The sequence below is a fragment of the Aliirhizobium sp. YIM B11859 genome (assembly GCF_057163345.1).
Window position 1 is genome coordinate 1 of record NZ_JBXHAY010000010.1, and the last position, 170,288, is coordinate 170,288.

Sequence of the window (170,288 nt, forward strand, 5' to 3'; positions counted from 1 at the left end):
GAAAATGGCGATCAGTGCCTGGAAAAGGCGCTTGGCAAAGAAAATCGGCACTGTGTTTTCCGCAGCGTTGGAGGGCTGTGATCCGCGGCACGCGGATCACAGCCGGCTTCCATCAGTCGTTCCAGGCCATACGGTTCAGGAACATGCTTTCGTTGGCGGTCGGCTTCCATTGAAGGTTTTTTGCCGCACCATAAAGAACGGCAGCCTCGTAAAGCGGCACCATCGGCACGTCATTGGCGACGAACTTGGCGATATCGACATAGGCCGCCTGGCGTTCCTTCTCGTCGAGCGTGTTGCGCGCCTTGACGAGCAGTTCGTCGATCTTCGGGTCACGCACCGACGACCATGAGCTCGATGAATGCAGGAGCGGGAAAAGCACGCCATCGACATCCTGGCAGGCGCAGGACCAGCGGCCGAAGGCGAGGTTTGCCTGCTGCGACGGCTCGCTCTGGGCACGTTTCAGATAGGCGGCCATGTCGGTCAGCTGGATATCGACGCTGAAACCGACATCCGAGAGCATCTGCGCCAGTGCCTGAACGATGCGCTGGTCGAAGACCGGAGAGGTTGCAAACGACAGCTTGGTCTTGCCGGCGCCGGTCTCCTCGACGATCTTCTTTGCAGCCTGCGGATCGAAGGCGAGGTTCTGCAGGTCGGGGACATAACCGAAATAGGAATTGCTTGCCATCTGCGTCGCCGGCTTGTCGAAGCCGCCGAGAATGCCCTCGACAATGCCCTGCTTGTCGATCGCCATGGCAACCGCTTGGCGGACCTTGACGTTGTCGAGCGGCGGCAGGCCGGGATTGAGCTTCAGATAGGCGATGCGCTCGGTCAGCGCGCTCAGTACCTTGGCGGAACCGCTGCCTTCCAGCTGAGTGGCCTGGTCGGAATCCAGCGTCACGATGAGATCGGCATTGCCGGCCTGGAGATCGGCAAGGCGGGTCGCCGCATCCGGCACGGCGCGGAACTCGACTTTCGGGAAAACGCCCTTGTTGCCCCAATAGGCATCGTTGCGTGAAAGGGCGACCATCGACCCGCGGTCCCAGCGGTCGAACTTATAGGGTCCGGAGCCGACGGGAGCGGCATTGAAGGCATCATCGCCGACCTTCTCGACGACATGTTTCGGCACGATCGACAGCTTCACCAGCTGGGCAAGCAGTACCGGATAGGGGCCGTCCGTGGTGATGGTGACTTCGTTATCGCCGGTAACGGCGGCCGACTTGATCTTGTTGAACTGGCTGAGCTGCGGGCTTTTGAACGCCGGATCGATGATCCGTTTCACCGAGAAGGCGACATCCTCCGCCGTCAGCTTCTCGCCGTCGTGGAAGGTCACGTCGCTGCGAAGCTTGAAAACGACCTCGGTGGGCGACTTGTAGTCCCAACCGGTGGCGATCTGCGGTGCGATCTTGCCGTCGTCGTCGCGGGTGATCAGGTTGTCGAAGACGTTGCGATAGACGTAATAGCTGTCCGGGTTCCACTGCTTCTGCGGATCAAGCGAGGACGGTTCGTTGACCAGATCGACCACGAACATGTCCTTGGCGCTTGCAGGGCTGCCGAGGAAAGTGCCGCTGCCGAGCGCGGCGGCGAGGAAAAGTGCCGAAGTAATACGTCTCAAACCTGGCATCGTCAGTTCGTCCTTGTTCGTTCCTGGTTCGGTTGAAAATCGTTTTTCTCCGCCTTCGCCTTTTCGGCCCGCTTGCGGCGGATCGGAGGGTCTGCGAGGACGGCGGAGGATTCGAGAAAACGCGCAGCAAGATAGATTTCCAGCTGGTCGATCGCGGCTGTGAGATGGGACTTTGCGCCCTCGCTGTCGCCGCTCAGAAGGCAGGCACCGAGTGCGGCCCGGTCGGCACCCTTCAGTTTCACCGGGCTGCGGGCCTCGAAGAACGTCACGAGCCGGGCGGAGCGATCCCATAGATCCACAAGCCAGCCATTGACCGTCGGCATGTTGAGCCGTGTCGACAGAAGCGCCAGCAGGTCGCGTTCGGCGCGTCTCAACGTTCCCTGCAGGTCGAGTGAAGGGTCGCTCCGGCCATGCAATGCGCCATACATGTCGCAGAGTTTGGCCAGATGCGTCTGGTCGGCGTCGGTGAGCTTGACGTTGACCAGCATCGCTTCCAGATGCCGGCGCGCTGCAACGACTTCACGGATTTCCGCGGCGGAAACCGGCGCTACCTGCCAGCCGCTTCTGGCCGCTGCCGTGACCAGCCCGCTTGCCTGCAGACGCTGCAAGGCCGTGCGCACTGCGCCGCGGCCGATGGCGAATTCTTCGCACAGGCGGGCCTCGGACAGCACTTCCCCGGGCTTCAGGACACAATGCACGATCGCGCTGCGCAGCGTCTGTTCGGCCGAAAGACCCTTGGCAAGGCCCGGCAGGGGCGAAGAATAGGCATCGTTATCAAGCATTCTGGCATCTCAACCGTGCATCGTGACAGCCACGATGGCTGTCTTCCGATGCTTTCATCGTTGGGTTCGCAGAACTTGTCAAAGCAGATTCCCAGTATCGGCCATCTCGGCCAGACCTTGCGCCGTCAGCTCTGTCGGCTGTTTGGCACCTTGTCGTTTCACCTCGGTATTGAGGATTGCATGGCGCAATTTAAGATGTCAACATCAGCATTGTCGATGTCATTTATTTTATCTGACATCTCAGAAATGAAAAATTATTGCACGACCTGCGCCGGCGCACGGTGCAGACTGGTGTGTTTCAGGAGAAGTGGATTATCGCCAAATAAGGGGAACAACTCATGCGATCATACAAGCATATTGTCGCCGGCATCCTGATTGCCGCGACCAGCGTCACGCTGTGGCAACCGGCGCATGCATCGAAGGATCTCTTTGTCATCGACCTGCCCGGAGAGCCGTCTTCGCTCGATCCACACGTCCAGTGGAACCCGGACAGCTACAACGTCTACCGCAACGTCTTCGACAATCTCGTCACCCGCGACGATGCCGGCAAGATCGTGCCACAGATCGCGACGGGGTGGGATTACCTTTCCGATACCAGTATCCGTTTCAAGATCCGCGACGACGTCAGTTTCCACGACGGCACGAAGCTGACGGCCGATGATGTGGTGTTTTCGGTGAAGCGCATCACCGATCCCGCTTTTGCCAGCCCCCAGCTCGGTCAGTTCAACCAGATCACCGATGCCGTTGCCGATGATCCGACGACGGTGACGCTGACCACCAAGGGGCCCTATCCGCCGCTCTTTGCGCAATTGGTCAAGCTGTCGATCGTGCCGAAACATGCTGTCGAAAAGGCCGGTAAGGATGGCTTCAATCTCAGTCCCGTCGGCTCCGGTCCATACCGGTTCGAGACATGGCAGCGGGGCGTCGAGGTGACGCTTGCACGCAACGACGCCTATTGGGGCGACAAGGGTGCCTTTCCGAAGGTTGTCTTCCGCGCCGTACCGGATGCCGCGACACGGGTGGCGAACCTGCAGGCGGGCGCAAGCGATCTCGTCACCTATCTGAACGGCGATCTGGTGGCGCAGATCAAGGCTTCGGGCAAGGGCAAGGGCAAGGCGCTGGTCGGAAATACAGAGCGTGTCGCCTATCTCGGGATGAACGTGACGAAACCGCCGCTGGACAAGCCGCATGTCCGTGAGGCGATCGCCATGGCGATCGACAAGGCGGGCATTACTGACGGCATTCTCGCGACCGGTGAAAGGCCGGTGCCGGAAATCGCTTCGCCGGCACATATGGGCTGGGTCGAGGGCATTTCCGCGGCGCCTTACGACGCGGCCAAGGCCAAGGCGATCATTACATCGACGCCCGGTGCCGATATTCCGATCAAACTCCTGACCTCGCCGGTCTATGACCAGCGTGTCGTCCAGGCGATCCAGCAGATGCTCAACGATGCCGGCATGAAGATCGAGATCGAGATGACGGACATGCCCAATTGGCTGAAACAGATGCAGGGTGGTCCGGGCGTCATTCCGGCAATTGCCTTCAGTCGCTGGAGCTGCGGCTGCCAGGATGCCGATGGCATCCTCTACCCGCTGCTGCACTCGACGAGCGGCTGGTCGAGCATCAAGGATGCGGAGATCGATGCAGCACTCGATCTTGCGCGCAAGTCGCTGTCGCAGGAAGAACGGCTTGCCGCATATAAGACGGTACATGAGAAGGTCAACGCGGAACATTACATCGTCCCGCTTTACCAGGCATCGGTGGTGTATGGCGCCGCCGAGCAGGTTTCGTTCACCCCGACGCCGAATGAAAGCATATTCCTCAACAGGATCGCCTGGAAGGATTGATCGTCCGTCTGGCACCGTGTCGTCGGATGTCGCGACAGCGTCTCAGGCGAATGCAAGAGACCTGTCGAAACCGCCTGGTGATTGCACCGCCAGACTTCCCGCCCGGATGCCGGCAGCCAGCCGGGATGCGGGCGGCTCTCCCTTAAGCCAGCTGTCCATGAAACCGGCATTGAAAGCGTCACCGGCACCCGTCGTATCGACGACCGGTACGGCTTCGGCCGGGACATGAAGAACGGCGCCGTCCGACATCGTCCAGGCCCCTTGCGCGCCGCCCTTCAGCGCCACCTGCGCAAATATGCCGGAGAGTGTCCGCAATGCCGCTTCTGGATCGGCCGAGCCGGTGATCGCCTCTGCCTCCTCGAGATTGGGGAGGAATAGATCGACGCCGGAGCAGGCCTGCAGCAGACCCTTGTCATAGATCAGCGTCGCATCCCAGCTTGGATCGAGCGAGACCGTCAGGCCCTTGGCCTTGGCGCGCGCAACCAGATCCGGGATCTCGTGCAGCGTCGCATATTCGGCGATGTGCAGATGTTTTGCCTCTGTCCAGGCGAGAGCCGCGTCGAGCGTTGCGGGCAGGGCGGATCCCGCCCGCCGGGTCAGGAAGGCGCGTTCCGTGCCGACGACGGCTGCAACGGTGACCTGAGGCCCGGCCTCGGCCGCCTGTTCGACAAACCGCAGATCCACATGGGTTTGCCCGATCTGCCGTCCGACATCGACTGAGAGCGCATCTGTTCCCAGCCGCGCGACGACGGCCGCCTTGCGGCCGGCATGGACGAGATGGGCGGCGGCGATGAAGGCCCCACCGCCGGCCGCAATCTGCATGCCGTCGGAAAACAGTTCACGTCCAAGCACCGGAAGCGCGTCGAGGCCGGTGAAGATGAGGTCGCAATAGATCCGCCCGATGCTCAGCACCGCCGATCGTGTCTGTGTATCGTTCATCATGAGCGGCCCAGGCATGCCTCGGTCCGGGCGTCGAAGAGATAAAGACTGCCGGGCGCTGCCGTGCAGGTGAGAGTGTCGCCCACCGCCGGCACGAATTTTTCCCGCGCCGTGGCGATCACCGGATTGCCACCTATCTCGAGATGCACGAGCGTTTCAGGTCCGAGCGGCTCCACCGCCGTCACTGTTCCAGTGAGGCTGAGACCCTTATCTTCGCCCGATGCCACGGCACGAACGATGAGGTCATGCGGACGGATGCCGATCAGGATGTCGCCACCAGCCGCAACCGAGACGGTCGTGCCGTCTTCCCGGCCGGGCAAAAGGTTCATCGACGGACTGCCGATGAAACGGGCGGTAAACACATTGACCGGCTCCTCGTAAAGTTCCGTCGGTGTGCCAACCTGCAGGATATGGCCATCCTTCATCACCACGATCCGGTCGGCCATGGTCATCGCCTCGACCTGGTCATGGGTGACATAGACGGTCGTCGTCTTCAGCCGCTGGTGCAACCGCTTGATCTCGATGCGCATCTGCGCACGAAGCTGGGCATCGAGGTTGGAAAGCGGCTCATCGAACAGGAAGGCGGACGGATCGCGAACCATGGCGCGGCCGATCGCGACGCGCTGGCGCTGGCCACCGGACAGTGCGGCCGGACGCCGGTCGAGCAGGGCTTCGAGCCCAAGGATGCGGCCCGCCTCCTCGATGCGCCGGTTTTTCTCGACCTTGTCGAGCTTCGACGTGTAAAGTCCGAAGCCGATATTCTGGCGCACCGTCATATGCGGATAGATCGCATAGTTCTGGAACACCATCGCGATATTGCGCTGTTTCGGATCGCGCTCGTTGACGATCTCGTCGCCGATCTTCAGCGTGCCGTCGGAGATTTCCTCAAGCCCTGCGATCATTCTGAGCGTCGTCGACTTGCCGCAACCAGACGGCCCGACAAAGACGACAAATTCGCCGTCGGCAATCGCAAGGTCGATGCCCTTGACTGCCTCGGTCTTGCCGTAGCGCTTGATGAGCTTTGTGAGTTCGATTGTCGCCATTAGCGGGCTCCCGTCAGCGCGGTAAATTTCTGTTCGAGTTCGGCCGCGGCCGCCGCCTCGTGATCCTCGGCACGTCTGGCCTCGCCCTCGAACGCGTCGAGCCGCTTGCGATAGGCAGCAAGTGCCGCCTGCATCGGTTCCGGCGCCGGGCCGCCGAAGCGGCTGCGTACAGTGACGAAATGTTCGGGCGAGACGATCTCTTCGAATTTCACCAGATCCAGCGACGGCTTGCGGCCGGTCGACTGTTCGAAGGCTGTAAGGAATGGCGCATAACCATCGTCTGCCAGGCTGCCCTTGGCCGCAACGACGCTTTTGGCCGTTGCCGCTGCGATCTCATGCGCCTCGCGGAAGGACAGGCCCTCGATGCGCACCAGCGAATCGGCAAGCTCGGTAATGGTGATGCAGGAGCGGCGGATGTTCTGGTCCACCCGCTCCGGATCGATGCTGATCTGGGCAATCAGCGCGGCCAGAAGGTCGAGCACGCGGCCAGCGGAGGCAAAGGCCTCGTAGCCCATGCCCTGGGTTTCACCCTCGCTATCGTTCATGTCGGTAAACGGCGTGTTGTGCATCACGTCGAGCATGGTGCGGGCGCGTCCGAAGGTCTGGCTCGACAGATGCCGCAGATGTTCGATCGGCACGGGATTGCGTTTCTGCGGCATGATCGAGGAGATCTGCACCAGCGCATTCGGCACGTAGACCTGGCCGACTTCGAAACTCGTCCAGAACTGAAAATCCTGGATCAGGCGGCCGAGATGCAGGAACATCAGCTCGATCGCCGAATAGGTGGAGGTGGTGTAATCCACCGCCGCGATGCAGGAATAGGAATTGCGCAAGGGGGCGGAAAAACCCAGCAGTTGCGCGACCCGCGCCCGATCGATCGGGAAACCGGACGTGGTGATAGCCGCCGCCCCCATCGGCGACAGGTCGACGATCCGTCGCGCCTCGGCAAACCGTTCGATATCGCGGATCAGCACTTCGATGGCAGCAGCGAGATAATGACCGAAGGTGGTCGGTTGGGCTGGCTGGCCATGGGTATAGGCGACGATCAGCGTCGATTTCTGCCGCTCGGCGGCATCGATCATCGTCGCAAGAAGTACGCGTGCCTTCGACATCAGCACGTCGATCCGCTCTTTCAAGCCGAGCTTGAACAGCGTGTGGTCGATATCGTTGCGCGACCGGGCGGTATGCAGGCGGCCGGCGATATCGACGCCGATGCGGGCCTTCAGCTCCTTCTCGATCAGGAAGAAGAAATCCTCGACTTCGCCGTTATAGACGAGCGTCGACGGATCGATCTCCCTGTCTATGGCAACGAGCGCTTCGGCGATCCTTGCTGCAACGTCGCGGTCGAGAATGCCGGTCTCGACAAGCATGATCAGATGGGCGCGGTCGATGCGGCGGAAACCGTTGACGTGATGGCTTTTGGCCCCGTCGAACAGCGGCCGCAGCACGGTCTCCTTGTAGACCGGATCGGGAAAGCTGCTGGTGTCGGAAAGGCGCGGGTCTTTGTCCGCCATGGCTTTTATCCTTTCAGGCCGGCGAGCATCACACCGCGGACGATGTAGCGCTGCAGCACGAGGAAGACGATGAGGGTGGGAAGGGTGGCGATGGCCGCCCCCGTCATGATCATTTCCCACTGGATGGACTGCTCGACGGCGAAGCTCGAAAGCCCGACCGGCAGCGTGTAGAGTTCCTTGCTGGTGGTGACGATCAGCGGCCAGAAGAACGCCGTCCAGTTGCTGAGGAAGGTGAAGATGGCGAGTGCCGAGAGCGCCGGCGTGACCAGTGGCATCGCCACCTTCCACCAGATCTGGAACTCGTTGAGACCATCGACACGTGCCGCCTCGAGGAAATCGTTGGGAACCGTCTCGAAGAACTGCTTCATCAGGAAGGTGCCGAAGGCGGTCATCATGCCGGGAAACATGATGCCCCAATAGCTGTCCAGCCAGCCGAGCTGGCTCGACATCAGATACCAGGGAATGACCAGCATCTCGGTCGGGATCATCAGCGTCGACAGGATGGCGATGAAGATGAAGTAGCGGCCGCGGAACTGGAATTTCGCCAGCGTGTAACCGACCAGGCTGTCGAAAAAGCAGTTGGAAATCGTAACCCCGACGGCCACCAGCATGGAATTTGAAAACCAGCGCATGAAGCGGCCGTCTGCCAGTACCGTGATATAGTTTGCCAATGTGGGCGCGGCCGGGATGAGCCGCAGGTCGTAGACCTGGTCGGCGGTCTTCAGCGAGGTCGAGAACATGAACAGCAGTGGTGAGACCATGATCAGCCCGCCGATGAACAGCAGCGTCCAGGTGATGATCCGTCCGGGCCGGATATGGGCGTGGGAAAGTGTTGGCGTATCGGTCATTTCTTTTCCCTCAGCACCCAGAGCTGCAGCAGCGAGACGATCAGCAGGATGGTGAACAGAACCACCGTCTGTGCCGCCGCATACCCCATCGCATAGGAGCTGAACGCGGTCTGGTAGATCATCAGCACCAAAGGCTTGGTGGAGCCCAGCGGACCACCGGGATCGTTGGTGGTCATGTTGTAGACCTGGTCGAAGATGCGCAGGAAGGCGATCGACGAGAAGACCACGAGGAAAACGGTTGTGGGTTTCAACAGCGGCAGGGTGATCTTGCGCAGGATCGCCCATTCGCCGAGGCCGTCGATCCGTGCCGCCTCGTAGAAGGTCGACGGAATGGCGCGCAGGCCGGCCATGAAGATGATCACCTGGAAACCGAGGCCGGCCCAGATGGCGGTGACCATGACCGAGAACAGGGCCTGATCGGTCGAGCGGATGAACGGCTGCTGCGGGATGCCGGCTATCGCGAGAATGTCGTTGATCACGCCGATCGGCGCCGGCTGGTAGAACCAGCGCCACACCCAGGCCATGGCGGCAGCGGTGGTGAGATAGGGCAGGAAATACAAGGCCCGGATGAGATTGTGCATGAACCGCACGCGGTCGAGGAAAAACGCGACCGCAAACGCGATGACCAGGCTGAGCGGCGTGCCGATCAGGAGATAGGTGAAGGTGTTTTTGAACACCTTCCAGAACTGCGGATCCTTGAACAGCTTGATGTAGTTGGCAAGACCGACGAACTTGGCGGGTCGCACCAGATCCCAGTTGGTCAGGGACAGGTAGAAGGCCTGGAATGTCGGATAAAAGCGGATGACGGCATAAAACAGGATCGGGATGGCCAGAAAGCCCCAGACCCAGAGCAACCGCCTGGTGCGCATGGAGAGACGGTCCAGCATAGCGCCGCCGCCGGGGCGGCCGCTCGCCGCCCCTTGCCCCTTGATCGTTTCCATCATCAACTCCGCTTATCGCTGACCGGCGCTTATGGCTTTGCCGCGTCGATCATTTCCTGCTCCGCCTCGGCCGCCTGCTTGACCGAATCCGCCGGTGCCTGCTTTTCGAGGAGAACGCGGTTGGTCATGTCGATGACGATCTGCCTTTGGCCCATTTCATCGACGAACTGCGTCGTATGAGCGTAATCCAGCGCCTTGAGGAACGGGCCGTAGATCGGGTCGGCAAGGTTCTTCTCCGTCAGTGCCGCAGACCGGCGGGCGGGCAGTTCACCGACCGATTTCAGCCAGATATCCATGGCTTCCGGCGAGGAGATATAAGCGAGGAACTTCTTTGAAGCTTCCAGCTTTTCGCCGGTCACCTTGCCGCCGATACCATTGGCGAAATAGCTCGCATAGTTGGATTTGACGCCTGCGGCATTTGTCGGCAGTTCGGCGACGCCCCATTCGAAATTCTTGATCGCCTTGAAACTGCCCAGGCGGAAGGTGCCATCGATGGTCATTGCGGCGCGACCTGCCTTGAATGCCGCCTGTCCTTCATCCATGAAGCCGGAGAGGCCGACGCCCTTTTCCAGCTGCAGATCGGTATACCATTTCAGCGCAGCGGTGCCAGCTTCGCTATTGTAGGTGACCTTGGAATAGTCGTCATTATAAGGCGCACCGCCGAACTGGCGCACCAGAACCTCGCGCCACCAATGGATGTCCTGGCCCGGCATGTCGAGCGTGATGCCTTCCGTGACGATATTGCCGGCGGCGTCCTTCTTCGTCAGCTTGGCGGCATCGACGGCCAGTTCGTCGAGTGTCTTCGGGGGCGCATCGATGCCGGCTTCGGCAAACAGCTTCTTGTTGTAGAAGAGCGCCAGCGAGCGGACAGCCGTCGGCAGGCCGTAATAATCGTCGCCGCGCTTCATTGCCGTTACGATCGGGAAAAATTCGCTCTCGATCTTATCATGCGGGAAGGCGTCGGTCGGCAGCGGCTGCAAGAGCTTGCCGGTGGCGAACTTGTCGAGCCAGCCGTAGAAAAGCTGCATCACATCCGGGCCCTGGCCGGACATGTTGGCGGCGACAACACGGGTCTGGTAATCGGCATAGGGGAAGGTCACCTGCTTGACGGTGATGTCCGGGTTGGCCTTCTCGAAATTGGCGATCAGCTCATCCATCGTCTTGACGCGTGTCTCGTAGACATATTGCCAATACTGGATTTCAACGGCCTGTGCCGCGTTGAACGCGAATGTGCTGAAACCGGCAACCAGACCGGCCAACAAGACTGACTTGCGCATGTGAGCCTCCATTTACCCCACCGGTTCTTCCGGTTTTCAGGGTTCGATTGTTCCCTGCATTCGGCCGTGTCACGGCCGATGCGTTGTTATCCTTGCGGATCGATCCGATGGATCCATCCGGTATCGCGGGGTTTGCCCCGACTGCCCTAAAGCTTCCCTGAGCGGCTCTGTTTGTCAATAAGATAATTTACTTGAATTAATCTATTCGCGGTGGCGCCGGCTGTGAACCTGTGGTTTGAAAGGCGATAGAGGTTTAAGACATGACTGTTCACACGACCGGCACCTATCCAGTGGCCATCGGGAAAAATCCCGAGCGCAGCCGTGAGCACAATCGGCGCGTTGTTCTCGACATCATCCGCCGTCACGGCTCGCTTGGCCGCGCCCATATCGGCAAGCTGACGCAGCTGACGCCGCAGGCGGTCGCCAACATCGTCGATGAGCTGATGGGCGAGAACCTTTTGATGGAGACCGGCCGCCTGCGGTCCGGCCGCGGCCAGCCGCCGATCCAGTTTGCCGTCAATCCGCAAGGCGGCGTGACGATCGGCGTGGAAATCGCCGCCGACCACATGGTCACCGTCGCCCTCGATTTTTCCGGCAGGCTGCGCGACAAGCGGATCGCACCGATCAGGGATACGACCCCCGACGCGATCCTGTCGATTTTCTCCCGCGAGTTTTCCGGCCTCACACGCACACTCGGCGCCAGATTGCTCGGCGCCGGAGCCGTCATGCCGGGCCCGTTCGAGATCGACGGCATGACCTCGGTCGGCCCGACAACGCTTTCGGGATGGGCCGGGATCGATGCGGCGCAGGCCTTGAGTGATGCCTGCGGCCAGCCGGTCGTGGTTGAAAACGACGCGACCGCGGCCGCCGTCGGCGAGCGGCTGTTCGGCGCCGGCCTCGCCATTTCCAATTTCTGCATGATCTATTTCGGTGTCGGCCTCGGTCTCGGTATCATCCAGGACGGCGCGCCCTATCGCGGCGCATTCGGCAATGCCGGCGAGATCGGGCATGTCACGGTGGTGCCGAAGGGCCGGTTGTGCCCTTCCTGCGGCCAATGTGGTTGCCTGGAAGCCTACGCATCGGTTTATGTGCTCAAGGAGCAGCTTGCCGCCGCCGGGATAGCCGACAGCGAATTTTCCGATCTGGAACGGCTGCATGCCGAGGGCAATCCGATCCTGAAAGCATGGATCGAAGATGCCGCCACCTATTTTGGCCCGATGGTGGCGATGCTTGAAAACATTCTAGACCCCCAGACGGTGATCCTGGGGGGAGCGCTGCCGGATGCGATCATCGACGAGATTATTGTGCGCATGGGCAATCTTCCGACCTCCGTCGCGAACCGCCGCCAGCGCGAGTTGCCGCGCGTGATGCGTGGCAAGACCGGGCAACTGACCGCGGCACTCGGGGCCGCCGCCATTCCGCTGTTCGATATGGTAACGCCGAAGCTCGAAACCTCGCCCGGTGTCGCGACCGGCGTTTGAGACGCCGATCTCCAATCTTTGCGTGGTATCTGGATGCCTGCTCTTTTGATAGGTTTTTGCTATCGCGTAACCGATTTCGGCTATTGACCATCATCCCCCGAAGGCGCGACACTTTGCATCAATCCGCGATGTAAGACCATCTTATCCAATGCGGATTTTGACCCGATGGAACGACGAGGAGGTCGGTACCGGAGGGGCAGCCGGGAGGCATAGAGACATGAATATTCGGATTTCCGCCGGTGACGTCACCGGACGGTCGATCGATATTATCCGCAGTCTGAAGCATCTCGAAGGGCCGATGTTGCCCATTCTGCATGCCATTCAGGCCGAGTTTGGTTATGTGCCGGACGAGGTGAAGCCGATCATCGCGGATGAGCTTAACCTGTCACGCGCCGAAGTGCATGGCGTCGTGACCTTTTACCACGAGTATCGCGATCACCCGCCCGGCCGGCATGTCCTGAAGATCTGTCAGGCCGAGGCCTGCCAGTCGATGGGCAGCGATCGTGTCGCCGACAGCGCGAAGCAATTGCTCGGCATCGATTTCCATCAGACGACGCCGAATGGCGCGGTCACGCTGGAGCCCGTCTACTGCCTCGGGCTCTGTGCCTGCGCACCCGCCGCCATGCTGGATGGCGAGGCCTATGGCCGGGTCGATGAGCACTGTCTTTCCGACATCGTTGGGGAGGTGAGCCGATGACGGTGACGATATTCGTTCCTCGTGATGCCGCCTCTCTGGCGCTCGGAGCTGAGAAGGTGGCGAGCGCCATTGCAGCCGAGATTGCCGGCCGTGGCCTTGATGCCAGGATCGTGCGAAACGGCTCGCGCGGCATGTTCTGGCTGGAGCCGCTGGTCGAAATCCGCACCGATCACGGTCGCGTGGCTTACGGGCCGGTAAAGGCCGGGGATGTCAAAAGCCTGTTCGATGCCGGGTTTCTGACCGGTGCCGGACATCCGCTCTGTCTGGGGCTGACGAAGGAAATTCCCTTCCTTCGTCAGCAGACCCGGCTGACATTTTCACGCTGCGGCGTCACCGATCCGCTGTCGATCGAGGATTATCGTCATTATCAGGGTCTCAAGGGGCTGGAAAAGGCGATCTCGCTGACACCGGCCGAGATTGTCCAGGAAGTGACCGATAGCGGCTTGCGCGGTCGCGGCGGCGCGGGTTTCCCGACCGGCATCAAATGGAAAACGGTGATGGAGGCGGCCGGCCCCCAGAAATACATCGTCTGCAATGCCGATGAAGGTGACAGCGCCACCTTTGCCGACCGGATGATCATGGAGGGTGATCCCTTCGTGCTGATCGAGGGCATGGCGATTGCCGGCATCGCGACCGGCGCCACCAAGGGCTATATCTACACCCGTTCGGAATATCCGCATGCCATTGCCACCATGGGCAAGGCGATCGAGATCGCCCGCGCCGCCGGCATTCTCGGCCCCTCGGTGCTGGGTTCGAAACATAGTTTCGATATGGAGGTGCGATGCGGCGCCGGCGCCTATGTCTGCGGTGAGGAAACCGCGTTGTTGAACTCGCTGGAAGGCAAGCGTGGTGTCGTCCGGGCGAAGCCGCCGCTCCCGGCGCTGAAGGGGTTTCTCGGCCGGCCGACAGTGGTCAACAACGTCATCTCGCTCGCCTCGATCCCGGTCATCATGGACAGGGGCGCGGCCTTCTACCGCGATTTCGGCATGGGCCGCTCGCGCGGCACGATCCCGATCCAGATTGCCGGCAACGTGAAATATGGCGGCCTGTATGAGACCGCCTTCGGCCTGACGCTCGGCGAGATCGTCGATCATATCGGCGGCGGCACGGCAACCGGGCGCCCGGTCAAGGCGGTGCAGGTGGGCGGTCCGCTCGGCGCCTATTTCCCCCGCGCCCTGTTCGATACGCCCTTCGATTACGAAGCCTTTGCAGCCAGGAACGGGCTTATCGGCCATGCCGGCATCACCGTTTTCGATGACACGGCAGACCTGATGAAACAGGCGCGTTTCGCCATGGAATTCTGCGCCATCGAAAGCTGCGGCAAATGTACCCCCTGCCGTATCGGTTCGACCCGCGGGGTGGAAACGGTCGACAGGATCGCCCGCGGCATCGAGCCCGAAAAGAACAAGGCGCTGCTCGCCGACCTCTGCAACACGATGAAATTCGGCTCGCTCTGCGCGCTGGGTGGCTTCACGCCCTATCCGGTGATGAGCGCCATGACGCATTTCCCGGAGGATTTTGCGCCCGTGCCAATGGTGGAGGCGGCGGAATGATTTCCACCTTGGGATTGCCCCTCACCCTAACCCTCTCCCCGCCTGCGGGGAGAGGGGACGTGCCCTGCCCAGCGTTCGAATGGATGGACAGGCTGCCACGAGTTTCCTTCTCCCCGTTTACGGGGAGAAGGTGCCGGCAGGCGGATGAGGGGCAGAGGCCGAACTCGGATAACACTTACTCTGGAGGAGCACATCATGTCCCTCGTTCATGAAATCGACTACGGCACGCCCGCCTCGCAGTCTGATACCCAGATCACCCTCACCATCGACGGACGCTCGATCACCGTGCCGGAAGGCACGTCGATCATGCGCGCCTCGATGGAGGCCGGTATCCAGATCCCCAAACTCTGCGCCACCGACATGGTCGATGCCTTTGGCTCCTGCCGGCTCTGTCTGGTCGAGGTCGAAGGTCGCAACGGCACACCGTCCTCCTGTACCACGCCGGTTGCGGCCAACATGGTCGTACATACCCAGACCGGCCGGCTGAAGGATATCCGCCGTGGCGTGATGGAGCTTTATATTTCCGACCACCCGCTCGACTGCCTGACCTGTGCTGCCAATGGCGATTGCGAATTGCAGGACATGGCCGGCGCTGTCGGCCTGCGCGACGTGCGTTACGGGTATGACGGCGGCAACCATGTCCGCGCCCGCAATGATGGCGCCATCAACGCCCAATGGATGCCGAAGGACGAGAGCAACCCCTATTTCACCTATGATCCGTCGAAATGCATCGTCTGCTCCCGTTGCGTGCGGGCCTGCGAGGAAGTGCAGGGCACGTTCGCGCTGACCATCGAAGGCCGTGGTTTCGAAAGCCGCGTGTCGCCCGGCGCCGATGAGCATTTTCTCGATTCCGAATGTGTTTCCTGCGGCGCCTGCGTGCAGGCCTGTCCCACCGCGACGCTGACGGAAAAGTCGGTGATCGCCATTGGCCAGCCCGAACATTCCGCCGTCACCACCTGCGCCTATTGCGGCGTCGGCTGTTCGTTCAAGGCGGAGATGCGCGGTGAGGAACTGGTGCGCATGGTGCCGTGGAAAGATGGCCAGGCGAACCGCGGCCATTCCTGCGTCAAGGGCCGCTTCGCTTATGGTTATGCCACCCACAAGGACCGCATCCTCAACCCGATGATCCGCGAAAAGATCTCCGATCCGTGGCGGGAAGTCAGCTGGGAAGAGGCCTATGCGCATGTCGCCACCGAGTTCCGCCGCATCCAGTACCAGTACGGCCGCGAATCGATCGGTGGCATCACCTCGTCACGCTGCACCAACGAGGAAACTTTTCTCGTCCAGAAGCTGATCCGCGCCGGTTTCGGCAACAACAATGTCGATACCTGCGCCCGCGTCTGTCATTCGCCGACCGGTTACGGTCTCGGCCAGGCGTTCGGCACCTCGGCCGGCACCCAGAATTTCGACAGTGTCGAACAGACGGATGTCGTGATCGTCATCGGCGCCAACCCGACCGATGGCCATCCGGTCTTCGGCTCGCGGCTGAAAAAGCGGCTGCGGCAGGGTGCCAAGCTGATCGTCATCGATCCGCGCCGCATCGACCTCGTCAGGACGCCGCATGTGGAAGCGGCCTATCACCTGCCGCTCAAACCCGGCACCAATGTCGCGGTGATGACGGCGCTCGCCCATGTCATCGTCACCGAAGGCCTGTTTGACGAAAAATTCATCCGCGAACGCTGCGACTGGCCGGAGTTTCAGGATTGGGCCGCCTTCGTCTCCGAAGAGGCGCATGGTCCGGAAGCGACGGAGAACTTCACCGGCGTCCCGGCCGATCTGCTGCGGGGTGCCGCCCGGCTGTTCGCCACCGGCGGCAATGGCGCGATCTATTACGGGCTCGGCGTCACCGAACACAGCCAGGGATCGACGACCGTCATGGCGATCGCCAATCTTGCCATGGCGACCGGCAATATAGGCCGCCCCGGCGTCGGCGTGAACCCGCTGCGTGGCCAGAACAATGTTCAGGGCTCCTGCGACATGGGCTCCTTCCCGCACGAACTGCCCGGTTACCGCCACATCTCCGACGATGCCACCCGCGAGACCTTCGAAAAGCTTTGGGGTGTCTCGCTCAACAACGAACCGGGTCTGCGCATTCCCAATATGCTGGATGCCGCCGTCGAAGGCACGTTTAAGGGCATCTATATCCAGGGCGAGGATATTCTGCAGTCCGATCCGGATACCAAACACGTCTCGGCGGGCTTGGCCGCGATGGAATGTGTCGTCGTCCACGATCTCTTCTTGAACGAGACCGCCAATTACGCGCATGTCTTCCTGCCGGGTTCCACCTTCCTCGAAAAGGACGGCACGTTCACCAATGCCGAACGCCGCATCAACCGCGTGCGCAAGGTGATGAGCCCGAAAAACGGCTATGCCGATTGGGAAGTGACGCAGAAACTGGCCCAGGCCATGGGGTTGAACTGGCACTATGCGCATCCATCTGAAATCATGGACGAAATCGCTGCGTCGACACCCAGCTTCGCGCTGGTCTCCTACGACTATCTGGAAAAGGTCGGCTCGGTTCAGTGGCCCTGCAATGAGGCGCATCCTGAAGGATCGCCGATCATGCATGTCGGCGGTTTCGTGCGCGGCAAGGGCAAGTTCATCCGCACCGAATATGTGGCAACCGACGAGCGCACCGGGCCGCGTTTCCCGCTCCTGCTGACCACCGGCCGCATCCTGTCGCAATACAATGTCGGCGCCCAGACGCGGCGGACCGAAAATGTCGCCTGGCATGCGGAGGATAGGCTGGAAATCCACCCGCATGATGCCGAACAGCGCGGCATCAAGGATGGCGACTGGATCAAGCTCGCCAGCCGCTCGGGCGATACGACGCTGCGGTCGCTGATCACCGATCGCGTGTCGCCGGGCGTCGTCTACACCACCTTCCACCATCCCGATACGCAGGCGAACGTCATCACCACCGACTTCTCCGATTGGGCAACCAACTGTCCGGAATACAAGGTGACGGCGGTGCAGGTTTCTCCGTCCAACGGCCCGACGGAGTGGCAGGAAGACTATGACGAATTGTCCCGTCGTTCGAGGCGGATTGCCGGGAAACTGGAGGCGGCGGAGTGATCCGGGCTTATCATTTGCCAAGTGCAATTGGATAAAACGTCGCACTCTTGCAAATGCGGCGAAAACTGGAGTAAGGGAGGAGCGCTATATTGTCGCAGAGTCCGATGACGCCACAGATCGTCACCATTGCAGTCCTTCAAGATAGCCGTCGAAACGGTATCAGGATTGCTCGCTCAGACTGGCATATAGGCAATCGGGCGATAGTTTTTTTCTATCATAAAATCGGCCATGTCCTGACGGGAGGTGCCGCCGATGCTGTCTGAAGACGTCCATCAGGACCATGCCCATCAGGCCACCGGCCAGCAGAAGCTGGTGCGGATGGCAAACCAGATAGCCACCTTCTTCCTGTCGCAGCCGGAACATGTGCGCGCTGAAGGGGTGGCAAATCACATCAACAGATTCTGGGAGCCGCGCATGCGCCGGCACCTGTTCACGCATCTCGATGATGGCGCAGAAGGGCTTCTGCCGCTCGTCGTCGAGGCGTCGAAGCTGATCCGCCGGCCTGAAACCCAGGCCGGCATGGATAAAGGAGTTCGGGAGGATGCCGCCGGAAGGGCTCTGCGCGGCGAGGAACCGGGAGAGGAAGAAACGCTTTCCAGACCTCACGGTTAGGAAGGCAATGCGTAACGCCTTGCCCGCTGACACCCCACGGACACCCCGCGGGACAAGGCAAGGGTTACTCTGAAAGCCATTACTCAGAGAGAGGGATTTCTATGGCAGCTACAGGAATTTCAGGAGCAGGCGCGGCGGGCGCCGGCTTCCTGGACAAGGAACATATTATCGCAAAGCCGGGCTTCAACCGGTGGCTCGTGCCGCCCGCGGCGCTCGCCATTCATCTTTGCATCGGCATGGCCTACGGCTTCAGCGTTTTCTGGCTGCCGCTGACCAAGGCGATTGCCGGCACGCCGGATCCGTCCTGCGCAAGCATGTCTCTGGTGACGGCCCTGTTCACCACGAACTGCAACTGGCGCGTTGCCGACCTCGGCTGGATCTATACGCTGTTCTTCGTCCTTCTCGGCTGCTCGGCAGCGATCTGGGGCGGCTGGCTGGAAAAGGTCGGGCCACGCAAGGCCGGTTTCGTGTCCGCCCTTTGCTGGTGCGGCGGCATCATGGTTGCCGCGATCGGCGTGATGACCCATCAGCTGTGGCTGATGTGGATCGGCGCCGGCGTGATCGGCGGCGTGGGCCTCGGCCTCGGTTACATTTCGCCGGTTTCGACACTGATCAAGTGGTTCCCCGACCGTCGCGGCATGGCGACCGGCATGGCGATCATGGGTTTTGGCGGCGGCGCAATGATCGGCGCACCCCTTGCCAACCTGCTGATGAACCATTTCAAGACCGACGTTTCCATCGGTGTGTGGCAGACCTTCATCTGCATGGCTGTCATCTATTTCTGCTTCATGATGGGCGGTGCGTTCGGTTACCGCATCCCGCCGGCCGGCTGGCGTCCGGATGGCTGGACCCCTCCGGCAGGCAATGGCAAGGCAATGATCACGCACAAGCATGTGCATCTGCGTGACGCGCACAAGACCCCGCAGTTCTGGCTGATCTGGGCAGTCCTGTGCCTGAACGTGTCGGCCGGTATCGGCGTCATCGGCATGGCTTCGCCGATGCTGCAGGAAATCTTCGCCGGTAACCTGATCGGCCTGCCGGACCTCACCTTCTCGCAGCTCGACGCGGGCCAGAAGGCACAGATCGCGGCAATCGCCGCCGGCTTTACCGGTCTCCTGTCGCTGTTCAACATCGGCGGCCGTTTCTTCTGGGCCTCGATGTCCGACAAGCTCGGCCGCAAGAACACCTATTATACGTTCTTCATCCTCGGCATCGTGCTTTACGCACTTGCCCCGACGCTTGCCAACATGGGCAACAAGGCCTTCTTCGTTCTGGCCTTCGGCATCATCCTGTCGATGTATGGTGGTGGTTTCGCAACGATCCCGGCCTATCTGGCCGATATCTTCGGCACCCAGTTCGTCGGCGCCATCCATGGTCGCCTGCTGACCGCATGGGCAACCGCCGGCATTCTCGGCCCGGTCGTCGTCAACTACATCCGCGAAGCGCAGATCAATGCCGGCGTCGCGCCCGGCCCGGCGCTTTATACCGGCACGATGTATATCCTCGCCGGCATGCTGGTGCTTGGTCTCATCGCCAACTCGCTGGTGCGTCCGCTGAAGGACAAGTGGTTCATGTCGGATGAGGAAGTCGCGTCGCTTCAGGCGAAGTCCGCTGCCGCCAATGCCGGCCCGACCGGTTCCTTCGGCATCGGCAAGGGCGGTTTCGACGCCAAGGCCGCACTCGCCTGGGCCGTTGTCGGTATCCCGCTTCTGTGGGGCATCTGGGTCACGGTCAGAAGCAGCTTCGCGCTCTTCGGCTGATCCAAGGTCGCTCAGTCGATTGGATAGATAAAACGAGGAAGGGGCCGGTTTCGGCCCCTTTTTTATGCCGTCACGGGTTGCCCGCATGGCGGGCGCCCGCGCGCCGTAGCGTGGTGAGCCCTGGCAGGCTATCGGCCGGCGACCGCACCGTGCCGCTGGAACGGCCGGCCTTGCGCAAAAGGCGGTCGAACAGTTCGTAACCCTGTTCCCAGCGTCCATAACCGCTTGCCACATTGATATGGCCGGCAAAACCGAGCGTCGTCAGGTCGCTGCCCCAGGCGTGGCCGTGGCGCTCCAATTGGTCGAGATCCATATAGGGATCGTCGAGACTGCCGACGACAAGGCTTGGAAACGGCAAGGCATCAAGCGGCGCGTCGCCGAAATCGATCATGCACGGATGCCGCCGGATCGCCGTCTGCAGATCACAGGGTGCCACCAGCAACGCGCCGAGTATCCGGTTCGCCTCGCGCCTTCTGGCATAACTTGCAATCAGCAGGCAGCCGAGGCTGTGTCCAACGAGAAACGCCCCGTCGGTCTTGGACAGGGCGTGATCCAGCTTTGCCTGCCAGTGGTGAAGTCTGGGACACGCCCAGTCGTCCTGTTCGACGACCAAAGCCTCGTGCCTGTCATCGGCCCAGTGCCTTTGCCAGTGATCATCCGAGGAGCCGTTCAGTCCGGGAATGAGAAGCGTCGTGGCCATAAGCAGCCTCTTTTTATCATCGGTGAGACCAGACAATAGAAGGCGTTTCGGCCTACGTCGGCAAAAGGACGTTCAAATTCCATAAATATGGTAGATTTCTATTTCATCCGACGCCTCCCGCCTACGCGGCACGAAACCACGACGGTGGTCGCGATCTTGGGATGAAAATTCTGCAAAACGCGAATCTATGAGCAATCAACCTCCATGATGTCCGGATTGGGCGGAATGGAGGTTTTTTATTCTATGGCGGACCAAATTTCCTTCCTGCACCATTGCGCTTCCGATAGATTTGAAGGGTAGAGTAAAGAGGGACGATCCCATGGTAACCACAGCATTTCCGAGCCTTTTGACGCCTGGCCGCGTTGCAGTGATGCCTATCCTCTCTTGTTGTCTGCGCCTCGAAAAACGAATGCGACTTCCGGTCGGACCGGAAGCAGCACAGACAGAATTTCGATTGCGAGAGCGAGACTTAAGACATGCAAAGACAAGTCATTGAACACGGCGGATTGCCGGTTGGAATTGCAATTCCGGATAACGGAGAGCTTCGCTTCATTGCGGTGAAGTTTCACGTCATCGATCTGGACAACAGGCGCTTTTCAAGCGTCGGGGATCTGAGGGCCGCCATAGGTCGGCATCTTCTATCGGGGCAAGCCCTTGCCGCATGAGATGGAGCAAACTGTCTGAGGCTGCGCCGTAAGGGCGCGGCCCGGATTTCCGTTGCGCCTCGACGCTCTGTATCCCATTCATTTCACGTTTTTCCGGAAAGCCAAGACATGACAAGATTTGCCGCTCACCTGCCGGGTGCGATCGGCGCGCTGTTCGTGCTGCTGGGTCTCGCACCGAAACTGGTGAAACTGCCCATACCCGAATGGATTGCCTGCCTGAACCTCACCATGGGGCTGATTGCGATCATCTTTGCGCTCGGGCGTCGCAGCTGACGGGCACCGCATCCGGTCCGGCTGCATCCATCCCGAGCTTCTTATCCGCTCTGCCGAGCCGTGCCGTGCCTGTTGGCCAAACAAGCCTTCGGGCTAGCTTTCCCGGGCGATTTCGGGCTCCTGGCGGTAAGCCGGTTCCTCCTTTCGCACCTTGTAGCGCGAGCGTAGGATGACGAAGAAGACAGGTGTGAGGAACAGGCCGAATAAGGTTACGCCCAGCATGCCGCTGAAGACGGCTGTTCCCAAAGCCTGACGCATTTCAGCGCCCGGCCCGGTGGCGATGGCCAGCGGGAGGACGCCGAAGATGAAGGCAAACGCCGTCATCAGGATCGGGCGCAGTCGCAGAAAAGTTGCTTCGACTGCGGCGTCCACGGCATTCTTGCCCTCATCTTGCGCCTGGCGGGCAAATTCGACGATCAGGATCGCATTTTTTGCTGCAAGGCCGATCAGCACCACGAAACCGATCTGGGTGAGGATGTTATTGTCCATGCCGCGGAAATAGATGCCAAGCAGGGCACCCAACACCGCCAATGGTACGATCAATATGATCGCCAGCGGAAGTACCCAGCTTTCATATTGCGCCGCCAGCGCAAGGAAGACAAAGGCGACCGACAGGGCGAAAATCCAGGTCGCGCTGCCGCCCGCCTGGCTTTCCTGATAGGCGAGTTCCGTCCACTCGAACGTGGTTCCCGGTGGCAGTGTGTTTGCTGCCAGCGTTTCCATCTTCTGCAGTGCCTCGCCGGTCGAGACCCCGGGCATGGCGTTTCCCTGCAGCGGGACGGAAACATACATGTTGTAACGCTGCACCAGCGCCGGGCCGCTCGTATTGCGGATCTCCACCAGCGTGCCGAGTGGCACGAGAGCGCCTGTCGCCGAGCGGACCTTGAGGTCGAGTATGTCGCTTTCCTCCATGCGGAACCGCTCGTCGGCCTGGACACGGACCTGGTAGACGCGACCGAAGGCATTGAAGTCGTTCACATAGGAAACGCCGAGATTGTTCGACAGCGTGTCGAAGATGTTCTGGATCGGAACGTTCAGATATTGCGCCTTTTCCCGATCCACATCGAGGAAGAACTGCGGGCTCGATTCGGAGAAGGTGGTGAACACGCCGGTCAGACCCGGTGTCTGGTTGGCGGCAACCATCATCTGCCTTGCCAGCCCCAGGGCACGCGTCATGGTCGGGTTGTCCTCGTCCATGATCTGCATCTTGAAGCCGCCGGAATTGCCGATGCCCTGAACCGGCGGCGGCGGGATGGCGATGATGAAGGCCTCGTCCAGCTTCTGCAGGTTCTGGTAGAGCGATCCAATAATCTTGGCAGCGCTGTCGCCATGTTCCAGCCGTTCCTCGAAGGGCTTGAACGGGGTGAAGACAACGCCGGCATTCGACGCATTGGTGAATGTCGCCCCGCTGAAGCCGGCAAATTCAACCGCATTGCCCACCCCCGGCGTTTGTCTGGCAATATCGGCGACCTCACGGACGACGGCATCCGTCCTGCCCAGCGCCGCACCTTCGGGAAGCTGGATCACGATGATGGCGTAACCCTGATCCATGACCGGAATGAAACCGCTCGGCACTTTGGTACCGAGCAGCCACGTGCCCCCCAACAGGCCGAGGAACACGAGAAAGGCGCAAGCCAGTCCGACTGTCGAGCCGACGACGCGGCGAACAATGCGCGAGTATCCGTGGCTCACGGCATCAAAGCCGCGGTTGAAGAGATCGGCTGCTCCGCCAACGGTCCTCGAGAACACATTGGGCTTTTTATCCTGCGAGTGGTTGTGCGGGCGCAATACCAGCGCCGCAAGTGCTGGCGAGAGGGTGAGGGAATTGAGCGCTGAAATGGCTGTCGCGATCGAGATCGTCACCGCGAATTGTCGATAGAACTGGCCGGAAATGCCCGGTATGAAGGCTGTTGGGACGAAGACGGCGATCAGCACCAGTGAGATGGCGATGACGGCGGTGCCGACCTCGTTCATCGTCACATGCGCAGCTTGGCGCGGTGTCATGCCCTTGACGAGGTTGCGCTCGACATTTTCGACAACCACGATCGCGTCGTCGACGACAATGCCGATTGCCAGAACCAGGCCGAACAGGCTCAACATGTTGAGCGACATGCCGAAGGCGGCAAGGAAGGCGAAAGTGCCGATCAGCGACACCGGAATGGCGACGATCGGAATGATCGCCGTGCGCCATGACTGGAGAAAGATGAGAACGACGATCGCGACGAGTATCGCCGCTTCGGCGATTGTCCGGTAGACTTCGGTGATCGATTCCTCGACGAAGCCGCTTGTGTCGTAGACGATGCGATATTCCAGCCCGGGCGGGAAGTTTTTCTCGGCGCCGGTCATCACATCCCGGACCTGAGCCGCGGTATCGAGCGCATTGGTGCCGGGGCGGGCGAATATGCCCAGAGCCACTGCCGGGTTGTTGTTGAGATAGCTGTTGGTGACGTAATCCTGGGCGCCGAGCTCGATGCGCGCGACATCCTCCAGTTTCACCAGACGGCCATCCTCGCCGGATTTCACGATGACATAGCGGAATTGCCGTGCGTCCGAGAACCGGCCATCCGTGGTGATCGTGTATTGGAAGCCCTTGTTGTTCGGGTTTGGCGGTCCGCCGATCGAGCCGCCGGAAACCTGGACGTTCTGGTCACGCAACGCACCGACCACATCGGAGGCCGTCATTCCATAGGCCGAGAGCTTTTCCGGATCGAGCCACACGCGCATCGAATACTGGCGCTCGCCGAAGATCTGCACGTCGCCCACGCCTTCCAGACGGACCAGCCGGTCGCGGATGCGGTTGCGGGCAAAGTTCGACGTGTAAAGCTGGTCGTAGCGTCCAGTCGGAGAAAGGATATGGATCACCATCAGCAGGTTCGGCGAACTTTTCGTTGTCGTTACGCCAAGCCGCTGGACTTCCTCCGGCAATCTCGGAAGCGCGGTCGAGACACGGTTCTGGACAAGCACCTGTGCCTTGTCGAGATCGGTGCCGAGCTTGAATGTGACGGTCAGCTGCATGGTGCCATCGGCCGTCGAATAGGACGACATGTAAAGCATGTCTTCGACGCCGTTCACTTCCTGCTCGATCGGCGTCGATACGGTATCGGCAATCGTCTGCGCATTGGCCCCGGGATAGGATGTACGGATGACGATGGTCGGTGGTGCAATTTCCGGATATTGGGCGACGGGTAACTGGAAGTAGGCAACGCTGCCAACGATCAGCAACACCAGTGAGATGACCGAGGCGAAAACCGGGCGGTCAACGAAGAAATGGGAAAATCTCATTTCTGTGCCTCCGGTGCCATGGTGTCAGCCGTGCTAGCGGCCGGTGCGTCAAGGTTTTCCGGCGGCAGTTCCATCGTCACCGGGGTTACCTTGGCGCCGGGGCGAACACGCACAACGCCCTTGACCACGATCGTATCATTGGGGTCGAGACCGCTGCGCACCACGCGGTAACCGTAAAGACGCGGCCCCGGCCGGATGGATTTGGAGACGACCGTATTGTCAGGCTGCAGGACATAGACGACCCGCTCGCTCTGGTCTGCGCCGATCGCCTCGTCGGGAATGAGCGTTGCGGTATAGGTATTCGACCCTTCGATCTCGATGCGGCCGAAGAGGCCGGGTTGGAGAATGTAATCCGGATTGGCAAGCCGCGCCCTCAGCCTCAACGTCCCGGTTGCCGGATCCAGGCTGTTTGCCGCAAAATCCACCCGGCCTTCGAACCGTGACTGGTTGCTGTCACCAAGACGGACCGAAACCTTGAGGCCACCGCCGCCCTCCTGCAGGTAGGTACCATTTTTCCTGGCGGTTTCCGCGTAGTTGAGCAGACGCCGTTCATCGACGTCGAAATAGAAGTCGATCGGATCCATCGCCACGACGGTGGTGAGTTCGGTCTGATCCGCCTGGACCAGATTGCCGACCGATATCAGATGACGGTCGATCCGACCGCTGATCGGTGCGCCGACCCGGCTGTAGGTGAGGTCGAGTTCGGCGCGTTCGACGCTTGCCTGCGACCCCTGCAGGTTGGCCTGGGCAGATTCCAGCTCGCGACGGCGGTCATCCAGGGTCGAGACCGTCTGGCTGCCGGACTTCACCAGGGTATCCACCCGGTCGAATTGCGCCTGGGCATAAACCAGTGTGGACTTTGCCACCGACAATCGGGCGCTGGCCTCGTTCAACGCGGTGGTGAAGGGCCGCTGGTCGATCTGGAAAAGCGGGTCTCCCTGCTTGACCATCTGGCCGTCCTTGAAAGCGATCCGGTCGAGATAACCTCCGACACGCGAGCGGATCGATACACTTTCGGAGGCCTGAAACCGGCCGATGAAATCATCGGTTTCCACCACATCGCGCACGACCGGCTTGGCGACGGTCACTTGCGGTGGAGGCGGTGCAGTCTGGGCCAACGACATCGACGGAATGAGCCAGCCTGCGGCAAACACGCAGGCAAGACGGCTCGAAGGGAAGCAATGCATGCACTCACTCTCCTCTACCCAAGTGCCAGGGCACTTGCCGAATTTTCAGAAACTTTGCATCGCAGTCGAAGAATGCAGAAATATCGAGAGCATCGAGGCCGCTTCAGCTACGCTTGTGGCTTCAGCAATCCATTGTGGTCGCAACCTTTCCTACAAGGTGCGACGGTAAGCCAACCGGGTTCCGTGCGCTTGGATGATGATGCGGCTTTGTGCACTTGGCAAGGTTGTATGCGCAAGCGCCGATGCACCGCGCCGATGGACAAGCCTCGTAGACTGGTCGGGGGGGCGCCGCACGCCCGATGAGGCAGGTAGGAATGGTCCGTGCATTAAGGCCACCTGACACAGGCTTTCGGAACTTGAGGGCCGGACGTCGTCATTGAGGTAACCGTCGGTCGCCGAACATGGTGGCGCGCGACAATCCTTCTTTACCGAAGAAATATGTGATCTGACCGCGGCGCGTCGTCCGCGGTCTTTAATGATCCCGCTCAGCGAGCCAGCGCGTAGCTCTGCATATGCCGTGGGGTCGCGCCCGCATAAACCAGACCGCCGCGGCGTTCGACGGCGCAGACCCGGCCGAGCGACCAGCCGTCCATCACTGAGAGCTTGTGGCCGCGTGCCCGCAAGTCGGCGATTACCGCCTCGCCGTAACGATCTTCTATCTGCAGCCGGCCAAGCTCGTATTCGCGCGGATAAAAGGAACCCGGCCAGTGACGGCTGTGGAACATCGGCGCGTCGATCGCCTGCTGCAGGCCCTGTCGATGCAGGACATGACGCAGGAAGACGGTGAGCGGCCACTGGTCCTGCTGATCACCGCCCGGCGTGCCGATCGCCATCACGCCGTCGCCGTCGCGGGTGACGAGCGTCGGCGTCAGCGTCGTGCGCGGGCGCGTGCCCGGACGCAGCGTCGAGGGCAGGCCTTCGTCGAGCCAGAACATCTGGGCGCGGGTGGAGATCGGGAAGCCGAGGCCGGGCACGACCGGCGAGCTCTGCAGCCAGCCGCCGCTCGGCGTCGCCGATACCATATTGCCGAAACGGTCAACCACGTCGAGATGCACGGTATCGCCTTCGATCTCCGGAACGGCTGCGAATGTGACTTCGCCACCGCCCGGACCTTGCGGGATTTCGCTGCCGCCGCGAGCGGCAATCTTTGCAAGACGCTCTGCAGCACCTTCCAGATGGCTGGCGACCAGATCCATCGAGGCGCGGTCGCCGATCAGCTTTGCCCGCTCGCGGGCGTAGTCGGACGAAAGAAGTACTTCCATTGGAATATCGGAGGAATCCGGGTCGCCATAAAATGCCTCGCGATCGGCAAAGCAGAGTTTTGCGCTTTCGACGACGGTGTGGACGTAATCGGCACTCATCGTATCGAGCCCGTCCAGATCGAATTGCGACAGGAGCTGCAGTTGCTGCAGGAAGACCGGACCCTGACCCCAGGGGCCGGTCTTGTGAACCCGCATGCCGCGGAATTCGACCGACAGCGTCTTTTCCCTGGTCGCCTGCCAGCGGGCCATATCGTCGCCACGCAGCAATCCGCCATTGCGGCGGCCGGACGTGTCGAACAGTTCGGCGGTGCTGTAGAACCGGTCGATCGCCTCGGCGACGAAGCCGCGATAGAAACTGTTTCGTGCCGCCTCGATCTGGACGATGCGATCGCTGCCGGCGGCCTCGGCCTCGGCGATGATGCGCTTGTAGGTTTCGGCGATTGCCGGATTGCGCATCGGCGCGCCGGGTTTCGGCGCGTTGCCGCCGGGCAACCAGACTTCTGCCGAGCTCGGCCATTCCCGCTGGAAGAACTCGGCCACCGGGATGATCGAGGCGACAGCGCGCGGCAGGAGCGGATAGCCGTTCTCCGCATAACCGATCGCATAGGACAGCACGTCGGCAAGCGACATCGTGCCGTAATCGCGCAGCATCAGCATCCAGGCATCGAAGGCACCGGGCACCACGGCCGGCAAAAGTCCGGTGCCGGGCACCATGTCGAGGCCGAGCGACTTGAATTTTTCCACCGTTGCAAGCTGGGGCGCCACGCCCTGGCCGCAGATCACGACAGGTTCGGCCTCATTGACGCTTTTGAGGATGATCGGCACCTCGCCACCCGGACCGTTCAGATGTGGTTCGACGATCTGCAGGGTGAAACCGCAGGCGACGGCGGCATCGAATGCGTTGCCGCCGCGTTCCAGCACGGCCATGCCGACGGCGGTGCCGAGCCAGTGGGTCGAGCTGACGGCACCGAACGTACCGCTGACTTCGGGCCTTGTGGTGAAGGAAACCATGAAATGATGCCTATCTCTGGACGATCTGTTTGGCGCCGACGAGACGCTCGGCGGCAAAAAGGACAAAAAGAATGATGAGGACCTGCAGTGAGGAGGCGGCAGCGACGACGAGCTGGTTGCCCTGGAACTGCAGGTAGCTGAAGATTTCGATCGGCAGGGTCACGACACCCGGTCCGGTCAGGAACAGCGCCGTGTTGAGTTCGCCGAAGGAAACGACGAAGGCGAACAGCCAGCCCGACAATACGCCCGGCCAGATGATTGGCATGGTGATCAGCAGGAAGGAGCGGACGGGACCGGCGCCGAGGCTCTGGCCCGCCTCCTCGAGCGTCGTGTCGAAACTCTGCAGTGAGGTCAGGATGGAGCGGAAGGCATAGGGCAGGCAGACCACGACATGGGCGATGAACAGGCCCGGAAGCACGCTCATGTTGACCGTCTTGTAGAGGAGCAGCAAGGCAAGTCCGAGGATCAGCGCCGGAAATACCAGCGGCGCCATAATCAGCACCTGAAGCACGACCGAAAATGCGTTGCGATGGCGCGAGACATAGACCGCGCCGAGCAGGCCGACCACCGCCGAACCGCAGGCAGACGCCACGGCCAGCACGATCGACAGCACGAAGGCATTGCGCATTTCGGCGATGCGGAAGAACTCGATGAACCAGCGCAGCGAAAAGCCGGGTGGCGGAAAGCTGAGCGCTTCCCCCGAACTGAACGAGGCGATGATGACGACGAGGATCGGCCCGATGACGAGCGCCAGCACGATGCCGACGATGAGGCGAAGAAGAAAGCCACCCATGGTTCAGCCCTTTCCCTGGACGCGTTGCGGCCGGATCACCAGCTGGATCACCACGGCGATGACGAGCGCGATCAACAGCAGCACGAAGGAGAGGGCGGCAGCGCGCGGCCAGCGGAAGGTCGAGACGCTATCGAATACCATGCTGACCAGAAGCTTGTAGCGGGGGCCGCCGAGAAGCGCGATCGACACATAGGCGCTGAGTGCCAGGAAGGTCACCAGCATCAGACCCGATGCAACGCCCGGGCTCGAAAGGGGAAGCGTTACCCGGAAGAAGGTCCGCCACGGCCCCGCGCCAAGCGAGTGGGCCGCTTCCGTGTAACGCTTGTCGATGGTCGCCAGCGAATTCGTCAGCGAGATCACCATGAAAGGCAGAAGGATGGTCAGCAGGCCGAGCGTGACAGCCTCGAAGGAGTAGAGATATTGCACCGGGCGCTGAAGGATGCCTGTTCCCACCAGGGTGCTGGACAGCACGCCGCTGCGTCCCAGAATGGCAACCCAGCCATAGGCGCGCACGACATTGCTCACCATCAGCGGCACCATCATGATCATCAGCATGATCAGCCGGCCACGGGGTGACAGATGCGCCGCGTAAAAGGCGACCGGATAACCAAGCAACAGGCAGAGGACCAGAACGGTTGCCGTCGACAGAAGCGTGCGCTGAATGATCAGCCAGTAGAAGCTGTCGGAGAAGATTTCCGTGTAATTGGCGAGCGTCGGCTGGATGTCATAAAGTGATGTCGCCGAGTTCGACATGAAGCTGATGAACAGGAGGTAGCCGAGCGGCACGACGAAGAACAGGCAGAGAATGACCAGCGGCGGCAGGGCCACCGCCCAGGCGAGCGATTGTCTCGACAGCGCAGCCTTCATGGCGTCCGCTCCAGTTCCACCAGATTGGCATTGTCCCAGTGAAGGGCGACGGATGCGCCCGGCGCGAGGTTCATCGGCTCGACGCCGGCATTCTGCACGAGCGCGTTGACCGGCATGCCGTTGATATCGAGATAGAGGAAGGTCTGCGCACCGCGATAGATCGCCTCGCGCACGATGGCGGGAACACCGCCCGCCCTGCCGTCAGCGTTCGAACCGATGGAAATCTTTTCCGGCCGGAGCGCGAACCGCAACGTCGCACCGGCATCTGCGGAGACATTGGCGACTTTCAGCACACTTCCGGCGACATCGATGATCGCGCCGTCTGCGTCCTTGCCCTTGACCGTGGCCTCCAGAATGTTGCTTGCGCCAAGGAAGGTCGCGACGAATTCGGTGCGGGGTCGGTCATAGATATCGCGAGGCGAACCCGTCTGCTGGATGCGGCCATCCTTCATCACCGCCACCCGGTCGGCCATGGTCAAGGCCTCTTCCTGGTCATGGGTGACGAAGACTGTGGTCATCTTCAACCGTTGCTGCAGATGACGGATCTCGACCTGCATCTGCTCACGCAACATCTTGTCGAGCGCGCTCAGCGGCTCGTCGAGCAACAGCACGTCCGGTTCGAAAACGACGGCGCGGGCAAGCGCCACGCGTTGCTGCTGGCCGCCGGAAAGCTGGCGCGGATAGCGGCCGGCAAACTTGCCGAGTTCGACGAGATCAAGGGCTGCTGCAACTTTGGTTGTGATCTCAGGCTTGGCGACATTGCGCATTTTCAAACCGAAGGCGACGTTTTCGGCGACTGTCAGATGCGGAAACAGCGCGAAGCTCTGGAACACCATGCCGAAGCTGCGCTTGTAGGCCGGCACACCGGTGACGTCATTGCCGCGAATATAGACATGGCCGTTGGTCGGCTGCTCGAAGCCTGCAATCAGCCGAAGCGTGGTCGTCTTGCCGCAGCCGCTCGGCCCGAGCAGCGCAAACAGGCTGCCGCGCTCGATTTCCAGATCAAGCGAATGAAGCGCTGTCGCGGTGTCGAATTTCTTCTCCACCTGGACGAAACGAACATCCGCGTTGGTGACCGAGGTGTTCGTAGGAGTGGATTGCTTATTCATTTCGGTGTCTCCAGGGCGCTGAGGGCGCGATCGCATGCAATGATGCGAAGCGCCGCTGCCACGAGGCGGATCGGTAATTCGGTCATGACGAGAAGTTCCGCCAGACGGGTTTGCTGTTGCGCGCTGGCGGCCGTGTCAAGAACTGCGGAAAGCCCGCTTGCGACGCGGACATCGATCGGGTCACGGCCTGCGGCCTGCCTGAGGGCCGAGGATAGCGCGTCCCATTCGGCTTTCAATCGCGATGCTTCCGCCGCGATGATTTCCTGCAGGCCGATCGTCTCTTCGGTCGCCATTCTGGCGATCGCCGCGAACTGTCCGGCCATCGTGGTCTCCAGCCGGTCAACAATTCCGGCGAGCCCATCGGCCGGTGCGAAATCTGCTGCCGTGACGGCTGCTTTGTCGAACAGGCCGAGGCAGGCGAGTGCGTTGTGGATCAGGCGAAAGCCGGCGCAATCTTCCTTCATGAAGAAACGCAGCGTCTGGTCCATTACATTGAAGCCGCGGATCGGCAGGTAGTGGCGGATGTAACCTTCAAAGGTGATGCCCTTGCGGACAAACTCGCCCATTTCCGGATGTGGTGAGAAGGTCAGAACCTTGCCGTCGCCGAAAGGCGCCATGAAGATCGCCGGAGTGTCCTTCATGTCGCGGCCGAAGAGGTCGGGGGACAGCGGATTGTCGATGAACAGGCGGCTGTCGGAAATATAGTTTTCGAAGCGGCCAAGCGTCTCGGCGGAGCGTTCGGCATTCGAATAGATCGGGCCGTGATAATAGGGCAGCTCGACGGTTTCCGGCAGGCCGCGCCCGATGACCGCGCCCTTGACCGATATACCGATGACAGCGGCGCCGGTCAGCAAATATTCCTGGGTGAATTTCGGCATCGCATCCACTGCGCCATGCCAGCCCGGCCGTCCTTGCGACATGTAGAAGGCACCGCCGCAGGAGCCCATATAGGCGCCGCCCTTGCGGATGAAGGCGGAAATCGCGGCATCGATGCCGTCCGTGCCTTCGGCTCGGTCCAGCCCCCAGGTGGCGAAGCCTCCCGGCATGACCAGCAGGTCGCAGTCGTCGAGACAGCCGCCGGCAACATCGGTGCCGGTGACCGCCCGAAAGCCGAATCCGAGGCTCAGCAGGGCATGGGCATAATAACCCCAATAGGGATAACCGACCGCATCGCCGGCATAGATCGCGATCCTTGGAGCGGAGGCCCGCAGGTTGGGAGCTGTGCGGGCCTCCGTTTCCGGTTCGGGGAGAGGGGAAAGACCGAACCGTGCCGCCGCGTCTGCTGCGGCGGAAGCGACCAGAAAACCATCGTCGCTTTCGTCGACGCCGAACCCGTTGATCCTGCAACGGTTGATGAATGCGAGCGTGCCACCGGCAAACGCGCCGCTATCGGCAAGGCCGAAAGTCTTCATGGTGTTGATGTCCTGCAAGGGGAGGGCGGCAGGTCCTGCCGCCCCTTATGATCAGCCGCCAGCGATCACGCGGTTCCAGCGATCGGTCCATTCGCCGCGATGGGCGGAGATGAACTCGTGGTCGAGATCGATGATGCGGGCGACTTCGGCGTCGGAAAACTGCACGCGCTGCTGCAATTCAACCGGCAGCGTCTTCAGCGTATCGGGATGGGTGCCGCCATAGTTGAACACCTTGGCGACCCAGCCCTGGGTGGCGGGGTCGATGGTGGCGTTGACATATTGTTCGGCAAGCGCCTTGTTCTTGGTACCCTTGGCAATGCCGGTGCCGGAGAGGTAGGAAATGGCGCCTTCCTGCGGGAAGACCCATTCGACCTTGCCGCCCTGCTTCAGCACCGTATAGGTCTGCGACTTGTAGAGCAGGCCGACGGCCGCTTCGCCGCTTACCAGCGAGCTCATGATCGTGTCGGTATCCTTCGCCCAGATCGGCTCCAGGTCATTCATCTTGGCTAGCATGTCGAAACCGGCTTCGGCGTCCTTGGCATCCTTGCCGGCCGCCATGGCGCCGATCGGGATCATGTAGGGGCCGATCGAATGGGTGATTTCCGGCAGCACGATCTGGCCGCGATAATCTTCGCTCCAGAGATCGGCAAAGCTCTTCGGCGGCGTCTTCACCATATCCGGATTGTAGACGATGCCGAGCGCCGAATAGATCATCGCCACCCAGCCCTTGCGCTTGAAGCGATCCGGCACGGCCGACAGGAAGGGGAGGTTGGCAGAGTTCGGATCGAGGTCTTCCAGCACGCCCTGGGCTTCCGCCAGCGGCACGATGCCGTCATGCAGCTGGACGAGATCGAAGACCTGATTGTCCATGCTGATCTTCAGCTTGGTAATACGCTCGACGGGGCTCGATCCGCGATCCTGCACGATCTTGACGCCGGTCTTTTCGGCAAAAGGCACGTCGACATTCTGCGCCATGCCATCACCCCAGAGCCCGCCCCAGGTCATCAGCGCCAGAGAATCCGGCTTTGACTGGGCAAAGGCGGAGCGGGCCGAGCCGAGCATGGGCAAGGTTGCGGCCGACGCCGCAAGTGTCAGAAAATCACGTCTTTTCATATCAAGTTCCCCGTTTTTATTCAAACCAATCAACATTGGTTCAATTAAATCGCGCTGAATTCCAGCTTCTTCCGGCCATTCCTTGCCCTCAACCTTGCTTTAGTCAAGCAATATGTGTCAATTTTTGATCATAATTGCGGAGTTTGCCCCAGTTTGCCTATTCCTTGATCAACGTGCCTAACTTGCAAATTGGTTTGCAATGGTTCAGATGATTGAGGCGGCGTAACGAGAGAAGAAATCATGTCGACGGTGACCCGGGAAAAGATCGTCGAGGCATTGCGCGCGGCAATCGGCGAGGCGGATACACGTTTCGTCAGCGACGACCGGCTGTTGCCGGAACGCCAACTCAGCGCCACGCTCGGTGTCGGACGCCGGCTATTGCGCGAGGCGCTGAATACACTCGAAGGGGAAGGGCTGCTTTTCCGCCGACAAGGGCAGGGCACCTTCATTCGCGAGGTCAATGCCAAGACGACCAGCCTGAAATCGCTGACCAACCGGACAAGCCCGCATGACATTATCGAAGTGCGGCAGGACATCGAACCGATCCTGGCAGGACTGTCGGCCATGCGCGCCACACAGATCGAAATCGACCAGATGAAACATTTCGTCCGCCGGGCAGCGCTCGCGGACAGTCCCGACGAATACGAGCAGTGGGACAGTGCCTTCCACTCCAAGATCGCCGAAAGCGTGCGCAACAGCATGTATTGGAGCATTTTCCGGCTGATCAATTCGGTGCGCAAGGAACATCACTGGGTCAGTTCCAGATCCCGTGTCTTCATCGGCGGTGTCAGCAAGGAAATGGTGCAGCAGCATGAGGCCATCGTCGAGGCGATCCAAGCTCGCAACGTCCGGGCGGCCGAGGAGGCGATGCGCCATCATATCATGACCGCGGGGGTCCGCATCCATGAAGCCGAACGAACCTGAGGTCCGCATCATCCACCTTGTTCGATAGTCGCCAGATCAGATATTCAAGGCGATCGCGATCCTCAGGCGCCATCAAACCCGCGCGGATAGTTCGCCGGCATCGTTTACATTGCTGACGCCATCGCCTAGTGACGGCGCTTGTTTCGAGCATCCGCGGGCGAAGACCATGTTGATCAAGCAGAGCGACTATCACCGGATCTACCGGGTCATCAACAGCCTGCTGGTCGGGGCAAACGCCGACCCTGCAACGGCATCGATGTATTTCAGCACATTCGGGACGTTCATCCTCAAGCAGCACTACAAGCTCGATGCCGCACCAAAGGGCGGTCTTGCCGCTTATAATCTCGGTGGCACCGTCATCCTGTTCGGGGATCACCGCGAGGATGGTTATGTGACCGGTGCCGGCGAAAATTTCCATTGCTGGATCGAAGCCGAAGGCTGGGTGATCGACTTCATGGCGCCGGCATTCCCGCAAGCGGCGAACAATCCGTCCCTGCCGTCCAAAATGTTTCAGCGGCCGCTATCCGCAATTGCGGCGTCGATCAACGATCTTGGCAGGTCCGGGGACTTCTTCTGCCAGCATGAACCTCAGGCGATGGCGCGCAACTTCGCCGATTGGCAGAAACATGCGGTGATCGGTGACATGGCGACGATCGCGGCGAAGTGGTTTCGCAAGTCGCCGAAGCAGATGCCGGCGTCGATCTCGATCGAGGGGTCGAAGGGTGAGTTGAAAAGCGTGCCGCTTGTCGGCAATTCCCTGAACGGCACCTGGTAACGCTGATCGCCGCCCTTTCGGGGCGAGCGCTCTTCCTTTCTTCCCGCAGGTCCAGACGCAAAAACGCTCGACATTTTTGCTGCAGTCGTTTTAGCGCGGGCGAGCCCTCGTACGCTTCTCATCGCCGTGTGGATCGGTCTTGGCGTAATGGGCCTTCTTGTGTTCATACATCAGCGCGTCGGCGCGCTTGACGACGGCTTCCATCGTTTCGCCCGTTTCGCTGGTGGCCGCGCCATAAGACATGCTGAGCGGTGCGTTGGAATAGAACTGGTTGTTGATCTTCAAAAGCTCGACGATCGTCTCCACCATCGCTCCGGCCGCCTTGGTATCGGCGCCGGGCAAAAGCACGGCGAATTCATCCCCGCCGATCCGGCAGGCGTGGTTGGGTAGCGAAACCGCACCATTGAGGATCTCCCCGAAACGGCGCAACAGCCCGTCGCCGGCATCGTGACCGAGCTGGTCGTTGGCCTCTTTCAGACCGTTGAGATCGATAACGATCGCCGAGACCGGACGCAGCGACTTGCGCTCCAGGCGATTGATCTCGTCGGCATAGAAGGCACGGTTATAGAGCTTTGTCAGCACGTCGTGCTTGCCGAGATATTCCAGATAGGCTTCCGCCTTCTTGCGCGCGGTGATATCGGCAAGCGCCACCTGCACACGCGACCAGTCCCGCTCATGGCCCGGAAACACCGAAAAGTGCAGCAATATATGGCGTTCCGATCCATCGAGCGCATAATTGATCACTTCGCGATGATGGAAGAGATTGCCGTTCCACAATTCTATCAGCTGCTCCCGGAACGGCTTTTCCATGTCGTCGCGAAAGATCTCGTTCAGCCGCTGCAGAAGATCCGGGCGGTCCTTGGCGCAGAACAGGTCAAGTGTCGCCTGATTGACGTCGATGACGCGGATCTCGCTCATGCACTGGCCGACGAACTCGGGATGAACGTCCATGAAGGTGCGGAAATCGGTGATGCCGCGTTCTCGGATATCCTCGATCAGCGCCCGGATACGACTGAAATCCTCGATCCATAGCGACACCGGCGAATGTTCGAAGACACCTTCCGCCTGAAGGCGCTGTTCGGCTTCCGCGCGCCGTGCATCCTCGCGGGCGGTGATGTCCTCGGTCGTCAGCAGCAGCCTGCCGAGCGTGCCCTCGTGACCGGGTAGGACGGTGCCGCGCAGCTGGATATCCAGCCGGCGACCGGAGATCGTGTAATTGACGGTCGTGCTGGAAAAGGAAGACTCGCCGTCAAACAGCGCCGCCAGCTCGTTGATATGGGTGTCCAGCATATCGTCGCGAAAGACCGCGCCAATGTTTTCGATCAGATGATCAAGACTGCCGGCTTCGAAAAGCTCCAGCGTCTTGGCGTTGACATCAAGCACCTTGATACGCCTGGAGCATTCCAGCACCCGCTCCCGGTCCTCGCGCAGAAATGTGCGGATATCTGTGGTGCCCTCTGCGCGCCACAGATCGAACAGCGCCTTGACCTCGCTGAAATCCTCGATCCACATGGCGATCGGCGCAAGGTTGAAAATGTCGGAATCGAATGCCGTAGTCATCATCTGTGCCTGAAATAGCCTTGAAACATGCGTGCGACCCGTAGCGTCGGCAGGCGGTGACCTTATGGACAATAGGTAAACCGGTGCTTGCTTTGGTCATAAACCTTTAGAACTGGACTGGTGATATCAGGTTCGCATCTCGATGCACAGTTTCGGCTTCGTCAACAAGCCTGTTCAGATAGATGCCACGTCGATCAAATTCCGCGGCAAGCTGTTCATCGATTCGCATCCGGCTTCCGTCACCAGAAACTGATCCTCGATCATCAGCGCGCCTAGCCCCTGGCCGTAGAACGGCGCCTCCAGCGCCACGACCATATTGGGCTCGATGATTTCCGGATTGTTGGCGGAAAAGAACGGCCATTCCTCTATGCCGACACTGCCTCCGACAGCATGGCCGAAGTGACCGCGATAATATTCGCCAAAACCATCCCGTCGCATCGATTGCAGCATGGCCGCATGTACGGTGCCGAAACGATTGCCGGGGCGGATCTGCTCCAGCCCGGCATGAAATGCCGCCTCAAGAGATTTAAAGACATCCGTCGCAAGCCCGGCAGGCGGACCATAGCTGTAGGTTCGTGCGCCATCCGACGAATAACCGTCGACGAGTGTGCCGACATCTGCCTTGATAAGGGCACCCGGCGTCACCCGGGCGGCCATATCCGAAAGATCAGCCCCGACCGAAATGTAATCCCAATGGCCGCTGAGCGCGAAACCACCTGTCGCGGCGGCGGCCAGTGCGCCGGCTTTCCATGCCGCTGAAAGCTCGGGCAGCGCGGCGCCCGGCCTGATCGCCTGTGCCATCGTTATCAGTCCCGCTTCCGCGGCGGCGCAAGCGTGGCGCAATCGGTCTATTTCCAACGGTGTTTTCACCGCACGCAGCCGGCGCAGCACTGTCGAGCCGTCCAGCCAGGCGGCTTGCGGCAACGTGTATTTCAGAACCTCGAAATCGGCAGCCGGCATGAATTCGAGATCGACGCCAAGGCGCGCATTCGAAAGACCGCGATCGCGAAGCAGCTCACCCAGAAGACCGAAAACCGCGTGCCGGTCGAATGTTTCGGGGCGTGGGCCACCCATGCCGGAACGCCGGTAGGCGTCGTCGATCTGCGTCACCGTTTCAGCGCCGGTCACGTCTAGCATGTCGATCCAGATCCGGTGGGTGCGCAATTCCACGTCGGGCGCCTGTCGGCGAACCGCCGCTCCCGCATGATCGCTGACGATCGCCGCCAGATCGGCATCGACCTGTGCCGGTACGATCGCGATCGCAGCCCCTGCCCGCCCCCACATCGTGGCGACACCCGCCGGTGCACCGATCGCATACCGGAAAGCCTCCGGCTGGAAGAGGATGAGTGCGTCGATGCCGGCCTCGTCCATCAGCCGGCTTGCACGCTGTCTGTCGATGTCGCTCATGCCCTGCCCCAGCCCCGGATGTATGTGAAGGACTTAAGTGAGCAGCGGGCAAAGTTCCAGCACCGCAGCAAACTTCTTGGCGGCCGCCACCTTGGTGATCAAGCCGATAGCAAGAGACGGGCGGTGTTGTGCCGCTGCGGCCGACGAGTTCACCAATCCTTCTTCATCGGGAGGTAATGATGCAATTGGCGGTGATTTCAGGCGATCGGGGCCATTCCATGCACTCCGTTTGTAACCGCATTGCAACGTTTGATATGTAGCCTTGACCAATGTTCTGGGACGATTTCCGAAAAGCACTTATATCGACGATCCTCGGCTTCGTGGCACTGGCATCCCTGCTTGCCACTCCCGTCGACGCGGCTGAGTCGAAGAACATTCAAAGCTCCTGCTGGACGTCCAGCGATGTGTCGGAGGATCTTGCCGCAGTCATCCGCTCGCCCGGGGGCTGGATTTGCAATGACTTGACCTATTCGCTTGAGGGCGAGCGGGTGCTGCTTCGTTTTGATATCGGACCGGACGACGCCCTCCCCCACTACCTTCTTTCAAGGCGAAGTGCGTTGGTGGCCGTGCATCTGCTGGCCATCGATCGGGACGGTACAATACGCCAGACATCCCTGCGTGCCGGTGATCTGCCGAGTTCTCTGCGGGGCGGGTATTTCAAGGCGCCTTTGCCGGACGTCACCGGCGCGACCCGGCAGGTGGTCGTTGCCTTCGATTTGCCGAGCCATCGGATGACGCTCGAGAGAGCCTATCTGTCACCATCCGACCTTACATTCGACCCTGGCTTTCTACGCTCCATCCTGCTTTTAGCCATTCTTGCCGGCATGTTGTCCATGCCACTGATCTTCAACGCGGCCTTTTATCGTATTCTGCGCGAGCCATTCGTGTTGTGGCATTCGCTGCTGACGATCGCCTTGCTGCTGACAATCCTGACCTCATCGGGTCTTGCAGTTGTCCTCTTTGATCCTCCCGCAATGACATTGAGCTGGATGACGACGCTGATCTTCGGTCTCACCGTTTCGTCCGGAGCAATGTTTACCTACAGCTTCATCGAACCCGGCAAGATGCATCCCTGGCTTCGCAAGGCACTGCTTTATTGCGCCGCCTGGGCGGTGTTTCTGAGCACGTTTCACGCGGCCTTCCCCTTTGTTGCGCGCTCGATCCAGTCGACCGTATACACGGCGGCCTTTATGCCGGTGCTTGCCATTTTCATGCTGTCGGTTGCCGATGCATTGCGGCGCGGAAGCCGTGCCGCAAAATTCCAGGCCATTGGTTATATACCGGTGATCATGGCCGGGCTGGTGCGGCTGGTCACCGGCGTGGTTCCCTGGCTGGAAAGCAATGATGCCATGCTGCTGTTTTATGCAGGCTGTGCGTGCGAGGTGCTGTTCACGACGCTTGGCGTGGCCGATCGCTTCATGACGATCCGGCTGCAGCGGGACCATGCACGCTTTGAAGCCGATGTACTCAAGCAATTGTCCGAACGCGACGCATTGACGGGATTGCTCAATCGGCGGGCGATCGAGCAGAATTTCGCAAAATACCTCGAAGCGGGTTACCGCGCGTTGGCCGTGCTCGATCTGGATCACTTCAAGGCAATCAATGATATTCACGGCCACGGAGTTGGTGATGCGGTCCTGAAGTCCGTGGCCGAGGTTCTCCAGGCCGACCCGCAGGTCTATGCGTTCCGGCTCGGTGGTGAAGAATTCGTACTGCTTGTCCGCGGTGAGGATGCCCAGTTGCGGGCCGAGCGCCTGCGCCAGGCGATCCCCGCTGCCATCGCCAACGCGATTCCGGGCCTTGGACGCCAGGTGACGGCCAGCATGGGCATGACGGATACGTCAGCAAATGCCGATGTCGGTTTCGCGGAGCTCTATAAACAGTCGGACCGGCTGCTTTACGACGCCAAACGCGCCGGTCGCAATCGAACGAAAGTGGCGCTGGCGCAAGCCGGCGAAGGATGACGGGCGCCTTTTCAGGAACTCGTGGCTCCGCACAAAATGCGCCGTGGCGTCTGCGTCAAGCGGATGCCGCCATCTCTGCCGACCACAACCGTCTCGCTGAAGCCCAGCCCCTGCGCCGTCGCATAAAGATGGAACACCATTCCTTCTTGCAGCGCCCAGTCCGATGTCGGCAGAAACACGCCGGAAAAATCGCTGGTGCGCGGGGTGCGGGTATAGAGGCCGAGCGTATAGGCGGTGACATTGTCATAAACCGGCCGAAGGCCCGCATCGAGCGCGCCCTGCCGCAGGATCGCATCGACATCGCGGGCAATCGCCCCTGGTTTCATCGCCGCAATCTGCCTGTCCTGCAACTCGACCAGCTTTTCGGCCGCGGCGGCAAGTTCTGCGGAAGGCGTGCCGACCACGATCGGCCGCATCATCCGTGCGCCATAGTTTCCAACGCGCGGGATGAGTTCGACATGCAGCACGTCGCCTTCTTCGATCGCTTCGGTCTTGAACACGCCATGGAGGAATTCATGGCTGCCGGATGCCTTGACCACCGGGCCGACTTCGCCGGTATCGGCGCCCTCGCGCAGGAAGACGCCGGAGGCGATCGCCGCCGCATCGCGCGTCGTCATGCCGGGTTTGGCCTGCCGTGCAATCTCGGCCATCGCCTTGTCGGCAATCGCGGAGGCCTGCGAAAGCACCGCGATCTCCTCGCCCGACTTCACCCAGCGCAGGCTGTCGCTCAGGCCCGGCATCGGCACGAAGGTTGCTTCGGGTAGAAGCTGGGTGAGACGCATGAAGGTTGCCGCACTCAGGCCATAGGAATTGGTATCGAGGCCGATCCGGGCCGTGCCGAAACCGTGGTCGCGGATGCTTGTCGCAACCGCCGCCTGGGCTTCCTTGGTATCGGCAAAGCCGGTGACATCAGTGATCCAGCTCTTTTCCCGGCAGGGTGCCTCGTCCAGCGCCCGCAGCGTGAACCACGCCTCACCCTCGCGCGGCAGGAAGGCCGCGCGATACATGGTCTCGGAGACTGTATAGCCCGTCAGCCATGCGAGAAGCTCGCCGCTGTCGGCAAGCAGAAGGTCGGCGCCCGAAGACGCCATGGCATCCCGGGCGAGAGCGATACGGCGATCGAATTCCGCCCGGGAAAACATTATGCCACCTCGCAGATGTCGAGAATGGTCAGCATGTAGACGCGGATCATGTCGAGGAAGTCGATAATGTCGACCCGCTCGTCCGGCATGGTGTTGTAACGGCCGCCCGGACCGCAAACGATGCCTTCCATACCGAGCTCCTTGTAGAGATGGCCGGCATCGGTGCCGTAGAAACGCGTCGGCGTGATCGCGCCGGTCGGCTGCTTTTCACCGCGCACGGCCTCGTATGCCGCATTGATCGACTTGACGATGCGGCTGTCCGGCGAGACCTCGAAGGGCGGCATCAGCGGCCGGCCCTCGATCATGTCCGGCACCAGCTTGGCCTGAAGTCCCGGGAAGCGGGCTTCGAGCGCTCGCAGTTCCTTTTCGACGTCGGCCAGCACGCCTTCCTGTGTCTGCCCTGGCGCATAGCGCAGCGAACCGCGCAGGCGGACGAAATCGGCCACCTGCGGCGGGCGCCATTCTTCCAGATCACGGCCGAGCGCGCCATGGACGACGCCGACATGGCCGCGATTGATCGAGCGATGCGCGTCGCTTTTGGCGCCGCTGAAGGTCATTGCATTGATGCGCGGAATGATGTCGCAAGCCGCGGCAATCGCATCGACGGATTCTTCGCGCTTCGATAGGTGGCGGGTATCGCCGGTCAGTTCGATGACATAGCTCAGTGCCGCCGCATGCATGGTGACGGCAACCAGATCGCTCGGCTCGCTGTTGATGAAATAGTCGGCCTTGACGCCGCCCTTGATCGCGGCCAGCGTGCCGACGCCGCCCTGCAATTCGCCGACGACGAAGGTCAGCGTCACATCGCCCTTCAGCTTGATGCCGGCTTCCAGCAGCGTCTTTACCGCGCAGAAATAGGCGGCATCACCGGCCTTCATGTTGGAGACGCCGATGCCATAGATGAACTTGTCGTCGACGAGGCCCGCGTAAGGGTCGACCGTCCAGCCTTCGGTGACCGGATTGGTGTCGAGATGGCCGTTGAACAGCAGGCTTTTAGCCCCGCCTTGACCTTTCAGGCGGCCGATCGTGTTGAAGCGGCGGCCTTCGTCGAAGGGCTGCAGCTCGGCGTCGACGCCGATCTTTTCAAGCTCCTTGGCCATCCAGCGGGCGAGATCCTTCTCGCCTTCGGTTTCCGAATGGCTCTTGTGCTGGACCATTTTCGACAGGAAATCGAGGCAGGCCTTTTCGTCGATCCGGTCCAACAGGGACTTCGGGTCCATTGTCATGCTCCTTGATGCATTCACTGGTATTGTGCGGCGGCGCGCGGCACCGCCTCGATCAGGCGGCGCGTATAATCCGCCCGGTCAGGGCTATCGATCTCGTCTGCCTTCACCACCTCGATCAGGTCGCCGCGATACATGACGGCGATCCGGTGGGCGATCTGGCGGATGAGGTTGAGGTCGTGGGTGATGAACAGATAGGCCGTGCCGCTCGCCTTCTGCAGTTCCAGCAGAAGTTCGACCACCGAGGCCTGAACCGAGACGTCGAGCGCCGAGGTGATCTCGTCGCAGATGACGAGACGGGGTTTCGAAGCGAAGGCACGGGCGATCGCCACGCGTTGTTTTTCGCCCCCGGAAAGCTGGTGCGGGTAGCGATCGGCATGGGTGCGCGGCAGGCGCACCTGTTCCAGCATGTCGCCGATCTGCTGCTTTATATCGCCGCCGTTGCCGTAAAGCTTCAGCGGTCGTGACAGGATTTCGGAAATCTTCTGGCGCGGATTGAGCGACGCGTCGGGGTGCTGGAAGATGATTTGCACGTCCTTGCGATAGGCCGTGGACATGTCGCTGACGCTTTTGATCTCGCGGCCGTCGAACCAGATTTTTCCCTCGAACCGGTTGAGGCCGGTCATCGCCTTGGCAAGCGTCGATTTGCCGGAACCGCTTTCGCCGACAATGCCGAGGATTTCGCCCGGATTGACGCTGAGGCTGATCGCATTATTGCCGGTCACCCGCTCGGTCTTGCGGCCGGTCAAAGCCGCAAGGAACGGCTTGCGGCCGAAATGGACGCTGACATTTTCGACCTTCACCAGCGGCGTGCCGGTCTCGACCACGTCGTCTTTCACCAGCCGGTGGGCGGGATCGGGAACGGCGGCAATCAGCTCGCGGGTATAGTCTCGGCGAGGGTTGGTGAAGATCTCGCGCACCGTGCCCTGCTCGACGATATCGCCGCGCTTGATCACTGCGACGCGGCCGGCGGTGCGTGCCACCAGCGCCAGGTCATGTGAGATATAAAGCGAGGCGACGCCGGTTTCGGCCTGCAGCTCGACAAACAGGTCGAGGATCTGGCGCGAGGTGATCACGTCGAGCGCCGTGGTCGGCTCGTCGAAGATGATGCATTCCGGATTGCAGGCAAAGGCGGAGGCAATGACGATACGCTGCTTTTCGCCGCCGGATGCCTCATGCGGCATGCGGTGCATCATCTGCGCCGGGGTTTTGAGGCCCACATGGGCAAGCCGTGCCTCGCCTTCCTTCCACGCCTGCTGACGGGTCAGGCCACGATGACGCATCAGCACTTCGGCCAGCTGTGTGCCGAGCGACAGCGTCGGGTTGAGCGAGGTCGATGGGTCCTGGAACACCATGCTGATGCGCCGGCCGCGAATGGCTTCCATCTCGCGCTCGGATTTCTCCAGCAGATTGTCGCCGCCGAGCAGGATTTTTCCGCCCGGCTCGCGGGCATTTTTCGGCAGGTAACGCATGATCGACCAGGCAAGCGAGGTCTTGCCGGAGCCGCTTTCGCCGACGAGACCGAGGATTTCGCCGCGGTTGATGGCAAGGTCGATATTTTTCAGCGCGTGATACGGGCCATTGGCCGTCTGGTAATCCAGCGAGTAGTTCCGGATTTCCAGAACCGGGCCAGGGACCGGCGAGACGGCCGGGCTGTTGTCTGTATTGTTCATGGGTGTCACCTCAGGTCCGCGGATTGAGGGCATCGCGAAGACCGTCGCCCAGAAGGTTGAAGCCGACGGCAACGGTGGCGATCGCCACGCTCGGCCAGATCAGGATGCCGGCGGAAAGATGCATGTAACGGCGCGCTTCCGAGACCATCAGGCCCCATTCAGCAGCCGGTGGCTGGGCACCCAGACCGAGAAAGCTCAAGGTCGCAAACAACATCACGGCGAACGACACGCGAATGGTCATCTCGACGATGATCGGCGCGATCACGTTCGGCAGCATTTCGCGGCGGATGATGTAGCTCGAGCTTTCGCCACGGGCGATCGCCGCATTCACATAATCCTGCTTGCGCACCGACAGCGCCACGCTGCGGGTGATACGGGCCATGCCCGGTGCAAACGCGATGGCGACGGCCACCAGCGCGTTGACGGTGCTGGAGCCCAGAAGGTTGACCACGAGAAGCGCAAACAACAGGCTCGGGATCGACATCACCGCATCGATGGTGCGCATGATCAGCTCGTCGGCGCGTCCGCCGAGAAAGGCGGATGCGGTACCGATCAGCGCTCCGATCAGCGTGCCGGCGATGGTCGCAAGCACCGCCATCACGACGGTCGCACGGGCGCCGATCAGAAGACGGCTGAAGATGTCGCGGCCATACTGGTCGGTTCCCAGCCAATAGGCGGCACTCGGCCCTTTGTAGCGGGCGAGCGGCGACAGCTTTTCCGGATCGTAAGGCGCTAGCATCGGGCCGAACATGACGATCATGAGGACCAAAGCCACGAGGAAAAGGCCGATGGCGCCCTGCGGCGTCTTCAGGAGACGTTTCAGGAAATCAGTCATACTGGATCCTCTTGTCGAGCCAGGCATAGAGGATGTCGGCGATAAAATTGACGATCGAATAGGTGGCGGCCATGATCAGCACGCCGGCCTGGATGGCTGGCAGGTCACGCGCCTGGATGGCGACGATCAGCTGTCGGCCGATGCCGGGAATGGCGAAGATTTCTTCCACCACGATGACGCCGCCGAGCAGGTAACCGACATCGAGCGCGACGATGGTGATGGTCGGCAAAAGCGCATTGCGCAGCGCATGGCGGCGCAGAACATGTCCGCGCGACAGGCCCTTCAGCCTGGCGGCGCGGATATAATCGGTATGCAGCACGTCGACGAGTTCGGAGCGCACCATGCGCGAGACATGGGCGATCAGGATGATCGAGATGACACAGACCGGCAGCACCAGATGCGCGAGGCCATCGAGAAAATTCTCAGTGAGCGGCACGTAGCCCGTGGGCGGCAGCCATTTCATCCAATCGGCGAAGATCAGGACGGCAAGCGTCGCGGTGACGAATTCAGGCAGCGCCACGCCGGCATAGGAGATCAGGCTCACCACCATGTCGGCGATCTTGCCGCGGCGGATGGCGGCGATGATGCCGAGCGGAATGGCCAGCACCAGCATCAGCCCGATCGACAGGAGCGCCAGAAGCAGCGAACGGCCGAGCGCCTCGAACATGACCGGACCGACCGGCTGGCCCGTGCGCAGCGAAGTCCCGAGATCGCCCTGCAGCACATGGCCGAGCCAGGTCGCATATTGCTGCCAGATCGGCTGGTCGAGACCCATGGTCTGGCGCAGCGCGTCGAGCGCATCCTTGGTGGCGTTTTCGCCCAGCATCATGACGGCGGCGTCGGCGGGCAGAATCTGGGTAATGGCGAAGACGATCAGCGACACGACAAGGAGTGTGTAGACGATCATCACCAGCCGCTTGGCTATGTAGTTCGGGGACAGGGGCTTGTTCCTTGGTCAAGAGGGCCGGACGCTCGGCGGTTTGGAAATGACATTCAGCAAAGACCCCCTCTGGCCTGCCGGCCATCTCCCCCACAAGGGGGGAGAAGACCTGTGGCATCCGCTTTGCCTCGATTGAAGTTCGGCGGATCGGCCGGGTTAAGCCCTCCCCCTTGTGGGGAGGGTTGGGAGGGGACTTCGCTCATGCCATGGTCTTGCCCGAGGCAAGCGTCCGGCAGTCAAACAGATCAGCCGCGCTTCGGCGCCTTGTCGGTGAGCGAGGCGTAATCGAGGCGGTAGACCGAGGCGCGGGGATGTGCTTCGAACCCTTCGACCCAGCTGCGCTTGGCAGCCAGAACGTCGAAGAAGGACGGGATGATCGAGGGAACGTCCTCGTTCATGATGTCCTGTGCCTTGGTATAAAGCTCGGTGCGCTTGGCCTCGTCGACCGTGCCGCGGGCTTCCGCGATCAGGGCGTCGAATGCCTTGTTGTTCCAGCGGGTTTCGTTCCAGGCTGCATCAGAGGTGTAGAGCAGCTTGAAGATGCCATCCGGGGTCGGCTGCATGTTGTAGAAGCCGACATAAAACGAGCCCTTCTTCCACACCTGATCCAGATAGGTCGCATGCGGCATGGTCTGGACGTTGATGGTGATACCGGCTTCCTTGGCCATTTCCTTCAGCGCCACGGCAAGCTGGGTGCGCACGGCCGGGCGGTCGGAGGCGATCAGCGTTGCTTCGAGACCGTTCGGGAAACCGGCCTCGGCCAGAAGCTTCTTGGCTTCCTCGATGTTCTTTTCGCGCTGCTTGATATCCTTGAAGAAACGGTAGGACGGGTTGAGCGGCGTGTCGTTACCGATCGTGCCGAACCCTTCGGTGACGAAACCGACCATGGCTTCGCGATCGACGGTGAGCGCAATGGCGCGGCGCACGCGGGCATCGTTGAACGGCGCCGTGTCGCAGCCGAAGTTGATGTTGCAGAACTGGCCGGACGGCGTGCGCAGCGTGACGATGCCGTCATTGCCGTCGACGCGCAGGAATTCCGGCGGCTGGATGGTCGAGACGATGTCGATATCGCCGGCGAGCAGCGCCGAGCTTTCAGCCGAGGTATCGGGGAAAACATGCACTTCGACGCGGTCGAGGTAAGGGCGTGCCGGGTCGTAATATTTTTCGTTGCGCTCGACGACGATCAGGCGGTCCGGCTCGTAGGAGACGAGCTTGAACGGGCCGGTGCCGACGGCCTTGGTCGACAGGCTCTTCAGGTCACCCTTGGCAATCGATGCCGGAATGATGCGGGCGTTCGGATAGGCAAGGGCTGCCGGAAGGTCGGCATAGGAGCCGGACAGCTTGATCAGTACGGTCGTGTCGTCGACGGCGGTGATATCGGAAATCGGGCCGATATTGTTGCGGCCGGGCGACGCGGTTGCCGGATCGAGAATGGTCTTGAGCGAAACAACGACGTCGTTGGCGGTGAAGGCGGAACCGTCATGGAAGGTAACGCCGGTGCGCAGCTTGAAGGTCCATTCGGTCAGCGCATCGTTGGCGCTCCAGCTTTCGGCGAGATCCGGCTCGATCGACATGTCGACCTTGAGACGCGTCAGGTTGCTGTAGAGCAGCTCGGTCACCAGGTATTCCGGGTTGACGCGGGTCAGCAGCGGATGGATGACGCTTGCCGCCTGGTCGACGGAGATCTTCAGCGTGCCACCCTTTGCAGGCGTTGCCGCCTGGGCAAAGCTCATCGAGGGGGCCGCGAGAATGGCGGCGGTGCCGGCCAGGAAGAAGCGGCGTTTCATTTCCAGCATGTTTCAGTTCCCTTGGTTATCAGCTGCGGTTTTCAGGAATGGCGTGTTTCTGGGATTGCGTCTGGGGCAAAGTCGGCCGCGAGATAGGCGAGAATGCTTTTGGCGAGCGCGATGATGTCCTGGCGAGTCGTGTGTTCTTCCGGGCTGTGGATGCAGCTTGCCGGCCGGCCGAGACCGCCGAGCAGCACTTCCGGTCCGAATCCGGCCTTTTGCACATAACCGAAGTCGGAGCAGGAGGCCGCACCCCATTTGGCAAAGTCTTCCGGGGCATAGCCAAAACCTTCCGACAGCGCCTTTTGCCAGCGCGGCCAGTGCGGGCCATCCGGATCATCGGTCGGGATCAGATGGCCGACGAGGTCGATGGCGAGCTTCAGGTCGGTGCCGGCAAGGCAGTCGCCGATCACGGTCTCGATCTCGGCGCGCGCCGCGTCATAATTTTCTTCGGGCGCGTAGCGGCGCGAGACGAGGATCTTGATTTCCGCCGGTACCTGGCCGCCTGCCGTGCCACCATTGACCGCGGCGATCGTCAAGGACGGGCGAAGCGGCCCGGTCGCATGCGGCGGCGGTGCGAGCCTGGATTCCCGTTTGGCGATTTCCGGCTTGAGAGCGGCCAGCGCGTTCAGCACCGGCAAAGCGCCTTCGATGGCATTGACGCCGGCACCTGTGCGATTGCCCTCGCCGGCATGCACCGCATGGCCGGTAATCGTCACCTGCAGGTTGAAAATGCCGAAACAGCCGGCCCAGACGCGCGGCGCGGCCGAACCGTTGAAATTGAGGATATGGCCCTTGAGCATGTCCTGTTCGGCCAGATAACGGATGCCGGGATAAAGCCCGCCTTCCTCGTCTGTGCACAGAAGCAGCATCGGATCATAGGCCAGTGTTACGCCGCACTGTTTTGCCGCGCGCAGCGCGAGAAGCGTGGCGGCGATCGTGCCCTTCATGTCGGCAGCACCAAGCCCATAGAGGTTGTCGCCTTCGACGGTCAGCGACAGCGGATCGCGCGTCCAGCCGGGCGCGACCGGAACCGTGTCGACGTGGTAATAGAGGCCGCAGACCGGCTTGTCCGTCACGCGGCTCGCAACCAGATTGGTGCGTTCGCCAGAGGCCGGTCCGCCGGCAACGTGCCAGAGCTCGCGCGGTACCGTCACCCGCTCGAAATCGAAGCCGAGAGGCGCAAGCAGCTCGGTCATCAGATCGGCGAACGGACCATAACCTTCACCGGGCGGAAAGGACGTATCGACGGCGACCATCCGTGCCAAATCCTGAACGGCGACCTCGACATCCTGTTCAATCACTGCCATGGCAGAGGTCAGGGTGTGTTGCAGCGCGGATGGCTGATCGTTCATTACGGTATCCTCGGCACCTTGCGCCCGCCTCCTCAGCTTGCGCTTTAATATAAACTATATAGTAATACTGCGTAGATCGACCGGATGAGTCAACTCCAAAGAAGAGGCAAATAATTGCCGGAATTGCCTAATATATCATCAGATGCCGGAAAGCTCGGCGAGCTTTCTTTGCCGCTTTATGAAGTGGTTAAGCGGCAGATTACCGAAGCGATCATGATCGGCAAGCTCGAGCCCGGCTCGGTTCTGCCTAGCGAAGTGGCATTGTCGCAAACTTACGGCGTCGCCGTCGGCACCATTCGCCGGGCTTTGATGGATCTGACCAATGACGGCATTCTCAGCCGCCGCCGCAAGACCGGCACGGTGGTCACCGGCCGCAAGCCGCAGCACAGCCTTCGCCTGTTCTTCCAGTATTTCCGCCTGCACGGGTTGGATGGTTCGCTCAGCAAGTCGGTGACGACCGTCACATCGCTCGAACGCGGCGCCGCATCCGCCGACGATGCGGGAAAATTGCAGATCGAAGAGGGGGCGCCGATCGTCCGCTTTCATCGCTACCGCAATGTCGACGACCGGCCGATCATGCATGAGACATTGACGTTGTCTTTGGAGCGGGTTCCCAATTTTCCGCAGAACAAGGAAGACATTCCGCCGCTCTTCTATCTTCACCTGCTCGAACATCATGGGCTGCGCATCTCTGCCGTACGCGAGCAGATCGGCGCCGATCTGGCAACGGAAGAGGATGTGCGCTGGCTTGGCCTGACGCTGCCCGCTGCGGTACTGACCATTGACGAGATCGCCTATGACCAGATGGCTGTGCCGGTGCTGATCTCCGCCCACCGGGCAACCACCGCAAACCATCGCTACGTCAACGAAGTCCAATAGGATTGGGGTGGGCAGCGGACCGGGCGTCGCTTGGCCGCTGCTCCATACTCTGTCGATGTGCTGTCAGTCGCCGAGCAATTGCCGGTCGTCGCCGTCGCGGTTGCGCACCAGCTCTTCCTTGATCGCCCGCAGCGATTTCATCGCTCTTGTGCGGTCGGCATAGGCGACCATGTTGGCAAGGATGTCGATCGCCGCCAGATAGGCGTAACGCGTCGAGGTCGGGCGAAAGATGTTCTTGCCCTCCGGCATCTCGATGGCGATCACCAGGTCGGCGGCATCCGCCACCGGCGAGCCGCTCTGGGTCATCACGATCGTCGGGATGGATCGCTCCCGCAACAGCTCCAGGCAATGGACGAGCCCCATGTCGCGGCCGGTAAAGGACGAACCGAAAACCACCGTGCCGGGCTGGGCAGCGGCCGAAATCATCAGGTTCATGCCGTGGTCGCTCGACGCATTAACCCGGCAGCTCAGGCGAAAAAGCCGATTGTGCAGCTCGTTGACGATCATCGCCGAATTGCCGCTGGCGCCGAAGGCCTGGATGAACTCGGCGCCCCGCAGCATCTGCGCCGCCTTTTCGATTGCGCGCAGATCAAGTTGGCGATGCACCTCGAACAGCGCGTTCTGCGCCTTCGACACGATATCCTGCGCCACTTCTTCCGCCGTTGCCGTCGGCGCTTCCGGGGTCAGATAACGCAGGCCGACATAGGCGAGCTTTGCCAGCTGCACCTTGAAGTCCGAATATCCCTGGCAACCCAGCCGCCGGCAGAAACGGGTGACCGTGGGCGGCGAAACGCCGGCTTTTTCCGCCACCTCGATGATCGATGCATTGACGACGAAATCGACATTGTCCAGCGCGAACCGGGCAAGCTTCGCCTCAAGACCGGAAAGCTTGGCGTCCTGATCGGAAAGGGCATGAAACAGATCCATTCGGTCTTTCCCTCGGATTGGCCGCATCAGAAAAATGCGCAAGCTTGTGAAAATGAATTTCACTGATGAGCAATTTGATAGCATAGTGACGGCCAGCATCAATCAAACTTGCCTGTTCGACGAAAATAAAAGCAATCCTTCTGGCGCCGCCATCATCTGCATCCGGCAGCACATCCATTCCAACGAGGTCTTCATCGATGAACTATCCGTGGCCCGAACCCGGCACACCGCTCGATCAGGTTGCAACCCCCATGCCCGTTATCGACGAGGACAGGCTGGCCGCCAATATCGCGCGGGTGCAGGCCTATTGCGATCAACACGGCAAGGCCTTCCGGCCACATATCAAGACCCACAAGATCGCCGCCATCGCCCGCCAGCAGCTGGAAGCCGGCGCCGTTGGCCTCAATTGCCAGAAGGTGACCGAAGCGGAAGTGTTCGCCGATGCCGGTTTTGACGACATCCTGATCACCTACAACATTCTCGGCGTCGCCAAGCTTGCCCGCCTGAAGGCGCTCAATGCCCGCGTCGCAAAACTCGCCGTCGTCGCCGATAGCGAGACCACCATTGCCGGCCTCGCCGCGACCTTCGAGGCCGAGAAGCCGCTCACCGTGCTGATCGAATGCGATACCGGCGGCAAGCGCTGCGGCGTGCAAACGCCGGAAGCGGCCGTTGCGCTTGCCGAAAAGATCGCGGCGGCCCCCGGTCTTCGGTTCGGTGGCATCATGACCTATCCGTCGGTCGGCGGCGCGGAACAGGTCGAGACCTTCATGGCTCGCACCATCGCATTGCTTGCTGAAAAAGGCCTCGAATGCCCGGTCCGCTCCAGCGGCGGTTCGCCGGATCTGTTTTTCGCCCATCGCGTGCCGTCCGCCACCGAACACCGCGCCGGCACCTATGTCTATAACGACCGCAGCATGGTGCGCGCCGGCCATTGCAGCAATGACGATCTCGCCATGCATATCCTCGCCACCGTCGTATCCCGCCCGGCGCCGGATCGCGCGGTGCTGGACAGCGGCTCCAAGGCACTGACCTCCGATCTGCTCGGCTTTACCGATTACGGTGCAGTCGCCGGTTTCGAGGGCGCCCGCATCGTCTCGCTGTCGGAAGAACATGCCGTGGTCGATCTCACCGACTGCAAGACGCCCTTCCCCGAGATCGGTTCGATGGTGAAGGTCGTGCCGAACCATACCTGCGTCGTCACCAACCTGTTCGACCGCATGGTCTTCCATCGCGACGGCATCGTTTCGCGGGTTGAAAATGTCGATGCGCGCGGCACCGTCTGGTAGGGCTGCGGCCTGAAAATTTTTACCGCAAAAGGCCGGCCGCTCCTTACCGCAGGGCGCGGCGGTCACGGAATGATGAAAATCGGGCGCCTCTCAGGGGCGCCCTTTTTCATGCGGCTATGACGATTGTTTGCCGCCGGCACGCAGCCGGGACCGGCCGAATGGCTTGATTCCAAAACAGAATGCCGTTGCACCGGCCTCGACTTCGGCTGCTACGCCTCGGGAAGGCCGTGAAAATTTTCTTCGATTTTCGCGATTAAGAAAATAAATTACACAAAATAGTGCGAAATCTGAAAATCCGTTGACTTCGGCAACATTTGACGCATTATGAAGAAAATAAATTACACCGAAACGGTGAGTGGGTGAACTTGAGGAAAACGGGACATCGGATGAACCGAGAGTGCCTGGACTGTCGCTGAAGCGGCGGTAGGGACATGGCAGCTTCGGCAAACTTCACATCAGGGACAATATGGCGACGGTATTCGGGCGGCTGTAACAGCGGCGCGTTGGCCGGAGTGCATTCGGATAACAGACATGCGCATCTTCACCGCCTCGCTGGCGACCGAGACGAACACCTTTTCCCCCGTGCCGACGGATATGAACGCCTTCAAGGCGGCGTTTTATGCCGCGCCGGGCGAACACCCGGATACGCCGACCTTGTGTTCCTCCGTCGTCCCGATCCTGCGCCGCCGAGGCCGCGAAGAGGGTTTCACCGTCATCGAAGGCACGTCCTGCTGGGCCGAACCCGCCGGCCTCATCCAGCGCCAGACCTATGAGACCTTGCGCGACCAGATCCTTGCTGAGCTGAAAGCCGCCCTGCCCGTCGATGGCGTCGTGCTCGGCCTGCATGGCGCGATGGCAGCCCAAGGGTATGATGATCCGGAAGGCGATTTCCTCGCCCGCGTCCGAGACATGGTCGGGCCAGACGTGCTGATCGCCGCCGAATTCGATCCGCACAGCCACCTGACGGCCCTGCGCGTTGCAAACCTCAACATCATGGCCGCCTTCCTCGAATTCCCCCATACGGATTTCGAACAACGCGGCGAACATGTGGTCGAACTGGCGCTCCAGGCGCTGCGTGGAAAAATCAAGCCGGTCATCTCCACCTTCGACTGCCGGATGATCACCATTTTCCCGACCAGCCGCGAACCGATGCGCTCCTTCGTCGATCGCATGCAGGCGCTGGAAGGCCATGACGGCATCCTGTCGGCCTCCGTCATCCATGGTTTCATGGCCGGCGACGTGCCCGACATGGGCACCCGCATCGTCGTCGTTTCCGACAATGACAAGGCAAAGGGTGACGCACTGGCGGCAAAACTCGGCCGCGAGCTTTACAGCCTGCGCAAGACGACCGCCATGCCGATGTTCGATACCGAAGCCGGTCTCGACAAGGCGATCGCCATCCGCGCCGCGCATCCGCAAAAGCCGGTGACCATCGCCGATGTCTGGGACAATCCGGGCGGCGGCGTGGCAGGCGACGCGACCTATATCCTGCGCCGGATGATGGAACGCGGCATGGACGATTTTGCCGTCGCCACCATCTGGGATCCGATCGCCGTCAGCTTCTGCCACGCGGCGGGTGAAGGTGCGGAACTGGCCTTGCGCGTCGGCGGCAAGTCGAGCCCGGAAGGCGGCGATCCGCTCGACCTGCGCGTCACCGTGCAAAAGGTCTTCGACGCCGGCTGGCAGAGCTTCCGCAATTCCCGCGTCACGCTCGGCAGCGCCGCCGTCATCCGTCCGGTCGGCACCCATATCGATATCGTGCTGATCACCAGCCGCACCCAGACCTATGAGCCCGACATCTTCTCCAATCAGGGCATCGATTTCGCGCGCAAGTCCTACATGCTGATCAAGTCGACCAATCATTTTTATGCCGGTTTCCAGCCGGTTTCCTCCGAGATCGTCTATATCGCCGCGCCGACCTCCTATCCGACCAATCCGGCGACGACGCCCTATCGCAAGGCGAGCCTGAAGCTCTGGCCGCGTATGGCCGATCCGCTGGGACTGGATGCCTGAATTCTCGGCCGGACAGGAAAGCCGGCCGAAATCACTGACCGAACCGAACACAACAAGGGGATGACCATGAAAAAGAGTGCACTTGTCCTGATGACGCTGGCGGCCTTGGCCGGCACCAGCAGCCTGGCTCTCGCCCAGTCGAGCGACGGTATTCTGACGGTTGCGACGATCGGCGAACCGCCGACGCTCGACGTCATGCAGACGGCGACCGATATCGTGCTGACCATCGACCAGCACATTTTCGAAACGCTCTATACCTATGACGCCGAATGGAAGTCCGTACCGCTGCTCGCAGCCGGCATGCCGACCATTTCTGAAGACGGCCTCACCTACAAGATCCCGCTGCGCGAAGGCGTGAAATTCCACGATGGCAGCGACTTCGATGCCAAGGACGTCACCGCGTCGCTGAAGCGCTGGATGGCGGTCAATTCCAAGGGCAAGCAGGTTGCCGGCATTGTCGAAAGCCTGACCGAAGACGGCGACCATGCGGTCGTCTTCAAGCTGAAGTCGCGTTATGCGCCGCTGCTCGCCACGCTGTCGCAGGCCTCGGTCATCATGCCGTCGGAAGACGTCAAGGACACGCTGACCGATTTCGTCGGCACCGGCCCTTACGCCCTCAAGGAACGCAAGCCCGACCAATATACCCAGCTCGTCCGTTTCGACGGCTACAAGTCGCCGGAAGGCACGCCGAGCAACTATGCCGGCAAGCGCGAGGCGATCGCCAAGGAAATCCGTTTCGTTCCGGTTCCGGACGCCAATACCCGCGTCGAAGGCCTGATTTCCGGCCAGTTCGATTACGCCGATTCGCTGCCGGTCAGCGCCTATGAGCGTGTCGAAAAGAGCGGCAATGCCAAGCCCGTCATCTTCAAGGATGCCGGCTGGGCATCGATGAACATGAACATGAAGGAAGGCCTTCTGGTCAAGAAAGAGCTGCGCCAGGCCGTTCAGGCAGCCCTCAATGCCCAGGACATGATGCTGGCCGCCTTCTCCGACGATCGTTTCTTCAGCGTCGATGCCTCGATCTTCCCGAAGGGTTCCTTCTGGCACACCGAAGCCGGTGTTGCCCGTTACGGCGAAGGCGATCCGGAAGCGGCTGCCAAGCTCCTGAAGGCTGCCGGTTACGACGGCACGCCGATCCGGCTTCTGACAAGCCGCCAATACGAGTTCCACTACAAGATCGGCGAAGTCGCCAAGGCCTATCTCGAAGCCGCCGGCTTCAAGGTCGATCTGCAGGTGGTCGACTGGGCAACGCTCACCACCCGCCGCGCGGACAGCAAGGCATGGGATATCTTCATCACCCATTCCAACTTCCCGGGCGACCCGACGACGATCAACACGATCACCGACACCTATCCGGGCTGGTACGTTTCCGACCAGAAGACCAAGGCCGTTGCCGCCTACATGGATGCGACGACCGACGAGGCCAAGAAGAAGGCCTGGGACGGTATCCAGACGGTCATCTATGATGATGCTCCGCTCTACAAGGTCGGCAACTTCAATGCCGTGTCCGGCGTCGCCAATGGCGTGTCCGGTTACGAGCCGACCTACTGGCCGCATTTCTGGAACGTGGCCCCGAAGAAGAAGTAAGGCCTAAAAAGAGACTGGGAACCGACTATGGCAAGGATCGCACAGGCATTGCTGAAACGACTGGGGGGCATGGCAATCGTGCTCGCCCTCGTCGTGACGGTGGTCTTCATCATCGTTCGCGTCACGCCTGGCGATCCTGCCGCCGTCATGCTGGGGTCGGATGCGACCCCGGCCGATATCGCGCAATTGCGCGAGAAGATGGGTCTCGATGCGCCGATGATCGTTCAATATGGCCAGTTCGTGCTGGGCATATTGCAGGGCGATCTCGGCCAGTCGAACTTTCTGAACCAACCGGTCACGACGGCACTTGCCGCGCGTGCCGAACCGACCTTTTTCCTCACCCTGTTCTCGATCCTGATCGCCGTCGGTATCGCGCTTCCGGTCGGCATCCTGTCAGCCGTCAAGCGCGGCACGATGTTCGACCAGATCGTCGTGACGCTGACCATGGTCGCCGCCAGCGTGCCGAGCTTCTGGCTCGGGCTGATGCTGATCCAGATCTTTGCCGTCGGCCAAGGCTGGTTCCCGGCTTCCGGTTACGGCGGACCCGAAACGCCTTTCCTCGAACGTCTGCACCATCTGGTTCTGCCGGCCGTGGCGCTTGGCGTCGTCAATTCGGCGCTGATCACCCGCTTCACCCGCGCCGCCATGCTCGATGTTCTGGGCGATGACTACGTTCGCACCGCCCGCGCCAAGGGCGCTGGCGAAGGCCGTGTTATCCTCAAACACGCCCTGAAGAACGCGATGATCCCGATCATCACCGTTATCGGCCTGTCGGTCGCCATGCTGGTGGCCGGTGCCGTTGTCACCGAAACCGTCTTCGGCCTGCCGGGTGTGGGCAATCTCGTCGTCTCGGCGGTTCTGCGCCGCGATTACCCGGTCATCCAGGGCGCGCTGCTCGTCGTGGCCGCCATCTATGTCCTCATCAACTTTGTCGTCGACATGCTTTATATTCTCGTTGATCCGCGGGTGCGCCTATGACCACGATGGCTTCCCTCTCCATGCCCTTCGCGTCTGGCCTTCGCCGCCTGTTCGGCAACCGCGCCATGTTGTTCGGGGCGATCATCCTGGTCATCGTCGTGACTGCGGCGCTGCTCGCGCCCTGGATCGCGCCCTATGCGCCGAACAAGCTTTCCATCGTCAACAAGCTCAAAGCCCCGTCGATGACGAACTTCTTCGGCACCGATGAATTCGGCCGTGACATCTTCTCGCGTGCCATCTTTGCCGGCCGCATCTCGCTGCTCGTCAGCCTCGGCGTCGTCGTCATCTCCACCGTGCTCGGCGTTATCCTCGGTGTCGCCGCCGGCTTCTTCCGCCGCCTCGATGCGCCGATCTCGCGTCTTCTCGATGCGATGATGTCCTTCCCCGACATCCTTCTCGCCATCGCTCTGGTTGCAGCCCTCGGCCCTTCGCTGACGACTGTCATTCTCGCCCTCGGCATCACCTATGCGCCGCGGCTTGCCCGTATCGTCCGCGGTTCGACGCTGGTGTTGCGCGAATTGCCCTATATCGAGGCGGCCGTCGCCATGGGCCTGCCGACCTGGCAGATCCTTGCCCGCCACGTCCTGCTCAATCTCGCCTCGCCGATCCTCGTGCAGGCCACCTTCGTTTTCGCCTCGGCAATGCTGGCGGAGGCGAGCCTCTCCTTCCTCGGCGTCGGTGTCTCCACCGACATGCCGACCTGGGGCACGATGCTGGCATCCGGCCGCGAATACATGAACAACGCCCCGTGGCTGATGGTGTTTCCGGGGCTGGCCATCGTCTTCTCGGTTCTCTCCCTGCAATTGCTGGGCGACGGCCTGCGCGATCTCGTCGATCCGCGTCTCGCCAAGGAAAGCTGATCATGACCGAAACAGTTACAAAGAAGCCGGTGCTCTCGGTCGAGAACCTGACCACCTCGTTCAAGACGCGGGATGGCTGGAAAGCCGTCATCCGCAATATCAGCCTGCATGTCGATGCCGGCGAAACGGTTGCGATCGTCGGCGAATCCGGCTCGGGCAAAAGCGTCACGGCGCTATCGACCATGCGGCTGCTGCCACCCGGCCGTTCGCGCACCGAAGGCCGCATCCTGCTCGAACGCACGGACCTGCTGAAGGCCAGCGAAGCCGAGATGCGCAAGGTGCGCGGCGGTTCGATCGGCATGATCTTCCAGGAGCCGATGACCTCGCTCAACCCGGTCTTCACCATCGGCAACCAGATCGCCGAGGCTTTGGTCCTGCATCGCGGCCTGTCATGGGCGCAAGCCGAGGCCGAGACCGTGCGGCTGATGGAGCGCGTGCGTATTCCGGCCGCGAAAACCCGCCTGCACGAATATCCGCACAAATTCTCCGGCGGCATGCGCCAGCGCGTGATGATCGCCATGGCGCTCGCCTGTCGCCCGAAACTGTTGATCGCCGACGAACCGACCACCGCGCTCGACGTGACGATCCAGGCCGAAATCCTCCACCTGCTGCGCGAGCTGCAGCGGGAGGAAAACATGGGCGTGCTGTTCATCACCCATGACATGGGCGTCGTCGCCGAAATCGCCGACCGCACCGTGGTGATGTTCCGCGGCGACATGATCGAAACCGGGAAGACAGCCGAAATCTTCGCAGCACCGAAGGCGATCTACACGAAATCGCTGCTCGCCTCGATCCCGCGGCTGGGCACGATGGGTACCGCCGTCGCGCCAAAACGTTTCCCCGAAGTGGATGCCGCGACCGGCGTGGCCATCGATGGCCGCGAGATGAACCCGGTCGCGGCGACCATCGAACCGATCCTCAAGGTTGATAATCTCGCCGTCCGTTTCGACCTGCCGAACGGCCGCGTCCATGCGGTGGAAGATGTCTCCTTCGACCTGCGGCCCGGCGAAACCCTGTCGCTGGTCGGAGAATCCGGCTGCGGCAAGTCGACGACCGGCCGCGCCATCATCCGCCTGCTCAATCCCTCCGCCGGTTCGATCGTCATCGGCGGACAGGACGTCACCAAGGCCGGCACGCGGGAATTGCGCACCATGCGCCGCACCTCGCAGATGATCTTTCAGGACCCGTTCGCCTCGCTCAACCCGCGCATCACCGTCGGCTCCGCGATTGCCGAACCGATCCTCGCCCATGGCCTGATGGGCCGCCGCGACGCCAAGGCCCGCGTCTCCGAACTGCTGGAACAGGTTGGCCTCTCGGCTGCGATGGCCGATCGCCATCCGCACGAGTTTTCCGGTGGCCAGCGGCAACGTATCTCGATTGCCCGCGCATTGGCGCTCGACCCGAAATTCATCGTCGCCGACGAAGCGGTCTCCGCACTCGACGTGTCGGTCAAGGCGCAGGTCTCCAACTTGCTGCTCGACCTGCAGGAAAAACGTGGCCTGGCCTATCTGTTCATCAGCCACGACATGGCTGTTGTCGAGCGCATGAGCCACCGCGTCGCCGTCATGTTCCTCGGCGAAATCGTCGAAATCGGCCCGCGCTCCGCGATCTTCGACAATCCGCAACATGCCTATACGCAGCGGCTGATCTCGGCCGTGCCGATCCCCGATCCGTCGCGCCGCGGCCAGACCCCACCGCCGCTTTCAGAAGAGGTCAAGAGCCCGGTGCGTCCCTTCGATTATGTCGTGCCCAAGCGGACCTATCGCGAAGTCTCGCCCGGCCATTTCGTGCAGGACGCTCACTGAAGCGTCACCGTCCATCCCGAATAGAAAGACTATCCCATGAGCAGTAAGAAAATCATCCGCTATGACGTCGCCGATGCCCAGGCCGGCGGCCAGCGCCGTCCCTTCGCCAAGGCGGTGCGCGCTGGCGATTTCGTGTATGTCTCGGGCCAGGTGCCGACCGTCGACGGCGAGGTTATCGTCGGCAATATCGTCGCCCAGACCGAACAGGTGATCGAAAACATCAAGTCGGTTCTGGCACTGGCCGATTGCACGCTGGAACATGTCGTCAAGGTCAATGTCTGGCTCGACGACGCCCGCGATTTTTCGAGCTTCAACGCCGTCTTCCAGAAACATTTCATCGACCACCCGCCGGCCCGTTCCACCGTCGAATCCCCGATGATGGTCGACGTCAAGGTCGAGATGGACGTGATCGCCTACAAGCCGCTGGATTGAACCGGCAGAAGGCGGCGGTTAATCGCCGTTCGGATGCTTGTTATGCCGGCACCATCGTCATTCTCGGCGCAAGCCCGAGGATGACGATCATCAGTTGTCTGATCGGGCCGCCGTCTTCGGCATGCAATTCGACCTGAAAGCTGTTGGCATCGATCTCTCGGCGAGCGCAGTTTTACGACCGGAATTGCGCTAGCGTGCTAGCCCGCACTCCTTTTCCCGGTATCAGCGGTTGGCAGCCGGTGTCGCGACGCGGCGGCTGCGAGATCGTAGAAACCGAGTTCCAGATAGGCCGAAAACCACGCGCATAAAGTGGACCTGCCGCGCGACAACATCTGTCTCAGCTCTGCGCCGTCGAGCCAGGCGATGTTGTCGACTTCCCGGGCGTTGATGGCAATGTCGCCCTCTATCAGTCCCGCGTAGCCGTGGACAAATTCGTATTCCATCAGGCCGGCGCCCACATCGGCACGATATGTCATGCTGCCAAAGTGAGACACTTTTGCGCGGCAGCCAAGTTCCTCGCGTAGTCGTCTTGCCATGCAGTCTGCCGGCGCTTCTTCGGGCCTTGGATGCGAACAGCATGTATTCGCCCATAGTCCCGGGCTGTGATATTTCTCCAATGCGCGCCGCTGCACGAGAAGACGTCCGTCGGCATCGAAGATGAAGCCCGAAACGGCGCGGTGCAGAAGCCCGTCCCGATGTGCGTCAAGTTTCTCGGCAACCCCGATCTGCCGGTCGAGATGATCGACCAGCACCACATATTCCTCCTTCGCGGAACGTGTCATTGCCTGTCCTTCGCCGGCTTTCCGGCTTCCTCGACCTCCGATCGGGAGCTCCAGGAAAGCTTGTGGCCGAACTCTTTTGAATTGTCGGTCAGTTTGGCGTGGTCGATCGCAACTGCCCAGATCGGCGAACGGAAGCTCCGTGCGAATGGAAACCGCTGCATATATGCTGAAAGCGCCTCGTCCTCGGCATGTCCTGCAAGCAACAGGGCCTTCCCGCTGAACTGTATCCCCTTGATCGAGGCGATATCAACCGGCTGTCCGGCAACCGTTCCCGCAACCTGTCCGTTTGCCGCGAGCATCCGGCCGTGCCGGGTCTCTGTCGACGTCAGAAACAGCAATTGCCGATTTTGCGCCTCGAAATGATAAAAGACACTGGCGCACCAGATCCCTTCGAGGCTCGACGCGGCAAGGCTCATGACATGGTGGTTGCGGAAAAACTCCGCGATTTCTAAGGGTAATGCGGTCATTGTCGCTGTCCGATTGAAAACGGGCAGACCGGGTGTCTGCCGGCCTGCCCTGGCTTGTCAGAACATATGTGTCCACAGAACCGAGATCGGCATGGCAAATAACAGACCCGGCAGCATGTTGGCGACGGGAAACACCTTGATGCCGCAGATCCGCAGGCCTGTCGCCAGCATCAGCAGCCCGCCGACCGCCGAGAAATCTGCAATCATTGCCGGGGTCGTCAGCGGCATGATCTGCACGGCGCCATAGGCAAGTGCGAGCTGGATGATCAATTGCGGCACGGCGATCACGACCACCGGGAACCCGAGCGAGGTGGCGAAGATTGCCGCAGTGAACAGATCGAGGAAGGATTTTGCGATCAGGATCGAAGCATCGCCCGTCATTCCCTCCGTCATCGACCCGAAAATGCCCGTGCCGCTGGCGCAGAACAGAACGATGATGGCGACGAATTTTTCCAGGAACTCCTGCTGGCTGATGCCGCCTTCGGGAGCCGGAAAAATCCTCTCAACCAGCGTTTTTGCCTTGCTGCCCGCCCAGCCTATGCCCTTTTCCAGATAGATCAGTTCACCGATCAGCGAACCGAGAATGGCTGAAAGCACCATGACCGGCATGTGAACCGCACGGTTTATCAGAATGACACCCATGGCCATCGAGGCTGCACCGAAGGTGAGCGGCATGGCGATACGCAGTCGTTCGGGCAATCGGTTCGACAATGCGCCGCCACCAAAACCGCCGAGAATGATTGCGCATCCGTTTATAATCGGGCCGATCATCATGCTGTCATTCCTTCGTCCGTGATTGCCTTGACAGTTTCGCCCCAGCGGGGAAGCGCCTGATGGTCGAAACCGAGCAAGGTGAGTGCGCGCGCCGCGCTGTGAGTGATGATGGCGTCAAGGCTGTCCGCGCCCGTATAAAGGGGAGGAACAGGCGGAAAGACGATCGCGCCATATTCGGTGACGCGTTCCATGTTGCGGATATGACCGAGATGCAGCGGGGTCTCCCGCGTCATCAGCACGAGCTTGCGTCTTTCCTTCAGCACGACATCGGCCGCCCTGGTCAAAAGATTGTCGGTCACGCCGCTCGCTATGGCCGCGAGCGTGTGCATCGAGCAGGGGGCGATGATCATGCCGGCGGTACGGAACGAGCCGCTGGCGATGGCGGCGCCGACAGCACCTGGCGGATAGACGACGTCGGCAAGCCGGGTCACGTCGCTTTCTTCGTAATCGGTTTCGTGTTTGCGGGTCAGGCCCGCGGCCCGAGACATGACAAGATGGCTCTCGGTATCCAGCTCCCGAAGGAGCTGGAGTACCTTTACGCCATATTGAAAGCCGGTGGCGCCACTGATGCCGACAACCACACGTGGCTTCTGCATGGCGATCACCTCAGTTCTTGAAGCCTGAAATGAAACGGGTCACATCGACTTCCTTGAATTTAGAGCGCTGGAACCGGTGCTTCATGTTGAACGGCACCGTGCAATCGAAGATGGTCTTGCAGGTGATGCCATGGTCGCGGATTGAGGGGCTGAAGTCCGGATCCTGCGACGGATCGAGAGGATGGCACCTGACGCCGGGAATGAAAACCGTGCTGGCGTCGCCCTGATACCGCGTCTGCATGGCCCACAGGACATCGTCGGTATCGAAGAGATCGACATCCTCGTCGACGATGATGACATGTTTCAGTTCCGAGAAGGCTGCAAAAGCCAGCAGAGCTGCCTGCCGCTGTCGCCCTTCATCGACGGCCACCGACTTCTTGAACTGAAGCACGGCGAGATATTTGCCGCCGCCCGAGGTGTGAGCGAAGACATTGAGCAGGCGGCCCGGCATGGCGGCCTCGACCATCTGCAGGATGCTGGCTTCGGTCGGGATGCCCGCCATGTTGACGTGTTCTTCGCTCGGGCCGATGCAGGTCTGCAGGATCGGGTCCTTGCGGTGGGTGATCGCCTTGACCTTGATCACCGGAACGGCCGGCTTGGCTTCCCCGGTATAACCGGGAAATTCCGGCATTGCCTTGCCGCTGTCTGTATTCTGGTCCTCGCGGACCCGGTAGTTGGGAACGAGCTCACCTTCGATGACGATTTCCGCATTGGCGATGGCACGGGCACCGACGGTCAGGCAATCGACCAGTTCGACAGCCTTGCCACGCAGGCTGCCGGCAATGCTGAGCTCGTCGAAGCCGAGTGGCGTGGTCGGGGCCTCGAAGCAAGCACCGATCTCGATTGCCGGATCGACGCCGATCGAGATCGAGATCGGAAGCGGCTTGCCGGCGGCTTCGGCCTTCATGCGGAAGGCATCGAGATGGCGACCGGGGACGAAATACATCGAGATCTCATCCTTGCTCTGCACGCAAAGCCGATGGATCGTGACGTCGGACTCTCCGGTTTCCGGATCGGATGCATAGCACATGCCGAGCGTGAAATAGGGGCCGGCATCCTCCTCCGTGTTGGTCGGGGCCGGCAGGATCTTGCGCAGATCGAAACCGGGATCGCTCGCCAGGTGCCTGACTTCCTGGCATACGGCCTGCGCCTGCGGAATGACCTTTGGCGGGATCGGTGTGGCGACCGAATTCTTCAGCATGTGTCCGAGATCTCTCGGGTCGCATCCGAACATCCGGGCGACGCGCTGGCGCGATGCCAGCAGTCCGATCAATACGCGTACGCCGTCATAACCTTTGACCTTGTTGAACATCAGCGCCGGTCCGAGCCTGGTGGGCCGGCTGACGGTGCCGCGGGCGCCGACATAGCGATACACGCCGGACAGTTCGGCATGCGGATCGACGGGCTCGTCTGTCTCCAGATACTCGCCGTCATACTGTTTTAGAAGCTCGAGCGCCGACCGGAAGTCGGTGATCGACGTGCTTTTGGGATCACGATTAGCCATGAGATGCCTCTGCTGATAAGGCATGACTTCAGATGAATGCGGAAGTAATGCCCGTATAATGAGTAAATATTCTGGAATTATTTTTGTAATTCACCAGATTTCGCGAATTGTATTTTGTATTATTTCCATATTCGCATGTGTTTTGCTTCATTGCTCCACGAATTATTCGAAATTATATTCCAGTAATACATATGCGACGATAGGTCATGATTGCGCTCAAATCCATTTTGGATATTTGTCGGAATGATAAGTCCGCACTTATGAGTCCCATGGATATTCATCAGCTTCGCGCATTTCTGATGGCCTGCGATGAACTGCATATCGGCAGAGCTGCCGAAAAACTCGGCATTGCCCAGCCCGCGCTCAGCCAGCAGATAAAGGGATTGGAGGCACGTCTCGGCGTGCAGCTGTTCGATCGGGCGCATCGGCGCATCGATCTCACCGAAGCCGGGATGGTCTTCGAGAAGGAGGCGCGCAAGGTCGTTTTCTCGATGGAACGTGCCGTCAATCTGGCGCGTGCAAGTGCCCGTGGCATGGCTGGAGAACTTCGGATCGGTTATGTCGGCTCGGCCGTTGAGGATCCGCTTCTCGGCCAGTTTCTTCGGGACTTCCTGAAGACCTATCCGAAGCTTGCGTTGACGATGCACGAGAACACGCCGCTCAGGTTGCTGGAGGATATCGGCGCCAGGCGGCTCGACATCGCTCTCGTGCGCAGCCCTATCGGCGATGTTCCTCCGGAATTCGACAGTGTCGTTCTGGCAAGAAGCAAACTGGCGATCGCCCTGCCGCAGGGGCATCGCCTGGAGGATATGGAAGAACTCTCGGTCGACAGGCTCGCCGAGGAGAAGTTCGTGACCTATCCGGACCCGGTGGGTGTCGGTCTTGGCTCGAGCCTGATGCAGTTATGTGCCGCCGGTGGCTTCGAGCCGCTTATAGGGGTAACGGCGGGGAGTGTCGCAAGCGCACTGAGCCTCGTCAATTGCGGCCTCGGGATTGCCCTGGTTCCGGCATTCTCCAGCCATCGCGGCGTGACGGTCAAACCCTTGAACGATGCGCTGGCATGGTCGGAAATATGTTTGATCAAGAAGTCCAGCGCGGCAAGCAGCCTTAACAGCCGCTTTATCGAGCTTGCTCTATCCTGCCTGCGGCCGCCACCGGTGGCGGGTCACGGCATCTAGGCGAACCTGTTTATGGCGGTAGGTGGCCACGGGCCAGCCTTCTGTTCAGCTGGCTGGCGGATCGTCCGGAGAGGCGAGCAGCAGAGCCCACCCTCCTTGCTGCCGTCGTTGCCAGACTGGCGAAAATGTCGCATTGGTTGTGCGTAAAGGTCGCGCTAAGAGGCAGGCCTCGCATTTGTGGAAACGACCGGACGTGACGATTTCCAAGCCGACCACCTATAGGAAATGGGGCCTGCGCATGATCTGCGCATTCGCCCTGATCATGGTCGGTTTTGCCCATAAGCTGCCTCTCTCGGATCATCCTGTCTTCAACCTTGCCGAACTGGCGGCCTATACGCTGCCCGACGGCACTCTCCCCACCCTGTGCGTCACGGTCCGGGCCGAAGACGGTTCAGGCGACCACAAGCATGATGCGCAGTTTGCCAAGGGCTGCGAAGCCTGCCGGCTCGCTGCCTCGACGATCCTGCCGTTGCCGATGGCGCAGCTCGAAGCAGGCCTTGCCTATTTCGTTGCCGCAAGCGCTCCGCTCGCCGCGCAGCTGCCGTCTCCGCCCCGATTGCTGCCGCCCAATCAAGGGCCGCGCGCGCCTCCTTCCAGCGAGATGTCTACGTAAACGCCGGCGGCCAGCGCCGGACGTTGCCACATTCATGGCCTCCGTCGCGCTCGAAAAGCCGGCCGGCCATGTTACGCCCGGCTTCCATATCAGGAACCATATTGCCATTGGCCGGCCCCACGACCGGCCGGCCGGGCTGGCGCCCGCCTGCATTGGGCGGGTTCATTTCTCGCGAAAAACCATGCTACCCAACGTCAACAAGGAAACACCTCCATGCTTCGCAATATCAGGATCGCCGTGCTTGCGCTTGTCACGACCGTCGCGGTTTCCAGCCAGGCATTTGCCCATGCCCATCTGAAGACCTCGGTTCCAGCCGACACAGCTTCGGTGACCTCGCCTTCCGAACTCGATCTCACCTTCAGCGAGACCTTGAACCTCAAATTCAGCGGCGTGACAGTCACGGATGCCAGCGGAAAGAAGGTCGGGCTTGGAGATGGCAAGCTTGCCGACGGCGACAAGACGCTTGTGGTTCCCGTCTCCACCGCGCTTTCGCAAGGCATCTACAACGTCGAATGGCATGTTCTCTCGACCGATGGTCACAAGACGAGCGGCGCCTTCAGCTTCACCGTGAAGCCGTGATCGGACCGGACACAGCGTTTGTCGTCACCCGCTTTGTCTTCGATGTGGCGGTGCTTTTCCTATGGGGAAGTGCCGCCTATCTGAGGTTTCTCGTCTCCGGCGATCTTCGCGAAGAAGTCTGGTCGAGGCTTCGATTGCTTCGCATCACAGCCGTCCTGGTGATCCTCGCTGCAACGGTGGCGACGCTGCCGTTGCGCTCGGCGATGCTTGGCAACGGATGGCGAGACGCGACCGAGCTGCAGACGATGTTCGACATTCTTGATGCCACCAGCATCGGCAGCGCCTGGGTGTGGCAGTGCCTCGCGACGCTGGCGCTTTTCATATGCTCGGCATCGACCGGTGGCGACAGATCGATGTCCTTGACAGCGTTGGTATCGGCCTTGCTGATCGCCGGACTTGCAATGATCGGACATGCCACCATGAATTCCGGCTGGATCGGCACCACCCACCAGATAAACGACGCAATCCATCTCCTCGCCGCAGGGGCCTGGGTGGGAGCGTTAGTACCGGTGGTCGTGATGCTTCGCCTGATGCGGAGCAAGCTTTTCAGTCGCCAGGCAATGCACGCGCTCATCCGGTTCTCGACCGCCGGCCATGTTGCGGTCGCCATCGTCGTGTTTTCTGGCGCCGTGAATACGATGTTGATCATCGGTGGTCTTCCGGACGACTGGTCGCAGCCCTATCAGCTGGTTCTCACCGGCAAGATAGCGCTTGTGGCGCTGATGATCCTGATCGCCGTCGCCAACCGCTACTGGCTGGTGCCCCGAATTGCGCGATCGCGATCGGCAGAGGCCGCTTTGACGGCAGCGACGATTGCCGAAATTGGTCTGGCGGTCGTCGTCGTCGCATTTGTCGCCTGTCTCGGAATGCTTGCTCCGACGGCTGCCTGAGGCGGCATCAGGCGGCGCATGATGCCGCGACAACGCCCGTTCTCGGTGACGGTCCGACCTAACCACAATTTAATATTGCTCCGGTTGACAGGAGGCGCGCGGCAAACAATATCGGTACTTATCAGTATCATAAAGGTTGTATCGTCCATGCGGCTCAAGAAAGCCATTCCTCTCCTGTTTCTGGTTGTCGCCATTCTCGGTGGCGTCGCCGTCTCCAGGCTGTCTTTCTCCGCTTCCGGTACAACGGCTGCCCTCACCGCGCCGGTGACGCGGGCCGATATTGAATCCACTGTCCTTGCGACCGGAACGCTAAAACCTTCGAGGCTGGTCGCGGTCGGTTCACAGGCCTCCGGTCGGATCACTTCCCTGAAGGTTGCGGTCGGCGATACCGTCAAGTCCGGAGACCTGATTGCGCTGATCGATTCCACCACGCAGGATAATGCGCTCAGGACCTCGAAGGCCGCCTTGGCAAACGTCCAGGCACAACGCAACGAGCGTGTGGCCGAGCTGGAAAATGCAAAGCTGACGCTGGAGCGCCAGCAGGCGATCTACGACAAACAGGCGGGATCGCGCGCAGACCTGCAATCAGCCGAGGCGGAAGTAAAGGTCGTCACGGCCCAGATCGAAGCGCTCGACGCGCAGATCACCGAGGCCGAAGTGGCGGTCGAGACCGCAGAGGCTGATGTGGGTTACACCCGCATCAGCGCACCGATGGACGGCACGGTGCTTGCAATCGTTAGCCAGGAGGGCCGTACCGTCAATGCGACGCAGTCGGCACCGACCATCGTCGTCCTGGGCGATCTCACCCGGATGACCGTCCGTGCCGAGATTTCCGAGGCGGATATCACCCGGGTTGAAGCCGGGCAGAAGGTTCGCTTCAATGTGATCGGCGACAGGGCCAAGACCTATGACACGACGCTTACGGCAATCGAGCCGGCGCCGGAATCGATCACCGACGATAGCAGCGTATCGACGTCGACCACGAGTTCGTCGTCGTCATCTTCTTCGACCTCGTCGTCGGCGATCTATTATATCGGCGTCTTCGACGTCGCCAACGACGACGGTCGTTTCCGCACCTACATGTCCGCCGAGGTGAACATCATTCTCGGCTCGGCCAAGAATGTGCTGACCATCCCCTCCTCGGCCCTGCCGGAGACCGCAGCCACAGGCGCCTCGCAACTGCGTGTCGAAAAAGACGGCAGAATGGAAACGCGCAAGGTGGAGATCGGCCTCAACAACAAGATCAGCGCGGAAGTGAAATCAGGCTTGAACGAAGGCGAACGGGTGGTGATCGGCGAGGCAAGCGCCGGCGCATCGACGACATCCGGCCGCCGTGGCCCGGGCGGCCCGCCGATGGGCTTCTGAGGGGGTAAGCAATGACCGAACCGTTGATTTCGCTAACCGGCCTTCGCCGCGATTATGCCTCGGGTGACGGCACGATCACTGTCCTGAAGGATGTCGACCTGACCATCGAGCGAGGCGAGATGGTCGCCATCATCGGCGCCTCGGGTTCCGGCAAGTCGACCCTGATGAACATTCTCGGATTGCTCGACCGCCCGACCGCCGGCACATACAGAATTTCCGGGCGCGAGACATCGGCGCTCGACAACGACGCCCGCTCGGCGCTCCGGCGCGAGCATTTCGGCTTCATATTCCAGCGTTACCATCTGCTGGACGAAATCTCGGCACTGTCGAATGTCGAGATACCGGCGGTCTATGCCGGACGCGATCGCAGCCAGCGTCGCGAACGGGCGGCCGCTCTTCTCGGGCGCCTGGGCATGGCGGATCGGACCGACCACCGCCCCGGGCATCTCTCCGGCGGTCAGCAGCAACGCGTATCGATCGCACGCGCGCTGATGAACAATGCCGACGTGATCCTGGCCGATGAACCGACCGGTGCGCTCGACAAGTCGAGCGGCGAGGAAGTGCTGCGCATTCTCGACGAATTGCATGCCGAGGGCCGCACCATCATCATCGTCACCCATGACGCCAACGTGGCGGCGCGGGCCGAACGCATCATCGAGATTTCGGATGGCCAGATCGTCTCCGACACGCGCTCGCAGGCCGCCCAGGCCAGGAAGGGTAATGTCGCGCCTCGCGAACCATCCCCGGCAAACCGCGTCGGGGCCGGCATTGACCGTTTTCGCGAAGCCTTTCTCATGGCCTGCAAGGCGTTGAAGGCGCATCGCATGCGCAGTTTCCTCACCATGCTCGGCATCATCATCGGCATCGCATCGGTGATATCGGTCGTGGCGCTCGGTACCGGCAGCCAGCAGAAGGTGCTTGCCAATATCAGCAGCCTCGGCACCAATACGCTCGAGGTGTTTCCCGGCAGCGGCTTCGGCGACATGCGGTCCGGCCGGGTGAAGACACTCGTGGTGTCGGATGCCGAGGCGCTGGCAAAGCTCTCCTATGTTGCCGCCGCCACCCCGACGGTGTCCACCAGCACGACGGCGCGGTTCGGAGCGACAGAAGCCAATGCCCTGGTGAACGGTGTCGGCAGCCAGTATTTCGAGGTGAAGGGATCGAAGCTGCTGGCCGGCCGCTTCTTCGACGATACCGGCGTATCGGCGATGGAACAGGACGCGGTGATCGACGAGAATACCGCCAAGACCCTGTTCGGCAGCGATGCCGGCAAGGCGATCGGCGAGGTCATCCTGGTCGGCAGCGTGCCGTCGCGGGTCATCGGTGTGATCTCCTCGCAGCAAGGTGGTTTCGGCTCCAGTGACAACCTTTCCATCTACATGCCCTATACCAGCGTGCAGACGCGTTTTACCGGCGATCAGTCGCTGCGCAGCATCACGCTGAGGATCGCAGACGACACCGACACAAGTGTCGCCGAACAGACGGTGACGACATTCCTGACCGGCCGCCATGGCTCCAAGGACTTCTTCATCCTCAACACCGACGACATCCGCCAGACGATCACCAGCACGACCCAGACGATGACGCTGCTGATCGGCGCCATCGCCGTCATCTCACTGATCGTCGGCGGTATCGGCGTGATGAACATCATGCTGGTCTCGGTCTCGGAGCGGGTCAGCGAAATCGGCGTGCGCATGGCCGTCGGTGCCAGACGCCAGGATATCCTGCAGCAGTTTCTCATCGAGGCCGTGCTTGTCTGCCTGATCGGCGGCGTGCTCGGTGTCGCCCTTGCCTTGCTGTTCGGGGTTGCTTTCAGCCTGTTCGGTTCAAGCTTCAGCCTGGTGTTTACCGCAACGCCGATCACGCTCGCAGTCGTGTCATCCTGCCTGATCGGTATTGTCTTTGGATACCTGCCGGCGCGTAATGCCTCACGGCTGGATCCGGTGGCAGCCCTTGCCTGAGCACAGCCGGGATATCAGGCAGGACATTGCAGGCAGGACACGGATGGAATGATGTGATGGATGATCCGGACAAAAAGCGTGTGAGAGGTCGGCCGAAAAAACTCAGCGACGAAGACCGCCGCACGGTGATCGTCGACGAAGCCCGGCGGACTTTCGTCGAGCTGGGTTATCGCGGCACGACGACCGACATTGTCGCGGCCCGATGTCATATCTCCAAGCAGACGATCTACAACGTCTTCTCAAGCAAGGCCGAGCTGTTCCTCGCCGTGGTCGGATCCCACAGGCGGATGATGCTGGCCTTGCCACGGCCTCCAGGAGAGGACCGCCCTGTCGATCAGGTCCTCGAGGAGATCTTCATGATCGATATCGAAGAGGCCGACGAACGCGAGCGTGAAGCCTTTATCGCCTTTGTCATTCAGGAAGCCTCGCAGGTTCCCGAACTCGGCGAGGTCCTGCGGGTCGAAGGTATCGACCGATCCCGCCGGCTTCTGGCGGAATGGCTCGATCTTCAGGTCGCACAGCGGAAACTGGTTTTCGACGATACGATGAGCGGCGCCCGGATGCTGATGGACCTGCTGTTTGGCGGCATGGGACCGGCGGGCCGCGACTGGAAGAACAGAGACGATCGCCACCGCCACCTGCGCCGATGCATTGGTATTTTCGTGCGCGGCACACGTCCGTCTTGAATTCAGTACTAATTAGTACCATAAATGCGGCGCCTCGCGTTTTCAATCGTGTGCGCATCTGCCGAGCGTGCGACCCCCAGCGATGAGCGCGAGGCACCAAGGGGTCAATTTTTGCACGGCACGGCCTTGCGCGACCGAGGCAATCCTCGGACCGATTACCGGCGATCGCCGACAACACAGGCCGAATACCCCTGCAATGGAGCCGTTATCGGCCCTCCGGATGGACCGGAGGGTCGATAGTTTCATAGAGGCGCGAAGTCGTGGTCGCCGCTCCTGCTCATTCATGCGCAAGTCGTGCGCATGGCCCTTCGATTACGCCTTGAACAGCGATTTCAACGTCGAGGGCTGGCTGCGATGATACTGGGGCGCTGCAGATACTTCTCCACCAAGAGCTGCCGCGGCATGCCAGGGCCAGCGCGGATCATAAAGGACCGTGCGCGCCAGCCCGATGAGATCGGCATCTTCGGTTGCGATGATCGCCTCTGCCTGAGAGGGCTCGGTGATCAGTCCCACAGCGACGACAGGCATGCTGACCGCCGCCTTTACCGTGCGGGCGAAAGGCACCTGGTAGCTTGGTGATACCGGGATTTTCTGGTCGACATGCAGTCCACCGGTCGACACGTTGATGGCATTGCAGCCGCGAAGATCAAGAGCCTTGGCGAATTCGACCGTCTCTTCCAAATTCCAGCCGCCATCATGCCAGTCCGTCGCGGAAACACGAACCGAGACGACCTTTTCGGCCGGGAAGGCGGCACGCACCGCGTCAAACACCTCCAGCGGGAAGCGCATGCGGTTCTCGAGGCTGCCGCCATATTCGTCTGTCCGCTGGTTGGCGAGCGGCGACAGGAACGAATGCAGAAGGTAACCATGTGCGGCGTGGATCTGCACGGCATCAATCCCGATACGCGCCGCACGAACCGCGGCCGCCACGAAGGCATCGCGAATAACCAGCATGCGCTCGCGGCTTATCTCGGTTGGCACTGTGTCTGTTGTCTTGAACGGCACCGACGACGGTGCCTCCGTCTGCCATCCGTTTTCATGGTCGGGCGCGATCTGCCCGCCGCCATGCCACGGCAGATCGGACGATGCCTTGCGTCCGGCATGGGCAAGCTGAACGGCAATCGGGATGTTCGACCATTTGCGGATGCTGTCCAGCGTCCGGCGCATCGCCGCTTCCGTCGCGTCATCGTATAATCCGACATCCGCGTAGCTGATCCGGCCTTCGGGAACCACCGCAGTCGCCTCGATCGTCAGCAGTCCGGCGCCGGACAGTGCCAGTTGCCCAAGATGGATCAGATGCCAGTCGGTCATGCATCCGTCCACGGCCGAATAGGTGCACATCGGGGCGATGGTGATGCGGTTCTCGAGTTCCAGATTGTGGATCTTGAACGGTGTAAAAAGCTGTGGCTGGGGCATGTGGCTCACTTTGGGCATTTGGGAGGCATGTTGGGGGACATGTCGGGTTTGACATCGTTTCCAACGAGTTTCTTGGATAAAAAGCCCGCGACGATGCAGCAGTTCGATCGACGCCGGCAGGTTTGGTGGAACGCGCTGGTGCGATGCCGACCATAGCTACGGCCTCACGAGGTATGCGTCAAGGCATACCTGTCGCTTGCATCAAATTGCCAATTTCCCTAAGCATGCATCATGCCTGACCTTCTTCCCCAGCCCGCGCGCGATGAGATCGACCTCAGTGTGGTGTTTTCCACCCTGTCCGATCCACTTCGCCGCATGGCAATTGCGATTCTGGCGACGCTTCCGGATCACACCGAGCGCAACTGCGTGTCGTTCGGCTTTCCCGTGGCGAAAGCCTCGCTCACGCATCACTTCAAGATCCTTCGCGAAGCCGGGCTGATCAGTCAGGTCGATTACGGAAACCGCCGCGCGTCCTCGCTGCGCCGGGAAGACATCGAAGCTCGGTTTCCCGGCCTTCTGGCCATGCTGGTAAAGGAACTTGAACAGGATGGTGGCGCCGGGAAGGCTGTCACATCTGTCGGCAAGCGCTGAGTTTCAGGCTTCTGTAGGGGTATCAATGGATGGCATAGGCATTTTTTAGTGCCGCTGCGGAGGTTTCGTTGTGCTCAGGGACTGATAACCCAGAGCGGTCATGCGGTCGCCATGTCCCTGCTGTCGTGCCTTGGCCTCAAGGCTGAGGATCTCCTCGGCGGAAAGAATGTCGCTCTGACCATTGGGAAGCAGCAGGCCTTTCAGCCGAAGGTCGATGAAACGCAGGCAGCAGACCCTGAGGAACGAGGTGAAATTGCCCAGGTCATGTCCGGCATCGATCGACTCGTTGTAAAGCTGGTGCAGCAGTTGCGGCACGTTCAGGTCGTCCTTGGCGGCGATCTCCTCAAGCACCGTCCAGAACATGTTTTCCAGCCTGACGCTGGTCACCATTCCGTCCATGCGGATGGAGCGTGTCTGACTTTCCCAAAGATGGGAATCAGCACCGATGAATAATCTGCACATGGGGTTCCTCCTCCGCCGCAGCTCTCCTCGTTTTCACGATAGCAGAAGCTAATAATCGTGAAAGGGCCGCGACATGGTTGCGGCCCTTCGCTGTTCAGAGATCGCCCTTCTTCAATTCGCCGGCGATGTGTTCGGCCTGCCTTATGGCAAGCGCGACGATCGTCAGCGTCGGGTTGGCGGCCGCACCGGTGGTCATCACCGAGCCGTCGGAGACGAACAGGTTCGGTACGTCATGCGCACGGCCCCAACGGTCGACGACGCCATCCTCCGCCTTCGCGCTCATCCGGCATGTCCCGAGATTGTGGGTGGACGGATAAGGCGGTGTCCTGTGCGAACCGACGGCGCCGACGGCCTCGTAAAGCTTTTCGGCATGTTCGTAGGCATAGGTGCGCATCGCCACGTCATTGGCATGATCGTCGAAATGGACATTGGGTGCGGCAAGCCCCCATTTGTCCCTGGTCGTCTCCGACAAAGTCACGCGATTGGTCGCCTGCGGCATGTCTTCGCCGACGATCCACATGCCCGCAGTCTGATCATAGGCCTCCATGATTTCGGCAAACTCAGGCCCCCAGGCTCCCGGCTCGGCGAAGGCTGCGAGGAAGGACGGACCAAGCGACAGCGTTTCCATGTAATAGCCGCCGACAAATCCGCGTTCGGGCCTGTGTGCCGCCTCGTCGGCGATGATCCCGGCCATGGTCTCGCCGCGATACATATGCACCGGCTTGTCGAACCGGGCATAAACCGACCCGGTCAGGTGGCGCATGTAATTGCGTCCGACCTGATCGGAGCTGTTGGCCAGTCCCTTCGGGAAGCGGTTGCTGTCGCTCAAGAGCAGCAGGCGCGCCGTCTCGATCGAGTTGCCTGCCACGCAGACGACTTTCGCCGCCTGCTGGTGTAGCGCGCCATCCTTGTCGACATAAAGAACCGCATCCGCCTTGCCGGAAGCATCATGGGTAATGCGCACGACATGGCTGTCGGGCCGCAGATCCAGAAGCCCGGTTTCCAGCGCCCGCGGGATTTCCCGCACGAGCGTGCTCCACTTGGCCTTGCTCTTGTCGCCCTGGAAGTTGAACCCGTCCTGGATCGAGGCAGGACGCCCGTCATAAGGCTCGGCATTGGTGGCATAGGGGCCGGTTGCGTAAAGCTTGTAGCCGACCCGCTCGGCACCATTGGCAAAGACCTTGTAGTTGTTATTGGCCGGCAGTGCCGGACGCCCGTGGCGATGGGTGGAGCCCATGGCCATTTCGGCCTTGTCGTAATAGGGCGCCAGATCCTGAAGCGTTATCGGCCAATCGAGAAGGCTCGCCCCGGCAACGTCGCCGTAAGTTGTGCGGGCCTTGAACTCGTAGTCCTTGAAACGCGGGGTCGCGCCCGACCAGTGGGTGGTGCTGCCCCCCACCGCCTTGACGATCCAGGCCGGCAGCGTCGGAAAATCCGTCGCAATCCGCCAGGAACCGCTGGTGGTGCGGGGATCGAGCCATGCCATCTGCTGGAAGGCTTGCCACTCGTTATTGTGATAATCCTCGTTCTTGATGAATGCACCGGCTTCCAGAACGACGCAGGCGATGCCCGCCTTGGTCAGTTCATAGGCCAGTGTTCCACCGCCGGCACCGGAACCGATGATGACGACCGCGGCCTCGTCCTTGGGGATCTGTTTCATTGGCCTGCTCCCGTATATTCCTCGATACGCGGTTCAGGCAGCCATGCGAGATCGTTGAAGCCGCGCTTGACATACCCTCCCTTGTCGAAGCTCGGGCCTTCGTAACCGAGCAGGCCCCAGACCTCCGGATCATCGTAAAGGGTCGTGACGGTGGTGCCCTTGACGAGCTTGAAGAACGGGGTGTCCTCGATGGTCTTCAATTTGGCAAGGGCAGTCTTGTCATCAAGATCGGTGAAGCCGCCGGCATCGAGATCATGCAGTGCCGTCGCGAATGCGACCTTTTCGGCCGGTGTTTTTGCTGCCGCCTTGAGAATGGCATCGGCGGTGCGCTGATAGGGACCGTCGGGGAAACGCTTGTGCGGAAACATGACGCGGATCATCCGCACCAGAGCCTTGTGGCTCGATTTTTCTCCTGCCGCATCCAGCGGCAGTTTTGCGAAAGCCACTTTCGCCAGGGCAGATGCTGCCAGTGCGGCGGACGCACCGCCAAGCAGCAAACGTCGCTTTGTCGTTTTCATTCTTTCCTCCCTTGAAAACAAATTCCTCCCGTCCGCATCGCCCCTCAGCGATATCGGCCGTGTTTCTGGATCACCTCTATCTGGTAGCCGTCCGGGTCCTGGACGAAGAAGAACCGTGCCAGGTTCTGCCCATTGTGCTGGAAATCCACCAGCTTGCGCGGTGCAAATCCTGCCTTCTCGAACCGCGCATGCTCGGCATCGACATTCTCGACGACAAAGGCCGAATGCCCGTAACCATTGCCCAGGTCGTAAGCGACGTCCTGGCCCTTGTTGACGGTCAGTTCTAGTTCGAAGTCATTTTCGTGATTGGACAGATAGATCAGCGTAAACGTGTCGAAATCGATGCGGTCTGCGACTTTCAAGCCAAAAGCACGCCCATAGAAATCGACGGACCGGGCCTCCTCCAGTACCCGGATCATGCTGTGCACAAACTTCGCCATGCTCTCCCTCTCATTAACTCCCGGTTCAGACTATAAAGATGGAAACGGAGGACTGGTATTATTCGGATACTACCTGTCTTATTTCGCGACGGGTTATTGCTGCGTTCAGAGGAAACGCGGTGTGGCCGCGATAAATGGGAGATTGCATGAACCGCGACGCATTGAACCGATCGGTGACCGACATCGTCGGCAGCCGCCATTGCCTGATCGCCCCTCGCCAGATGGAACGCTTCTGCCGCGGGTTTCGCTCCGGCGAGGGCGAGGCGATCATGGTGGTGGTCCCCGGCAGCCTGATCGAAATGTGGAGAGTGCTGCAACTGCTGATTGCCGCCGATTGCATCGTCATCATGCAGGCGGCCAATACGGGCTTGACCGAAGGTTCGACACCCAAGGGTGTTTATGACCGCGATGTGGCGATCATTTCCACATTGCGGCTCGACCGCATACATGTGCTCGATGACGGCCGCCAGATCGTCAGCCAGCCGGGCGGCACTCTGTTCGGTCTGGAAAAGCTGCTGGAGGGTTTCGGTCGACAGCCACATTCGGTGATTGGCTCGTCCTGCATCGGTGCCTCGATCATCGGCGGCGTATGCAACAATTCCGGCGGCTCGCTGGTGCGACGCGGCCCGGTATTCACCGAATTGTCCCTTTACGCGCAGCGGACCGCATCCGGCTCCCTGCAACTGGTCAATCACCTGGGGATCGATCTCGGCGAGACGCCTGAAGAAATCCTCGGGCGGCTCGATCGTGGCGATATCGACCCGGCAAGCGTCCGCCACGGCATCGGCCGCGCGTCGGATGACGGTTACATGACCCGCGTGCGCGACGTCGACGCCTCGACACCCGCACGGTTCAACGCGGACCCGCTTGGTCTGTTCGAGGCATCCGGTTCCGCCGGAAAGGTGGCCGTGTTTGCAGTGCGGCTCGACACGTTTCCGGTCGAGACCGATAACCGCGTCTATTATATCGGCACCAATGACACAGCAGCACTTGCCACCCTGCGCCGCCGTTTGTTGACCGAATTGCCGGAACTGCCGATCAGCGGCGAATACCTGCATCGCGATTGTTTTGATATCGCCCGGCGTTTCGGCAAGGACACATTGCTGATGATCCATTGGCTCGGCACCGATCGCCTTCCGGGCTTCTTCGCACTCAAGGGTGCCGTCGATGCGCGGTTGAAGAAACTGTCCTTCCTGCCCCGCAACCTTACCGACCGTCTGATGCAGGCCCTGTCGCGGCTTGTGCCCGAGGCGCTTCCCGGCCGCATGCTGGCATTTCGCGCAACCTTCGAACATCACCTGATCCTGAAAGTATCAGGCGCCACCGCCGCACAGACCGAAGCCATGCTGACAGCAGCCGTCGGAGAGAATGGCTGGTTCCTCTGCGATCCCGCCGAGGCCAAGAAGGCGATGTTGCACCGTTTCGCCGCGGCCGGTGCCGCCATCCGTTATGCTGCCGTCAATCCCGATACCGTCGAGGATATTCTGGCGCTCGACATTGCATTGCGCCGCAACGATGCCGATTGGTTCGAACATCTGCCGCCGGAGATCGATGCCCAGATCGAGAAGAAGATTTATTACGGCCATTTCCTCTGCCACGTCCTGCATCAGGACTATGTGGTGAAAAAGGGCAAAGACCCCAAGGCGCTCAAAGAACGGATGCTGGCGCTTCTCGATGCACGCGGCGCGGAATATCCGGCCGAGCACAATGTCGGCCATATCTATGCAGCCAAGCCGGCGCTTGCTGCCCATTACGCTGCGCTCGATCCGACCAACAGCTTCAACCCGGGTATCGGCAAGACATCCCGCCTGCGCCTTCACGGTAAGGATTGTTCCTGTACGAGGACATCGGCGTAATGGCCTGTTCGAAAAGCAGCCCTTAGCAATTCCGGAAGATACCGGACCCGCAAACTTGCAGCGCCGGCGAGTTCACCCAAGCCTCATTTCGAACACAATTTCGACGCCCAGCTTCCACTCACAGTTGGTTGTCGCGATCAGATGCACGGCCTAAACATGAGCCAATTACGAAGGCTTTTGGCGCCGGCACTGGAGAGACACCAGCAGTCCGCCAATACCGGACTGGATTGTGATGCTCGTCCCTTTTCTGATCATGTTTCGCGAAGGTGTCGAGGCCGCGCTGATCGTCGGCATCATCGCCAGCTATCTGAAGCAGAGTGGCCGCGGACAGTGGATGCCGGTGGTCTGGATCGGTATCTTTCTGGCGATTGCCCTGTCTCTCACCGTCGGCGCCATTCTGCAATTGGTCAGGGCTGAGTTCCCGCAGAAGATGCAGGAGCTTTTCGAGGCGGTGATCGGCCTCGTGGCCGTCTGCGTGCTCACCTCCATGGTTTTCTGGATGCGCAAGGCTGCGCGCTCGATCAAGTCGGAACTGCAACAGTCGGTTGATGCGGCGCTCGGCTCGTCAGCCGGCGGCTTCGGTCTTGCCGTCATGGCCTTTCTCGCTGTGGTTCGCGAGGGGCTGGAATCGGTATTTTTCCTGCTTGCCACCTTCCAGCAGTCGGAGACTGCCTCCGCACCGCTCGGGGCCCTGCTCGGCACGCTTCTCGCGGCAATGGTCGGTTACGGCATCTATATGGGCGGGCTGAAGCTCGATCTGCGTCGTTTCTTCCGCTGGACCGGGGTTTTCATCCTGGTCGTTGCCGCCGGCATTTTTGCCAATGCGGTCAAGGCCCTGCATGAGGCCGGCATCTGGAACCACCTGCAGGGCGTGGTTTTCGACCTCAGCGACCGGATGCCGCTCGACAGTCCGCTCGGCTCGGCGCTGGGCGGAATATTCGGCTATATCGATGCGCCGACCGTCAGCGAGGTAAGCGTCTACGTCAGCTATGTCGCCGTGGCGCTGGTCTTCTATCTTTCTCCGCCGTCCCGTGACACCGCTGGCCATCAGGCCGCAGGTCGCTCGGCACATTCGGCCTCCAAACAGTAAAGCGGCATCGGTCATGTCCGAAAACCCATCCGCATCGCCTCTGTCTCCGATCGTCATCAAGGCCGGCCTCGGCCTGTCGATCGTTTTCGTCCTCGTCGCAGGTGCTGCCTTCTATTACGCGTCACGCTCCTCGCATCTGGCGGGGCAGGCCGGCGACAGGGAGGCGACGACCGTGACCATTGCCGGCCGTGCCTGCGATCCGCAGGAACTCACCGTGCCGGCCGGCCGCCGCGTCTTCAACATCGTCAACAGGTCCGACCGCGCCGTCGAATGGGAGATCCTCGACGGAGTGATGGTGGTCGAGGAAAGAGAGAATATCGCGCCGGGCTTCACCCAGACGCTGTCTGCCCGGCTTGAACCCGGCGACTACGAGATCACCTGCGGGCTGTTGTCCAATCCGCGTGGCAAGCTGCATGTCACGCCCTCGGCGGAAAGCGACAAGGCTGCCGGCGCCAGGTTGACGATTACCGACCTCATCGGCGCGCTGGCGGAATACAAGGTTTATCTCGCTGGAGAGACACGCAGCTTCGTTTCCGCCGTCACCGACCTTTCCGACGCCATCAAGTCGGGAAATCTCGATACGGCCCGCGCATTCTACGAGCCGGCACGGATCGCCTATGCTCATCTCGGCCCGGTTGCCGGCCCGCTGTCGGATCTCGATACCGCGATCAATGCGCGCGCCAACGATTACGAGAAGAAGGAGGCCGACCCGGCCTTCGGCGGCCTGCATCGGATCGAATACGGGCTGTTTGCGCAACACAGCCTCACAGGTCTCGATACGGTTGCCGAGAAACTTTCAGCCGACGCCGCCGCGCTTTCCACCCGCATCCATGATCTGCAGGTGACGCCCGACCGGATGATATCGGGCGCCGCAAACGCGCTCGAACGGTTTGCCAGCGGCACGGCCGACACCGAGGACGATCGTTATGCGCATACCGACCTTGCCTCTTTTGCCGCGACGCTCGAAGGTGTTCGCAAGGTCGCCGACCTGATCAGGCCCGGTGCGATCAAGACCAATGCGACGGCCTTCCAGGCGATCGATACCGACGTCACAAACCTTGGCGCAACGCTTGCCGGACATCGCAGCGACGGCAGGTTTGCGGCCTATGACACGCTTTCGGAAACCGAAAAGACGGCGCTGAAGACACAGGCCTCCACATTGGCCTCTGACTTGAACAAGGTACTCGACGGGCTGGGGGTGCACGGATGACGCCATCGAAGATCAAGGCTGCAACCGATACCAGCCCATCGTCCCCGCAGCGCCGCCGACTGCTGATCGGAGCCGGCCTCGGCACCGCCGGCATGGCGGCCGGAATGGGCGCCTGCCCGATGCATGCATTCGCTGCGGGAACGGCTATATCCGAAGGCGTAACCTCGGCGCCGGAAAGCGACATGCTGCAGCAGTCGCATGCGTTTTACGGCCTGCATCAGCCGGGCATCGTCACGCCGCGACCGGCTGCCGGCCTGGTCGTCGCCTTCGACATCCTCTGCAAGGATCTCGACGGATTGGAGAGGCTGTTTCGCGTCCTGACGGAAAGGACCGCCTTCCTGATGAAGGGCGGCGAACCGCCGGCGCTCGACCCGCGTTTTCCGCCCGCCGATTCCGGCATTCTCGGCCCCAATGTCACGCCCGACAATCTGACCATCACCACCTCGGTCGGCGCATCGCTTTTCGACGAGCGGTTCGGGCTTGCCGCTGCAAAGCCCGGCCAGCTGCGGCGGATGGTGAGGTTTCCGAACGACGCGCTGGAGCGCGATTTCTGTCACGGCGACCTGCTCATCCAATTCTGTTCGAATACGCCGGATACCAATATCCACGCGCTGCGCGACATCATCCGCAACACGCCGGATTACCTGATGGTGCGCTGGAAACAGGAAGGCTCGGTGCCCGTGCGGGCGCCGGAGCCGGGAAAACCGAAGGAAAGCGCGCGCAATTTCCTCGGTTTCCGCGACGGCTCGGCCAATCCCAATTCGACCGACGACGGCCTGATGGACCGCGTCGTCTGGGTGCAGCCCGGCGGAAATGAGCCAGCCTGGGCGAGCCACGGCAGCTATCAGGCGGTGCGTGTCATCCGCAATTTCGTCGAGCGATGGGATCGTACGCCGCTACAGGAGCAGGAGACGATCTTCGGACGCCGCAAGGACAGCGGCGCGCCCTTCGACGGCCGGTCCGAGGGCGATGTGCCAGATTATGCCAGCGATCCGGCCGGAAAGTCGACGCCGATGACGGCCCATATCCGGCTTGCCAATCCGCGCGACGCGGCATCCGACGACAATCTCATCCTGCGTCGGCCTTTCAATTATTCCAACGGTGTCAGCAAGGCCGGCCAGCTGGAGATGGGGCTGCTGTTCATCGCCTATCAGGCCGATCTCGAAAAGGGCTTCATCCATGTCCAGAACCGCCTGAATGGCGAGCCGCTGGAAGAATATATCAAGCCTATCGGCGGTGGATATTTCTTTGTTCTTCCCGGCGTGATGGACGAGGGAGATTTCCTCGCGCGAACGCTTCTCGATACCGCGAGGCCGCAAAATGCGCCCGGCTGATTGCCCCCACTGTCCCATCTCAACCCGAATATAGAGAGATCGCCATGACCAAAACCCGTTCCATGCTTTTGCCCGCGGCCATGACGGCCGCGCTTTTTGCCGGTGTGAGCCTTGCCCACGCAGCCGTATCGCCCATCGACCTGGTCCAGCCGATCGCCGACTATAAGATCTTCGTTCAGGAAAACCTCGACAAGCTGGCCAAGGACACCAAGGCGTTCACCGCCGCGGTCAAGGCCGGTGACCTGAGCAAGGCCAGGGAGCTTTATGCTCCGACCCGTGTCACCTATGAAAAGATCGAGCCGATCGCGGAACTGTTTTCCGATCTTGACGGATCGATCGATTCCCGCGCCGACGACCACGAACAGGCTGAGAAGTCCGACGATTTCACCGGCTTCCACCGGATCGAATACAGCCTGTTCACCGAGAACTCCACCAACGGCCTCGATAAGCTCGCCGACAAGCTCTATGCCGACGTCATCGAACTGCAGGGCCGCGTCAAGGATCTCACCGTGCCACCGGAAAAGGTCGTCGGCGGTGCCGCCGCGCTGATGGAAGAAGTCGCCGCGACGAAGATCTCCGGCGAAGAAGACCGCTACAGCCATACCGACCTCTGGGACTTCCAGGCCAATGTCGACGGCGCCAAGAAGATCGTCGATCTGCTTCAGCCGCTGGTCAAAAAGGAAGACCCGAAGCTGGTCGCCAAGGTCGATGCAAACTTCAAGTCGGTCGACACGATCCTTGCCAAATACAAGACGAAGACCGGTTACGAAACCTATGACAAGCTGACCGAAGACGACCGCAAGGCGCTTGCCGGCCCGGTCAACACGCTGGCCGAAGACCTTTCGACCCTGCGCGGAACGCTCGGCCTCAACTAAGGCGTCGATTGGCCATCGCCCTTATATGGGCGGTGGCCAACAAATGCGTCCTGACTGCTTGCCTTAAGCTCTAAAGTACCGCCCGCTTGTCGTGCCGGCCCACTCGCGCCAGCAGGTAGTCGACCTCTGCCCTGGCGGTTGCGGTCAGCATCTGGCCCGGCTTGCGCTGCACATCCGATGCGATCACGCCACGGCGCTTCAAAACATGCTTGCGCACGGCAAGTCCGATGCCGAGCTGCTGCTCGTAACGGATCAGCGGCAGATGCGCGTCGAACAGGTCATGCGCCTCGTCGCGTTTTCCGGCGGCAAACAGGGAAACAAGCTCCGTCAGCATGTCGGGAAAACCATAACCGGTCATCGCCCCGTCGGCGCCGCGTTCCGGCTCGAAATCGAGAAACATGCCGCCATTGCCGCACAGGATGGAAAATTCTCGCAGCTCGCCGGATGTCTGCATGGCGCGCAGTTTCGAGATCTTTTCCAGCCCCGGCCAATCCTCGTGTTTCAGCATCTGGCAGGACGGATGATTGGAGATCACCTTGGCGATGACGCCGGGCGAAATCACCACATTCAGCGTCAGCGGATAATCCTGCAATACCCAGGGGACATCGTCACCGACCGCTTCCACGGCGCCGGCGAAATAGCTGATGATCTGGTCGTCGGTCCGCAGCGCCGGTGTCGGTGCGATCATCACGCCGGCAGCCCCCATATCCATCGAACTGCGGGCGAGCGAACGCATGGCGGCAAAACCGGGCGCCGAGACACCGACGATCACAGGTATCGTTGCACGCTCGACCACCCGCCTGATGATCGCCCGGCTTTCCTCCGGCTCGAGCTTCGGTGCCTCGCCCATGATGCCGAGAATGGTAATGCCGGTGCAGCCGCTTTCCGCGTAAAAATCCGTCAGCCGGTCGACCGAATTGAAATCGATCGATCCGTCGTCGAAAAACGGCGTTGCGGCAATCGCATAGACGCCGCTGGTGCGTGTGTTGAATGTCATTCGCTCTCCTCGCGGCACGGTGATGCCTGCACCATTCGCCGTCATCAACTGCGGCTGAACCGGCAGCCAGAACCGGCCGGCTTGTCAGCCCCCTCCCATCGGCTATCACGATTTGGCCATGTCATGCCATGTCCCGTGCCGGTCACGACAGTGTGTCGCAATCGGCCCCCGGATTGTACCGATTATTTTCCGCCCTCCCCTACTCGGCAGGCCGGCGCCTGTGCTAATGGCCCGGATCGGCGGCTTGCCAAACGCACGGCCGCAGACGACACGTCGAGGATCCTCCGGCTGACTGCCGAGAGATCCTGCGGCATTTGGATCGGATCCCGGCCATTCCGGGCTTCGATGGCGAAACGGTAGATTGAAGACATGCCCCTCCTGCCCCATCCCGGCACCCGCTCCTGCATGGAGATTTCCTATCCCAGGATCCTGCGCTGCGGCGACCGTGCCATCGGCATCGAATTTTCCGATCAGGTCAGCGAGACCGCCAATCTCGCAGTCCTGTCGCTCGATGCATCGCTTTCAGCCGAGCCGATCGCCGGCATTCTGGAAACGATCCCGACCTATCGTTCGCTGACGGTGATCTATGATCCCGCATCGGTGCGCGGGGCGGCGCTCGGCGAGCAGCTGATGCAGCGCGCCACGGTGTCGGCCGGCATGCGGCAGGATCCCGGCCGGCTGCTGGAGTTTCCGGTCTTTTACGGCGGCGAACACCAGGCCGATCTCGACGAACTGGCGGCATTGAAGAACATGACGGCAGCGCAAGTGATCGCCATGCATGCCTCGGCCGAATACCGGGTCTACATGATCGGCTTTGCGCCGGGTTTTGCCTATCTCGGCGGCCTCCCCGAAATCCTGCATACGCCGCGGCTCGCGGTGCCGCGCCAGCGGATAGAGGCGGGTGCGGTCGGTATCGGCGGTCGCCAGTCGAACATCAATTCGGTACCCGGCCCAAGCGGCTGGCGTTATCTCGGTCGCACGCCGTTCAGGCTTTTCGATCCCGCCCGCGCAGAACCGTTTCTGGTCAAGGCCGGCGACCGCATCACCTTCCGCAGCATCGATGCCGATGAGGCGAAAGATCTCGACCGGCAAGTTGCCGCCGGCACCGTTTCGCCCAGGGAGATCCTGTCATGACCGGCCTTCTTTCCATTCATCGCAGCGGACCGTCCATGTCGGTGCAGGATGACGGCCGTTACGGTTTTCGCGCCCGCGGGGTCTCGACCTCCGGTGCCGTCGACCGTGATGCCCATACGATCGCCAACGCCCTGGTCGGCAATGCGCCCGGTTCGGCAGCCATCGAATTTGCCCTGATGGGCGGTGTCTTCAGCGCCGATCGCGACCTCACGATCGCCGTTTCCGGCGGCAGCTGCGCCGTCGAGATCGCCGGCAGGCCGGTCTCCACATGGGAAAGCCATCTGCTGCGCGCCGGCGAGATGCTGAGCATCGGTGCGCTGCGCGGTGCCGTCTGGGGTTATCTCGCCGTTTCCGGCGGCATCGTCACCGGCAAGGTGCTCGGCAGCCGCTCGACCCATTTGCGCACTGGCCTCGGCGGACTGGACGGGCGTAGCCTTGCGGCCGAAGACCACCTGCCTCTCGGCGATGGCGGCGATCTCGTCGAGCGCGCGCTCGGCACGCCCTATCTGCGAGGCTCCGGGCCGATCGCCGTCGTTCCCGGCCCGCAGGACGATTATTTCGATGACAGCGCCTGGAAAACCTTTCTGCGCCGGCCCTACCGGACGACCGCCTCGCGCGACCGGATGGCGATGGTGCTCGACGGCCCGGCACTCAGCGCCTTCAAGGGCCACGACATCGTCTCGGATGCCACCGTCGTCGGCTCCATCCAGGTCCCGGGGTCGGGCAAGCCGATCGTGCTGACTGCCGACGGCCAGACGACCGGCGGTTATCCGAAGATCGCCACCGTCGCGTCCTTCGATCTGGCGCGACTGGCGCAATTGCCGGCCGGACAGGAATTTGTGTTCCGCGCCGTGTCCGCCGATATCGCCGAGGACATGTCGATCCATGCACAGGACCGGCTTGCCGCGGTGATCGGCGGTCTGAGGCAAAAGCCGGATTGAACTCTGATCAGGCTTTCGGATGGACCAGCGAACCGATGGTCCATCCGGCCTTTTCCAGCGCTGCCTTAAGCTGTCTTGCCATGTCGACGGCGCCGGGCGTGTCGCCATGCACGCAGATCGAGCCGATCGGCACTTCCAGCCGCTTGCCCGAGGTCGATGTCAGGCAGCCCTCGGAGACCATCGCGATCACCCGCTGCACCAGAAATTCGGGATCATGGATCACCGAGCCCGGCTCGGAACGCGGCGACAGGTTGAAATTGTCGGCATAGGTGCGGTCGGCATAGATTTCGTTGATCGGCGTGAGGCCGAGCGTTTCGGCGGCGCGCGCCGTTGCCGTGCCCGGCATGACCATGACTGCCAGCGCCGGATCGACCGCCTTGATTGCCCGGCCGACCGCAAGCGCCGTCGCCTCGTCATCGGCGCAGACATTGGCAAGCGCCCCATGCGTCTTCACATGGGTCATCGGATGGCCTTCGAGTGCTGCGATCGCCGCCATCGCGCCGACCTGATAGGCGATCATCGATTCGATCTCGGAAAGGCTGAGGCCCGGCAGGCGCCGGCGGCCGAAACCGATCAGGTCGCGATAGCCGGGGTGGGCGCCGAAGGCGACGCCGCGCTCTTTTGCCAGTCTTACGGTGGCGCGCATCGTTTCGGGATCGCCGGCATGGAAACCGCAGGCAATATTGGCGGTGCTGACGATGTCGAGCATCGCCGTGTCATCGCCCATCGTCCAGGGCCCAAAACCTTCGCCGAGATCCGAGTTGAGGTCGATACGCATGCCATCTCCTTTATGCCGGCCGATATCGCTCCAATACCAAATCGGCGTGCGAAAGCCACGGTCTTGATGGTGTTATGGATCGATGATGCGGCGCTGCCCGCCTGCCTTATTGCTGCGGAGCGCCGGTCAGGCTGAAATAGGCATAGACCGCGGCAAAGGCCGCAATCACCACGACGACGGTCAGCACGCGCTTCAGCCACGGCGGTGTCTGGCGCGGCGGCTTGGGCTGTTTCGGACGCTGGAACTTGATGACGTTATCGCTCATGCGATCGTTTCTAACCGAGCCGTTGCGGAAATCAACGAGGAACGGACGGTCATCCCCGAACACCGTGAACAGAAGATGGCGATCGGAGAGACATCTTTTGTTCGTCTCCCGCCGCCGGTTGTTTCCAGACGGCGGAAGACAGGGGCCTGTTCGTCAGGCTGCAGCCAGCCGCTGGCGGCTGCGCCGGGTGGCAAGCCAGGCGACGATCAGAGCCGCAAACAGCACGCCGATGGCGACCGGGATGACCACCAGCCACGCTCCGAGCCTGGCAAGCAGCGGCACCGGGCCGCCGCTTCGCAACTCGGCAACCTGTTCAGGCGTCACCTTCATCGCCGGATTGCCGAAATTCTGGGCGACGAAGCTGGCAACGGCTGCAACCTGACGGTCGGAAAGGTCATGCTCGAAGGGCGGCATCAGCGTCGGGCCGCTTGTGCCGGTGCGGTGAACGCCTTCGAGAATGGTCATCACCAGATTGTTCGGCCGTGCCGATCCGGTCGCCGTGCTGTGATAGAGCGATGGATAATAGCCGTCACTGCTGCCGGCGCCATTGGGCATGTGGCAGGTGGCGCAGGCCGCGTCGTAAAGCGTTGCACCGTCGTTGAGACCGAGGAAATTGCCGCGTGTCGCATCCTTGTAGATTTCGGCATTGGCGGCCCGGCCCGCATCGGCGGCATGCAGGATCTTGCGGGATTGTTCGCCGTCGAAATCATAGTGATCCTTGACCGGCGTGCCGAAGCCCGCGGGCGAGCCGGTCTGCGTGCCGTCCTCCACCGCAGGCACGGTGCGCAGATAGGCGGTGATCGCGGAAATGTCGTCCTTGCTCAGCTTCGACAGGCTGAGTTCGACCGCTTCCGCCATCGGGCCGGCAGCAACGCCCTTGCCGGGCACATGGCCCTGGCTGAGATACTGGCCGATTTCCGCATCCGTCCAGTCGCCGATCCCGGCAACCTTGTCGGAGGTGATGTTGGGGGCTTCCCATGCGCCGACAAAACCGCCGGCGAGATTGGCGCTTCTGTCCATCGCCATGGTCGCATCGCGCGGCGTGTGGCAGGTGGCGCAATGCGCCAGGCCTTCCGACAGATACCGGCCGCGGGCGACTTCGGCACTCTCGCCGAGCTTTTGTGCAAACCGTGTATGGTCGAGGTTGATGAGGTTCCAGCCGGACATCAGGATGCGCTGGTTGAACGGGAAGGCGAGCTCTGTCTTATGCGCCGGTGCGCTGTCCACCGGGGCAACGCCCTGCTGGAAATAGGCATAAAGCGCCTTCATGTCGTCATCGGTGATTGCCGAATAGGAATCATAGGGCATCGCCGGATAGAGATTGCCGGAGGGCGCAACGCCCTCACGCACGGCGCGGGCGAACTCTTCCTCGGTCCAGTTGCCGATGCCGGCCTGTTTCGACGGCGTGATATTGGTCGACCAGATCGTCCCCATCGGCGATGCGATCGGGTAACCGCCGGCAAACGGCTTGCCGCCCTTAGGCGCCGTGTGGCAGGCGGCGCAGTCGGCCGCGGTCGCCAGATATTGGCCGCGTTTCACCAGATCGCCCGCTTTCCCAAGATCATTGTCCTGGGCGGTGGCGGTGCCGGCGATGGTGCAGGCAGCGAGAGCCGTTGCCGCAAGTGTCGCAAGACGCATCATGGTCAGATCTCCCTTGCGATGATGTCGGCCGAACGGAGCGACAATGCGCATCCGGTCATGGTTGGGTTGTTGGCGGCCGAGGCGGGCATCACGCCCGACGTGGCGAGGAACAGGTTGTCATGGTCATGGGTGCGGCATTCGGCATTGACGACCGAATCCGTCGGATCGTCGCCCATGATCACCGTGCCCATCGGGTGGTCGCGGTTTTCCCAGACGCTGGTATTCTTGCTGAACACGGTGGCGCCCAGCAGCGACTGGAACCTGTCGAAATCCTGCTTCACCACTTCGCCGGCACGGCGCACGTAATCATCGACATCATAATGGATGGAGTTCAGCGGCAGGCCGAACCTGTCCTTGTTGGTCGATGACAGCGTCACCCGGTTGGTCGGGTGCGGCAGCGATTCGATATTCGACGAAACCGGCGTGAAACGCGCCGCCATATGACGGATCTGCTTGTCCAGTTCCGGACCGATGACACCCTGCGCCATCAGATATTCGGTGATCGGTACATTGCCGACGAAATTGCCGATCTCGTAGCGAATGCAGCCATGTTCCGAGCGCCAGGCGCCGTCGCGCCAGTTGAGGATATCGCCCTGCTGTACCGGGCCGCGGCCGGACCACATCGGTTCGTCGGACAGGAAGGACGCACCGAAGGCATTGTGGTCCATCAGGTTGCGGCCGACCATGTCGGAGGAATTGGCGACGTCGGAGAGAAGCAGCAGCCGCGGCGTCTCGATCGCATGGGCCGCGACGATGACGTAACGGGAGGTGAGCGCGTGGCTGTTGCCGTTGCTGTCGTGATAATGCACGGCGGCGATCTTCTTGCCGTCGGCTGATTTCTCCAGCCGGTAGACGGCGGCGTTCTCGATCAGCTTGGCGCCGGCCTGTTCGGCGAAGGTGACGTTGCGGTCGCCGGAATATTGCGCCCCGATCGGACAAATCGGCGAACAGTTGTTGTTGCCGACACAGGCCGGGCGGCCGCCATAGGGGTCTGTCGCGCGGCCGTTGGGCTGGTAGGTATAGTTGTAACCGCCGGGCGCGACCTTTTCGGCGAACCGCTTGGAAAAGTAAGACAGTTCCTGCGGCCGTATCGGGTAGGGTTCCTTGCGCGGCGGATAGGGCTGACCACCCTTGCCGGAATAGTCGGCATGATCGTCGCCCGACACACCCATCCTCGTCTCGGCCTCGTAATAGAACGGCTCGAGATCGTCATAACCGATCGGCCAGTCGCGGCCGACGCCATAGGTGGATTTCAGCTTGAAATCATTGGGCAGGTTGCGCCAGCAGGCGCCGCCCCAGTGCCAGGTCGTGCCGCCGACCAGTTTCAACATGCCCGCGACATAAGAGACCGGGCCGGTGTTCTCGACATAACCCGGCACGAAGGAGGTGGGGGCCCAGGGTTCGTTCGGATAGGGTTGGTTGCGGTTGCCGCCATTGGAGGAGACGTTGCCGCTGGAGCGGAAACTGTCGACGATCTTCCAGCGCGGAACACGCGGGCCGGCTTCGAGGATGATGACGGATTTGCCGGCTTCTGCGAGCTTCTGGGCGGCAAGACCGCCCATGGCTCCGGAGCCGACGACGATGACGTCGGCGTCGAATTCTGTATTGGCCATTGGATTACCTGATGGGAAAAATTGGAAAGGTCAGTCGGTCGCAAGCGTTGCTGGCGGTGCCGCCCAGTACCCCGGACCGCCGCGCGCATAGGTCGGCAGGACGGTGACGTCGCTCGTCGGTCGCCACATCAGGGCGCCGGTATAGGTAATGAAATCCGGGCCTGGCTCGGCGCGGTCGAGCACTTCGCCGACACGGCCCAGATACCAGGCCGAAACGAGCGTGACGGCGGTTTTCTTCGTCGCCGGATCGGCCAGAACAGGGGACTGTTCGAGTGCTGCAAAATCGACAAGCCCGTTTGCCTCGATCGATTTGACCAGGGCGGCATAACCGGCCTCGAATGTTTCCTCGCGGCGGGTCAGGGCGGACCACGCCATGTCTGCGAGCGTATCGTCGATTTCCGGATGGCCGGTCAGAAGACGTGAGACCTGCATGAAATCGGCCGGCGCTTTTGCCGTCGGCAGAACCTGCGCCAGGGCACCGGAGGCCGACATGCTGCCGTTCAGCAGCCAGGCGGCAGGAACGGAAAAGGAAAGGGCTTTCAGAAAATTGCGTCTGCTGACGGCGGCCTTGGGCGGGGCGCCGGGTTGGGGACATTGAGCCATGGTGAATTCCAAGTGATTTTCCCATGCGGGGGAGCTGTTGGGGCGGGTCCGTTCCACCTCGGGAAAGCTGCGCAAGGCTTGGCCGGAGCGGAAACTGATAAGCTATGAGAGCGCTCTCATGAGTCTGGTATAGGGACGTTTCGTCGCAGCGTCAATTAGGGTCATGGCATGATTGATCGCATTGCCCGCATTGCGACTTTCTCCTAGAACGGGTGGCAATCTGGAGGTGTCGATGAAAAAGGGTGCGGTTACCCTTGAGGATGTCGCGCGGGCGGCGGGCCTGTCGCGGGCGCAGGTCTCGCGGGCGCTGAGAGGCGATCCGGGCGTCACGCCGGCGACGCGCGAAACCGCGGAGGTGGCAGCGCGCAGCCTCGGTTATCGACCCAATCTGGCGGCACGAACGCTTGCATCGGCGCAGTCGCGCAGTGTCGGGATCGTCATCGGCGAGCCGCTCAATCCGTTTCACATGCTGTTGGCTCAGGCTCTCGATGAACGTCTGGCCGCCAACGGCTTTGATTCGATCGTTTCGCTACGGGCGATCAATGACGAGGCCGTTCTGCGCGAAAGCGACCGGCTTTTGTCGATGCGGGCGCAAGGGGTTTTCCTGATTTCGACGCCGGATAGCGATGAGGCGATCATATCTCTCGCCAAGGCACTTCCGAGCGTTTTTATGGGCCGCCTTCTGCAGGATCTCGACGTCTCCTCGGTGAGCGCCGACGACGAGGCGGCCAGCATGCGCGCCATGCGGCACCTGATAGACCTCGGCCATCGCCGCATTGCCCATATAGAGGGCGGCAGCAAGCCGGGTGCTGATGAGCGAAAGCGCGGTTACCGGCGTGCCATGGCTGAAGCGAACCTGCCGCTACTGGAAGTACCCGGCACGCATGACATCGATTCGGGGCGGCTCGGCGTGGCAACCTTGCTCGACACCGCCGAGAGGCCGACGGCGATCTTCGCCGACAACGACCTGACGGCCATCGGTGCGATCAACGAGTTGAGACGGCGCGGCACAAGCGTGCCGCAGGATATGTCCGTCCTCGGTTTCGACGACATTCCGGCTTCGGGCACGGAGACAATATCGCTGACGACGGTGAGGCAGGATGCAGGGTCCCATGCGGCGGCCGCGATTGACCTGATGGAAGGGCTGCTATCCGAGCCGGAGGGTGGCAGGACATTCCGCATCGTCGAGTCTCCTCTCATCGTGCGCAGGTCGACGGCACCTCCGGCAATTCGATAATGGCTGATGCGGGTCTCATCGCCGCAGGGGCCCTCCCCTCCCCTTCCGACGCCTTGGCCGCGCGCTGTGTAGGCGGACATGAAAAAGGCGGGCTTGTCGCCCGCCTCCAAGGTCGTGATTGAAACCGGCCGATCAGGCAGCCTGAGCTTCATCCTCGAACTGGCCGCACCAGTCGTCAGCGGAAACCACCGGCCAGAAGCCGCGTGCATCGGCCGCCGGCTGCGTGACCGGCGGGTTGAAACGACAGAGACCGGCGTCAGCCGGAGCCGAACCGGCGTTCACGACGTGGTCTTCATAGAACGAGCAGACCTTGCAGGATGTATCTTTGGACATTGTGGTTCTCCTTCTTCGCAATGCCAGGGATCAAAACCTGAGCCCTGAACTCATAAATATTAGAATGATTCTAAAATAGAAAAACGTGTCTGGCAACCGGGTAAAATGCCTTGGACTGAACCGTCGTCAATTTTTTGCCGCGACATTTCGACTGCATTTGATGGCAGCACGACCTGTTTCCGGCATGCTCACCTCTGATCTGCGCGGCATGTGGCGACTTGAAGTTTCCGCCCTCCCCTGCCGGCAAGCCCGATGCGCAAGCCTGGCGAATCGGGCGGTGATTCTTTGAGTGGTTATCACCAGGCGGTGGGCAACAGCGGCCTACATTTCATCTGAGAGCGCTGCCACGCTCAGTGGATGACACTCGATCCGCCAACGGCGTGGTGAGTAAATCATAGCAATTTCAGATAGATAGAATGAATGCCTCGGAATCCGATTCCATTGGATTAAGGAAGGATTTACCAAAAATTCCTTGTCAGCAGACGAGAATCGCCGATACTGGCGGCAGTTCTCCGGAAATTTGTATTTTATCGCCAGAATGGTTCCTACATGAACGCCACTTCGAAATTGCCGTCTTTCGAATTCGACGAGAAGATCCTGCTGCAAGGTGCGGAGATCTCCCGTCGGCTCGACCAGCTTCGGATGGAAAAGTTTCCGCCGAATGCGAAGAAGACGTTGCGCATGTTTTCGATGGCGGAAGTTGCGCATTATCTCGGCGTCAGCCCCAACAATCTGAAACGGCTGCATCTGGAAGGCAAGGGCCCGATCCCGACGACCTCGAGCGGCGGCCGCCGTTTTTATACCGGCGAGCAGATGCGCGAATTGCGTTTCTTCCTCGACAAGACCGGCAAGTCGGATGCCAAGAAATATGTCCCGCAGCGCAAGGGCAATGACAAGCTGCAGGTGATCGCCGTCGTCAACTTCAAGGGCGGCTCCGGCAAGACGACGACGACGGCCCACCTTGCCCAGCACCTGGCGCTGACCGGCCACCGTGTGCTCGCCATCGATCTCGACCCGCAGGCATCTTTGTCTGCCCTGCACGGTTTCCAACCGGAACTCGACAAGAACCCGTCGCTCTATGACGCGATCCGGTATGACGACGAGAGGAAGTCGATCGCCGATATCATCCAGCAGACCAATTTCCCCGACCTCGATATCATCCCGGCCAATCTGGAACTGCAGGAATACGAATACGACACGCCGCTGTCGATGCAGACCTCCAGCGAGGGCAAGCGGTTCTTCACCCGTCTCGGCAAGGCGTTGCAGGATGTCGAGGATCGTTACGACGTGGTCGTCGTCGATTGCCCTCCGCAGCTCGGCTACCTGACGCTGACGGCGCTGACGGCTGCAACCTCGGTGCTGATCACCGTCCATCCGCAGATGCTCGACCTGATGTCGATGAGCCAGTTCCTGCTGATGCTCGGCAACATCACCAAGACGATCAAGCGCGCCGGCGCCAATGTCGAGATGGACTGGTTGCGATATCTGATCACCCGCTACGAGCCGACCGACGTGCCGCAGGCGCAGATGCTTGGTTTCATGCAATCGATGCTGGCCGAGGAAATCCTCAAGCATCCGATGGTGAAATCGACGGCGATCTCCGATGCCGGCCTGACCAAGCAGACGCTTTACGAGGTCGAGCGCACCAATTTCACCCGCGGCACCTATGATCGCGCCATCGAATGCATGGACGGCGTCAATTTCGAGATCCAGGGGCTTATCCATCGTGCCTGGGGGAGGATGTGATGCCGTTGACTGCCGTCAAAACGCGTAAATTCTCCAACTCCGCCAATAGGATGGGGACAGAAGAGGGAGGCTCGCATGGCGCGTAAAAACCCTTTTGCCAACCTGATGAACGAAGAGCGGGTCGATAACGGCGTAGCGCTCGATTATACCGTCAAGGGTGCCTCCCGCTCTATCATCTCATCGATCGACGAATTGGCGGAGCGTGCCGACAAAATGCTGGAAGGCGAGACGGTCGTCGAGCTTTCCCCCTCCGTCATCGACGGCTCCTTCATCCGCGATCGTCTTGAGGACGATCTGCAGGCATTCGACGACCTGGTTGCAGCAATCCGCGAACATGGCCAGACGAGCCCGATCCTGGTGCGCCCTCACCCCAAGCAGGATGGCCGTTACATGGTGGTGTTTGGCCACCGGCGCCTTAAAGCCGTGGAGGCGCTTGGCCGCAATGTCCGCGCCGTGGTCAAGCCGATCTCGGACCGCGAACACGTGATTGCCCAGGGGCAGGAAAATTCCGCCCGCGCCGACCTTTCCTTCATCGAGAAGGCGACCTTTGCCCGCCGGCTGTCGGAACTGCATTATGACGCGGACAGCGCCACCGTCCTGGCGGCCCTGTCGATCGACAAGGCGACGCTTTCCAAGATGATGTCGGTCGCCAACATGCCCTACGACATTCTCGAGGCGATCGGCGGCGCCAGGTCGCCCGGCCGCGACCGCTGGTACGAGCTGAAGCTGCTGCTGGAAAAACCGGCCAATCTGGAAAAGCTGCGCGAGGTTCTGGCCGGGACCGACCTTTCCGGCCTCAATGGCGATGCGCGTTTTGCCTTCGTCGTCGACGCCCTGACCCGCAAGAAGATCGTTGGTTACGCCAAGTCGCCGAAGCGGTCGAAATGGGTTCCGAAGGACAAGGCTGGTTCAAAGGCGGTGTCGGCTGACATACGCAATGACGGCAAGAATTACACGCTGGCCCTGAAGGCCAAAGATGCCGTCGGTTTCGGAGAATTCATCGCAGACAGTCTCGACGAGCTTTATGCCGCGTATCGTCGAGCCATGAGCAAGGACTGACAATCGACCAAAAGAAAAAAGCCCCCAAAACGTTTCCGTCGTGGAAGCTTCTCTCTGATTAAGCACCTGAAGAATCGCATTTCCACGAATCACAGTCAAGAGTGTTTGGCATCGTTTTGGTGAGCGTATTTCTTTTGCCTGAAGAAAGGTGAAGTGAGAGATGCGAACTGGACATGTGACGACGCCTTTCGGGCGGCGGCCGATGACGCTTGCCCTGGTGAAAGGACAGCTTCAATCGACCGGCGACCGGTCCGAGCGTCCCGTCGAGAAGTGGAAAGTCTTCCGCGACATTGCCGAATCGCGGCAGCTGCTCGGCCTGCAGGATCGTGCCCTTGCGGTTCTCGATGCACTGCTGACCTTTTATCCGAGCAACGAATTGTCGGCCGGCGACAAGCTTGTCGTTTTCCCGTCGAATGCGCAGCTCTCCGTTCGTGCCCATGGCATCGCGGGCACGACGCTGCGGCGCCATCTCGCAGCCCTGGTTGAGGCCGGTCTTATCCACCGCCGCGACAGCCCGAACGGCAAACGTTACGCCCATCGCGACAATTCCGGCCAGATCGAGGACGCCTTCGGTTTCGATCTCGAACCACTTCTGTCGCGTGCCGCCGAACTTGCGGGCCTTGCCCAGCATGTGGCAGCCGAACGGACCCGCTTCAAACGCGCCAAGGAAGCCCTGACGCTTTGCCGTCGCGACGTCCGCAAGCTGCTGACGGCTGCGATAGAAGAAGGGGCAGAAGGCGACTGGGGCATGATGGAGGAGTTTTACATCGCTCTGATCGCCCGCCTTCCGCGCTCGCCGAGCCGCGAAAACGTCGAAGCCATCCTCGACGAAATGGGTCTGCTGCGCGACGAGATCGTCAATCGGTTGGAACTGCAGGTTAAAACACAAAAAACAGATGGCAATGATGTTCAAAACGGGCGTCACATACAGAATTCAAAACCCGAATCCATCCATGATCTTGAACCTCGCTCAGAAGAAGAGCAGGGCGAAATGGCACAGCCAACCAAGGTCCGGCAGAGCGAAACGCTGAAGGCTTTCCCGCTGAACATGGTGTTGCGAGGCTGCCCGCAGATTATCGACTATGCCACCGGCGGCGAAATCGCCCATTGGCGCGAGTTGATGGCGGCTGCCGTGGTGGTGCGCTCGATGCTCGGGGTCAGCCCGTCCGCCTATCAGGAAGCCTGCGAGGTGATGGGGCCGGAAAATGCCGCCGTCGCGATGGCCTGTATCCTGGAGCGCGCCGGGCATATCACCTCGGCCGGGGGGTATCTGCGGGATCTGACATCGAGGGCGCGGCGCGGCGAATTTTCGCTCGGGCCGATGTTGATGGCGTTGATGCGCGCCAATGCCGGCGAAACCTCCAAACGGGCGGGATGAGGAGGCCGGAATGCCGTTGACCGCAGTCAAAAGCCTTATTTTCTTCAAAGAATTCGGTGATTTAGGTGGTTTTACGGTATGATGGCAATCGAGAAAGGTGCTGGGTTATGGCGATCAGGCTGAAACATCTGGCTTTTGCAGCAGCGGCAATGTTTGCCGCGCCGGCTTTTGCGCAGACTTCCGATCTGGCCTCACCCTGCGAGCGTCAGCGCTTCGACGGGACAGGTTTCATCGTCTGCACTGTCACGGTTGAAAAGGCCGACCTCCGGCTGTTCTGGAAGGACGGTTCGGATAAGCCGTTCCGGAGTTTCGCTAGGCTGAATGATGCCGTCGCGGCCGAGGGCAAGAGGCTCGTCTTCGCACTCAATGCCGGCATGTATTCGGATGATTTTATCCCTGTCGGCCTCTATGTCGAAAACGGCCGGCAATTACTCCCGCCAAACACCCGCGAGGTCAAAGGCAAACCGGCTTCGATCCCGAATTTCTATAAAAAGCCGAATGGCATCTTTTTTCTCGACCAGAAGGGCGGCCATATTCTGCCGACCGATGCGTATCTGCGGCAGAGAGCCGAACCCGGGCAGGGCGAGCCACGTTTCGCCACCCAGTCCGGGCCGATGCTGGTCATCGATGGCGAACTCCATCCGGCGCTGATTGCCGGATCGACGGATCGCACAAGACGCAGCGGCGTGGGCGTATGCGATGGTGGTATCGTCCGTTTTGCGATCAGCGAAGACGACGTCAATTTCTACGATTTCGCCCGTTTGTTCCGCGATGGGCTGAAATGCCGTGACGCACTGTTTCTCGACGGCGGCCATGGGGCCGGTCTTTTCGAACCTGCAATGGGCCGTGCCGACTGGTCCTGGCATGGCGGTTACGGTCCGATATTCGGGCTGGTCGAATAGGGCAGGGAGCCAAGAAATCAGTTCAATCTGGTCAGCATCTGGCCGGCAGCGGAAAGAGACATGACCGTCACGTCACTTTTCAGCGGATAGGTTTCCTGCCCCGGATAGATGACGATGCGTTTTTCCGGCTGCAGATCCTCGCAGGCGAGATAAAATCCCTTCTCGAGTTTCGGCGTGAGGCTTCGCTTGATCTCGATCGCCAGCGGACGTCCGCCGGGGGGCGTGAGCAGCAGGTCGATCTCGGCGCCGGCGGAACTGCGATAGAAATGGGCTTGCGTGCCTTGCGGGGCAGCGGCAATCATCGTCTCGATGACAAATGCCTCCCAGCTTGCACCGGCAATGGGATGGCCGAGCAACTGTTCGCCGGTACCGATCCCGAGAAGCGCATGGGCGATGCCACTGTCGCGAACGTAGATTTTCGGCGATTTGACCAGCCGCTTTCCGGCATTGGCATGCCAGGGCTGGAGGCGCCGCACGAGCAGGAGATCGACGAGAAGATCGAGATAGGAGGCGACCGTCTTTCCGTCGACACCCAGCGAGCGGGCGAGATCGGCCGCATTCAAAAGGCCGGACTGGTGATGGGCCAGCATCGTCCAGAACCGGCGGAGCGTCTCAGCCGGGATTCTCGGCCCGAGCTGGGGAATATCCCGTTCCAGATAGGTGCGGATGAAATCCTGCCGCCAGCGCAGGCTGGCGCGGTCGTCGGGGGCAAGAAAGCTGTCGGGGAAACCACCGCGCAGCCATAGGCTGTCAAGCCGATCGCGTTCGATCTCCAACCCGTCGACCGGATGCATTTCGAGATAGGCGATACGGCCGGCGAGTGTTTCACCCGATTGTTTCAACAGATCGATAGAGGCGGAACCGAGCAGCAGGAACTGGCCGTTGCGGCGCCCAACGCGACGGGCACGGTCGATCAGTCCGCGCAGGTTCTGGAACAGGTTCGGCAGCCGCTGCACCTCATCGAGAATGACCAGCTTGTCGTCATGCTGGCCAAGATAGAGTTCCGGCTCCGCGAGCTTGGCGCGATCTGCATCCGATTCCAGATCGAGATAGATTGCCGGACGCTGTTCGGCGATCTCCAGGGCGATGGTCGTTTTTCCCACCTGCCGTGGCCCGAGAAGCGCAACGGCGGAGCTGGAGCCGAGCAGTTCGGCAAGCTGGGGTTCAATTCTTCGCGTTATCATCCTTGCATTTATGGAGTTGTATTCCAGAATTACAAGGATAATCGAGACCCAGGCCAGGAATCTTGGGCCTAGTTTTGTCGCCTGTCACGATGTCTGATCGGCAGGGGAGGGGGTTAAAGCCCGGACGCCTTGGTGAGATTAACGCGGAAGCGGTCGCGTCGTCTCTGATATCTGCGGGTCATTTCGGCAGAAGCATGGCCGAGCTGCTTCTGCACGTACCGCTCATCGACCTCCGCGGAAGAGGCAAGGCCGGCACGCAACGAGTGGCCGGAGAATTTCATCGCCCGCTCGACTTCGCTGAGATCGCCGCGCACGCCGGCAGCAATCGCGGCCCGCTTGACGAGACGGGCAATCTCCTTGTCGTTCAGCCGTTCCGGCCCGACGGATTTTCCCTTTGCCGTCACCCGGCGGAAGAGGGGACCATGGCCGAGCCTGGCAAACTTGATCCAGGTCTCGACTGCCGCAACCGGGCAGGTGGCAGCGGAGGAACCGCGACCGATCTCGACCTCGCGCCATCCGGTCTTGCCGCGCAGGCTGAGGAGCATGCCCTTGTCGACAATCTCGATCCAGCCGCGCCCGTCTTCCGTCTGGTCAGGTTTCAGATCGAGACCGACGATTTCCGAGCGACGAAGACCACCGGCAAAACCGATCAGCAGCATGGCACGATCGCGCAGCCCGCGCAGCGAACCGCGATCGAGTGTCTCGATCATCGCGATGATATCATCTGCCATCACCGCTTCCTTCTGCGCCGGCGGCCTGGCATGGCTGTTGCGGATACCGGCCATCACGGTAGCAATGTGGCGATCCTTGCGGTCGAGAGTGTCTCCACCGCGCTGCGCATAGTTCCAGGACAGGGATGACAGGCGCCGCTCGATTGTGGACACAGAATTCGGTCTTGCGCCGCGCTCGACGGCGCCCGACGCGCAGGCGGTGATGTAGAGACCGACAGTCGGTGGATGGGGGGGGAGAGTGGAAAGGCCGGAGCGTCGGCACCAGGCGGAAAAATGTTTCCAGTCGGAAGCATAGGCCTTTCGCGTATTGGCGGAACTGGCGGCCTCGACATAACCGCGTGCACGATCGGCGAGGCCGACCAGATGTGTGATGGCCGGTTCGGACACCGTGGAGGAGGCCGCTTGCGTCGACAACCGCGCCGCGGAAATATCATCCGCCAGTGCCCTATCCTCAGACGGATCGGACCTCTTCCCGACGTGAATTTCGCTGTTCTGCTCGATGATCTGGGCCATTCCTTTATAATGAGCATAATGTCCGATAATGCAAGATTATCGGACATTTTTGATAATCGACTGGTGGTGCGGTTAATTGCGATATAAGCGGTCAATACCGCACATAGAACTTACGCTGCCCGGCATGGATTTGCGCGGGGCATGCCTTCTCCCATGCCTGCATGGTGAGTTCATTTGCCAGACCGGGCGTTGCCGCCGGGTCGTGGCATCAACGATGGAGATGCCACGTTTGCAGCCGGTATCACGCTGAAATCACTCGATGATCTTGTTTAGGCCGAGCCGCCATGGCTCGCCTGCCGGCGCTCGGCGCTCGGCTTTCGGCTCATCACATGTGACCGTGCCATGGGTCGTCAATGCGACAATCAACACCATGCCCGAGATAAGAACTCGAAACGATGGCGAGCCGGTCGCCACCGGGGACAATGAAATCCAGGATGGCGTGGGATGGCGGGAGGCAATCGAGAGCGGCGTTCAGGCCTGTCGGGCTAGACGCGGCAATTGCTGATCCGCCATTATCAACCTCAAGGCTGCCGCGGCAAGCGCGTGGTTGGAATCGTAGACTTTCAGGCCATGGCTTGCGAAATGCGGAATGAGGGTTGAAAGTTCGGTGCAGCCAAGCAGCACCGTATCGACCCCGGCCGCGTGCAACTTCGCCCACAAGTGGTCGAGCTTTTCCAGGCTGTCGGCGCCGACAGAGCTGTGTACCTTGACCTCTTCCAGCACGCTGGAGATCAGCGCTTGATCCTCGCTCGCAAGCCGATAGCAGGCCATGCCCTGTTTTTCGATTTCTCGGCCGTAAAGATCAAAATTCGCCAGCGACGTGGAGGTGAGGGCGGTGACCAGCGAAGCCTGGTGACGGCTTGCGAGAGCCACCGTCTCGTTAACGATATGCGGGACCGGCACAGGCGTCTCTGCCGCCCAGCGATCGTAGAGCAGGTGCGCGGTGTTGCAAGGCAGCACGATCGCGGTGGCGCCCATATCCGCCATTTCCCGGATCGTTTCAGCAATGAATGGCGACGGGTCGCGTTCCCCGAGCTGAAAATATCGCCCGCGGCTCGGCAGCTTTGTGTTGGTGTCGGTCAGCACGCGCGGATAGTGCCAGTCTTTGGTCGCGGGGATGAGGGCGTAGAACGCGCGCAGGAACTCGATGGTCGCCCATGGGGCAACTCCGATCACACCGAGCACACCTTCATCTTCCGGCCAGGAGACCTCGCCACCGAGGGGCAGGATCTTCGGCATCTCAGACTTCCGGCTTGAACCGGTAGATGCGCAGGCGCGTCTCCGGATATTTGTTCAAGGGCGAGCCTTCCTCGAACATGTTCTCGTCACGCTCGATGCTGAAACCGGCTGCGGCGAACAGATCGACATATTGCTCGCGCGTACGATAGGTCGCCGAATAGTTTGACTGCAGGTGTTCCGAAAGCCTGTCGTTGATCTCGTGGCGGCCGACAATGCCGGTTCCGTCGCGAAGCAGGATGATCGAGTTCGAGTGACAGGCCTTGGAGAGGTTGCGCATCAGCGCGTCCGCCTGATCGTCATTCAGATAGACGAACAGGCCGGATATGAAGACGATGTCGTAGCTTCGATCCGCAACGAAATCCTCTGCCGGAGAGACGACGAACTCGACACTTTCGGCACCCTGGCGGATGGCTTCCTGCCTGCCAAGTTCGGCGAGCGGACCGGAATATTCGACGGCGGTGACATTGAGGCCGCCGCGCGCAATGAAGCGGAACGTCCACTGGCCGACACCGGCCCCGAGATCGAGGACCGACTTGCCGCCGACATCACCAAGCCATGCAAAGACCTTTTCGGTCTCGCGGTCGATCTTCAACTCAAGATTCTGCTTGTCCTGCTCGAGATTGACGATGCTTTCAAATGCCACGGACTGGAAGGTCGATGCCCGATCATCCCAGAATCGCTTGACTTTGTCCTTATCGAGCATGTTTCGCACCTCAGTTGACGGTTAGATCGGAAAAGCGTGGAGACAGGAGGCTGAGCGAATGGGCCGATGTTGCCAGTTTCCGGTCATGCGCCTGAAGGGAAACGACGCGGCTGTCGCAGAGGAAGTCGAGATTGAATTCAGTGAATTCGTTGGGCTGCTTGTTCGGGATCGGCAGCACGCGTATGCCAAGCGGCTTGTGCAGCGACAGCGCCATCTGTGCGATGTCGAGCATCAATCCGGCGATTTCTTCCGGGAAACTGTTGCCGCTGATCGGAACCATATCCACCCCGCAACCGCAAACGGCCGACAGGGAGACCAGCGCATCGATATTGACGTTGCGGCGGCTGTTGGCGGACGCAAGTGCATTGTCTTCCATCAGCGAATACATCACGCCGTTGAAACCGACACTCAGTGCATCGCTGTTGCGCAAGGAGGTGCGGATCGCATCGGTAAGGACGCCTGTGATGAACACGCTGCCGTGACTGCCGACCGGCGCGCCGAGCAGGTGCTCGATCAGTGCCGCAACCGACATTTCGCCGTCCGGAAAAGGCGCAAGCGAAGCATCCAGGCCCTTATAGACGGTCCCCGTCCGCTCGGCGATCTGCTGGCCGAGCTGATCGATCCTGCCGAGTGCCTCGCTCAGCCTTTCGACAAAACGATCGCGGAACGTGTCAATTGCAGGTGCGATGCCCAGTTCCTGCACCACGGCAAGCGCGATGCCGGTCGTCTCCAGCGCGAAGCTGAAGGCGATATCCTTGCCCTCATGCCGCGAGAATGGAAAAAAGGGCGAATTGGCCGGGCAGCCACAGGATGCGCCAACACGGAAATTGTCGAAGCCGTTATTGCTCTTGCGGGCGATGCGCGTGACCAGTGCGGCAACATCGTTGACCGCCGGCACGGAAAGCTTGTGCTCGTCCGCCACGATCAGGTTCATGAACAGGCGCGGAAAACGGGTGACGATATCGAGCGCGGTCGCCAGTCGCTGGCGCCGCGGTCCTTCCTCGAGGAAGTTGAACGGCAGGCAGAACCAGCGCACATCGGTTTCCGTCGCCAGATTGTCGATCCAGCGCAGGGTGGAAAGGATCGTGCCTTCGTCTTCACCCTCGATGCCGACCGCCGGAAGAGTATACCGTATCGTGCGCGGCATGACATTCGCCTCGCCGAGGATTTCCCTGGCGACACCAACCAGCGCCTTTGCACCCTCTTCGAGTTCGGCGGGCGATTTCTCTCCGACCGGGATGCCTATCGTTAGCGATCTGATCATTTCTTTCGGCACCATTCCATGAAGTTGAGATAGTCGCCGGGCGTATTGATCTCGACGAAGGGATGGTCCTCGACCGCCACGGAGGCGATCGGCGCGCCGTCGCAAGGCAGGGTCTGGCCGACAAACAGATTGCCGTGGCGAACGCACATCTTCTTCCAGCGATCCAGAAGGTCCTGGTCGCTGATCTTGAACAGGCTGATGGCTTCCGGATGGCGCGGATTGCGCACGGCACCCTGATAGGTTTCCGCGATCGTTCCATCCTCGCGCAGCATGCAGTGGATGGCGGTGAGCGTTCGGTTTTCACGCGCTTCCGTCAGTGCCAGGTCGGCGGGCGCGGCATCGAGCTTTTCGATCAACGGACGATCGAAGAACACGTCGCCCGAGACCACATATGTCGGTCGTTCATCGAGTGCCAGACCGAGGCTCATCGCATTGTTGGTGAGCGCCCAGTCGTAGTTCACGACATAGTCCAGCTGCGGATACTGTTCCATGATCTGGACCGCGCGGAAACCGACGACCACGGTGATCTGCTTGCCGGCAAAAGCGTCGATGGCGTGATCGAGGATGGTCTTGCCGGTTATGGGGTGACGGATCAGGACCTTGGTGTAACCGTCAAGCTGGTGGCCACGTCCTGCCGCCAGAATGATCGCACGCTCTGCACCGCTCATCGCAGGTCGTCCAGGCTGTAGCTGATGGCCGGCAGGTCAGTCGGGAAACGATGCTTCACCGTCTTGTAGGGATAGATGTCGCCGCTCAGTGCCCGTTCGGTGACCATCTTCCAGTCGAATTCGTATTTCCCCGGGCGCAGGCTCCAGATCTCGACTTCGGCATAGCTGAACTTGACGGCCGGAACGCGCTTGAGACCAAGCGCACGCGCCACTTCCATGCGGTGCTGGCCATCCATGACGAGAGCATGCTGGTCGTCCAGGGCAAGCGGCTTGTTCCAGACCTGTTCGTTCAGGACCTTCTCCTTCAGCCACTCGACGCGACGCTTGCTGTAACCCTCGATATGCTTGAGGCTTTCGACCTCGACGAGTTCGACCTTCATCCTATCCTCTATGTCCTGCTGTCACTGCTTCATACTGGTGGCTGGCGTTGCGGTATGCCTCGACGTCATTGTAGGACGCTGCAAAGAACGCGCTGAGATTGAGCTCGCGGCAGGGAAGCGAGCCAAGATTTTCCACCCACGGGGTCATGTAATATTGTGCGATCGTCCTGCCGATCGCCTGCTTGCGGATACGCCGGTCTGCCTCGACTTCCTGACTGCCGACGTAAAGCGTGCCGAGAAGCTTCGACCAGCCTTCGCATCGTTCGTCATATTTCGGAGCGTAGATGATTTCCTCGATCTGTCCGTCCGGATTGGCCTTCAGCGCGCCGCCTGTCAGGTCGCGGTTGTACCGGCCTCGCGTAGACCATTCCGACGCCGTCCGTTCACCCCTGAAAACCCGCTGCCAGCCGGAGGCCTGCATGACGATATCCGTCTCGACGATCTGATAGCCGTTTTGCGGCGCATCGAGCCCATCCACACCGATATCGGTCGACAGGATGTTGGTATCGTCCGCATATCGCTCGTTGAAGACCGTGCGCACAGTCGTGCCATACGTGGCACGGACGAACTCTTCTATGTCGACACTGCGATAACCAGTGACGATCACCACGTCGCGTGGCTTTGCCGCCACCGCTATGTCCAGAATGTGCTCCAAGGCGGGCTTTCCCGCCACGGGCAGAAGCGACTTGTGCGTTTCCCCGGTGAGCTCGGACAACCGGCTGCCGCGGCCGGCCGCAAGAAAGACGATATTCATACCAGGCAACTCACGGCCATGTCGGCACTCCGGAATCTATAAATCCCGTCATGATTTGCACCTTAATCTTTTCCCAGGCTGACTAAGCTTCTTGTGGTGGTTTGGATGATCTCGCCAAACTGCAGGTTGTCCCGCAAGGGACCAGCTCGGGTTGCATTCGGCTTTGCGCGCCCGTTGCCAATCATGCCACGTCAGTTTGGTGCAAGACGTCGGGGGTAGGATTTCCAGCACTCCCGTTCAAGGCTCGTGCAATACCCAATTGAAGGCTCGTGATGGACAACTCTACCGGCGTTATTTCTTCGGATCCCATGAAGGCGATAGAGCAAAAGATCGACGATCTGTCGGCCAAAGTCGCTTCGCTTGTCGAGCGTCAGCAGACCAATGACGACCTCATGCTGGAAATGGTGAACTTTCTCGTTCGATTTCGCGAAGACGTTCTGGAAGGGCAGCAAGCCGGCGGCAAGCGGATCCAGGCGACCGCCGAAGCGGCCGTAGTCAAGGCAAACGAACTGGTCCAGTCAAACGTCAAAGTGGCCGAAGCGGTTTCAAGCGGCTTGCGGGAACTGAGCGCAGCTACCGCCAAATCCTCCGCCGAACAGTTCCGTGGGCTGCAGCAACTGGTCCAGGTGGGATTGCGCAAGCTGCCGGCGACGGGTGGCAAGGTCCGCTGCGTGTTTCTTGTCCATATGATAGAATCCTGGGATGCGCAGATCGACATCTACGAGGCCATGCGTGCGGATGCTCGTTTCGAGCCTGTCGTCGTCAGCATCAATCGCAAATTTCCGGGCGACGTCGGTTATGGCGGCGAGGATGTCGTCAGCAGCAAGCTCAGCGAACTCGGCATCGAACATCTGCGGCTCGGGACGCAGAATCTTGCCGAAGCGCAGGGCGTGTTGCGAAATCTCGCCCCGGATGTGATCTTCCGTCAGTCTCATTGGGACAATGACTATCCACCGGCTTTCAGCACGTCCGAGCTTGCATTCACGCGCCTGTGCGTCGTTCCCTACGGCATGTCCATCGTGCAGAAGTTCAACCCGGCAGAACAGACGCAGCTTGTCTCGCCGATGGCCTTCGACCAACCCTATCACCGGTCTGCATGGCGCATCTTCTGCGAGACGGAGCAGACCAGAGCCTATTTCCAGAGTTTCCGCCATTCGGATCCGAGCAAGTTCGTGCTGTCCGGTTATCCGAAACATGAGCGGCTGATGAAATCCATTGGCCATGGCAGCTGGCCGATCGCCGATACCGGTGAAAAGGCTTACCGGGTAATCTGGGCACCGCACCACTCTCTGGGCAAGACATGGCTGGGCTTTGGTGTCTTCCACAAAATCTACATAGACATGCTGCGCCTGGCCGAGCGTAATCAAGACATGCAGTTCGTGCTGAAGCCGCATCCGGCGCTGTTCTCGCTGATGATCGCCCACAGACTGGTGTCGCAGGCGGATTTCGACGAATTCCGCCGCCGCTGGTTGGCCCTTCCGAACTGCACGATATTTACCGGCCAATATGCCGAACTGTTCGCCGCATCAGACTTGATGCTGACGGATGGCCTGTCCTTCCTGACCGAGTACCAGCTTTTCGACAAGCCGCTGGTTTTCATCGACTCCCAGGACCACGTGCCGTTGAACCACCTAGGCGAACTATCGGTCGAATGCGCCGATACCGTCACCAATATGAGCGAGATCGAGCAGGTGTTGCGGGCCTATGCGGCCGGCAAACCGCTGGGCCACGACGAGGCCCGCGCGCGGCTGCGCGACGTTATGTTCCCGAACAAGCGGCCTTCGGTGGAGGTGATCGTCGATGCCATCGCCGAAGGGCTTGGCGTCGAGGAAAAGGCGATCTCCGCTTAACCGGAGATTGTTTTCCGTCGATGGCAGCCGATCGGTTCGAACGGCTGCCCGCTACCTGCGGCACTGCTTGGGCGTGAAGCCGTAGCGGCGCTTGAAAGCGGTGGAGAAGTTGGCGGCACTCGTATATCCGGCAATATAGGCTGCCTGGGCGATCGGCAGGCTTTCGGTTTCGAGCGCCAGCCGCGCCTGTTCCAGCCTGCGATCGCGGATGTAGTTGAAAACGCTGGTGCCGTAGGCGGCCTGGAACAGCCGCTGCAGGGTGTTGACGCTGACGCCGGTGCTGGCGGCGACGGTCTCGATCGAGGCCAGGGATTTGCAATCGAGCAGCAGTTCCTCGGCGCGTTGCAGGCGTTTGCGTTCCGCCAGGCTGAGTGCGGCCCGTTCGCCCGCCGAGGCATCTTCGGATAACAGGCCGAAAGCTTCCGCAACGACGCCGATGATCCGGCTCTCCATATAGAGTTTTGCCAGAAGCGGCTCGAAGGCCGGCGGATTGATCAGCTGTTCGGCCAGCGCCAGAAGTGCCCGGCTGGGGTTCCATGAGCGGGCGGCAAGCTTCTGCTGGGTAAATCGTTGAAGCCCGACAGCTTCGCCGCCGGCAAAAACGTCGCCGCTTTCCAGCCATTCCGGCATGATCTTGATGGTCAGCTTGCGGGTTCTGTCGCCGGCACCTGCATGGCGGGCAAAAACCTCATGTTCCCGCTGGTGAAACAATGTCGCCGACGGTGTCCATGTGCCGCCACGCTGTTGAACGGGCATCGGGATGTCGAGATTGCCGATCCGGGCGGCGATCCCGCCCTGGAAGAACAGCTTGATACCAAGATGCGGCTGAGCTTCGGTCTTGGTGGTGAAATCGCGCAGGCTGGTCATATCCGAATAATGGAAGGTCAGGCCGCGTCGCACCGTCGTGCGCCGGAACGAGCCCTTCATCAGGTCTTCATTGGCGCCGACATTGCTGTCGAACACCCTGAATGCTTCGTTCGTGGCCTGCAAGTGACCGAAGAACTCGTTCGCCTTCAACATCCTGCTCATTGCCACGCCCTTTCCGACCAAGACCCGCCCAAGACCGGAAGCGCCGCATCTGCCGCAAATGCATATGGCGTTTTTGCAAACATGTTTGCGATGGCCTCAGATATAGGGATGGCTATAAACCGTAAACATGACAAGCGCCATCATGTTTATGTGCTGGCCGTATGCGACGAAATGGCGAGAGGGACGATGAAGAGACCTGCATTTGTGACCGGACTGTTGAGCTCGGTCGTTCTGATCATGGCAACGGGCGCTGCGGCGCAGGAACAGTCGTCCACCGCGCTGAAACCGATCGTTCTGAATTCGGATGGAACCGCGCCGGACGCCGACAAGGGGCCGGTCGCCAAGCGCGCCCGGGCCGGTACGAAGACGGCGACGGCGATCATCGAGACGCCGCAATCGACCAGCGTGGTCACGGCGGAACAGGCCAGCAAACAGGGCGCGACCAGCGTTTCCAGTGCCTTGCGCTACGAGCCAGGCGTCACCACCGGCTCGCGCCCCGGCGACCGGTTCGACAGCATCTTCATCCGCGGCTTCGGCGGTTTCGGCGGCAGCGCCAACTATGTGCATTACTGGGACGGGCTGAAGCTGCCGAGCGGCATCAACTACAACGTCCCCTCCGTCGATCCCTTCTTCCTCGACCGCATCGAGATCATGCGCGGACCTGCTTCGGTCCTCTACGGGTCCGGCAATCCGGGCGGTCTGGTCAATCTCGTGAGTAAGGCGCCGCAAAAGCAAGCCGCAAACGAGGTCTTCACCCGTTTCGGCAATGACGGGCGCGCCGAAACCGGCTTCGATTTCACCGGGCCGGTGGATGAGGAGGGTGATCTTCTCTACCGGGTGACGGGTGTCGGGCGGCTTTACGATCTCGGCTTCGACAGTTCCGACAGCAAGCGGGTGGCGATCGCCCCATCGGTTACCTGGTCGCCGGACGAGGACACGACGCTGACGGTCAAGGCAAGTTATACCCGCGATCCGAATGCCGCGCTGACCAACTGGATGCCGGCGCTCGGAACGCTGCAGAAGAACCCGAACGGCCAGATCCCCACCGACTTCTTCAGCGGCAACCCGAACTACAACACGTTCAGCCGCACCCAGTCGACCGTCGGTTACGAGTTCGAACATCATCTGGATGATGTCTGGACGGTTCGCCAGAACGCCCGCTTCATGCATAGCGAAAGCGAATTCAAGGCCTATTCCGTGGTGCCGAATGCCAATGCCTGGGCTTCGGCGGCAAGCTGCGGCGGCGTCGCCTATCTGTGCCTTGGCCGCCAGTCGACCCATTATGTCGAGCAGTTCAACGCGCTGGCGATCGACAATCAGGCGGAGGCCGACTTCGATACCGGTGCGCTGGAGCACAAGATGCTGTTCGGCCTCGACTATCAGCGGGTCGATGCCCAATCCAGATACGGCACGGGGGCAACGACCTATATCAGCTACCTGAACCCGGTTTATGAGAGCGCACCCGATATCGCCTTTACCGGCCGGCAGGATCAGGTTCGCACCCAGACCGGTATCTATGTCCAGGACCAGATGAGCATAGACAACTGGCATTTCGTGCTGGCCGGCCGCAATGACTGGTCGTCGATCGACAGCGAAACGACGACGTTTTCGACCGGCGCCTCGAAGGAGACCAAGACACGCGATCACGCCTTCACCTGGAAGGCCGGGGTGCTTTACGAGTTCGACAACGGCATCGCACCCTATGCCAGCTATGCGACCTCGTTCGACCCCACAATGGGTACCGGTTATGGCGGCACGCCTTTCGAGCCGACCACATCCGAACAATATGAAATCGGCGTGAAATATCAGCCGGACGGGTTCGACGGCATCTTCACCGCCGCCCTTTACGACCTGACCCAGCAGAACGTGCTGACCACCGATACCGTGCATACGAGCACCAGCACGGCGGTGACGGGCTGCAGCTCGACAACCTGCCAGACGCAGACCGGCGAGGTTCGTTCGCGCGGCGTCGAACTGGGCGCCAAATTCGCCCTGACGGAGGGGCTCAACCTGAGCGCCGCCTATACCTATGCGGATGTCGAGGTGACCAAGAGCAATGTCGCAACCACACTCGGCAAGACACCGACCGGTGCACCGGAACACATGGCCAGCCTCTGGGCGGATTACACGGTCGGTGAGGGCGCCCTGGAAGGCCTGAATATCGGCGCAGGTGTCCGCTATATGGGCTCCACCAACGGCGATGCGGCCAATACCCGCGCCATGAAAGTACCCGCCTACACGCTGTTCGATGCCTCGGTCAGTTATGATTTCGGTCATTCCGATCCGAAGCTGAAAGGGCTCGAACTGGCGGTCAACGCGACGAACCTGTTCGACAAGGACTATGTTTCCGCCTGCGCCTCGGCCTATCAATGCTTCCTCGGCACGGGCCGTGTGGTGATGGCGACCGCGTCCTACAAATGGTGAGGCAGAACCGATGAACCACCGCCCGTTGTCCCTGCTGATCACGATCGTCGCGACCGTCCTCTTCGCCGCAAGCGCAAGAGCCGATATCCTCGTCAACGACATCAGGGGCAACATCGTGGCGCTGAAAGAGCCGGCCCATCGCGTTGCGGTTGATGACGGGCGCACGATCCTTGCCATGTCCTTCCTGACCGATGACCCGGTCGGGCTGGTGGCGGCCTGGCCGCATGACGTCGACCGCATGGGCCGCGAGATCTATGATGCCTATCGGCGGAAATTCCCGGCGATCGAAACACGTCCGCGCCTTGCCAGTAACGCGCAGGAAATGAATGTCGAGCAGATCCTCGGCGTCGATCCGGATGTCCTGTTCCTCTCGACCGCCTCGCATGTCAGCGAGATGCAGCTCGACCAGATCAGGAAAAACGGCATTGCCGTGATCTTCGTCGATTTCCAGACGGATCCGCTCGAAAACACCGATCGCAGCCTGCAGATCATCGGCAAGGCGATCGGCCGCGATGCCGAGGCGCAGCGGATCGTTTCGCTGCGCCAGAGCGTGCGGCGACGTATCGAAAAGCGCCTGGACGAGGCAAAAGGATCGGCGCGGTCGCCCGGTCTTGCCGGCCGGGCGAAACCGGTCGTGCTGATGGAGCCTCACGCATCGACGCGTGAGGCGTGCTGCAATTCGCCGGGAGATGCGGGCATCGGCACATTTCTCCGCCTGATCGGCGTCGATAATGTCGGCCATGTCCTTGGCGACCGGCCTGCGGGCAAGCTCGATCTGGAATATCTGATCACCGCAAGGCCGGATGTCTATGTCGCCACAGGCGGCCTTTACATGAGGGATCGCGGCGGCCTTCTGATCGGGCCGGGTTTCGAGGAGGCGCAGACGGCGGCGTCGCTTAAGGCGCTGACTGAACGGCCGGGCATCGCCGCGCTCGAACTGAAACCCGAAGCGTCTCATGGCCTTTCGCAGCAACTGTTCAACTCGCCGCTCGATATCATCGCGCTGGAACTGCTTGCAAAATGGTGCTGGCCGGAAATTTTCTCCGATCTCGATCCGGGGGAAACGATGCAGGAGATGAACCGGATGGTGGCGGTTCCACTGGAGGGACGATATTGGACTCGATAGACAATTATCCGAAGAACGGCGCCGGGCTCTGTCTGCCGGACATCACGACATTCGATATGGTGACGGATGACGGGCAGCGTGCCTACCAGATCTTCGTCTCCGTTCCGAAAGGCGATGTCCCGCCATCGGGCTTTCCGACCGTCTACATGCTGGACGGCAATGCCGATTTCGTCGCGGTTTCCGAGATCATGCGCCGGGTCACGCGGCGACCGGAAGCGACCGGCATTCATCCGGCGATCGTCGTCGGGATCGGATATCCCAATACCGCTGCCTACGACCTCGATCGGCGTTATGTCGACTTCACCCTTGAAGGGCCGGCCGGAAGCGGCGAGCAGGATGTCATTCCCCCCAATGGCGGGCAGGCCGATTTCATCGATTTCATCACCCGCCGCCTTCTGCCGCTGATCGAGAAGCGTTTCCCTTCCGATCCGCAGCAACGCCTGCTGCTCGGCCATTCGCTGGCCGGTTATTTCGCCCTGGAAGTGGCAGCACAACATCCGGATCTGTTTTGTGGTTATGCGGGTTTCAGCCCGTCCTTGTGGTGGGACGGGGAGGGGCTGTGGCAAAGGTTTGAGGCCGGCGCTCTGACGGCCGGAAAATCCAGGCTCTATATTGCGGTCGGGCGCTACGAGCAGGAAACTTCGCCGTGGCAGGCCGCTCACGCGGAAAGCGAGGACTATCTGGCGGTGCGCGAAGGTCGCCGGATGGTGGACAGTGCCCGTGACCTTTCAGCAAGGCTTGGCGGATTGCTCGGTGATGGCGGGCGTATCCGTTTCGAACTCGGCGATGAGGAAGACCATGCGACTATCGTCCCGACCTTCCTCTGTCGGGCACTCCGCTTCATCCAGCCGCGATAATCCCTGCCGTCTTAAGATCAGATCGGCTGCCGGCCGCCGCTGAGCCCGGCGGCAACCACCGAGACGCGGAACTTCCCGTCGAGATTGGGATCGAAGATCGCGCCAACGACGATATCGGCATCCGCTTCCACTTCGTCGCGGATCCGGCTTGCCGCCTCGTCGACTTCAAACAGCGTCATGTCCGATCCGCCGGAGATCGAAATCAAGACGCCTCTTGCGCCCTTCATCGAGATTTCGTCGAGAAGCGGGTTGGCGACGGCAGCTTCGGCGGCGGCCAGCGCACGGCCATCGCCGGATGCCTCGCCGGTGCCCATCATTGCAGGTCCCATGCCGCGCATGACCGACTTGACGTCGGCGAAGTCGAGATTGATCAGGCCTTCCTTGACGATCAGGTCTGTAATGCAGCCGACGCCGGAATAAAGCACCCGGTCGGCGAACATGAAGGCATCGGCAAAGCTGGTCTTGGCATCGGCGATGCGGAAGAGGTTCTGGTTGGGAATGACGATGACGGTGTCGGCCGCATCGCGCAGCGCCTCGATGCCTTCGTTGGCGGTCTTCATCCGGCGCTGGCCTTCGAAGGTAAAGGGCTTGGTGACGACGGCGACCGTCAGGATGCCCGCAGAGCGGGCGGCCTGGGCGATCACGGGTGCCGCACCCGTTCCCGTGCCACCGCCCATGCCGGCGGTAACGAAGCACATATGCGAACCGGCGAGGTGGTCCATGATCTCGTCGAGCGATTCTTCCGCGGCTGCCCGACCGACATCCGGCAGCGAGCCGGCGCCGAGGCCTTCCGTCACCTGCGTGCCGAGCTGGATGCGTCGCGATGCCTTGGAGGTGGCGAGAACCTGGGCGTCGGTGTTTGCGGCGACGAATTCAACGCCGCGCAGGTTTTCCGCGATCATGTTGTTGATCGCGTTGCCGCCACCGCCGCCGACGCCGATCACGGTGATCTGCGGCTTCAATTCGATAAGTCCGCTCTTGATATCCGCCATCGTCGTCTCCTTACGGCTGTCACCTGTCGTCCTGGGTCAGACGACGAATCGCGCGCGAGGGTATCTGTCCAACGTGTCGGAAACTAGGAGTAATCCTGCACGATAGATCTCAAGCGTCATCTTTGTGCATAAACGTTGTGCCGCCGCTCTTTTGCCGCGTCGAAAGGCCGGTTCACCCACTTTGTCTGATGGTCATGCAAGCCCGTGAATCGATCGAATGTGGATCGGCCGATAAGTTGTTCGACAATCGACAAAATGGCGATACCATGTTTTCGACCACACTCACCCGGCCGGCGCGGGAAACCTCGCCCTCCCTGATGGACGCAATTGGAGAATGCCCATGACGAAGTCTCACCCCGCCGATCTGACAGCCAAGGAAGCCGCAAGGCTGGTCGCCGCAAGAGCGCTGTCGCCGGTGGAAATGGCAAAGGCCAGCATCGAGCGGGTTGAAGCGCTCGATCACGCGATCAATGCCGTCGTCGCCAGCAATTTCGACCGGCTTCTCGACGAGGCGAAGCTTGCCGAGCAGAAGGTGATGGCGGGCGAACCGCTCGGGGTCCTGCATGGGGTGACATTCGGCGTCAAGGACATGATCGACGTTACCGGCCTGCCGACGACCTTCGGCTCGGAAATCTATCGGGACAATATTGCCACCACGGATGACGCGATGGTCACCGCGATGCGGGCCGCCGGTGCCATGCCGCTCGGCAAGACCAACAATCCCGACTGGAGCGCCGGCGCCAACACGATCAACAAGGTCTATGGCGCGACCGGAAACCCGCATGATCCGACCAAAAGTGCTGCCGGCTCTTCCGGCGGGTCGGCGGCCGTGCTTGCCGCGCGCATGACGCCGCTTGCCACCGGCTCGGATCTGGGCGGCAGCCTGCGCAATCCGGCGGCCTTCTGCGGTGTCGTCGGTTATCGGCCGTCGCCGGGCGTGGTGCCGGGCGATCTGCGCGCCATCGGACTTTTCCCGCTGTCGACCAGTGGTCCAATGGCCCGCAATGTCGCCGATCTCGGCCTGATGCTGTCGATCCTTGCGCGGCCGGACCGGCTCGATCCCTATACGATCGTGGTCGATGGCAGGACCGCATGGAACCCCGCCGATTTCGCCGATCCGGCGCCGCTCAATCTGAAGAAGCAGCGCGTCGCTTTTACCGAGGATTTCGGTTTTGCTCCGACGGAGACGGTCGTGCGCGATGCCTTCCGCAAGATCGCTGCAAAAATCGCCCCCTATTTCGGCAGGTCGGATGCGAGGCATCCCGTCTCGGATGATGCCGACCGGATCTTTTCGGTTCTGCGTGCGGTCGGCTTCGTCGGTCATGCCCGTTATCTTGCTAACGATGCCGACAAGATCGGGCCTAACGTGAAGGCCAATATCGAGGAGGCGTTTACCTATGGCGTGCAGGATGTCTATGACGTGCTGGCCGCCCAGACCACTTATTACCGCAACTGGCAGCGTTTCTATGATGACTGGGATTTCGTCCTTTGCCCGGCGGTGACGATCAGCCCGCGCGATTGGCACGAACTTTATCCGACCGAGATCGACGGCAAGCAGACCAAAAGTTATTACCACTGGCTCGCCATGGCCTATGCCTCGACGCTTGCCGGGCATCCGTCGATCACCATACCGGTCGGGCGTGACGCCATGGGCATGCCCTTCGGCTTGCAGATCGTCGGTCGGCGTCATGACGATCTGGGCGTGTTGCGCATGGCGGCCGCTGTCGAGGCGCTGCTGGCCGGCGATGCGGACCTTAGCGTACCTGAGGTCGATCTCGCCAAACTGGCCGCCTCTTCCCCGATCAAGGACATTCCAGGGTTCATGCCGGACTGGTAATTGCCATCGGCGATCCGTTTCAGCCTTGTGCGCTTTCCGGCGAAAATAATGGCAGTAAGCGCACGGGTGATATAGAATCCTGCCCATGGATTCGATCGCACCTGCAGTTTCGACAGTGAGGGAATGGGCACCGTTCCGGCCGGCATGGGCGCTGCCCGCCGGGCGGGAGGTTGGTGATGCCGATGCTGCGTTTGCCGCGGGTATTGCGCTCAAATCGCTCGACGAGCTCGTACGCAGCCAGCCACGCTGGGCGGGCTGCTGGCGTGCGCGGCAGGCACTCACATGTGCCGCCGTTGCCACCCGACTGCTTGGCCGGGGTGAGGAGGAAGCGGCGATCCGCGATGCGGCGCTTTTGACCGCGGCCGGCAATGATGCAGGCCCGGCCGGCCGCCTGTTCGTTGCCTACAAAAGGCTGACTGCACGAAAGCCCGTCCTGTCGTCGGCATCGATCGCCGACATCGCCGCCGCTCTGGGTCTTGCACCGGGCGCCTGGCTTGCGACCATCGTCGATCAGGCCGATGCGGCGCTGCAGTCGGGCCGGGCGGCGCCGCTTGCAGCCGCCGAACTGGTGACAGCGATCGTTGCAACACGTCCGGAGGCGGAACCGCTCGCCTGGATTTTGGCCGACATGCTGATCGCGATCCTGTTGACCTGGGAGCGCCCGGTACCCCTGCTGATCGCCGAACGTTACGGGCCGGCTTTCCGTGGCCGGACGGGTGCCGCCGCGACGCGCGGTCGTATCCGTCCCGCAGAGCCTGCCTTTCCACGTTCCGTCTGTCTGGCATTTGTCGAAGCGGCAGGTTCGGCGTTACGATCTGCAGGCGAGATATCCCGACGGGCAGACAGGCTCATGACTGCTGCCGAGAGGCTGCGCACCAAGGGCGGCGAGGCCGTGATACGCCGTCTGCTGGAAGATGATGCGCTGCTTGCCTCGGCACCCGGCGCCGATTTGTCCCGCTGGGCGAGCACCCGCATGTTCGAGCGGCTGCAGGGTCTCGATGCAGTACGTGAACTCTCCGGCCGGACGTCATTCCGGCTTTACGGGTTGTGACGATGGTGGCGCGCGAGGCGGCCGGAATGGGCGGCGGCGAACGCCGCAAGAAGGCGCAGACACAGGACGAGCGCCTGATCGACCGCGAACTGGAGGATCTGCCGGCCGATCTGCGCTGGCGCGAATGGATGCTGCGTATCGAGGCGGTCATCTTCGCCTCGTCCGAGCCGGTCACACGCGACATGCTGGCCCGAGTCGTCGGCCGCGATTGCAGCATCGACCTGCTGATCGACGATCTCTCCGAGGAGCTGCGCGAACGGCCTTACGAACTGGTTCTGACGGCCGGCGGCTGGCACTATCGTACCCGCAGGCGTTTTGCCGATGTCATCCGCGCTTCCTCGGCGCCGACGCGTTCGGCCGCCGCGACGCTGTCCGAATTCGAGGCGATGCTGCTGATGGCGATCGGATATTTTCAGCCGATTACCCGGGCGGAACTTGGCAAGATCTTCGGCCGCGACGTGTCGCGCGACACGATCTCCGCCCTGCGTGGGGCCGGTTTTATTGCCTCCGGCCCGCGAAGCCCAACGCCGGGCGCACCTTATAGCTATGTGACGACGAAGCAGTTCCTGTCCGCCTTCGGTATGCAGACGCTGCGCGATCTGCCGGATATCGAGGCATTGACGGATGCCGGGCTGCTGGGCCGCGAGGAGCTCCAGCCAGATGCCGGCCAGTCTTTCGGAGATGAATTCGACGACGAATGATCGTCCGGACTGGCCTGTTAAACGTCATCCTCCAGGTTGCGCATGGACTGGCGAAGCAATCTTTCGAAGGCCGAGGCGGCGGGCGAGAGCTGGTGATCGCGATTGGCGAGAAGCTGCAGGGTTCCGCTGGCCAGCAGGTCATCGTCGATTGCAATGGCTGAGAGCCTGTAGCCTGGCCGCACCATCCTGCCGGACATGTCCGCCATGATCGCCACTGCCCTTGCCTGCTGCAGGAAAGCCAGCCTCACCGGAACGGAATCGCTTTCGAGCGCGATCTGCATCAGGGGCAGGGCGGCCCGACGCACCGCCTCGTCGATCAGCATGCGGGTCGGAGATCCGGCCGGCGGCAGGACCAGAGGCCAGGGCGCCAGATCCTTCAGCGTGCAGGTGCGAAGCTTGCCCCCGAGGTCATCAAGAGGTCTGACCAGAGGATGGTTTTCCTCGACAAGCGCCACCAGCGGCACATGGCTTTGCGCCCGGATGATGATATCCCGGTCATGCGGCGCATTATAGGCCACCGCCAGTTCAACGATGCCTTCCCGCAAAAGCGAGATCACCTTGGAGGAATTGCCGACGCGAATATCGAAGGAAATCGCCGGATATTCCTTCTGCATCCGCTGCATGGCCGCCATCAGCAGCCCTTCGGCCACCGGTTCGATGGCCGAAACGGCAACCTTGCCGGTCGTCAGCCCGTTCAGCGCGCTGATATCGTTACGGGCGCTCGCCAGCTGATCCATGACGCCGCGGGCGCGCCTTGCGAGCATCTTTCCTGCCTCTGTCGGCCTGACGCCGCGCGGCAGCCGCATCAGCAGCGAAACACCGAGTTCCTTTTCGAGATTGCCGATCTGACGACTGAGCGCCGACTGGGCGATATGCAGGTCCTCCGCCGCGCCGCGCATCGAGCGGGCTTCGACCACGGCGAGAAAATAACGGAGAGCATCGATATCCATGCGGCATGATAACCGATCTCAAAACGGCATCGCAAATGCTTTCTCGATGAGATTGGTGAGGTGGCGCAGTCATGCTCTAGTCACGCCGACAGATGAGGTAGCAGATGATAGTTGGAATTGATGTCGGCGGCACGTTCACCGATCTGGTCGTGTCCGAAAAAGACGGCACGGATTTCGTCAAGGTGCCTTCGACGCCCGACGATCCCGGCCGTGGCGTCATCGACGCGCTGACCGCCCTTGCCACCCGCCGGCAGAAGACGCTGGCTGAACTGCTTCCCGAAATCGAGGTTTTCATTCACGGAACGACGGTTGCCACCAACACGCTGATCCAGCGCAACGGGGCAAAGCTGGGGCTGATCACCACCCGCGGTTTTCGCGACCTGCTGGAACTGAAGGAGGGCTCGCGCGGCGATCGCTACCGGCTGCGCCGTGCAGAGGCGCAGCCCTTGATCGACCGGCCGCAGCGGCTCGAGCTCGGTGAGCGGATCATGGCGGACGGCTCTGTTGCCTCCACACCGGACGAAGCCGAGTTGCGCGACGTCATCGAAACGTTGCGGCGCGATGGCGTGATGGGCGTTGTCGTCTGCCTCCTGCATGCATACCGCAACCCGGCGCATGAACAGCTGGTCCTCGATGCCATCACCAGGAGCGGCTGGCAGACCTATGTCTCGCTCGGCAGCGATATCCTCAGCCGGCAGGGCGAATATGACCGGCTGTCGACCGCGACGGTCAACGCCTATGTCGGTCCTGTCCTGCAGGATTACCTGAAGCGCCTTTCCGGTGAACTGTCGAGCCAGGGTATCGGTGTGCCGATCTTCGTCATGCAGTCGACCGGCGGGGTCCTGCCGATCGCCGAGGCTGGCCGGCGCGCGGTCGGTGCGGTGACGAGCGGGCCGGCCGGCGGTGCCATGGGGGCTGCCCTGTTTGCCCGTGAACTCGGGATCTCCAATCTCGTCACCTATGACACCGGCGGTACCAGCACCGATATCTGCGTCATCGAAAACGGCGTGCCGATCGAAAGCCAGCGCAGCGACATGGGCGATCTGCGCATCGCGGTTCCGGCGATCGACATCAATCCGATCGGGATCGGTGGCGGCAGTCTCGCGCGGATCGATTCCGGCGGCATTCTTGCAATCGGGCCTGAAAGCGCCGGCGCCGTACCGGGAGCTGCCTGCTTCCTGCGCGGCGGCACCCGCCCGACACTCACCGACGCAAACCTCGTACTCGGGCTGATCGATCCGGACAATTTCCTCGGCGGCAAGATGAAGCTGTCGCTCGATGCCGCCCGCCGGGCAATCGATGCCCATATCGCCGGACCGCTGGCGATGAGCATCGAGGAGGCCGCCTGGGCCATCCATGTTCTGGCCTCGTCGCAGATTGCCGAAGGCATTCGGTTGGCCACCGTCAAGCGCGGCAAGGACCCCCGCGATTTCGCGCTGATGTCGTTTGGTGGTGCCGGCGGACTGCATGCAAGCGAGGTTGCCGCTGAGTTGCAGATCCCCAAGATCGTCATTCCCGAACTGGCCTCCGTGCTGTCGGCCATGGGTTTCCTGGCAGCCGACGTGCGCCAGGACAGACAGCGCAGCATCGACCGGCCCTTGCGCGAGATGAGTGCCGAAGTCCTGCAGACACTTTTCGACGAGTTGCTGGACGAAGCGCGCGAGCAACTCGAGGCAAGCGGCGTCGGTACCGAGAACATGCGGGTGACGCGTCATCTGGAATGCCGGTATGCCCGGCAGGTCCACAGCCTTGCCGTGGATGTCAGCGACGAGCGCGATCCCGCCCGGATGGAAGCGGCCTTCGTCGCCAACTACAAATCGCTCTACGGCCATGCCCATGATGCCGAGCCGGCGATCATCGACACATTGCGGGTGTCGGTCTTCGGCGCCTTGCCGCAGATCCGCCTGGCCGACCTGCCGCAGGAGCCGCCGGAAACCTGGCCGGATGCGGCCCCCGTCGAACGGCAGATCTACCTCGGGCGGCCCGTCACCGCAAAAACCTACCGGCTGGAAAATCTCCGCCGCGGCATGATGCTTTCGGGTCCGGCCATCATCGAGTCGTCTTCGACGACGATATTCGTACAGGAAGGTTTTTCCGTCGGGCTCGACCGCAAGGGCAGCCTGCATCTGGAAGGAGGCCGATAATGTCTGCGGCACACACTCTCAGTCTCAATCCGCTGGTCATTGCCATCGTCCGCCACAAGCTGAAGGCGGTGACGGAGGAAATGGTCGAGACCATGACGCGCACCTGCTTCTCGCCGATCCTCAACCAGAACCAGGATTTTTCGGCCGTCATTCTCGATGCCGGCTTCCGCACCATTTCGCAGGCCGAACGCGTGCCGATCCATATGGGTGCAATGCCGCTCGCGGTGGAAAAGATGGCGGAAGCCTTTGCCGATGATCTGGGCGAAGGCGACGTGCTGATGGCGAATGACCCCTATTGGGGCGGCAGCCATCTTCCCGACATCACGCTGGCCATGCCGTTTTTTCTGCAAGGCCGGATCTGGTTCTGGGTGGCTTTGCGCGCCCATCAGGGCGATATCGGCGGCATGGCGGCGGGCGGTTATGCGGCAGAAGCCCGCGAGATCTGGCAGGAAGGGCTTCGCATCCCGCCGGTCAAGGCGGTCAGCGGCGGCCGTCTGCGGACCGACGTGTTGCGCATGGTTTCCGAAAATTCGCGCCGTCCCGGCGATCTCAACGGCGACATGATGGCCCAGCTGGCAGCGGTCGAAGTCGGCGCTCGACGCCTGAACGAGCTGTTCGAGCGCTATGCGGCAAGCGATGTCGATGGCGCCGTCGAGGCGATCCTCAACGGGGGCGAAGGCAATATGCGGGCGCTCCTGAAGACCTGCGAGGATGGCACCTATCGCGGTCTCAGCCACATGGAATATGCCCGAGCCGAAGGCGGGCTCCTGCCGATCCCGGTGACGATCACGATCCGGGACGGGCATGCCGTCGTCGACCTGACCGAGGCGCCGGATCAGGTTGCGGCCTTCATCAACAGTCCGCTTGCCAATACCCGCGCCGCCGTCATGGTCGCGTTCCTGTATTTCTCCGGCGAAGATGAGGGGCTGAACGACGGCAGTGCACGCGCGATCGAGATCGTCACCCGCAAGGCCAGCCTGCTCGATCCGGTCGTGCCGGCGCCGGTCGGAGCCTGCACCTCGTCGACGGCCTGCGCCATCATCGAGGCGGTGCTGCAGGCGCTGAGCACGGCGGATGCTTCCCGCGCGATCGGCGGCTTTGCCCGCCGTTTCCGCTTTGCGGTTTCCGGCAGGGCGCGCGACGGAAAACCGTTCATCTGGCACTATTTCTTCAACAAGGGCGGTACCGGCGGCAATCTCGGCCATGACGGCTGGAGCAATATTGGCGGGCTGCACAATCCCGGCGGAACACCATCCCCCAGCATCGAGCGGACCGAGGCGAGTTATCCCTTCGTCGTCGAGGAATATTGCCTCGTGGCCGATACCGGCGGTGCCGGCACCCATCGCGGCGGGCTGGGCGGGCGTCTGGTCCTGCGCTACGAGGGCGCCGACGATGCAATCGTCAACGCTTCCGGTGAAGGGGTCGATGTCGTGCCTTACGGAGCCGCATCCGGCGAGAATGCGCGTGGTCACGACTATCGCATCGGGACGGCGGACGGCAAGGACAGGGTGATCGGCGTCCATGACAGCGCGCTGCCGCTCGAGCGGGGCGGACGGATTGTCTGCCTGTCGGCCGGCGGTGGCGGATACGGCGACCCGAAAAAGCGCAGCCGCGAGGATGTCGGCCGCGACGTGCTGTTCGGTTATGTCAGCGAGGATGCGGCAAAAACCGTTTACGGCTGCGATCCCGCATGACCGGATCCTGCCCGCTATTCACCATCGGTCTGCTGCACGACGTAATCGATCTGGAACTCCTCCAGATAGAAGGATTCGCCGCAGACCAATGGGCGGCGATCGATCGAAAACAGCACGTAGTCGCGGATCAGAAGCGGGCTGCCGGGCGTGATATCGAGATGCCGGGCGATTTCGCCATGTGCCAGCCCGGCGCGGATCCTGCCCTCGACGCGGTGGACCGCGAGCCGGAAACGTTCGTCGAGAATGCGGTGGATCGACATCGATTGCAGCATTTCGACGGTGACGAGGCGTCCGAGTTCGGCCGAAAAAACGCGGCGCTCGACGCTCACCTTTTTGCCGCCGACGAGCCGCAGGCGATCGAGCGCATGCACCCGGTCGCCGGTATCGAGATGCAGTATCTCGATTTCGCTTTCGCTCGGTTCGCGTTCCGAAATGCCGATCAGCACATAACCGATCTCGGCGCCCTTGGCGGCAAGCTGCTCCTCGAAGGAGCGCACCCGCGACAATTCGATCGGCGCACTGAGCGAGCGGGGCGCGACGTAGGAACCGCTGCCAGCACGCCGGATGATGACGCCTTCGAAGACCAGTTGCTGCAGCGCCTTGGCGACTGTCGAACGCGTCGTGGCAAAATCGCGGGCGAGTTCCGGCTCCGAGGGGATGCGATCGCCGACCTGCAGGCGGCCGGCAGCAATGTCGCTGCGCAGGTGCTGCTCGATGCGGGCATAGATCGGCATAAAATCGCTCGGCGGCATATTGACCTCATCCCCGAAAGCTGCATAGTCAACTAGTCATTAATTGGTGCTACTGTATAGACAGGATTATGACGTGAAACAATGCTTTGATACGGTTCGCAAGTCAAAGGGACAGCGCCATGACCGGTGATGCGAGCCCTGTGGCACGGCCGGAAAAGATTGCGCGTCGTCCCTTCGGCGGTCGTTCCGAAACGCTTCTCATGCTCGTTTCGATCGTTGCCGGCCTGGTCGTCTGGCAAATGGTGGCGCAGCAATATTCGAGCTTCGTGCTTGCCTCGCCTGCTGCGGTTGCCGTCCGGCTTTCGGAGCTCATCGGAAGCGGCGAACTGCCGATGGCATTCGTTGCCGCACTCCAGCACATGCTGATCGGCTTCGTCATCTCCTGTGCCATCGCCTTCCCCCTGGGCTTCCTGATGGGCCGCATCCGGTTCGTGCATGACCTGCTCGATCCGATCGTCAACCTCATCTACGCTGTTCCGAGCGTCGCCTGGGCGCCATTCATCATGATCTGGTTCGGCCTCTATCTCGAGGCCCGGATCGCGCTTGTGGTGATGATGTGCGTCTTCGACATGATCATCGTGATCTCCAGCGGGGCCCGCAATGTCGACAGGAAGCTGATGAATGTCGGTCGTTCCTTTGGCGCAAGCGGCCTGCAGCGTACCTGGTATGTGCTTCTGCCCGAGAGCCTGCCCTTCACCTTCACTGCGCTGAGGATCGGTCTCGTCCGTGCCGTCAATGCGATGATCACCGCCGAGCTTTTCCTCGCTGCGGTCAATCTCGGCAAGTTGATGAAACAGGCTTCGGTTCGCTTCGACAGTGCCGCCGTGCTCGGAGTCCTCGTTGTCCTCAGCCTCACCGGGCTGCTGCTGCAGGAATTGCTGCTCATCCTGGAGCGCCGCATCTGTGTCTGGAGGCCGAACAAGTGACCCGGAAACAACGCTCGCTGGCGGTCAATGCGCTTGGCATCTTCCTTCTTCTCGTCCTCTGGCAGTGCGCCGGCATGGGGTTTGGCGAGGCGCTGCTGGCCACTCCGCTGCAGGTCGCGCCGGCAATCGTCGGACTGATTGCCGATCCCGATTTCTGGCCGGCGATCGGCTTTACCCTCTGGCAGATGTTCCTCGGTTATGTGCTTGCCATGGTCGTCGGCGTACCGCTCGGTATCGCCATGGGTCGCTCGCGCGTCGTCTACAGTGTCGTCAAGCCCTGGGCTTCGATGTTCATCGTCGTGTCTGCCGCCGCCATCGTGCCGCTGTTCATCATCGTGCTTGGACGCGGCGTGACCTTCCTCGTCTCGATCGTCTTCGTCGTCACCCTCTGGTACGTGGTGATATCGATGACCGAAGCGGCGCGAAACGTCTCGCCGAAGCTGGTCAATGTCGCCCTGTCCTTTGCCGCCAGCCCGTTCCAGCGGTTTCGTTATGTCCTGCTTCCGGCGCTGCATCCCTTCATCCTGATCGCCGCGCGTGTCGGGCTGGTGCATGCGCTCAGGGCCATGGTGACGGCTGAAATGTTCATCAGCGCCGGTTTCGGTGGGCTGCTCAACAATGCCGGCCTCGACATTTCGACCGCCAACCTGTTCGGCCTGATCGTCATCCTGATGGCGATCAGCATGTGTGCCACGCTCCTGCTGCGCACCGTCGCGGACCGGTCGGCGCCCTGGTACGCAAGCCGCCTCGGCGACTGATAAGGCACGTATTCACAACACCAAAGAAAAGGGGAATGACATGCTTGGAAATATCAACAGACGCAATGTCCTGCGCACCGGTCTTGCAGGTGCCGGCATGATCGCGCTCGGTCCGGTCTCCAGTGCCTTCGCGCAGTCCGGACGGGTGTTGAAGATCAACACGCTTGCCTCTGCCGCCGCCGTCAACGTGCCGATGCAGACGGCTCTGCGCATGGAATTGCAGAAGATCGCCGGTTTTGCCGCCCCTGAGGTTCGACCGACCGCAAAGATCCCGCAGATCGCCCAGGAAGTGATTGCCGGTTCGGCCGATCTCGGCGATGCCGATGTCGCCTCGACGCTTGCCGGTGCAGAAGCCGGTGCTGATCTGAAGATCATCGGCCTCTCCTACAGCAACACCTCGCAGGTCATCGTCGTCAATGCCGACAAGACCAAGAGCCTTGAAGACGTTGCCAAGAACGGCGGCACGATCGCCGTCAACAGCATCGGTGACTTCATGTATGTCATGCTGCTCGGTGCGCTCGCCAAGCGCAATATCGATGCCAAGTCGATCAACTTCGTCGAAATGGGAAGCTCCGGCGACCGTGCCCGCGCACTGCTTGCCGGCCGCGTCGATGCCGTGCCGATGCATGTCGAGCAGGCAGCCCAGCTTGCCGCCCAGGGCAATTACCAGATCCTCGTCCGTCCCTGGCAGGAATTCGACAACTGGTTTTCCGCTGTCATCATCTCCACCGGCGAATGGCTGAAGGCAGATGAAAACAAGGCCGCCGCCGTCGCGGTGATCAAGTCGGTGCTGACCTCCTTCCGCCAGACCAACAATGATTACGCCTGGTACAAGGCCCGTGTCGGCGAGTTTGCCTCTTCGAAGGACCTGAAGGCCGCCGGCGACGATTTCCTCAAGCCCGTCTGGCAGACCTTGACGACCGACATCAAGGCATTCCCGAGCGACATGGCGCCGCTCAATGTCGATGAATTCACCAAGGTCATTCCGGTCTACAAGCAGGCCGGCGCCCTCAAGGGTACCGTCGATCTCAACAAGGTCATCGACCGGACCTATCTTGAGCAGGCTCTGAAAGAACTCGGCTAATGGCGCATCTGTCGATTACGAATGTCTCGAAGTCCTTTGGTCAGACAGAGGTCATCGTGCCGCAATCGCTGGAAGTCGAGGATGGCGAGTTCGTTGCCCTCCTCGGCCCCTCCGGTTGCGGCAAGTCCACGCTTTTGCAGATCATCAACGGCCTCGTGCCGGCCGATACCGGCAAGATCCTGCTGAACGGCGAGGACATTACCGGCAAGACCGGCTTCGGCCGTGGCATGGTTTTCCAGGGCGCGGATCTTTTTCCGTGGCGGACTGCCCTGGAAAACGTTGCCTTCGGTCTGGAGATCATGGGCGTGGGCAAGGCCGAGCGGATCGAGCGCGCGCGGCATTATCTGCAGCTCGTGGGCTTGAACGGTTTCGAGAATTCGTGGCCGCATCAGCTGTCGGGTGGCATGCAGCAGCGCGTCGGCATTGCCCGCGCCTTCTGCATCCAGCCGAGCCTGCTGATGATGGACGAGCCGTTCGGCGCGCTCGACGTCCAGACCCGCGACATCCTGCAGGATGAGTTGGTGCGCATCTGGGAAGCCGAGCGCAAGATGGTGCTGTTCGTCACCCACGGGATCGAGGAGGCGCTTTATCTCGCCGACCGCATTCTCGTTTTCTCCAAGCGCCCGGCTCGGGTGCTGAAGGAAATCCGTGTGCCGTTTGCCCGGCCACGCCATGACGACATGAAACTGTCGCCGGAATTCCTCGAACTGCGCCGCGAGATCGCCGAACTGCTGCGCCACGATATTGAGATCTGAAGACATGGCCGACATGACGACTGCCACCCGCGCCTATGGTGCCGAACTCGCCAGATCCGTGGCCGCCATCCGCTACGAGGACCTGCCGGCCGATGTGGTGACGATCACCAAGCTGTTCACCCTCGACACGCTCGGCGTGATTGCCGGTGCTGCCAAGGCGCCGGGGATGAAGGAACTGGTCGCTTCGCTGGAAGCCTGGGAAAAAGGCGGTCTGTCGACGCTGCTGCTCGGCTCCAACAAGGTCAACCCGGTCAGTGCCGCGCTGGCCAACGGGGCCGCCGCCCACGCGCTTGATTTTGACGACCAGCACGATCCGGCCCGTGTCCATGTGTTCTGCGTCGTGCTTCCGGCGGTGCTTGCGGCAATCGAGGCCGAGGAGCGGCAGATTTCCGGGCAGGACATCATCCTCGCCGTTGCGGTCGGCGTCGAAGTGTTCTGCCGGCTCGGTCTTGCCTGCTACAATTCTCTCGGCAAGGGCTGGCATCCGACAACGGCGCTCGGCACCATTTCGGCCGCCGCCGCCGTCTCGAAGATCTTCCGCCTCGATGAAACGCAGACGCTGAACGCACTCGGGCTGGCTTTCGTACAACTGTCCGGCACGACCCAGTTCATCGCCGACGGTGCGCTGGCAAAACGTGTCGGTCCCGGTTTTGCGGCCCGTTCCGGCGTGCTTGCCGCGCATCTTGCCCGCAGCGGCATCACCGGCCCGCATCGTTTCCTCGAAGGCAGTTCCGGCCTGTTCAATCTTTATGAGCGCGGCGAGGTAAAGCCGGAGATCGTTGTCGGTGAATTCGGCACGCTCTGGCAGGTGCGCGACCTGTCGATGAAGCCTTTCCCCTGCTGCCGCTGCACCCATACGGCGATCCAGCTGGCGCTGGAACTGCGCAGCCAGGGCCTTACGGCCGCCGATGTGAAAAGCGGCCTGATCGAGCTTGGCGAGGTCAACCGCAAAATCGTCGGCGCCGCCTTCGACCGCGCCCATCCGACGCCGGTCGTTCATGCGCAGTTCAATGCCGCCTATGCCTTTGCCGCAGCGCTGGTCGATGGCGAAGTGACGATCCGCTCCTTCACGCCTGACCGCATTCGCGCCGATGACGTGGCTTATGCCGCGACGATCGACACCCGTTCGACGCCCGACTACGAGGAAACCGCCGTCGCCCCGGCCCGGGTTTCCATCACCACCCATGACGGGCGCGTATTCGCCGCCGAAAAACTGACGATGAAGGGCGCGCCGGACGAACCGATGAGCCATGCGGAAGTGCTGGCCAAATTCGCCTCCTGCCTGGAATGGGGTTTTGGCGCCACCGGCGCCCCGGTCGAGGAGCTGCAGGACTTCATCATGAGCCTCGACGGGCAAGCCGATGGCAAACGGGTCCTCGCGCTGTTCATGCAGGCGCGGGGGCGCTGAGAGACCCGCATGTGAGAAACAAAGGCCGGCCTGCGAGGTGATCGTCGCGCCGGCCTTTTTAATTTCGACGGATCAGGCGAAGGCATTGCGACAATCGCAAAAATTGCGCTCGAACTGCCAGCCTGATTACTTGACTAGTCAACTTGTCGCGACTACGCTCCGGGTCAATGCAGGATATGCTTTCAGGGAAAGACATGATGACAGGATCGAAGGGCGGATACAGGCTGGGTGTCGATATCGGCGGCACGTTCACCGATATCGTGATGATCGATACAAAGGGGACGGTGTTCTCCAAGAAGCTCCTGTCGACGCCGCATGACTATTCCGAAGGTATCGAGACGGGTGTGCGGGCGCTGCTTGCCGAACTGGATATCGCGGCCGACGAGATCGTCGAATTTGTCCATGCGACGACGGTTGCGACCAACACGATCATCGAGCGCAAGGGTGCCCGTGTGGCGCTGGTGACGACCGAAGGTTTTCGCGACGTCCTCGAAATCGCCCGTTTCCGCACGCCACGCCTTTATGACATCAACTACCGCAAACACGATCCGTTGGTCTCGCGCGAGCTTCGTTTCGAGGTCGCAGGCCGCCTCGATGCCGCCGGTGAAGAAGTCACGGCGCTCGACGAAAATGTCCTGAAACATATTGCCGATGAGATCAGGGCCGCTGGTGTCGAGTCCGTCGCCATCACTTTCATCAACGCGCATGTCAGCAACAGTCACGAAGCCCGGGCCGCTAGAATCCTGCGGGAATTGCTGCCGGATCTGATGGTCACCGCCTCGAGCGAACTCGTTCCCCAGCAGGGCGAATACGAGCGGTCGTCGACGACGGTGGTCAACGCCTATCTGCGCCCGATCGTGACGGCCTATGTCCGCTCGCTGCAGCGCCGCCTGGACGGGATCGGCATCGTTGCGCCGCTGATGATCATGCAGTCTTCCGGTGGCATTGCCCCGGCAGCCCTCGTTGCCGACCAGCCGATCACCATCATCGAAAGCGGTCCTGCAGCCGGTGTTCTCGGCAGTGCACGCCTGTCGCGCCATCTCGATCTTGGCGATGTCCTGGTCTTCGACATGGGTGGCACGACGGCCAAGGCGACCCTGACCGAAGCCGGCAGTTACGCGGTCTCTCCCGAAACCGAAGTCGGCGGCGGCCCGCTTCTCGGTGCGCGCATGGTGCGCGGTGCCGGTTATCCGGTGCAGGTGCCGACCATCGATATCGCCGAAGTCGGCGCCGGCGGCGGCAGCCTTGCGGCCAATGACGGCGCCGGTGGCCTGCTTGTCGGCCCGCGCAGCGCCGGTTCGACGCCGGGTCCCGTCGCTTATGGCCGCGGCGGCACGCAGCCGACCGTCACCGATGCCAATCTGGTTCTCGGTTACCTCAATCCGGGTGTTCTCGTCGGCGGCGAACTCAGCCTCGATACGGCGGCCGCCCGCAATGCATTCGCCGAACTGGCAAGCGGCCTGAAGCTCGAGGTGACGGAAACGGCCGAGGGCGTGCATCGTATCGCCAATGCCACCATGCTGCGCGCCCTGCGCGGCGTCAGCTCGGAAAAGGGCCGCGACCCGTCGCAGTTCAAACTTCTGGCAATCGGCGGCAACGGGCCGGTCCACGCCTGCTCTTTGGCAGAGGATGCCGGCATGGGCGAGGTGATCATCCCGCCGGTTGCGGGCCTGTTCTCGGCGCTTGGCATGCTGTTTGCCGATGTCGAGCATCAGCTCGTCGCTTCCTTCTACCGTCGCTTCGACGAGACGCGCGGCACAGAGGTTGCAGTTGCCGCCGGCGGCCTGATCGGCCGCGGCCGCGAGCTCCTGTCGACGCAGGGTTTCGATAGCGCCGTGCAGGACATCCGCATGCTGGTCGATGTCAAATATGCCGGCCAGACGGCGCCGCTGACCGTCGAACTGGATGCAGGAACCGCGTCCTTCGACGGGCTGGACGATGTTTCCAGGGAGAGCGCCCTGTTCTCGGAGATCGCCGAAAAATTCCATCAGCTGCACCAGCAGACCTTCGGTTACGCCTCCAGGGGCGAGCCACTGCAGTTCGTCGCTCTGAGAGCCATCTGCCGCGGCGTGCCGGAAATTCCGCGCATGCCGGCGCAATGCTCGCGCGGCAACGAAAAAGTTCCGCCGGCTGTCGAGCGCGACGCCTATTTCACCGGCCGCGGCTGGCATCGCGCCACCGTTCTCGGCCGAACGGCATTGCCCGAGGGGGATGACGTTTGGAAGGCAGGTCCGATGATCGTCGAGGAATACGACACGACCTGCGTCATTCCTCCCGGTTGGGAAGCACGGCGTGACGGCTGGAACAACATTCACGCCCGGCGCGTGGCCTGAAGGAGGCTCAGATGACGATCATCAACCCGATCAAGCGCGAACTCCTGAAGAATGCGCTCGTGACCATTGCCGATAATGCCCTTGTCATGGTGACGCGCACGGCGCGTACCGCCAACGTCAAGAACTCGATGGATTTCTCCTCGGCAATCTGCGACGCGGAAGGTTCGCTTGCAGCCCAGGGCATGGCTGTGCCGGTCCATCTCGGCGTCGTCATGCCGGCGCTCAAGGGCTGCACCGATTTCTTCGGCGGCGACATAACCGAAGGCGACGTGCTGGCTTCCAACGACCCCTATTCCGGTTGTTCGCATCTCAACGACATCTTCACCTTCAAGCCGATCTATGTCGACGGCAAGCGCGTCGCTTATGTGTCGCTTGTCCTGCATCATACCGATCTCGGCGGCCGGGTGGCTGGCGGCAACGCCGCCGATAGCCAGGAGATCTACGAGGAAGGCTTGCGCATTCCGCCGGTCAAGCTACGCGACGCGGGCCGCGACAATGCGGCCGTGTTCGGCATCATCGCCTCGAATTCGCGCGTGCCGGACCGCGTGATCGGCGACCTGAGGGCGCAGCTTGCGGCACTCGATGACGCCGGCCGCGAAGTGGAAGCGATCGCCCGTAAGCTTGGCCCCGAACTCTTCGGCGCCTATCTGGCCGATCTCATCCGCCATGCCGAGGACCTGACCCGCGCGTCGATCCTGTCTTTGCCCGATGGCACGACCGAATTCGAGGAGTGGAACGACGATGACGGTGCCGGCAACGGTCCGATCCGTCTTCATTGCCGCCTGACAAAACGCGGCGACGAAATCGAAGTCGACTATTCCGGCACCCAGGACGATACCGGCGGCGCCGTCCACTGCAACTGGGAATTCACGGTCTCCTGTACTTATGCGGCACTGCGCACGGTTCTGGCGGAAGAGATCCCCAACAATGCCGGCCTCTATCGCCCGATCAAGGTCGTCGGCCGTCCGGGCAGTTTCGTCAGCGTACAGTTTCCGGCAGCCGTCGGTTCACGCGGCCAGATCGGTTTCCGGCTGCGCTCGATCGTTCTCGGTGCGCTTGCCAAGCTATTGCCCGACCGTATGCCGGCTTGCGCCGGCGGATCGGAATTCGCCATCGTGGCTTCGGGCCTGCAGAAGGCGGCCGGTGGCGGGGATCGTCGCTTCCTGCATCTGGAGTTCCACAACAATACCGGCCTTGGCGGTGGACCGGATTCGGATGGCCAGGATGCCGGACCTTATTGCATCGGCAATCTCGCCAATGTTCCGGTCGAACTGATCGAAAGCGAAAACCCGATCCGCGTCGAGCGTTATGAATTCATCCCGAATTCCGGCGGTGACGGCCAGTTCCGCGGCGCGCTCGGCCTGCGTCGCGACTATCGTTTCCTCACCGATGCGGTTCGTGTTCAGGTGCGCTCCGACCGCTACACATCCAAGCCCTGGGGCATTTTCGGCGGCGGGCCGGGTGCCGGCGGCAAACTGATGGCCAATCCGGGCACCGGCAAGGAGCAGGCCCTGCCGTCGAAATTCATCCGCAATTTCGACGCCGGCGATGTGCTGAGCGTTGCCATGGCGGCGGCCGGTGGTTATGGCCCGGTCGAAAACCGCGATCACGTGGCGATCGAAAGCGACATCCGTCAGGGCAAGATGACGCCGGACCATGCCGAGCGCGTTTATGGCTACAAGACGCAACCGAAAAAGGTCGATGCCAAATGACAATCAGGGATGAAGGCGGGGTTTCTCCGCGCAAGGTAGCCGCGCGCAATGCCGCCTTCATTGGCATTGAGGGTGGTCGCGAAAAGCTGCTGACGCCGGCCTTGCTTGTCGAAATCGACACGCTGGACGCCAATATCGCCGACATGCAGGCGCGCTGCAGACGGCTCGGCGTGGATCTGCGGCCGCATGCCAAGGCGCACAAGACGCTGGCGATCGCCAGGCGGCAGATCGCCGCCGGCGCGGTCGGCATCTGTGTTGCAACGCCTGGTGAAGTCGAGATCTTTGCCGATGGCGGCATAACCGATATCCTTCTGACGTCGACCTTTGCACCCGGCGCGGCGCTGGAGCGCCTGGTCGAGGTGGCGAGCCGCTGCCGGCTGACGCTGGTACTCGACAATTCCGATACGGCCGGTGAGTTGGCGAAAGCTGCCTCGGCACACGGCATTGCGATCCGGGTGCTGATCGATCTCGACATGGGCCGGCATCGCTCGGGCCTGTCCGAGCGAGAGGATCTGGCCGCATTGGCACAGGTCATCGATCAGGCTGCCGGGCTCAATCTTGCCGGTCTTCAGGCCTATGCCGGGCATCTGTCGCACCGCCCGGATCTTGCCGCCCGAACGGCCGGTGCCGAAGAGGCCGCAACGCGCATCCGCATCGCACTGGAGGCAATCGAGCCCTTCATGCATGGCACAAAACCGGTCGTGACCGGTGGCAGCACCGGCGCCTTCCTCCAGGAGACGGCGCTTGACCTCTATACCGAATTCCAGTGCGGCAGTTATGCGCTGATGGATGCCGAATATGATGTCGTCGATCCCGATGGTTCGGCAACGCCGCTTTTTCCGACCAGCCTGTTTGCCGCCGTGCGTGTCATCAGCGCCAATCATCCGGGCCTTGCGACGACGGATGGCGGCGAGAAGCGTTTCGTCGCCAAACACGGCACCGCGCCGCTGATCAGGCGCGGCGGCCTGCCGGGCGCGAGCTACAAACCGACCAGCGACGAGCACGGCACGGTGACGCTTGCCGAAGGTGAGATCCTGCCGGTCGGTTCGCTTCTGGAGTTGCAGGTGCCGCATTGCGATCCAACGGTGAACCTCTATGATTTCATCCATGTCGTCCGCGGCGACATGCTTGTCGAGATCTGGCCGGTCGATGCCCGCGGCGCCTGAAAATACCGCCCGCCGTGAAGAAAATTTCATAAATGTCTAAATGACTAGTCAGGCTACTTGCCAAGCGAATGTTACTGAACTTTACTGGTGAAAGATGCCCGATATAGAGGTGTCGCCCAGTCACAAAAGGGGTCCAGAATGAATTTGTCTTCGATCGGTCGCCGCGCGGCGACTGCAATCCTTGCCAGCGCCGCTGCATGGCTTGTCGCCTTGCCGGCGCAGTCCCAGGAATATCCGAGCAAGGAAGTTCACATTGTCGTGCCGTTTGCAGCCGGCGGCTCGACCGATCAGCTTGCACGTATTCTGGCCGAACAGCTGAGCGACAAGCTGGGCCACCGCTTCCTGGTCGACAATGTACCGGGTGCCGGTGGCAATATCGGCATGGGCCAGGTCGCCCGTGGCGACAAGGACGGTTATACGCTGGTGCTGGTCAGCTCGAGTTTCGTCGTCAATCCGAGCCTTTATGCCAAGGTTCCCTACGACCCGAAAGCCGATTTTGCGCCGATCTCCTATATCGCCAGCGCACCGAGCTTCCTGGTCGCCAATCCGAGCCTCGGTGTAAAGACATTCGCCGAATTCCTGGAAAAGGCAAAAGCCGAACCCGGCCTCTTTTATGCGTCCCCCGGCATCGGGACCGCACAGCACCTGGCTGGCGAGCTGCTCAAATCGCAGGCCGGGATCGACATCGAACACGCGCCTTATAATGGCGCCGGCCCGGGCGTCACCGCCGTGCTCAGCGGCGAGGCGCCGGTCGGCTTCGCGTCGGTCCCCTCGGTGATCCAGCATGTCCAGTCCGGGGCCCTGATCGCGCTCGGCGTCACGACCAAGGAACGTTCGAGCTCTGCTCCCGACGTACCGACGATCGACGAACAAGGCGTCAAGGGTTACGAGGTCGATCACCTCCAGGGGCTTCTGGCGCCTGCGGGCACGCCCCAGCCGATCGTCGACAAATTGTCTGCCGCCGTTCAACAGATCGTTTCTGCACCGGAGATGAATGCCAGGCTTGCCAAGCTCGGTTTCGTGCCGGTCGGCAGCTCGTCTGCCGAATTTGCCAGGACGATCGATGCGCAGGTGACGAAGTGGCACGACGTCATCAAGTCCTCCGGCATCAAGGCCCAGTAAATCGTTGGCGAACCTGCCGGAGCAGATCGCTGCTCCGGCTCCGGAGATCTTCAAAATGACCAGATTACGGTCGGACGTGCTTTGCGGCCTGTTCCTGCTGGCGATCGCGATCGCTTTTGGCTGGGCAGCGACGGGTTATGAAATCGGAACACCAAGGCGCATGGGGCCGGGATTTTTCCCGCTGATGGCTGCCTTGATCCTCGGCGCGTTTGCGCTCGTCATCACCGTCAAGGGCGCTGTCGCAGGGCGAAGCGGGGATGGCGAACCGGTGTCGCGGGTGCCGTGGCTGCCGGGCCTTGCGATCATGGGCAGCGTCATGTTCTTCGGCGCAACGGCCTCCGGGCTCGGCCTCGTGCCTTCGCTCGCCGTCACCGTGTTTGTCGCCTCGCGGGCGGGAAACAACAGCTGGGTCCAGAGCCTCGTCCAAAGCATCGTGCTGACGGTGTTGTGCGCACTCATCTTCCAGCTTGGGCTCGGGCTGCAATTGCCGCTGTTCGGTCCGTGGCTGAGCACTATCTGAGGGACCGGAATGGATCTGTTTCACTCGCTTCTGGCAGGCATGGAAACGGCGTTCGCGCCGGTCAATCTGCTCTATTGTTTCATCGGCGTGTTCCTGGGCACCGTGGTCGGCGTGCTGCCGGGCGTCGGGCCGACTGCGACCGTGGCGCTGCTGCTCCCGGCGACGTTTTCGCTCGGCCCTGCGACCGGCATCATCATGCTCGCCGGGATCTATTACGGCGCACAATATGGCGGCTCCACCACTGCCATCCTCCTGAACCTGCCGGGAGAAAGCTCGTCTGCGGTCACCGCCATCGACGGATACCGGATGGCGCAGAAGGGGAGGGCCGGGGCAGCACTGGCGACCGCGGCTCTCGGTTCGTTCTTCGCCGGCACGGTCTCGACGCTGATCATCGCGGTGGCAGCGCCGGCACTCTCCCAGTTTGCGCTGCAGTTCCGCTCGGTTGAATATTTCTCGCTCATCCTGCTCGGCCTCGTCACCTCGGTCCTGCTGGCCCATGGCTCGGTCATCAAGGCGCTGGCGATGATCTTTCTCGGCATCCTTTTCAGCCTTGTCGGCCAGGATGTCGCGACCGGAACCCCCCGCTTCACCTTCGATTTCTTCCAGCTCTATAACGGCATCGATTTCGTCGCCGTGTCCGTCGGCCTTTATGGCATCTCGGAAATCTTGAAGAACCTCGAGGACAAGGAACGCCGTGACGCCATGGTCCACGCGTTGAGCCGGTTATGGCTGACGCGCGCGGAATTTCGCCAGATTGCCGCTCCCGTGCTGCGCGGCACGGCACTCGGCTCCTTCCTCGGCATCCTGCCGGGCGGCGGCCATGTCCTGTCGTCCTTTGCCTCCTACTCCCTGGAAAAGGCGATCGCCAAAAAGCCGGAAGAGTTTGGCGATGGTGCGATCGAAGGTGTCGCGGGACCGGAATCGGCCAATAATGCCGCGGCCCAGACGAGTTTCATCCCGCTTCTGACGCTCGGCCTGCCTGCCCATCCGGTGATGGCGCTGATGATCGGTGCCTTCATCATGCAGGGCATCGTGCCCGGCCCGCAGGTGATCAATTCCCAGCCCGGTCTGTTCTGGGGGCTGATCGTTTCCATGTGGGTCGGCAATCTGATGCTGGTCATCCTCAATCTGCCGCTGATCGGCATCTGGGTGAGGTTGCTGAGGATCCGCTATGACGCATTGTTTCCGGCGATCGTCGCCTTCTCTTGCATCGGTGCCTATTCCGTCGTGTCGAGCGGTTTCGGTGTTTTCCTGCTCGGCCTGTTCGGCCTGCTTGGTTATATCCTCGTGCGCTTCAAGTGCGAGCTTGCGCCGCTGATCCTCGGCTTCGTGCTGGGGCCGATGCTGGAGGAGCATTTCCGTCGGGCGATGATGTTCTCGCGTGGCGATCCGACGGTCTTCCTGCAGTCGCCGATCAGCGTGATCTTCATTCTTCTGTCGCTAGCGGCGCTGGCGATGATGGCAATGCCGGCATTCCGCAGACGGCGCTCGGAAATCTTCACCCAGTCGGACGACTGAGGCGTATAGTCAGCGCCTCAGACGTCGATCGGTTCGTCCACCGCGTAGGTGATCTGCACTTCGCGGGTGAAGATCGCCGTTCCGCTGACCAGCGGCGACATCTTCGCATCGCTGAGCACGAAGTCGCGCACGAGAACCGGAGTGTCCGGCCTGATGGCGAGTTTGGAAGCGGTGGCCGGGACGGCCGCGTCGGCGCGGATGACACCCTTGATGTGTGCTACCGGCCGTCCGGATTGAGCCAGTATGGTGAACATGGGCAGGCGTGACAGCGCATCGATGGTCAGCATCTGCCCGAGCTCTATCGGAATATGGCGGATCTCATGCACCGTCGGGGTGCCGTCGACGACGCGAACCCGTTCGAGGCGAAAGACGTCCTCACCGGCGCCGATCTGCAGCTGTTCCGCGACCTCTTCCGGGCAGGGTATCTGGGTGAAGCCCAGAAGCCGGAATTCGATCTTCGCGCCGCGTTCGATGACCTCTTCGTCAAAAGATTTGACGATGCTGGTGTGCTGGGTCACCCGGATTTCCTTGCGGGCGACGAACGTGCCTTTTCCGGCGATCCGGTTTATCCGGCCATCGGAAACCAGCGCCGACAGGCCGTGTACGACCGTGTTGCGGGTGACGGAAAAACGTTTCGCCAGTTCGGTCTCGGAAGGGAGCAGGTCACCGGGGCCGTACCTGCCTGCCGCGATCTCGGACAGCAGAAAACGTCTGACCTGTAGATAGGCAGGTTCCTTGACCTGATTCATCGGATACACCTTAACTTGACTAGGCAAGTTTAGAGATTCGAAAGAATTAGGCAACGGGCCAATGCCACATTTCTACAATCAATGGCTGTCGGCGCAAGGAGTGGCATTCATCCCGGCATAGGCGCGGCTTTGCTTGAAGCGCGTCACTATCGTTCGGATTGTGACATCGCAATTCGGTTCCCTGTCCTTTGCATGTCTTTATCCCGAAACCGGCGACCAGTTCGGGAGACGGGCTTCAGTCCCGCATGATCCCTTCGAGGACGCGGGCGGCCTGTTTGAAATCCTCGAATTCCATCGCCTCGTCGGGATTGTGGCTGCCATTGGCGTTCCTGATGAAGATCATCGCCGTCGCAACGCCCTGGTTGGCGAACACGGCGGCGTCATGGCCAGCACCGCTTGCCATCTCGATTGCTGGAATATCGAGGAACGCGGCGATTTCGACGAGCCGCTTGCGCAGGCCGGCATCCATGGTTGCCGGCTGGCTGCCGGTCCGCTCTCCAAGCTCGAAGGCGACGCCGGAACTTGACGTGATCGCTGCGGCTCTCGATCTGACGATCTCGTCCATCAGCGGCAGCATCTCGGTTTCGCAGGAACGGACGTCGATACTGAAATCCACCCGCCCGGAAATTTTCGAGAAATCGGCACGACCCGCTTCCGTGGCAAAACAGCCGGCGGTGATCACCAGGTCGCGGCCTTCGTTCTCGAAACGGGTCCAGTCCTCGTCGAGGGCGATCAGCAGCCGCGACGCTGCAAGCACCGCGTCGGCACGCGCATAACGCGGCACGGCGCCGGAATGCGCATAGGCGCCAACCGCCGCCGCGTGACGATAACGCGTGCTGCCGCGAATGCCGGTGACGATGCCGACCGGGATCTCCTGATTGATCAGGTGAGGACCCTGTTCGATGTGAACTTCGACAAAGCGGTCGATCTTCTTCGGCTCAAGGGATGGTTTTCCGGCCGCCAACACCTCGGCGTCGCCGCCCTGTGCCTCGATATGCGAGCGCAGGCTCAGGCCGCTGTCGGCGCGGGTGAGGTCGAGCGCCTCGGGCGGCAGAATGCCGAAGGCGGCCTTGCTGCCCGGATAGGAAATGGGGAACCAAGCGCTTTCCTCGGCCCTGATCGCGATGACGACACAGTCGCGGTCGGGCACGTACCCGGCTGCCTTCCAGGCGGAAAAGACGGCGAGGCCGGAGACGACGCCGGCGGCGCCGTCGAAATTGCCGCCACAGGGGACCGTGTCGAGATGCGATCCGGTCATCGCCACCGGCAATGCGCGGTCGCGGCCGGGATAGGTCACGTAAAGATTGAGTGCTGCATCGACATGCACGGGCAGGCCGAGCGTTTCGGCCAGCGCCCGGACACGGTCATGGGCGCGCTGCTCACCGTCGCCATAGGATGTGCGGGTAAATCCGATTTCCGCAGCACCGTCTTCAGCCAGACCGTCAAACAATGTCTGGGCCAGCAAAAAGTCAGGTTCGATTCGATTGTTCGGTCGAGAGACATCGATCTGGGAATTGTCATAAGTATCTGTATTTGATGCATTTACCTGCATTCTGTCATTCCTCGAACGGCCGCGTTTCCAAGTTTTTTTATTGCGCCGCAAAATTTTGTTGGCATTTCAAATATCTTGGGTCTACCTTTGGTCTACACCTGGTCTAATAAACAAACAAGGGAACGCAGTGTGAAAAATCCAAGTTCAATTTCCGTCTCGCGACGCACCGTTCTGGCCGGCATTGGCGGCCTCTTGGCGGCGCCGGCGATCGTCGGTCGCGCCTATGCGCAATCGTCGGAAGTGATGATCTATTCGTCGGTGCCAAGCGCCTACATGACGAAGCTGGCAAGCGCCTTCAATGCAGCGCAGTCGGAGATCAAGCTCAACGTCTACACTGCTGCGACCTTCCAGACCTACGAGCGCCTGCAGGCGGAAATCCGTGCGGACCGGGTTGCCGCAGACCTTTTCCAGGTGTCCGACCTCAGCTCGTTCGTCGAACTGAAAAACGCCGGCGAACTGATGCCGTATGAAAGCGAGACCTACAGCCACTACCCGGACAGGTATAAGGATCCCGATCATCTCTGGATCAATTCCAGAAGCATGATCACCATGTTCGCCTACAATACCAAGCAGGTTTCTGAAGCTGATGCGCCGAAGAACTGGGATGACTTCGCCAGCTCGAAATGGGCCGGAAAACAGGGCATGGCCAATCCGCGCGTCGATGGCGATGCGTATAACTGGTATTACACGCTGCGAAAGGCCAAGGGCCTCGACTGGTGGAAGCAGTATGCCTCCAACAAGCCGCAGGTGTTTACCGGTCACGGCGCTCTGATCGACAAGCTGAATTCCGGTGAACTGCCGCTGACCGAGCAGCTCGATTACATCGTCTACACCAACATTCGCGACAAGGGTGCACCTCTCAAGGCCGTGTTCTCTCCCGAAGTCGTACCTGTGACCATGACGCCGCTGTCGATCCTCAAGCGTGCCCGTAATCCGGAAGGCGCCAAGAAGGTCTTCGACTGGTTCCTCTCGAAAGAGGGGCAGGACCTGCTGCAGCAGATCAACGGCGTCTATTCCGTCCGTGATGACGCTGCCAAGCTGCCCAACCGTCCGGAGTTTTCGAGCTTCAAGACGATCGACATCGATCCGCAGGATTTCGCTTCCAAGCGTGAGGAACTGCAGACCGAATTCGCCGAGATCTTCGACCTCTAGGGTTTTAATACGTGCTTTCCAGACTGAACGTTCAGGCCGTCATCTTTCCGGTGACGGCCGTCATCCTCGCCCTGCTCGTGCTGGCTCCGCTGGCAACGCTGTTCCTCGGTTCCTTCAGTGCGGACCGGCACACGGCCTTCACGACGGACCTCACATTCAACAACTACCTCACCGTCTTTGCCAGCGCCCGCTATATGACGGCGCTGTGGAATACGGTCGTGATCGGGCTCGGATCCACGCTGCTTGCAACTGCCATCGGCATCACCATTGCCTGGCTCGTTGCCCGCACGGACATGCCGATGCGCTGGCTCGTCCATGGTGGCGTGATCGCGCCGTTTTTCCTGTCGCCCTTCATCGGCGCACTTGCCTGGGGATTGCTGCTGTCACCCAAGATCGGCCTGATCAACCAGGCGCTTGCGCTGATCGGTCTCGGGCCGTTCAACGTCTACAGCATCGGCGGCATCATCTGGGTGATGGGTCTCTATTACGCCCCTTACGTCTATATGTTCGTCCAGAGCGCCCTCTACAATCTCGATGCCAGCCTCGAGGAGGCGGGGTACATGAGTGGGCTGACGCCATTCCAGGTGGTGACGCGGATCAGCATTCCGCTTGTTGCACCAGCCATCCTGTCGGGCATGCTTTTGACCTTCGTGGCCGCTGCCGGCCAGTTCGGCGTACCGGCGGTTCTCGGCGCCCCGACCCGGATCAACGTGCTGACCACCTATATCTACGATCTGACCCACATCACGCCGTCGCGTTTCAACGTGGCCTCGACCCTGTCGATGCTGCTTCTGGTCATCGCCTGTGCCGGCGTCTGGCTGCAGAACCGCATCCTCAAGGGGCGCAGCTACACGACGGTCGCCGGCAAGAGCAGCAGGCCGAAGATCCTGAAGCTCGGAGCGGCCAGATGGCCCGCCTGGTTCTTTTCGGTCATCTTCCTGTTCTGCTCGTCGGCCTTGCCGGTTCTGGTCCTGCTTTATGTCTCGCTGGTGCCCTACTATTCGGGGTCGATCTCCTTCAGCGCCATGACGCTGCATAATTACATCGACATCTTCACCACCAACCAGGTGGCGCAGCGCTCGATCATCAACACGCTCGTCGTGTCGATGGGAACCGCGACCGTTGCCGTGTTTGTCGGCATCATCGTCAGCTGGATCCAGCTGAGGACACGCAGCTGGTACCGCACCGCCGTCGATCTGGCACTGGTTCTGCCGGTTGCCGTGCCGGCTCTGGTGCTCGGCCTGGCGATCCTCGGAACCTGGATCTACGTGCCGCTGCCGGTCTACGGCACGACCTGGCTGCTTTTCGTCGGTTATCTGACCGGTTACCTGCCGTTTGCCGTCCGCTCGATTTCGAGCGTCCACCGGCAGATCGATCCTTCGCTCGAAGAGGCCGGCTCGATGGTCGGTGCCAGCTGGCTGAACACGCTGCGTCACATCACCATTCCGCTCCTGAAGCCCGGCATCGCGGCCGGATGGATTCTGCTGTTCATCATTTTCGTCCGTGAACTTGCAATCTCCATCCTTCTCTATGCACCCGGCGGCGAGGTGCTTTCGGTCCTCATGTACAACCGCTGGGCCGAAGGTGACTACAACGCCCTGTCGGCCATGGCGATGGTTCAGGTCCTGATGATGACGGTCATTATCTTCGTGATCTGCCGCATCTTCAAAATCAGCATTTCCAAGGTAGCAGGCTAAGATGACCTTCCTCGAAATCAACAACATCGAAAAGCACTACAATGACTTCACGGCATTGGGTGATGTATCCTTCTCGATGCCGCGCGGCCAGGTGATCACGCTTCTCGGCCCGTCCGGCTGCGGCAAGACCACGCTTCTGCGTACCATCGCGGGGCTCGAGACGGCTGACCGCGGCACGATAACGCTTGATGGCCGCACCCTGATGGATACGGACAAGGGGGCTTTCCTGGCTCCCGAGCGCCGTGGCATCGGCATGGTCTTCCAGTCCTATGCGCTCTGGCCGCATCTGACGGTCGGTGCCAATATCGGGCTCGGCCTGAAGCTGAAGGGCATGGACAAGGCAAAGATTGCCGCCAAGACTGCCGAGGTCCTGCAGCTGGTCGGTCTGCCCGGTACGGAAGCCCGCTTTCCATCCTCGATGTCCGGCGGCCAGCAGCAGCGTGTCTCGCTGGCAAGGGCGCTGGCGCTCGAACCCGCCTGCATTCTCTTCGACGAACCGCTCAGCAACCTCGACGTTCTGCTGCGCGACCGGATGCGGTTCGAGATCCGCGAACTGCTGAAAGCTCAGGGCATCACGGCGATCTACGTTACCCATGACCAGTCGGAAGCCATGGTGATTTCCGACATCGTGCTGATCATGAACCGCGGCAGCCTCGTCCAGACCGGTACGCCGAAGGAGCTTTACACCAAGCCCCGGACCCGTTTCGTCGCGGAATTTTTCGGCCGTACGAATATCCTCGAAATCGACGCTGCCAAAAGCACTACGGACACGATCGTCACCGTTGAGGGCATTTCCTTCGACCGGACGGATCGCCTCAAGGGTGAAACGGGCACTCTCGTCGGCTTCCGTCCGGAAAATGTCGAGCTGTCGGCATCTGCAAATGGCGGTCAGATGCGCGGCACCCTGTTGCGAATGGTCTATCTCGGCGGTTCGACGCAGGTCGAGGTGGACGTGCATGGCAACACGATCATCGGCATGCTCAAGGGCGCTCCTGATTTAGAGATAGGCAGCCAGATCGGAATTGGTGTAGCCGGAGAGGATCTGATGATCCTGGAGGCGGACTGATCCCATGAATGAAACAGCTAGCGCAAATCTTGCCGGTCGCGGTCTTGTCGATTCCGTTCACCAGGAATTGCTCGAAAAGATCCTGTCCGGGGATCTGCCGCCGAACCAGACCTTGCTTGAACGCCCGGTTGCGATGAGCCTTGGCGTATCGAGAACCGTGCTGCGCGAGGCCTTGCGCCAGCTTGAGGGCCAGCGTTTTGTCGGCCGCCGTGATGATGGATCGCTGTTCGTGCGGCCGATCACGGTGGAAGAGCTACTCGACGTGCTGCATGTCCGCGCACTTCTGGAAAGCGATGCGGCAAGCCGGGCCGCCGGCCGTCTCGATATCGACATGCTGAGAGAGTTGCGCGAACGGGTGATTGCCGTGCGCGACGCGGAAACCCCCGATCTTGCAGAGCATGACCAGATCGACGGAAAGCTTCACGACCTGATTGCCGCCCGCGGTGGCGGGGAAGTCGTGCGCTCGGTGATTTTCGACATGCGTCGCCGCAACCGGATGTTCTCGATGAAACGCATCCCGTCGCGCTTCCTTGCCGTTTGCGAGGAACATCTGTCGATCCTTGACGCGCTGATCGCCGAGAGCCCCGAAGAGGCGGCCTTGGCGGTGCGCACCCACATAAACAACATCCGTGAAAGTGTCATTCAATGGCTGAAGCATACCTGAGGGTCAAATCCGTGGAGGCAGGCCAATGCTCTGCCTCGTAATCCAACCCATTCACCAGGCCGGCATTAAACTTCTCGAAGATGCCGGGCTGACCGTCAGGCGGGCGACCTCCGCTGCCATGGATATCGTCGCCCAGGAAATTGCCGAGGCCGACGCCGTCATCACCCGCAATGCCGGCCTCAACCGCGCCGCGATGATGGCGGCACCAAAGCTCAAGGTTCTGGGCAATCACGGCACGGGTTATGACCCGGTGGACGTGACCTATGCCAACGAGATCGGCCTGCCGATCGTCAACACCCCCTATGCCAATGTCCAGTCCGTTGCCGAACAGGCGATCGCGCAGATGTTTGCCGTCACCAAACGTATCCGCGAAGGTGACCGGGCGGTGCGCGAAGGCCGCTTCGATTATCGTTACGCGCCCGATTTCCACGAGCTTTCCGGCCGCACGCTGGGCATTGTCGGTTTCGGCAAGATCGGCCGCCGCACGGCGGAGATCGCCATGGCCGCCTTCGGCATGCATATCCTCGTCCATAGCCCGAGTGTTCCGGATGCGGAGATCGTGGCGGCCGGCATGGAGCCTGTCGCGACGCTCGATGCCCTGCTTCAGCGCGCCGACATCGTGTCGCTGCATCAGCGACTGACGAGTGCCACGCGCGCGCAGTTCAATGCGGAAAAGCTGGCGCTGATGAAGAAGGGCGCCATTCTGGTCAATACTGCCCGCGGTGCGCTGGTCGATCCGGCAGCCCTGATCGCGGCAGTCGAGAGCGGTCATCTTCTCGGCGCGGCCATGGACGTCTTCGATCCCGAGCCTCTGCCGGTCGATCATCCCTATACGGCATGCGACGGCATCGTGCTTTCGCCGCATACCGGCGGTGCGACCGGTGAAGCGATGGCGCGCACCGCCACCGAAACCGCGCGTCAGGTGATCGACGTGCTTGAGGGGCGTCGCCCCGAATGGCTGGTCAACGCCGAAATCTGGGATCGCCGCCGGTAAAATTCGGCTGCAGGAATTACAATCAAGGAACAGCATCATGATCAAAAGCAATCCGGTCAAGGCTCTCTGGGCCGATGACAAGCCTGCCTTCGGCACCTGGGTTACGCTCTGCCCGCATCCGCGTGTCATCAAGATCTTCGCCGCCGCCGGCTTCGATTTCGTCATCATCGAAATGGAGCATACGGATTTCTCCTTCGAGACCGTTGGTACGCTCGCCATGCTCGCCCGCGAAGCCGGCATTTGCCCGATCGTGCGTCCGCCGGGCACGATGAAACCGCATGACCTGACCCGCCCGCTCGATGCCGGTGCGCAAGGCCTGCTGCTTCCCTCGATCGAGACTGCCGAACAGATGCGGGCTATCGTCCATGCGACGAAATATTACCCGCTCGGCCAGCGCCCGATGAACCTGCGCGGCCCGCATACGGATTATCACGTCGGCAAGCCGGCCGATGTGATCGCTCATGTGAATGCCGAGACGCTTCTGGTCGTGATGGTGGAATCGCAGAAGTCGATCGACAATCTCGACGAAATCCTGGCTGTCGAAGGCGTCAATGCCGTCATGATCGGCCCCGACGACCTGTCGCAGGATCTCGGCATCCCGGGCGAACTGCAGCATCCGGATCTCTACGCGGCCTATGAAAAGATCTTCGCGATCTGCCGCAAGCACAACGTACCCTTCGGCCTCAGCGCCCAGTCGCCGGAAATGGCCAAGACCTGGCTGGAAAAGGGCGCCAAGTGGATCCCTTATCAGAACGACGCCGCCATGGTGTTCAACACCGCCCGCGCCGCCGTTCCGCAGCTGCGTGAGCTCGGAGGACGTTCCTGATGCAAGTCAAGGAAACCAACGGTCTCGGCGTCAGCCCGCAGCAGGTTGCCGGCAAGACGATGAAGGCCGTGCAGATGTACAGCCCTTACGGTTATCGCGGCAAGATCGGCCTGATCGTGCCTTCGACCAACACGGTGATCGAGCCCGAGTTCAACCGCATGGCGCCGCTCGGCGTCTCGGTCCACTCCGCCCGCATCATGCTGCTTGGCCAGGCGTCGGTGGAATCCTACCGCGCCATGGGTGACGAAACCGGTCGTGCAGCCGCCGAACTTGCGACCGCCGAACCGGACATCATCGCCTGGGGCTGCACGTCCGGTTCCTGCGTCGTGCCGCGCGAGGAACTGGAAGGCGCTATCGTCGAGCGGTCCAACATTCCGGCCGTCTCGACCATGAGCGCGCTGTTCGATGCATTGAAGGCTTACGGTGCAAGCACGATTTCACTCGGCACGCCCTATGTCCAGTTCGTCAACGAGACCGAGGTCGAGGTGATCGAGCGCGAGGGCATCAAGGTCGCGTCCTGGTACGGTCTCGGGCTTGGCGAAACCCAGGAGGAGCGTCGCGGGATCGGCCGCGTGCCGCCGGAATCGCTGTTCAGGCTTGCCCGCTATATCGACCATCCGGACAGCGAGGTAATTTTCCTCAGCTGCACCAATCTGGCGACGATCGAGATGATCGAGGCACTGGAAGAGGAGATCGGCAAGCCGGTGATCTCGTCCAACCTCGTTACCTTCTGGGCCTCGCTGCGCCGCATGGGCATCAAGGACCGGATCGACGGTTTCGGCAGCCTGCTGCGCGACCACTGACCTTTGACGCGGCGCTTCGTCATCCGGCGGAGCGCCTTTAACCCCACCTGCCGACAGTGGTCGAATGCCGACCGGCTGATCGCAAGACAGATGATGACACCCCCATGCGTTCACTTTTCCATCTCGCCTATCACGTCACCGATCTCGATGCCTCGCGCCGCTTCTACGGCGATGTGCTGGGCTGCGAGGAAGGCCGCTCGACCGATACCTGGGTCGATTTCGATTTCTTCGGTCACCAGATCTCGCTTCATCTCGGCAAGCCGTTCGAAGTCACCCGCACCGGCAAGGTCGGCGATCATATGGTGATGATGCCGCATCTCGGCGTTGTCCTGCCGCTCGACGACTGGTTCACGCTCGCCGACCGCCTGCAGAAGGCCGGCATTGCTTTCGATATTCCGCCGGTCGTCCGTTTTGAAGGTGAGCCGGGCGAGCAGCGCACCATGTTCTTCTTCGATCCGAGCGGCAACCCGATCGAGGTCAAGGGTTTCAAGGATTTCGACGGCGTTTTCGCCCACTAGCCGGACACCCCGCGCAAACCCCGGCGCCTTCAGCAGCCATGTGTCATCCAGGTGACGCATGGCTGTTGTCGTTTAAGCTGGGTCGCCCCGCCGTTAGCAGATTGACAAACATTCAAACGATTGAAAAACAATAAGTTTACCGGCCGTGATCGTGGTTGAAGAATCTTTGGCGACTCCTTGTTGACACCTAACATGTTAGTGCGATAGCGTTAATCATTCAGTGGAGGAGACCATATGAAACGCTTCGGACTTTCCGTCGCCCTGACGACGCCGTTCAACGATGCCGGTGATATCGTTATCGACATGATGATTGCACAGGCCAAGCGCAGCTTGGCTGCCGGCTGCGCCAGCTGCACGCTTTTCGGCACGACCGGCGAAGGTTCGTCGATCGGCACCCAGGAACGCGAAACCGTACTCTCGGCCTTTATCGACGCGGGGATTGCGCCTGACCAGATTGTCGTCGGCGTTCTGGTGGATGCGGCGGAAGACGCCGCACTTCAGTCGTCCCAGGCTCTGTCCAGAGGTGTGCGCAACATCCTTCTGGCACCGCCATCCTATTTCAAGAATGTCAGCGACGACGGTCTGTTCGGCTGGTTCTCGCAGGTTTTTAAGGCGCTCGGCGATCAGGCACGCGATATCATCGTCTACAATATCCCCTCGGTCACCATGGTGCCGCTCAGCGTGTCGCTTGTCGGCCGGCTTGCCCAGGCTTTCCCGGGCGTCGTCACCGGCGTCAAGGATTCCTCCGGCGACTGGCCTTACACGCAGGAACTTCTGAAAGCCCATTCCGACCTCATCATCCTGATCGGCGACGAGCGTCATCTTGCCGCCGGCACGCGCATGGGTGGTCAGGGCGCGATTTCCGGCATGGCCAATTTCGCACCGCTGGAAGTCGGCGCCATGGCCAATGAAGGCCGCGACGACGATCGCGTCGTCGATTTTGTTGCCGAACTTTTGAAGTTCCCGGTCACGCCGGCGGTAAAAGCGATGGTGGCGCGTATGCTGGATGACGAAAACTGGCTTGCAGTTCGCGCTCCGCTGCTTTCTATATCGAAGGACGGACAGAAGCAGCTTGGTCTGGTCTTTGACGGCCTGTTCCGGACAAAGGCGGCCTGAGGCCGAAAGGGCTTGAGGCCAGGAACAGGACGATGATCGACCAGCGCAACGACCAGTTGACGGAAGAGCCGACGCTCAGGGAGAAGGCTTATGAAAGCTTCACCCGGCATCTCCTGGCGCGCGATGTGCGTCCGGGGCAGTTCGTTTCGCAACGTCATCTGGTCGAGCTGACGGGCCTCACACTTGGCGCCATCCGCGAGCTTATTCCGCGGCTGGAGGCCGAGGGCCTGATCAAGACCGTGCCGCAGCGCGGTCTGCAGATCGCCCATATCGACCTGAACCTGATCCGCGAAGCTTTCCAGCTGCGCCTGTTTCTCGAAAAGGAAGCGGTCGCCCTGTTCGTCCAGTCGGCATCTGACGAGACGGTCGAAAAGATCGTCCGTCAGCACCGCGAGGTCGAGGAGGCAATTTCGTCAGGCAACGAAACACCCGAAATCGATGCCTGGGCTCAAGCCGTGGACTGGGGCATGCACGATGCCTTTGTCGCCGCTCTCGACAACAGCATCATCTGGAATGTCTATCGGGTCAATTCGATCAAGATGCGCCTGATCAACCAGGAGCGTTTCCGCATCAACGGCCGTGTCGCCCCCGTCATGGGTGAGCATATGGCCGTGTTGAAAGCAATCCAGTGTCGCTCTGCCGACGGTGCCGTCGAGGCGCTCGTCAAGCATATCGGCCACGCGAGGGATCGTGCCTTGAGAATCTAATGCAGTCAAAACCGGGATGAGGAGATCCCGGTGAAACCAAGAGGAGGAATTCATGACATCTTCATTCTTTACCCCGACACGCCGGAGCTTTCTGGCAGGATCGGCAGCCATCGGTGCCGCAGGCCTGATCGGCTCGCGCCCGGCATCTGCCGCCGTCGACTGGAAACGCTTTGCCGGCACCACGCTGGAAGTGAACCTGGTCAAGAGCCCGCGCGGCGAAACAATCCTGAAATACATCAGTGAGTTCGAGGCGCTGACCGGCATCAAGGTCAATGCCGAGGCAACGCCGGAACAGCAGCAGCGCCAGAAGACGACCATCGAGCTTGCCTCCGGTCGCCCGAGCTTCGACGTCGTGCACTTAAGCTACCACGTGCAGAAGCGGCAGTTCGAAAAGGGCGGCTGGCTTGCCGATCTTTCCGGCTACTTCAAGGATCCGGCGCTCACCGATCCGTCGCTGGTCGAAAGCGATTTTGCCGAAGCCGGTCTGAAATTCGCCAAGGATAGCGACGGCAAGCTGCGCACGCTGCCTTTCTCAGTCGATTACTGGATCGTCTACTGGAACAAGGAACTCTTCGAAAAGAAGGGCCTCAAATATCCGACGACCTTCGAGGAAATGGTAACGGCTGCCGAAGCGCTGACCGACAAGTCGGCCGGGACCTACGGTTTCGTCGCCCGCGGCCTGAAGAATGCCAATACGCCGGTCTGGACCTCGTTCATGCTCGGCTATGGCGCAACCCCGCTCGATGCCAGCGGCAAGCTGAACACGACGTCCGAAGGTGCGGTCGAGGCCGCAGCGCTTTACCAGCGGCTGATGACCAAGTCGGCGCCCGTCGGCGTATCCGGCTTCAACTGGGCCGAAGCCCAGTCCGCCTTCCTGCAGGGCAAGATCGGCATGTGGTTTGATGGCGTCGGTTTCGCACCGCCGATCGAGAACCCGGAAAAGTCGCGCGTCGTCGGCAAGGTCGGTTACGGCGTCATGCCGGCAGGCCCCAAGGCCCAGGCGGCTGCCACGACCGGCGACGGTATCGGTGTCACCGAGGCCAGCAAGAACAAGGAAGCCGCCTATCTGTTTTGCCAATGGGCGATCTCCCACGAGATGGGTGCCCGCCTGCTGCAGGCCGGTGCCGGCGTGCCCTTCCGTCAGTCGATCCTCGAGGACGCCAAGGTGCGCGAAGGCGTCAAGATGCCGGCGGCCTGGGTCGATGCGGTGGTTGCCTCCGGCAAGATCTCGCAGCTCGCACTGCCGGTCATCATCCCGGTCACGGAATTCCGCGACATTTACGGGGTCGGCCTCACCAACATGATCGGCGGCGCCGATCCCAAGAAGGAACTGGAAACGGCAACCGCTCAGTTCGAGCCGGTGCTTGCCCGAAGCGAGGGATAATGGCTTCCGTGACCATAGAACCCACTGCGGCCCGGGATGTGGCCGCAAAGGGGAGCAAGCCGCCAAGGCTTGCTCCCAACTACTGGCCCTTCGTCGTGCCGTCCCTGGTGGTGATCGGCGCGGTGATCGTTTTCCCCTGGGTCTTTACCCTGTGGATGAGCGTCAATTCCTGGACACTCGGCCAGGAACAGACCTTTGCCGGTCTCGACAATTATATCCGGCTTGCCGGCGACATGCGTTTCTGGGAATCCATGTGGCACACGCTGGTCTATACGGCGCTGTCGGTGATCGCTCCGCTGATCCTTGGAACGCTGGCCGCTTTGATCTTCGACGGCGAGTTTCCGTTGCGCGGTTTCCTGCGCGGTGTCTTCGTCATGCCGATGATGGCCACACCTGTGGCGATCGCGCTGGTCTGGACGATGATGTACCATCCGCAGCTCGGCGTGCTCAACTATCTCCTGTCGCTGGTCGGTATCGGCGCGCAGGAATGGATCTATAACCAGTCGTCCGTCATTCCGGCGCTGGTTCTGGTCGAGACCTGGCAATGGACGCCTCTGATCATGCTGATCGTGCTTGGTGGCCTCGCAGCCGTTCCGCGCGAACCTTATGAAAGTGCCGAGATCGACGGTGCCAATGCGTGGCAGAAGTTCCGTTACCTGACACTGCCGATGATCGCGCCCTTCCTGATGATCGGCGTCATCATCCGCTCCATCGATGCGGTCAAAAGCTTCGACATCATCTACGCGATGACCCAAGGCGGACCGGGCACGGCGTCGGAGACGATCAACATCTATCTCTACAACACCGCCTTTTCCTATTACGACATCGGTTACGGCTCGGCCATGGCGGTTGTCTTCTTCTTCGTCATCATCGCGCTGTCCTTCGTTCTGATGATGGTTCGGGCGCGTACCAACTGGTCGGATATGGAGGATCGCTGATGCCCGCCAAACTCAATCATCGAACCTGGAACCGTCTCGGCCTGTTTTTCGTAGCCTTCGTGATGATCTCGCCGGTCATCCTGTTCTTCGTCTGGATGATATCGCTGTCGCTCAAATACGAGATCGACAACGGCGCCTATCCGCCGATCCTCATTCCCGATCGGATCGCCTGGTCGAACTATGCCAAGGTCTTCGAGGAGAACAATTTCCTCCTCTATTTCTGGAATTCGATCCTCGTCACCGGTGCCGCGACCCTGCTCGCGCTGGTGATCGGTGTTCCGGCGGGTTACGGCATTGCAAGGCTGAAGGCCGAAAAGGCGGCGATGGTGATCATGATCGCCCGCATGACGCCCGGCCTGTCCTTCCTGATCCCGCTGTTCCTGCTGTTCCAATGGCTGAACATGCTGGGCACGCTGTGGCCACAGATCATCATCCATCTGGTCGTCACCGTGCCGATCGTCGTTTGGATCATGATCGGTTATTTCGAGACGACCCCGAAGGAGCTTGAGGAAGCCGCCAGCATCGACGGCGCGACCTCCTGGCAGGTCTTCCGTCTCGTCGCCCTGCCGATCGCCAAGCCCGGCATCGTCGTCGCCTTCATCCTGGCGGTGATCTTCTCGTGGAACAATTTTGTCTTCGGCATCGTGCTCGCCAGCCGCGAAACACGAACCCTGCCGGTGGCCGTCTACAACATGCTCTCTTTCGAACAGGTCAGCTGGGGGCCGCTGGCTGCCGCCGCACTGATCGTCACCCTGCCGGTTCTGGTGCTGACCATGTTTGCCCAGAAACAGATCGTCGCAGGCCTAACCGCCGGCGCCGTCAAGGGCGGCTAAAGAGCAACAGACACAACGACCCGAAAATCGGGAGGATTTTCAAATGGCTACAGTCAACATCCAGAATATCCAGAAGCGTTACGGCGCAGTGGAAATCATCCGCGATCTCAGCGTCGATATCGCCGATGGCGAGTTCGTCGTGCTGGTCGGCCCGTCCGGTTGCGGCAAGTCCACGCTGCTGCGCATGGTGGCCGGGCTGGAAGAGGTTACCGGCGGGGCGATCCGCATCGGACCGCGCGAGGTTTCACATCTTCCGCCACGCGACCGCGATATCGCCATGGTATTCCAGAACTACGCGCTTTATCCGCATATGACGGTGGCGGAAAACATGGCCTTCGCGTTGAAGCTCAAGAAGGCCGATGTCAACGAGACGCGCAAGAAGGTCGAAAATGCCGCCGGCATTCTCGGACTGGACAAGTTGCTCGACCGTTATCCGCGCCAGCTTTCGGGTGGCCAGCGCCAGCGTGTCGCCATGGGCCGCGCCTTGGTGCGCGATCCGCAGGTGTTTCTGTTCGACGAACCGCTTTCCAACCTCGACGCCAAGCTGCGCGTGCAGATGCGCGCCGAGATCAAGGCGCTGCACCAGCGCATCGGTACGACGATCATCTATGTCACCCACGACCAGATCGAGGCCATGACCATGGCCGACAAGATCGTCGTGTTGCAGGAAGGCAATATCGAGCAGGTCGGCGCGCCGCTCGATCTTTATGACCGTCCTGCCAACCTGTTCGTTGCCGGCTTCATCGGCTCGCCGTCGATGAATTTCATCGAAGGCAGGATCGAGGAAGGCGTGTTCCGCAGCGACAAGGGTCTCGTCCTGCCGCTGCCGACCACCACCGATCCGGCAAAGCTTGGTGGAAAGTCGCTGGTCTATGGCATTCGCCCGGAACATATCCGCGCCGATGCCGCCGGCAGCGTCAAGGGCCGCGTCGATATCGTCGAAGGCACCGGCTCGGAAATCTTCGCCCGCGTGGTCAGCCATGACGAGCAGATTTCCTGCCTGTTCCGCGAGCGTTTGAGCATCCATTTCGGCGATGACATCGGATTGTCCATCGACCCCGCCAAGGCACATCTGTTCGACAAGGCCAGCGGTCAGCGGCTCTGAGCCGTCCGGGGTAAGGCCCAACCGTCCTTCGGCCCGCCACAAGGGAGAGGGCTTAACCTAGCCGAGCCCTCTCAGGTGAATTGGGATGTGGGCGTTGTCGCAGGTTTTCTCCCCCCTTGTGGGGGAGATGGCCGGCAGGCCAGAAGGGGACTTTTTCAGCCCAATGTGCCCTATATTGAACTCGCCTCAATCTCATAGTGGATCGCACTGACATGACCTCATTCATTGGTATCGACGTTGGCAGCGGCAGCGCTCGCGCCGGCATTTTCGACGAGCGCGGCAAGCTTCTGGCTGCCAATTCTCAGGTGATCGCCACCGAGAGACCAAGGCAGGATTTCGTCAACCAATCCTCCCGCGATATCTGGGAGGCGATCTGCGCCTGCGTGAAAAAATCGATGGCGGATGCCAGGCTCTCGCCTTCCGATATCGCCGGCATCGGTTTTGATGCCACCTGCTCGCTGGTCGTGGTCGATGACAAGGGTGGGCCGGTAACCGTCAGCCCGGGCGGTGATGACGATTGGAACATCATCGTCTGGATGGATCATCGCGCCATTGGCGATGCCGACGAGATCAATGCGTTGAAAAGCCCGGTTCTCGATTATGTCGGCGGCGTCATCTCGCCCGAGATGGAAACGCCGAAACTGCGCTGGCTGAAGCGAGAGATGCCGCAAAGTTTTGCCCGCGCGAGCGTGTTTTTCGACCTGCCCGACTGGCTGGTTCACAAGGCAACCGGCAATGATATCCGTTCGCTCTGCAGCACGGTCTGCAAATGGACCTATCTCGGCCAGAACGGCTTGGCCGGCGAAGGTTGGGACAAGGCCTATTTCGAAACGGCCGGCATATCCGAGCTTGCCGCCGACAATTTCCGCGCCATCGGCAACCGGTTTGCAGCCCCCGGCGACAATGTCGGATCGTTGTCGGAGACGGCGGCGGCGGAACTGGGGCTTGCCCCCGGCATAGCGGTTGCCGCCAGCCTGATCGATGCCTATTCCGGCGCGCTCGGCACGATGGGCGTTGATCTCGGTGACGGGGCGCTCGATGCGCGGCTGGCGCTGATCGCCGGCACGTCTTCCTGCCACATCACCGTTAGCGAAAAACCGGCCTTCGTGCCCGGCGTCTGGGGTCCTTATTTTTCCGTTCTGCTGCCTGGTCTCTGGGCCAACGAGGCAGGCCAGTCGGCCGCCGGTGCGTTGATCGACCGGGTCATCGAAGGCCACGCCGCCATTTTTCAGGCCCGCGAGACTGCCAAGGCAGAAGGCATCTCCGTCTTCACCCTGTTCGACCGTCGTCTCGAAGCGATGGCGCATGACGGCGAAACGGCGACATTGACGAAATCGCGCCATGTGCAGCCTGATTTCCACGGCAACCGCTCGCCGCTCGCCGATCCGCTGCGCAAGGGCGGCATGACCGGCCTGTCGCTCGATCGCGGCCTGGACGATCTGGCGCTCGACTACCTCGCCACCTTGCAGGCGCTGGCCTACGGCACCCGCCACATCATCGCGGAAATGCGCGCCAACGGCGTCACCGTCGATACGCTGGTGGTGAGCGGCGGACTGGCGCAGAACAGGCTGTTCCTGCGCGAACATGCCGACGCGACCGGCTGCGCCATCGTCGTGCCGGACCAGCGCGAGCCGGTTCTGGTGGGTAGCGCCATGCTGGGTGCGGTCGCGAGCGGCCATTATGCCGACCTGCCTGCCGCGATGCGTGCCATGAGCGGCCCGGGCAGCCGGATCGCTCCGCGTGCAGGAGAGATCGCCGCCTATCACGACCGCAAATACCGCGTCTTCCGGCGCATGCAGGAGGACTTTGTTGCCTATGCCGAGCTGATGGCCGGCGCTTGAAGTTGATGTGAGGGAAGAGGATCATGACAAAAGAAATCGCACTTTTCGCCAGCGGCGACCTTCGCCTGTCCGCCAACCAGCAATGCTGGGCGACGCAGGACGCGATGGAAAAGAAGCTCGGCGAAGTGCTCGCCAGCCTTGGTTATACGGTGAAGCGTGCTCACGCTTACAAGCCGGAAGAAAGTCACGGTTTCCTGTCCTCGCAGCGCGAGGGCATGGATGCGTTTGCGAAGATCGATCCGAACGTGCCGGTCATCGTCGCCGAATCCGTGTGGCAATATTCGCATCACGTTCTGGCCGGTCTGACCAGCCACAAGGGACCGATCCTCACCGTCGCCAATTGGTCCGGCCAGTGGCCCGGTCTTGTCGGCCTGTTGAATCTCAACGGCTCGCTGACCAAGGCGGGCGTTACCTATTCCTCGCTGTGGAGCGAGACCTTCGACGACGACTTTTTCCATAGCGGTCTTGCGCAGTGGCTGTCGGTAGGCACGATCGATCACGACACCAGCCATGTGACGCCGTTCAAGGCCGGCAATGTGCCGCAGGATTTGCAGGACCTGGCAAAGGAGATTGCCACCGATTTCCGCACCAACAAGGTCATCCTCGGCATTTTCGACGAGGGCTGCATGGGCATGTATAATGCAATCGTGCCGGATGAGCTGCTGATGCCGCTCGGCATCTTCAAGGAGCGCCTGTCGCAGTCGGCGCTTTATTACGCCACCAATCAGGTGCCGGTGGAGGAAGGCCGCGCCGTCTATCAGGACCTGCTCGCCAAGGGCATGAAGTTCCATCTCGGAACCGATCCGAAGCAGGAACTGACCGAGGATCAGGTCATCGACCAGTGCCGCATGTATATCGCGGCCGTGCGCATCGCCGAGGATTTCGGCTGCGAGGCGATCGGCATCCAGTACCAGCAGGGCCTCAAGGACCTTCTGCCGGCATCGGATCTGGTGGAAGGTATCCTCAACGACGATGGCCGCCCGGATGTCAAAGGCCGCGACGGCAAGGTCATCCGGCAGGGCAAGGCGATCGTGCATTTCAACGAGGTGGACGAATGCGCCGGCCTCGACGGGCTGATGACCAACCGCCTGCACCGCGCACTCGGCCAGCCGGTCGAAAACACCCTGCATGACCTGCGCTGGGGCGGCGTCGATCCGACCGGATCGGTCGATGGTTTCGTCTGGGTGTTCGAGATCTCCGGTGCAGCCCCGCCGGCACATCATGAGGGTGGCTGGGCCGGATCCGACAGCCTGCGCCAGCCGCCGATGTTCTTCCCCGCAGGCGGCGGCACGCTGCGCGGTATCGCCCGGCCGGGCGAGATCGTTTGGTCGCGCATTTTCGTCGAGGACAACCGGCTGAAGATGGATATCGGCCGCGGTCAGGCCGTATCATTGCCGAAGGAAGAGACCGAGCGCCGGTGGAAATCGACCAACGAACAATGGCCGATGATGCATGCGGTGCTGACCGGCGTTTCCCGCGATCAGATGATGGCGCGCCACAAGGCCAATCACATCCAGGTCGTTTACGCCAATTCGGCGGCGGAAGCCGACCGCGCAGCACTCGCCAAGGCGGCACTTGCGGCGGAACTCGGGCTTGAGGTGAATTTCTGCGGCATCGATCTCGGCTAGGACCGGATGGTGCCCGGTCGAGCGAGTGACCGGTTGAAACAGTTGTGGCAACGATCATCTCGTTGCCACACACATCTCATGAACGTCTTAGAAACGAGCCGATCGCCAGCTTAAACGCCGGCGATTGCGTGCAGCCAGCCATGGCTGTCATTGGTCTGGCCGCGCTGGATATCCACCAGCGCCTGACGCAGCTTGGTCGTCGTCACGCCTGTGCCGCCATCGGCGATGTCGAACTCGCCGGACGGGAACTTGACCGTGCCGATGGCCGCAACGACGGCTGCCGTGCCGCAGGCAAAGGCTTCCTTGAGCTTGCCGCTCTTGGCGTCCTTCTGCCACTGTTCGAAGGAATAGAGTTCTTCCTTCACCGTCATGCCCTGCTCGCGGGCAAGATCGATCAGCGACTTGCGGGTGATGCCGGGCAGGATCGTGCCGCTCAGCGGCGGGGTGACGATCGTGCCGTCATCCATGACGAAAAACACGTTCATGCCGCCCAGTTCTTCGACCCAGCGATGCTCGGCGGCATCGAGGAAGACGACCTGGTCGCAGCCTTGCGCGCTTGCTTCCTTCTGGGCAATGAGGCTCGCCGCATAGTTGCCGCCGCATTTGGCAGCACCGGTGCCGCCTGGGGCCGCCCGCGTGTAGTTTTCGGAAAGCCAGATCTTCACCGGCTTGGCGCCGCCCTTGAAATAGGGGCCGACCGGCGAGGCGATGACGCAGAAGATATATTCCTTCGACGGGCGAACGCCGAGGAAGTTTTCGCAGGCAAACATGAAGGGGCGTAGGTAAAGGCTGCCTTCGCCCTGTGGGATCCATTTCGCATCGGCCTGCACGAGCTTTTCGACGGCGGCGAGGAAATCGGCTTCCGGCAGTTCCGGCATCGCCATGCGACGGGCCGATTCATTGAAGCGGCTGGCATTCTGGTCCGGGCGGAACAGCACGGCGCGGCCGTCTGCGGCGCGATAGGCCTTCATGCCCTCGAAGATTTCCTGGGCGTAATGCAGCACGCTGGATGCCGGATCGATCGGGAAAGGCGCGCGTGCGGTGATCTCGGCGGAGTGCCAGCCCTTGTCGGCGCTCCAGCGCACGACGGCCATGTGATCGGAGAAAAGCGTACCGAAGCCGAGGCTTTCGAAAGCCGTGAGCCTGTCGGCTTCCGGCATGGGATTGGCATTCGGCTTGATGTCGAATTTAAGAGTAGCTGTATCGGAGGGCATGAGAAGGTCTTTGTTCCAGGTGGTGTGTCCGGGCGGCAACTTGCGCCTTTGCACCATATCTTTCAAGACGGTGAAGGGCGCAAGCGGTACGTTTCCCGGACGGGCAGCCTACCCGAACTCAGCCGAAAGGCTTTTCGATCGACTGTGCGGGTTCGGTGAAGAACACCGGACCTTCTTCCGACATGTAGATGATGTCTTCCAGCCGCACGCCGCATTCGCCGTAGATGGCAAGCATCGGCTCGTCGGAAAACACCATGCCCGGCTCAAGCGGCGTCTTGTTGCCGCGCACGATGAACGGGTCCTCATGCATGTCCATGCCGAGCCCATGGCCGGTGCGGTGCGGCAGGCCGGGAACCTGGTAGTCCGGGCCGAAACCGGCGTCGGTCAGCACCTTGCGGGCGGCGAAATCCACCTCTTCGCAAGGCGTGCCGAGCTGGGCTGCATCGAAGGCGGCGCGATGGGCCTGCTGTTCCAGCGTCCAGACCTGCCGCTGACGATCGGTCGGTTCGCCAAACACATAGGTGCGCGTGATATCCGAGTTGTAGCGGTGGATATGGGCGCCGAGATCGATCAGCACCATGTCGCCCTTTTTCAAGGTTTGCGGGTAAGGCACGCCGTGCGGATAGGCGGTCGCCTCGCCGAATTGTGCCGCGGCGAAGATATGATGCATGCCGAGCTTCGCATGGGCTGCCGCGATGAAGCCGGTGACTTCGGTGGTCGAGACGCCTTCATAAAGACCTTCCCAGACGGCCTTGTGGACACCGAGGCTTGCGGTCATCGCTGCCTGGATGATGGCGATTTCGGTTTTAGACTTGATCTGCCGGCACTGGGCGATCAGCTCCTTGGCGCCGATGACCTTGAGGCGGGCACCGATATGCGCGGTGATCGGGCTCGAAAAGACGAAGGGCGTTGCGGGGTCGAAGGCCAGCGTGTCGCCGTCGGCGACAAGATCGCAAACGAGGTTGGCGACCAGAAGCGCCGGATCCTCATGCTCTTCCCATACGGCAATCTCGCCCTCGACGACGATCAGCGTGAGCGTCTTCGGTTCCTCGAAGGCAGGGCTGATATAGATCGGCGCACCGGAAGAGGGGATGATGGCGCCATGCAGGCGCTCGCTGGCGCCGAGCGTCATGGCGGTGAAATAGGTGAGGCTTGTCGAGGTGTCGAGATAGACGGCCTTGACGCCCGAAGCCTTCATCAGGCCCTGCAGCTTGGCGATGCGCGCGTTCAGTTCGTCGATGGAGATCGGCTGGATAGTGGCGGCGATGTTTTCGAATTCGGACAGCGACTGTTCGAACGACTTGTATGCGGGGGCACTCATGCTTCTGTTCCTGTGCGTGGCACGTGAGGATGTGACCGGTTTTATTCCGAATAATTGTAGCGCTTGGCAATGAACATGCTGCTGGCGACGGTGAGCACCAGTGTCACAGCCATCAGGATGAAGGACAGCGTTGCACCGAACGGCCAGTTGGCCTTGCCGAGAACTTCATCGACCACCATCGGCGCCATCATGTGGAAGGACGGGCCGCCGAGCAGGACGGGTGTCGCATAGGCGTTCATGGTGAGGATGAAGGAGAGCACGAAGGCGGCCAGAATGCCGGGCATGGCAAGCGGCACGGTGACCAGCCGGAAAGTCTCGAACGGACCGGCGCCGAGACTGAGCGACGCATCCTTGGTATTCTGGTCCAGGCCTTCCAGCACGCTTTGCAGCGTCAGCACGACGTAAGGCAGGTTGACGGAAATGATGCCGATAAAGACGGCGGTCGGCGTATACATCAGCGTCAGCGGCGCATTGATCAGGCCGGTGCTGGTAAGGAAATAATTGACGACGCCGTTCTGGCCGAAGGCGACCATCCATCCGGCGGCGCGCACGGCATTGCTGACGAACAGCGGCAGGATGATCATCATCAGAAGCAGCGTCTTGATGTAGCCCTTCTGGCGGGCGATGAAACCGGCAAGTGGCAGGCCGAGCACGATACAGGCGATCGTCACCCCGAAGGCCATCAGGATCGTCGTCTTGAGGCCGGCAAGATAATAGCTGTCGGTTAGCAGCGAGACGTAATTCTCGACCGTCATGCCCGGCACCATGAATTCGCCCGGCACGTAGCGATTGAAGCTGTAGCGCAGCAAAAGCAGCATCGGCAGAACCAGAAACACCACGACCATCAGCGTGGCGGGGGTCAAAAGGCCAGCTGCCGTCGTTCCCTTCTTGATCATGTTGTCTGCCGTTCCTTGGTTATGCCGGGTCGGGACGCCGGCCGGGATAAACCCGGCCAGCCGTTTTGTTCAAGTCGTGGAAATCAGCCCTTGAAGGACTTGTTCCACCAATCCTGAAGGGCACCGTCGTTCTTCGCCAGATACTCCATGTTCTGGACGAGGAAGCCCTTCTGCTGTTCAGGCGTATAGTCGACCACCTTGGCAAGGTCGGCATCGAGCTTGACCGTCGTATTGGTCGGCGCATAGCCCATCGTCGCGGCAAATGCCTTCTGCGGCGCAGGTTCCATCATCGCGTTCAGATAGGCGTAGGCGGCTTCCTTGTTGGGAGCGTTCTTCGGTACGCACATTTCCGACACGTAGAGAACGAGGCCTTCCTTCGGCACGGCGATCTCGACATTGATGCCGGCCTTTTTCCACATGTAGCCGCGGGCATTCCACATGATGCACATGACGCATTCTTCCGTCTGCATCGCCTGTGCCATGGCTTCGTTGGTCGGGTAGATCTTAACGCCCTGCTTCTTCAATTCGAGCAGCTTTTCCTTGCCCGGCTCGTAATTGTCGAGCGCGCCGCCGGAAATCATCGCAGCCGATTCGATGGTCGTCTGGTACTGGATGTCGATGACGCCGATCTTGCCGGCATATTGCGGATCCCACAGGTCCTTGTAGGAGGTCGGCGCCGTCTTGACGAATTTCGGATTATAGAGGATCACGCGGCCGGTATAGATATGTGGCGCGCCGTAATTGTTGCGCAGTGCTGCCGGCACATATTTCAGGTTCGGCACCTTGGTCTCGTCGAGTTCCTCGAGCAGGCCGTTCTTGTTCATCTCGTAGGCGCCCTGACCGGTCAGGCAGGCGATGTCCATCGTGCCGCGCGGCAGACGGCGTTCGGCGAGCATCTTGGTCTTGCGCACCGTGTCGTTGGCCGTGTCGAACACGACATTGATGCCGGCGTCCTTCATCAGCGTGTCGACGATGAACTGCTGCTGCAGGTTCTGGTAGTCGCCGCCCCAGGTGCCGACGACGACGCGGCCGGATGGAGCCGCGCGTGCGCTGGTGGAAAGCGCAGTGCTTGCCACCAGCGCGCCGGCCATCAGGCCGAATTGTCTTCTGTTGATACCATTCGTCATGCTGTTCCCTTTCTCGATTATTCGGTCGTTTACATCAGAACTGCGGATTCAGGCGTGAAGGAGAGGTGGAATCGGCTTCCGGCTTCTGCCGAAATGCCTCTGTCCTTCAGGTGCTTGACGGTGGTGATGACGGTGACGCTGTCACCGCCCGGAAGCGTTGCGACGATCTCGATATTGCCGCCGAGGAAGACGCTGCTGGCAATCTCGGCCTCGAAGCAGTTCACCGCCTCGGTTGCTGCGGGCGACAGTTCGATCATTTCGGGCCGGATCATGATTTCGCCATGGCTGCCCGAAGCGGCCTCGGTCTCGATCCGAAGGCCTGTCTTCGTCTTGAAGATCGACTGGCCGGCGGAAATCTCGCCCTCGAGGAAATTGGTGCGGCCGATGAAGGAAGCGACGAAACGATTGGCCGGGTGGTTGTAGAGCTCGGTCGGTGTGCCGATCTGCTGGATCTTGCCTTCCTGCATGACCACAAGACGGTCGCCGACATACATCGCCTCGTCCTGGTCGTGGGTGACCATCACGGTGGTGATCCCCAGTTTCTGCTGCAGGGCGCGCAATTCGTCGCGCACCTGAAGGCGCAGCTTGGCGTCGAGGTTCGAGAGCGGTTCGTCGAGAAGCAGGATATCGGGGCGGATGGCGAGCGCACGGGCAATTGCCACGCGCTGCTGCTGGCCGCCGGACATCTGCTTCGGATAGCGGTCCTCGAGATGGCCGAGCCGGACCAGTTCCAAGGCCTCTGCAACCCGCGTCTTGATCTCGGCTTCGGCAAGCTTGCGGCGACGAAGGCCGAAGGCGACATTTTCGAAGATCGTCAGATGCGGGAAGAGGGCATAGTTCTGGAAGACGAGGCCGATATTGCGCCGGTAAGGAGGTTCGGTTGTGATATCGCGGGCGCCGATGCCGAGCTTGCCTTCATTGGGCTCGATAAAGCCGGCAAGCATGCGCAGCGTCGTTGTCTTGCCGCAGCCGGAAGGCCCGAGAAGGATGAGAAACTCGCCGTCCTTGACGTCGAGGTTCATGTTGTCGACGGCAACGAAATCACCATAGACCTTGCGCAGGTTTTCGATCGTGACAGTTGCCATGTTCAAACCATCCTGGAGAGATTGACGAAACGATTGGTGATGACGAGCGCCAGGCCGATGATCGCGACCTGCATCACCGAGGCAGCGGCGATCGTCGGATCGATCTTCCACTGGAGATATTGGAGGATCGCCACCGGCAGGGTGACCTGGCCCGGCGTCGAGAGGAACATCGACACTTCGAGATTGCCGAAGGAAACGACGAAGCTGAAGATCGCGGCAGCAACGATGCCGGGGCGGATCAGGGGCAGCGTCACTTTCCAGATCACCGTGAAGGGCGCTGCACCGAGGCTTGCCGCCGCTTCCTCGACTACCTCGTTGAGGCCGGCGAGATTGGCGGTGAGCAGCCGCACACACCACGGAATGGTCAGGAGCACATGGCCGGCGATAAAGCCGGTGGTCGAACCGGTTGCCGGGATACCGGTGCGGACTTCCAGCTCGACCAGCGTCATGTAGAGCGACGCGCCGATGACGATCGCCGGAACGATCAGCGGCGACATCAACAGTTGCATGATGGCGTTGCGGCCGATGAAGCGCTTGCGCACCAGCACGATCGACGCCGGAATGGTGACCAGCATGCCGATCGCCGTTGCGCCGATCGCCACCATGGCACTCAGATAGAAGCCGTCGATGAACTGGGGCTGGCGCCAGACCTCGGCGAACCAGCGGAGCGAATACCCCTCCGCCGGCAGCGACAGGATACTGTTGGAAATGACCGACAGCCAGAACACCAGAATGAGCGGCAGAACGCACAGGGCGAGGCCGACGACATTGAGAACACCGACCGACAAGCGGCCGAGGCGTTCGGAGAAAGTCTTGCCTTCCACCATATGCACGTCCTTTGCGATCAGGCTGCCAGTTCGTTCTTGTAGAAGCGGCCGCCCTTCATGATGGCCTTGATCTTGTCGTGCTGTTCGAGCACGCCGATCTCTTCCAGCGGGTTGCCATCGACAACGATCAGGTCGGCGAAGGAACCGGCGGAAAGTTCACCGATCTTGCCTTCCATGCGGCACAGCTTGGCCGAAATGAGCGTGGCGGATTCGATGATGTCGGCCGCCGGCAAAACCTTGTTGCGGGTCGAAAACTCGATCGACTGGTACTTGTGCAGCTGGCCGAGCAGGTCGGAACCGTAAGCCATCTGAACGCCGGCATCATGCAGGATCTTCAAGGAGCGCAGCCCGCCGGTGCGAACGGTCTCGATCTTGGCGACAGAGTCAGGCTTCAAGCCGAAAGCCTCGCCTTCCATGGCAAGCCCTTCGTAAGCGGCAAGCGTCGGGCAGGCGATGGCGCCCTTCTTGGCGGCAAGCTCGGCTGTTTCCTTTTCGATCAGGTTGCAGTGTTCCAGCGAATGGACGCCGCATTCGACCGCACGGCGGATCGCCTCGTCGGTATAGACATGGGCCGACACATAGGTGCCGACATTGTTGGCTTCCTCGACGACCGCAATGATTTCCTCGCGCGAGAACTGCAGGACGTGGATCGGATCGGTCGGCGAGGCGACGCCGCCATTGGCCATGATCTTGATGAATTCGGCGCCGTTGCGGATCTCTTCGCGAGCGCCGCGACGGACTTCGTCGACGCCGTTGCAGATACGGCCGAGCGCGCCGAGGCTTGCCTCATGCAGCGGCCGATTGTCGAAACGGGTGCGGTAATCGGTGTGGCCGCCGGTCTGGCCGAGCGCCTTGCCGCAGATAACGAGGCGCGGACCGTCGATCAGGCCTTCTTCGACCGCGAGCTTCAAGCCGAGATCGGCGCCGGCAAGATCGCGCACGGTGGTGAACCCGCGCATCAGCATGCCGTTCATGATCTTCGAGGTCCGTAGCGCTACAAGCGAGGACGGCAGTTCGGCATTGGCGGCAAGATCGACCAGCGTGGCGACGACATGCACATGGGCGTCAACCAGGCCCGGCATCAGCGTCTTGCCCTTGAGGTCGATCTTTTCGGCCGTTGAGCCGGTGATCGGCTTGTCGGAGACTTCGCGCACGATGTCGTCTTCGATCAGAACTTCAATACCGCCGACCATCGTCTTGGTCTTGACGTCGAGGAATTGGCCGCCGGTGAAAATAGTCTGTGTCATCAAGAACTCCCAGTTCTAAACCGTCTGCAACTGCCGGAAATCCGGCGGAAAAATGGTCCGGGCAAAGCTTCGCCGTCACCGAAATCCGCAATATGCGGCGCCCGGTCCCGTGCTTGCCCTGTCGATTTCCGCTGCCATTGACCGCGTGGTTGGTGCGGCCTGACATCGTTCCCCTGCTTTTTGTTAAGCTGATAATACAAATTGTCGACATGACCGCAATAGAGATTTTGACGATCATTTGTTTTCGATCAACCGCCTGCTGGTTGCATGCTTGCCCACTCTCCAGGCAGGGGCGCACGTATATGGCATGCGGCACGCTCCCGGCGTCCGACAGCAACGAGTGCGGGCGGCCTGTTACGGCAGATGTCCTCGGCCAGCGGACAGCGGGTGACGAAGGAACAGCCTGCCGGGGGATTGGCCGGGCTCGGCAGATCGCCGGACAGCACGATCCGTTTGCGGGCCCGTTGGGCGACCGGGTCGGGCAGCGGCACAGCGGAAAGAAGCGCTTCGGTATAGGGGTGCACCGGCCGTGCAAAAACCGCATCGGTCGGACCGGTCTCGACCAGCTTGCCGAGATACATGACCGCTACACGATCGGCGAAATGGCGCACGACGGAAAGATCATGGCTGATGAACAGGTAAGAAAGGCCGAAACGCTTTTGCAGGTCGAGAAGCAGGTTGAGGATCTGCGAGCGGATGGAAACGTCGAGCGCCGATACCGGCTCGTCGAGGATGAGCAGTTTCGGCTGCAGCGCGAGAGCCCGCGCGATGACGATGCGCTGGCGCTGGCCGCCGGAAAAGGCGTTGGGCCGGCGTTCGGCATGCTGTGGATGCAGGCCGACAAGTGCGAGCAGTTCCGCTACCCGTTCTGCACGGGCCTTGGCATCGCCGATGCCGTGGATGGCGAGCGGCTCGGCGATGCTGTCGCCGATCGACATTTTCGGATTGAGTGCTGCGACGGGATCCTGGAAAACGGTCTGGATGTCACGCGACAACCGGCGGCGGGTCTCGTGCTCGCCATGCCGCACCTCGGCGCCGGCAAAGGATATCATGCCCGAAGTCGGGATCTGCATGCCGAGCACGGCCGCCCCGAGCGTCGACTTTCCACAACCGCTCTCGCCGACAAGCGCAAGGCTTTCGCCTGCAGCAATATCGAAATCAACCCCGTCCACCGCCTTCACATAACGGACATCGCCGCCGAACAGGCCTTTGCGGATAGGGAAATGGACCTTCAGGTCGCGAACGGAAAGCAGGGTCTGCATCAGGCCAGTTCCTCCACGCGGTCGCTATGCCAGCAGGCGGCACGGCCTGAATCGGGACGCGGTGAAAGGGCCGGCTGTTCGCGCAGACACCTGTCGCCGGCCACCGGACAGCGGGGATTGAAACGACAGCCGGGCGGCCAGGCACCGATATCGGGAACCATGCCCTCGATCACCGGCAGGTCGGTCTTCGGCGGCCCGTCTAGGCGTGGAATGGTCGATAGAAGCAACCTCGTATAGGGGTGGCGCTGGCTGGCGAAAATGTCATCGACGGGTGCTTCTTCGATGATGCGGCCGGAATACATCACGGCAACCCGGTCGGCCATGTCGGCGACCACGCCCATATCGTGGGTGATCAGCAGGATCGCCGTGCGGGTCTCGTCGCGCAGCCGTTTCATCAGCTCGAGGATCTGCGCCTGGATCGTCACGTCGAGTGCGGTCGTCGGTTCGTCGGCGATCAGCAGCTTCGGTCGACAGATCAGCGCCATGGCGATCATCGCCCGCTGGCACATGCCGCCGGAGAGTTCGAACGGATGCTGCCGGTAACGCAGCTGCGGCTCGGGAATGCCGACCTCCGCCAGCATGTCGATAGCGGCGGCCCGTGCCTTGCCGGCCGATACGCCGCGGTGGACGATCAGGCTTTCCTCGATCTGCCGCCCGATCGGCATCAGCGGGTTGAGCGAGGCGATCGGCTCCTGGAAGATCATCGCCAGTTCGGCGCCGCGCAACTGCCGCCGCCGCTCTTCGGCTATGCTGACGAGATCGGACCCGCCAAGCATGACCTTGCCGCCATCGATCCGCGCCACTTTCGGAAGCAGCCCCATGATCGCGAATGCGGTCATCGACTTGCCGCAACCGGACTCACCCACCAGCGACAAAATTTCGCCGGCCTGGATCGAGAGCGAAACCCCGTCGACAACAGTATTGCCCCGGATCGACACCGAAAGATCGCTGACTGCAAGCACAGGTCCCGTCATCGTATCTCCATGGCAGTCGCGGCCCAGGGGTGGTTCGGATGCGCCATGCCGACAAACTCGTCGCCGTCGCGCATCACTGCCGATGGAATGGCAAAATTGACGGGATAAAGCGTATCCTCGACGATTTCGACAGGGAATTCGGCGGAAAGCCGGCTGGCGACATCGGCGCGGGCTCGGCGATCGACCATGATCGTGACTCCGCTTGCATCGATGCGCGGGCTGGTAAAGGCGTCTTCGAGCGACAGACCGAAACCGGCGACATAGGAGAGGATCTGGACCACGGCCGGCATGATCTGCCGTCCGCCGGCCGCGCCGAGCGCCAGGAACGGCTTGCCCTCCCGGGTGGCGATGATCGGGCACATATTGGCAAGCGGGCGCACACCGGGCGCAATCGAATTCGGCTGTCCGCGGCGTGGATCGAACCACATCATGCCGTTGTTCATCAGGAAGCCGGTCTGCGGCAGCACCACTTTCGAGCCGAAGCGGGACAGCAACGTATTGGTCAGCGAGACCATCGTGCCGGTCGAATCGACGACGCTGACATGAGTTGTGCAGCTGCCGGCACCGGCATGGCCAAGGCTGCGAAGTCTGTGTTCGGAGGCACGCCGCAGAGCGCGGGCGAAGGCGAGCGAACTCTTGCCGGAAAACGCATCGTCGGATGGCAGCGTCTTGTCGAGTTCGGCAATCGCTTCGATCATTGTCGGGCCACCCGAAAGCCCACCCATCGCGTGAATGTCGAGACCGCGATAGCCATGCTTCAGCGGTTCGATCCAGCGGGGGCGGTAATCGCCAAGGTCCTGCGCATCGATCCGCGAGCCGCCGGCCTTCAGGTCTTCGACGATCTTTGCAGCCGTCTCGCCCTCGTAGAAGTCGCGGGCGCCGGCTTTGGCGAGCCGCTCCAGCATCGCCGCCTTCCGAGGCATCGGAAGATTGGCCTGCATGCCGCGCTCTGGCGCCCGTGGCGGGCGGCCGTCGACAAGGAAGATTGCCGAGGATGCCGGGAACCGCGCCAGGCCGGCCGCATCGATCGCCAGCGCCAGCACGGTAAACCAGTCGAGTTCGGTGCCGCGACGCGCATGTTCGATCGCCGGCTGGAGTGCGTCCTCCCATGTCAGCGTGCCGAATTTTTCGAGCGCCTCGGCAAAGCCGGCAATGGCGCCGGGTGTGCAGATCGACGAATAGCCGATGAGGTTGCGGTCGCCGGCAACCGACGGCCAGTCGAACCAGTCTCCATCGCGGCCGGCAGCCAGCGGATAATCGTCAGGATCGAGTGCGCGGGGCGACAGGACGTTGAAATCGAGCGCATCGACCGCACCGGTGGCGCCATCGGCCCGTAGCATGAAACCGCCGCCGCCTATGCCCGACAGCCAGGGTTCGACGACGCTGAGCACCAGCGCCGTGACGACGGCTGCATCGACGGCATTGCCGCCACGCGACAGCACCGCAGCACCGGCTTCGGCGGCGAGGCGGTTCTGGCAGGCGACCAGTCCGTTGCGGCTACGGGTCTCGCCCTTGCGGATAATCCAACTCTCGTTCATGCGTTCTTTCCATATCGCCGCGGGCCGATTGCCTGCGGTATTCTCGCGTCGACGGCGAAGCGGTTGCGGTTGGCCGACGCCTGGTGGAAGCTGGCGATTTCATCTGCGGTCGCCACCCAGGCAGCAGGTTCTGCCGCTATTTCGCCCAGCAGTTCCTCGAGCAGCGCGATGCGTTGGGCGCGGCCGGAGATCCAGTCATGCACGGTGAGCGTGAACAACCCGCCGAAGCGATGCAGCATGCGCCATTCCGACTTCCAGTCTTCCAGCACCGTCCGGCCGGATTGCATCGGGAAACGGTCGCGGCCGCCGCCCTCGAACTTGAAGAATATCGCGTCGTCGGTTGCCCACTGGACGGGAATTTCCGTGATCCCTCCGATCTCGTAGGGATGATCGAAACCGGATAGCGAACTGTCGTAGACAAGCCCGAGCCGGCGGATTTCCGATAACATATGCGGCGTCATTTCCCAGGCGGGTGAGCGAAAGCCGCTCGGGCGCCTGCCGGTCTGCCGGATAAACAGATCGAGGCTCGCCTCGATGGCGCCGGTAAATTCCGCGTCGGAAATCTCCGAGACGATCTCATGGAAATAACCGTGCAGGCCGATTTCGTGCCCGGCATCAAGGAGTGCCGGAAGCATGTCGGGGTTCTGTTCGGCGACATGACCGGGCACATAGAAACTTGCCTTGAAGTCGAAGCGGGCAAACAGGTTAACCAGCCGCCACAGGCCCGTCCGCGGCCCGAAATTGCGGATCTCATGCGTTGCAAGCCTTTGCGGCGCATCATCTCCAAGCGACCAGAGGAATGGCGAATTGGCGTCGACATCGACGGATAGCAGCACGGCGGACTGTTTGCCCTCTGGCCATTGATAGGCGGGGAAGGGCGACAACGGAGCCGCAATGTCCGGTTTCGGGTCTGGCATCTCTATCGTCCTTGTGTGCTAAAGGGCCTTCTTCTTTTCCTGGAAGACCGCGAGAGAGCCGATCGAATTGCCGCCGTCGACGGCAAGGGTTGCACCGGTGATGTAGGCGGCAGCCGAAGACGACAGGAACAGAACCGCATTCGACACGTCCTCACTGCTCGACGCACGGCCAAGCGGAATGGCTTCGGTCACTGCCTTGACATGTTCCTTGCTCAATGCGCTGACGCTGCTGCCGGCGGCAAAACCCGGCTCGACGATATTGACGCGAATGCCGTATTCCGCGAGCTCGATGGCAAATCCCTTGGTCAGCCTGTCAAGCGCCGTCTTGGAGGTCGAATAGGTCACGGCGGTGCGGCGCATCTTGCGGGCGGCGCCCGAAGAGATATTGACGATCGAACCCTTGACCCCCTTGTCCACCATCTGCCGGGCAAAGAGTTTGGACAGATAGAAGGGGGCACGCAGGTTGACGCCCATGATCGCGTCGAAATCATCAATCCCGATGTCGAGCAGAAAGCCGGACGGATAGATGCCGGCGTTGTTGACCAGCACGTCGGGCGCACCCCAGCGGCCGGCGACCTCGCCGGCGAAACGCTCCATGTCGGGTGCACTCATCAGATTGGCGGCGATGCCGAAGGTCTTGCCACCAAAAGCGCTGACGGTTTCGGCCAGTGCCGCACCGCGATGGTCCGTCAGGCACAGTTCGGCGCCGGCGTCGGAAAATGCCTTGGCGATCCAGCCGCCGATAATGCCGCAGGCGCCGGTCACGATGACCTTCTTGCCGGCGAATTCGTCCTTGAAATCCATGTCGGGATTACCTTGCTTTGGGATCGAGGCGATCACGCACATGGTCGCCGATCAGGTTGATGGATAAAACGAGAAGAAACAGCGCAAGCCCGGGGAAGGTGGCGATCCACCAGGCGGTGGCGACATAATTGCGGCCGGTCGACAGCATCGCACCCCAGCTTGCAGTCGGCGGCTGCACCCCGAGGCCGAGGAAAGACAGCCCCGCCTCGAAAAGCACCATCAGGCCGAATTCCAGCGTTGCGACGACGACCAGGGAGCCGGCAATATTAGGCAGGATATGGCGTCCGAGAAGCCGCAGCCAGCCCGCACCCATGAACCGCGACAGCCGCACATAGGGCATGTTGGCGACCGACAGCGTCTGCCCGTAGGCGACACGCGCATAACGCGGCCAGCGGGTCAGGGCGAGCACGATCACCACGTTGATCAGGCCAGGCCCGAGTACAGCAACGGTGATGATGGCAAACAGGATCGCCGGCACCGAGAGGACGATATCGACCAACCGCATGATGACGATTTCCACCCAGCCGCGATAAAAGGCGGCGACCATGCCAAGCACGCTGCCGAGCGTTCCAGACAGGATGACCGAGGAAAAGGCGACGAGCAGCGAAATCCGTGCGCCATAGATCAGCCGGCTCAGCACGTCGCGCCCGAGTTCGTCTGAACCGAGGACATAGGTGACGCCGCGCGAAACGGTGCCCGGGGCCTTCAGCCGTGCCAGGAGGTTCTGCGCGTTCGGATCGACCGGCACGACGAGCGGCGCCGCGATCGCGAGCAGCAGCATCACGCCAACGATCAGCACGAAGGGCAGAACCGTCCAGGGCAGGTTTGCGATCCTTGCCGATACGGAAGGCGTTGCCGATTGCGGTTGTGCGCTCATGACCCCACCCCCATGCGGATCCGCGGATCGATCAGGCTGTAGAGCAGATCGGCGACAAGGTTGAGGCCGATCGCCGTCACCGCGCCGAGCAGCACCACGCCCTGCACCACCATGAAGTCGCGGGCGGTGATCGCCTGGATCGTCAGCTGCCCCAGGCCCGGCCAGGCAAAAACGGTTTCCACGATCACCGCGCCTGCCAGGAGATTGGCGATTTCCAGTGCCGACACCGTCACCACCGGGATCGAGGCGTTTCGCAGCAGGTGGCGGAAGATGATGCGGCGCATCGGCAGGCCTTTGGCGTGACCGGTGCGGACATAGTCCTTTTCCAGTTCATCGAGGACCGCGGTTCTTGCGACGCGGGCGAAGGTTGCCATCGACAGGAGGCCGAGCGCGATCGACGGCATGATGATGCTCGACGCCTGCCGGGCTCCCGATGGCGGTATCCAGCCGAGCCAGACGCCGAAGACCATGATCATCAGGATGGCGCTCCAGAAGGTCGGCATGGACTGGCCCGCCAGAACCAGCGCGGAGAGCAGCCGTGCAATGGGCCGGCCGCGGCGAACCGCAAGCGTGATGCCGACCGGAATGCCGATACCGAAGGCGACCACCAGCGCGCCGCCGGCAAGCATCAGCGTATAGGGCAGGCGGCTCCGGATCAGTTCGGCGACGGGAATGTTCTGCACGTAGCTTCGGCCGAAATCGAAGAGCATGAGATGGCCGAGATAGTCCAGATATTGCAGGGCGAGTGGCCGGTCGAAGCCGAGCGCAATCCTCATCTGGTCGATATCGGCCTTTGTGGCATCCATCGGCACGAGCAGCAGAACGGGATCGCCCGCCAGCCTTTGCAGGAAGAAGATCAGCGTCATCACGCCGAAAATGGCGATCAGTGCCTGGAAAAGGCGCTTGGCAAAGAAAATCGGCACTGTGTTTTCCGCAGCGTTGGAGGGCTGTGATCCGCGGCACGCGGATCACAGCCGGCTTCCATCAGTCG

At 61.3% G+C, this 170,288-nt stretch carries 150 protein-coding genes; 76 read left to right on the plus strand and 74 right to left on the minus strand.

Annotation, left to right across the window (positions count from 1 at the left end):
* Window positions 1-112 precede the first annotated feature (112 nt).
* The gene (locus AC2GXZ_RS27435; RefSeq protein ID WP_483762422.1) at window positions 113-1,621 is read right to left on the minus strand and encodes an ABC transporter substrate-binding protein; all 1,509 of its coding nucleotides are present in this window, start codon (window positions 1,619-1,621) and stop codon (window positions 113-115) included.
* A 2-nt stretch (window positions 1,622-1,623) separates the two neighbouring features.
* Window positions 1,624-2,403 carry a GntR family transcriptional regulator gene (locus AC2GXZ_RS27440; protein ID WP_483762423.1) on the minus strand — a complete coding sequence of 260 codons (780 nt, stop codon included), beginning with the start codon at window positions 2,401-2,403 and terminating at the stop codon, window positions 1,624-1,626.
* 338 nt (window positions 2,404-2,741) lie between these two features.
* On the opposite strand from AC2GXZ_RS27440, the gene AC2GXZ_RS27445 reads away from it, so the two are divergent.
* Window positions 2,742-4,250, plus strand: a complete 1,509-nt coding sequence (locus AC2GXZ_RS27445) for an ABC transporter substrate-binding protein (RefSeq protein WP_483762424.1) — start codon at window positions 2,742-2,744, stop codon at window positions 4,248-4,250.
* Between the two features lie 42 nt (window positions 4,251-4,292).
* Here AC2GXZ_RS27445 and AC2GXZ_RS27450 read toward each other — a convergent pair whose 3' ends face one another.
* Genes AC2GXZ_RS27450 through AC2GXZ_RS27475 form a run of 6 tightly spaced genes read right to left on the minus strand, consistent with a single transcriptional unit; the run spans window position 4,293 to window position 10,812 of the window.
* Window positions 4,293-5,192, minus strand: a complete 900-nt coding sequence (locus tag AC2GXZ_RS27450) for a carbohydrate kinase family protein (RefSeq protein WP_483762569.1) — start codon at window positions 5,190-5,192, stop codon at window positions 4,293-4,295.
* Window positions 5,189-6,232, minus strand: a complete 1,044-nt coding sequence (locus AC2GXZ_RS27455; RefSeq protein WP_483762425.1) for an ABC transporter ATP-binding protein — start codon at window positions 6,230-6,232, stop codon at window positions 5,189-5,191. Before AC2GXZ_RS27455 ends, AC2GXZ_RS27450 begins: the two co-directional genes overlap by 4 nt.
* Window positions 6,232-7,746, minus strand: a complete 1,515-nt coding sequence (gene argH / locus AC2GXZ_RS27460) for an argininosuccinate lyase (RefSeq protein WP_483762426.1) — start codon at window positions 7,744-7,746, stop codon at window positions 6,232-6,234. The genes AC2GXZ_RS27455 and argH overlap by 1 nt, the downstream gene beginning before the upstream one ends.
* A gap of 5 nt (window positions 7,747-7,751) precedes the next feature.
* A complete protein-coding gene (locus tag AC2GXZ_RS27465; protein WP_483762427.1) occupies window positions 7,752-8,594 on the minus strand; it encodes a carbohydrate ABC transporter permease in 843 nt (280 codons plus the stop codon).
* A complete protein-coding gene (locus AC2GXZ_RS27470) occupies window positions 8,591-9,535 on the minus strand; it encodes a carbohydrate ABC transporter permease (protein ID WP_483762428.1) in 945 nt (314 codons plus the stop codon). Before AC2GXZ_RS27470 ends, AC2GXZ_RS27465 begins: the two co-directional genes overlap by 4 nt.
* 29 nt (window positions 9,536-9,564) lie before the next feature.
* Window positions 9,565-10,812, minus strand: coding sequence for an extracellular solute-binding protein (locus AC2GXZ_RS27475; RefSeq protein ID WP_483762429.1), 1,248 nt, complete (start codon window positions 10,810-10,812; stop codon window positions 9,565-9,567).
* 260 nt (window positions 10,813-11,072) lie between these two features.
* Here AC2GXZ_RS27475 and AC2GXZ_RS27480 point away from each other — a divergent pair, with 260 nt between their 5' ends.
* The 6 genes from AC2GXZ_RS27480 to AC2GXZ_RS27505 all read left to right on the plus strand — a co-directional run bounded on the left by AC2GXZ_RS27480 (window position 11,073) and on the right by AC2GXZ_RS27505 (window position 19,990).
* Window positions 11,073-12,293: an ROK family protein gene (locus AC2GXZ_RS27480; protein ID WP_483762430.1), complete on the plus strand. Its 1,221-nt coding sequence runs from the start codon at window positions 11,073-11,075 to the stop codon at window positions 12,291-12,293.
* Window positions 12,294-12,510: 217 nt separating this feature from the next.
* Window positions 12,511-12,990 carry a formate dehydrogenase subunit gamma gene (locus AC2GXZ_RS27485; protein ID WP_483762431.1) on the plus strand — a complete coding sequence of 160 codons (480 nt, stop codon included), beginning with the start codon at window positions 12,511-12,513 and terminating at the stop codon, window positions 12,988-12,990.
* Window positions 12,987-14,543 carry a formate dehydrogenase beta subunit gene (locus AC2GXZ_RS27490; RefSeq protein WP_483762432.1) on the plus strand — a complete coding sequence of 519 codons (1,557 nt, stop codon included), beginning with the start codon at window positions 12,987-12,989 and terminating at the stop codon, window positions 14,541-14,543. Before AC2GXZ_RS27485 ends, AC2GXZ_RS27490 begins: the two co-directional genes overlap by 4 nt.
* Before the next feature lie 195 nt (window positions 14,544-14,738).
* Entirely contained in the window at window positions 14,739-17,618 is a 2,880-nt protein-coding gene (gene fdhF, locus AC2GXZ_RS27495) for a formate dehydrogenase subunit alpha (RefSeq protein WP_483762433.1), read from the plus strand.
* A gap of 252 nt (window positions 17,619-17,870) precedes the next feature.
* On the plus strand, window positions 17,871-18,230 hold the full coding sequence (locus AC2GXZ_RS27500) for a formate dehydrogenase subunit delta (RefSeq protein ID WP_483762434.1): 360 nt from the start codon (window positions 17,871-17,873) through the stop codon (window positions 18,228-18,230).
* Between the two features lie 101 nt (window positions 18,231-18,331).
* Window positions 18,332-19,990, plus strand: a complete 1,659-nt coding sequence (locus tag AC2GXZ_RS27505) for an OFA family MFS transporter (protein ID WP_483762435.1) — start codon at window positions 18,332-18,334, stop codon at window positions 19,988-19,990.
* A gap of 70 nt (window positions 19,991-20,060) precedes the next feature.
* Here the strand turns inward: AC2GXZ_RS27505 and AC2GXZ_RS27510 are convergent, their stop codons facing one another.
* A complete protein-coding gene (locus AC2GXZ_RS27510; protein ID WP_483762436.1) occupies window positions 20,061-20,690 on the minus strand; it encodes an RBBP9/YdeN family alpha/beta hydrolase in 630 nt (209 codons plus the stop codon).
* A 476-nt stretch (window positions 20,691-21,166) separates the two neighbouring features.
* Here AC2GXZ_RS27510 and AC2GXZ_RS27515 point away from each other — a divergent pair, with 476 nt between their 5' ends.
* A complete protein-coding gene (locus AC2GXZ_RS27515) occupies window positions 21,167-21,355 on the plus strand; it encodes a hypothetical protein (protein WP_483762437.1) in 189 nt (62 codons plus the stop codon).
* A 108-nt stretch (window positions 21,356-21,463) separates the two neighbouring features.
* Entirely contained in the window at window positions 21,464-21,628 is a 165-nt protein-coding gene (locus tag AC2GXZ_RS27520; RefSeq protein WP_483762438.1) for a hypothetical protein, read from the plus strand.
* A gap of 93 nt (window positions 21,629-21,721) precedes the next feature.
* Here AC2GXZ_RS27520 and AC2GXZ_RS27525 read toward each other — a convergent pair whose 3' ends face one another.
* The 8 genes from AC2GXZ_RS27525 to AC2GXZ_RS27560 form a co-directional block, all read right to left on the minus strand.
* Complete coding sequence (locus AC2GXZ_RS27525) at window positions 21,722-24,910, minus strand: efflux RND transporter permease subunit (RefSeq protein WP_483762439.1); 3,189 nt, start codon at window positions 24,908-24,910, stop codon at window positions 21,722-21,724.
* Window positions 24,907-26,097 carry an efflux RND transporter periplasmic adaptor subunit gene (locus tag AC2GXZ_RS27530; RefSeq protein ID WP_483762440.1) on the minus strand — a complete coding sequence of 397 codons (1,191 nt, stop codon included), beginning with the start codon at window positions 26,095-26,097 and terminating at the stop codon, window positions 24,907-24,909. Before AC2GXZ_RS27530 ends, AC2GXZ_RS27525 begins: the two co-directional genes overlap by 4 nt.
* 485 nt (window positions 26,098-26,582) lie before the next feature.
* Complete coding sequence (locus tag AC2GXZ_RS27535; protein WP_483762441.1) at window positions 26,583-28,370, minus strand: gamma-glutamyltransferase family protein; 1,788 nt, start codon at window positions 28,368-28,370, stop codon at window positions 26,583-26,585.
* A gap of 10 nt (window positions 28,371-28,380) precedes the next feature.
* Window positions 28,381-29,163: an ABC transporter permease gene (locus AC2GXZ_RS27540; protein ID WP_483762442.1), complete on the minus strand. Its 783-nt coding sequence runs from the start codon at window positions 29,161-29,163 to the stop codon at window positions 28,381-28,383.
* Window positions 29,164-29,166: 3 nt separating this feature from the next.
* Window positions 29,167-30,030: an ABC transporter permease gene (locus AC2GXZ_RS27545; protein WP_483762443.1), complete on the minus strand. Its 864-nt coding sequence runs from the start codon at window positions 30,028-30,030 to the stop codon at window positions 29,167-29,169.
* The gene (locus AC2GXZ_RS27550; protein ID WP_483762444.1) at window positions 30,027-31,139 is read right to left on the minus strand and encodes an ABC transporter ATP-binding protein; all 1,113 of its coding nucleotides are present in this window, start codon (window positions 31,137-31,139) and stop codon (window positions 30,027-30,029) included. Before AC2GXZ_RS27550 ends, AC2GXZ_RS27545 begins: the two co-directional genes overlap by 4 nt.
* The gene (locus AC2GXZ_RS27555) at window positions 31,136-32,551 is read right to left on the minus strand and encodes a BPL-N domain-containing protein (RefSeq protein WP_483762445.1); all 1,416 of its coding nucleotides are present in this window, start codon (window positions 32,549-32,551) and stop codon (window positions 31,136-31,138) included. The genes AC2GXZ_RS27550 and AC2GXZ_RS27555 overlap by 4 nt, the downstream gene beginning before the upstream one ends.
* Window positions 32,552-32,602: 51 nt before the next feature.
* Complete coding sequence (locus tag AC2GXZ_RS27560) at window positions 32,603-33,664, minus strand: ABC transporter substrate-binding protein (RefSeq protein WP_483762446.1); 1,062 nt, start codon at window positions 33,662-33,664, stop codon at window positions 32,603-32,605.
* Window positions 33,665-33,904: 240 nt separating this feature from the next.
* Between AC2GXZ_RS27560 and AC2GXZ_RS27565 the strand changes: the two genes are divergently transcribed.
* Complete coding sequence (locus AC2GXZ_RS27565; protein WP_483762447.1) at window positions 33,905-34,588, plus strand: FadR/GntR family transcriptional regulator; 684 nt, start codon at window positions 33,905-33,907, stop codon at window positions 34,586-34,588.
* A 166-nt stretch (window positions 34,589-34,754) separates the two neighbouring features.
* Entirely contained in the window at window positions 34,755-35,363 is a 609-nt protein-coding gene (locus AC2GXZ_RS27570; RefSeq protein ID WP_483762448.1) for a DUF2026 family protein, read from the plus strand.
* Between the two features lie 90 nt (window positions 35,364-35,453).
* On the opposite strand, the gene AC2GXZ_RS27575 is transcribed toward AC2GXZ_RS27570, so the two are convergent.
* The 3 genes from AC2GXZ_RS27575 to AC2GXZ_RS27585 all read right to left on the minus strand — a co-directional run bounded on the left by AC2GXZ_RS27575 (window position 35,454) and on the right by AC2GXZ_RS27585 (window position 38,627).
* Window positions 35,454-36,923 (minus strand): sensor domain-containing diguanylate cyclase, encoded by a 1,470-nt coding sequence (locus AC2GXZ_RS27575; RefSeq protein WP_483762449.1) that lies wholly within the window; start codon window positions 36,921-36,923, stop codon window positions 35,454-35,456.
* Window positions 36,924-37,097: 174 nt separating this feature from the next.
* Complete coding sequence (locus AC2GXZ_RS27580; protein ID WP_483762450.1) at window positions 37,098-38,330, minus strand: M24 family metallopeptidase; 1,233 nt, start codon at window positions 38,328-38,330, stop codon at window positions 37,098-37,100.
* A 33-nt stretch (window positions 38,331-38,363) separates the two neighbouring features.
* The gene (locus AC2GXZ_RS27585; protein WP_483762451.1) at window positions 38,364-38,627 is read right to left on the minus strand and encodes a hypothetical protein; all 264 of its coding nucleotides are present in this window, start codon (window positions 38,625-38,627) and stop codon (window positions 38,364-38,366) included.
* Between the two features lie 23 nt (window positions 38,628-38,650).
* On the opposite strand from AC2GXZ_RS27585, the gene AC2GXZ_RS27590 reads away from it, so the two are divergent.
* Entirely contained in the window at window positions 38,651-40,294 is a 1,644-nt protein-coding gene (locus AC2GXZ_RS27590) for a sensor domain-containing diguanylate cyclase (protein WP_483762452.1), read from the plus strand.
* Window positions 40,295-40,305: 11 nt separating this feature from the next.
* Here the strand turns inward: AC2GXZ_RS27590 and AC2GXZ_RS27595 are convergent, their stop codons facing one another.
* The 7 genes from AC2GXZ_RS27595 to AC2GXZ_RS27625 form a co-directional block, all read right to left on the minus strand.
* On the minus strand, window positions 40,306-41,436 hold the full coding sequence (locus tag AC2GXZ_RS27595; RefSeq protein WP_483762453.1) for a M24 family metallopeptidase: 1,131 nt from the start codon (window positions 41,434-41,436) through the stop codon (window positions 40,306-40,308).
* On the minus strand, window positions 41,436-42,656 hold the full coding sequence (locus AC2GXZ_RS27600) for a M20 family metallopeptidase (RefSeq protein WP_483762454.1): 1,221 nt from the start codon (window positions 42,654-42,656) through the stop codon (window positions 41,436-41,438). The genes AC2GXZ_RS27595 and AC2GXZ_RS27600 overlap by 1 nt, the downstream gene beginning before the upstream one ends.
* A gap of 20 nt (window positions 42,657-42,676) precedes the next feature.
* Window positions 42,677-44,332, minus strand: a complete 1,656-nt coding sequence (locus tag AC2GXZ_RS27605) for a dipeptide ABC transporter ATP-binding protein (RefSeq protein WP_483762455.1) — start codon at window positions 44,330-44,332, stop codon at window positions 42,677-42,679.
* Window positions 44,333-44,342: 10 nt separating this feature from the next.
* Window positions 44,343-45,167 (minus strand): ABC transporter permease, encoded by an 825-nt coding sequence (locus tag AC2GXZ_RS27610; RefSeq protein WP_483762456.1) that lies wholly within the window; start codon window positions 45,165-45,167, stop codon window positions 44,343-44,345.
* Window positions 45,160-46,107, minus strand: coding sequence for an ABC transporter permease (locus AC2GXZ_RS27615; RefSeq protein WP_483762570.1), 948 nt, complete (start codon window positions 46,105-46,107; stop codon window positions 45,160-45,162). Before AC2GXZ_RS27615 ends, AC2GXZ_RS27610 begins: the two co-directional genes overlap by 8 nt.
* 245 nt (window positions 46,108-46,352) lie before the next feature.
* On the minus strand, window positions 46,353-47,903 hold the full coding sequence (locus tag AC2GXZ_RS27620; protein WP_483762457.1) for an ABC transporter substrate-binding protein: 1,551 nt from the start codon (window positions 47,901-47,903) through the stop codon (window positions 46,353-46,355).
* A 32-nt stretch (window positions 47,904-47,935) separates the two neighbouring features.
* Window positions 47,936-49,249: a M20 family metallopeptidase gene (locus AC2GXZ_RS27625; RefSeq protein ID WP_483762458.1), complete on the minus strand. Its 1,314-nt coding sequence runs from the start codon at window positions 49,247-49,249 to the stop codon at window positions 47,936-47,938.
* Between the two features lie 114 nt (window positions 49,250-49,363).
* Here AC2GXZ_RS27625 and AC2GXZ_RS27630 point away from each other — a divergent pair, with 114 nt between their 5' ends.
* On the plus strand, window positions 49,364-50,128 hold the full coding sequence (locus AC2GXZ_RS27630; protein ID WP_483762459.1) for a GntR family transcriptional regulator: 765 nt from the start codon (window positions 49,364-49,366) through the stop codon (window positions 50,126-50,128).
* Window positions 50,129-50,191: 63 nt separating this feature from the next.
* Here the strand turns inward: AC2GXZ_RS27630 and AC2GXZ_RS27635 are convergent, their stop codons facing one another.
* Complete coding sequence (locus tag AC2GXZ_RS27635; RefSeq protein WP_483762460.1) at window positions 50,192-51,055, minus strand: MurR/RpiR family transcriptional regulator; 864 nt, start codon at window positions 51,053-51,055, stop codon at window positions 50,192-50,194.
* Complete coding sequence (locus tag AC2GXZ_RS27640; protein ID WP_483762461.1) at window positions 51,003-51,233, minus strand: hypothetical protein; 231 nt, start codon at window positions 51,231-51,233, stop codon at window positions 51,003-51,005. The genes AC2GXZ_RS27635 and AC2GXZ_RS27640 overlap by 53 nt, the downstream gene beginning before the upstream one ends.
* 19 nt (window positions 51,234-51,252) lie before the next feature.
* Between AC2GXZ_RS27640 and AC2GXZ_RS27645 the strand changes: the two genes are divergently transcribed.
* The 7 genes from AC2GXZ_RS27645 to AC2GXZ_RS27675 all read left to right on the plus strand — a co-directional run bounded on the left by AC2GXZ_RS27645 (window position 51,253) and on the right by AC2GXZ_RS27675 (window position 60,016).
* Complete coding sequence (locus AC2GXZ_RS27645) at window positions 51,253-52,341, plus strand: D-TA family PLP-dependent enzyme (protein ID WP_483762462.1); 1,089 nt, start codon at window positions 51,253-51,255, stop codon at window positions 52,339-52,341.
* A gap of 531 nt (window positions 52,342-52,872) precedes the next feature.
* Window positions 52,873-54,354 (plus strand): M81 family metallopeptidase, encoded by a 1,482-nt coding sequence (locus AC2GXZ_RS27650; RefSeq protein ID WP_483762463.1) that lies wholly within the window; start codon window positions 52,873-52,875, stop codon window positions 54,352-54,354.
* Between the two features lie 66 nt (window positions 54,355-54,420).
* Window positions 54,421-55,941 carry an ABC transporter substrate-binding protein gene (locus AC2GXZ_RS27655; protein WP_483762464.1) on the plus strand — a complete coding sequence of 507 codons (1,521 nt, stop codon included), beginning with the start codon at window positions 54,421-54,423 and terminating at the stop codon, window positions 55,939-55,941.
* A 36-nt stretch (window positions 55,942-55,977) separates the two neighbouring features.
* Complete coding sequence (locus AC2GXZ_RS27660) at window positions 55,978-56,919, plus strand: ABC transporter permease (protein WP_483762571.1); 942 nt, start codon at window positions 55,978-55,980, stop codon at window positions 56,917-56,919.
* Window positions 56,916-57,779: an ABC transporter permease gene (locus AC2GXZ_RS27665; RefSeq protein ID WP_483762465.1), complete on the plus strand. Its 864-nt coding sequence runs from the start codon at window positions 56,916-56,918 to the stop codon at window positions 57,777-57,779. The genes AC2GXZ_RS27660 and AC2GXZ_RS27665 overlap by 4 nt, the downstream gene beginning before the upstream one ends.
* 2 nt (window positions 57,780-57,781) lie before the next feature.
* A complete protein-coding gene (locus AC2GXZ_RS27670; protein WP_483762466.1) occupies window positions 57,782-59,584 on the plus strand; it encodes an ABC transporter ATP-binding protein in 1,803 nt (600 codons plus the stop codon).
* Between the two features lie 36 nt (window positions 59,585-59,620).
* Complete coding sequence (locus AC2GXZ_RS27675; protein ID WP_483762467.1) at window positions 59,621-60,016, plus strand: RidA family protein; 396 nt, start codon at window positions 59,621-59,623, stop codon at window positions 60,014-60,016.
* Window positions 60,017-60,213: 197 nt separating this feature from the next.
* On the opposite strand, the gene idi is transcribed toward AC2GXZ_RS27675, so the two are convergent.
* From idi to AC2GXZ_RS27700, 5 genes are read right to left on the minus strand one after another with little or no spacing between them, the layout of a single operon-like run.
* Window positions 60,214-60,798, minus strand: coding sequence for an isopentenyl-diphosphate Delta-isomerase (gene idi, locus AC2GXZ_RS27680; protein ID WP_483762468.1), 585 nt, complete (start codon window positions 60,796-60,798; stop codon window positions 60,214-60,216).
* A complete protein-coding gene (locus tag AC2GXZ_RS27685) occupies window positions 60,795-61,265 on the minus strand; it encodes a pyridoxamine 5'-phosphate oxidase family protein (protein ID WP_483762469.1) in 471 nt (156 codons plus the stop codon). Before AC2GXZ_RS27685 ends, idi begins: the two co-directional genes overlap by 4 nt.
* A 57-nt stretch (window positions 61,266-61,322) precedes the next feature.
* Entirely contained in the window at window positions 61,323-62,039 is a 717-nt protein-coding gene (locus tag AC2GXZ_RS27690) for a DUF554 domain-containing protein (RefSeq protein WP_483762470.1), read from the minus strand.
* Window positions 62,036-62,635 (minus strand): UbiX family flavin prenyltransferase, encoded by a 600-nt coding sequence (locus tag AC2GXZ_RS27695; RefSeq protein ID WP_483762471.1) that lies wholly within the window; start codon window positions 62,633-62,635, stop codon window positions 62,036-62,038. The genes AC2GXZ_RS27690 and AC2GXZ_RS27695 overlap by 4 nt, the downstream gene beginning before the upstream one ends.
* A gap of 10 nt (window positions 62,636-62,645) precedes the next feature.
* On the minus strand, window positions 62,646-64,139 hold the full coding sequence (locus tag AC2GXZ_RS27700; protein ID WP_483762472.1) for a UbiD family decarboxylase: 1,494 nt from the start codon (window positions 64,137-64,139) through the stop codon (window positions 62,646-62,648).
* A gap of 269 nt (window positions 64,140-64,408) precedes the next feature.
* On the opposite strand from AC2GXZ_RS27700, the gene AC2GXZ_RS27705 reads away from it, so the two are divergent.
* The 7 genes from AC2GXZ_RS27705 to AC2GXZ_RS27735 all read left to right on the plus strand — a co-directional run bounded on the left by AC2GXZ_RS27705 (window position 64,409) and on the right by AC2GXZ_RS27735 (window position 71,411).
* On the plus strand, window positions 64,409-65,317 hold the full coding sequence (locus AC2GXZ_RS27705; protein WP_483762473.1) for a LysR substrate-binding domain-containing protein: 909 nt from the start codon (window positions 64,409-64,411) through the stop codon (window positions 65,315-65,317).
* A gap of 193 nt (window positions 65,318-65,510) precedes the next feature.
* On the plus strand, window positions 65,511-65,930 hold the full coding sequence (locus tag AC2GXZ_RS27710) for a hypothetical protein (protein ID WP_483762474.1): 420 nt from the start codon (window positions 65,511-65,513) through the stop codon (window positions 65,928-65,930).
* A gap of 213 nt (window positions 65,931-66,143) precedes the next feature.
* On the plus strand, window positions 66,144-66,509 hold the full coding sequence (copC, locus tag AC2GXZ_RS27715) for a copper homeostasis periplasmic binding protein CopC (RefSeq protein WP_483762475.1): 366 nt from the start codon (window positions 66,144-66,146) through the stop codon (window positions 66,507-66,509).
* Complete coding sequence (gene copD / locus AC2GXZ_RS27720) at window positions 66,506-67,399, plus strand: copper homeostasis membrane protein CopD (RefSeq protein WP_483762476.1); 894 nt, start codon at window positions 66,506-66,508, stop codon at window positions 67,397-67,399. Before copC ends, copD begins: the two co-directional genes overlap by 4 nt.
* 147 nt (window positions 67,400-67,546) lie before the next feature.
* The gene (locus tag AC2GXZ_RS27725; protein WP_483762477.1) at window positions 67,547-68,764 is read left to right on the plus strand and encodes an efflux RND transporter periplasmic adaptor subunit; all 1,218 of its coding nucleotides are present in this window, start codon (window positions 67,547-67,549) and stop codon (window positions 68,762-68,764) included.
* 11 nt (window positions 68,765-68,775) lie between these two features.
* Window positions 68,776-70,725, plus strand: coding sequence for a MacB family efflux pump subunit (locus AC2GXZ_RS27730; RefSeq protein ID WP_483762478.1), 1,950 nt, complete (start codon window positions 68,776-68,778; stop codon window positions 70,723-70,725).
* Between the two features lie 56 nt (window positions 70,726-70,781).
* Window positions 70,782-71,411, plus strand: a complete 630-nt coding sequence (locus AC2GXZ_RS27735) for a TetR/AcrR family transcriptional regulator (RefSeq protein WP_483762479.1) — start codon at window positions 70,782-70,784, stop codon at window positions 71,409-71,411.
* Between the two features lie 312 nt (window positions 71,412-71,723).
* Here AC2GXZ_RS27735 and AC2GXZ_RS27740 read toward each other — a convergent pair whose 3' ends face one another.
* Window positions 71,724-72,827, minus strand: coding sequence for an NADH:flavin oxidoreductase/NADH oxidase (locus AC2GXZ_RS27740; protein WP_483762480.1), 1,104 nt, complete (start codon window positions 72,825-72,827; stop codon window positions 71,724-71,726).
* A gap of 231 nt (window positions 72,828-73,058) precedes the next feature.
* Here AC2GXZ_RS27740 and AC2GXZ_RS27745 point away from each other — a divergent pair, with 231 nt between their 5' ends.
* Entirely contained in the window at window positions 73,059-73,418 is a 360-nt protein-coding gene (locus tag AC2GXZ_RS27745) for an ArsR/SmtB family transcription factor (protein WP_483762481.1), read from the plus strand.
* Window positions 73,419-73,463: 45 nt separating this feature from the next.
* Here the strand turns inward: AC2GXZ_RS27745 and AC2GXZ_RS27750 are convergent, their stop codons facing one another.
* The 4 genes from AC2GXZ_RS27750 to AC2GXZ_RS27765 form a co-directional block, all read right to left on the minus strand.
* Window positions 73,464-73,880: a ribbon-helix-helix domain-containing protein gene (locus AC2GXZ_RS27750; RefSeq protein ID WP_483762482.1), complete on the minus strand. Its 417-nt coding sequence runs from the start codon at window positions 73,878-73,880 to the stop codon at window positions 73,464-73,466.
* A 94-nt stretch (window positions 73,881-73,974) separates the two neighbouring features.
* Window positions 73,975-75,540, minus strand: a complete 1,566-nt coding sequence (locus AC2GXZ_RS27755; protein WP_483762483.1) for a GMC family oxidoreductase — start codon at window positions 75,538-75,540, stop codon at window positions 73,975-73,977.
* A complete protein-coding gene (locus tag AC2GXZ_RS27760; protein WP_483762484.1) occupies window positions 75,537-76,058 on the minus strand; it encodes a gluconate 2-dehydrogenase subunit 3 family protein in 522 nt (173 codons plus the stop codon). Before AC2GXZ_RS27760 ends, AC2GXZ_RS27755 begins: the two co-directional genes overlap by 4 nt.
* Window positions 76,059-76,102: 44 nt before the next feature.
* The gene (locus AC2GXZ_RS27765) at window positions 76,103-76,498 is read right to left on the minus strand and encodes a VOC family protein (protein WP_483762485.1); all 396 of its coding nucleotides are present in this window, start codon (window positions 76,496-76,498) and stop codon (window positions 76,103-76,105) included.
* A gap of 146 nt (window positions 76,499-76,644) precedes the next feature.
* Here AC2GXZ_RS27765 and dld point away from each other — a divergent pair, with 146 nt between their 5' ends.
* The 5 genes from dld to efeO (AC2GXZ_RS27790) all read left to right on the plus strand — a co-directional run bounded on the left by dld (window position 76,645) and on the right by efeO (AC2GXZ_RS27790) (window position 82,863).
* Window positions 76,645-78,354 (plus strand): D-lactate dehydrogenase, encoded by a 1,710-nt coding sequence (dld, locus tag AC2GXZ_RS27770; RefSeq protein WP_483762486.1) that lies wholly within the window; start codon window positions 76,645-76,647, stop codon window positions 78,352-78,354.
* Window positions 78,355-78,586: 232 nt separating this feature from the next.
* Window positions 78,587-79,444 carry an iron uptake transporter permease EfeU gene (efeU, locus tag AC2GXZ_RS27775; protein WP_483762487.1) on the plus strand — a complete coding sequence of 286 codons (858 nt, stop codon included), beginning with the start codon at window positions 78,587-78,589 and terminating at the stop codon, window positions 79,442-79,444.
* Between the two features lie 13 nt (window positions 79,445-79,457).
* Complete coding sequence (gene efeO / locus AC2GXZ_RS27780) at window positions 79,458-80,654, plus strand: iron uptake system protein EfeO (protein WP_483762488.1); 1,197 nt, start codon at window positions 79,458-79,460, stop codon at window positions 80,652-80,654.
* Window positions 80,651-81,988 carry an iron uptake transporter deferrochelatase/peroxidase subunit gene (gene efeB, locus AC2GXZ_RS27785; RefSeq protein ID WP_483762489.1) on the plus strand — a complete coding sequence of 446 codons (1,338 nt, stop codon included), beginning with the start codon at window positions 80,651-80,653 and terminating at the stop codon, window positions 81,986-81,988. The genes efeO (AC2GXZ_RS27780) and efeB overlap by 4 nt, the downstream gene beginning before the upstream one ends.
* A 44-nt stretch (window positions 81,989-82,032) precedes the next feature.
* Complete coding sequence (gene efeO, locus AC2GXZ_RS27790) at window positions 82,033-82,863, plus strand: iron uptake system protein EfeO (RefSeq protein WP_483762490.1); 831 nt, start codon at window positions 82,033-82,035, stop codon at window positions 82,861-82,863.
* 70 nt (window positions 82,864-82,933) lie between these two features.
* On the opposite strand, the gene AC2GXZ_RS27795 is transcribed toward efeO (AC2GXZ_RS27790), so the two are convergent.
* On the minus strand, window positions 82,934-83,860 hold the full coding sequence (locus AC2GXZ_RS27795; protein ID WP_483762491.1) for a dihydrodipicolinate synthase family protein: 927 nt from the start codon (window positions 83,858-83,860) through the stop codon (window positions 82,934-82,936).
* Between the two features lie 369 nt (window positions 83,861-84,229).
* On the opposite strand from AC2GXZ_RS27795, the gene pxpB reads away from it, so the two are divergent.
* Window positions 84,230-84,994: a 5-oxoprolinase subunit PxpB gene (gene pxpB / locus AC2GXZ_RS27800; RefSeq protein ID WP_483762492.1), complete on the plus strand. Its 765-nt coding sequence runs from the start codon at window positions 84,230-84,232 to the stop codon at window positions 84,992-84,994.
* Complete coding sequence (locus AC2GXZ_RS27805; protein WP_483762493.1) at window positions 84,991-85,935, plus strand: 5-oxoprolinase subunit C family protein; 945 nt, start codon at window positions 84,991-84,993, stop codon at window positions 85,933-85,935. The genes pxpB and AC2GXZ_RS27805 overlap by 4 nt, the downstream gene beginning before the upstream one ends.
* 7 nt (window positions 85,936-85,942) lie before the next feature.
* Here AC2GXZ_RS27805 and AC2GXZ_RS27810 read toward each other — a convergent pair whose 3' ends face one another.
* The 5 genes from AC2GXZ_RS27810 to AC2GXZ_RS27830 all read right to left on the minus strand — a co-directional run bounded on the left by AC2GXZ_RS27810 (window position 85,943) and on the right by AC2GXZ_RS27830 (window position 90,835).
* Window positions 85,943-86,713, minus strand: coding sequence for a LamB/YcsF family protein (locus AC2GXZ_RS27810; protein WP_483762494.1), 771 nt, complete (start codon window positions 86,711-86,713; stop codon window positions 85,943-85,945).
* Between the two features lie 106 nt (window positions 86,714-86,819).
* On the minus strand, window positions 86,820-86,978 hold the full coding sequence (locus AC2GXZ_RS27815) for a hypothetical protein (protein WP_483762495.1): 159 nt from the start codon (window positions 86,976-86,978) through the stop codon (window positions 86,820-86,822).
* Window positions 86,979-87,131: 153 nt separating this feature from the next.
* Window positions 87,132-88,619, minus strand: a complete 1,488-nt coding sequence (locus AC2GXZ_RS27820) for a c-type cytochrome (protein ID WP_483762496.1) — start codon at window positions 88,617-88,619, stop codon at window positions 87,132-87,134.
* 2 nt (window positions 88,620-88,621) lie between these two features.
* Window positions 88,622-90,232 (minus strand): GMC family oxidoreductase, encoded by a 1,611-nt coding sequence (locus tag AC2GXZ_RS27825; protein ID WP_483762497.1) that lies wholly within the window; start codon window positions 90,230-90,232, stop codon window positions 88,622-88,624.
* 30 nt (window positions 90,233-90,262) lie between these two features.
* Window positions 90,263-90,835: a sugar dehydrogenase complex small subunit gene (locus AC2GXZ_RS27830; RefSeq protein ID WP_483762498.1), complete on the minus strand. Its 573-nt coding sequence runs from the start codon at window positions 90,833-90,835 to the stop codon at window positions 90,263-90,265.
* A gap of 232 nt (window positions 90,836-91,067) precedes the next feature.
* Here AC2GXZ_RS27830 and AC2GXZ_RS27835 point away from each other — a divergent pair, with 232 nt between their 5' ends.
* Window positions 91,068-92,072 carry a LacI family DNA-binding transcriptional regulator gene (locus AC2GXZ_RS27835; protein WP_483762499.1) on the plus strand — a complete coding sequence of 335 codons (1,005 nt, stop codon included), beginning with the start codon at window positions 91,068-91,070 and terminating at the stop codon, window positions 92,070-92,072.
* A 132-nt stretch (window positions 92,073-92,204) separates the two neighbouring features.
* On the opposite strand, the gene AC2GXZ_RS27840 is transcribed toward AC2GXZ_RS27835, so the two are convergent.
* The gene (locus tag AC2GXZ_RS27840; RefSeq protein WP_483762500.1) at window positions 92,205-92,405 is read right to left on the minus strand and encodes a hypothetical protein; all 201 of its coding nucleotides are present in this window, start codon (window positions 92,403-92,405) and stop codon (window positions 92,205-92,207) included.
* A gap of 549 nt (window positions 92,406-92,954) precedes the next feature.
* Here AC2GXZ_RS27840 and repA point away from each other — a divergent pair.
* The 4 genes from repA (at window position 92,955) to AC2GXZ_RS27860 (ending at window position 97,490) form a co-directional block, all read left to right on the plus strand.
* The gene (repA, locus tag AC2GXZ_RS27845; RefSeq protein ID WP_483762501.1) at window positions 92,955-94,151 is read left to right on the plus strand and encodes a plasmid partitioning protein RepA; all 1,197 of its coding nucleotides are present in this window, start codon (window positions 92,955-92,957) and stop codon (window positions 94,149-94,151) included.
* 75 nt (window positions 94,152-94,226) lie between these two features.
* Window positions 94,227-95,210, plus strand: a complete 984-nt coding sequence (gene repB / locus AC2GXZ_RS27850; RefSeq protein WP_483762502.1) for a plasmid partitioning protein RepB — start codon at window positions 94,227-94,229, stop codon at window positions 95,208-95,210.
* A gap of 160 nt (window positions 95,211-95,370) precedes the next feature.
* Complete coding sequence (gene repC / locus AC2GXZ_RS27855) at window positions 95,371-96,588, plus strand: plasmid replication protein RepC (RefSeq protein WP_483762503.1); 1,218 nt, start codon at window positions 95,371-95,373, stop codon at window positions 96,586-96,588.
* 107 nt (window positions 96,589-96,695) lie between these two features.
* On the plus strand, window positions 96,696-97,490 hold the full coding sequence (locus AC2GXZ_RS27860; RefSeq protein ID WP_483762504.1) for a phosphodiester glycosidase family protein: 795 nt from the start codon (window positions 96,696-96,698) through the stop codon (window positions 97,488-97,490).
* A 17-nt stretch (window positions 97,491-97,507) separates the two neighbouring features.
* Here the strand turns inward: AC2GXZ_RS27860 and AC2GXZ_RS27865 are convergent, their stop codons facing one another.
* From AC2GXZ_RS27865 to AC2GXZ_RS27900, 8 genes are all read right to left on the minus strand, one after another.
* A complete protein-coding gene (locus AC2GXZ_RS27865) occupies window positions 97,508-98,674 on the minus strand; it encodes an ATP-binding protein (protein WP_483762505.1) in 1,167 nt (388 codons plus the stop codon).
* Window positions 98,675-98,787: 113 nt separating this feature from the next.
* Window positions 98,788-99,918 carry a tyrosine-type recombinase/integrase gene (locus tag AC2GXZ_RS27870; protein ID WP_483762506.1) on the minus strand — a complete coding sequence of 377 codons (1,131 nt, stop codon included), beginning with the start codon at window positions 99,916-99,918 and terminating at the stop codon, window positions 98,788-98,790.
* A 471-nt stretch (window positions 99,919-100,389) separates the two neighbouring features.
* Window positions 100,390-101,157, minus strand: a complete 768-nt coding sequence (locus tag AC2GXZ_RS27875) for an aspartate/glutamate racemase family protein (RefSeq protein WP_483762507.1) — start codon at window positions 101,155-101,157, stop codon at window positions 100,390-100,392.
* Window position 101,158: 1 nt separating this feature from the next.
* Window positions 101,159-101,860 carry a class I SAM-dependent methyltransferase gene (locus AC2GXZ_RS27880; protein WP_483762508.1) on the minus strand — a complete coding sequence of 234 codons (702 nt, stop codon included), beginning with the start codon at window positions 101,858-101,860 and terminating at the stop codon, window positions 101,159-101,161.
* 10 nt (window positions 101,861-101,870) lie between these two features.
* Window positions 101,871-103,124 carry a DUF711 family protein gene (locus AC2GXZ_RS27885; RefSeq protein ID WP_483762509.1) on the minus strand — a complete coding sequence of 418 codons (1,254 nt, stop codon included), beginning with the start codon at window positions 103,122-103,124 and terminating at the stop codon, window positions 101,871-101,873.
* On the minus strand, window positions 103,121-103,792 hold the full coding sequence (locus AC2GXZ_RS27890) for a phosphocholine cytidylyltransferase family protein (RefSeq protein ID WP_483762510.1): 672 nt from the start codon (window positions 103,790-103,792) through the stop codon (window positions 103,121-103,123). The genes AC2GXZ_RS27885 and AC2GXZ_RS27890 overlap by 4 nt, the downstream gene beginning before the upstream one ends.
* On the minus strand, window positions 103,789-104,172 hold the full coding sequence (locus tag AC2GXZ_RS27895) for a hypothetical protein (RefSeq protein ID WP_483762511.1): 384 nt from the start codon (window positions 104,170-104,172) through the stop codon (window positions 103,789-103,791). The genes AC2GXZ_RS27890 and AC2GXZ_RS27895 overlap by 4 nt, the downstream gene beginning before the upstream one ends.
* Window position 104,173: 1 nt before the next feature.
* Window positions 104,174-104,926, minus strand: a complete 753-nt coding sequence (locus AC2GXZ_RS27900; protein ID WP_483762512.1) for an NTP transferase domain-containing protein — start codon at window positions 104,924-104,926, stop codon at window positions 104,174-104,176.
* A gap of 272 nt (window positions 104,927-105,198) precedes the next feature.
* Between AC2GXZ_RS27900 and AC2GXZ_RS27905 the strand changes: the two genes are divergently transcribed.
* Window positions 105,199-106,776 (plus strand): hypothetical protein, encoded by a 1,578-nt coding sequence (locus AC2GXZ_RS27905; RefSeq protein ID WP_483762513.1) that lies wholly within the window; start codon window positions 105,199-105,201, stop codon window positions 106,774-106,776.
* 51 nt (window positions 106,777-106,827) lie between these two features.
* Here the strand turns inward: AC2GXZ_RS27905 and AC2GXZ_RS27910 are convergent, their stop codons facing one another.
* Window positions 106,828-107,805 carry a helix-turn-helix domain-containing protein gene (locus AC2GXZ_RS27910; protein ID WP_483762514.1) on the minus strand — a complete coding sequence of 326 codons (978 nt, stop codon included), beginning with the start codon at window positions 107,803-107,805 and terminating at the stop codon, window positions 106,828-106,830.
* 186 nt (window positions 107,806-107,991) lie between these two features.
* Here AC2GXZ_RS27910 and AC2GXZ_RS27915 point away from each other — a divergent pair, with 186 nt between their 5' ends.
* From AC2GXZ_RS27915 to AC2GXZ_RS27925, 3 genes are read left to right on the plus strand one after another with little or no spacing between them, the layout of a single operon-like run.
* A complete protein-coding gene (locus AC2GXZ_RS27915) occupies window positions 107,992-110,229 on the plus strand; it encodes a TonB-dependent siderophore receptor (RefSeq protein WP_483762515.1) in 2,238 nt (745 codons plus the stop codon).
* A gap of 10 nt (window positions 110,230-110,239) precedes the next feature.
* Window positions 110,240-111,355 carry an ABC transporter substrate-binding protein gene (locus tag AC2GXZ_RS27920; RefSeq protein ID WP_483762516.1) on the plus strand — a complete coding sequence of 372 codons (1,116 nt, stop codon included), beginning with the start codon at window positions 110,240-110,242 and terminating at the stop codon, window positions 111,353-111,355.
* Complete coding sequence (locus AC2GXZ_RS27925; RefSeq protein ID WP_483762517.1) at window positions 111,343-112,212, plus strand: alpha/beta hydrolase; 870 nt, start codon at window positions 111,343-111,345, stop codon at window positions 112,210-112,212. Before AC2GXZ_RS27920 ends, AC2GXZ_RS27925 begins: the two co-directional genes overlap by 13 nt.
* A gap of 17 nt (window positions 112,213-112,229) precedes the next feature.
* Here AC2GXZ_RS27925 and ftsZ read toward each other — a convergent pair whose 3' ends face one another.
* The gene (ftsZ, locus tag AC2GXZ_RS27930; RefSeq protein ID WP_483762518.1) at window positions 112,230-113,204 is read right to left on the minus strand and encodes a cell division protein FtsZ; all 975 of its coding nucleotides are present in this window, start codon (window positions 113,202-113,204) and stop codon (window positions 112,230-112,232) included.
* Between the two features lie 340 nt (window positions 113,205-113,544).
* Here ftsZ and AC2GXZ_RS27935 point away from each other — a divergent pair, with 340 nt between their 5' ends.
* From AC2GXZ_RS27935 to scpB, 3 genes are all read left to right on the plus strand, one after another.
* The gene (locus AC2GXZ_RS27935; protein ID WP_483762519.1) at window positions 113,545-115,041 is read left to right on the plus strand and encodes an amidase; all 1,497 of its coding nucleotides are present in this window, start codon (window positions 113,545-113,547) and stop codon (window positions 115,039-115,041) included.
* Between the two features lie 85 nt (window positions 115,042-115,126).
* Window positions 115,127-116,092, plus strand: a complete 966-nt coding sequence (locus AC2GXZ_RS27940) for a DUF1403 family protein (protein WP_483762520.1) — start codon at window positions 115,127-115,129, stop codon at window positions 116,090-116,092.
* A 2-nt stretch (window positions 116,093-116,094) separates the two neighbouring features.
* Entirely contained in the window at window positions 116,095-116,793 is a 699-nt protein-coding gene (gene scpB / locus AC2GXZ_RS27945) for an SMC-Scp complex subunit ScpB (RefSeq protein ID WP_483762521.1), read from the plus strand.
* Between the two features lie 17 nt (window positions 116,794-116,810).
* Here the strand turns inward: scpB and AC2GXZ_RS27950 are convergent, their stop codons facing one another.
* A complete protein-coding gene (locus tag AC2GXZ_RS27950; RefSeq protein WP_483762522.1) occupies window positions 116,811-117,743 on the minus strand; it encodes a LysR family transcriptional regulator in 933 nt (310 codons plus the stop codon).
* Between the two features lie 104 nt (window positions 117,744-117,847).
* On the opposite strand from AC2GXZ_RS27950, the gene AC2GXZ_RS27955 reads away from it, so the two are divergent.
* Window positions 117,848-119,887, plus strand: a complete 2,040-nt coding sequence (locus AC2GXZ_RS27955) for a hydantoinase/oxoprolinase family protein (protein ID WP_483762523.1) — start codon at window positions 117,848-117,850, stop codon at window positions 119,885-119,887.
* Window positions 119,887-121,581 carry a hydantoinase B/oxoprolinase family protein gene (locus AC2GXZ_RS27960; protein ID WP_483762524.1) on the plus strand — a complete coding sequence of 565 codons (1,695 nt, stop codon included), beginning with the start codon at window positions 119,887-119,889 and terminating at the stop codon, window positions 121,579-121,581. Before AC2GXZ_RS27955 ends, AC2GXZ_RS27960 begins: the two co-directional genes overlap by 1 nt.
* A gap of 14 nt (window positions 121,582-121,595) precedes the next feature.
* Here the strand turns inward: AC2GXZ_RS27960 and AC2GXZ_RS27965 are convergent, their stop codons facing one another.
* Window positions 121,596-122,333, minus strand: a complete 738-nt coding sequence (locus AC2GXZ_RS27965; RefSeq protein ID WP_483762525.1) for a GntR family transcriptional regulator — start codon at window positions 122,331-122,333, stop codon at window positions 121,596-121,598.
* A gap of 119 nt (window positions 122,334-122,452) precedes the next feature.
* Between AC2GXZ_RS27965 and AC2GXZ_RS27970 the strand changes: the two genes are divergently transcribed.
* From AC2GXZ_RS27970 to AC2GXZ_RS28020, 11 genes are all read left to right on the plus strand, one after another.
* A complete protein-coding gene (locus AC2GXZ_RS27970) occupies window positions 122,453-123,259 on the plus strand; it encodes an ABC transporter permease (protein ID WP_483762526.1) in 807 nt (268 codons plus the stop codon).
* A complete protein-coding gene (locus AC2GXZ_RS27975; protein WP_483762527.1) occupies window positions 123,256-124,017 on the plus strand; it encodes an ABC transporter permease in 762 nt (253 codons plus the stop codon). The genes AC2GXZ_RS27970 and AC2GXZ_RS27975 overlap by 4 nt, the downstream gene beginning before the upstream one ends.
* Window positions 124,018-124,057: 40 nt before the next feature.
* The gene (locus AC2GXZ_RS27980) at window positions 124,058-125,101 is read left to right on the plus strand and encodes an ABC transporter substrate-binding protein (protein ID WP_483762528.1); all 1,044 of its coding nucleotides are present in this window, start codon (window positions 124,058-124,060) and stop codon (window positions 125,099-125,101) included.
* Window positions 125,101-125,856, plus strand: a complete 756-nt coding sequence (locus AC2GXZ_RS27985; RefSeq protein ID WP_483762529.1) for an ABC transporter ATP-binding protein — start codon at window positions 125,101-125,103, stop codon at window positions 125,854-125,856. Before AC2GXZ_RS27980 ends, AC2GXZ_RS27985 begins: the two co-directional genes overlap by 1 nt.
* Before the next feature lie 13 nt (window positions 125,857-125,869).
* Window positions 125,870-127,264 (plus strand): MmgE/PrpD family protein, encoded by a 1,395-nt coding sequence (locus AC2GXZ_RS27990; RefSeq protein WP_483762530.1) that lies wholly within the window; start codon window positions 125,870-125,872, stop codon window positions 127,262-127,264.
* A gap of 197 nt (window positions 127,265-127,461) precedes the next feature.
* Window positions 127,462-129,597: a hydantoinase/oxoprolinase family protein gene (locus tag AC2GXZ_RS27995; protein WP_483762531.1), complete on the plus strand. Its 2,136-nt coding sequence runs from the start codon at window positions 127,462-127,464 to the stop codon at window positions 129,595-129,597.
* A gap of 11 nt (window positions 129,598-129,608) precedes the next feature.
* Window positions 129,609-131,309 carry a hydantoinase B/oxoprolinase family protein gene (locus AC2GXZ_RS28000; protein ID WP_483762532.1) on the plus strand — a complete coding sequence of 567 codons (1,701 nt, stop codon included), beginning with the start codon at window positions 129,609-129,611 and terminating at the stop codon, window positions 131,307-131,309.
* Window positions 131,306-132,475, plus strand: coding sequence for a DSD1 family PLP-dependent enzyme (locus AC2GXZ_RS28005; protein ID WP_483762533.1), 1,170 nt, complete (start codon window positions 131,306-131,308; stop codon window positions 132,473-132,475). The genes AC2GXZ_RS28000 and AC2GXZ_RS28005 overlap by 4 nt, the downstream gene beginning before the upstream one ends.
* A gap of 138 nt (window positions 132,476-132,613) precedes the next feature.
* Complete coding sequence (locus AC2GXZ_RS28010; RefSeq protein WP_483762534.1) at window positions 132,614-133,597, plus strand: Bug family tripartite tricarboxylate transporter substrate binding protein; 984 nt, start codon at window positions 132,614-132,616, stop codon at window positions 133,595-133,597.
* Window positions 133,598-133,652: 55 nt separating this feature from the next.
* Window positions 133,653-134,117, plus strand: coding sequence for a tripartite tricarboxylate transporter TctB family protein (locus tag AC2GXZ_RS28015; protein WP_483762535.1), 465 nt, complete (start codon window positions 133,653-133,655; stop codon window positions 134,115-134,117).
* Between the two features lie 9 nt (window positions 134,118-134,126).
* Window positions 134,127-135,635, plus strand: coding sequence for a tripartite tricarboxylate transporter permease (locus tag AC2GXZ_RS28020; RefSeq protein ID WP_483762536.1), 1,509 nt, complete (start codon window positions 134,127-134,129; stop codon window positions 135,633-135,635).
* A gap of 17 nt (window positions 135,636-135,652) precedes the next feature.
* Here AC2GXZ_RS28020 and AC2GXZ_RS28025 read toward each other — a convergent pair whose 3' ends face one another.
* The gene (locus AC2GXZ_RS28025; RefSeq protein ID WP_483762537.1) at window positions 135,653-136,384 is read right to left on the minus strand and encodes a GntR family transcriptional regulator; all 732 of its coding nucleotides are present in this window, start codon (window positions 136,382-136,384) and stop codon (window positions 135,653-135,655) included.
* 235 nt (window positions 136,385-136,619) lie between these two features.
* Window positions 136,620-137,936, minus strand: coding sequence for a Zn-dependent hydrolase (locus AC2GXZ_RS28030; protein ID WP_483762538.1), 1,317 nt, complete (start codon window positions 137,934-137,936; stop codon window positions 136,620-136,622).
* A 129-nt stretch (window positions 137,937-138,065) separates the two neighbouring features.
* On the opposite strand from AC2GXZ_RS28030, the gene AC2GXZ_RS28035 reads away from it, so the two are divergent.
* From AC2GXZ_RS28035 to AC2GXZ_RS28110, 16 genes are all read left to right on the plus strand, one after another.
* Window positions 138,066-139,088 (plus strand): ABC transporter substrate-binding protein, encoded by a 1,023-nt coding sequence (locus AC2GXZ_RS28035; RefSeq protein WP_483762539.1) that lies wholly within the window; start codon window positions 138,066-138,068, stop codon window positions 139,086-139,088.
* A gap of 11 nt (window positions 139,089-139,099) precedes the next feature.
* Window positions 139,100-140,785 (plus strand): ABC transporter permease, encoded by a 1,686-nt coding sequence (locus AC2GXZ_RS28040; protein WP_483762540.1) that lies wholly within the window; start codon window positions 139,100-139,102, stop codon window positions 140,783-140,785.
* 1 nt (window position 140,786) lies between these two features.
* Window positions 140,787-141,851, plus strand: a complete 1,065-nt coding sequence (locus AC2GXZ_RS28045; protein ID WP_483762541.1) for an ABC transporter ATP-binding protein — start codon at window positions 140,787-140,789, stop codon at window positions 141,849-141,851.
* Window positions 141,852-141,855: 4 nt separating this feature from the next.
* On the plus strand, window positions 141,856-142,515 hold the full coding sequence (locus AC2GXZ_RS28050) for a GntR family transcriptional regulator (protein WP_483762542.1): 660 nt from the start codon (window positions 141,856-141,858) through the stop codon (window positions 142,513-142,515).
* Window positions 142,516-142,540: 25 nt separating this feature from the next.
* On the plus strand, window positions 142,541-143,509 hold the full coding sequence (locus AC2GXZ_RS28055) for a hydroxyacid dehydrogenase (RefSeq protein WP_483762543.1): 969 nt from the start codon (window positions 142,541-142,543) through the stop codon (window positions 143,507-143,509).
* A gap of 37 nt (window positions 143,510-143,546) precedes the next feature.
* Window positions 143,547-144,335 carry an HpcH/HpaI aldolase family protein gene (locus AC2GXZ_RS28060; RefSeq protein WP_483762544.1) on the plus strand — a complete coding sequence of 263 codons (789 nt, stop codon included), beginning with the start codon at window positions 143,547-143,549 and terminating at the stop codon, window positions 144,333-144,335.
* Window positions 144,335-145,138, plus strand: coding sequence for a maleate cis-trans isomerase family protein (locus AC2GXZ_RS28065; RefSeq protein ID WP_483762545.1), 804 nt, complete (start codon window positions 144,335-144,337; stop codon window positions 145,136-145,138). The genes AC2GXZ_RS28060 and AC2GXZ_RS28065 overlap by 1 nt, the downstream gene beginning before the upstream one ends.
* Window positions 145,139-145,242: 104 nt before the next feature.
* The gene (locus AC2GXZ_RS28070) at window positions 145,243-145,656 is read left to right on the plus strand and encodes a VOC family protein (RefSeq protein ID WP_483762546.1); all 414 of its coding nucleotides are present in this window, start codon (window positions 145,243-145,245) and stop codon (window positions 145,654-145,656) included.
* 234 nt (window positions 145,657-145,890) lie between these two features.
* Window positions 145,891-146,772 (plus strand): dihydrodipicolinate synthase family protein, encoded by an 882-nt coding sequence (locus AC2GXZ_RS28075; RefSeq protein WP_483762547.1) that lies wholly within the window; start codon window positions 145,891-145,893, stop codon window positions 146,770-146,772.
* A 32-nt stretch (window positions 146,773-146,804) separates the two neighbouring features.
* Window positions 146,805-147,479, plus strand: a complete 675-nt coding sequence (locus AC2GXZ_RS28080; protein WP_483762548.1) for a GntR family transcriptional regulator — start codon at window positions 146,805-146,807, stop codon at window positions 147,477-147,479.
* A gap of 52 nt (window positions 147,480-147,531) precedes the next feature.
* Complete coding sequence (locus tag AC2GXZ_RS28085; RefSeq protein ID WP_483762549.1) at window positions 147,532-148,863, plus strand: ABC transporter substrate-binding protein; 1,332 nt, start codon at window positions 147,532-147,534, stop codon at window positions 148,861-148,863.
* Window positions 148,863-149,801, plus strand: a complete 939-nt coding sequence (locus tag AC2GXZ_RS28090; protein WP_483762550.1) for a carbohydrate ABC transporter permease — start codon at window positions 148,863-148,865, stop codon at window positions 149,799-149,801. The genes AC2GXZ_RS28085 and AC2GXZ_RS28090 overlap by 1 nt, the downstream gene beginning before the upstream one ends.
* On the plus strand, window positions 149,801-150,634 hold the full coding sequence (locus tag AC2GXZ_RS28095; RefSeq protein ID WP_483762551.1) for a carbohydrate ABC transporter permease: 834 nt from the start codon (window positions 149,801-149,803) through the stop codon (window positions 150,632-150,634). The genes AC2GXZ_RS28090 and AC2GXZ_RS28095 overlap by 1 nt, the downstream gene beginning before the upstream one ends.
* Window positions 150,635-150,677: 43 nt before the next feature.
* Complete coding sequence (locus tag AC2GXZ_RS28100) at window positions 150,678-151,739, plus strand: ABC transporter ATP-binding protein (RefSeq protein WP_483762552.1); 1,062 nt, start codon at window positions 150,678-150,680, stop codon at window positions 151,737-151,739.
* 212 nt (window positions 151,740-151,951) lie between these two features.
* Window positions 151,952-153,580, plus strand: coding sequence for an FGGY-family carbohydrate kinase (locus tag AC2GXZ_RS28105; RefSeq protein WP_483762553.1), 1,629 nt, complete (start codon window positions 151,952-151,954; stop codon window positions 153,578-153,580).
* A gap of 23 nt (window positions 153,581-153,603) precedes the next feature.
* Window positions 153,604-155,208: a fucose isomerase gene (locus AC2GXZ_RS28110; RefSeq protein WP_483762554.1), complete on the plus strand. Its 1,605-nt coding sequence runs from the start codon at window positions 153,604-153,606 to the stop codon at window positions 155,206-155,208.
* Between the two features lie 110 nt (window positions 155,209-155,318).
* Here AC2GXZ_RS28110 and AC2GXZ_RS28115 read toward each other — a convergent pair whose 3' ends face one another.
* The 14 genes from AC2GXZ_RS28115 to AC2GXZ_RS28180 all read right to left on the minus strand — a co-directional run bounded on the left by AC2GXZ_RS28115 (window position 155,319) and on the right by AC2GXZ_RS28180 (window position 170,220).
* On the minus strand, window positions 155,319-156,422 hold the full coding sequence (locus tag AC2GXZ_RS28115) for a branched-chain amino acid aminotransferase (RefSeq protein ID WP_483762555.1): 1,104 nt from the start codon (window positions 156,420-156,422) through the stop codon (window positions 155,319-155,321).
* Between the two features lie 118 nt (window positions 156,423-156,540).
* Window positions 156,541-157,743: a M24 family metallopeptidase gene (locus AC2GXZ_RS28120; protein WP_483762556.1), complete on the minus strand. Its 1,203-nt coding sequence runs from the start codon at window positions 157,741-157,743 to the stop codon at window positions 156,541-156,543.
* 41 nt (window positions 157,744-157,784) lie between these two features.
* Window positions 157,785-158,639: an ABC transporter permease gene (locus AC2GXZ_RS28125; protein WP_483762557.1), complete on the minus strand. Its 855-nt coding sequence runs from the start codon at window positions 158,637-158,639 to the stop codon at window positions 157,785-157,787.
* A gap of 83 nt (window positions 158,640-158,722) precedes the next feature.
* Window positions 158,723-159,766, minus strand: coding sequence for an ABC transporter substrate-binding protein (locus tag AC2GXZ_RS28130; protein WP_483762558.1), 1,044 nt, complete (start codon window positions 159,764-159,766; stop codon window positions 158,723-158,725).
* 29 nt (window positions 159,767-159,795) lie between these two features.
* Window positions 159,796-160,851, minus strand: a complete 1,056-nt coding sequence (locus tag AC2GXZ_RS28135) for an ABC transporter ATP-binding protein (RefSeq protein ID WP_483762559.1) — start codon at window positions 160,849-160,851, stop codon at window positions 159,796-159,798.
* Between the two features lie 2 nt (window positions 160,852-160,853).
* Window positions 160,854-161,678 carry an ABC transporter permease gene (locus AC2GXZ_RS28140; protein ID WP_483762560.1) on the minus strand — a complete coding sequence of 275 codons (825 nt, stop codon included), beginning with the start codon at window positions 161,676-161,678 and terminating at the stop codon, window positions 160,854-160,856.
* Between the two features lie 17 nt (window positions 161,679-161,695).
* Window positions 161,696-162,925, minus strand: coding sequence for a metal-dependent hydrolase family protein (locus AC2GXZ_RS28145; RefSeq protein ID WP_483762561.1), 1,230 nt, complete (start codon window positions 162,923-162,925; stop codon window positions 161,696-161,698).
* A 248-nt stretch (window positions 162,926-163,173) separates the two neighbouring features.
* On the minus strand, window positions 163,174-164,187 hold the full coding sequence (locus tag AC2GXZ_RS28150; protein WP_483762562.1) for an ABC transporter ATP-binding protein: 1,014 nt from the start codon (window positions 164,185-164,187) through the stop codon (window positions 163,174-163,176).
* Entirely contained in the window at window positions 164,187-165,161 is a 975-nt protein-coding gene (locus tag AC2GXZ_RS28155) for an ABC transporter ATP-binding protein (RefSeq protein ID WP_483762563.1), read from the minus strand. The genes AC2GXZ_RS28150 and AC2GXZ_RS28155 overlap by 1 nt, the downstream gene beginning before the upstream one ends.
* Entirely contained in the window at window positions 165,158-166,699 is a 1,542-nt protein-coding gene (locus AC2GXZ_RS28160; protein ID WP_483762564.1) for a gamma-glutamyltransferase family protein, read from the minus strand. Before AC2GXZ_RS28160 ends, AC2GXZ_RS28155 begins: the two co-directional genes overlap by 4 nt.
* A complete protein-coding gene (locus AC2GXZ_RS28165; RefSeq protein WP_483762565.1) occupies window positions 166,696-167,616 on the minus strand; it encodes a polysaccharide deacetylase family protein in 921 nt (306 codons plus the stop codon). Before AC2GXZ_RS28165 ends, AC2GXZ_RS28160 begins: the two co-directional genes overlap by 4 nt.
* Window positions 167,617-167,634: 18 nt before the next feature.
* Window positions 167,635-168,420, minus strand: a complete 786-nt coding sequence (locus tag AC2GXZ_RS28170; protein WP_483762566.1) for an SDR family NAD(P)-dependent oxidoreductase — start codon at window positions 168,418-168,420, stop codon at window positions 167,635-167,637.
* A 7-nt stretch (window positions 168,421-168,427) separates the two neighbouring features.
* A complete protein-coding gene (locus AC2GXZ_RS28175; RefSeq protein WP_483762567.1) occupies window positions 168,428-169,297 on the minus strand; it encodes an ABC transporter permease in 870 nt (289 codons plus the stop codon).
* Window positions 169,294-170,220, minus strand: a complete 927-nt coding sequence (locus AC2GXZ_RS28180; protein ID WP_483762568.1) for an ABC transporter permease — start codon at window positions 170,218-170,220, stop codon at window positions 169,294-169,296. Before AC2GXZ_RS28180 ends, AC2GXZ_RS28175 begins: the two co-directional genes overlap by 4 nt.
* Between the last annotated feature and the right edge of the window lie 68 nt (window positions 170,221-170,288).

What these genes read in the sequence shown, in the direction of transcription:
- AC2GXZ_RS28080 (WP_483762548.1), top strand. Translation starts at nt 146,805, where the DNA reads ATGATCGACCAGCGCAACGACCAGTTGACGGAAGAGCCGACGCTCAGG.
- AC2GXZ_RS27480 (WP_483762430.1), top strand. Translation starts at nt 11,073, where the DNA reads ATGACTGTTCACACGACCGGCACCTATCCAGTGGCCATCGGGAAAAAT.
- AC2GXZ_RS28110 (WP_483762554.1), top strand. Translation starts at nt 153,604, where the DNA reads ATGACAAAAGAAATCGCACTTTTCGCCAGCGGCGACCTTCGCCTGTCC.
- AC2GXZ_RS27795 (WP_483762491.1), bottom strand. Translation starts at nt 83,860, where the DNA reads ATGACATTCAACACACGCACCAGCGGCGTCTATGCGATTGCCGCAACG.
- AC2GXZ_RS27870 (WP_483762506.1), bottom strand. Translation starts at nt 99,918, where the DNA reads ATGGCCCAGATCATCGAGCAGAACAGCGAAATTCACGTCGGGAAGAGG.
- AC2GXZ_RS27995 (WP_483762531.1), top strand. Translation starts at nt 127,462, where the DNA reads ATGACAGGATCGAAGGGCGGATACAGGCTGGGTGTCGATATCGGCGGC.
- AC2GXZ_RS27755 (WP_483762483.1), bottom strand. Translation starts at nt 75,540, where the DNA reads ATGAAACAGATCCCCAAGGACGAGGCCGCGGTCGTCATCATCGGTTCC.
- AC2GXZ_RS27830 (WP_483762498.1), bottom strand. Translation starts at nt 90,835, where the DNA reads ATGGCTCAATGTCCCCAACCCGGCGCCCCGCCCAAGGCCGCCGTCAGC.
- AC2GXZ_RS27650 (WP_483762463.1), top strand. Translation starts at nt 52,873, where the DNA reads ATGCGCATCTTCACCGCCTCGCTGGCGACCGAGACGAACACCTTTTCC.
- AC2GXZ_RS27490 (WP_483762432.1), top strand. Translation starts at nt 12,987, where the DNA reads ATGACGGTGACGATATTCGTTCCTCGTGATGCCGCCTCTCTGGCGCTC.
- pxpB (WP_483762492.1), top strand. Translation starts at nt 84,230, where the DNA reads ATGCCCCTCCTGCCCCATCCCGGCACCCGCTCCTGCATGGAGATTTCC.
- AC2GXZ_RS27550 (WP_483762444.1), bottom strand. Translation starts at nt 31,139, where the DNA reads ATGAATAAGCAATCCACTCCTACGAACACCTCGGTCACCAACGCGGAT.
- AC2GXZ_RS27805 (WP_483762493.1), top strand. Translation starts at nt 84,991, where the DNA reads ATGACCGGCCTTCTTTCCATTCATCGCAGCGGACCGTCCATGTCGGTG.
- AC2GXZ_RS27750 (WP_483762482.1), bottom strand. Translation starts at nt 73,880, where the DNA reads ATGTGCAGATTATTCATCGGTGCTGATTCCCATCTTTGGGAAAGTCAG.
- AC2GXZ_RS27890 (WP_483762510.1), bottom strand. Translation starts at nt 103,792, where the DNA reads ATGAGCGGTGCAGAGCGTGCGATCATTCTGGCGGCAGGACGTGGCCAC.
- AC2GXZ_RS27565 (WP_483762447.1), top strand. Translation starts at nt 33,905, where the DNA reads ATGTCGACGGTGACCCGGGAAAAGATCGTCGAGGCATTGCGCGCGGCA.
- AC2GXZ_RS27530 (WP_483762440.1), bottom strand. Translation starts at nt 26,097, where the DNA reads ATGCATTGCTTCCCTTCGAGCCGTCTTGCCTGCGTGTTTGCCGCAGGC.
- AC2GXZ_RS27570 (WP_483762448.1), top strand. Translation starts at nt 34,755, where the DNA reads ATGTTGATCAAGCAGAGCGACTATCACCGGATCTACCGGGTCATCAAC.
- AC2GXZ_RS27835 (WP_483762499.1), top strand. Translation starts at nt 91,068, where the DNA reads ATGAAAAAGGGTGCGGTTACCCTTGAGGATGTCGCGCGGGCGGCGGGC.
- AC2GXZ_RS28175 (WP_483762567.1), bottom strand. Translation starts at nt 169,297, where the DNA reads ATGAGCGCACAACCGCAATCGGCAACGCCTTCCGTATCGGCAAGGATC.
- AC2GXZ_RS28120 (WP_483762556.1), bottom strand. Translation starts at nt 157,743, where the DNA reads ATGAGTGCCCCCGCATACAAGTCGTTCGAACAGTCGCTGTCCGAATTC.
- AC2GXZ_RS27555 (WP_483762445.1), bottom strand. Translation starts at nt 32,551, where the DNA reads ATGAAGACTTTCGGCCTTGCCGATAGCGGCGCGTTTGCCGGTGGCACG.
- AC2GXZ_RS27515 (WP_483762437.1), top strand. Translation starts at nt 21,167, where the DNA reads ATGCAAAGACAAGTCATTGAACACGGCGGATTGCCGGTTGGAATTGCA.
- AC2GXZ_RS27600 (WP_483762454.1), bottom strand. Translation starts at nt 42,656, where the DNA reads ATGGACCCGAAGTCCCTGTTGGACCGGATCGACGAAAAGGCCTGCCTC.
- AC2GXZ_RS27485 (WP_483762431.1), top strand. Translation starts at nt 12,511, where the DNA reads ATGAATATTCGGATTTCCGCCGGTGACGTCACCGGACGGTCGATCGAT.
- AC2GXZ_RS27575 (WP_483762449.1), bottom strand. Translation starts at nt 36,923, where the DNA reads ATGACTACGGCATTCGATTCCGACATTTTCAACCTTGCGCCGATCGCC.
- argH (WP_483762426.1), bottom strand. Translation starts at nt 7,746, where the DNA reads ATGGCGGACAAAGACCCGCGCCTTTCCGACACCAGCAGCTTTCCCGAT.
- AC2GXZ_RS27965 (WP_483762525.1), bottom strand. Translation starts at nt 122,333, where the DNA reads ATGCCGCCGAGCGATTTTATGCCGATCTATGCCCGCATCGAGCAGCAC.
- AC2GXZ_RS27740 (WP_483762480.1), bottom strand. Translation starts at nt 72,827, where the DNA reads ATGCCCCAGCCACAGCTTTTTACACCGTTCAAGATCCACAATCTGGAA.
- AC2GXZ_RS27545 (WP_483762443.1), bottom strand. Translation starts at nt 30,030, where the DNA reads ATGAAGGCTGCGCTGTCGAGACAATCGCTCGCCTGGGCGGTGGCCCTG.
- AC2GXZ_RS28160 (WP_483762564.1), bottom strand. Translation starts at nt 166,699, where the DNA reads ATGAACGAGAGTTGGATTATCCGCAAGGGCGAGACCCGTAGCCGCAAC.
- AC2GXZ_RS27455 (WP_483762425.1), bottom strand. Translation starts at nt 6,232, where the DNA reads ATGGCGACAATCGAACTCACAAAGCTCATCAAGCGCTACGGCAAGACC.
- fdhF (WP_483762433.1), top strand. Translation starts at nt 14,739, where the DNA reads ATGTCCCTCGTTCATGAAATCGACTACGGCACGCCCGCCTCGCAGTCT.
- AC2GXZ_RS27625 (WP_483762458.1), bottom strand. Translation starts at nt 49,249, where the DNA reads ATGAACGATCAGCCATCCGCGCTGCAACACACCCTGACCTCTGCCATG.
- AC2GXZ_RS28155 (WP_483762563.1), bottom strand. Translation starts at nt 165,161, where the DNA reads ATGACGGGACCTGTGCTTGCAGTCAGCGATCTTTCGGTGTCGATCCGG.
- AC2GXZ_RS27535 (WP_483762441.1), bottom strand. Translation starts at nt 28,370, where the DNA reads ATGGTTTCCTTCACCACAAGGCCCGAAGTCAGCGGTACGTTCGGTGCC.
- AC2GXZ_RS27810 (WP_483762494.1), bottom strand. Translation starts at nt 86,713, where the DNA reads ATGCGTATCGACCTCAACTCGGATCTCGGCGAAGGTTTTGGGCCCTGG.
- AC2GXZ_RS28005 (WP_483762533.1), top strand. Translation starts at nt 131,306, where the DNA reads ATGACAATCAGGGATGAAGGCGGGGTTTCTCCGCGCAAGGTAGCCGCG.
- AC2GXZ_RS27690 (WP_483762470.1), bottom strand. Translation starts at nt 62,039, where the DNA reads ATGATGATCGGCCCGATTATAAACGGATGCGCAATCATTCTCGGCGGT.
- AC2GXZ_RS27990 (WP_483762530.1), top strand. Translation starts at nt 125,870, where the DNA reads ATGACGACTGCCACCCGCGCCTATGGTGCCGAACTCGCCAGATCCGTG.
- AC2GXZ_RS28150 (WP_483762562.1), bottom strand. Translation starts at nt 164,187, where the DNA reads ATGCAGACCCTGCTTTCCGTTCGCGACCTGAAGGTCCATTTCCCTATC.
- AC2GXZ_RS27920 (WP_483762516.1), top strand. Translation starts at nt 110,240, where the DNA reads ATGAACCACCGCCCGTTGTCCCTGCTGATCACGATCGTCGCGACCGTC.
- AC2GXZ_RS28100 (WP_483762552.1), top strand. Translation starts at nt 150,678, where the DNA reads ATGGCTACAGTCAACATCCAGAATATCCAGAAGCGTTACGGCGCAGTG.
- AC2GXZ_RS27440 (WP_483762423.1), bottom strand. Translation starts at nt 2,403, where the DNA reads ATGCTTGATAACGATGCCTATTCTTCGCCCCTGCCGGGCCTTGCCAAG.
- AC2GXZ_RS27910 (WP_483762514.1), bottom strand. Translation starts at nt 107,805, where the DNA reads ATGAGCAGGATGTTGAAGGCGAACGAGTTCTTCGGTCACTTGCAGGCC.
- AC2GXZ_RS27840 (WP_483762500.1), bottom strand. Translation starts at nt 92,405, where the DNA reads ATGTCCAAAGATACATCCTGCAAGGTCTGCTCGTTCTATGAAGACCAC.
- AC2GXZ_RS27950 (WP_483762522.1), bottom strand. Translation starts at nt 117,743, where the DNA reads ATGGATATCGATGCTCTCCGTTATTTTCTCGCCGTGGTCGAAGCCCGC.
- AC2GXZ_RS27500 (WP_483762434.1), top strand. Translation starts at nt 17,871, where the DNA reads ATGCTGTCTGAAGACGTCCATCAGGACCATGCCCATCAGGCCACCGGC.
- AC2GXZ_RS27820 (WP_483762496.1), bottom strand. Translation starts at nt 88,619, where the DNA reads ATGATGCGTCTTGCGACACTTGCGGCAACGGCTCTCGCTGCCTGCACC.
- AC2GXZ_RS27700 (WP_483762472.1), bottom strand. Translation starts at nt 64,139, where the DNA reads ATGGCTAATCGTGATCCCAAAAGCACGTCGATCACCGACTTCCGGTCG.
- scpB (WP_483762521.1), top strand. Translation starts at nt 116,095, where the DNA reads ATGGTGGCGCGCGAGGCGGCCGGAATGGGCGGCGGCGAACGCCGCAAG.
- AC2GXZ_RS27525 (WP_483762439.1), bottom strand. Translation starts at nt 24,910, where the DNA reads ATGAGATTTTCCCATTTCTTCGTTGACCGCCCGGTTTTCGCCTCGGTC.
- AC2GXZ_RS27985 (WP_483762529.1), top strand. Translation starts at nt 125,101, where the DNA reads ATGGCGCATCTGTCGATTACGAATGTCTCGAAGTCCTTTGGTCAGACA.
- AC2GXZ_RS28020 (WP_483762536.1), top strand. Translation starts at nt 134,127, where the DNA reads ATGGATCTGTTTCACTCGCTTCTGGCAGGCATGGAAACGGCGTTCGCG.
- AC2GXZ_RS27610 (WP_483762456.1), bottom strand. Translation starts at nt 45,167, where the DNA reads ATGACTGATTTCCTGAAACGTCTCCTGAAGACGCCGCAGGGCGCCATC.
- AC2GXZ_RS27865 (WP_483762505.1), bottom strand. Translation starts at nt 98,674, where the DNA reads ATGATAACGCGAAGAATTGAACCCCAGCTTGCCGAACTGCTCGGCTCC.
- AC2GXZ_RS27645 (WP_483762462.1), top strand. Translation starts at nt 51,253, where the DNA reads ATGAACTATCCGTGGCCCGAACCCGGCACACCGCTCGATCAGGTTGCA.
- AC2GXZ_RS27675 (WP_483762467.1), top strand. Translation starts at nt 59,621, where the DNA reads ATGAGCAGTAAGAAAATCATCCGCTATGACGTCGCCGATGCCCAGGCC.
- AC2GXZ_RS27435 (WP_483762422.1), bottom strand. Translation starts at nt 1,621, where the DNA reads ATGCCAGGTTTGAGACGTATTACTTCGGCACTTTTCCTCGCCGCCGCG.
- AC2GXZ_RS28090 (WP_483762550.1), top strand. Translation starts at nt 148,863, where the DNA reads ATGGCTTCCGTGACCATAGAACCCACTGCGGCCCGGGATGTGGCCGCA.
- AC2GXZ_RS27935 (WP_483762519.1), top strand. Translation starts at nt 113,545, where the DNA reads ATGACGAAGTCTCACCCCGCCGATCTGACAGCCAAGGAAGCCGCAAGG.
- AC2GXZ_RS28070 (WP_483762546.1), top strand. Translation starts at nt 145,243, where the DNA reads ATGCGTTCACTTTTCCATCTCGCCTATCACGTCACCGATCTCGATGCC.
- AC2GXZ_RS27760 (WP_483762484.1), bottom strand. Translation starts at nt 76,058, where the DNA reads ATGAAAACGACAAAGCGACGTTTGCTGCTTGGCGGTGCGTCCGCCGCA.
- AC2GXZ_RS27655 (WP_483762464.1), top strand. Translation starts at nt 54,421, where the DNA reads ATGAAAAAGAGTGCACTTGTCCTGATGACGCTGGCGGCCTTGGCCGGC.
- repC (WP_483762503.1), top strand. Translation starts at nt 95,371, where the DNA reads ATGCGAACTGGACATGTGACGACGCCTTTCGGGCGGCGGCCGATGACG.
- AC2GXZ_RS27955 (WP_483762523.1), top strand. Translation starts at nt 117,848, where the DNA reads ATGATAGTTGGAATTGATGTCGGCGGCACGTTCACCGATCTGGTCGTG.
- AC2GXZ_RS27620 (WP_483762457.1), bottom strand. Translation starts at nt 47,903, where the DNA reads ATGCTGGAAATGAAACGCCGCTTCTTCCTGGCCGGCACCGCCGCCATT.
- AC2GXZ_RS27880 (WP_483762508.1), bottom strand. Translation starts at nt 101,860, where the DNA reads ATGCTCGATAAGGACAAAGTCAAGCGATTCTGGGATGATCGGGCATCG.
- AC2GXZ_RS28170 (WP_483762566.1), bottom strand. Translation starts at nt 168,420, where the DNA reads ATGGATTTCAAGGACGAATTCGCCGGCAAGAAGGTCATCGTGACCGGC.
- AC2GXZ_RS27905 (WP_483762513.1), top strand. Translation starts at nt 105,199, where the DNA reads ATGGACAACTCTACCGGCGTTATTTCTTCGGATCCCATGAAGGCGATA.
- AC2GXZ_RS27445 (WP_483762424.1), top strand. Translation starts at nt 2,742, where the DNA reads ATGCGATCATACAAGCATATTGTCGCCGGCATCCTGATTGCCGCGACC.
- AC2GXZ_RS28135 (WP_483762559.1), bottom strand. Translation starts at nt 160,851, where the DNA reads ATGGCAACTGTCACGATCGAAAACCTGCGCAAGGTCTATGGTGATTTC.
- AC2GXZ_RS28015 (WP_483762535.1), top strand. Translation starts at nt 133,653, where the DNA reads ATGACCAGATTACGGTCGGACGTGCTTTGCGGCCTGTTCCTGCTGGCG.
- AC2GXZ_RS27860 (WP_483762504.1), top strand. Translation starts at nt 96,696, where the DNA reads ATGGCGATCAGGCTGAAACATCTGGCTTTTGCAGCAGCGGCAATGTTT.
- AC2GXZ_RS27695 (WP_483762471.1), bottom strand. Translation starts at nt 62,635, where the DNA reads ATGCAGAAGCCACGTGTGGTTGTCGGCATCAGTGGCGCCACCGGCTTT.
- AC2GXZ_RS28075 (WP_483762547.1), top strand. Translation starts at nt 145,891, where the DNA reads ATGAAACGCTTCGGACTTTCCGTCGCCCTGACGACGCCGTTCAACGAT.
- AC2GXZ_RS27665 (WP_483762465.1), top strand. Translation starts at nt 56,916, where the DNA reads ATGACCACGATGGCTTCCCTCTCCATGCCCTTCGCGTCTGGCCTTCGC.
- AC2GXZ_RS27745 (WP_483762481.1), top strand. Translation starts at nt 73,059, where the DNA reads ATGCCTGACCTTCTTCCCCAGCCCGCGCGCGATGAGATCGACCTCAGT.
- AC2GXZ_RS28085 (WP_483762549.1), top strand. Translation starts at nt 147,532, where the DNA reads ATGACATCTTCATTCTTTACCCCGACACGCCGGAGCTTTCTGGCAGGA.
- AC2GXZ_RS27465 (WP_483762427.1), bottom strand. Translation starts at nt 8,594, where the DNA reads ATGACCGATACGCCAACACTTTCCCACGCCCATATCCGGCCCGGACGG.
- AC2GXZ_RS27595 (WP_483762453.1), bottom strand. Translation starts at nt 41,436, where the DNA reads ATGTTTTCCCGGGCGGAATTCGATCGCCGTATCGCTCTCGCCCGGGAT.
- AC2GXZ_RS27875 (WP_483762507.1), bottom strand. Translation starts at nt 101,157, where the DNA reads ATGCCGAAGATCCTGCCCCTCGGTGGCGAGGTCTCCTGGCCGGAAGAT.
- AC2GXZ_RS28125 (WP_483762557.1), bottom strand. Translation starts at nt 158,639, where the DNA reads ATGATCAAGAAGGGAACGACGGCAGCTGGCCTTTTGACCCCCGCCACG.
- AC2GXZ_RS27580 (WP_483762450.1), bottom strand. Translation starts at nt 38,330, where the DNA reads ATGAGCGACATCGACAGACAGCGTGCAAGCCGGCTGATGGACGAGGCC.
- AC2GXZ_RS27510 (WP_483762436.1), bottom strand. Translation starts at nt 20,690, where the DNA reads ATGGCCACGACGCTTCTCATTCCCGGACTGAACGGCTCCTCGGATGAT.
- AC2GXZ_RS27520 (WP_483762438.1), top strand. Translation starts at nt 21,464, where the DNA reads ATGACAAGATTTGCCGCTCACCTGCCGGGTGCGATCGGCGCGCTGTTC.
- AC2GXZ_RS27685 (WP_483762469.1), bottom strand. Translation starts at nt 61,265, where the DNA reads ATGACCGCATTACCCTTAGAAATCGCGGAGTTTTTCCGCAACCACCAT.
- AC2GXZ_RS27765 (WP_483762485.1), bottom strand. Translation starts at nt 76,498, where the DNA reads ATGGCGAAGTTTGTGCACAGCATGATCCGGGTACTGGAGGAGGCCCGG.
- AC2GXZ_RS27705 (WP_483762473.1), top strand. Translation starts at nt 64,409, where the DNA reads ATGGATATTCATCAGCTTCGCGCATTTCTGATGGCCTGCGATGAACTG.
- AC2GXZ_RS27900 (WP_483762512.1), bottom strand. Translation starts at nt 104,926, where the DNA reads ATGAATATCGTCTTTCTTGCGGCCGGCCGCGGCAGCCGGTTGTCCGAG.
- AC2GXZ_RS27895 (WP_483762511.1), bottom strand. Translation starts at nt 104,172, where the DNA reads ATGAAGGTCGAACTCGTCGAGGTCGAAAGCCTCAAGCATATCGAGGGT.
- AC2GXZ_RS27970 (WP_483762526.1), top strand. Translation starts at nt 122,453, where the DNA reads ATGACCGGTGATGCGAGCCCTGTGGCACGGCCGGAAAAGATTGCGCGT.
- AC2GXZ_RS28000 (WP_483762532.1), top strand. Translation starts at nt 129,609, where the DNA reads ATGACGATCATCAACCCGATCAAGCGCGAACTCCTGAAGAATGCGCTC.
- AC2GXZ_RS27725 (WP_483762477.1), top strand. Translation starts at nt 67,547, where the DNA reads ATGCGGCTCAAGAAAGCCATTCCTCTCCTGTTTCTGGTTGTCGCCATT.
- AC2GXZ_RS28010 (WP_483762534.1), top strand. Translation starts at nt 132,614, where the DNA reads ATGAATTTGTCTTCGATCGGTCGCCGCGCGGCGACTGCAATCCTTGCC.
- AC2GXZ_RS27915 (WP_483762515.1), top strand. Translation starts at nt 107,992, where the DNA reads ATGAAGAGACCTGCATTTGTGACCGGACTGTTGAGCTCGGTCGTTCTG.
- AC2GXZ_RS28140 (WP_483762560.1), bottom strand. Translation starts at nt 161,678, where the DNA reads ATGGTGGAAGGCAAGACTTTCTCCGAACGCCTCGGCCGCTTGTCGGTC.
- efeO (WP_483762490.1), top strand. Translation starts at nt 82,033, where the DNA reads ATGACCAAAACCCGTTCCATGCTTTTGCCCGCGGCCATGACGGCCGCG.
- efeO (WP_483762488.1), top strand. Translation starts at nt 79,458, where the DNA reads ATGTCCGAAAACCCATCCGCATCGCCTCTGTCTCCGATCGTCATCAAG.
- AC2GXZ_RS27470 (WP_483762428.1), bottom strand. Translation starts at nt 9,535, where the DNA reads ATGGAAACGATCAAGGGGCAAGGGGCGGCGAGCGGCCGCCCCGGCGGC.
- AC2GXZ_RS27670 (WP_483762466.1), top strand. Translation starts at nt 57,782, where the DNA reads ATGACCGAAACAGTTACAAAGAAGCCGGTGCTCTCGGTCGAGAACCTG.
- copC (WP_483762475.1), top strand. Translation starts at nt 66,144, where the DNA reads ATGCTTCGCAATATCAGGATCGCCGTGCTTGCGCTTGTCACGACCGTC.
- efeU (WP_483762487.1), top strand. Translation starts at nt 78,587, where the DNA reads ATGCTCGTCCCTTTTCTGATCATGTTTCGCGAAGGTGTCGAGGCCGCG.
- AC2GXZ_RS27885 (WP_483762509.1), bottom strand. Translation starts at nt 103,124, where the DNA reads ATGATCAGATCGCTAACGATAGGCATCCCGGTCGGAGAGAAATCGCCC.
- AC2GXZ_RS27730 (WP_483762478.1), top strand. Translation starts at nt 68,776, where the DNA reads ATGACCGAACCGTTGATTTCGCTAACCGGCCTTCGCCGCGATTATGCC.
- AC2GXZ_RS28025 (WP_483762537.1), bottom strand. Translation starts at nt 136,384, where the DNA reads ATGAATCAGGTCAAGGAACCTGCCTATCTACAGGTCAGACGTTTTCTG.
- AC2GXZ_RS28050 (WP_483762542.1), top strand. Translation starts at nt 141,856, where the DNA reads ATGAATGAAACAGCTAGCGCAAATCTTGCCGGTCGCGGTCTTGTCGAT.
- AC2GXZ_RS28030 (WP_483762538.1), bottom strand. Translation starts at nt 137,936, where the DNA reads ATGCAGGTAAATGCATCAAATACAGATACTTATGACAATTCCCAGATC.
- AC2GXZ_RS27540 (WP_483762442.1), bottom strand. Translation starts at nt 29,163, where the DNA reads ATGGGTGGCTTTCTTCTTCGCCTCATCGTCGGCATCGTGCTGGCGCTC.
- AC2GXZ_RS27605 (WP_483762455.1), bottom strand. Translation starts at nt 44,332, where the DNA reads ATGAACAATACAGACAACAGCCCGGCCGTCTCGCCGGTCCCTGGCCCG.
- AC2GXZ_RS28130 (WP_483762558.1), bottom strand. Translation starts at nt 159,766, where the DNA reads ATGACGAATGGTATCAACAGAAGACAATTCGGCCTGATGGCCGGCGCG.
- AC2GXZ_RS28095 (WP_483762551.1), top strand. Translation starts at nt 149,801, where the DNA reads ATGCCCGCCAAACTCAATCATCGAACCTGGAACCGTCTCGGCCTGTTT.
- AC2GXZ_RS27980 (WP_483762528.1), top strand. Translation starts at nt 124,058, where the DNA reads ATGCTTGGAAATATCAACAGACGCAATGTCCTGCGCACCGGTCTTGCA.
- AC2GXZ_RS28145 (WP_483762561.1), bottom strand. Translation starts at nt 162,925, where the DNA reads ATGACACAGACTATTTTCACCGGCGGCCAATTCCTCGACGTCAAGACC.
- AC2GXZ_RS28060 (WP_483762544.1), top strand. Translation starts at nt 143,547, where the DNA reads ATGATCAAAAGCAATCCGGTCAAGGCTCTCTGGGCCGATGACAAGCCT.
- dld (WP_483762486.1), top strand. Translation starts at nt 76,645, where the DNA reads ATGAACCGCGACGCATTGAACCGATCGGTGACCGACATCGTCGGCAGC.
- AC2GXZ_RS27815 (WP_483762495.1), bottom strand. Translation starts at nt 86,978, where the DNA reads ATGAGCGATAACGTCATCAAGTTCCAGCGTCCGAAACAGCCCAAGCCG.
- AC2GXZ_RS27475 (WP_483762429.1), bottom strand. Translation starts at nt 10,812, where the DNA reads ATGCGCAAGTCAGTCTTGTTGGCCGGTCTGGTTGCCGGTTTCAGCACA.
- AC2GXZ_RS28045 (WP_483762541.1), top strand. Translation starts at nt 140,787, where the DNA reads ATGACCTTCCTCGAAATCAACAACATCGAAAAGCACTACAATGACTTC.
- AC2GXZ_RS28065 (WP_483762545.1), top strand. Translation starts at nt 144,335, where the DNA reads ATGCAAGTCAAGGAAACCAACGGTCTCGGCGTCAGCCCGCAGCAGGTT.
- AC2GXZ_RS27960 (WP_483762524.1), top strand. Translation starts at nt 119,887, where the DNA reads ATGTCTGCGGCACACACTCTCAGTCTCAATCCGCTGGTCATTGCCATC.
- AC2GXZ_RS28105 (WP_483762553.1), top strand. Translation starts at nt 151,952, where the DNA reads ATGACCTCATTCATTGGTATCGACGTTGGCAGCGGCAGCGCTCGCGCC.
- AC2GXZ_RS27450 (WP_483762569.1), bottom strand. Translation starts at nt 5,192, where the DNA reads ATGATGAACGATACACAGACACGATCGGCGGTGCTGAGCATCGGGCGG.
- efeB (WP_483762489.1), top strand. Translation starts at nt 80,651, where the DNA reads ATGACGCCATCGAAGATCAAGGCTGCAACCGATACCAGCCCATCGTCC.
- AC2GXZ_RS27825 (WP_483762497.1), bottom strand. Translation starts at nt 90,232, where the DNA reads ATGGCCAATACAGAATTCGACGCCGACGTCATCGTCGTCGGCTCCGGA.
- repB (WP_483762502.1), top strand. Translation starts at nt 94,227, where the DNA reads ATGGCGCGTAAAAACCCTTTTGCCAACCTGATGAACGAAGAGCGGGTC.
- AC2GXZ_RS27940 (WP_483762520.1), top strand. Translation starts at nt 115,127, where the DNA reads ATGGATTCGATCGCACCTGCAGTTTCGACAGTGAGGGAATGGGCACCG.
- AC2GXZ_RS27505 (WP_483762435.1), top strand. Translation starts at nt 18,332, where the DNA reads ATGGCAGCTACAGGAATTTCAGGAGCAGGCGCGGCGGGCGCCGGCTTC.
- repA (WP_483762501.1), top strand. Translation starts at nt 92,955, where the DNA reads ATGAACGCCACTTCGAAATTGCCGTCTTTCGAATTCGACGAGAAGATC.
- AC2GXZ_RS27640 (WP_483762461.1), bottom strand. Translation starts at nt 51,233, where the DNA reads ATGGATGTGCTGCCGGATGCAGATGATGGCGGCGCCAGAAGGATTGCT.
- AC2GXZ_RS27735 (WP_483762479.1), top strand. Translation starts at nt 70,782, where the DNA reads ATGGATGATCCGGACAAAAAGCGTGTGAGAGGTCGGCCGAAAAAACTC.
- ftsZ (WP_483762518.1), bottom strand. Translation starts at nt 113,204, where the DNA reads ATGGCGGATATCAAGAGCGGACTTATCGAATTGAAGCCGCAGATCACC.
- AC2GXZ_RS27635 (WP_483762460.1), bottom strand. Translation starts at nt 51,055, where the DNA reads ATGGATCTGTTTCATGCCCTTTCCGATCAGGACGCCAAGCTTTCCGGT.
- AC2GXZ_RS28115 (WP_483762555.1), bottom strand. Translation starts at nt 156,422, where the DNA reads ATGCCCTCCGATACAGCTACTCTTAAATTCGACATCAAGCCGAATGCC.
- AC2GXZ_RS28165 (WP_483762565.1), bottom strand. Translation starts at nt 167,616, where the DNA reads ATGCCAGACCCGAAACCGGACATTGCGGCTCCGTTGTCGCCCTTCCCC.
- AC2GXZ_RS27560 (WP_483762446.1), bottom strand. Translation starts at nt 33,664, where the DNA reads ATGAAAAGACGTGATTTTCTGACACTTGCGGCGTCGGCCGCAACCTTG.
- AC2GXZ_RS28055 (WP_483762543.1), top strand. Translation starts at nt 142,541, where the DNA reads ATGCTCTGCCTCGTAATCCAACCCATTCACCAGGCCGGCATTAAACTT.
- idi (WP_483762468.1), bottom strand. Translation starts at nt 60,798, where the DNA reads ATGACACGTTCCGCGAAGGAGGAATATGTGGTGCTGGTCGATCATCTC.